This is a genomic window from Bacillus cereus group sp. MYBK195-1 (assembly GCF_051916605.1).
Taxonomy (GTDB): domain Bacteria; phylum Bacillota; class Bacilli; order Bacillales; family Bacillaceae_G; genus Bacillus_A; species Bacillus_A cereus.
Genome location: NZ_JBQAGZ010000006.1, coordinates 56,154 through 276,630 on the forward strand (window position 1 = coordinate 56,154; position 220,477 = coordinate 276,630).

Genomic DNA, 220,477 nt, shown 5'->3' on the forward strand with positions numbered 1-220,477 from the left:
TTTGCTATCTTTATTAAATGTTGCAAGCAAAAGGGCGTCTGTTCTTATAGCTTCACCATATTCTTTTCCTCGGACATCGCTTTCATCAACACCCATTATTAAAACAGAGACGTTATTTGTAATAGGTTTTACAGCTTTATCTCGTAAATCAGATTTATCACCGCGTGCTAAATCGTGTGCGGCATTGCGAACAGCAGAAGATGCTTTATTTACTAAAAACCAAGTATAACCGCCGCCTATTAATAAAACGAATAGTATAGCGCTTATAATAATTTTTATTTTTTTCTTATTTTTTTTCGGTTTATTGCGTGTATTTTCTTGCAAAGATGGGTTTTGCTCCATTTCCTGTACTCCTTCATTTGGATTGAAATACGACACTCATATCCACTTATTATAATGAAATTTAGCGAAAAAAAACATTACAAAACATTTACATTTCGTAAAAATTCAATATATTTATAAAAAGTCAGATTTTCTATATATTATTTGTCAGATGTAGAATAAGTATAAGGGCTTTTAGTAGAAATGAAAATATATATTATGAGAAAGTGATAGGGAAGTAAGATTTGTTGAAATATAGCCAAGAAGAAATGAGTAAGCTTACTTATTTCTTCTATATAATAAAGAAGAATTTGACGGATAAAGGAGAGAGCATAATGAATCATACATCATTCCGAGCAATCGTTGTGAACGAAAAGGAAAATCATCAGTTTGTAAGAAAAGTTGTTGAGAGAGAAGTAAGTAGTTTACCTGAGGGAGACGTATTTATACAAGTTCATTATTCTTCATTAAATTATAAAGATGCTCTTTCAGCTACTGGTAATAAAGGTGTTACGAGAACATATCCTCATACGCCGGGAATTGATGCTGCAGGAGAAGTTGTGAGTAGTGAAGATAACTCTTTTAAGGCAGGAGATCAAGTTATTGTAACGGGATATGACTTAGGTATGAATACCTCTGGTGGTTTCGGAGAATATATTCGCGTGCCATCATCTTGGGTCGTGCCTTTACCAGAAGGAATGTCATTAAAGGAAAGTATGATGTATGGGACAGCAGGTTTTACTGCGGCTTTGTCGGTATATAAGCTTATTGGAGCAGGAATCAAGCCTAATATGGGAGATGTTTTAGTAACGGGTGCTACAGGCGGCGTAGGGAGTGTAGCTGTTAGTATATTAAGTAAGTTGGGGTTTAACGTAGTAGGAGCGACAGGAAAAATGGAAGAGGAAGATATGCTACTACGTCTAGGAGCGAAAAAAGTGATTCATCGCGCGGAATTGAATGATGAATCAGGAAGACCGATGTTAAAAGGGATATACGCCGGAGTTATTGATACTGTAGGTGGACGTATGTTAGAAACAGCTTTAAAAACAGTAAAGTATGGTGGTTGTGTAACGACATGCGGTAATGTGGCAGGCCAGGAATTACAAACAACGGTATATCCGTTTATTTTACGAGGCATAAGCCTTTTAGGGATAGATTCTGTGCAATGTCCAGCAGATGTGAGAAGTGATGTGTGGACGCTCTTAGCAAATGAATGGAGTAATAAAGAGTTAAGATCTTATACAGGAGAATGTACATTAGAAGAATTAGAGGGGAAGTTTACACTTATATTGCAAGGAAAGTTAAAAGGAAGAACAGTTGTTAAAATATAATAAGAAAGAGACGCTTACGTTAGCGTCTCTTTCTTATTATAATGATTGTTTTAAATTGATTTTTCCTTGTTCACCTAAAACACCGTCAGCGATATTTACAGCGTGATCGCCAATGCGCTCTAAGTTACTTACCATATCGACGAAGATGATACTTGCATCACCTGAACAGCTGCGTTCGTTTAGACGTAATACGTGACGTTTACGAAGAACACGTTCCATTTGGTCGATTTTGCGTTCTTTAGCAATAACAGTTTGAGCTAGTTCAGTATCGAAGTTTGTTAAAGCTTCAACTGAGTCTTGTAGTGTTGAAATTGTTAACTCAAGCATTTCGTTTAATTCAGCTAATGCTTCGTCTGATAGTGAAACACGGTTTGAAATTTGGAAATCTACAAGTTCTACAAGGTTTTCTACATGATCACCGACACGTTCAATATCTCCAACAACACCTGCTAAAACGGAATGTTTTTCAGAATCCGTAGGCGAAAGCGGCTTTTCTGATAGTAAAACTAAATACTCGGTAATTTTTTTATCTAAATTGTTAATAGCTCCTTCTAATTGAGTAGCCATGTCAGCGTGTTTTTTGTCTTGTGTATTTAAAAATTGGTTTGCTTCTTTTAATCCATGTAATGAAAACTCAGCCATACGGATAATTTCTTTTTGAGCTTCTGTTAAAGCGATAGCTGGAGATTGCTCAATAAAAATTGGGTTTAAATGCTGCGGTTTGAAATCAATAGCAGAATCTTCGCCGCGAATAAGTTTTGTTACAATCCATGCTAATACAGCGATGAATGGGAATTGAATAACTGCATTTGTTACGTTAAATGTTCCGTGTGCAAATGCAATTGTCATTTCTGGATTTAAGTTTAATGATGTTTGGAAATATTGAATTAAGCTTGTAAATGGTACTAATAAAATCGTAAATATAATTGTACCGACGATATTAAAGATAACGTGAACTAATGCTGCACGTCTTGCGGCAATAGAAGTACCGATTGCTGCTAATACAGCTGTAATTGTTGTACCGATGTTATCACCGAATAATACAGGAAGGGCAGCTTGTAAATCGATTGCACCTTGACCGAATAGTTCTTGTAAAATACCGATAGTTGCACTTGAACTTTGTACAATTAAAGTAAAGACTGTACCGACAACAACTCCTAAAATTGGATTATCACTCATACTAACCGTTAATTCTTGGAATGATTCTAAAGAGCGAAGAGGTTTCATACCTGTGCTCATTAATTCCAAACCGAAGAATAACATACCAAAGCCGAATATAACTTGACCTAAAGAATGTACTTTTTTATTTTTAAAGAAGAATAATAAGATAGCTCCAACTGCCATAATTGGGAGAGCGTATTCTCCGATTTTAATTCCGATAATAAATGCAGTAACTGTCGTACCGATGTTTGCACCCATAATAACACCGATTGCTTGTCTTAATGTCATAAATCCTGCACTTACAAGTCCGACTGTTAAAGCGGTTGTTCCTGAACTGGATTGGATTAATACCGTAACTAACATACCTGCTAGTACACCCATGAGTGGGTTTGTTGTAAAACGATCTAGAATATCACGAAGACGATCTCCAGCTGCTTGTTGCAGTCCATCGCCCATGTATTTAATCCCGAATAAGAAAATACCTAATCCACCAATGAACTGGAAGATCATATCTTGAACATTATATTCCACGCATTCCACTCCTTAAATTTCATATACGATGTAATTATTAACTGAACCTTGAGTCACTGTAAACGGTTTGCTAGTAAAATTTACACTAAATTTACAAAGGGTAGAAAAGTTTACAATACCTTAAAGAAGCAGCTGTATTTTATTGGTTTTCATCTTGTATAAATCTTAATTTTGTAAATAAATCACACTCTTTAGAATAGTATTTTTCATTTGAATATCAAGGAAAGCGTCTGCGAGTTCATCGTATATTTTTTGATGAAAGTTAAAAAAATATGTAGGAAAATGCATGTAGTTTTATAACAGCAAAACGAGGGGAAATAATTCTTTTAACACGATAAAAAAGCCACTGAATTATCCAGCAGCTTTTTCCGTGTTTTTATCGCCATGCTTTTGTTTTCTTATGCTTGTAATGTAAATGAAGAGAAAAGCAATAAGTAATAGAGAGGAGTAACGATATACAGTTGCATAGTTTGTAAAATGAGCAATAAATCCAAATATAATCGCTCCAGCGCCGATTCCAAGGTCAAATGCGGAGAAGAATGTAGCCGTTGCTACGCCGCGTCGATGCGGTGCTACGCGGTCAATCATCCATGCTTGTAGTGCAGGTTGGATTGCTCCAAAACCACTTCCGTAACATGCTGCAGCAATAATTAAGCTCGGAATTGTCGTCGTATACGACAATAAAATAATGCCTGTAAAAGTTATAATAACTCCCGGAATGATGACGAATGTATGGCCTTTCGCATCATATAGCTTTCCAGAGAATGGACGAGTTACAGCGATTGCTAGTGCGTTACATAAAAAGAAGAGACTAATATCAGCTATGCCGACTTCTGTAGCAAATAGAGTGATAAAACTTCCGATTCCTCCGTACATTAATGTAATACATAATATTAATAATGAAGGAAGTAAAGCTTTACGCTCAATAAATCCATCGAGAAAAGTACTAGATGATTGTTGTGGAGGCTGTTTCGATTTTTGGATTTGAAGTAGTTTCGTTAATATTAATGAAACAATTGTGCACGATAATGCACATAAAAAAAGAATTGTGAAGTTATATGTTTGCATAAGCCATAGTCCGATAAGTGGACCGAGGGCCATTGCAATTGTTCCAGAAAGGCCAAAATATCCCATGCCTTCTCCGCGGCGAGCTGAGGGAATTAAATCAGAAACGACAGTTCCATATGTAGTCGTTGTAATACCGAAACCAGCTCCGTGTAAAATACGAACAGCAAGCAAGAGAAAGATAGTTGAGGCGAAAAGGTAACTGCCCATAGCGAGTAAACAGATAGCAGTGCCGATCATTAAAATGATTTTTTTATTGAATTTTTGCAAGGCGTTCCCAGTTAGCGGTCTAACAAAAAGTGCCGCAACGGTAAACATGCCGACAACAAATCCGATATTGGAACTTGTGCCACCAATTTCTTTCACATAAACAGGTAAGGTTGGAATTAACATTTGAAACCCTAAAAACATACATAAGTTTGCAAAAATTAAAGCAACAAACTCTTTCGTCCATAACGGTTCTCGTTTTACGAGTATTGCTTCTCCCATATATTCATCCCCTATATAAAGTTTTCTCTTTTCTTTCGAGTATATGTATTGGCCAATGCAACAGTCAAGGAAGGTGTCTTGAAAACGGATAACAATTTTTTAAGATGAAAAACTGACAAATTTGTGTAAAAGCTACACAACTATGAAAAAAAGATGTAAAGTATAGATGTATAGACTTGTAGGTGTTAAGAATGATAGAAATTGTTTTTTCTTTAAAGAAAGCGGATTCAAAAGAGTAGTGAACAAGAAGGGGATATATACTTTTTCACTACATATATTTGAAAAGGTTTACAATATGATGAAGAAAGAGGCGTGTACATATGAGACGATTAGGTATTTCTATTTATCCAGAACATTCAACAGTAGAGAAAGATAAGGAGTATTTAACATTAGCAAGTAAATATGGATTTACACGTGTGTTCACATGTTTATTATCTGTGGATGGAGAAAAAGAGAAAATTATAGAAGAATTTAAAGAAACGCTCTCTCATGCGAATGCATTAGGGTTCCAAGTATTAGTTGATATTAGTCCATCTGTTTTTGAACAATTAGGTATTTCGTATAATGATTTATCATTCTTCCATGAATTAGGTGCGTACGGTATTCGTTTAGATGTCGGTTTCTCAGGATTAGAAGAATCAATTATGACTTATAATCCGTATGGTTTGAAAATTGAGATTAATATGAGCAATGGTACGAAGTATGTAGATAACATTATGAGTCATAGACCAAATCGTGAAAATTTAATTGGTTGTCATAATTTTTATCCGCATCGTTATTCAGGGTTATCATACGATCATTTCATTAAATGCTCGAAACAATTTAAAGATTACGGTATGAGAACGGCAGCTTTTATTTCATCATTTGATGCAACATACGGACCTTGGCCAGTAACAGAAGGGTTATGTACATTAGAGCAGCATCGTGAATTACCAATGACAACACAGGCGAAGCATTTATTTGCGACTGAATTAATTGATGATGTTATTATTGCAAACGCATATGCGTCAGAAGAAGAATTACAAGCACTAGGTGCATTAAATAAAGAGAAACAAACATTTGATATAGAACTATATGATACAACGACAAAACTAGAAAGAATTATCGTATTAGACGAACCACATTTTTATCGCGGAGATGTATCTGAATATATGATTCGTTCTACACAAAGTCGTGTGAAATATAAAAAAGAAGAATTTAAACCTCATAATACGCGCGAAATTAAGCGTGGAGATTTATTAATTGATAATGAACAATATGGCCAGTATAAAGGCGAATTACAAATTGCATTAAAAGATATGGTGAATACAGGAAAAACAAATGTAGTTGGTCGAATTGTAGAAGAAGAGATTTTCTTACTAGACTATTTACAAGCATGGGATAAATTCGGATTCACATTAAAGAAATAGAGAGAATATAAAGGGGAAAAACTACTGATTTCAGCAGCTTTTCCCCCTTTATATATAAAGAGCGAGAGGAAGAGCTATGACAAAGGTGCATCAGCGATTAATTTCTATTTTAGAGGAATTTTTAGAAGAGAAATCGATGTTAAATCGAGCTTTTTTAGCGGGTCGTTTACATGTATCAACGAAGACGATTCAAAAGGATATAAAATTATTAAATGATATATTGGAAGAAAACGGAGCGAAAATCGAATCGCAAAGAGGGAATGGGTACGAATTAGAAATTATACAAAAGAAGAGATTTGAAGACTTTTGTGTGAGTCTATTTCAAAAACAGATGGAAAAGATCCCAACTTCTTATGAAGAAAGAATAGCGTACATTCTGCAGCGTGTTTTAATGATAGAGGGATATGTGAAGCTTTCAGAATTAGCGGAAGAGATGTATGTGAGCAAATCAACGGTCAATTTAATTATGAAAGATGTTACAGATATATGTGGTTGCTATGAATTACAAATTGAGAAGAGACCGTATTATGGTATACGTATTGTTGGAGAGGAATTTAATATTCGTTCTTGTTTATCACAATATGGTTTACCGCGTTATGACCATACTCCGTTTCATGAGCAATTTGAGCAGACGGAGACATATTTATCGCTACCTCATATATCACTCATTCGTTCAATTATATTAAAGTATATTGAAGGCGGAACAATATATTTATCTGATATAGAAATTGATAATTTAGTCATTCATATTGCAATCGCATTAAAGCGTTGTCAAAGTCAACATTATATAAAAGGACTGCATGCGGAGCAATCAGAACTTATACTAAAGAAAGAATATACAATTGCGAAGCAGATTTTAGGAGATTTAGAGAAAGAGTTGAAATTTTCATTTCCAGAAGAAGAAGTATTATATGTGACGATGCATTTATTAAGTACTGCTGTTACAACGAGAGATCGCTATGAAAATGTAGAAGAGCTATTAGGGAAAGATATATATGCATTTATGCAACATATTCTTTTTAAAGTAGCGGAAGAACGGAATCTTATTTTTTATTATGATGAAGAATTATTATTTGGATTTGGTATTCATTTAAAAACGTTATTAAATCGTTTGAAGTATAAGCTAAATACGAGAAATCCTCTTTTGGCAGAAGTGAAAAAGAATTATCCGTATGCTTTTGAAATTGCTGTTCTCGTTGGAGATATCATTGGTGAATATACGGGTGAATCGATCCCTGAAAGTGAAATTGGTTATATTGCAATTCACTTCGGCGGAGCGATGGGCCGTTTGCAGGAGCAAAATCAAAAGAAAAGATGCTTATTAGTTTGTGCGACTGGTCAAGGAAGTGCACAACTATTAAAATATAAAATTTTATCACAGTTCCGAGATAAATTAGAGATTGTAGGTATTACAGGCTATTATCAATTGAAAGTAGAAGATCTTTATAAAGAAAAAATAGATTGTATTATTAGTACGATTCATATACCGAGTGGCTTGCCTGTTCCAGTTATAAAAGTGAATTCAATATTTGATGATAAAGAGATTAAATCGATTGATCAGCGGTTGTTTACGCATGTGAATACTAGTGTGCAGCCTTATATTAAGGAAGATTTAATCTTTTTAAATCATAATGCTTCTACGAAAGAGGATGTTATTCAGTTTTTATGTGAAAAAGCTGCTGAGAAACGCTATGTACCAAAAAACTTTTATGCTTCTGTTATGGAGAGAGAAAATACGTCTCCGACAGCGGTTGGGAATTCAGTTGCGATTCCGCATCCGATGCAGTTATTAAGTGAGGAAACTTTTTTGATGTTTTGCACACTTGAAAAGGCTGTTGATTGGGGAGATAAAAAAGTACAAGTAATTATTTTATTTAGTGTAAAGCGCAATAATAATGAAGATTTGCAAAGGCTTTATGATTTTTTATATGATATTATGTCTAGTCAAACTACGATAGAGAAACTTACTCAGACTGAGGTAATTGAAGATTTTCAAGAAATTTTATTATCATTTTGAAAAAGTATATAAAAACTTCCGTTACATAACGGAAGTTTTTTATGTTTAATTGTATGCGTTTTCATAATAAGATAAAAATATAGAAAACATATAGCTTGGGGGAATTTAAAATGGCTGATATGCAAACTCCATTTGCGTTAATTTTACATGGTGGCAATGCGAGAAGCGCGGCGCTTGAAGCAATTGCTTTTGCAAGACAAGGAGATTTTGAGAATGCGAGTGAAAAGATGACACTTGCTAGTGAAGAGATTTCAGCAGCTCATCGCATTCAAACAGACTTAATTCAAGAAGAAGCAAGAGGAAATCATGCAGAAATCAGTTTACTGTTAGTGCATGCACAAGATCATTTAATGAATGCAATTACAGTGAAAGAACTGGCTGAAGAATTTATTGCTCTTCATAAACGAGTAGAAGAGAAAGTGACAGTATAAGATGTACATTTTATTATGTTGTGCAGCAGGTATGTCAACGAGTATGGTCGTAAGAAAAATGCAAGAAGAGGCAAAGAAACAGGGGAAGAATTATAAAATTAAGGCGGTTGATTCAGAACTTGTGAAACTTGAAATAAAGGAAGCCGATGTCGTTTTAATCGGTCCACAAGTGAAATATTTATTTCCAGCTGTAGAGTTTCTTGCGAACTCATACAACATACCAGTTGCGATTATAGACCAACGAGATTATGGTATGTGTGATGGTTTGAAAGTGCTTAAGCAAGCAGAACAATTAGTTTTAGCATAATTATATCTTTTTAAATATAAACATTATAATGTTATAAAGTTTATTTCATTCTTTTATAGTAGAGAGAAAGAGGAGGGCTATTGATGAATGGGTTTATGAGTTTTATGGAACAAAAGATTATGCCAACAACGCAAAAGATTGCAGGACAACGACATTTATTAGCAATTCGAAACGGAGTTATTTCTACATTGCCGTTAACGATTGTCGGATCATTTTTCGTTATCTTTTTAAATTTACCAATTGATGCATATATGGAATGGATTGCACCATTTCGCCATATTTTAGATATTCCATTCCGGTTTACAGTAGGTTTAATGGCGTTATACGCAGCATTTGGGGTAGGAGCTTCACTCGCAAACTTTTATCAGCTCAATCAGTTAAGTGCAGGGTTATTATCTGTACTCGCCTTTTTACTAGCATCAGTTGAACCAATTCAAATTACGAAAGCTGTACCAGGTGTTATTGATGCAGGTAGATATATTTCAGTAGGAGCATTAAGTGCAACGTCTTTATTTGGCGCAATTGTTACAGCATTAATTGCAGTAGAAATTTATCATTTTATGATTAAGCATAATATCTCGATTAAATTACCAGATAGTGTACCACCAGCAGTTTCAAATTCGTTTGCAGCATTAATTCCAACATTAGCAGTTATTCTTTTATTCTGGGGCATTCGCTACGGTTTGAAATTTGATGTGAATACAACGATCACATATTTAATCGCACCATTAAAATCAGTATTAGTAGGAAATAATTTATTCGGTGGTTTATTAACAGTATTCTTAATCGTGTTTTTCTGGTCATTCGGTATACATGGACCAGCGATTTTAGGACCAATTATTCGTCCGATGTGGGATTCAGCAATTCTTGAAAATATGGAAGTATTCACGGCTACAGGAAATGCACATCAGTTACCAAACTTATTTACAGAGCAGTTCATTCAATGGTTCGTATGGATTGGTGGATCAGGATCAACGTTAGCTTTAGTTATTATGTTTATGTTCTCTAAATCTAAGTTCTTAAAAGAGTTAGGTAGATTATCATTCGTGCCAGGCTTATTCAATATTAACGAACCAATTATTTTCGGTGCACCAATTGTAATGAACCCAATCTTAATTATTCCATTCGTTATTACACCGTTAGTGACAACGACGGTATCATATTTCGCAGTTGTTTCAGGTATGATTCCACTTATGATGGCGAAACTGCCATTTACGATGTTAGCACCAATTGCAGCGGTGATTAGTACGGACTGGACAATTATGGCTGGTGTACTTGTACTTGTTAACTTTGTTATCTCGTTCGTTATTTACTATCCATTCTTCAAAATGTATGAGAAACAACAATTAGCAGGAGAGGAGAAAACAGAATGCTCGGAGCAATTATCATTTTAATTACATTCGTGGTCGGACAGTGTATTGCTCATTATTCGAAATGGGTACAAAGTAAATCTTTATTAGTGTTACTACTAGTATCAGTTTTATTTATCGGTTGTTCAATGGGTGCATATGTAATGTTAGGATTGCAATCACCGTACGTAATTATTGTACCGACAATTTTATGTGCAACATGTTTATCTGCAAAATATAGATTTACGAGCATGGCATTAATACAACGTGTGAAGGAGATGCAAAAGCATGGAGCGTAAATTAGGAATTTCACTTTATCCAGAACATTCAACGAAAGAAAAAGATATGGCTTATATTTCCGCAGCGGCACGACACGGTTTTTCAAGAATATTTACTTGTTTGTTATCTGTGAATCGTCCGAAAGAAGAAATTGTAGCTGAATTTAAAGAGATTATCAATCACGCAAAAGATAACAATATGGAAGTTATTTTAGATGTAGCTCCGGCTGTGTTTGATCAGCTTGGTATTAGTTATAGCGATTTATCATTTTTTGCAGAGTTAGGCGCAGACGGTATTCGTTTAGATGTAGGCTTCGACGGGTTAACTGAAGCGAAAATGACGAATAATCCGTACGATTTAAAAATTGAGTTAAATGTAAGTAACGATATTGCGTACTTAGAAAATATTCTTTCGCATCAAGCGAATAAATCAGCTTTAATTGGTTGTCATAATTTTTATCCGCAAAAATTCACTGGTCTTCCGTACGATTATTTCATTCGCTGTAGTGAACGCTTTAAAAAGCATGGTATTCGCAGTGCAGCTTTTATTACATCACATGCTGCAAACATCGGTCCATGGGATATTAACGACGGATTATGCACGTTAGAAGAGCATCGTAACTTACCGATTGAAGTACAAGCGAAACATTTATGGGCAACAGGGCTAATCGATGATGTCATTATCGGAAATGCTTATGCGAGTGAGGAAGAGTTGGAAAAACTAGGAAACTTAAAACGCTACATGTTACAGCTAAAAGTGCACTTTGTAGACGAAGCGACTGAAGTAGAGAAGAGAGCTACGCTGCAAGAATTACACGTAAGGCGCGGCGACATAACAGAGTATATGGTACGTTCTACAGAAGTACGTAAAAAGTACAAAGACTATGACTTCCCAGTGCGCGAAAGTGTACTACAGGAAAGAGGGCAAGTTGTAATTGGTAATAACTCATTCGGAAAGTATAAAGGTGAACTGCAAATCATCTTGAAAGAAATGCCGATAGATGAACGGAAAAACATTGTCGGTACAATTGCGGAAGAGGAGTTATTCTTACTAGATTATGTAGGAGCTTGGACGCAGTTTACTTGTGTGGAATAAGGAAGATAGGGGGCGTTCCAAATTTTGGACCGCCTTTTTAATATTAAAGTACTTTTAACGTCAAAATTTGTCGGTAAATCGATATCTCTTGTCGAATCGTTGATATATTATAAGTTACGATAGATATATTCGAAAAATCGTTGATATATTGTAGGTTACGATAGATATATTTGAAAAATCGTTGATATAATTTTATTTACTATGTCATTTTTCAGTAGTTTAATAGAGTAAAAAAAGAGCCAGCCTCAACGATGAGACTGACTCTTTTTTACTAACTAGTTTAATACTTTAACTGTAACTGTTTTACGTCCCCAGCTACTTGATGTACCTTTATCTGGCATTAAAACGTCGATTTTATTACCTTTAATAGCTCCACCAGTATCACCAGCGATTGCTACTCCGTAACCTTCAACCCATACTTTTGAACCTAATGGAATTACACTTGGATCAACTGCAATAAGTTTCATGTTTGGATTAGCTGTTAAGTTATGACCTAAAGCTGATTTTACTTGGTCGCCTGCTTTATAACCATTTTCAAGTGGATCTGCTGTGTAAGCTGTTGCTACAACACGTAACTCACGAGAAGATGATGGTGCACTTGTTTCAGTTTCTTTTGCAACAGGTTGTTGTGTAGCTGGTTTTTGAGCTTTAGCCGCTTCACGAGCTTCAGCTGCTTCTTGAGCTTTAGCCGCTTCTTGAGCTTTAGCCGCTTCACGAGCTTTGGCTGCTTCGCGAGCCTTAGCCGCTGCTTGAGCTTCAGCATCTGCCTGAGCTTTAGCTGCTTCACGAGCTTTAGCCGCCTCTTGAGCTTTAACTTCTGCTTGAGCTTCAGCATCTGCCTGAGCTTTAGCTGCTTCTTGAGCCTTAGCAGTTTCACGAGCTTTAGCCGCTTCTTGAGCTTTAACTTCTGCTTGAGCTTCAGCTGCTTCGCGAGCTTTAGTTGCTTCTTGAGCTTTAGCTTTTGCTTGAGTTTCAGCTACTTCCTGAGCTTTAGCCGCTTCACGAACTTTAGCTGTATCTTGAACTGTAGTCGTTTTTTCAACTTTAGCTACTGGTTGAACTTTAACTGGTGCTTTACCTGTTAAGTAAGGAACATGAACATAAGCTGTTTTTCCGTTATATTCAAATTGAATCCAATCATTTTGTACTTGGTGTGTTGTTTCAATTACATCATCTTTTTTCAACTTACCAAGAATCTCTGAGTCTGTGTTTGCTCCAGCACGTACGTTTAATACGTTTGCTGTTACGTAGTAAGTGTCTTTTGTATAGTCAGCGCTTATGAAAGCTTCTTTACCGCTATTCAATTGAACTTTTGACCAACCATTTTCTGTATGTAAAACATTTACTTTATATCCATCTAATAATTTTCCTACAACTTTTGATTCAGTAGTTGGGTTTTCTCGTACGTTTAGTACGTCAGTCGTTACGATTGTTTCTGCTTTAGCAGATGTTGTGAAAATCCCAAGACCAAAAACCGCTGCTGTTGCTATACCCATAAATTTTTTCATAATAGCCTCCATTGCATTTGTTTTCGTTGACCTCATTATAGCAACCATTATTTTCTTATTTGCGAAAAACATAAAATTACAAAGCTTTCGTAACGGGGCATTAATATTCTGTAACAATTCCATAAATATCCTGATAGCGCTTCCTTGTTGTTTTTTGGCGTATCAGGGCATATGAAACACAAAATGAGTAGTATTTCAATTACTGTAACGTTAATAATGTTACAGTAATATTTCTGGGTGATATCTATAGCGTTACGAAAGTAGCATATTTTACTGTTTGAATGGAAATTTAGTTATAAAACGATAATCTTTTTAGGCGTGAAAATATATAAATGAGGTGAAATTTAATAAAATATCGATATAATTGTTACAAAATCAGTCGAAGTATGGAAAAAATTACGCCTTGATTTTCGTCTGTTACATAGTATTTTTGCAATAATAGAATTAGATAATAGCCTTATTACCTATAAATAATGAAGAGTATGAGAATGATAGTTGTAACGTGAAACATATATAATAGAAGAAACTCAATTTAGTAGATAAATAAAAAACGCAGGAGTGTAAACTCCTACGTTTTTGTTTATTCATATCGTAAACATTCAATTGGATCCAGTTTGGCAGCTTTGTTAGCTGGTAGTAGTCCGAATGCAATACCGATTAGCATTGAAATACCTACTGCAAGAAGTCCAAGTTCTTTTGAGACAACGAGTGGCCATCCAGCAAAGATTGAGACGATCCAAGCGAAGAAAATACCGAGCATGAATCCGATGAAACCACCAAGTCCTGTTAAAATACAAGATTCGATTAAGAATTGTGTTAATACTTTACCACGTGTTGCACCAAGTGCTTTACGAATACCAATCTCACGTGTACGTTCTGTTACAGATACGAGCATGATGTTCATTACACCGATACCACCAACAAGTAAGGAGATAGCAGCAATACCACCAAATACCATTTTCATCATACCGATTGATTCGTCTAGTTGTTTCGTAAATTCACCTAAATCTTGTGCTTCGAATTTGTGCTCAAATTTAGGAGCTTTCATTTCGTTTAAGACAGAAACGGCTTGTTTTTCTACACTTTTACGTTCTGTCGGAGAGGTCATTGTTAATCTTACAGAGTCATACTCATTTACTCCTGAAATGACAGGCGCATTTTCAAGTGATGTATAACCTTCAGGCATAGGCATTCCAAAGTCGTTTTTCGTTTCGTATACACCAACTATTTTATACGGCTTTCCTTTTATATCTGTGTATTGATTTGATTCCCAACCACTACTAAATAATTTGTTGAAAGCTTCTTCATTTAATATAACAGCAGGGATTGCTTGGTTTAGTTCACTGTCATTTAATTCACGACCGTGAACTAATTTTATTTTCGAATCTGTCATAAAGGCGCCTGTTCCACCTTTTAAATCAAGATTTACATCTTTTGAACCAGCAGATGCTTTTACTTTCATACTTACGTCTGGATACACATCTTTAACGCCAGGAACAGTTTGAAGACGGTTTAGCATATCAGGTGTGATTTTGGCACTATCTGTTCCGTAATCAGGATTGTTGTAGTAAATCGTTACTTCGTTATCTTTTCCTTGGCCTAATTCTTTTTTAAACTTTGCGTTTGTACCATCACCCATTGAAATGATAGTAATAATGGCACTAATACCGATAATAATACCTAACATCGTTAAAATAGAACGCATTTTATGAGCAAAGATAGAGGAAAGGGCCATGCGTATATTTTCACTCGTATTCAAAATTAACCTCTCCAATCTTGGACGATATTTCCGTCACGAATTACAATTTGACGTGCTGCAGCTTCCCCGATTTCACGGTCATGGGTAATCATAATAATTGTTGAGCCTTGTTTATTTAATTCGTAAAAGAGGTCCATAATTTGTGTACTCGTTTTCGTATCAAGTGCCCCCGTCGGTTCATCGGCTAAAATGAACTTTGGGTTATTTACGATTGCACGTGCAACAGCGACACGCTGCTTTTGTCCACCTGATAATTCGTTCGGTAAGTGAGTAGCGCGATCAGCTAAACCGACTTTTGTTAAAGCAGCTAATGAGCGCTCGCGTCTTTCTTTTTTATCGACTCCAGCGTAAATAAGAGGTAGTTCTACATTTTGAAGCGCTGTAAGTCTCGGTAATAACATGAAGTTTTGGAATACGAATCCGATCTCTTTATTACGTACGTGTGCAAGTTCTGTTTCAGTCATGTTTGAAATATTTTGACCGGCTAGTTCGTACGTACCTGTCGTCGGTTTATCTAAGCAACCGATAATGTTCATTAATGTTGATTTACCAGAACCAGAAGGTCCCATAATAGAAGTGAATTCTCCTTGGTTCAGTGTTACGTCAATTCCGTGTAATATTTGAACGGATTCTGCACCATTTTGGAAGGATTTCGTGATGCCTTTTAAGTTAATCACTGGGCGACAACCTCCATACCATCTTTTAAGTCTTTTTCAGGTTTAGAGATAATTTCCTCTCCTTTTTTCACTCCAGAAACTTTTGCTTCGCTATCAGTCTCGAATTCAACAGTAACTGCTTGTTCTTTCGCCTTACCGTCTTTTACAACGAAGACAACATTTTTGTCACCTTTTTTCACGATACTGCTTTTCGGAACAATTGTACCAGTTGCTTCGCCAGATTTACTTGTTACGTAAACGTGGAAGCCGTTTTGTAATTCGTCACTATTATCTAATGTGACAGTGAATTGATAGTTAGAAACAGTTTTATTTTCATCCATGCTCTTTAATGGTGTAGAACCGATTTCTGTTACTTTTCCTGTCCAAGTCTTACCAGCGACAGTTTTTGATGAAACAGTTACTTCTTGCCCAACTTTCATACTAGCAAGCTCATATTCAGAAAGTTGACCTTTTACTTTAAATTGACCAGCGTGACGAAGAGTAATTCCGCTCATACCTGTTTTTTCGTCAGCCGTTTTTACGATATCATCAATTACGCCATCAGCAGGACTTGTTACAGAAAGAGTGTTTACTTTCTCTTTTGCTGCTTTAATCATTTCATCAGCTTTTTCAACTTCAAACTTTTTCATTTCAAGTTGTGATTCTAATTGCCCAACTTCAACTTCTGATGCTTTTAATGCTTCAGCAGGAAGGCCTGCATTTTTATCTTTTTGTAATTTTTGTTTCGCCGCATCAATTTGTTTTTGGAACAACGTTACTTCTTTTTGTGCGATTTTCTTTTGCATTTCTGCTTCTGTTACACCTTGTTTCGCAGTCGGATCATTGTACTTAAATAGAAGCTGACCCTTTTTCACTTCATCGCCTTTTTTAACAGCTAATTCATATGTTCCTTTTGTTGGATCGAATGAAATAGTTTCAATTCCATTTGGAATAACTTCGCCACCAAATTTTTGCGCGTTTTGGATTTGTTTTTCAGTTACTTTATATCCGCTATATGCCATTGCTACTTCTGAACCGCCACCAGCAAATGCAAAGTATGATCCAGCTGCAATTCCGATTGCTACTACACTAGTAATTAACACTTTATTTTTCTTCTTCATCTATTTATCACCTTTTCGTTCGTTTTAGTATCTACATTAAGTATAGAAGAGGTGAAGAATCTGACAAATCGTTTTAGCTTACAATAACCTTACAGTTTTGTAAGGTATGAATATGCAAATGTAAGGTAGAGGTTGTCCTAGTGTAAGCAAATGAATTGACTCGTCGTTTCTTTCTTACAATAATATTGTATGGAGGAAAGGAGGAAGGAAGATGGAAGCTTATTTTAGCGCGCACCCATTAAAACCATTTATTCCATACTCAAGGCAACACGCCCTTATATTATTTATTATGTTGGTGGGGATATTTTTTCTGTATCAATACCAAGATTTATTACGTCAAAGTGAGTGGAATATAACAGTTCGATATGCGATTGCATTTTTATTTATATGGAGTGAAATTGGGCTTCATATGTGGGAATGGAAAGCAGGGATTTTTGAGTTAGCTACTTCATTACCGTTTGAATTATGTACGATTAGTTTATTATTAGCGTCGATTATGATCGTAACGAAAAGTTACCGTATATATGAGATTGTATTTTTTACGGGAATTATTGGTGCATCACAAGCCATTTTAACACCAAATTTGCAATATGCTTTTCCGCATTTTCGTTTCATTGAATATTTTATCGCGCATGTATTGCTCATTTGGGCACCACTCTTTATGACTTGGGTGGAAGGCTATAGACCGACCTTGCAATCTATTAAGCGTACGATGATATTTTTAAACATATTGATTCCGCTTGTTTCGTTTGTGAATTACAAAACAGGTGGTAATTATATGTTTTTAGCTCATAAGCCAGAAACAGCTTCATTACTCGATATGTTAGGGCCACATCCTTACTATATTATTTCATTAGAAATAGCTGCGCTTATTGGATGTTTCATTTTGTATATGCCGTTTGCGAAAAGAGAAAGGCATGCGCATAAAGAATCACTAGGATCATAGCCTAGTGATTTTTTGTCTTTAAAATATTTACAATTCAGAAAATTAAGAATAAAATTAGAGGATAAATTATATATAGAGAGAAGGGAAAACGTGGTCAAAAAAGTTTTTCTAAATGGAATGGAAGTGACGATTCAATTTCTTATTTCGATTTTGGGGATTATTATTTTAGGGGCTTTGCCGAAATTATTTTATGGATTTAAGGTGGATGTATCAAAGTACATACAGAGTTTAAAAGAAGTGTTTGTGAACTTAATGGATATTTCCAATTTGCAATATGTGAAAGGTAAATTTTTATTTCCACAGTTGTTCGTCCATTATAAAGAAACGATTATTATTTTTTTGGCTGCTTTTTTCATTTCATTATTTATAGCATTTTGCATTGTTTATGTCATTATGAGTAGTTCAATGCGTATACAACATCGAATTAAATCATTTCTTATCTTCCTAGAATCCATTCCAGATATTCTTCTTATTTTAGTATCACAAATTTTAGTTGTATGGTTTTTTAAACAAACAGGTTTTTTACCTTTTCAAATTGCGTCAATTGGAGGCGAGTCGATTAGAGGGTTGCCAATATTGTGTTTGAGCATCCCGACTACGATTATGTTTGTAAAAATAGTAGTGCTTCGTTTTGAAAATGAACTAGAAAAAGATTATGTACTATTTGCTAAGGCGAAGGGTTTAGGGCGTTTTCATATTTTAAATCGTCATATTTTACGAAATGTGTTGCTTAGTACACTATTCTTTGCGAAAACGAATATCTTTTTTATGTTATCTAATTTATATATTATAGAATGGATTTTTAATACGGGTGGTATTTTTATGTTTTTGAAATCGTATGAGGGTATTAGAGTTGAGGTTTTCATCGTTAGTATGCTGCTTATATATATCCCGATATTTATTTTATTCAAGCTGTTTCATTATTTCATTCCAGCTGCGATGAAGGAGAGATTATAATATGTGGATGTATATAAAACGCGATAAAAGATTTTGGATAAGTATTGGATTTCTTCTCATATTAGTTCTTTTGAGCATCGGAAATACGTTATGGAATGATGGACACATTAGACAAGTTACATTGCAATATGATGCGGATGAAAATCCACAAGTGCCACCGTTTTCACCTTCATTCCAATTTTTACTCGGGACAGATCGGAAAGGATACGACCTTTTACATTTAGTTATTGAAGGCGCGAAGTGGACGATTGGTATATCTATTTTAATTGCGGCACTTAGAATGGTAATAGGTGTGTTCTTTGGTGTTGTACTTGGAACATATGTAAGAAGAGGTTTTTCAAAGATTGAGGCTTTTTTTGATAGTTTCACAGTTATTCCAACAGTTATGATTGCGTATTTTTTTCTTCAATTTGCAAATCTATTTGGAAGCGGAGAGGAAACAACAAGCTTTTTTGAAAGAGCTTCGTTTCAAGTGGTATTACTTGTAATGCTTGTAATGCCAGTTATTGCACTGTATGTTGCGAAGGAAGTTCGTAAATTACAAACAGAAGAATTTGTTGATGCCGCGCGCATATTAGGCGGCTCGAGAAGACGTATTGTTATAAAACATCTTTTTCCGCATCTCTATATGACTTTTATACTCGTATTTCTTCAACAGTTTACGCAGACTCTTACTATTTTACTGCACTTAGGATTACTGGAAGTATTCTTTGGTGGAACAGTTAGTTTTTTGGGGCCAGTGGAAGAAGTGGAATCTTATACGCATGAATGGTCAGGTTTAATTGGGGTATACTTTAGGTCATTAACGGTGCATCCATGGATTCCTCTCGTACCAATTACATTTTTCGGCCTAACTATTTTTTCAGGAAATATGATTGTGAAAAGTATAGAAGAGGCGATGATGAAAGTCAGGTTAGGAGGAGAGAGAAAGAGAAAAGATGTAGAAGAGGAACAATCTGCTTTGCAGTCAAAAGAAGAGTTATTTACTTTTAAGCATACGATGTGAAGAGAAAGAAGAAGCAAGCATGGAATTTCATGCTTGCTTCTTTTCTTTATTTTGTAGAAACTTCACCTGCAGCTTCTGTTTGCGGAATAAAGTATCCAATTATACCACCGATTATTGCTGGAATGATCCAGCCAATTCCTAAGTTATAAAAAGGAATGGTGTGTACGATATTAGCGATAAAATCTGGTATCATTTCCACATTATCAAGTGCGTGAATACAGCTAATAATAAATGCTGCGATCATCGCTCCGATGTAGACAGAAGGTTTACGTTTCGTATATTTATCGATAAATGATACGAAAATTAAAATGATTGTAATTGGGTACAAAATAATTAATACAGGTAGTGTGATTTTAATTAATAAGCTTAATCCTAAGTTTGAAATAACGAAACTAAAGATACAAACGTATAGCACAAGCTTTTTGTATGAAACATTTGTTAGCACTGTTGTGAAGTAATTTGCAAATGCACTTACAACGCCAATTGCCGTTGTTAAACAAGCGAAGATAATGGCGATACTTAATAAAATATTACCGCTTGTCCCAAAGAATTGATACATAACAGCAGCTAATAGTTGACCACCGTTTTCGAATTGCCCTAAGTTTCCGTTTGAAGCTCCGATATAACCGAGTAAGAAGTAAACAATTGTTAAGAATAGAGCAGCGATACTTCCGCAAATGATTGTATATTTCGCGATAGATTTCTTCTCTTGTATACCGTTTTGACGAATTGCATTTACAACAATTGTTGATAGTACGAGAGCGCCAATTGCATCTAACGTTAAAAATCCTTCAAGAAATCCTTTGAAAAACGGGATGTCTTTATAGTCACCGATAGGCTCTGCAAACGTTCCTGGTGAAAGAATCGCTTTTGTTGCCATAATTGCAATAATTACAAGTAAAATTGGCGTTAATATTTTACCGATATGATCTACTAGCTTGGATGGATTTAATGATAAGAAGTAAACGACTGTAAAGAAAATCGCACTAAAAACTAACATAGAATACCATTGATCTGGGAAAAGTGGTGCAATCCCGATTTCATAAGATACAGATCCAGTTCGTGGAATAACAAATAGTGGGCCGATTGAAAGATAAATAATGATAGCGAATACTGCTGCGAATTTTGGATGAACACGGCTCGCTAAAGTGTTAAAACTACCACCAGCAAGGGCAACAGCAACGATAGCAAGTAAAGATAAACCGACGTCTGTAATAATAAACCCTGTAATGGAAACCCACATATTTTCTCCGGAAGAAAGACCGAGAAGGGGCGGGAAAATCATATTACCAGCACCGAAGAAAACTGCGAATAGTAATAAACTAATCGAAAGTATTTGCGCTGGTTTTAAAGTTGTATGCATATAAAGAAAATCCTCCTAATGAGTGTTTTTGTCGAAAATTCAAATAATTTGTCGAGTAACTGTTATTATTTTAAAGGTCTGATGACTAGAAAGCAATAGGGAATTTTGAAAATATTAAAAAATAATGCATTAAATCGAATAAATATACTATTTATATGTTTAATAGGAAGGATTTAACTTTTAACATAAAAAAACACATATCGCTAGGATACGTGTTTTAAAAAAATATTTTTTTATCGCGTTCTTCTTTTAAAATTTCAACTGCTTCTCGGAAACGTTGTGAATGGACAATTTCTCGTTCACGTAAGAAGCGTAGGCTGTCATTTATATCTGGATCATCTGATAAGTTAATGAGCCATTGATATGTTGCGCGTGCTTTTTCTTCAGCTGCAATATCCTCGTATAGATCGGCAATTGGATCACCTTTAGCCTGTATATAGGTTGCAGTAAATGGAACACCAGCAGCGTTATGGTAATGAAGAGCACTGTCATGATCAGCGTAATGAGGGTCAAGACCAGCAGCTTTCATTTGTTCAGGGGTCGCATCTTTCGTCAGCTTATAAACCATCGTAGCAATCATTTCAAGGTGAGCAAATTCTTCTGTACCAATATCAGTAAGTAGGCCAATGACTTTATCAGGAATTGTATAACGTTGATTTAAGTAACGTAGTGCAGCAGCTAATTCTCCATCTGCACCACCGTATTGCTCGATTAATAATTTTGCAAGTGCGGGATTGCAAGTTCCCACTTTAACTGGGTATTGTAATTTCTTTTCATAAATCCACATAGTTTCTCTCCTTTATATTTGCCATGGCCAAGGACCTTTGCTCCATTCCCAAGGGGCATTAGAATAGCTATTTCCAAACTGTTGGAGTGGTCCGTATTTTTCTTCCATCTTTTGTTTTAATACTCTCCGTTTATAGGAAAAGTCATTAAATTGATTAATCGCAGCGGTGTCATCTGGATGTGTATCTAAATAAAGAGTGAGTTCAACTAGTACAAAGTCTAATTCTTGAAGCTCCAGTAAAAGCTGATAGTATTCTTCTGGTAGCGATTGATTCACGTCAGTAGTCACCGCCCTTTTTTATAAGGATTTTCATAATAGTCATAAAAAACAGGCCATAAAGTCCCTTTTTGTAGTGCTTCTTTTGGTGTGAATTGCGGCAAGTTTGGCGGTTGAAAGCCTAAAAATAAATTAGGAGGAGTAGAATAATATTTTTTTCCGATAGGAGGACAAGGATCGAGAGGGCTATGATAGGGCACGAATGATCTCATATATTTATTCACGAATAAACCTCCTTACATGTTCATTACTACGTATTGTATTCAGACATAATGAGCATTTATGACACATATAAAAAAGTAATAGGTACGGGGGGAATGAATGTGGAGACTGTGAAACAATTCATTGTATTGGAAGTAAAGAACTTAAAGGAAACTCTGTATTTTTATGAAGGGATTTTAGGGATAACACCTAGTTCAGAAAGGCCGCAATTAGATGTTACAGGGGTTTGGTATGATACTGATTCAACGAGAATTAGTTTTGTGATGAATCGCAGTTTGGGCGGGCGTGAGAAGAGTGTTACGGACTCAGTTGATGTTCTAACGTTTTCAATTTCTAACATAGAGAATGTAAAGAAGAGGTTAGTATTTTATAAAATCGCATATACAGAAAACAAAAGTGAGAAGAGTATTGTGGTACAAGATCCGGATGGATATAAACTTCAAGTGATAGAGAAGGATGAATAGACGGAGGGGATTTAGTGGAGAGAAATTATGAAGAAAGTGCGTTGTTTGAGCATCAATTTTGGTTAAAGGTACTTACTGATCATGCACAATTTTTACTGGATGCATTAGCTCCGAAGGAAAAAGAGGATATAAAAAAAGCTACTTACTTTGTTGAAACATTTACGAATTTGTTAAATAAAGTTCGGAATGTGAATCTGATGGCATTTTCAAAAGAGGCAGAACAAGCCGCTAAGGAGATTCGGGCGTTTAAATTAAATATTATACAGAAACAGCTGGAAGGGAAAATTACTATTCATTTTACGCCAACTTTTATTAATCATATGGTAAACGAAGTGGAAGAGTATATAACAGTTTTAGAGTTTTTGAAGAAAGGGGAAGTTCCGCCTGTTTTTCATGAATTACATTATCATCTCGTTTGGTTAACGGATGCGGCTGGTCATGCAGGCTCTATTTCTGGTGGATTAGATCTTGTTGAAAAAAGATTGAAAGAGAAAAGCGAAGAATTTACGAAGCATTTTGAACAATTTTACTTAAAGGCAGTTGAAATGACAGGGTATTTACGGACAGAGCTGCATCATTTTCCTGCATTAAAGAAGTTTACGAAAGATGTTTCACTTGAATTGAAATTATTTTCGCATTTTTTACATGAAGTGGAAGAGCTCGAGTTATCTCATGAAGTATTAAGTGCACTATCAGCTAGAATGGCAGATCATATGGCAAGAGAAGAATGTTACTACTTATTAAAACTAGCTCAATCGTCTGGACTTGAAATGCCGAAATGTAATCCGCTTTAAAGAAAAAGAGGTCAATTTTATTTGGCCTCTTTTTCTGTTTTATTCTCTCTTTTTATTTTTGCTTGTTCAATACTTGCTTGTAATGTCTCCATAATATTAATGATGTTCGGAGCTGGAGAGATTGTTTCGGTTTTTTCCTGTTGTTCAATTTTGTTTTCGATTAGTTCGGTAAGGGCTTCTTTATACTCATCTGTATACATCTCTTGTTCAAAAGGATTTGTAAGATGGTGGATTAAATTGATTGCTGCTGTGAGTTCTTGTTTTTGAATCGGATAATTTTCGTTACTTGGTAAGTTAGGTGTATTTGTTATAGCGCGAATTTCATTAGGGTAGTGAATAGTTTGCAACATAAGACCATCTTCAAAGTTGCGGATAATAGCTAAATGTTGTTTTTTTCTAATGGAAATATGGATAAGACCAAGTTTATTTGTACGTTCAAGAGCTTCTTTTAATAATAAATATGATTTTTCATATCCTGGGGTAGGTCCTATAAAATAAGAGCGATCATAGAGAACAGAATCAATTTCGTTATTTTGGACAAAAGATATAATACGAATGGATCGTGGTTCATGAGCTTGTTGTAATTCAGCTAATTCTTTTTCATCCATAATAATATATTTATGAGGTGCGTATTCATAGGCTTTTACAATATCGTTATCATCAATTTCTTCATCCGTACAATCGGGAGCGAACTTTTTATATTTAATAGGTGTTAAGCATTCTTTATGGAGACTTAAAAATTTTATGTCGTTTTCTTCTACGGCACTATATAGTTTGATGCCTATATTTAATAGTCCAAGTGAAAGTGCACCTTTCCATACAGTATGCAAATGAAACATCTCCTTTCGTTCAAAAATGATTATGTATATTATGAGATAGTAAGAAATTTCCTATACGTTTTTTGTTTTTTACGAAAGGGATTGGGATATAAAATATATTGACAAGCCCTCTGAAATATTTTAATGTGAGTGTATAAAATTGTGTATAAAGGGGAGTAACTTATTACAGTAAAGTCGTCATTACAGGGAGAAACCCTCGGCTTTATTGGCAACGTTTCGTTGTTAGTGAGACCTTTACCAGCAATGGTAAAGGCCCCTTTCTGTCTTTTTGAGGACCCTTACCATATTTGGTAGGGTCCTTTTCGTATACAAAGAGAGGAGATATAAAAATGAAAAAACTTATTAGTAGATTAAGAGTTGTATTTCATGTTCGCCGATTTGTTCCATTCCTATTTGACTTTTTTACTTCAAAAGAGGTTTCAATAAAGAAGAAAATTTTATCTGTTGCTTTTTTAGTTGGTTATGTTGCGATGCCGCTTGATTTAATTCCAGACTTCCTACCGTTTATCGGTATTTTAGATGATATTGGAATTGTGTTATTTATTTTGAACCGAATTGTAAAAATGGCGCCAGTTCAATTACAAGAAAAGCATAACGTAAACGTAGGATAGGAGTTAAAATATGGAGCAAATGATTTTAGATATAATCGAGTTTTTAAAGCAGTTTTCTTATTTTGGAGTTGTATTGGCTTTAACTTTCGAATTTATTCCGGCAGAAGTCGTTTTGCCTATGGTTGGGTATTGGGTATACGAGGGAGATATGAATTTTTGGCTAGCTGTATTAGCTGGAACACTTGGCGGAACGACAGGACCGTTAACGTTATACGCACTTGGTTATTATGGTGGTCGTCCGCTATTAATAAAATACGGAAAATACTTCTTTATTAAAGAAGAACAAATTCAAAAAGCAGATGACTTCTTTGAGAAATATGGACCAGTTGTAGCATTTGTGGGACGCTTTGTACCAGGAGTTCGAACACTTATCTCTGTTCCATGTGGCATGGCAAAAATGAACATATGGAAGTTTAGCATATATACATTTGTAGCAATGTTCCCGTTAACGACGTTATATGTCTATTTTGGAATGAAATTAGGTAAGCATTGGGCAAAAGCGGCGGATGTTGTTGGACAATATATGCTACCGATATTACTAGTCGTAGTTATTATTGTAGGTGGTATATTAATCTATAAATTTATGAAAAAAAGAAACAGAACGGAATCTATCTAGTCATTTGAATATTTTTTGAAAATAGATGAATCGTACAGGCAAAAGACTCTGAAGGACATACACATATAGGGAATAAAAAAAGAGAGAGGGGAAAACAACTATGTCTTGTGAGTGCTCAGGGGCTGCATTAACTTGTTGTCCAGATAAAAATTATGTACAAGATAAAGTGTGTAGTCCGTGGTCTGCTACTGTAGTTGCGACAGCAATCGATAATGTTCTTTATACAAATAATATTAACCAAAACGTAGTTGGTACTGGTTTTGTTAAATATGATGTTGGACCAGGCCCAATTACTGTAGAGGTGCTTGATTCAGCTGGTACTGTAATAGATACACAAACATTAAATCCAGGAACGAGTATCGGGTTTACGTATCGTCGTTTCGATATTATACAAGTCGTGTTACCTGCAACACCTGCTGGAACGTATCAGGGAGAATTTTGTATTACAACACGTTATCCACTTTCATAGCAGAATAGGAGAGGATCAAAATGGGAATGAGAAGTTCCAGTTTGTCTTGTTGTTCTAATAAAACACTTGTGCAAGATCAAGTATGTACAGACTGGTCTATTACAGGTGCTGGTACTCAAATTGTATATACAAATAATATCACGCAAGAAGTATATGGTTCAGGTTACGTGAAATATGATGTAGGGGCGGCTCCAATTACAGTTGATTTTTTAGTAGGCGCTACAGTAGTTGATACTGTTACTGTTCAACCGCAAAGTAGTGGTACTTTCACTGTACGATATTTTACGACTGTTCGAATTACTACGACAGGAACAACTGTTAATCAAGGAGAGTTTTGTATTACTGTACGTTATCCGATTTCATAAAAAAAGCATACCGTAAATGGTATGCTTTTTTTATGAAATTGGTATTTTAGAAGCGACGTGTAAATTCGCAACAGTACTTACCTTCTAAATATAATGAAGGACTACTTTCTATATTAATAATACTGACAGATTGTAAGTCTTTTCCTGTGTAAGATATTGTATTACCAGGAAAAACAGTAAAAATATTAGTTACTGTTCCAACGATTTGAATTGTAACCGCTTCTGTGCTGCTAGTACTATTATAAACCGAGACGGTACCTGATATAAGTAGTATTGCATCACTTTGCCACAGTATTATTGGCTGTGATTTATGTTTGGCAGAGGAAATAATGTTATTCGTTATAAGGAAATTTCCAGCAAATTCATTTGTTACTAGTTCGTAATTTGGATTTGGAGGAGAGGGCGGTGGACAGGGATTTGGGCAAATAATAGATAAAGGAGCGAAACAGCCAATATTTTTTTGTTTCTTCAATACAACCCCTCCTTTTAAGTTGTCTTTTACTATTATTAAATGTAGAAGCATGGCCGATGTGTTAAAAAAAGAAGGAAATGTTAAAAATTAAGATTGTCTAATAGGCTTAAACCTTAACTTATCATTAGTGTTATAGAAAAGATTATATGTAAATGGTCATAGGAAAAGAATGATTAGACTCTTTTAGACAAAAGGTGGTTGTATACCATAGTACGAGGAATGTTGGACTTAATTTCTAATTAACTGTATATTTACAAAAATCTAATAAAGTTCATTTGTTATTTAAACGACATTAACATATATTAGATAAAATAGCCCTTGTAATGAATCAATTATTATGAGGAGGATTCACGTGGACAGAAATGCTTTAAGAAAAGTAAAAGGCCTTATTGGATTATTAATGGTTTTTGTATTAGCATTCGTATCATTTCCGTGGAGTACATCAGTCAAGGCGGAAGAGAAAAAGCAAGAAAAGGCATCAAGTGAGAAGAAGATAGTTTTTCCAGTTGTAAGTGATGTGCATATTAAAAATAGTGGAACGGATGATACGTTTCGCTGGAAAAGAGCGATTGAACAGTTTAATACATTAGCACCGAAACAAGATGCGTTTGTTATTGTAGGCGATTTCACAGATACAGGATCAGTGCAGCAATATGATCGTTTCATGCAAGTGTATAATGAAAATGCAAATAAAGATGCAGTGCGAATGAATTCTCTCGGTAACCATGATTATTGGAACGGTTTATCCGTAGAGGGTGCACAGAAGCGTTTCTTAGAAAAAACAGGTATGGAATCAATTTATTATCATAAAGTGGTAAAAGGTTATCACTTCCTTGTTATGTCTCCAGAGAATGGAACAACACATGGTTATTATTCGGACAAGCAAATTAATTGGTTAAAAGAAGAAATGGCAAAAGCACAAAAAGATGATCCAGAAAAACCGATTTTTGTATTTTTACATCAACATATTAAAGATACAGTGTACGGTAGTCAGGAATGGGGAACACAAGATAGCGCAAAAATTAATGCAGTGTTAAAAGAATATCCACAAGTTATTACGTTTTCAGGTCATTCACATTATCCGTTAGATGATCCGAGATCGATACATCAAAAAGACTTTACATCAGTTGGTACATCTTCAGTAAGTTATATGGAAGTTGAAGGTGGTAAAGTACAAGGGAATATCCCGCCAGGAGCTAGTACGTTAAGCCAAGGTTTATTAGTAGAAGTAGATGAAGAAGAAGTGACGATTAATCGCCGTGATTTCCATACGAATTCTTGGACAGGCGAGCCTTGGAAAATTAAATTACCAGCAAAGAAAGAAACATTTACACATGTAGAAGATCGTGATAAAGAAAAGCCTTACTTTGCTAAAGATGCAAAGCTTGCTGTATCAAATGTAACAGAAAATGCGGCAACAGTAACATTCCCGCAAGCATTGGACAACCTTCTTGTTCATTCGTATCGCGTACAAGCGAAGGATAAACAAACGGGAGAGATTAAAAACAAGTTATTAGCATTCTCAGAATTTTATCGTGATCCAGTGCCAAAAGATCTTACGTTTACGCTTGCTGGGTTAGATGGTGGGAAAACATATACACTTGAAATAGTTGCCATTGATTCATTCGGCAATGAAACCGCTCAGCCGTTAACAGCAGAAATTACTACAAAAAAAGATAATATTGACCCGAATGTGAAAGTACCGAAAGCGGATGTTTTTGATGTAAACTTTGGAGATGGTACATTTAAAGACAATTCACCATTTGGTACAAAAGGTGATGTGAAGGGCAATGTGGTTATTGAATATGATAAAGCATTGAAGAAGAATGCTATGAAGTTAAACGGAAAAGCAAATACATTTGGATACCTTCCATTTTCAGCAGCACAAAAAGAGAAAATAGCAAATACGTTTACGTTAGAAACTGTATTTTCAATGAATGAAATTCGCGGACAAGGTATTTTGCAAAATACAGAGAGCGGCGGAATTGGTTTTGAGTCTACAGGAAGTGGATATGTTGAATTATGGGCTCACATTGGCGGTAGCTACAAACGTGTTGGCGTTCAATTAGAAGCGAACAAAACGTATCATTTAACAGGGACATATAACGGAAGCGAAGTGGCAATTTACGTAGATGGTAAAAAAGTAAACAGTCAGTCAGCTCAAGGAAAAGTTTATAACCCGAACGTACCATTTGCATTTGGAGCGGATCCTGATAGTAACGGAAATGGTGGTATTCCGTTAAATGGACAAATCGCGTTAGCAAAATTATATAGTAAAGCTTTAAGTTCTTCAGAAGTATTAGCATCATACAATGAGTTTTCTAACCGTACGAAGTTAGAGCAAGTAAATGCGTTATTTGAAGAGCTTGGAAAAGTAAAAGAAGTGTTAGTTAGTACGTATGAATTTGGTGATAAGCCAGGTCAATATTCAAAGGAAGCCTTTCAAGAATTAGAGAAAAGCTATAACATTGCAAAGCAAGCATTTGAAAATGTAGGAAGTACTGGGGAACAAATTATTCAAACATATAACGAATTAAAATCAGCTAATGTAACATTTGTACAATCAAAAGTGGCAGAAGAACAACCAAAAACAACGAAAGAAAAATTACAGATCAATATTGAATCTGCAAAAGCAGTAGTGAAGAAAGCGCAAGCTGTAAATGTAACAGATGGTTCAGTGAAATCATTGCAACAAAAAATTACAGTTGCAGAAGCTGTATTACAAGATATGCAAGTAAAAGATGCACAGGTAGAAACGATGAATCGTACATTAGAGTATGCGATTTCACTTGTTGAAAAAAGTATGAACAAATAAGAGAGAAGAAAAGAAGCTTATCATGATAGGCTTCTTTTTTGTTATACTAAAAGTAGCATAGAAAGAAGGAGCGAATAATTTGGAACAGAAAAAGCTAAAAAGAATTCTTGAATATGTATGGATCGCGGTTGTGCTCCTTGTAGGATATTATTTATTAAAAGATAAAAGTATTTGGGTTTTATTCTTAATGACGTTTTTATTAGCAGGATTAGGAACGTTATTTATTAACTTCTTCTTTGATAGTTTGAATGCCTGGAAGAAGAAAAAGAAGGGGACGAAGTAAAGGAGGGAATATATGCAAAAGTGGAAGCTCATATATCAGGTGATTATTTTCTTAGTGCTTGTGGGTATTGGAATGGTCAAATACTCGACACCAATAGGAAATTGGGCATGGTTTACAGCTTGCATCGGCATATTTTTCATTTTACAATCGTTAACGAAAAAATATAATAGTACAGAAAGATAGCTCGCCGTTTTATCGGCGAGCTATTTTGTTATGCTTTTTTCTGTTCATCATCTGTTTTTTCGGTAGCTAAATGACTATGTTTCCTAGAGTAGAAGAAATAGAAGCATAAGCCGACTATAAGCCAAACTGCAAAGCTAATCCATGTTGTTTTAGACAAATTGATCATTAAATATAAGCAGCAAAGAATCGCGACAACTGGTAATACAGGTACGAAAGGTGTACGGAATCCACGTTTTAAGTCAGGGTGTGTTTTTCGTAAAATAAGTACTGCGCAGCAAACGAATGTAAAGGCTGTTAATGTGCCGATGTTTACTAAATTCGCTAGCAAATGTAAGTCTAAAAGGCCTGCTAATAAAGCGGCAACGACGCCAGTAATCCATGTATTTAATAAAGGGATTTTTACTCTTTTATTTACACGTGCTAACGCTTTTGGAAGTAGACCGTCACGGCTCATCGCATACGAAACGCGAACTTGTCCATACATCACGACTAGGAGGACGGTCGTCATTCCAGTCATCGCTCCAACAGCGAGTAGTCCTGCAATTGCATCTTCACCAACGAAGTGCAATGCAAATGCAACTGGATCAGAAACGTCTAATTGTGTATAAGGAACCATACCTGTTAAAACGAAAGATACAATCATATATAAAATAGTACAAATAAGAAGGGAACCAATAATACCAATTGGTAAATCACGCTGTGGTTTTTTCGTTTCTTCCGCAGCGGTTGCGATTGCATCAAAACCTAAAAAGGCAAAAAACACAGTGGCAGCGCCAGTAATAATACCGTCGTATCCGAATGGAATGAACGGTGTCCAGTTTTCAGGTTTTACATATTTTGCGCCTGCTACGATAAAAGCGATAATAACTGCTAGCTTGATAAGAACCATAATATTATTAATGCGAGCGCTTTCGCGTATACCGAAGCTTAAAAGACCGGTAATGATTAGTAAAATACAAACAGCGGGTAAATCGATGAGGCCACCTTTTCCTACGCCAGGGGCCGAGGCGATTATGGCGGGCAGGTGTATATTGAAACCTTGTAGTAATGATTGTAAATAACCAGACCAACCGACAGCTACTGCTGCAACGGCAAGTAAATATTCGAGCATTAAACACCATCCGACGATGAAGGCGACGACTTCTCCGACTGTCATGTATGCGTAAGTATACACACTTCCTGAGACAGGAATAGAAGAAGCAAATTCAGCATAACAAAAGGCTACACAAGCACAAGTAAATGCAGCAATAAGGAATGATAGCATAATACCAGGACCAGAATGTTTTGCTGCAACAATACCTGTTAATACAAAGATCCCTGTCCCAATTACGGCGCCGATTCCTAAAAACGTTAAATCGAGTGCAGTTAATGTTCTATCTAGTTGCTTTGGTGACTCAGTACTAAGCGCTTTTTTTCGTAATAATGACTTCACTTTGGACTCTCTCCCCCGTTTTTTCATTTCCATAACTGCGACTATAGTATGAGCCCATTAAAAAAGAGTAAGTAAGTGGAGGTGCAGTTATGGTATGTAGTTTTTTAAAATTGCTGGATTAATCTTAATATAATTCAGAATATTTTGTCAAATAAAAATATGACAAATAAAATGCGGATCAATAGGGGAAACTACTTGCAGAAATGGACGGGGTTAACGCCCCACTGATTAAAGTTAAAGTAGGAGCAGATGCTATGTTATTTTATTTTGAACTTGTCGTCATTTTACTTTGTACGAAATTAGCTGGTGATATTAGTGTGAGACTTGGTCAGCCTTCTGTACTTGGTAAGTTAATTGTTGGTATTATTATTGGTCCGGCTGTACTCGGTATTATTAATAGTTCTGAACTGATTGATGAACTGAGTGAGATTGGTGTTTTGTTACTTATGTTTATGGCGGGACTTGAAACGGATTTAGAAGAGTTAAATCGGAATTTGAAATCTTCATTTGCAGTAGCGGCTGGTGGAATTATTTTTCCTTTCATCGGTGGTTATGTAACAGGGTTGCTGTTTGGATTAATACAGTCCCATGCCATTTTTTTAGGGTTATTACTTTGCGCAACATCGGTTAGTATTACGGTGCAGACGCTACGTGATCTAGGAAAAATGAATACGAGAGAAAGTACAACAATTTTAGGTGCTGCCGTATTTGATGATGTCATTGTCGTTATTTTATTGGCATTTGTAATGAGTTTTTTAGGAACACAAGATGTGAATATAACACTTGTCATTGTAAAGAAAATTATTTTCTTTGTAAGTATTGTTTTTATTGCTTGGAAAGTCGTTCCTTGGATTATGAAAATGCTTGTACCGCTTCGTGTAACAGAAGCGTTAATTAGCGCGGCTCTTATTATTTGCTTTTCTTTTTCTTATTACAGTGAAATGATGGGAATTGCAGGTATTATTGGAGCGTTTGCGGCGGGAATTGCTATTTCTCAAACAGAGTATAAGCATGAAGTGGAACATAAAATTGAACCGATCGCTTATGCAATATTTGTTCCAGTATTCTTCGTAAGTATCGGAATGGAAATTACATTTCAAGGCATTGGAAGCCAGCTTTGGTTCATTATTATTATGACTCTCATTGCGATTTTCACAAAGTTAATCGGATCAGGTTTAGGAGCAAGGCTGACAGGGTTTAACCTCCAATCTTCTATTAGTATTGGCGCGGGGATGGTATCACGTGGTGAAGTAGCACTTATCATCGCTGCAAATGGACTTACGGCGAATTTATTAGCGAAAGAAAATTTCACAGCGATTGTTATTGTTGTTATATTGACGACGATTATTACACCGCCACTTTTGAAGAAATATTTTGTATAGAGAGGAAGGGCTTATCTGATGTAGGTAAGCTCTTTTTTTATTCCTAAAAGCAACGATCATATAGCATGAAGGGTTTGTAATTATGGTAAAATCTATGTATGTGATATGACAAGGAGAGGGAAGTGTGAAGATTACGAAGGAGAAGGTTATCGGTGTAATCGTACTTATTGCAGTATGTATACCATTTACTGCATGGAAAGAATCAAAAGTGAAAGATTTTCCGGTTTCTATTTTTTCGGAAGAAGCAGATGGTGAGTACGGTCAGAAGCTGAAATATACTGCTTTTTTACCTGATGTTGCGATTTGGATGAACGGTTGGGAAAAGAAGTGGACAGAAGGGGAAAGAACTGTTTATCAAAAAGGGAATCGCATTGTAAATGTGTTTCATCCTCCTGGCGATGATGGTTATTACCTTCTTGAAGCAAGGGAAAATAAGTGAACGCAACCGTAAGAAGTGGAGGTTAAATAGTGAAAGCTTCAACATTACTATTTAAAATTGAAAGTAATATGGATCAATTTTCACCAGCTGAGAAGAAGGTTGCCATGTACATAATGGAGAATGCAGAGATTGTACCGAATTTAACGACGAAAGAAGTGTCAACGAATGCAGGCGCAAGTGAAGCGAGTGTCGTTCGCTTTTGTAAATCGATTGGAATCGGAAGTTTTAAAGCATTTAAGATAGCACTCGTTCGTGAATTAACGATTGCTGATTATAATATTAACGATTTTTCAGTGATGAATACGGAAGATGGACCGTACGATTTATTTAATAAAGTTACTTATGTGAATAAAGCTGCAATTGAGGCGAGCGTTACTGCGATAGATAAGAAGGAACTTGAGAAAGCTGCAGATCGTATTGTCAATGCGGGCAAAATTATATTTTACGGTGTAGGTGGATCAGCTACGCCAGCGATGGATGGGGCGTATAAATTTACACGGCTCGGATTTACAGCGATGATGCTATCTGATTTTCATATGATGTTGCCGCTCGTGACGAATTTAAAAGAAGGCGATATATTTGTTGCGATTTCAACATCTGGTCGAACGAGAGATGTGCTTGAAATGGCGCAGTATGCAAAGAGACAAGGTGCAACTGTTATTGGAATTACGAAGCTAGATCAATCATCCCCCTTATATAAAGAAGCGGACATTCGTCTTTGTATGCCAGATGTAGAACAAGATCATCGTATTGCAAGTATTGCGTCGAGAATGACGCAACTGAATATGATTGATGCTTTATATGTGATTACTTTCAACCGAATTGGCAATAAAGTATTGGATCAATTTATGGAGACGCGAGAAGAAGCGTTGCGGTTACGGAAGTTAAAGTAGAAGAAAAGATGAGGAGACTCATCTTTTTTTATCCCGCTATTTGCCGTGCAGTAAGACCCTCACTTCAAAATTCAGCGGAACCAAAGAAAGTTAGGTGGGGATCAACTACCCGTTAATGCCCGATTGGTGCGGGCTAATAATCAGTGGGGATGAACAAAACCCCCACTGATTAAAGTTTCACTTTATGATCTTTGACAAAAATATGTCATGTCGTGAAATTTTATTTCATAAAATAAGAAAGATTAATTGATTTTTAGTTTCTTAAAGTTATAATAAAAGTGTGAAATATAATTTCAAAGAGGGTGGCAATATGTTAGAAAATTTATCGACAGAACATCGTAATGAGAAAACAATGAATTTGGATGAGATGAGCATAAAAGAAGTGTTGCAAAGTATGAATGAAGAAGATCGAACTGTTGCGTTAGCAGTTGAAAAAGAGATAGAACAAATTGAAAAGGTTGTACAGACTGTTATTAAATCTTTTGAAGAAGAGGGACGTTTAATTTACATTGGTGCTGGTACGAGTGGTCGTTTAGGTATTCTAGATGCAGTGGAATGTCCGCCGACATTTGGCACGGATGATAAAATGGTGCAAGGATTTATAGCCGGTGGATTGAAAGCGTTTACTAAAGCGGTGGAAGGTGCTGAAGATCGCGAAGAGTTAGCAGAAGAAGATTTAAAAAGTATTGGATTAAATGAGAAAGATACAGTGATTGGAATTGCTGCAAGTGGCAGAACTCCTTACGTAATTGGCGGCTTGAAATACGCACAGAGCGTAGGAGCGAGTACAGCGAGTATTTCTTGTAATAAAAATGCTGAAATAAGTAAATATGCAAAGTTAAATGTGGAAGTAGAGACAGGTGCAGAAATATTAACAGGATCAACACGTTTAAAAGCTGGTACAGCACAAAAATTAGTGTTGAATATGATTTCAACAGCTTCGATGATTGGTGTAGGAAAAGTATATAAAAACTTAATGGTAGATGTTCAATCCACAAATGAAAAGTTAGTAGAACGGTCAAAACGAATTATTGTGGAAGCAACAGGCGCTAGTTATGAAGTAGCGGCAGAGTATTATGAAAAGGCAGAATGTAACGTAAAAGCTGCCATTGTTATGGTGTTGTTGCAGTGCGAATATGGGGAAGCCCTGGAGAAACTAAAATGCGCAAAAGGGTTTGTGAAGAAAGCACTATAAAATAATAGGGAGGGGGATTCTATTATGAAGAAAGAAGAGAGAATGGCCAAGGAAATTTCGGAGCAACTTGGAGGAATAAAAAATATTCGTAGTATTGCTCATTGTATGACGAGACTACGATTAACGCTTCATGATGAAAGTAAAGTAAACACGGACCTTTTGAAAAAGGTTGAAGGTGTTATGGGTGTTATAGAAGATGAGACGCTTCAAGTTGTCGTTGGTCCAGGAACAGTAAATAAAGTAGCAGCTGAAATGGAAGGCTTAACAGGACTACGAATTGGTGAGGTAGCAGATCATCACCTTGAAGATATTGGGCAAGAGATGAAATCAGAGATTAAGAAGAAAAATAATACACCGGTGAAAAACTTTTTACGAAAAATAGGAAGTATTTTCATTCCGTTAATTCCAGGACTTGTTGCGTCAGGAATTATAAACGGGGTTGCTAACTTTGCGAAAAACGCTGGTGCTGATCCAAATGCAACGTGGTTACAGATGTTACTACTCATTGGCGGCGGTATCTTTACATTCTTAGGAATTTTAGTTGGTTGGAATACAGCGAAAGAGTTCGGCGGGACACCGGTTCTTGGGGCAATTGCTGGTATTTTAATTTTCAACCCGGCGATGGCAAACGTAAAATTGTTTGGTGAAGCATTAGTGCCCGGACGGGGCGGATTATTCGCAGTTATTTTTGCAGCATGGCTTATGGTTGTAGTGGAAAGACAAGTTCGAAAAGCAGTGCCGAATGCAGTTGATATTATCGTGACACCACTCATTACTGTATTAGTTGTAAGTATCGTAACGATGTTAGCCATTCAGCCATTAGCAGGTTTCTTATCAGATGGTATTACGAGCGGAATTAATGCTATTTTAAATATTGGCGGAGCATTTGCTGGCGCAGTACTTGCGGGAACATTTTTACCTCTCGTTATGGTCGGATTGCATCACGGTTTAACACCAATTCATATGGAATTCATTAATCAAACACACGTAACACCTTTATTACCAGTACTCGCAATGGCTGGTGCTGGCCAAGTGGGCGCAGCAATTGCGATTTATGTGAAAACAAAAAACAAACGACTTCGAAATGTAATTAAAGGTGGATTGCCAGTTGGCTTTTTAGGAATTGGTGAGCCGTTATTATACGGGGTTACATTACCACTTGGGAAACCGTTTATTACTGCTTGTTTAGGAGCGGCTGTCGGTGGTGCATTCCAAGCAGTTATGCAAACAGCTTCTCTTGGAATTGGCGTATCAGGGCTATCTTTAATTCCGTTAATTGCTGACAATAAATATTTACTATATTTCTTAGGTTTAGTAATTGCATATGCTTTCGGATTTATCTTTACGTACTTCTTCGGATTTAAAGAAGAAATGGCAGAAAACATATAGAGAAAGGGATTCCTTTCTCTTTTTCTATTAATAGAGAGGGAGATTTATATGATCGGAGTTTCCATTTATCTTTCAAAAGAACGAGTAGAGAAACAAGAAGAGTGGCTAAAAGTAGCGAAGGAAAATGGGTTTACATCTATTTTTACATCACTGCACATTCCAGAAGATGATCCAAATACGTATAAAGAGTTAATTCAAATATTAGGGAAAAAAGCTCTTGCACATGAGATGGAGCTAATGGTTGATGTTTCTCCAAAATCGTTACACCATTTAGGGCTAACATATGAAAATGTGGAAGAGCTATTGGACTGGGGCATTACCGGTTTAAGAATGGATTACGGCATTGCGCCAAAAGAAATTACAAGCGTATCTCATAAGATGAAAGTAGCTTTAAATGCGAGTACGATTACAAAGTCATTTTGGAAAGAATTACTTGCAGAACATATAAGAGTAGAGAATGTAGAAGCATGGCATAATTTTTACCCGCGCCCAGAGACAGGACTAGCAAAGTCTTTCTTACAAAAACAAAATCAATATTTACAGAAGTGCGGAATAAAGACGATGGCATTTATTTCAGGAGATGCGGAAAAACGTGGTCCGTTATATGAAGGGTTACCAACGTTAGAAAAACATCGCAATATGCGCCCGCTTGAAGCGTACTTAGAACTTGTTCAAGATTGTGGTGTTGATAAAGTATTGATTGGAGATATAAGCGCAAGTTTAGAAAGTATGCAAGAAGTAGCTAGTGCAAGTAGAGGGATTATTCCATTGCGTTACAAATCATTTATAACTGATAAAGAAGTATTAAAAGTGGTAGAGCAAGTGCATACAAATAGACTAGATCCGGCTCGTGATGTTATTCGATCTGTAGAATCAAGGGAAGGAAATAGAGTGGTGAGAAAGCCGATGCATACAATTGTAAGAAAGAAAGGGAGTATTACAATTGATAATGAATTGTATGGTAGATATGCAGGGGAGATGCAAGTTGCCACACATGATTTACCTGTAGATGAGAAAGTGAATGTTGTTGGAATGGTTGTGGAAGAGGACGTTTCTTTGCTGCCTTATATTGGCGCTGGAAAAATGTTTCAACTTTTTCTATGCGATAGAATAAAAGCTTGAATTAGCGCTATTTTGTAAGAAAACATTATCCGTAAAACGGATAATGTTTTTTGTTTTCTTTAAAAAAGTATTTGACGAATGAAATAAAATACCGTATTGTTTTGACTTGTAAATAAAAGTTCACCATAACAAAACAAAAAGGAGAGTTCAAAATGAATCAATATATTGGGAATTTAATTATTCGTATCGTGTTAGGAGTTACGTTCTTTGCACATGGTTTAGCAAAGTTTCAATCAGGTATCGATAACGTAGCAGGATGGTTTACAAGCATCGGTTTACCAGGTGGCCTTGCATACGGCGTAGCAACAGTTGAATTAGTTGGTGGTATATTATTAATTATCGGTTTAGGTGTACGATATGTAGGATTGTTATTCGCTCTTATTTTAGCTGGAGCTATCGTAAAGGTAAATGGAGCAGCAGGTTTATTAGGAGATGGAAAGAATCCAGGATATGAATTAGATCTTGCATTATTATCAATGGGTGCGTATTTATTCGTAGTAAAAGCAGAAGGGTATGTAGATCGTTTCTTAAAAGAGAAAGTAATGAAAACGAAGTAAATTTTATTTATAAATGTTGACTTGAAGAAGTATTGTAACTATAATGATTACAACGAGTGGATTAAGAGTAAAACAATTTAAATATTTTTTTACACAAGATGTAACTATACAAGTTACATCTTGTGTAAAAATAAATAAACGGGAGGAAGTAATATGCCTAAATTAAATTTAGAAATTATTAAAAGCACGTATGAAGGATCAGCTTCTTCAAATGCAAAGCATTTAGCAGAAGCCCTCTCTGAAAAAGTGGAATGGACAGAGGCAGAAGGTTTCCCGTATGGCGGAACATATAAAGGCGTAGAAGCTATAATGGAAAATGTATTTAGCCGTTTAGGATCAGAATGGGATGATTATAAAGCAAGTGTAAATACATATCATGAAGTAAGCGGAAAAGATGTAATTATTGCTGAAGGTATGTATTCAGGAGTTTATAAAGAAACGGGAAAATCATTTGAAGCAGAATTTGTCCATGTATGGCAACTGGAGAACGGAAAAATCGTGAAGTTTAAGCAGTATGTAGATAGTTATATTGTTAAGGAAGCAATGAAGAGCTAATGCTTTTTAAATGGATCGTAGGTATATGCATTACAATTATAGTAATTTTCTCGTCTATAGTTGGCGGAATGAAATTGCTTGCATATGTAGAAAAAGAAAATAAAAATATTCAAACCGAGCGAGCGACAAACGAAAAAGAGAAAAAAGCTGCAGAAGAAGCTCCGCAAATTAGTGAAGGTGAAATTATTTCTACTATGCATAAAATGGTGCACCAAAAGGTAAAATCCTCTGAAAAATGGGGATTTGTAGAGATGACAAAAAAGGAAATTTCTAATGTAAAAAGAGATATTGAAAATAGTACAGGTTTTCAATATAAAATGAAGTTATTTTCTATTATAAATAGATGGGAAAAAGGAGATTTTTCTCAAACTGTTGAGGAGCATAACTTTTTATGGAGCCTTCAAGGTGGAGATACTGGCAAGGCGACGGAACGTTTATCACCAGAAGAGGAAAAGCAGTATATAAAAGAAATGAAGAGAAAATAAAAACATCGCCAACCCAGATGACGATGTTTTTTCATTAAGAATGTTTTCGCATTAAAGGTCTAGTTGGCTGAACGGCAACAGTTTTGAAATGAGAAAATAAATAACATCCTGTTACAACGACAACTGTCCCTAAAATTTGTATCCACGTTAATTCTTCTCCGAGGAATATGAATGCTAAAATGGCTGTGAAAATTGGATTGAAGTTTAGAAAAATACCTGATGTAGTTGCGCCTAATTTTTGTACACCAATATTCCAAAATACCATACAAAGAACTGTCGAAATAAGCCCAGTATATAAAAGTGATGTGATGAAAGAAGTATTTATATTTGAAACAGTGAAGCTACCTATGTTAAACGGTAGTAATAAAATAACGCCGAAAATACCAGAGTACAACGTTGCCATAAGTGGTGTAGTTGTTTTTGTTGCCCATTTACTACAAACAGAATAGATTCCCCAAATACAAACTGCTGCAATCATCCATAAATCACCGCTATTAAAATATAGTGAAAATAAAAGCGAGAAATCACCTTTTAATAGGACGAGGATGACCCCGAAGAATGAAAGAATCATGGATAGGATTTGAAGTGTATTTACTTTTTCTTTTAGAAATAATACTGAAAATAATGCGATTGAAATTGCATTCAATGTAGAGATAAGACCTACATTCGTAGCGGATGTTTTTTCTAATGCTAAAAATTGAAAGATGTTAAAAAGAGCGACTCCTGAAATTCCCATCAATATTAACGGAAGTATTGCGGTACGTGGTGGAAGGATTTTCTTTTCTTTAAACCATACCATTGGTAATAAACAAACAATCGCAATCAGCCACCTTAAACTTGTCAGTGTCATCGGTGATGCATGATCGACGAGTGATTTTCCAACGACGAAATTTCCTCCCCATAATAAGCTCGTTAGTAATAGTAAAAAGACGTAAAAATAAGGCATGATAAAATCCCCTTTTTTGTAATCAATACTAATTGTAAATAATTTTAGCATTTTTCTTTATTGTGTAATATATTCTTTTGTATAATGGTTAAAACTCGATAAAATCTTTAGTTATGAGTGATATTTACGGAATGATATTCAGTTTCGCGTAAGGTATAAGGTGTTTTTTCGAATAATCATCGGTAAGAAAAAAGGGGGAATTGTAATGGAGTCGTCTGTTATTAAAGTGTTGGATGATTTGGATGTACAAATTTTAGATATATTGCAGAAGGATTCACAAGTAAGTAATGCAGAGCTGGCACGTCGCGTTAATTTATCACCGGCTGCGATGCATGCAAGAATAAAAAGGTTAGATGGGGAAGGTTTCATCGATAAGCAAGTTGCGATTTTAAATCAAGAAAAGCTTGGGTTTGATTTATTATGCTTTATTTTTATGAGTACGAATATTCATCAATTTGACAAGTTAGAAGTGTTGGAGAAAGAATTAGAATCGATGCCGGAAGTGTTAGAATGTCACTGTTTAACAGGAGAGTACGATTATTTATTAAAGGTTGCAAATCGTGATCGTAAAGAACTAGAGCAGTTTATTAGAAAGCTGAATAAGCTTGGTATTACACGTATACAGACGAGTTTGGCACTTCGTGAAATTAAATATTCAACAGTATTGCCGATACGAGATGAGGAACCGAGCATCGATTAGATTGCTTGGTTTTTTGTTTGTATAAAGTGATTGACGAGGAGAAAAGAGAGCTGTATTATTATATAAAATCATGAATTAAAATTCATTTAAAGTTATAAATATTAATATCGAGGGCAAGGGGATGTAATATGAAAATCTGTAATGCGGTGACGAGTGATGTGAAAGAAATTTATAGTCTTATTGAGGTTTATGCAAAAGAGGGAGTTGTTTTACCACGTTCTCTTTTGTCTCTTTATCAATATTTGCAATGTTTATATGTTATGAAAGAAGACGAGAGAATTGTTGGAGTTGCTGGATTGCATGTATTAGGAGAAGATCTTGCAGAAATACGATCGTTAGTAGTTTCGCATACATATGCAGGGAAAGGGATAGGGCGTATGCTCGTAAATCATGTAATGGAGGAAGCTACGAAAATAAATGTAAGAAGAGTAATTTCCTTAACATATGAAACAGTATTTTTTCAAAAGTGTGGATTTGATTTTATAAATAAAGAAGCGTTGCCAGAGAAAGTATGGATTGATTGTAGACATTGTCCAAAGGTGGATTATTGTGATGAAGTGGCGATGGTGCGGTATGTTGGATGAAAAATTTATAGGGAAAAAGTTCCCACTATTATTTACATATATAGTGGGAATATATATTTCCATAAGAAATGGACAGGTTATTAAGAATTTGAATTCTTTTGTCTCACGGCAAAATTATAAAGTGGATCTTTAAGTTCATAGTTATACGTTAAACCGTCGACAATTCCTACAACTTTATCATTATCATAAAGATCGAGCATAAATTGTGCCATTTGTTTTGCAGTGTGGAATTTTGGTACAACATTATCGTATTGGAATTCATCAATATCAAATGAACGTTTCGCAAATTCTGTTTCAGTTGCAGCAGGAGCTAAAACTTTTGCTTGCAGTTTTGCGCCTTGTTCTTTCAGTTCGTGAGACAGCCCTTCTGTAAATGCACTTACATAGAATTTCGTAGCGCAATACGTAACAGCATCAGCAACAATCGTGTATCCGCCGCCCGATGAAACGTTAATAAGCTGTGTTCCATCAACCATTGAATAATCTCGAACGAAAAGAGAAGAGAGTATTGTTAGTGCTTCTATATTGACATGCAACATCGTCTCGATTTTATTTAAATTTTGTTCGGCAATTGAGGCGAAATTACCAAAACCTGCGTTATTAATCCACGTTTCAATTTGAAAAGCTTGTAGGCTTTCATAAAGTTTATAAACATCTTCAGTAACAGATAAATCAGTTCGTCGAATGACAACATCCAACTCTGGATGCATTTCGTTAATTTTCAATTTTAATCCATCTAATTCTTCTTGTCTTCGAGCTACAAGTACTAAATTTTTCCCGCGAGATGCAAATGCTAAAGCTGCTTCATAACCAATTCCGGAACTTGCACCAGTAATAACCGTATATTTCATATAAAATCCCCCTAAATTCAAATTCATTTATGGTTAGATTGTATTTGTTAGAGTATACTCTAAGTCAAATGTTTTTTATAAATTTGATACGGTCATAAAATATATGAGGGTAAGCATGTGGAGGGAGTTTTAGTATGTACACAATTAGTGAGGTAGCAAAATTATTAGGCGTGAGCACGCATACACTACGTTATTATGAAAAGGAAAATATATTAATTGCAAATCGTGATACAAATGGAAATCGACTTTACGAAGAGTCACATATAAAGTGGTTGCAGTTTGTAATGAAATTAAAACAAACGCAAATGCCAATAGCGAAAATAAGAGAATACGCTAGATTATATACAGAAGGGGAGCATACAACAGGAGCTCGTTTACAGCTCCTAGAAGATCATAGGAAATCTATTCAGATTCAAAGAGAAAACTTAGAGGTTACAGAGAAGATGCTTGAGAATAAAATTATTGCATACAAGGCCTCTTTGGAAAATAAATAGAAAACAAAATCCGCTCCTTAGTTATAGGATAAACATGTATTTGATCTCATAGTGTGTTGGCAAATAAAAAAGAGCAGCTAGCAAAAGCTAACTGCTCCATTCAAGGGATCTCTCCAAGGGGGAGTGGAGAAAATATTATGTTACTAGCATTATTGACAGATTATTAGGAAATATACAAATCGGATGAAAGAAATTTTAAATAAACTTTCGGCATTGACAATTTTTAAAATGTTCATGTACAATACATATGAATGACATTCAGTCATTTTTTTATGTGACAGGATGCATTTAGCTTAGAAATGGAACAAATACAATGGTAAATGAGGATGATAGTTGTTTTTATATAGTATTGATGAAAGAGTATATTTTTTAAAACAAAAAATGACTGATAGTCAGTCATAAGAGGTGAGAGGTATGAAAAATAGAGCTTGGTTATATGTCATATTAACATGTATCTTTGAAATTTTTTGGGTGTTTGGTTTTAATACGGCTAATACTTGGTGGCATTGGATTATTATTTTAGGAGTTATCGCTGTTGATTTTCACTTCCTTTCTAAAGCGTGTGAACATCTTGCAACAGGAACTGTATATGCTATTTTCGCTGGAGCTGGTACGGTAGGTACTTTCTTAATGGATGTATTTCTTTTCGGTGGAAGTTTCAGCGCAGGCAAACTATTCTTCATTCTTATGGTAGTAGCCGGCGTTATCGGTTTAAAGTTAGCTGACAATAAAGAAGAAACTGTGGAAGGAGCTGCTTAAAAATGGGTTGGTTTTTCGTATTTTGTGCTGCAATTAGTGAAATAGTCGGTGTGATAGGACTTAAAATGTATAGTAAAGATAAGACATTAGCCAATGGTGCGATTTATATAGGTGGGTTTGCTACATCCTTCGCATTTTTGTATACTTCCTTCTTATTTTTACAAGTAAGTGTCGCGTATGCGGTTTGGATTGGTATCGGAACAGCAGGTGCAGTTTTGTTAAACATGTTCTTGTTTGGTGAGTCGAAAAGTAAAGCGCGTATCATTAGTGTGTTTCTTATTGTATGTGGAGTGACAGGATTAAAGGCACTTTCTTAAAGATATATTGTATTTTTATCTCCTAATTGTTTATTAGGAGATTTTATTATAAAAAAATGATTTCCTCTTAGAGTTCACTATCATTGACAGTATAATCGATTATCTTATAAAATGAGTGACAGTCATTCAATATGCGTGTGAAAGGGTTTAGATGATGAATAAAAAAGAGAAAATTGTCTATGCAGCTATTGAAGTGTTTCAGGAAAAGGGCGTCGAAAAAACGAAGATTTCTGATATCGTGAAATTAGCTGGCATTGCGCAAGGAACTTTCTATTTATATTTTCCTTCTAAGTTATCTGTTATGCCTGCAATAGCAGAAGTGATGGTTGAAAAGATGATACTTGCAGTGAAAGAAAAAGTGCAAAACGATGCGCCTTTCTCAAGTAAAGTGACGCAAGTAATAGATGCGGTGTTTCACTTTATAGCTGAATATCGTGAAATACAAGCTTTAATGTATGCTGGTCTTGCATCTACAGAACATATAAAAGAATGGGAAGCTGTGTATGAGCCTCTTTATATGTGGCTAAGTGAATTTTTAAATGAGGCAAAAGAAGCCGGTGAAATTCGTGATTCGGTTCACGCAGAGCGAACAGCGAAGTTATTTATCGCTCTAGTTGAATCAGCAGCGGAACAAGTGTATTTATATGATCATAAAGATGATGAGCAAGTGGATTTGCAAAAGGCAGAAGTACTAGATTTTTTAACACATGCACTACATATAAAGAAATAGTGAGATGAACCTGTCTGAAAAGGTAGGTTCATTTTTGAGGAAAACTGAATGATAGTCATTCACCTGATATTTATGTATGTGTGGAAGGATAGAGTGAAATTCTAATGAGTGGAGGCATCTTCACTCATTACTAGCCCACAAATAGCAGGATAAAGAAAAAGCTTCTTGGGCATTATTTTTGGGGAGGAGCTCACGGGAAGAGGTGTTAAAAGTGAAGAAACCGATAAAAGAACAAAAGATGGTATTGGTCATTCTTTTGAGTAATATATTTATCGCTTTTTTAGGGATTGGATTAATCATTCCGGTTATGCCGTCCTTTATGAATGACATGCATTTAACAGGGAAGACGATGGGATATCTCGTTGCAGTGTTTGCAATGGCTCAGCTCATTACTTCACCTATTACAGGCCGATGGGTTGACCTTTACGGTAGGAAGAAAATGATCATCATTGGATTATTTATTTTTGGTGTTTCAGAACTTCTTTTTGGATTAGGAAAAGATGTATGGATGCTTTATGTAGCAAGGGTGTTAGGCGGAATTAGTGCTGCTTTTATTATGCCTGGTGTTACGGCATATGTTGCGGATATTACATCTATTCAGGAACGTCCAAAGGCGATGGGATACTTATCTGCGGCTATTAGTACTGGATTCATTATAGGTCCTGGAATCGGCGGATTTATTGCAGAATACGGTATACGTGTGCCGTTTTTCGTTGCAGCAGCAATTGCCTTTATAGCATGTGTGATTTCAATCTTTATTTTAAAAGAACCGTTAACAAAAGAAGAACTTGCAGAGATTTCTTCTAATACGAAAGAATCAAGTTTTATTGGGGATTTAAAGAAATCATTACATCCAATGTATGCAATTGCATTTATTATCGTATTTGTACTCGCATTTGGATTATCAGCGTATGAAACGGTGTTTAGCTTATTCTCTGATCATAAATTTGGTTTCTCGCCGAAAGATATTGCAGCAATTATTACAATTAGTTCAATCTTTGGGGTAGTTGTACAAGTATTTATGTTTGGCAAATTGGTAGACATGTTCGGTGAGAAAGTATTAATCCAAATATGTTTAATTGTAGGTGCAGTATTAGCATTCGTCTCAACTGTAGTCTTTAATTATTGGATTGTACTTCTCGTTACTTGCTTCATTTTCTTAGCATTTGATTTACTTCGTCCAGCTTTAACAACGTTTTTATCAAAAGCAGCTGGAAAAGAGCAGGGATTCGTTGCTGGTATGAACTCGACTTATACGAGTTTAGGAAATATCGCAGGGCCAGCGATGGGCGGAATATTATTTGATATGAATATTCATTATCCATATGCATTTTCAGGAGTTGTTTTAATAGTTGGTCTCGCTATTACATTTATGTGGAGAGAGAAACAGTTGGCTGAGAGTTTTGCGAAGTAATAAAACCCCTTACGACGGTAAGGGGTTTTTGTTTTATCCTGTAAAATCCCAATTAAAGTTTCATTTTATAGACTTAATCCAAACCGTTTTAATTCAATAAAAATCCCCTCTAATTGCTTTCCTTTATCCGTTAATGTGTACTCTACACGAGGCGGAACTTCTGGATATACTTTTCTCGTTATAATGCCTTGAGACTCTAATTCTTTTAGTCGAAGTGATAATGTTTTTGGACTAATACCATCCATTGATTTTTGTAAATCACTAAAGCGTAATGTTCCTTCGATAAGAAGATCACGAATGATTAAAAACGTCCATTTTGTACTAATTACATCAAGCGTTTTAGCGATAGGACAAGGTATGCCCGGTAAACCTTTCGTTAATTCAACTGGATCTATATTGCTCATGGAACTAGCCTCCATAAAATTTTTTTAGATGAATTTGCTTTATAGTATCACAAAACTATACTTTTGGTAACTATATGAAAAAAATATCACTACTTCCATAAAGGAAGTTAGTGCATATACAATAGCAATACGAAACAAAAAGGATTTATATAAGGAGGTGGTGATTTCCATGGGGTTAAAAAAGTTACTTGGATTTCTTAGTTTGTTTGTTATTTGTATTGTGCTTGTAGCATGTGGTGTGGAACAAAAAACTGAAGTTCAGTTATTAAAAGAACTGCCAAAGCCAAAAGCAATGACAATTGATCCCTCACTAAGTAAAAAAGAAGCGACAGAAATGGTTCATGCGGCGCAGCGTTTTTATGCATTTTGGGATACAGGTAAGGAGGAACTTATTCCGCAGACTGTTACTAAAGATTTCTTCGATAATACATTGCCGAAAGGGCGACCACAAGGCATTGAAGGATTAAAGTTTGCAGCGCAAAATTTTCGTAAAGTTGTGCCTGATATACATTGCGAGATTGAAGACTTATTAGTTGTTGGTGATAAAGTAACGGCCCGTCTTTCTTTTACAGGAACGCATAATGGTAAGAAAATTAATTTTTTTGCAATTGATATTTTACATGTGAAAGACGGAAAGATAACAGACGATTGGCATTTAGAAGATAATCTTACACTACAGCAGCAACTTGGCTTAATAGCTGAAGAGTAGATCATATAGGGGAGAGGAAAGCGATGAAAAATATATTTATTATAAATGGACATGAAAAATACGGTACAAAGGAAGGACGATTAAATAAAACGTTAGTAGATTATATGGTTACTGTATTAGGCGAGAATCATCATGTGAAAACAACAACGATTCAAGATGGTTACAATATTAAAGAAGAACAAGATAAGTTTTTATGGGCTGATGTTGTGATTTATCAAACGCCAATTTACTGGTTTAGTGTACCAGGCTTATTTAAAACGTATATGGATGAAGTATATGAATACGGTTTGTTCTTTAAAGGTGCTGATGAATATGGAACAGGTGGTTTATTAAAAGAGAAAGAGTATATGTTCTCTACAACTTGGAATGCACCTGAAAAAGCATTTGGAGATAAGACGAAGTTCTTTGAAGGAGAAAGTTTAGAATCAGCGCTTAGTCATTTACATCGCGTGCAGAAGTTTCTCGGTATGAGTCCGTTAAAGAGTTTTGCTTGTTATGATGTGGTGAAGAATCCGAATATAGAGAAGTATTTATTGAACTTGAAAGATCACTTAGATGGAGTAATTAAATAATAGTATGTGAAGAAGGTACTACTAAGGATGTAGTACCTTCTCCTTTTATAATGAATCACATTTTAAGACATGGATGGCTGTATCCATAACTTCGCAAAATTTGCCCAACCAAATGAATCAATTGTTACGTTTTTTAAAGAAGAAGGGTATGTTTTTCTTTTTAGAACGTGATAGTTAAATAAAATGATGTGTTCTGCTTGTAAAAACTCTTCAATCTCATACATGAGTTCATAACGCTTTTCTTTATTTTCTTCTAGTAAAAATGTATCTAGTAAACAGTTAATTTGTTTTTTGTAGTGCGGGTCCATGAACCGATTTACGAAGCAACTTTTATTTTTAAATACATTTAAGAATGCAATTTCATGATTGGCAGCAAATACTTCTCCCATGAAAATAATATCAGCATGTTTATCAATAGAGCGATTCATATAATCTGAAACGGGAAATGGGTGAAGCTCTACTTGTATACCTAAACTTTCACATCGTTCTTTTAAGAAATATGCATCATTTGCACTATCTTTAAATGCGAAGAAGTAAATATGTATCGTTTCTCCATTATATGTACTCTTTTTCAAATACTCTTTTGCCTTTTCTAAAGAGTAGGATCTTCTTGTTGCAAGGCGGCTTCTATCAGGGAAAAAGCTTGATGCAGCAATTGTTCGTCTCCCCTCTATGTTACGAAGTATCATTTCAACATCATATAGTTCTCTCCAAGCTTTTCGAAAGTAAATGTCGTGATGAGGACCAGGTTTTGTAAAGTTGAAGCTAGCATAAATACAACCTATTTCTTCTATTTGTATATCATGCCTTTCATTTTCCTCTTCGTTTGGTAGTTCATAATCAGCATCTATTTGCACATGGTCAGGAATACCCCAAAATTCAATACGGTCTAATAACGCGCGCTCTTTAAAATAATGGGTGAACGCTTCGAGTACGATATTATCTTCAGAGTAATGAGCAAGTTTGAAAGGTCCAGTACCTATATAATGATGATTTTGAATACTCGTATCACGCGGTAAAATTGCGAGCTGCATTGAACTTACATAGTGTAAGAAAAATAAATTTGGTTTTGCTAAATGGAATCGAATTTGCAGTGGTGATGGTGTTTCAATTTGAACAATTTCTTCTGTTAACCATTCGAAAGGGGATTGAACTTGCTTTAGTCTTTCAAATGAAAACTGTACATCTTTAGAAGTTAAAATTGATTCATTGTGAAAATATATATCTTTTCGTAAATAAAAGGTCCACGTAAGTCCATCTTCACTTAATTCCCATGTATGCGCAATGTGAGGCTCCATTTTTTCAGTAACATCGTTATAGACGACTAACGTATCAAAAATTTGACTCGTAAGATGACTCTCTGTAGTTACAGCCACAAAAGCCGGATCTAATGGGAATATCTTTCTCGATATAGGAATCTTTAATACGTCGTACATATCATTTGAAGGTTCGTATCCAAAATGATGATGTAGTTTATTTTCTATCTTTTTTTGAAGTGCAAGGGGTAGGGGTTCTTTTAAAAGAAGAAAGATATCTTTTAATTTTTCTTGTGCTAACAGTTCATCTGTATAGGACTCAATCGCTTCTACGAAATTATGTATAAATAGAATTTCCGTTTTATGTCCGCGGCCTCGCCCTGGAGTCCAGCTAATTAATTGCTCCTCGCTCATTTTCTTTAATAAAATCTTTACGTTTTTCGTACTGCAATATAAAACATCCGCTAATTCTTGTAAGCTATTTCGCATATGTTGTTGATCTTGTGCATGTAGTCTTAGTCTAATGTAATAGTCCATAATTTTCATATATACACTTCCTTCTATTATAAAAGGGGAAACAATGGGATTTTGGAGTATGCATCGAAATATAAAAATTAGAATTATAACATCGTTTTTAACACGTACTGTGTCCACGATGATTTTTCCATTTATGGCGATTTATTTTTCCATAAAGTTAGGTAGTGCGATTGCTGGTGCGTTACTACTTATTAATGTCATAGCTTCATTAGTAATTGGTTTATACGGTGGATATGTTGGAGACCGGCTTGGGCGTAAAAAGGTTATGATTATCGGTCAAAGTATACAAGTCATTTCCATTGCTTGTATGGGAGTTGCGAATTCGGATTACGTTGACTCACCGTGGTTAACATTTATCTTTATGCTAGTGAATAGTTTAGGATCTGGACTTATGAATCCTGCGACAGAAGCGATGTTAATTGATGTGAGTACACCTGAAAATCGAAAAGTGATGTACAGCATTAATTACTGGGCTATTAATTTATCGATTGCGATTGGAGCGATATTTGGAGGATTACTATTTGAAAACTATAGACTACAATTGTTTATCGTATTAACGCTTGTTGCCATTATGACTTTATATGTGATGGCTGTGTATATGGAAGAAGTGTATGTAGCACGAAAAACGGTGGAGAAGAAAAATGTATTAAAAGATATGGCAGATAGTTATAAAGTCGTGATGAAAGATAAAGCATTTTTAATTTTTTGTGCAGCAAGTATATGTACATTGTCTTTAGAGTTTCAAATTAATAATTATTTAGGTGTTCGCTTGCAGAAGGAATTTGAAACGGTGCACTTTTTATTCGGGAATGGTGTTACGTTTGATTTAACAGGGATTCGCATGTTGAGCTGGATTTCTGCAGAGAATACAATTTTAGTTGTGTTATGTTCAGCACTTCTTATTAAAATGCTGAAAAGCTTCAACGATTTGAAAATTTTATATGTAGGTTTATTCATTTATACAATTGGATTTACAATACTCGGAACGAGCAATAGCTTATGGATTTTATTAATTGCAGGGCTTTTCCAAACAGTAGGCGAGATGATGTATGTGCCAGTGCGTCAATCTATTATGGCAGATATGGTGCCAAATGAGGCAAGAGGTTCTTATATGGCGATTAACGGAATGGTCTTTCAAGTGGCAAAAATGAACGGGGCATTAGGTGTTATGCTAGGTTCATTTATTGCATCTTGGGGCATGAGTGCTCTGTACTTTATCGTTGGTATGAGCAGTATTTTACTATTTATGAAGGCGATAGGGAGAGAGAAGTATGAGGGGGAGGTTTCTCAGATTGGATAAAACGATATGAAAAGCGATGCTAGAAATCGCTTTTCATATGGCTTTTAAAACGGATCAACTTCAGCTAAATCAGGATTGCTATTTGGGTTTGTTAATAAGACTTTCAGCTCACCTACTTCAGAGAGCGCAACGAGGATATAACCACTAATAAGGACGACGAGTCCGATGACCCTTAATGTTTGCAGTGTAATATCACGGCTATTGTTTTCGGAGTTGTCTTGGGGCGTTGAAGGTGGATTGTTATTCATAAATAGGGCTCCCATCTTTTGTATTTATATATGTGCGAAATCATTATTTAACTTATGGATAGGAATTATATAGTCATTTTCACTATATGAGAAATGCCTATGAAAAGTGATAAGGAATTTTTGGGCGAGAAAAGGGGGGAATCCAAAAGATTATTAAAACTGAACTTTTGGATTCCCCTCTTTTTATTTATCTTGCTATTTGTGGTGGTCGGATTTCCTGTAAACGACCAGTTGATTCATTATTTTCATGTAAATACAAGGTTAGTTAACCAAAGTAGTTATCCTAATATACGCAACGATTCTTCAATAAACGCTGGGATGTCCTCTGGCTGTCTACTTGTTACTAGCTGATTTTGACATACGACAACCTCTTTGTCATGAAAGTTCCCGCCGGCATTTTTTAAATCGACTTCAATAGATTTATATCCAGTTACATCGCGTCCTTCAAGTGTTTGTGCAGTGATGAGTAGCTGAGGTCCGTGACAAATAGCGAAAACAGGTTTTTCCGCATCCATAAATGCTTTACTAAAGCGAACAAAACGTTCATCGGCACGAAGTATATCTGGAGAAAATCCACCCGGTATGAAGAGGGCATCAAAGTTCTCTGGAGAAACATCATCAATACTTTTATCAATCACGACTTCACTTTTTCCTTGCTTACCGTGTACCGTTTTCCCTTTTTCCATTTCAATAGTTGTGAATTCATATCCCTTTTGTTTAAAAGCTTCTACTGGCTCTGTGTATTCTGTATCCTCGAAGTAATCCGTTATTAAAATAGCAATTTTTTTACTCATTCTAATCCGCTCCTTATATTATATTATATTATATTATATTATCGGCTCCAGAATCTTCCTTGGGCAATGCCTTCTATAAATGATTCAATTGAAGTATTTGTTAAGTTGTAAACTCCTGCTCCATCCAGTTTAATCTTACTATGGTCCAAAGCATGAGGATTACTAAGGACATGAGCTATCGGTTTAAAATGTTTAAAAGTAGTTTCTGCAAATTCTAAAACAGGGGGTTGAATGACAGACTCACTACTAAACACTAATACTGCATCAAAAAGGGAGGAGTCTGTTGTTGTATAAGTATCAGTTACTTTAATGGAATCATTGAACTGATAAATTTTATTATCTATGATGCTATAGTTAATTCGGTGTTGTACAAAAGCTTGAATCCATTCGGACAGAAGTGAGACGCTTGGGTCACCATTTAATAGAATTGCAACATTTTTGGAATCAGATTTAAAAATAGTATTGGACATACTTAGTGCAGGTGATTTTGCATCTGAATTTACTTCGTGATTTTCCTTAGGTAAAGGAGCTCCAATAATGTTAGCGACTTCTTGTGCTAATTGACGATCGACGTGGTTTAGAAGAGCAATTACATTTGCCTTCACCATGTCTGATTTACACTTCCCAACTTCAAAGCAAAAAGCTTCTTTTATGTGCTGCTTTTCAATAGGGCTCATACTATTGTAGAAAAGTTTAGCCTGAGAATAGAAGTTAAGAAAGCTTTTACTGCGACCTCTAATTTTATGCCCATCAATCTTTTCTTGATAATGTTCATATCCTCCTTGTTCGGCTTGGACGGTTGCAGGTTGATTGTTATTTAATCCATTAGGATGATAGCTTGTTTGACCGCGATGAATCTGCATTTGATGCATACCATCACGTTGATTATTATGAAAAGGACATACGGGCTGATTAATAGGGATTTGATGGAAATTAGGGCCCCCTAAACGAGATAATTGTGTATCTGTATAGGAGAATAATCTTCCTTGCAGAAGAGGGTCATTTGAAAAATCAATACCTGGTACGACATGACCAGGGTGAAAAGCTACCTGCTCTGTTTCAGCAAAGAAGTTATCAATATTTTTGTTCAGTGTCATTTTACCAACTAATTTTACGGGAACTTCTTCTTCTGGCCATAATTTCGTTGGATCTAAAATATCAAAATCAAATTTATGTTCATCTTCTTCTGGAATTAACTGTAATCCAAGCTCCCATTCAGGATAATCCCCTTTTTCAATTGCTTCGTATAAATCTTGACGATGAAAATCAGGATTTTTCCCAGCAATCTTTTGAGCTTCATCCCATACTAATGAATGAACTCCGAGGGTAGGTTTCCAGTGAAACTTTACGAAATGGGCTTTTCCTTTTGCGTTAATGAGTCGAAATGTGTGAACTCCAAAACCTTCCATCATTCGTAAACTACGCGGAATAGCTCGGTCGCTCATTTGCCACATGACCATATGAGTGGACTCAGGATTATGCGTAACAAAGTCCCAAAAGGTATCATGAGCGCTAGCTCCTTGAGGAATATCATTATGTGGTTCTGGTTTAACTGCATGGACAAAATCAGGAAATTTAATAGCATCTTGGATAAAGAATACTGGCATATTATTACCCACTAAATCATAGTTTCCTTCATCTGTATAAAATTTTGTGGCGAATCCGCGTACATCTCTTACTGTGTCGTTGGATCCTTTAGAACCTTGAACGGTTGAGAACCGTACAAATACAGGTGTTTTCTTTGAAGGATTAGTAAGAAAATCTGCTTTCGTATATGTTTCTAAAGATTCATAAAGCTGAAAATAACCATGAGCGCCAACCCCGCGTGCATGAACAATCCTTTCGGGAATTCGTTCGTGATCAAAATGGGTCATTTTCTCGCGAAAGTGGAAATCCTCCATTAAGGTTGGGCCTCTTAAGCCCATCTTTAAAGAAAATTCATCTTCAGCTATTTTTACCCCTTGATTTGTTGTTAAAGCATGTTTGCATTGATTGTCAGTAACGTGATGCTTCAATTGTTCCGTTTTTTTATTCACAATATAGGCCCCTCCTTTACTCTGTTAATTAATAGATACCCTTTTTATTAGGTCGTAAACATGTATTATCGTTTTTGTATGTAAAAATCATAAAATATCGGTTGTTTCAGTGATTCTTGTTTGAGGAAGCAAAATAAAAACGCCAAGGATAATTTATTTTCTCCTTGGCGTTTAAGATATTTCTTTTCGTTAAAACGAAGAAACGCGTTGCTTCGTTTTTGGTACAATAATAAATTTGATCCAGAGTAACCCGAGAATCATAATGATAAGGCTATGTAAAAATTGACCTGTAGCAATGAGTATAACACTCGAAAATACAATGAGTTGAATACTTAGCAATATAAAGATTAAGCTAAGAAATTGCTTCATTCTTTCTGCAGTACCAATCGGATATAATGTTGCAATAATATTTCCCGAAAAATATTTCCACAGTGAACGGAGCTGCATAGAAATCATATATAGAACGATGTAAGCGATAGCGCCTTTTACGTATATATTTGGTATAAAATATAATGCGAAGGCACCAATTAATCCTAAGCGAATATATATACCGAAATAATCATTCCCACGTAAAAATGCGAGTGTATGTAAATAGAAGAAAGTTGCTTGTTTTTTATGTAATAAAGGTTCAATCCAATTTGTAAGCCATTTTCTTTTATTTACTTGTTTATTCAGTTGCGGAACATCGGTAAAAATGCTAGCAAATTGATAAAAACGAACGTTCATTTTTTCTTCTTGCTCGATTATGTAATCCCACGGTATTCGTTTTGTAGGCTGTTTTTTCGTGTATAGAAGTAGGAAAGCAAGTAGTAAGAGTAGTCCGCCCAATATGAGAACATTTGCGGAATAAAACAGCATGTAAATGATTAGGGCGTTACAAGTAATACGGATGATCAGCCATATATTTTTTTCATGACTATCGCGCCACATCCAATGTATGTACATGTTCCAAGCTTTCGTAACCATTAAAACGATAAAGATTGTACATAAGAAAGGAACCGTTAATTGTAATGATTGCAGTGCAAGTGGTACGAGAATAAGGAACGTAAATAATAATGGGAAAAGCTGAATGATGTAATTATATAGAAGAGATTTTTTGAAATAAGATGTTAATTTCTCTTCTAGTGCTAGTAAATAGACAGCGTCAGGTTTCTGAATAAATGTACGGATAGGGCATCTCGTTATAATGAACGTAAGTACAATCGTTATAATTATTAAAGATATTCCTTTAGAAGGAGATGCTTTTAGAAACTGAGCATAATAATATGCACCAACGCATGAAATAAAGATAAAGCTATATAGTAAACCGTTAATCATACGTGCAAAGTATGTAATGATATTTTGAATATGTTGTTGGAAGCGACTGCTCCATAGCGATTCGATTGACATGTTTTTCACCTCTTTGTTCTATTATATATGTTTTACAAAAGAAAAAACGAGCAAATTGCGTTATGCAACTTGCCCGTTTTTCTTTTCGTTATTTTTTTTCTGATCACGATTCATTAATGGATAGAAAGCAAATCCAATTACGAATAAACCAATTCCGAGAAGGAACGTTTTTATATCGGATGCGCCGGTTTTAATAACCCATAGTGCGTAGCAAAGTGCGATAACTGCGACTATGCCATCTGTAATTCTTGCCCGCATTTCATTTTTATATGTTTCACCAGTTGCGACTAGTTTTAACTGGAAGATTGGTGAAACGAGATATGGAATGAGGTAGGCCAGTGTCGATACGGTAATAACGAATGTATAAGCTTCCGCAATGGTTCCTGATAATGTTGAGAATAGGAATACTTGCGACATAATGTTTGTTAATCGTAATGAGTAAATTGGACTTCCTTTTTTATTTGTTTTCGTGAAGAAGGAAGGGAAGAAACCTTCTTTTGCTGCTTGATAAGGTACTTCTGAGCTTAATAAAATCCAGCCTAAGATAGAACCGAACAGGGAAGTAAGAGCAAGTAATGCCATCAGTTTCCCGCCGCCATGACCCATTGCAGCATTTAGTGCATCTGCTAATGGACGTTCAGAAGCTTGTAATTTATCAACGTGAAGTACACCCATTGTTAAAATTGTGATTCCTAAGTAAATCGCAACTGTAATAAGTAATCCCGCAACTGTTGCACGTTTTACCGTTTTTGGAGAAACAGCACGGTTTGATAAAAGAACGGCTGATTCAATTCCGATAAACGCCCAAAGCGTTGTAAGAGCAGCTAAATTTACTTGTGAAAGAAGACCGTGTGATGCACCTGATTTATCAATCATCGGTGTGTACCATTGTCCAAACTTAGAAGCTTCGAATGCAAATAACGTAACGACGATGAATAAAAGGAATCCAGTTACTTTCGTTGTTGTTGCTAAGAAGTTTAGTTTTCCAGCTCCGCTTACACCGTTCGTTAATATAATATGAGTTCCCCAAAGTAAGATGGAACAAATCGTAAATGTAATTAGTTTTCCGACTTCTACGTTAAACGAGCCGATTGAAAATAGTAGTCGCGTATCTTTCATAATTGGGAAGAAGAGTGATAAATATCCCGCAAATGATGTAATGATGGCAACGTTACTTGCCCAGTTTGCAACCCAATATCCCCATACCATACTGAATCCAGCCATTTTTTTCTTTTTTGGTGTTGAGAATAAAGCATATGCATGACTTTGTGGTCCTGTCGTTAAATCAGGACGACGAATTGCTAAATTACCGAAAACAAGAGCTAGCATTAAAACACCAAACCCTGTAGTTAACCAAGCTAAAGTGACACCGAGTGGGCTTGCTGTTTGTGCCAACGTACTTGGCACCATGAAAATACCAGCGCCAACCATGTTACCGACAACGAAAGCTGTTAGTACCCAAAAGCCCCATTTTTTTTGTTGCATAGAAAATACCTCCAAAGTTAGTATAACCAAGTCAAGCGAGGAGATATGTATGTCTTCCTGAGTCAGGAAGAGAAGTCCCAAACAAAACAAAAAAAGCACGTAATTTGCCGCTACATGCTTTCTATCTTATAAGAAACCCACGACATACCTCTCGATAGCTCTCCACAAACGAAACGTTTGTGACAGTTCTGCACTTATTAAATGCAGACCCAGCAAGCGTGCATGGTGGACACGACTTACTTCGGCAAACATTCCTTTCTCATTCCTTCATCAATGCCACTACATCTCCTGAAATGATACTCTTAATGATTGCAACCTCTACCTCACCGAGATACGAATGAGGATTTAAATATTAAATTAACGTCTTTAAGAGTAACAAATGAATTTTTATACGTCAATGGATATAGTAATAATCAGATTATAGAGAAGAGTTTGTGATTAAAAGTGAGAGGGATTGTTATGTGATATTTGAATTTTCGTAATATAATACATGTTATTAGCGATAGATGATTGAAAAGGGGATGAAGTAAATGTCTGTATGTCATAAACATTCAGTAATAGGTGTGTTAGATTCGGGAGTTGGGGGATTAACAGTTGCGAGCGAAATTATAAGACAATTGCCTAAAGAAAGCATTTATTATATTGGTGATAATAAGCGTTGCCCGTATGGGCCAAGAAGTGTAGAGGAGGTGCAATCTTTCGTATTTGAAATGGTTGAGTTCCTCAAACAGTTTCCATTAAAAGCGCTAGTCGTAGCATGTAATACTGCTGCAGCTGCTGCATTGACTGCGCTGCAAGAAGTACTTTCCATTCCAGTTATTGGCGTTATACATCCAGGAGCAAGAGCGGCAATTAAAGTAACAAAGAAAGAGAAAATCGGAGTAATTGGAACTGTAGGTACGATAAAATCTAATATGTACGAAAAAGCATTACACGAGCTGGATACATATTTGGAAGTGCATAGTCATGCGTGCCCGACTTTAGCTACAGTTGTAGAAAATCACTTAGAAGATACAGCATATGTCACGCAGCAAGTGAAACAAGCTTTACTGCCGTTAACGAAAGAAGATATAGATACGTTAATTCTTGGATGTACGCATTATCCACTTTTAGAGTCCTATATTAAAAAAGAACTAGGAGAAGATGTAACGATTATTAGTTCTGCAGAAGAAACAGCGATAGAGTTAAGTACCATTTTACAGCACAAAGGAATTTTGTCTGACAATCTGAATCCGAAGCATCGCTTTTTTACAACGGGATCTGTTTTATCATTTGAACATATCGCTGAGCGATGGCTAGGGTATCAAATTTCTGTAGAATGTGTACATTTGCCTATGAAAAATGCGTGTATACATAATTAAGATTTAGTAAATTACTTTTTTTAATAAATGAGGTTGGTTTCATAAGAAGGAAAGAATAAGCTTTTAATTGAAGTGTTTAAGGGCAGTTCAATTAAAGGGGAGATTGGATTATGGAATTATTAAGATCTCAATTATTTGCTTTAGAGTATATTTCAAAATATGCAGAGAACGAAAAACGTGGGGCTAAAGCAACGATTAATCATATACTTAAAATGTCTAATATTACAGATGAAATATTTGAAGAAGCTGTCGCTAATTTAAAATCTCATGCAAGGATTGCTTTACACTTTCATCCAGACAGACTAGATTCGAATATGAAAAGTGTTGCTGAAGCACTGTTTGAGCAAGGAGTATATAAAAGTCAGTTTGAAACATTGCTATCTAATGGAAGCGTATCTGCTTATCCTGGTGGTGAACGTGACCTTTGGGAAAAGAGAATATTTGGAGGGGCATATCAATTAGAAGGCGTAACGAATGATCAACGGCCAAAATACGGAGCGCTAAATTTAATGTTACATCCAGATGGGCCGGCTCCGCGTTTTGGTTCATGTTATTTTCTTTTATCTCCAAAAGTTTCTTCGCGCTCTACATATACGTATTTAGATTCGCATCAAGATCCGAAAGAAAAGGGGACTTATGAGGAGTTTGATATGATTTTAGCTGCTCTTTTGGAAGAGACATTCGTAAGAGATTTTGCAATTGGTGAAGGGAATTTGACGCCAACAATATTAATTAATCATTTACTAGCTAACCTGAAAAGGCCGTTTATAGATTTAGTAAGCAAAGAGCCAGCCCGTAATCTTAATCATTATATTGAAGCGCAGATTCATGGAGAGATTTCTCTTAAAGAAGACGTGGAGGCGCTTGTTGCAGATCCTTCATTTAAGGGTACGGATGTAGGGAAAGTTTTAGAAGAAATTTGCCTGAAGTATGCTATAGATTTGTATTGGCACATCGGTTTTGTACTTATGGTAGACGAAGTTCCGATGGATTTTAGAGGTTCAAAAATGCCATCTTTAGCAAGACGCATTGCACGGAATCATTGTATCGATGCAAATATAATTGGCACTGCTGTAGTAGATTTGAAACGCAATCCATTATCTTGGAGTGATCGTGGAACTTATGAAGAAGTGCTTCAGGAATTAAAATTATTATGGCATGTTTTAGTTCGATTTGGAAAACCAAATCGGAAGTAGAACGAAATACTCCTTTTTTTGGAAGTATCTATATAGAAAAGAAGCTGATCTAAAATTAGATCAGCTTCTTTGTATAACATTAAACTAAGTTTAATACAGTTACTTTTTCACGTGTCATAGACTCAAGGCTCTTACGAATACCTTGTGCGCCCATACCTGAACCTTTTACACCGATGAATGGGAAGTGGTCAGGACCGCGCTCTGTGCGTCCGTTAATTTGAACAGAACCAGTTTCGATTTTGTTAGCAATTGCAAATGCTTTGTTAATGTCTTTAGTGAAGACACTTGCTTGCAGACCGAACTCTGATTTGTTAGCAATTTCAATTGCTTGCTCATCTGAAGAAACACGGATGATTGGAAGGATTGGGCCAAATGGCTCTTCCCAAGCAACTTTCATTTCTTCAGTTACGTGGTCGATTAATGTTGGGTAAATTAAGTTACGCTCACGTTTGTTACCGATAACAATCGTAGCACCTTTTTCTACAGCGTCGTCAACTAAACCTTGAACGAAGTCAGCAGATTTATCGTCGATTAATGGAACGATTGTGCTGTCTTGTTCAGGAGATCCAACTGAGAGTTCAGCTACTTGCGCTTTTAATAAGCCAACAAGCTCGTCCGCTATGTTTTCGTGTACAAGTACACGCTTAATAGCTGTACAACGTTGACCAGAGTAAGAGAATGCACCGCTTACGATATGGTTTGCAGCATCTTGTAAGTCAGCATCTTCACGAACGATACCAGGATCTTTACCACCAAGTTCTAATACAAGTGGAATCATGGAAGCTTTTTTCGCTAAATGTTTACCTGTGTTTGTACCACCTGTGAACGATACCATATTGATGCCTTCGTGTTCTACTAAGTAGTCACCAATTACAGAACCGCGTCCTGTAGCTACGTTTACAAGACCTTTTGGAAGGCCAGCTTTATGAAGTGCTTCAACCATTTTAATACCACTAATTGCACCTTGAGTGGCTGGTTTGAAAATAACAGCGTTACCCATAATTAATGCTGGTGCAAGTTTTGCAGCAGATAAATTTACTGGGTAGTTAAATGGTGCGATTGCTAATACAACACCAAGTGGTGCGCGTTGGATAATCGCAAGTTTAGATTTTGTACCGCCCGGGAAGCTATCGCCCATCATGCTTTCTCCGTGCATATGTAAAGCTTCTTCGATCGTGTAACGAATGAAATCAGCCGTACGAACAACTTCTTTCTTCGCATCTTTATATCCTTTACCGACTTCTTTCATAATGATATCGGCAATTTCATCTTGCATATTTACGAGCTCATCAGCCCATTTATATAAATACTTTGCGCGATCTTGTAGAGAAGCTTCCGCCCATGATTTTTGAGCTTCTTTTGCAGATGCAATTGCTTCATCTACTTCTCCGCGAGTAATTGCTTGTACTTGTCCAATTACTTCGTGTAAGTATGGAGATGGAATTTCGATTGTTTCTCCTGAAGAGCTTTCTCTCCATTCTCCGTTTAAATAAAATTTGTACGTATTGCTAGTTGTCATGATTAGTCCTCCTAAAATAGCAACTTGTAAGAGTGAGTATAAGGTGATTGTAGGGGGTTTGATAACATTTTTCAAATGAAATGTTTGTGAAAACGATTTCTTATTCCTTTTTTATTTTGTATGCCCTTTCTTGCAGAACATTCTCTTATTTCAAAATGATGCATCATATATTTTTATTCCATGTGTAAAAAAACAATTGACAGAATACTCAATAAAGTTGTAAGATTATAAATGGAAAATAAATGAAGGGGGTGTGCGTAATGATTGTAATCGTAAATGTAATGGGCTTAGCTCTGTTAAATGGCAGAAAACATTCATATCATTACGCAACCCGTGCGGATATATAGGGCATCTTTGTCTTATAAAAAGCGTACGTTGCGTATATCGTAACGTACGCTTTTTATGCATTTTTGTGCATATCGTCAAGCGGCGGTATGCTTTTTTTTGTTTATTTTCCATGCTACTATATAAAACTTTGGAAGGTGGAAAAATGTGATGAGATTGTATGGGTTACGAAATGTAAATGTGATGGGTCTGGATAGTGGATAAAGAAATGAGAGGTAAACGAGAACGAGAAGGGAGAGGTTACATTGTTATCAGTATTACTAAAGTTAAAATGGTTTTTTAAAGAGCACTGGAAGAGATATAGTATCGCCATTGGAGCTCTTTTAATTGTGAATATAGTTGAAGTTATTCCCCCGAAAGTGTTAGGGGTTACTATTGATAATATAAAAACAGGAACGTTATCAAACGAAGCTATTATACAGTCTATTCTTATTTTAATTGGGGTTACCATAGTTGGATATGGTCTCACTTTCGTATGGCAACATCAATTGTTTGGTGGTGCATTCGTACTGGAGAAGACGATGCGCTCTAAATTTATGGGCCATTTACTTAAGATGAAGCCGACTTTTTATCAAAAAAATCGTACTGGTGATTTAATGGCGAGAGCGACAAATGACTTAAAAGCAATCGCTATGACAGCTGGTTTCGGTATATTAACGCTCGTTGATTCGAGTTTATATATGCTTACGATTGTCTTTATGATGGGATTTACAATTAGTTGGGAGCTTACATTTGCGGCACTTATACCGCTTCCAATTATGGCGTATGCGATGAATATATATGGAAAGAAATTGCATGAAAGATTTACAGTTGCGCAAGATGCGTTCGGTGATATGAACGATAAAGTATTAGAATCGATTGCTGGCGTGCGTGTTATTCGTGCGTATGTACAAGAGAATGCAGATCAGGAAAGATTTCATCAATTAGGAGATGACGTCTACGAAAAGAATATGAAAGTAGCTAGAATTGATGCACTATTCCAGCCAACTGTGAAAATGCTTGTCGGTCTTAGTTATTTAATTGGTTTAGTGTACGGTGCATATCTTGTATTTCAATCAAAGGTGACACTTGGTGAACTCGTTTCATTTAACGTGTATTTAGGGATGATGATTTGGCCGATGTTTGCAATTGGCGAATTAATTAATGTTATGCAAAGAGGAAATGCGTCACTCGACCGTGTAAATGAAACGTTAGCGTATGAACCGGATGTTAAGGATCCGAAACATCCAAAGCTTGTACAAGAGCCGGATTATATTCAGTTTGATGACGTTACCTTTTCATATCCTTCATCAACTGAAACAAATTTAAAAAAGGTTTCGTTTACATTAAAACAAGGGGAAACGCTTGGGGTTGTTGGAAAAACAGGAAGCGGAAAAACGACGCTCGTACGTCAGCTCCTTCGCCAATATCCGCTTGGAGATGGGGATATCGCAGTCTCTGATGTGACGTTAGATAAAATGACGAATGAAAATGTACTCGGCTGGATTGGATATGTACCGCAGGAACATATTTTATTCTCAAAAACAGCAAGGGAAAATATTTTATTCGGAAATAGGGAAGCGACGGAAGAAGAACTTGAGAAAGCAATTGAAATTGCGGCGTTTAAAAAGGATTTAGAGTTTTTACCAGAAGGATTAGAAACGCTTGTCGGAGAGAAGGGTGTTTCTTTATCGGGAGGGCAAAAGCAAAGGATCTCGATTGCGCGGGCTGTTATTCAAAACCCAGAAATATTAATTTTGGACGATTCTTTATCAGCTGTTGATGCTCGTACGGAAGCAGCAATTATTGAAAATATAAGAACAGAAAGAAGCGGAAAGACGACAATTATTACGACGCATCGTTTATCTGCCGTACAACATGCGGATTGGATTCTCGTTATGGATGAAGGAGAAGTGATGGAAGAAGGTACGCATGATCAGCTTATCCAAAAGGGAGGCTGGTATGCGGAGCAGTTTGAAAGACAACAAGGGGAAAGTGAAAGTGCGGATAGTGGGGTGAAAATATGAGCGTTTCAAAACGATTGTTTCAATATGCGATGAAAGTGAAAGGAACGATTTTTGCAGCGATGCTAATGTTATTTATTTTCGTCATCGCAGAGCTTGCTGGTCCTTTCGTCGCGAAAACGATGATTGACGATCATATCGTTGGAATAGAGAAACCTTGGTATGAAACAGAAAAGAGTGAAGAGGCTGTTTCGTATAATGGCACCTTTTATAAGCGAAGCGATCGCTTTCAGGAAGGTGAGAAAAAAGGAAAAGAAGTACGCGTGATGCAAGTCGGTTTTCAATATTATTTTGTACCGAATAAAGTAAATGCGGAAGGGTCACGGACTGTAAAAGGTGATATGATTACCGTTCAAAATGGTAAGGCGGTGCAAGTGTATAAAGCGAAAGCATTGACGAAAGAAGAAGTGTTTGCGTTTTATAAACCAGAAATAAACCGTTTACTCCTACTTGGTGGTGGCTATTTTGCTTTATTAGTAGTCGTTTCATTATTTGCATACGGAAAGCAATTTTTCTTACAGAAGGCAGCGAACAAAATTATTCAAATTATGAGGGAAGATGTCTTTTCTCATATTCAAACGTTGCCAATTCGTTATTTCGATCATTTACCAGCAGGGAAAATTGTGTCGTGTGTAACGAATGATACGGAAGCCATTCGTGATCTATACGTAACGGTACTTGCGACATTCGTTTCAAGTATCATCTATATTATTGGGATATTCGCTGCGCTATTTTTACTTGATGTAAAATTGGCGACGTTATGTTTACTCATTATCCCGATTTTAATCGTTTGGGCAATTCTTTATAGAAAGTACGCGTCTGTATACAATCATAAAATGCGTTCGCGTTTATCTGATATTAACGGAACAGTAAATGAATCCATTCAAGGGATGCCAATTATTCAAGCGTTCCGTCAAGAGCGTGAAACGAAAAAAGAGTTTGAAGAATTAAATGGCGATTATTTTAAGTATCAAAATAAAATTTTAAATTTAAATGCAGCAACTTCGCATAACTTAGTAGGTGTATTAAGAAATATCGCTTTCACAGGTGTGATTTGGTATTTCGGTGGAGCTTCATTAAGTGCTACAGGCGTCATTTCTCTAGGGATACTGTATGCGTTCGTTGATTATTTAACACGATTGTTCTCACCGATTACAAATATGGTGAATCAGCTTGCTAACTTAGAACAATCGCGTGTTGCATCAGAGCGTGTTTTTGAATTGTTAGAGGAAAAAGGAGAAGCAGTAGAAGAAGAGCGTATGCCTCGCTTACAAGGAAATGTGAAGTTTGATAATGTATCGTTTTCTTATAATGGGAAAGATGAAGTGCTAAAAAATATTTCTTTTGAAGCGAAACAAGGCGAGACCGTGGCACTTGTCGGTCATACTGGATCAGGAAAAAGTTCTATTATGAACGTACTCTTTCAGTTTTACGAGTTTGAAAAAGGAAAGCTTACGATTGATGGTCATGATGTAAAAGAGATGCCGAAACAAGCAACTCGTGAACATATGGGAATTGTACTGCAAGATCCGTTTTTATTTAGCGGAACAGTAGCATCTAATGTAAGTTTAGAAAATGAAAAAATTTCAAAAGAGCGCATCGTAAAAGCATTGCGTGATGTTGGTGCTGAAAGATTTGCGAACAATATAAATGAAGAAATTACGGAGAAAGGAAGTACTCTTTCAACCGGAGAACGTCAGCTTATATCGTTTGCTAGGGCGCTCGCTTTTGACCCAGCCATTTTAATTTTAGATGAAGCGACATCTAGTATCGATACAGAAACAGAGGCGATGATTCAACAAGCGCTAGAAGTTGTGAAAAAAGGAAGAACGACATTTATTATCGCTCACCGACTTTCAACGATTAAAAGCGCAGATCAAATTATTGTGCTTGATAGAGGAACCATTTTAGAAAAAGGGTCTCATGATGAGCTAATGAAAAAGCGCGGGCGTTATTACGATATGTACAAAACGCAAATGGAAGGGAACCAGAGCGCTTAATAGGTAAGGTGGAGAACTTGTGATTTTCACAAGTTCTTTTTTTAGTGAATCAGGGCAGTTAAATAAGAAGTATTATTTTACCTTTCGTACAATAAATGCTATATTAAAAAATGTTACTTATTTTTTGTATGTAGCATTATTTTTCCCTTTTGTTTGATTATGAAGAAAAAGGATAAACTAAATAAGAACATTTTCATTGAAAAATTGTTCAAGATTGCATACAATCAATATAGTTTTTAAATTCCTATCAGAATACTTGGAGGATTACTATCATGAAGAAATTATTTTCAGTGCTTGCAGTAACTACATTAGCGATTGGGATTGTAGCCGGCTGCGGTAAAGAAGAGAAAAAAGATACAGCTAGTCAAGACGCGTTACAAAAGATTAAACAAAGCGGTGAACTTGTAATTGGTACAGAAGGTACATATCCACCATTTACGTTCCACGATTCAAGCAATAAATTAACTGGATTTGACGTTGAATTAGCAGAAGAAGTTGCAAAACGTTTAGGTGTAAAACCTGTATTTAAAGAAACACAATGGGATAGCTTACTTGCTGGCCTTGATGCAAAACGTTTCGATATGGTTGCAAACGAAGTTGGTATTCGTGAAGATCGTCAAAAGAAATACGATTTCTCTAAGCCATACGTTTCATCTTCAGCGGCATTAGTTATTGCAAAAGATAAAGATAAGCCTGCTACATTTGCTGATGTAAAAGGATTAAAAGGAGCACAATCTTTAACGAGTAACTATGCAGATATCGCTAAGAAAAATGGTGCGGAAATTATTGGTGTAGAAGGATTTAGCCAAGCGGCAGAATTATTAGCTTCAGGACGCGTTGATTTTACAATTAATGATAAGTTATCAGTATTAAATTATTTAGAAACGAAAAAAGATGCGAAAATTAAAATTGTAGATACTGAAAAAGAAGCTTCAGAAAGTGGATTCTTATTCCGTAAAGGTAGCGATAAGCTTGTACAAGAAGTAGATAAAGCGTTAGAAGATATGAAAAAAGACGGTACGTATGACAAAATAACGAAAAAATGGTTCGGTGAAAATGTATCTAAGTAGTGCATTGGTTTCAGATCGATTGTCTACTTGGATAGATATTATGCAGACTTCCTTCATGCCTATGCTGAAGGAAGCTGTTTTTACAACAATTCCATTAACGCTTATTACATTTATTATCGGGATTATACTGGCAACGTTAACAGCGCTTGCACGTATTTCTGGTAGTCGTATTTTACAATGGATTGCTCGTATCTATGTATCTATCATTCGCGGAACGCCACTTCTTGTACAGTTATTTATTATTTTCTATGGTCTTCCAACTCTTAATATTGAAGTTGAGCCATATACAGCAGCAGTTGTTGGATTTTCATTAAATGTCGGTGCATATGCATCTGAAATTATTCGTGCTTCTATCCTTTCCATTCCGAAAGGGCAGTGGGAAGCAGCTTATACAATTGGGATGACATATCCACAAGCATTAAAACGTGTTATTTTACCACAAGCAACGCGCGTATCAATCCCGCCGCTTTCGAATACATTTATTAGCTTAGTGAAAGATACTTCGTTAGCATCGTTAATTTTAGTAACAGAAATGTTCCGAAAAGCGCAGGAAATTGCGGCGATGAACTACGAGTTTTTAATTGTTTATTTTGAAGCAGGTCTTATTTATTGGGTTATTTGTTTCTTATTATCAATCGTACAACAGATGTTAGAAAAGCGTTCAGAACGCTACACATTAAAATAATCCTTTTACAAAAGGAGTTTTTGTTTTTATGATTTCAATTCAGCACTTACAAAAAAGTTTCGGAGATAATACCGTACTAAAGCATATAGATTTAACAGTTGAGAAGGGCGAGGTTGTTGTTATTATTGGGCCGTCTGGATCTGGTAAAACGACATTCTTACGTTGTCTCAATGTATTAGAAACACCAAACGCTGGTAATATTCGTATCGGTAATAAAGAGCTTAACTTCTCTCAAAAAGTAACGAAGAAAGATATTGTTAATCTTCGTACGCAAACAGGTATGGTATTCCAGCACCATAATTTATTCCCGCATTTAACAGCACTTCAAAATGTAATGGAAGGGCTCGTTACAGTGAAAAAGATGGGGAAAGAAGAAGCGAAGAAAAAAGCAAGCTATTTCCTTGAAAAAGTTGGTTTAGCAGATAAAGTGGATTTATATCCGTTCCAATTATCAGGCGGACAGCAACAGCGCGTTGGAATTGCGCGCGCGCTTGCGATGGAGCCGGAAGTGTTACTATTTGATGAGCCGACGTCAGCGCTTGATCCTGAACTCGTTCAAGAAGTTCTGAAAGTAATGAAAGAACTTGCTAAAGAAGGCATGACGATGGTTATTGTAACGCACGAAATGCGTTTTGCACATCAAATTGCGAACCGTGTTATTTTCATGGATGGTGGTGTCGTTGTCGAACAAGGTACACCAGAAGAAGTATTTACAAATCCAAAAGAAGAACGTACGAAGAAGTTTTTACAAATGTTGCAATAAATTAAGGAAGGTCTCAAGGCATATGCCTTGAGACCTTTTTGCCATATATATTTATTTGTGGAATCCGCCAAGGCTTTGCTCAGCCATTGCAACTAGACGTTTTGTGATTTCTCCACCAACTGAACCGTTAGCGCGAGCCGTAGAATCTGCTCCTAATTGTACACCAAATTCTTGAGCGATTTCGTACTTCATTTGATCGATTGCAGCTGTTGCACCTGGTACTACTAATTGATTTGAAGAATTTTGGTTTGCCATAGGAATATATCCTCCTTAGAGTTATAAAAGTTTTTTTGGTTGGACTAGCTGGAGTTGAACCAGATTATCGCCCCGGTTGGCGCTAATCCATCGGTAATTAAGTTTGTACTCATAGTATGGATGTTACCTAGAAAGATATACAAAATAATAATTTGTAAATTTTGTCAAAAAAACTTATTGATTTCGTAAATTATGAAATAAGAGTAATCGTTGTATTTTTAAGAAAACAGGCCAAACTAAGGAGGATATTAAATATAATTTTCTCATTGTAGCCTGCTACTTGTAGGCTAATTATTAGCTTCTTATATAGGATTTATTGAAATAAAAATGAAATCGGTAGCAACTTTATAGTTCTATTTTTAAGTAGGGATGGAGTGGGCACTCCTATGTCTGGATAGGTTGCTCTCTTCACTCTAAAAAAGAGAGGCTTTAAACGATAACGTATGGAGGAATCATGATGGGGATTTGCCCGCTTTGCAACGCATTAGAATCACAAACATATTCTTGTCAAAATTGCCAAAGTATACTCCAAGATTATGGGAAGTCTGTAGATTACATAGACGATTATAGTGCCTATATGGATCAAGAATTATTAAGTGCAGTAGATGGTTTAACGCATAATAATTCAAATGAATATTGCAATCATATTTTTTATTGCGGAGTATGTAGCGTGGAAACTGAGGTTGTAGTAAAACTTGTGTAAATAGAAAACTTCCACCTTATTATCTAGGTGGAAGTTTTTGTTTTTGTATTTGTGAGTGAATCATAGGAGAAGGGATATGTTCGGTGTTTGATGAAGCCCCTGATTTTATTTGAGACATTTTTTCCTTTGTATCACGTAAAGAATGTTCAGTTAAGTAGACGGCATATTCGTAAAATAATTGGCGCGTCAGTTCACTTTGTTCTTTTAATTTGGCATCTTGGAATACAGTTCGCCCAGGTTTAGAGTTGGCTTCAAATAACCACGGATTTTCCTTTGTGTCTAAACCGATATCGAAACCAATCTCACCGATGTTTCCAGTTACTTGCTCGTCGAGTGCATAACTTATTTGCAGAGCTGTTTGTTTTAATTTATTTTCAATTTGAACTTGCTTCGTTGAATCTGGAAAAAGCTCTTGTAGCAATTTTGTATTACCGCCGCTATTTACATGCGTTGTTAAACTGCCTTTGCCGGCGATTTTGGCGACGATTGCACTAACTATCCAATTACCGAAATGATTTTTATTTGTATGAATGCGGAAATCAACAGGTTGACCATCAAAGCGAAGTAACGAAATACCTTGCTGTACGATAAACTTTTTTAAATCATGCCCTTTTAATACGTGGTTTAGAAGAGTTTCTAATGATTGATACTTTCTTAGTTTATTTTCTTCATTTTCGCGATAACGACAGTAGTAGCAATTCTCTGTTTGAGAATAAAATATTTGATGAATATTTCTACCGAAGCTCCCGTGTATTGGTTTCATGTACACAGATTTATACGTGCCAAGAAACCGTTCTACTTGTTCAAAATGCTGAAATGCTTCTGTGTTTGGTAATAAGGGTCTAATTGATTCGTCTTTCATAAGAAGTAGATGAACTTCCCATTTGTTGAAAAAACCTGGGTTAAACCATGGAATGGAGTAGTCTTGTTCTAACTTTCTTTTTGCTCTGACGATTGGTTTATAATTTTCCGCTTGTCGATTCGGTAATCGATCGTAAATGACGTTTGGTAAAGGGACCTTTTTCTTTATCCATTGTTTCTCTTGAAAGAAATATCCTTCAATCGTTTCTTCTTCCCAGTTTATATGTTGAACGCCAAAGACGAATACGAACGGTCGTAATGAGAATGGTGGTGTTAACAACTCACTGAGAGCAATTGAACGATTTCCTAAAGGATTAGAAGAATCATCGTTAAAGCCAGTTGTGAAAATGCCGATTAATGGTCCGAAAATAATTGTTTGGTTTTGTGTGAATGCATGAATAGTAGTTGATTGAGGTAGTAAAAGTTTATCGGCAATATGTTTTCCAATAATAATTTCGCGAGTAAAGGAATAATGAATTTTTACTTCTTCACTTGCTATATGATGTATGCCGAAGGAGAGGGATGTAATAGGTGGCGTAATAGAAAAAACGTAAGGTAAAGTAATACTATTTGGATGTTCATCTGAAATGTTTAATGTATATATATGTTCTTTCAAAATAGGTTTACCTCCTTTCATTATGGTGTAAAGCGACTGAATTTAAGTGGTCCGTGAAATATCTTTTCAGCTAATGAATCACTATGACGAATGTATTGTTCGTAAGGAGGGATCGTGTTGACATACATAAGCCAGATTGCACCTTTTTGATCCATAATTGTGGAAAGTTCTAGTTCAAATAACGAAGAATAAGACTGATCTAGTGTTTGGAATACTTCATTTATAATGTCGTGTAAAGCGTCGTGTAATAGTTGCACACCTGTACTAGATAGTACGTATTTAATTTTTGAAAATGAATGTAATGAATCATCGTCCGTTGTTGAGGGTAAAAGCTGATTAGGAAATGAGCTTTTTTGTATAAATTGACCGATAACATTCCAAGTTTGTTCTTTGTTTTTTTGCAAAATGGTTCGAATGTGCAGTGGATATGTTAATTGATTTGGTGGTTGTAGCATAGTGTGCGCTATGTAACGTGATGAACGTATGTTAGATTTACACCAAGATATAAATTCGTCTGTGCGTTTGATTGGAATAGAAGTATGGTATTTTTCATTTACCGTATCGATCTGAAACGTTTTATTTTTGTAAGCGACTCGATATAAGTTATCTTTAGAATGTATATTAGTGGGGCGTATAATAATATCTTTAGTTTTTAACAACAGTTTGAAAATGTTTTGTATCGTCGCAATTTCAAATTTTGGTATATAAGGAGACAGTTTTTTATTAGTGAGAAATAAATCATGTAGTTCACTTGAATTAATAAGTGTGTTATTTAAAAAGGTAGTGGAAGGACGATTGTGCAAAGAGTGAATAATTGATTTTACTTTTTCAAAGTCTGTTTCCTCTTGAAAAGAATAACGATCATATATATAAGAAGGAATAGGGAATGTTTGCTTTTTCCATTTTCCTGTATCTGTATCGTAAATAAGACCAGAAACAAGGTCTGTTTTAGGATCAATACAAAATGGCGTAAACTGGGCAACGACATTATGATAAAGCCGAGCGCGTTTAGCGATTTCGGTGTAATACGTTTGCTCATAATGAAGTTTAGAAGTTAAAAGGCCGAGAACCAACGAAATCACCCCTTTACTACTATTTGCATAATAGGCGAAGCTATATATTGCAAATACGTTTTTATACCATTATACTTTTGTCCGTATGATGATATGCTATAGTTTTGGAGAAGTGAAAGGTTGATTGTAATGAATATATGGTTAAATATGTTAACGACGACAGGACTCGGAGCAATTATTGGAGGATATACGAATCATTTAGCGATAAAAATGTTATTTCGTCCTCATCGTCCTATTTATATCGGAAAGTTTCAAGTTCCATTTACACCAGGGTTAATTCCGAAGCGGCGTGATGAACTTGCTGTTCAATTAGGAAAAATGGTTGTAGAACATTTGTTAACACCAGAAGGAATCGGAAAAAAGCTAACAAATGAAGAGTTTCAAAAAGGTTTAATTCACTGGGCGCAAGTGGAAGTGGATAAAGTAATTACGAATGAACAATCACTGCGATATATGTTAGAAAAATGGAATGTAGCACATGTAGAAGAAGAAGCAACTCGAAAAATCGAACATGTGATTACAGAAAAAATTCATGCATTTTTAGCAGAGTATTATACATATACATGGGAACAGGCTTTACCTCATTCTGTACATGAAAAGATAGAGAATGCGATTCCGAATGCCTCGGCGTTTATTTTAGAGCGAGGAATTAGCTTTTTTGAAAGTGAAGAAGGGAAAGCGCGTCTTTCAAAAATGATTGATGATTTCTTTGCTTCTCGTGGAACGCTACTTAACTTAGTTGGGATGTTTTTAGGAAATGTAAGTGTTGTGGATCGTGTGCAGCCAGAAGTTATTAAGTTTTTAGGGCAAGATGCTACAAAGCGGCTTTTAACTGACGTACTGCAAAAAGAGTGGGAAAAGTTAAAAGGAAGAGATGTAAAAGAATTAGAAGCATTTGTAGAGAAAGAAATGATTGTAAGCTCCGTGCTGTCAGCAGTTAAAGTAGAGGAAACAGTGAGTAAGTTTTTAAATCAATCTGTTCAGCAAGTATGTGAACCAGTTCGAGAAACAATTATTGAAAAAGTGGTTCCAAGTGCAGTAACGAAAGGCTTAAAGTGGGGAACAGAAAATGTAGAGAGTATACTAAATAATCTACATCTTGCGGAAATTGTCCAGCAAGAAGTGTCTACATTCTCAACAGAAAGATTAGAAGACTTAGTTCTGTCTATTACGAAAAACGAATTGAAAATGATTACGTATTTAGGAGCGTTATTAGGCGGAATGATCGGGCTCGTACAAGGATTGTTACTATTGTTTCTTAGATAATAAGGTGAGTACATAGAAATAAAAGTGAAATTTCTTCACATCTCTTGCATAGTTTGATATGGTAAGAAGAGGTGCGTATGTAAATGCACGTAAAAGGCAGTGCGAGTGAAAAGCGCTAGCCTTCTAAAGGAGGAAAAATAAAATGACAAAGAACATTCATGATGTTGCATATGAATTACAAAAAGCAATCGCTGAAAACGAAGACTTCAAAACTTTAAAAGAGAGCTACGCAGCAGTTCAAGCTGACACAGCTTCAAAGAACTTATTCGATGAGTTCCGTACAATGCAACTTAGCCTACAACAAAAAATGATGCAAGGCCAAGAAATCACTGAAGAAGACAACCAACAAGCACAAGAAGTTGTAGCTCGCATTCAACAAGATGCTAAAATTACAAAATTAATGGAAACTGAGCAACGCCTAAACGTTGTAATCGGTGACGTTAACAAAATTATCATGAAGCCACTTGAAGAATTATATAGCGCGCAACAACAAGCGTAATAGTGGAAGACGCTCCTAGTTTAGGAGCGTCTTTTTTGTTTAGGGAATTTAATAGTTATATCACAAAAACTCCCTTTCAAAATAGCCATTTCTTATTGATTATTTTGAAAGGGATATGTAACACATCGGTTAAATTTTTTTATTGCTGTTAATTGAAGTTTTAATATTTTTTTCGTTCAAAAACTTTTCAATCTCTTTTTGTTTCCTCCCATTTATTTTCTCAAGGCGTTTCGTAAAAGAAAAATTCGCCTTGAATAAGTTACCATCTTGGGCGAGTTTGTCTAACTCTTGATCTAGTTCTACTGAAAGTGCTGTAGACGATGAAATAAATTCATATATTTCTTTTGAAGGCTTTTTGTAATCATCAGGGATTGTATTGTTACTAATAAAATTATGGAAGTTTGCATCATTTTGCTTCGCTAACTCTATTAGTTTTTGTAATTTTTCTCGGTCAGATTCAGTGAAATTCTTATCAGAATTTGTTGAAGCGAGAGGAATTATATTTTCAGCTAACTCCCAACTATAATCTATATAATTTTTTATATTTTGTTTCATTTCGTCTTCACTAATAGTTTCATTTTTCTTTGAGGAACTAAATATATTTTCTGGAACTTTAATAGCAACATCTTTGATAGATTGTACATCATTTTTTTCCTTAGGCTGTACACTGTTTGAACAAGCTGATAGAAATAACATTGTAAGTAACATGAATGGGTATAAAATATAATTTTTCATCTTAATCTCCTTTTGCATTAGTGTCGTTGCAAAATAGCTACATTCCATTTCAAATACTTAACTAAAGCTACGTATAGATGTTTTATTATTTGATAACATATGACTGATATTAGTAAGCCGATGCAAAAAGCTATGAATACATTGTAAACATCGGAATAACTGATTTGGTGAAACCCTTTAAAGAATCCTAATCCTATTAATAAGATAGGTGAAATAATTAATAACGGTGTAGCAATTATAAGTGCTAGAAGAAGCGGTAATAGAAAGAGGAATACGAAAAAGGCGATAATGATAAATATAAAGTTTAAAAGACTTAAGCTCATAACAGAAAACAGTGCTGTCATAATATTTTTTGGGCTGCGCCTATTGTCAGCGTTGCTTATTGCATATGAAACGTTAAGTTCTTTAGCGATAGTTTTAGGGTTTCCTAGCTTTTTAGAAATTTCCTCTTCAGATATTCCATCTTGTTTACCACTAATAAAATGAGTTTCGTACTCCGAGATAATATCCTCCTTTTCTAAATTAGGCATATTCTGCAGAGAGGAACTAAGTTGTTCCAAAAATTCATTTTTGTTCATAACAATCACTTTCCTTTATAGAATGATGAATTACAGTTGAGAATCTTATCTTCTTTCTAAACAGCACAATCTGTATCTACCTTTTGAAGGGTATATATAAATTATAAAAAGGATTCCAAATAATGGTTATTCCATTATTTACAAATATATCACTTGCTATTATTCTTTGCAAGGTACTATAAATTTGTTAATAATGTGAATAGGTGGAAGTATTTTTGTACATTTTTAGAAGAGATATAAAAATGTTATTTTAAGATAAACAAAAGGTTGTAAGCGCATTCTTTAAATCTTGTCAAAATAATATCGAATTCATATTGTTGGAAAAATAATGCATTTGTAATATAATGATAAATGATACTTCACCACATTAATTAACTAGGTGAAATTAAAAATCTTTATTACACAAATTATGAAACAAAGGAATGATTAGTTTGAGTACAGGTGTAAAAGTAAACGACGTGAAGACAAAAACAAAAGGAGCAGATCTTGTTGTTGATTGTTTAATTAAACAAGGTGTTACACATGTTTTCGGTATTCCAGGAGCAAAGATTGACTCTGTATTTGATGTATTGCAAGAAAGAGGACCAGAGTTAATCGTTTGTCGTCATGAACAAAATGCAGCATTTATGGCAGCTGCTATTGGTAGATTAACAGGGAAACCGGGCGTATGTCTTGTAACTTCAGGACCAGGGACATCAAATTTAGCGACAGGTCTTGTTACTGCGAATGCGGAGAGTGATCCCGTTGTTGCTTTAGCTGGTGCAGTACCGCGTACGGATCGATTAAAACGTACGCATCAATCTATGGATAATGCTGCACTATTCGAACCAATCACAAAATATAGCGTAGAAGTAGAGCATCCTGATAATGTGCCAGAAGCACTTAGTAATGCATTTCGAAGTGCGACTTCCACAAATCCGGGAGCTACTTTAGTAAGTCTTCCGCAAGACGTTATGACTGCGGAAACAACTGTAGAGTCTATCGGTGCGCTTTCTAAGCCACAGCTTGGAATCGCTCCCACAAATGATATTACATATGTAGTAGAAAAAATAAAATCAGCGAAATTACCAGTTATTTTACTCGGTATGAGAGCGAGCACAAATGAAGTGACGAAAGCTGTTCGTAAATTAATTGCGGATACAGAACTTCCTGTCGTTGAAACATATCAAGCAGCTGGTGCGATTTCACGTGAGTTAGAAGATCATTTCTTCGGCCGCGTTGGATTATTCCGTAACCAACCAGGTGATATTTTACTAGAAGAAGCAGACCTTGTTATTTCTATCGGTTATGATCCAATCGAGTATGATCCAAAGTTCTGGAATAAACTTGGCGACAGAACGATTATTCATCTTGACGACCATCAAGCAGATATCGACCATGATTACCAACCAGAGCGTGAATTAATTGGTGATATTGCCTTAACGGTAAATAGCATCGCGGAGAAATTACCGAAACTTGTATTAAGTACGAAATCAGAAGCGGTATTAGAACGATTACGCGCAAAATTATCAGAACAAGCAGAAGTTCCAAATCGTCCTGCAGAAGGTGTTACGCATCCACTTCAAGTGATTCGTACACTTCGTTCTTTAATTAGTGACGATACAACTGTTACATGTGACATCGGTTCCCATTCTATTTGGATGGCGAGATGTTTCCGTTCTTATGAACCACGTAGATTATTATTTAGTAACGGCATGCAAACGTTAGGTGTTGCACTTCCTTGGGCAATCGCAGCTACTTTAGTAGAACCAGGTAAAAAAGTAGTTTCCGTATCAGGTGACGGTGGTTTCTTATTCTCAGCGATGGAGTTAGAAACGGCGGTACGTTTAAATTCTCCAATCGTCCATCTTGTTTGGAGAGACGGCACATATGATATGGTTGCATTCCAACAAATGATGAAATACGGCAGAACATCAGCTACAGAGTTTGGCGATGTTGATCTTGTGAAATATGCGGAAAGTTTCGGGGCGTTAGGTCTTCGTGTTAACACGCCTGATGAATTAGAAGGGGTATTAAAAGAAGCATTAGCAGCAGACGGCCCTGTCATTATTGATATTCCAATCGATTATCGTGACAACATTAAATTAAGTGAAAAGTTATTACCAAACCAATTAAACTAATGGAGGCAGATTTGAGATGACTGTTGCGCAATTAATTGATATTGATGCAAAAAAAACGAAAATGAGTAATGAAGTATATCAAACATCTACAATGCTTGCGCTATTAGATGGTGTATATGATGGTGTGATTAGCTTTGAAGATTTGAAAAAACATGGTGATTTCGGCATCGGCACATTTGATCAATTAGACGGTGAAATGATTGCATTTGATAATGGATTTTATCATTTACGTTCAGACGGTTCAGCGGAAAAAGTAGAGCCAGAAGAAACAACGCCATTTGCAACTGTAACGTTTTTTGAAAAAGAAATGAGTTATACGGTAGAGCGTCCGATGAATCGTGAAGAAGTTGAAGCGTTATTACATGAATTAATGCCAAGTAAAAACTTATTTTACGCTATTCGAATGGACGGTACGTTCCGTGAAGTAAGAACGAGAACTGTTCCAAGACAAGAAAAACCGTATACACCACTCGTTGAAGTGACGAAATCGCAACCAATCTTTTCGTTTGAAAATACAGAAGGTACGCTTGCTGGATTTTGGACACCAGATTACGCACAAGGTATTGGGGTAGCTGGATTCCACTTACATTACATTGATGATGAAAGAAGCGGAGGCGGACATGTTTTCGACTATGTTGTAGAAAACTGCACGATCCAAATTTGTCAAAAAGCTCATATGCATTTAGCACTTCCAGAAACAGCAGATTTTATGGCGGCTGAATTATCAAGAGAAAACTTAGAGGATAATATTGCAACTGCGGAAGGTGCGGAGTAAAAGGAGAAGACTGTTCCACTTTGGAACAGTCTTCTTTTATTTGTCGGTAAGTCGATATCGTTTATTTCTTTGAAACAAACGGATGTCCCTCATAATAAAAACGCCACGGATAATGTACAGCTTCTTCTGCATAGTCGATATTAATACGAGGTCCTGCTGTTATTTTATATTGTAATGATATGTGTTCTTCTTTTGGAACTAATTCAATATGTAAAGTATCACTTTGTAACGATACACCGCGTTCTTTTAAAGTGATGCCAAGTGCACGGCATAGTTTGCCAGGACCGTTCGTTAAATTTTTGTACTGCGCTTTTGTAATTTCGGTCTTATTGTAGCGCGCTAGTTTTATTTCTTCTATTCCATCTACCGGCTCAAGAGCTCGAATGAGAACACCTTGCGGGGTGCCCACTGGCGCTGTAATAACGTTAAAGCAATGATACATACCGTAAATTAAATATATGTAAGCATGCCCTGGTGCACCAAACATAACTTCTGTGCGATCTGTCCGTCTGCCTCCGTAACTATGTGCGGCCTTATCATCTGGGCCTTTATATGCTTCTACTTCTACAATGATTCCGCTTCGCTTTATTCCGTCTACAATATGAACAAGTTTTTGCCCGAGTAATTTTTTTGCGACTTCTAACGTATCGCCTTCATAAAAAGAAGGAGGTGCCTGCATTGTACTATCTCCTTTGCTAAGTGTATATGTATATAGTAAACCAAATTTTCAGTAGTAATTCTAACTCGTTCTATTTGCTACATTTATTTCATAAATTATGGATAGAGTACAACAGCGAAGAGGGGGAGTGCGACATGATTTATCGCTTACTAGCTCTTAATATAGATGGGACACTACTATACAACAATGGAAAAATTGCAAAAGGATTACGAGAAACAATTGAATTTGTGAAAAGAAAAGATGTATACGTCACGTTATTTACGAGTCGTAATTTTCAATCCGCTCATAAAGTAGCAAAGGCGTTAAAATTAGATTCTATATTAGTGACACATGGTGGTGCTTTCGTTTCAGCAACGTTAGATAAGCCGTACGTTCAAAGAAGATTATCTGAAGAGAAGACTTTTAATATTGTGCAAGTGTTAGAGCACTTTGATTGTAACGTACGTATTTCTCATGAACGGTTTTCAATCGGAAATCGTGAGAGAAATACACCAAACTTAATTGCGCGCACTGTATTATCAAGTGCAGACCCGTTATTTTATCCAGTTCAATTTGTAGATTCGTTAGGTGATGCGCTTCGTGACCATCCGGTAGCGGCGCCAAAAATTGATGTTATTTTCCAAACGAAAGGTGAAAAAGAAAGAGGACTGAACACATTAAGAAAAGCATTTCAAGATGTAGAGTATGTTGAATGTGATTCAAAACGAATAGAAATTTTACCGCAAAATGTATCAAAGTTACGTGGATTACAATTGCTTGGAGAGCATTTAAATATTTCGCTAAATGAAATGGTTGCGATTGGAGATAGTATGGAAGATTTAGAGATTATTGAAAACGTGGGACTTGGGGTAGCGATGGGGAACTCGCCTGTAGAATTAAAGCAAGCAGCAGATTGGATTACACGTTCAAATAGCGAAAACGGTGTAGAGTATATGATTAAAGAGCATTTCCGTAAGCAATTCCCGCTTCCGTTTTTGAAGAATCATAAAAATACACCGAAACGATGACAGAAAAACGTAGCTTTTTGGCTACGTTTTTTTGTTTATCTTATTAAAAACAGTGAAAGCGTTTTAAAATATGAATTGTGTATGAAACCTATACAATTCACTTGAATCCTTTAGAAAACTAATGTAAAGTGAATGATGTTGCCAAAATAGTTACACCACATGAAATATTCTTCAGATTAATTTTATTGGGCTCCCATACGTAAAAGTATTTCCGCATGACAGTTTAGTTCACGTATTATTTCAAAAATGAATTGTAGCAATCTTATTAAGTAGTTGTAGTGTTTCTTTGTTTTATTTAAATGGATTATTTTAAGTTAATGTGAGTAAGGTTTGGTACATATGATATGTACTTCTTTTTGTGGTTCTAGGAAGTTTAAAAGGGGGAATGAATTTCTTGAGGAAATCATTTAATCAAAAAATTAAAAAGTTAAGTAGTAGTTTAATAGTTGTATTACTAATATGTATGAATTTTTTAATCCACTTACCATTTAAAGCAGAGGCAGCTACAACAGAATTAAAAGGTTTAGGTGATGTATCTTATTACAATGCCATCATTTTTGGAGATCATAGTGCAACGAGTGCGGATATTGAAGGTGCGATGGCTGTTCAGAAAAATATGAACGCATCAAGTTATACAGTCGTAGCGGCTGCAACTGGAGCAAATAACTTAGCTGGAGCAACTTGGGTAGATGAAGGATATCCATCATTATTACTAGGCGGTCAATTTACGAAAGCGGGAGCAGGACAAGTAATTATTCAAGATGGAACAGTAGCGATGACAAAAGACGGTGACCCAGATGGCGCAATGAAAACATCATATGACCGTATCTCTTATAAAGAGCAAGCGGAGATTGATGCTAAGTTTAAAGAATTTAGAAAAGACGTTGATGGTGTAATCGGGGATGCAAGTAAACTACAGACTGATAAGCCAAAACCTAATATGAGCTTTGGCATCGGTGAAGATTTAAATAACCCTAATATTTATGTCTCTTCAGGCCAAACTGGAAAGAAAACATTTGATGTAAAAGACGTTTTTCTTCCGAATGTAGAGAATAAAGACTTTATTGTTATTTATTCAGATGCAGAAGAAGTGAGTTTTGGTGGCGGTGCAATTTTGTATGATACAAGAAATACTGGGATGGCGACGGATTTAATTAATACATCTCAAGCATACGATCCTAATTCATCTTTTACTGAGTTAGCTAGTAAGGTAATTTGGGTATTTCCTAATGCTACAAAGATAACAACTAAAGGTTATGGTGTAGTAGGTAGTGTGTTTGCACCTAATGCAGTTGTAGAAACAAAAGGTGGTTCTATTAATGGACAAGCCTATGTTGGAGGATTACACCAAAGAGATGGTTTTGAGGTTCATAACTTTAAATTTAACTGGCCAAAGTGGAATAAGCCAGCAACTGAAAAAGGACATTTACAAATTAAAAAAGTTGATGAAAACGATGAAAACATTGTTTTAAAAGACGCAAAATTTGATGTTATAGACAAAGATAATAACGTTGTGGCTACTGTTACAACAAACGAAAAGGGTATTGCGGAAGTTAAAGATTTACCACTTGGTGACTATTTTGTAAAAGAAATAAATGCACCAGAAGGATATATAAAAGTTGATACACCAGTCAAAGTAACAATTGATAATACAAACGTAATTGAACTTGTTATGAAGAATACGAGAAAAGTAGAGAATGGCCAATTTAAATTATTGAAAAAAGATAGTGAATCTGGTCAACTTCTACCAGGTGCAAAATTTGATGTTATCGATAAAGATGGGAAAGTTGTGGAAACGATTGTTACAGATGATAAAGGTGAAGCCTTATCGAAACAACTTCCAGTTGGAAGCTATATATTAAAAGAAGTAGAAGCACCGAAAGGATATGAATTATCATCTAGTTCAGTTTCTGTTGATGTAGAGGCTAATAAAATAGTGACTGTAGATGTGGTGAATAAAAAGATCTCCGAAAAAGTAACGGGTCAATTTGAAATCGTGAAAGTAGATGCGGAAGATAAAACGAAAGTATTATCAGATGCAGAATTCGAAGTGTATAAAGATGGTAAAAAAGTAGATACGTTACGAACAGATAAAACTGGTAAAGTAGTTTCTCAGAAATTAGAACCAGGAACATACACATTAAAAGAAACGAAAGCACCACAAGGATATAAATTGTTAAAAGAAGAAATTGAAGTCGTTGTGGAAGCAGACAAAGTAGTAGAAGTACAAGTAGAAAATGCGAAAGAACTAGGAAGCTTACAAGTAATCAAAAAGGATGCAGAGAGTGGAAAAGTTCTAGCAGGTGCAGAATTTAAATTAAAGAACGAAGCTGGTCAAGTAGTTGGAGAAGCGAAAACAACGAACAAAGACGGTGTTGTGAAATTCGAAAACTTAGTGCCAGGAAAGTACACGTTAGAGGAAACGAAAGCGCCGGAAGGTTATAAAGCGCTAGAAGTGACAGTAGAAGTGAACGTTGTAGCGAACGAAGTAGTAAAACAAGAAGTCATGAATGAAAAAGTAATGGGTCAATTCGAAATCGTGAAAGTAGATGCGAATGATAAAACGAAATTGTTATCAGGTGCAGAATTCGAAGTGTATAAAGATGGTAAAAAGGTAGCAGAACTAAAAACAGATGAGAGTGGAAAAGTGATGTCACCGAAATTACCGCTAGGTGAATACACAGTGAAAGAAACGAAAGCACCAGCGGGCTACAAGCTTTCAAATAAAGAATGGAAAGTAACAATTCAAAACGAGAAAGAAGTAGTAAAAGTAGAGGCAGAAAACGAAAAAATCTTAGGTTCTCTACAAATTATTAAAATGGATGATAAAGATCAAACGAAACGCTTAGCAGGCGCACAATTTACATTGAAAGATGCGAAAGGAAATGTTGTAAAAGAAGGAATTACAACAGATAAGTCTGGAACGGTTAAAGTAGACGGACTTGTGCCAGGTGAATATACGTTAGAAGAAACAAAAGCACCAGAAGGTTATGAGTTAACAAAACAAATAATTCATGTAACAGTTGACGGTGAAAAAGTTGTTGATGTAAAAGTAACGAACAGTAAGAGCCTTGGTCAATTCGAAATTGTAAAAGTAGATGCGGAAGATAAAACGAAAGTATTATCAGATGCAGAATTCGAAGTGTATAAAGATGGTAAAAAAGTAGATACGTTACGAACAGATAAAACTGGTAAAGTAGTTTCACAGAAATTAGAGCCAGGAAAGTACACATTAAAAGAAACGAAAGCACCACAAGGATATAAGTTGTTAAAAGAAGAAATTGAAGTCGTTGTGGAAGCAAACAAAGTAGTAGAAGTACAAGTAGAAAACGCAAAAGAACTAGGAAGCTTACAAGTAATCAAAAAGGATTCGGAGAGTGGAAAAGTTCTAGCAGGTGCAGAATTTAAATTAAAGAACGAAGCTGGTCAAGTAGTTGGAGAAGCGAAAACAACGAATAAAGACGGTGTTGTGAAATTCGAAAACTTAGTGCCAGGAAAGTACACGTTAGAGGAAACGAAAGCGCCGGAAGGTTATAAAGCGTTAGAAGTAACAGTAGAAGTAAATGTTGTAGCAAATGAAGTAGTAAAACAAGAAGTTATGAATGAAAAAGTGAAAGAAGAAATTACAGGTCAATTAGAAATTACAAAGGTAGACGCTAATAATACAAATAAAATATTAGCAGGCGCAGTGTTTGAAATTTGGAAAGACGGAACAAAAATCGACACATTAACAACAAACAAGAGCGGTAAAGCGACTTCTAAGAAGTTAGAACCAGGAGATTACACTTTAAAAGAAATCCAAGCGCCAGAAGGATATACTTTATCCGATAAGGAAATAAAATTTACGATTTCTAATGAAAAAATTGAAGTTGTAAAGCTTCAAATTACAAATAAAAAAGATACAGAAAAAGGTCCGGAAAAACCAGGTGAAGGAACAGAAAAACCAGGTGAAGGAACAGAAAAACCAGGTGAAGGAACAGAAAAACCAGGTGAAGGAACAGAAAAGCCGGGTGAAGGAACAGAAAAACCAGATGAAGGAACAGAAAAGCCGGGTGAAGGAACAGAGAAGCCAGGTGAAGGAACAGAGAAGCCAGGTGAAGGAACAGAGAAGCCAGGTGAAGGAACAGAAAAGCCAGATGAAGGAACAGAGAAGCCGGGTGAAGGAACAGAAAAACCAGGTGAGGGAGTAGAAAAACCTAATTTACCAGAAAAAGGACAAGGTTCTTCTAATAATCAACAACTTCCAGCTACAGGACACAATACGAATTACGTTCCATTCATCGGTTTTATGCTTCTGCTATTAGGCATACGTTTAAGATTCATGGCTAAAAATAGCTAAAAGATGTATAAAAGGCATCAGAGATATATAATCTCTGATGCCTTTTAAGTGAATACAGATAAAATGAAAATATCTATATGGAATGATAAATATGTTAAGCTTCAATTACGCTAAGCATTCTGTTTATAAATGCAGCTGCGTGTGCACGTTGTGATGGTCCTTTTGGTACGAATTGATTAAATTCATTACCTTTTACAATTCCATATCCATACACTCTTTGTACTTCTTCTTTAGCGTAAATTAAGTTTTGGTCTACGAATGGTAGTTCAACTTGTTTTGCAAAAATACCAGCGTGTTTTAGAGAACGATCGATCATAATAACAGCTTCTTCGCGTGTAATTGTAGTATTTGGATCAAATGTATTATCACCACGTCCGCGGATTATACCTGCGCTTGCTGCACGATTAATACCGTCTCTTAACGATGGGTGTACTTGTTCTAAGTCTGTGAAATTAGCATTTCCACTTGGTAATTGTAAAGCACGAGTAATTAGTGTAGCAAATTCAGCACGCGTTACAAGACGTTCTGGGAAGTACTTGCCGTTCCCTTCTCCTTGCATAATGCCTCTAGCTGCTAATTGACGAATGTCTTGTTCATACCATCCACCTGTAATGTCATCAGTTACGGGGTTTTTTTGGTTTTCCTTATAGTATGTTTCAGTTCCTTTTAAGAAAGCATCCCATTGTCCGCGTTGAATCATAAACGCAGGGCAGTTTTTTCCTGACCAAAATTGGTGTTTTTGGACCTTATCTAGAGAAATATTTAAGTCGTTCATTAAATAAGCTGCCAATTTACGGGCATTTTCTACCGCTTTTTCATAGTTTCCATCTTGATTAACGGCAATTTCAATTCCGATAGATTCATAGTTTCCAGTTTTATTTCCAGCATGCCATCCAACTTCATTTACTGGAAGATGTTGATAAATTTCTTTATCATCTACTGTGAAATGCCAAGATGCGGCGCGATCAGCTGTTCCGCGTGCTTGATTATCTAAGAATTTTGCATGATTTAGAGCATTAGCACCCTTCGCTGTATTAGCTGTTTCGTGAATCGTAATATATTTAGGTACCATCGGGTAGCCAGGGCGAATATCGTCATTTCCTTTTGGGACAATCATTTCTTTAAATGTAACGCCATAAATATTGTTTGTTTGTAGAGCTTCTGGCGATCTCAATAAACTATTTTTAGCAGTACGACTGTTTTTTAATAATGAAGCTTTTGTACCTTCAAATGTAGCAGAAGGTGCATAAATCCATTTTGCTGTTTCATTTATTTGGACTTTAAACCAATTTCCAGCTTGTTCAGTAGGAGTTATGACTTGTGGCTGTAGTTTCCCTTCTTCTTTAAATGATTGGAACGGAAGGGCATGTATGGAAGCTTCTTCTTTTACGATTAATTTTTGATTAGATAGTTTATGAATCTCTTGAACTTCTAAGCTATTATCATTGTTATCTATCCATCCAGCGCCAGTTGGCGTCGTTATGTAATAAGCATTTCCTTTTTTCTTTGTCGCCGTTACGACTTGTTCTGTAATCTCGATATTCGATTTGTTTTTTAAATCATTCGCGGTATATAATGAATGTTTTTTTGAAGTGTATAGTAGGAATTGGCTAGTAACCTCGATATCTTCTTCATGAGTACTATGCTCATTAACATGCTCTTTAATACTTTTAAAAACTTGATCTTCCGTGTATACTTCAGCGGATTTTTCAGCACTCTCTGCAAATGAATAAGTAGGTGCAAGAACAGTTTGTAATGCAAGAGAGAGAGTTAAAACACTATAAAATTTCTTTTTCATATTTTTTTAACACATTAGATTATGGAATCTAGTGTTAACATTCCTCCTTTTTATATTGTATTTTCACTATGTATCGATTTTAGTACTAATAAATTTTAACAAGAGAAAATCATGATGTCTATATACATGAGCGATATTCATAAAAAGAATTATTTGAAAAAATGTAAGAGAAACAGGTAAAACCTTCTGTATTGACCTGTAAACGCCCTTCAAGTAAACTAAAGAGAGTTTGCAAATGAAAAGGTGATAATGTTGTTAATTTCAATTAAAACGTTACAAGATGATCGTTTTTTACGTCCGCTACAAAATATTGGCGGCTTATTTTTTGAAGATAGTACGATTGGATTTGAACAAGAGGAAGCGAATCTTATCGTTGATATACACATTGAGGATAATGTGAAAGCATCCGCTCGATTAACGGATGTTAGCACAGGAAATGTGTATGAAGAAACATTCTCGAAAGATTTATCTGCTTTCACAGATGAAAAAGAGCGTATGAAGCAAGTGAAGCACGTTGTTTCTTATGTATATCTTTCTGTTCTTCAGCAGTTAACTGGTATTGAACAAAGCTGGGGTATTTTAACGGGAGTACGTCCGACGAAACTTCTTCATAAAATGCTTCAAAATGGTATGTCAAAAGAAGAAGCGCATCAAGAGCTTCGTGAAAGTTATTTAATTCATGAAGAGAAAATTGAACTTCTTCAGCGCATTGTTGATTGCCAATTAGCAGTTGTTCCGGATTTATACCGTTTGAAAGAAGAAGTAAGTATTTATATCGGTATTCCGTTCTGCCCAACGAAATGTGCATATTGTACATTCCCGGCTTATGCGATTAATGGACGCCAAGGCTCTGTTGATTCGTTCTTGGGTGGTTTACATTATGAAGTTCGTGAAATTGGTAAGTTTTTAAAAGAAAAAGGTGTAAAAGTTACGACGATTTATTACGGCGGCGGTACACCTACAAGTATTACAGCAGAAGAGATGGATATGCTGTATGAAGAAATGTATGAAGCGTTCCCAGATGTGAAAAATGTGCGTGAAGTAACAGTTGAGGCAGGTCGCCCAGATACGATCACGCCAGCAAAGCTAGAAGTGTTAAATAAATGGAATATTGACCGTATTAGTATTAATCCGCAGTCATACCATCAAGAGACACTAAAAGCAATTGGACGTCATCATACTGTAGAAGAAACAATTGAGAAATACCATTTAGCTCGTGAAATGGGAATGAACAATATTAATATGGACTTAATTATTGGTCTTCCTGGTGAAGGGTTAGATATCTTCAAACATACGTTAGATGAAACAGAAAAGTTAATGCCAGAATCATTAACAGTTCATACGTTATCATTCAAACGTGCTTCTGAAATGACGCAAAACAAACGTAAATATAAAGTAGCAGGTCGCGAAGAAATTACAGCGATGATGCACGAAGCAGAAGAGTGGACGCAAAAGCATAATTACGTACCATATTACCTATATCGTCAAAAGAATATTTTAGGTAACTTAGAGAACGTTGGTTATGCAATGCCGACGCAAGAAAGTATTTACAACATTGTCATTATGGAAGAAGTACAATCAATTATCGGACTTGGCTGTGGTGCATCAAGTAAATTTGTTCATCCGAAGACGGGAGCAATTACTCACTTCGCAAATCCGAAAGATCCAAAATCATATAACGATGGCTTTGTGAAATATACAGAAGATAAACTGAAAATTTTAGAAGAGCTATTTGCATAAGAAGAAAGAGGTTGTTCCGAGTTGGAACAACCTCTTTTTATCCTGCAGTAACGGGCGGTCCGATTATATCTTGTCAGTTTTTGTCGGTAAGTCGATATATTCGAAAAATCGCTGATATAATTCGAGTTGCGCTGATATATTTTGAAAATCGCTGATATATTTCAAGTTACGGTCGATATATCTGGAAAATCGTCGATATAATTTCATTTACCGTTTAGCGGAACCGTATGTAAAACTATGTCGATAATAATCAGAAAAATTAGTCAAATCATTAAAGGACAATGTCTACTTATGGACGAAATGATAGATTTATGAAAGAGAAAAGGGGGAAATTGTTGGCATGTACATGACGATAGGGAGAATTTTTGATTTATCAGTTGGTAAGTATCCGAATAAAGAGGCGTTAGTGGAACCTGAAAAGAATATTCGCTGGACGTATAAACAGTGGGATGAACAAATAAATAAAACAGCGCACGCTCTATTAGAAGACGGAGTAAGAAAGGGAGATACGGTATCTGTTTACTTATATAATTGCCGTGAATTTGTAAACGTTTACTTAGCCTGTGCGAAAATCGGAGCGATCTTTAACCCGATTAATTTCCGCTTAAAGGCGAAAGAAGTATCTTATATTCTTCAGGACGCATCCTCGAAAGTCGTTGTCTTTGAAAAAGCAGTTGAGTCAACTGTTGCTATAATTGAAAGAGATTTTCCAAATACATCTTTTTGGTCTATAGAAAACGATAAACCTTCCTATGCAAGTTCCTACCATGAAAAAGTGAATGAAGCATCTTCTGAGAAAGTAAATATCGAAATTGATGAAATGGATTATTGTTCAATGCTTTATACGAGCGGTACGACAGGTCATCCGAAAGGCGTATTACATCGTCATCGTGAAATGACTGAGCATAGTATGATTTGTACGTATTTCCTTAAATATAATAGAGATAGTGTAGGGCTTGTTGTGGCGCCTTTATATCACTGTGGTGAATTAAATGCCGGAATCATACCACGCATTCAAGTTGGTGGAAAGAATGTTATTTTGCATCATTTTGATACAGAAACAGTATTACATACGATTCAAGAAGAAAAGATTACGACGTTCTTTGCAGCGCCGACGATGTGGAATATGTTGTTGCAAAAAGATTTAGCTCAGTATGATTTAACTTCGATGAAGATTGGTATATACGGCGGAGCAGCAATGGCACCGGCGTTAGTGAAGGAATGTAAAGAACGCCTTTATATTGATCTTGTTCAAATATACGGAATGACAGAAATGGGACCAGTTGTTGCGTTTCTCGTAGAGGAGGATCAAATTACGAAAGCTGGTTCAGCAGGCACGCCATGCTTTAGCCATGAAGTTCGTATTGTGAAACCGAACGAGGATGAACCGGCAGAACCAGAGGATGTATTACCTCCTTATGAAGTGGGAGAAATTATTTTGCGCGGCCCAACTATGATGGCTGGCTATCATAATCGTGAAGAAGCGAATAAAAAATCGATGTATAAAGGATGGTATCATTCTGGTGATCTAGGCTATTTTGATAAAGACGGTTATTTATTCGTTGCTGATCGCGTTGATGATATGGTAATTAGCGGTGGCGTAAATATTTATCCTCGTGAAATTGAAGATTTCCTTCATAGTCATCCTGGTATATTAGATGTGGCGGTACTTGGTGAGCCAGACGAATTATGGGGAGAGCGTGTTGTGGCAGTTATTGTGAAGAAAGATGAAACAATAACAGAAGCTGATTTAGAAACGTATTGCAAAGAAAGTGATGAACTAGCAGATTATAAACGTCCGCGTCATTATTTATTTGTAGATGAACTCCCTCGTAATGCGAGCGGGAAGTTGCAGAAATTTGTGCTGAGGGAGTCATTGAAAGGTGCGAAAAAATAAAAAATGAAGGATACCCCATAGATATGGGGTACCCTTCATTTTTCTATATTAAACAGAAGAAACAATATCTTTGTTAATTCTCATTTCTTCTTGTTGAAGGTTAATTAGCGCATTTGAAATAAGGTGGAAAAACAAAATGGATGTAATGTCCAAAAAGAAAAGACACCTTAAGGTGCCTCTCTCCGACTTGAACCATTTCATTTCATACGAATCTATCCGTATTACCATTACCCCTTTGTTATGAGTGTAAACACATACTATAAAGCAGAATCGTCTATATACACTAGATTGTTAGTTCACAAAAGACAAGAGATTTGAGATCAATATTGAAGTGACGCCACATCCCCTATAATAATTGATATGTTACGCCTTTTAAAAGAATCTGCTTTATAGAACGTGCCCACAAGTTATATTTTACTACATGTAATATTCATTTAGTGTATTTTTTGATGAATATGTATAATTACATAAACTGTATGAAAAAAAGAGAGTATACTCTGATGTTGTGTAATAAAGATAAAGCCCGCCTACGGAATAGGGGGCTTTTCTTACTTTTTATAAATATTTATTCCAATTATATTATCAGATGAGTCTAAACGAATATAAACGTCAGCTGATAAAAGGTGTGCATTATATATTCTTTGTTTATATGTTGATATCTCGAAGCGTTTTCCATTTAATTCACATTCTAGAATAATCATATCGCCATGTTCTTTCCAATTTATTAATTTAGCAGTTGTATTCATATAAACCTCCTCTGAATCATTTTATGAAAATTAGTAGAGATAGTGTGAGAAAGGAGTTTATATAACAAAAAAAGACACCTTAAGTGTCTTCTTTGATTACTATAAAAGTCGTTGAATGAAATAGGTTTCTATTTTTATTTGCGTGAAAAGCCTTCTTCATCAAGGTATTCCGCAGCTTCTGGATAAGAGTTGAATGTACCGTCTAAGTTTACACCAGCGTACACGTTCCACATGTCATCCTCTGAAATAAGAGTAAGAATATGACCATCTTCGTTCTGCCATTCTTCTTCTTTCGCAGGTTCTACAGGTGCTACTACCTCTTCTTGTGATAGAAGGTCAATTGATTTCTCAATTACTGAACGTAACTCCTCTGCTGAAAACTCACGGATGTTAACCATGCCTTTATCATCTGTTTTATAACCTTTAATACCGCTTGCATATACAAATCCATTTCCATTTGGGTGTAAATGAAATACAACGTTCTTTTTATCTAAACGACTTTCTTCAAAGTGGAAGTTTACACGTTTTAATGATACGTTCTTTCTTTCTAGTTCTGGGAAAGATTCAATAATCGATAATTTTTCTTCAAAAGTTAGCATAGTGCCTCCAAGTATATAGTAAAAGATTTAATTTGTTCATTATAGCATAGTTGCAATTGTTTCCAAAGATAAGGGGAAAACTTTTCGTTGAATACGTTTACGTCACGAGAATGTAAAAAGTGAGCTAACGAATGTATCTTTTTAGGTGTACAATGGAACATGGACTTTATACAAAGGTGGTTTTTTTATGTTTCAAAAAATAGCAAAGGAATGTTTAGCAGGATTTACTGTTGCGATTGTTGCGTTACCACTTGCGATTGCATTTGGTATTGCCGCGACAGGAACGTCTGAGGGAGCGCTTGTTGGATTGTATGGTGCGATTTTTGCAGGTTTATTCGCAGCGTTATTTGGCGGGACACCTGGGCAAGTAACAGGGCCAACTGGACCAATTACCGTTATTGCAACAGGAGTTATTGCGACGCACGGGTTAGAGGCAAGTTTTATTGCCTTTATGATGGCAGGGTTATTTCAAATTTTATTCGGTGTATGTAAGCTCGGTTCTTACGTTCGATATATTCCGTATCCTGTCGTTTCAGGATTTATGAATGGTATTGCATTAATCATTATTTTAGGCGAAATAAAGCACGTACAAAATAGTTTTTTACTTGTTGTGTTAACGATTATTGTAATGATTGTTTCTGGCAAATGGATTAAGGCGATTCCGTCTAGTTTAGTAGCACTAGTCGGTGTGACAGCTTTGCTTCCTTTATTTTCTTCTCTACTCGAAGGACTTACAGTAAAGTTACCGATTATCGGAAATCTTTCACTAAATAAAGTAATTGAAAAGATTGGAACCATTCCAGAAGCGATACCTACGCTTCATATTCCATCTTTAAGTGGAACAGGAATAGCAGCACTTATTTTACCAGCGCTTAGTATTGCTTTATTAGGATCGATTGACTCGTTGTTAACATCGGTCGTAATGGATAATGTGACAGGTACACGTCATAAAAGTAATAAAGAGCTCGTTGGACAAGGTATCGGTAATATGATGAGCGGATTGTTTGGCGGATTAGCAGGTGCAGGTGCGACTGTAAGGTCTATCGTGAATATAAGAAGTGGCGGTAAAACGGCACTTTCGGCATGTATGCATAGTGTTATCTTATTTATTTTTATTATGGGTCTTGGTTCGGTCGTACAATATATTCCACTTGCTGTATTATCAGGTATTTTAATTTTAACTGGTATTGGAATGTTCGATTGGGGAAGCATGAAAAAGATGCATGTCGCTCCTAAAGGTGATGTCGTTGTTATGCTCGTAACGATGATTGTAACGGTGAAGTTCGATTTAATGATTGCTGTTGCCTTCGGTATTATTCTTTCGTTTATCATATATATGGTGAAATGTAAAGAACGTAAAACTTCTATCGTAAAAGAAAAAGAAGAAACGTACACAATTCAAGGGCCGCTCTCTTTCCTATCAGTAGATCGTATTTTCTCTACTTTACAAGATGTGAAGTCACCGGTTGTTTTACGTATGAAAGATGTGCGTTATATGGATGTATCAGGAGCTATGGCATTATTAAATTTTGTTGAGCAATCAAATAAAGTAGGAGCAAGTGTAAAGCTTGAGCAAGTACATCCGAGTATTGAAAAAACAATCGCAGTAATGGCAAGCGATGAACAGAAAGAGCAATTGAAAATCTTAAGTGTTTAGATAGTAATTAGAATATCTCACAATTTTACATAAATTATAATGTAGAGTTGTGGGATGTTTTTATAATGTTTTTAGTAATATGTATCGCAGTGACAGAGAGGAAGGGCTCTTTTGGCGTAACAGAAACGCTTATAGTGTGTACATATATAATGGAAGGAATTAGAAAAATATTGTGAAGAGACAGGCTTAAATGGGTTCGCTTTTCTATTTTGAAAAAAAAACCAAGTATTCAACCTATAATAAATTTGTTATGATAACCAATGGGATAAAATGAATCCCTATCGCTTAAAACAATATGTTTGAGAGTATATGTATAAAAGAAAAGAGAAAAAATATGAATAAAACATTTGTAAAAGGAGCAGCAATTTTAACCATTACAACTTTTTTGTCAAAATTGCTTGGTAGTTTTTTTCAAATTCCATTACAAAATATTGCAGGAGATGAAGTGCTCGGTATTTTTCGCCTTGTTTTTCCTGTATATATGATTGCTCTTACATTATCGGTAGCCGGAGTTCCACTTGCAATTTCGAAACTAATTGCAGAGTTGAACGAAAAAAATAAGCAAAAGGAAATTGCGAAATTATTTAAATCAGCGTCAATTATTGGGATAGCATTTGGCGTTTTCGGCTGTTTAGTCATTGTATTATTTTCTATTGAAATTGCGAATATGCTCGGTGGACAAGAAACTAGAATGCCGTTGCTTATTACTTCATTAGCATTACTCATTGCGCCATACATGGCGGTGTATAGAGGGTATTTTCAAGGTTTCGGTGATATGAAACCAACAGGGGTATCACAGGTCATTGAGCAATTTGTACGTGTGTTTTTTATGTTAATAATTGCTTACATACTAGTATCATGGGATAAGAGTAATACTGTTATTACTAGTGGGGCGATGGTTGGCTCTTTTCTTGGAGTCATTAGTTCGCTTATATATTTGCGTATAAAATATAATAGAAGTCCATACTACAATAAAAGCAATTCCTATTCGCTCCGAGATTTAAGAGAAAACGGCAAAAAGATATTGCGGGTATCGATCCCAATCGCTATCGGAGCTTTATCAATGCCACTTTTAAATTTAGTAGACTCGCTTACAATACCGCATGTATTACAAGGATCATCAACAGAAATTCAAGAACAATTTGGAATATACAGTCGCGGTTTTGCATTCACACAAATAATTGTTATTTTTGCAAGTGCAATTGTATTTCCGTTAATACCACTCTTAACTTCCGCATTGGCCAAAAGAGATATAAATTTGGCGAAAATAACAATTCAAAATACAAATCGACTAGCGCATGTTTTGACAGCACCGTTAACAATATGGTTGATGGCATTAACCGTACCGTTAAATGTCGGATTGTTCACAGACGTAAAAGGCAGTAGTATGTTAACAGTTATGATTGGCAGTTCGTATTTTACTGCGGTTATGGTATTATCAATAGGTGTTTTACAGGGCATTAACCGTTCTGCACAAGCTGCATGGATTGTTATTGGTGCGAGTTGTGTGAAAGTCATGTTAAACATGATGTTCGTGCAGAAGTTTGGCATAGATGGAGCGGCGTATAGTACATTAATTACTTACGTATTGATTTGTATTGTAAATCATTTGTATATTCGAAGCTATATTGCCTATTCTATTCATTTAAAAAGCTTTTTCGGTGTGCTAGCAATAGCATGTATTTTGGGACTAGGATTGTATGAATTATGTAATGTGATAGATGTTACAACTTCAAGAATTATGACGTTATTATTCAGTGGTATAGCATTAAGTATTACAACCATTTTGTATGGTGTATGTGCTTTGAAATTAAAATGGATATCAATAAACAAAATACCATTTTTGAAAAGATAAATATAGAAATTTAATTTTTTATTATAATTCATATGAACTGATAAAGAGGAAACTATGTAGGGTATCAAGTGTTTAGGTAAGGAATGGGTACTAGTTTATGTTAGATGAAATAAACGGTTACCTAGTTTTGGAGGAGATTTAGGGTGCGTTTAGTCTTATCAGGATATTATGGTTTTTATAATGTTGGAGACGAGGCGATTCTACAATCAATTATTGAATCGTTAAGTAAAGAGAACCCGGATATAGAACTAGTAGTACTATCAAATGATTCTAAATATACAAAGGAAATGTATGGTGTAGAATCGGTAGATCGCTGGGATATAAAAGCTGTTTATCATGCGATAAAAAACAGTGATGGAGTTATTAGCGGTGGCGGGAGCCTTCTTCAAGATCAGACAAGTACGAAGAGTATTCTATATTATACGGGTATTATGGGACTCGCTCGATTATTAAAAAAGCCGTATTATATTTATTCACAAGGAATAGGTCCAATTACAAAAGGATATAATCGTCTATTAGTAAAATGGAACTTGTCAAAAGCTTCCTATGTATCAGTTCGAGATGAGGATTCGTTTTTATATTTAAAAGAACTTGGCATAAAAAACGATATTGAAATTGTTCCAGACCCTGTTTTAACATGGAAACGGACAAAACAATCGGATTGGTTGCAAAAGCATTCGATACATGGAAAAGTAATCGCGGTTAGTGTGCGTTATTGGAATGCAAAAGAAGATTATATAAAAAAATTAGCTGCGGCATTAAAAAAATTAAAGCAAGAAGGATACCAAATTCTATTTGTTCCAATGCATGAGCCATTTGATCAAAAAGCTTCGTGTGAAGTAGTAGACTTAATGGGAGAAGAGACGTATATGCTTCCGTATAAAATGGATATCGACGAGAAAATATTCATTTTATCACAATGTTCATTACTAATTGGTATGCGTCTTCATGCACTTGTTTTTTCTGCCGTAGCCAAAACTCCAATGGTCGGGATTTCATACGATCCGAAAATTGATTCGTTTTTAAGTCAAGTGAATCAGCCAGTTATAGGGAGTGTGGATGGCGAATGGAGTGCTGAGTATTTATATGAAATTGCGAAAAAGCAATTAATGCAACAAGGAACTGTGCAGCAAGAGTTACAATTGACAATAGATGAGCTTCGGTTGCAAGGCAAACAGGCAACAAAGAAACTCATTGATCATATGGAAAAAGGCACTTTATTAAAAAAGTAAAGTGTCTTTTATTTTGTTTTGAATTTAATGAAAATTCTAATTAAAAAACGTCTTATTTTAATTCCTATTTATTATGCTAAAATGATTGTGATTATTATATAATCAAATTTGTGATAATAAATTCGTAGATTACGAGGAGGATAACCTTGAAGACTTTTTCAAAAGGTATAACAGCAGTGGCATTAACGGGATCATTACTTTTAACTCCTATTTCAAGTTATGCGGCAAATGATGATATTACAGGACATATGTTTGAGACGAATATGCGCTCACTTATTACTAAAGGAGTTTTAATGGGGTATGGAGACAATGTATATGCGCCTGATAAATTAGTAACAAGAGCAGAGTTTGCTACATTCATAGCAAGGGCTTTAAATTTACCGAAAGCTGATTCGAATTTCGAGGATGTGCCGAAGACTTACGGTTTATATGATGGTGTAAGTAGAGCATATGGAGCGAAAATTATTAATGGTCGTACGAACGAGACATTCTCACCAAATGATGTGATTACACGTGAAGAAATGTCGATAATGGTAAAGCGAGCGTTAGACTATAAAAATATTAAAGTAGCTGTAAGTCCGCTTACCTTTACTGATAAAGATAGTATTAACTATAAAGAGCATGTACAAGTTATGGTGGCTACTCAAATTATTAAAGGGTATCCAGAAGATAATACATTTAGACCACATTTATCAGCTACAAGAGGGATGGCTTCAGCTATGTTGGATCGCATGCTTCAGACGATTGAAAAAAACGGAAATAGCAATCCTGTAGAAACTAAGAAATATGTTGTGACAAATGTAAGAGAAAACGGAACAGAGCAAGAAGTAGAGCGCTATAATACGTATAAAGAAGCGGTTACGGCTGCTCAAAATAAAGGTATGAATGCGGTAAAATACGAGAACGAATTTTTATGGATTAAAGATGGTTTTGCAAGTGCGAAAAGAATAACTGGGCAAAACATCATTAATATTTATGATGAGAATTTGTCAACAGTATATACGTATATTCAGTATGGAACAGAATTGAAAGTGTTAGAAGTTGGCGAAGATCGTGTGAAAGTTCAACTTTCTGGTTTAACAGGTTATGTGAAGAAGAATGAAATCACTTTAATTCCTACAAATGAAATGAAACAGTCGTCTTATTATGTGAAATCAGATGGATATTTATACCATAAATATTATACATATAATACAAGTTCACCTGGATATACAGAATTTAGATATGGTGTGGCACCTTCTTTCATGAAGCAAGGACAGCAAATGTATAGTGTAGATGGAAAGACATTTGGAGACGAAACTTTCTATCAATATTTCAATTATTTATCATTACGTTCGAAAACAGATTATACAGCTGAACAACTAGATAGTTATGTGAAATCGATTAAGCCAGACTCTCCATTAATTGGTTTAGGAAAGAAATTTAAAGAAGTAGAAAGCAAGTATAATGTAAATGCATTATTCTTATATTCATTAGCAATTCATGAAAGTTATTATGGAACAAGCGCTCTTGCAAAAGACAAAAATAATTTATTTGGTTTAAAAGCAACAGACGATAGTCCGTATGGTAACGGAGAAGCATTCAATTCAAAAGAAGATTGTATTGAACATGCAGCAAAATTATACATGAATGAAGGATATTTAAATCCAGGACATTGGCGTTATACAGCAACATATACAGGTGATAAAGCTGCTGGTTTAAATGCGAAATATGCATCTGATGCGAACTGGGGTAAAAAAGTAGCGGGGCATATGAACCGTTTTGATTCTTATTTAGGTAAAAAAGAATACAACAAGTACAAACTTGCACGTGTGATGAATAACGTGGAAGTGAAAAAGAATCCTAGTATATCAAATGAGCGACTGTATCGTTTAAATACAAATGTAGTTGTCACAGTTACTGGTGAAGAGATAATAAATGGAAAAGCGTGGGTTAAAGTTATTTCAGATAATCCTACTGTAACAGAAGCGTATATTGCAAAAGAAAGTTTAGAATACGTAAAACATTAATTAAATAAAAAAGAAGGTGCTACTAATATTTCGTAGCACCTTCTTTTTATTCAATTTCAAAATCAACAATGATATAAGCGAGTATAACAACGAAGAAAATACTAACGGCTGGCGCTGTTAATACGTGGCCAGACATAAAGCCAATGCCAAGTGATAGAATGAGTGTGCTCGCTAATAGCATATACTTTACTTTCATGATTTTCTTAAAGTTTGTGATCATGCGGATAAATAATTTAATACCAAAGTATAGAAGAGGTATTAAGTAAATAAGGAAACCGACAATTCCAAAGGCGAAAAATAGGTCATGGAAGTCCATTTCAATTAATTTAATTTTATCTGTGTAGTTACCAGCGTAACCCATTCCGAATAGTTTTTGTGAAAGCGGTGCGTCTTTATAGTATTGTTTGTATGTTTTTAAGAATTTGTCGCGATCACTGTAAATTAAACTTTTTACTTCAGAATCTGTAAGTTCACCTTTTGCATGTTTTTTTGCATCTTCTGGATCTGCTTTAATTACTTTTCCTTCTTTTCGATCTTTCTCTTCTTGCACTGATTTTTTGTATTCGTATATTTGCATGTGAATGCCCATATTTTTTGCGATAGGAGTATGCGGTGTAAGAGCAATTAAACCTCCTAGTATAACTGCGACAACAACGGTATTTACAATATGTGTGAATCCTTTTCCTTCTTTTTTACGATTTATCATATATTCAATGAATGAGAAGAAAAGTGCTACGCCTAATGTAATAACAATTGCGCCATATCCGACTTTCGTTCCGACCATAATACTTGCATACATCGCAAGTATTGTTGGAATCCAGTAATATATTTTCGAGAAAGAAGTTGTTTTATGAATCGAATATAAGACAATGATTGGGAACATAATGGCGAAAAGAGAACTTAAATCATTTCCAGCGAAGAACCAACCTCTTGAACCGATTTTTGAGTGAGGATAGCTTGGGAAATCCGTTCCAGTTTGCATTGCGACAATCATTGTAATGCTTAAAATTAAAGTTGCATATAAGAAATATGTAATGATTTTATGAAATACATACTCTTTATTTTTTAGCTCTTTAAAGGCGATAATATATCCAAACAGTAGCACAATTGAATATACGCTCTTTAAGATGAATTTAACTTCTTCTCCAAATGAAACTGGAGATTTAACCATCATATTATTTACAAGACCAATTGCGAGTGCGATTCCGAGTAAGCATAAATAGAGGATGTACTTTTTCGCATCTTGTTTTTTGTGATGAAGAAGTAGGTACCCTAATGCAAGAAGCATAAAGGCGAAACGGACTACAACTCCAACTGTTGCGCTCATGTGTAGTATATAGATTGAAAAAGATGTTAATAAATCTAAAATTGGTTGAAACACAATGAATAGCAATAGGAAATGTGGGAAGTAGTTATCCGTTTGTTTCAACTTATTAACCATATGTTCCTCCAGTTCTTCATTCCTTTATTACAACACCCAAAAGATGGGTATAAAGCCTTTTTTACATAGTAAGGCGAATGAATTTCAATATTTGTTTTTTATCAAACTTAAGAATACACCATTTCATTGTAATGGTAAATAGATGAAAAGCATGGATAAACCGACTTTAATTTCTATATTTTTCAACGGAATTGTATGTTTTATACGGTAAATGTACAAATTGCGAGATTATTAGACAGAAAATTGAGAAAAAAGAAGGATTTTTCAGTGGTTTTCTATAATTATATAAGTATAATCTTTATGGAGAAAAGAGGGGTATATATAATGGAAATAACAAGTAAAACAGAATCTGTCGTTGTGAAATATGAAGGCCACGTTGCAACGGTTATGGTCAATCGCCCAGAGGTGTTAAATGCGTTGGATGAGCCGACCTTAAAAGAGTTATTACAAAAGTTGAAAGAAGTAGCGGAAAGTTCTGCGCATATCGTTGTGTTATGCGGGAACGGCCGTGGTTTTTCTGCGGGTGGGGATATTAAATCGATGCTTTCAAGTAATGATGAAAGTAAGTTTGATGGCATTATGAATACCATTTCTGAAGTTGTCGTGACATTATATACGATGCCAAAGCTTGTTATTAGTGCAATTCATGGACCGACTGCAGGTCTTGGGTTAAGTATTGCGTTAACAGCTGATTATGTAATGGCGGATATATCATCTGTTATTGCAATGAACTTTATTGGAATCGCTTTAATTCCAGATGGAGGCGGTCATTTCTTCCTTCAAAAGCGTGTCGGTGAAAATATGACGAAGCAAATTATTTGGGAAGGTAAGAAGTTATCAGCGACAGAAGCGCTTGATATCGGCTTAATTGATGAAGTAATCGGCGAAGATTTCCAAACGGCTGTGAAACAAAAAATTAATGAATGGTCACAAAAACCGATTAAAGCAATGATTCAAACGAAGCAAATTTTATGTGAAGTAAATCGCTCTAATTTAGAGCAAACATTGCAATTAGAAAAGCGTGGTCAATATGCAATGAGACAAACAGCGGATCATAAAGAAGGTATTGCTGCGTTTTTAGAGAAACGTTTACCAGCATTTAAAGGGGAATAAAGTTTGTCCATTCCTCACTGATTATTAGCTCGTTAATTCGGGATAAAGGGGAGAAAGTGCTAACACATTTTAGTATAATTGTGTTAGCACTTTTTTTTAGGAGTAATACATGAAGAAAATAATCGGTGTTATCACTATTATTTTGCTTACATATTCTGCTTTGCATAGTACACCATCTTTGGCAGTTCGGACTGCGTTATTTTTTGAGGGACATCCAAGTGTTGCATTTTCTGACGGGGTGACGAAAGAAAAAGATGTGAAAAAAGAAGCGATTCCAGATGAGTACCAAACTCTATATGGTAAGGAAAAAAACTCAGAGCACTATTTCTTTCCGCCTGTAAGAGCACATGAATCAGAAATTGATATGTTAAGTGCATGCGTGAAGAAAAAATGGTTTTTCTATAAAGCAGAGCTCGGATGTTATTAAATATAGGAGGATGAATGATGTCAGCATATAACAAGTTAGTAAGAGATCGTGTTCCAGAGAAGATTTTAATGTCTGGAAAAACATATACAGCACAAAAATTAACAGGGCAAGCATACATACAAGCTTTAGCGAAAATTGGAACGGAAGAAATTCGTGAATTTGCTTCTATGAAAGAACGCGAACATGCGCTAGATTCTCTTGCGGATGCGCTAGAAGTTATCATCTCATTAGCACGTGCAGAAGGTGCATCGATTGAAGATGTAGAACGCCTTCGTAAGCAAAAAGAGATAGAGCGCGGTGGGTTTGAAAAAGGGATTTATTTATTAGACGTTTCAGAAGAATAGTTTTATAGGAAAAGCATAGCGTTAATGAGTAACGCTATGCTTTCTTGTTGCAATGAAGCTATTAATGAAGAAGATAGCTGTTAATATCCAGCCGATTGTAATAGAAGTAGTAGTATGAACGGCATAAGAGATTTGTAAACAAAATAATGATGCTAAAAACCAAATGAGTGCAATGTGTATATATTTTTTTGATATATTCATATTTCAAGGATCCTTTTGTATACTAAAAAGAATTTTACTACAATTTAGAAAATTAGGCCATATAAGTAGAGGTTTTCTGGCGAATTTTGTATACTGAATAGTAGAGAAAATGAGGAGGAAACGACAATGGCACACCATACGAAAGAAACGATGGAACTGATTAAGGAGCTTGTCTCTATTCCAAGTCCATCTGGAAATACAGCAAAAATTATTAATTTCATTGAAAACTATGTCAGTGAGTGGAACGTAGAAACGAAACGTAATAATAAGGGAGCTCTTATTTTAACGGTAAAAGGGAAGAATGATGCGCAGCACCGCTTATTAACGGCACACGTTGATACGTTAGGTGCGATGGTAAAAGAAATTAAGCCTGATGGTCGCCTGAGTCTTTCTATGATTGGTGGATTTCGCTGGAACTCTGTAGAAGGGGAATATTGCGAAATTGAAACGTCAGGCGGCAAGACGTATACAGGAACGATTTTAATGCATCAAACATCTGTACATGTATATAAAGATGCAGGTGAAGCAAAACGCGATGAGAAAAATATTGAAGTTCGTATTGATGAGCGCGTATTTTCAGCTGATGAAGTACGCGAATTAGGAATTGAAGTAGGAGACTTCGTTTCATTTGATCCGCGCGTTCAAATTACAGAGAGTGGATACATAAAATCACGTCATTTAGATGACAAAGTAAGTGTTGCAATTTTATTAAAATTAATTAAAAGATTACAAGACGAAAACGTAACATTACCATATACGACGCATTTCTTAATTTCTAATAATGAAGAGATTGGATACGGTGGTAACTCTAACATTCCAGAAGAAACTGTTGAATACTTAGCAGTTGATATGGGAGCGTTAGGTGATGGACAAGCATCTGATGAATATACAGTATCTATTTGTGCAAAAGACTCTAGCGGCCCGTATCATTATGCACTGCGCAAACATTTAGTAGAGCTTGCGAAAACGAATCATATTGAATATAAAGTAGATATTTATCCGTACTACGGATCTGATGCATCAGCTGCGATTCGCGCGGGATTTGATGTGAAACATGCTTTAATTGGAGCGGGTATTGATTCTTCTCACGCATTTGAACGTACACATGAAAGTTCTATTGCGCATACAGAAGCATTAGTGTATGCATATGTAATGTCTAATTTAATTGAAGAATAATTTCATAGATAATAGAGAGCTGATTAAAGATATTATTTTTAATCAGCTTTTTATTTGGCAAAGCGATTAGGAGACATGTTCTAATCGCTTTTTTATCCCGCTATTTGTGAGCTGATTAAATTTTTTTATATACATTCATTATAAGTTATATATATACGATTTTTGTTATACGGCCGGAAACGTATTTACTATAGATATATAATGTTATACACTATGAAAGGAATTAATTAATAGTTAATATTTTTTAGTTAGCTTGATTAAAAAAATGAATGAATATGAAGTTTTGAGAGGAGATTTATTTTTCATGAAGTACAAAGCAATAGCCGCAGGTTTATTAGCAGCAAATTTACTAGCACATCCAATTAGTAGTTTAGCAGAAACGAAGAAATTTCCTGATGTTTCAGATAGTGCGTGGTCAAAAGACGCAATTTATTATTTAGTAGAGAGAAATGTAATTAACGGTATGCCAGATGGTAACTTTATGCCATACGGAAATTTAACACGCGCTCAGGCAGCAAAGATTATCGCAACAGCAATTGGTACTAAAATAGATCCAAATGCAAAGCCGTCTTATAATGATGCAAAAAATAGTTGGGCAGCTTCATTTATTGCAGCCATGGAAAAAGAGAATATTATTAAAGGGCGAGAACCAGGAGTATTTGATCCTGAAGGAAAAGTAACTCGTGCTGAAATGGCAGCTATGCTTGTAAGAGCATATAATCTGAAAAGCAAAGTAACAGGACCAGTTCCTACAAAATTTGCTGATTTAGAGAATCATTGGGGTAAAGAAGAAGTTAATATTTTAGTAGAATTAAAACTTTCTTTAGGTACAGAGGATGGCTGGAAACCGAATGATTCTATTACGCGTGAACAAGCAGCTCAACTTACTGCGCAAACAGATAAATTTAGCAAGAATAGTGATCGTCCAGTAGAAACAAAGAAAATGTACATAGATAGAAAATTCATTACATATCACGCACCATCATTAAGTTCTGGGATTAGTGCAAATCAGCATAATCCACAAATGGTTGAAATTAAAGAAGAGCGAGATGGATGGATCAAAATTGCAACAAGTAAAGGTGATAAATGGACACCTTTAGTAGAGAAAACAGAAGTTATTAATGAAGGATTCACTACTTATGCAGAAGCTTCTTCTTCTTCAAAAGTAATGGGAACACATAACGCACAACAAGTAACTGTTATTGAAGAGAACGGCAGCTGGATTCGTATCCGTATGGGCGCTGGTTTCCAATGGGTTAATAAAAATCAATTAAATCCAGTGAAGCAAGGTAACTTCTTAGAGGGAAAAGCGATTATCATTGATCCAGGTCATGGTGGAGTTGATTCAGGTAATCCAGGTTATTATGAGAAAGAAAGTGAAACTGTATTAGATGTATCATTGCGATTACAGAAGATATTTGAGAAAAAGACACCATTTACTGTGTTATTCACTCGTACAGATGATACACGTCCAGGAACAAGTGCTTCTGATTCTTTAAAGAAACGTGTAGAATTTGCTCAAAAAAATAATGGGGATATTTTTGTGAGTATCCATGGTAATGGTACGGAAAGTAAAAATGGGCAAGGTACAGAAACGTTTTACTATGAATCAGCGACAGCAAGAGGAACAAATCCTAACGTATCAGAAAGTCGTTTACTAGCAGAAAAAATTCAAGAACGTCTTGTAGATGCACTGGGAACAAAAGATCGTGGTGTGAAAAAAGGCGATTTATACGTAATTAGAGAAAATACAATGCCAGCTGTATTAGCAGAATTAGCATTTGTAGATAATAAAAGTGATGCAGATAAAATAGCTACACCAGCGCAGAGACAAAGTGCAGCGGAAGCAATTTATCAAGGTATTTTAGATTACTATGAAGAAATGGGTAACAACGTGTCTTCTTTCCGTTAATAAATAATAAGAGATTGCCATTGGCAGTCTCTTTTATTTATTAACGTTTCTCTTTATTTCCGGCATATGATATCATTTAATTTTATATACAAAAGAAAAGTATTTGAGTAATTGTAATCAGAACAATTTTAAACGATAGAGGATGATAATAGATTGAATAATCATAGTAAAACACCTGCCTGTATATATACGTATGCATTTCGTGAGGAGGAGCGTGCTTTATGTTACTTGGAAATGCGCTCGTTCTTTGGAATGGAGTCCCACGTTAATATTTTAAAAAGTGATGTCAAAATTGACCCGAGTAGAAGTGCGTTTATAAAAGAGCGCGTTGAGGTTATGTATGAAGGGGACGACTTAGAAAGCATTTTAAAAAAAGTGGAACAAATTGATTTGGCGGGAGCGACATTTAAAGTTATCTTCGTTAAAATCAATGACCTCGTTGGAGAGAATAAAATTGAATATGGAGAAAGACGTCTTATTGAACGAGACCTCGGCATGCATATTGAAGGAGAAGCGGATGTTCGTAATCCAGAGCGTGTATTCGGGATTGTTCCTCTTGGAGGACGCTGGTACTTCGGGCACTATGTAGAAAGCGAACCCGTTTGGTATCATCACATAAAAAAACCGCATAGTTATTCGACATCTCTTAGCACACGTGTTGCGAGATCAGTTGCAAATATCGCTGTACCAAATCCAGAGGGAGTACGAGCAATTGACCCGTGCTGCGGTATTGGAACAGTAGTAGTAGAAGCACTTTCTATGGGGATTAACATCGTTGGTAGAGATATAAATCCACTTGTAGTTCTTGGAACGAGAAAAAATATCGCACATTTCGGATTTGAAGGAACAGTAACAAAAGGGCCGATCGAGGAAATTACTGAGAACTACGACGTTGCCATTATCGATATGCCGTACGACCTATTTACGCATGCCACACCAGAAGATCAACTATCAATTCTCTCAAGTGCACGCCGCATCGCGAAAAAAGTAGTCGTTGTCACGATGGAAACAATGGACGACATGATCCATGAAGCAGGATTCGAAATTACAGATCGCTGTATTACAAGAAAAGGGTCATTTACTAGACAAATTCTTGTTTGTGAATAAGAAAGGAAGGTCACCCGTTTGGGTGACCTTTTTTGTTTGTATTGATGTGTAATTGGTTGGTGGTTTAGGTAGATGAATTAGCGAAATTTGTCGGTAAGTCGATATTGCATGTCGAATCGCCGATAAATTTAAAAAATCGCTGATATATTCCGAGAATCGCCGATATCGTTACATTAGAATATTACTGTTCTTTTAATTTCTCTTGTTGTGCAAGTAGTAAATTGCGCAAGATGTGTCCGCGGTAACTTTCTAGTTTTCGTCCTTCATGATAGCGCACACCTAATTTTTTTAATTCAGCTACGTACCAGCCTTTTGTTCCGTAGTACATTGGATCACTTCCTTTTTGCTTTTGAACAGTATATGTTGGGGGTGGAAGTAACTTTCCATTGAAAATAATAATGATAAAAGGAATTTTGCATGTGTGTACCAGTGAAATTGCAAAGTTATCGAGGTGTTTTATAACGTAACGTCCAAGCCGTGTATAAAAAAGTAGACAGTTGTATATGAATTTGTTGAAAAAAGAATACACATTGCTGAGGGGATTTGAAAAAAAGTAATGCTATACGCTTTGGCATGATACTTGCGTTGGAAATAGTATCAACGTATAGGGGAGAGATCGAAATGAAGGTTAGTAAAATATATACAACGATTGATGCACACGTAGCTGGGGAACCACTTCGAATTATTACGGGCGGAGTGCCAGAAATAAAAGGGGAAACGCAGCTGGAAAGACGCGCGTACTGCATGGAACATTTGGACCATCTTCGTGAGGTTCTTATGTATGAACCGAGGGGGCATCACGGAATGTACGGTTGTATCATTACACCGCCAGCAAGTGCTCACGCTGATTTTGGCGTATTATTTATGCACAATGAAGGTTGGAGTACGATGTGTGGACACGGTATTATCGCTGTTATTACAGTTGGAATTGAAACAGGCATGTTTGAAGTAAAGGGGGAAAAACAAAAGTTCATTATTGATAGCCCGGCTGGGGAAGTCATTGCGTATGCAAAATATAACGGGAGCGAAGTAGAGTCCGTATCATTTGAAAATGTTCCTTCCTTTGTATACAAAAAAGACGTTCCTATTAAAATAGATAACTATGAATTTCAAGTAGATATCGCGTTTGGCGGAGCTTTTTATGCGGTAGTAGACTGTAAAGAATTTGGCTTGAAAGTCGATTTCAAAGACTTATCTGCTATTCAAAAGTGGGGCGGTAAAATTAAGCACTACATTGAGAGCCAGATGGAAGTGAAGCATCCACTTGAAGAAGATTTAAAAGGAATATACGGCGTTATTTTCTCAGATGAACCGAAAGGGGAAGACGCAACTTTACGAAATGTAACAATCTTTGCTGATGGGCAAGTAGACCGTTCTCCTTGCGGTACAGGAACTTCTGCGAGAATCGCAACTCTTTTTGAAAAAGATGCTTTACAAAAGGGAGAAATTTTCGTCCATGAATGCATTACTGACGGGAAATTCGAGGGGGAAGTATTGTCGGTAACCGCAGTAGATACATATGAAGCTGTCGTTCCAAAAGTAACGGGGCATGCCTTTATTACAGGATTTCATCAGTTTGTTGTAGACCCGAGAGATGATTTGAACCGTGGATTTTTGTTAGGATAGAAGGAGGGGGTGGAAAGATATGCTAGTCATAAGTGCGAACGAACAAAGAAACTTAGTAAATATGAATGAAGTTATTGAATACGCGGCGCTTGCTTTAAAAGAATTTTCCGCAGAAAGAACAATCACGCCAATTCGAGGGTCATTACCATTTGCGAACGAGAAAAATACGGCATTAATTATGCCTTCAGTAGCTGAAGGGCTTGAGGCACTTGGCTTAAAAGTAGTAACAGTAGTCCCCGAGAACAAAAAGGTAGGAAAGAAAACGATAAACGGGATTGTGATGCTATCAGACTTTCAAACGGGAGAACCGCTCGCACTTTTAGAAGGATCCTACTTAACGATGATTCGAACAGGCGCCTTATCAGGAGTAGCGACAAAATATTTAGCTCGTCATAACGCAAAAACTTTATGCATTATCGGCACGGGTGAACAAGCGAAAGGAATTGCTGAAGCAATATTTGCGGTTAGAGATATCGAAAAAGTCATCTTATACAATCGCACAGAAGAAAAGGCGTATGCATTTGCGGAATATATACAAGAGAGATTCAACAAACCTGCATATGTTCACACAAATGCAAATGAAGCAATAAGCGAAGCAGACATCATCGTCACAACTACGAATGCATCCACACCAGTCTTCTCAGAAAAACTACAAAAAGGCGTCCACATAAACGCCGTCGGCTCATTCAAACCGAACATGCAAGAACTACCATCCCACGCCATCGCGGGAGCAAACAAAGTAGTAGTCGAATCAAAAGAAGCAGCACTAGACGAAACAGGAGATCTTCAAGTTCCAATAAAAGAAGGGCTATTCAAAGCAAACGCCATTCACGCTGAACTTGGTCAAATTATAAGCAAAGAAAAAGCTGGACGCGAAAATGATGAAGAGATTACTGTTTTTAAATCGGTTGGTTTGGCAGTAGTAGATATTATTGTTGCGAAGTATTTGTATGAGAGAGCGGTGGAGCAAGGAGTAGGGAATAAGATTGAGTTTTGAGGGACTGCCTTTTGGTGGTCTTTTTTGTCAGGATGGGTGTGCTAGTATTTATAATTAAATACTTTTAATATTATGTTTAAATATATGAATTCTGCGCGGACATCACATCATTCATTCAATTGGTGTATGAAAAAAGTTGCACCTCTAGCAATTAGAGGTGCAACTTTTTACCATTCTCGCCATTCTTCTGTTATGTCTTCTTCAGATTCTAGACCAGCTATTCGTGCTGCTGTATCGATAAATTCATAGAGATCTTCTCTTTCCATTGTTTCGATAAAATGGTCATGTTCGTCATTTAATTCATTTATGTTAATAACAACCTCTTTAACAACATGCATTATTTCAATTTCAGTTGGATTTTTTCCCAATTGCTCTAAATTATTTATGTAAGTATCAAGAACTTTATTTGTTGCACTTATATTTTCTTCAGTGAAAAATTCCCCATCTTCATCATTCTCAATCCATTGGGTTGTTGGTTTGTTTTTTTTCAGTTCATCAAATGTCATGATAACCTCCTAAATGTGTTTTTTGTCTTTAATCCCATTCTACATTTCCGAGTATATATAACAATCATTTTAGAGGGATTTTCTGTAAGTTGCTAGTTTTTTTACTCATTTTACGAGGTCTTTTTATTTTATCATCCTTATAAATATAGTTTATCGCAAGAATTCATTAATAGATTTCAAACTTTCTAGTTTTACAAAAAAGTTTGACTTTACATACAGGTAGTGGTAATTTAAAACTTATAAGAAAACTCGGGATTAATTCCGAGTTTTCTTATGGGTATAACTAGTTTGAGGGGGCCGAAAGATGAAACGGAAATTATTTGCATTACCATTTGTTCTAATACTACTTATTGCATTAGCGGCTTGTTCTGGGGAAAAAGATTCTTCGAAGCAAGCGGGTACTAGTAAATCAGGGACTCCGAAAGATGGAGGAACGTTAACGATTGGTGTTAGCGATAATCCAGATACGATGAATCCGCTTTATGCGAATGATCGTGTGTCATTAACTGTGCAGCAAGCTTTATATGCGCCGCTATATCATATGGAAGACGGTAAGAAAAAGTTTGTTCTTGCTGAGAGCTTTACGCCTTCAGAAGATCAATTAACGTGGACACTGAAGTTAAAAGATAATTTGAAATGGCATGATGGTAAGAAAATTACATCCGACGATATAGCATTTACATTCCAATCTATTTTGGATGAGAAGCAAAATAGCTCAAGTCGTGAAAACTTTATTTTTAAAGGAAAGCCGCTTGAGGTGAAAAAGGTAGATGAGTTAACAACTCAATTCGTTTTACCGCAAGTAAGCGCATCTTTCGAAGGTGTGATGAATGATTTCTTCCCAATTCCGAAACATGTATTTGAAGGGGAAGCAGATTTAGCGAAGAGTAAGAAAAACTTACAGCCTGTAGGGTCAGGTCCGTTTAAGTTTAAAGAATATAAATCAGATGAGTACGTTGCATTAGATCGATTCGATGATTATGTCGGCGGTAAAGCGAAATTAGACTCTATCGTATACCGTGTTGTAAAAGACCGTAATACAGCCAATGTTTCACTGCAAAATGGTCAAATCAACATGAAGATGATTGAGCCACAAGATTTTAAGAAATTAGATAGTACTGGGAACTTCTCAATGGTGACATTCCCTGAAGGTAGATTATTCTACTTATCTTATAACATGAATACAGATTTGATGAAGAAAAAAGAAGTGCGCCAAGCAATTGCGCATGCGTTAGATAAGAAAGAAATGATTAACTCAGCATTCGTTTCAGGTGAATTTGCAGAACCAGCAAATTCAATCTTAACGCCAGACGCTATGTATTATGCGAAAGATATTAAAGACTATAAGTATGATAAAAAAGAAGCGAAAGATTTATTAGCAAAAGCTGGCGTGAAAGATAAAGAAAAAGTACGTGTGATGTATGTAACGAATAATAAAATCATGGAAAGCTTAGCGCTTTATACACAACAAAAATTAAAAGAAGTTGGCTTAGAAGTTGAACTAAATGCATTAGATGCTAGTGCGGCAAGTGAAAAAGGCTTAGATAAAGAGAATAAAGAATATGACATTACATTTGGTGGTTACATAATGGGACCTGAGCCAGATTCATATAAGAGCTTATTCTTAAGCAATGCTGAATACAACTATGCACGTTATAAAAACGCTGATTTCGATAAGTTATGGGAAGAAGCTGCAGTTGAAACAGATAAAACAAAACGTGCAGAGCTATACCATAAAATTCAAGAAACAGCTAGAGAAGATGTACCTTATCTACCAATTGCGTATCCGAAAGCAGTTATTGCAGTAGATAAAAAGTTTGATGGATTGAAAGAAGCAAAAGCAATTCCTGTCACAATGTTTGAAGATCTATCTAAGATTTATGAAGTGAAATAAGAAACAATAAAGAAGCTGGTGGAAATCAGCTTCTTTAGCTTGAGGGGGGAAGTTTGTGTATAAAGTAATTGCGAAGAGGCTTTTAAATGCAATTCCGCTTTTATTTGTTATTTCTATTATTTCTTTTCTATTAATAAAGCTAGCGCCGGGGGATCCTGTTCGAAACTTTGTAACGCCAAATATGAGTCCAATTGATGTGGAGCGTATTCGCAAAAGTTTAGGACTAGATCAACCAATTTACGTGCAGTATTTTTTATGGTTAAAAAACATTTTAACAGGGAACTTTGGTTACTCACTTCAAAATCATCGTCCTGTTTTAGATCTTATCGCAGAAAGATTACCCGCAACAATTGGGTTAATGGGATCATCTTTACTCGTCTCATTCGTAATCGCAATACCACTTGGACTATTTACAGGTGTGAAAAAGAATTCATTCTTTGACCGCATTGTAAACTTTATTTCATACGTTGGTATTTCTATGCCGGTTTTCTGGTTTGCACTACTATTAGTCTACTTATTCTCTTTAAAATTGGACCTACTTCCGAGTATGGGTATGCGCACCGTAGGTAAAGATTCTGTTTGGGATATTGTGCAACACGGCATTTTACCTTGCATGGTGCTAGCGTTCCAAAACGTATCTGTTTATATGAGATATATTCGTTCAAGTACGATTCAGCAATTAGAAGAAGAATATGTACAAATTCAATATGCGTACGGCGCTTCAAAGAAAACGGTGTTATTTAATCACGTACTTCGAAATGTATTAATACCGATCATTACAATTTTCGGATTATCGATTCCAAGTTTAGTAGGCGGAGCATTTATTACGGAAACAGTATTTTCATGGCCGGGTCTTGGTTCACTTGGGGTAAATGCTATTTTTAGATTTGATTATCCGATTATCATGGCAATTACATTATTATCATCGTTCATGTTAATTCTCGGTAATTTAATTGCTGATATTTTATATGGCGTAGTAGATCCGCGCATTCGAATGAGGGGGTGATTTGGAATGAATAATAGGAGATTTCAAACGTTAAAAAGTAGTTTTACGAAAAATAAGTTTGTACTAATAGGAGTTATTATACTTGCGGTTTTAACAATTGCATCGATATTTGCATTCGTATCACCGTACGATCCTAGTAAAATGTCGATTCCAGATCGTTTACAAGAACCGAGTATGAGTCATCCTTTCGGCACGGATGATTACGGAAGGGATTACTTAACGAGGGCATTATATGGCGGAAGAGTTTCACTTGCGGTCGGTTTCCTTGCGATGGTTGTTTCTATTACAATCGGAACCGCAGTCGGAACAATTAGCGGATATTTTGGCGGAAAGTTAGACAACTTCTTAATGCGAATTGTGGAAGTACTTATGTCAATCCCATCATTCTTCTTAATGCTGTTATTAAATGCTTATTTAAAACCAGGGATTACGACGTTAGTTCTTATTATTGGATTACTAACATGGATGGACACCGCTCGTATTGTAAGGGCAGAAACGCTATCTGTAAAAGAGCGTGAGTACGTTTTATACGCAAAAGTATCAGGACAGAAATCACTCACAATTATTGTAAGACATATCATTCCTAACATTTTATCAACCATTATTATCGCTGCGACATTAACAATTGCGACATCGATTTTAATGGAATCATCACTTAGCTTTTTAGGTTTAGGTATTAGAGAGCCAGATTCTTCTTGGGGTAGCATGCTAAACAATGCGCAAGGATATATTGGCGAAGCTTGGTATTTAACACTCTTCCCAGGATTCCTTATCCTTTTAACGGTACTTAGTTTTAACGTAATTGGTGAAGCATTGAAGAAAGCTTTCGCGCCAAAAGGAGCTGGAAATGAAAACTAAAGTGTTACGTGAAAGGAGTGAGAAGCGTGTCTGAAAAACTATTAGAAGTGAAAAATTTAAAGACTTCTTTTTTCATAGAAAGTGGCGAAGTTGAAGCAGTTCGCGGCGTTACATTTCGTTTAAATAAAGGAGAAGTAGTTGGTATCGTTGGGGAGTCTGGAAGCGGAAAGAGTGTGATGGTGAAGTCTGTTATGTCTCTCGTTACGTCACCAGGGAAAGTGAAAGAAGGGGAAATTCTTTTTCATAATGAAAATATCCTTTCTAAATCTGAGAAAGAATTACGTTCTATTAGAGGAAATCAAATTTCACTTATCTCTCAAGACCCAATGTCAGCGCTAAATCCGGTCGTGAAAATTGGGAAACAAATGATGGAAGTAATTATACGTCATCAAAAAGTGAAAAAGAAAGAAGCAGAGCAAATCGCGGTCAACTTGTTAAAACAAGTCGGTCTTTCTTCACCAGAAGAAAGGGTGAAACAATATCCGCATGAACTAAGCGGAGGTATGAAGCAGCGAGTTATGATCGCAATGGCGATGTCTTGTAACCCTGACCTTCTCATTGCGGACGAACCGACGACAGCACTTGATGTAACGATACAAGCACAAATACTAGATTTAATGAAAAACTTAAAAAACGAAACGAACATGGCGTTACTTCTTATTACGCACGACTTAGGAATTGTCGCGCAAAACTGTACGCGTGTCATCGTTATGTATGGCGGACTTATTATGGAAGAAGGACCTGTACTTGATATTTTCCAATCGCCGAATCATCCATATACGAAAGGGTTATTAAACTCTCTGCCAAAAATCGCAAACGGCGTAAAAGAAAGACTTGCTCCCATTCAAGGTGTAACGCCAAACTTATTAAACCCGCCACAAGGTTGCCCGTTCGCAGAGCGTTGCCCGCATGCGATGGACATTTGTGAAAAAGAACGTCCACCATATTTTGAAATCGGAAACGAAAGACGTTCCATGTGCTGGCTAAACGATAGGGCGGTAGGTGATTTTCATGCATGAAGAAAACTTAATTGAAGTTCGGAACTTAAAAAAGTATTTTCCTATTAAAAAAGGACTATTCGGCAGAAAAACAGAGCAATTAAAAGCAGTCGACGACCTAAGCTTCACCATTAAAAAGGGTGAAACATTCGGATTAGTAGGAGAATCGGGCTGCGGAAAATCAACGACAGGAAGAAGTATCATTCGCTTACACGATGTCACTTCAGGTAACGTTTTATTCGACGGAAAAGACATCGCAAGTTTAAAGGAAAGTGAACTAAAAGAATATCGAAAACGAATGCAAATCATTTTCCAAGATCCATACGCATCATTAAACCCGGCAATGAATGTATTCCAAATTATTAGCGAGCCAATGAACATTCACGGCTCTTACGAAAAAGAAGAACAAAAAGAAATCATATTAGACCTGCTAAAAAAGGTAGGTTTAAAAGAAGAACACTTATATCGCTACCCGCACGAATTTAGCGGGGGCCAGCGCCAGCGCATTAGCATCGCGCGTGCATTATCTGTAAAACCAGATTTTATCTTATGTGACGAACCAATCTCAGCACTAGATGTTTCCGTCCAAGCACAAGTCGTAAACATGCTGCAAGACATCCAAGAAGAAACAGGCGTCACATACTTATTCATCGCACATGACCTATCCATGGTAAGACACATATCAGATCGAATCGGAGTCATGTACTTAGGAAACATAGTTGAAATTGCCGACAGCGAAGACCTATACACAAAACCGGCACATCCATACACACAAGCACTACTCTCATCCATGCCAGAACCAGATCCAACAAACATAGGCAAAGAACGGATCATTTTGCAAGGAGAAGTACCAAGCCCACTCAACTCACCATCCGGCTGCAAATTCAGAACGCGCTGCAAATTCGCCACTGAAAAATGCGCACAGGAAGTACCGAAGATGGTGGAGATTGCGAAGGGGCATCATGTGGCTTGTCATTTGTTTTAGAGTGGGGGAAGCATCGGGGGGACCTGGTGCTTTTTTTCTTTGTAGGTGGACGTGGTGTGGGATTGGTTGTTGGTTTAGGGGATAGCGCACTCGAAATTTGTCGGTAAATCGATATGTTGTGTCGAAACGTTGATATCTTCGGAGTTACGATCGATATAATTGAATAATCGTTGATATATTTTTGTAAAGAGTGGGATTGGTTGTAGATTAATGTAGAAATTTAATGTTTTCAAAAAAAAGAATTGACTTCTATATTGGTTGTAACTAAAATGGTTACATAAAGATGTAATTAATTTAGTTACAACTAATATCTGCTAAAAATATGATTTATATATTTAATTAAGGATGGTGGTCCATACGTTGCCACCCGGTGTAGAAAGTTACTAACACATTCATATCAATGCATATTCTAAGCTATAGTATTTTCTGTTACGGGGCAATAAGGTGCAACGTTATCTTTTGTTAAAAACCTTGGTGGATCTTTCTTTGGAAATATTAGTTTTGGGGAAATATAGTAAGGTATCTAAAAAAGAATAAGGTATAAAAAGATGTACTTATATAAACCAAAAATTTAGTTGAGCTGGATAATAAAAAAAAGGTAGGAGATTTAAATGGAGACGAAACAAGATAACCTTATTTACGTATGGGATGCATATTGTGGATGGTGCTATGGTTTTTCAGAAAGTATTAAAGGATTTTACAAAAACCACACTGAAGTGCCATTAACGGTTTTATGTGGAGGGTTATTTTTGGATAATTTACCAATGAAACACTTCTCATATATAGAAGAAGGAAATAAAAGAATTAATCAACTTACAGGTGCTGAATTTGGTCCTTCCTATCAAAAATTGGTGGAGGAAGGGACTTTTAAAATGAATTCGAAAGATGCTGCAATTGGTTTTTCAGCTTTACGCTCATTAGCGCCAGACCGTTTATTAGAATTCACTTCGGCTATGCAAAAAGCGTTTTATTATGAGGGCCAAAGTCTGAGTGATCCTGAAACATATCGCAAGATTGCAATCGAGCATGGTTTGGACCCTGAACAAGTATTAGAACGTTTAAACGCTCAAGAAACAATAATAGATGTCCAAAATGATTTCAATAAAGTTCGACAGCTTGATGTTAATAGCTATCCTTCATTACTTTTACAAAAGGATAATCAAATTATTCCTATTGGTGGTGGCGTAATGACACCGGATAAAATTGAAGCGCGTTTTAAAAATTTATATTAAGAAAATTTAGGATATAGTAGCAAACATGTTATCTTAGACCACCTGACGTTGATCTCCGGAATATTCGCCAGTACTATTACACTTTCAGATAAATGGGAGTGGGAGATTTTATCCCGCTTTAACGGGCAGTAAGACCCCCACCTCAAAATTCAGTGGAAGCAAAGAAGTTAGGTGGGGGATCAACTGTCCGTAAAAGTCCGATTGGTTCAACTAATAATCAGTGGGGGATGAACAAAACCCCCACTGATTAAAGTTTCACTTTATCGGAACAAGATAAAAATATGATAATTAGTTAATAACTTTAACAAAAGGAGAATAACATACTATGTTTAAAACAATCGATACAAATCAAAAAGATGTGAAATTAACGGTGTTTAGTTCGGACGAAAAAAGCTTTATGGTCACAGCAACATTAGTTGAGAAAGCAGGACATGCATTTTTAATAAACTCAAAATTTACGCAATCTGATTCGAAAGAAATTGTTGAGTATCTGAAAAAAAACAACTTATCTCTAGATAAAATCTTTATTATTCATGGGGATCCAGACTACTACTTTGGATTAGAGAGCATTAAAGCCGTTTACCCAGAAGCTATAGCGTATGCAACAGAGTCTACTGTTGAACATATCGTTCATTCTGTCTTAGGGAAATTAAAAGTTTGGAAAGACGCCCTTGGAGAAAATGCACCAAGTAACGTGGTATTACCTCAAGTGTTTAAAGAAAAAGCGATTGATTTTCAGGGGTTAACATTTGAACTAGTAGGCTTAGATCATTACAGAACTAGCCTATTTAATAAAGAACTAAAAGTATTAATTGGTGGTATTGATGTATTTAACGAAATACATGTATTCTTAGCGGATACTAACTCAAAAGCGGCTATGGAGGCATGGATTGAGAACTTGAAAGTATTACAAGCATTACATGCTGACATAATTGTGCCTAGCCATGGATCAATCGAAAAATCCCTAAATAATCAAGCACTTACTGCGACAATGGATTATCTAAGAACGGCGGTTCAAGCTTCTGAGGAAAGTGGAACTTCAAAAGATTTTGTGGCAAAACTTGAAGCAGCATATCCAGGCTATGCAAATAAAGGTGTATTAGAATTAAGTGCAAAAGTTGTAACAAAAGAAATGCCTTGGGGTTAATGATATGAATAAATATCAAAAACTATTACATGAAACGTATGTGTTAACTGGCGAAGGGAAATTGGATGCGTTCAAAACGTATTTAAGTGAAAATGTATCTTGGACAGAAGCTGCTGGGTTTCCATATGCAGGTACTTATATAGGTCCAGATGAAGTAGTGAAAAACGTACATGAACGTCTTGGCACAGAATGGGATGACTATAGCGCTAAAGATGAAATTTATGCTTTTAATAACAATACTGTTATCGTTTATGGAAAATATAGTGGAACATATAAAGCTACAGGGAAGTCATTTGTAGCAGATTTTTGTCACCTTTATAAGTTTGATGAGAACGATAAGGTTAAGAAGTTTATTCAAATTGTGGACAGTGCAACTGTTAATGAGGTATTAAGTTAGAATTAATCGTTTCTAATATGCCTTGTATAGGGGGAGGTTAGGATAAATGAAATTCCTAACATTACCCCTGACATTACATTTTGGGGAAGGTTTCTCCTTCTTCAAGCTTTTTATTATAGAAGAAAACTTATTTAAGTAGAAGAGGTAGGTATATATGAAATTAGAGAAAAGTTTAATCATAACAATTATTTCTGTATTTATTTTAGGAGTAGTTTCGACTTTGGTATATCAAGCTTCCAACGGTAATAACAAAGGGAACTCAATAAAGAGTGAAAATGTCGCTTCTGTATCAAAAGAAGTAAAAGAAAATGAAAAGAATAAAAAGATGGTAGTTGATTTCTATAATGAAGTTTTTAACAAACATAATATCGATATTATCCCTAAATATGTTAGCGAAGATTATAAGCAACATAATCCTTTTGTTGCTGATGGACGAAAAGCCTTCATGGATTTCTTTAAGGAGGATTTTGTTAAAAATCCTAATTCCTCTGCAGAGATTAAACGTGTAGTAGCTGAAGGGGATACAGTTGCTCTTCATGTACACTCTCGTACTAATTCTCAAGATAAGGGAGTTGCTATAGTGGATATATTTCGTATCAAGGATGGAAAGATTGTCGAACACTGGGATGTAATTCAAGAGATTCCAAGTGAAGCAGCTAATGATAATACGATGTTTTAGAGAGAAGATATATTTAATAATTGTTTAATTGATAGTGCTTTGTAGAATTTAGAAATTTAGATAATTAGTCATCAAATTTGGAAATTATTTAAAAATAGCATATTAAATGATGGCACAAATTAATACGAAATAGCTCTTTAATAAAAAATCCTACTCATTAAAAAATGAGTAGGATTTTTTATTAAAGAATAGTGCTAATTTTGTGGTTCGGCACCATCTAAATTTGGAAACCATGAAAGTATAGGTACTCTATATCCACGTAAAGTAAAATCGTAATTTTTTCCTTCTTTTATGTTTGCTTGCAGATTCACTGAATGAAACTTCATCATAAGAAGGCCATCCTCATTAGAAATAACTTTTTCGGTTCCATTTTTTTGCTCAACCTAGTACAATCTTACCAATTTAAAAAAGACCACCATTACTGGCAGTCCTTTTTTGGTAGTTTTAGAAATTAAATTATAACATATTAATATACAAATTATAAATATGCTTTTATAAAAGATACTATAAGTTTTTTATAATTCTTGATTTCTCAATTTTCATTGCATAATGAATTTTTCTATGAGTATTAACAACTAACATTAAAATTATCAATTCACTAGATTTTTAGAAAAAACTGGTTATCTATATAATTATTTGGTAAAATATAGATATAATTTAAGGAGTAAAGTTAATATAGATCAACTAAGTAATGCTAAGAAAATGTTTTATTGCATAAAAAAAAGGCTCCATTGCTGGAGCACTCAAAATAAACAAACGAATTAAAACAAGAAACAGACAATTTAACTATATAGATAAAACATAAATAAATCTATATATATGTAAAAATGCATATAAAAACTCTATTTATTGATGCTATAATAGGTTTACTCGATGATTGTTATATTTTTTTATGGTTTTTAAGCAATAAATACCTTCTTAACACCAAGTGTACAAGAAAAGAAGACATCTTAAGCGATGTCTTCTTTTCTTATATAATAACAACACAATAAAATTAAGATGGTTCAAGTGGGAGGAAGGCACCTTTAGGTGTCTTTTCTTTGTCGAATTTGCCTAATAGGGCAGCACCACATTGCTATCAAGTTAAAAATTTTTTCACCCAAAACAAAAAAACGAGCTGAATTCACATAAATAACTATGGAAGAAAACAAAAACTTGGGATTAAAGAACTTGTGATGTATGACTATATTGGCTGTTTTTATCCAGAAGGATATATTGATCCTGATTATACATTTCTATTTAATCATGATGCTATTGAAGAAATTGTATTTGAAGGTTTTATAGATGAGGAAAAAGAGGCATTTGTAGGATTGCTTAATTGAATAGGATCTAGAAACAGGTAACCTTCAAATTTTGATAAAACTAGCAATCTCCACGCCGAAATTGGTTAAATTATAAGGGGAAAAGCTGGACGCGAAAATGATGAAGAGATTATTATTTTCAAATCAGTTGGTTTGGCTGTAGTAGATATTATCGTTGCGAAGTATTTGTATGGGAATGCGGTGGAGTGCGGGATTAGGAATAGGGTTGAATTTTGAGAGACTGCCTTTTGGTGGTCTTTTTTTCATGAAATCTTGTAAAGCAAGAAAAAGTAGGATATTTAATGATTAGAATTGAATATTCATATTCTAATATTCAGTAGAAAGATAAAACGTTCAAAAGTTCAGAATAATAGATTATAATATGTTTAGTAAAATTAACCAATATATATTTTGCTCATTATGTATTAAAGGGGAAATGAAAATGGCTGGACAAATTCGTATGTCACCAGAGGAGCTTAAATCGAAAGCGGCTCGATATGGACAAGGTGCAAATCAAATTGAGGACATTTTAAGTCAACTACAAAACTTACAAAATGAATTAAGAGGAGAATGGGAAGGTCGTGCTTTCGAAGGTTTTGATCAACAGTTCAATCAATTAAAGCCAAAAGTACAAAACTTTGCACAGCTATTACAAGAAATTAATATGCAGCTTAATAAAACTGCAGAAGCTGTTGCTTCTCATGATGAAGAATTATCACGTAATTTCGGTTTGAATTAAAAACGCTTTATTCTATATAACAAGCATTTCAAATGAGCCATACAGCTTATATTGTATGGCTCATTTGATTGCATGCCTAGCGAGCGATTGATAGGGATATATATTTAATGAGATTTCTTTGATGCGTTTGGAAAACTTATAGAAAGGGTTTGAAAGAATGGGACAATTTCAAAGTAATTTACAAACAGCAACGCAAATTGCTACGAAAATGGGATCAGCCTCTGATAGGATTCAAAGTGCAACAAGTCGTTCCATAACAAAAGCGACGCGTACAACATTATCTGTTAACTTCAAAGCACAAGAAGCGAATCAGCAAGTTTTAGACTTGACGAAACAATTTTCCGCTGCCTTTCAACAAGCGGTTGATAATATTCATTCGGTATCTAATGAATTTGAGAGAATGGATAATGAACTTCACAACACTTTTCGCTAATGTGACAACCTACGTAAAGTAAAATAGTAGGAGGAAAAAGATGAGTCAACATATTGAAAAACAAATTAATCAAGTAAATCAAAAGTTACGAAGTGTATTTGAAGAACAAGACCGAAATCAATCTGCGATTCAAAAACAGGAAAAAGTAGAGGAAGATTTTCATGTATGGAAGAATCAAAACCATCGTTTGTTTGATCGTATTTTAGGAACTTGGCATAAAGATAGAGAAATGTCATTGTTTTTTATGGATATTCGTCAAGAAGCACAATACATCGAACGAAAACTTACATTTGAATTGGAAAGCCAAAAAGAAACATTGTTTAAAGAGAAACGAGATCTTAGTGATTTAGAAAATGATCTTTCATATCAGCAACAACAATTAGTAAAGGAGGCTAATTCATGAGTTTAAATATGTATTTGGGAGAAGTACAAAACCAAACTCAAAGTATGAATGCTGTATGTACGGCCACCATTCAAGGTATGGAACAAGCAATTCAGTCGATTGATGCTTTTGCAACTGATACTGTGTTACAGGGGCAAACATATAGCAGTGCAAAAGCATTTTTTGTACAAACTTTTCGACCTTTGGCACAAGGAATCATTTATTTGTGTGAAGAATTAATCCGTCAGAATGGTGCTTTTCCAAGTCAATTTCAATCACAAGTCGCTTCCACAGATGTAATTGAACAAGAGATATTAGAACAAATTCGGGAAATTGACCGAATGAAAACAAGTATGGAAGCTGTCAATCAAGCTATGCCAATGCCGGGTATGGATGCCATGGTAAATCTTTTTATTGTTATGAGGCAAAAACTGCAAGAAAAGCTGGATCATTTGTATCAATTCAATCAGACCTCTAGTAATAACTATAGTACAGCACTTCAATTAGCAACTAGTATTGCTGCAGGTCTTGCGGAAGTTCAGAGTGGGAAAGGGTTTAGTGTTGTCAGCGGTACATTTAGTACACAAGGATTGAATATGGATTGGACGGGGCCTATTCAAACAATTACAGAAGATAAAGCTCGTGAAGTTGAAAGGTTAAATAAGGATTCTGAATCTGGTGAAGTAGACAAAAAAGAGTCATTTTTAGGTATGACTGGATTCAATTGGAATGCACCATTGGATGGAGCGGGGAATACATTTGGAACACTTACAGGTGCAGTTGTAGTAGGGAATACAGCTCATAAAGTAATTAATGGTTATAAGGTAACATACGATTTGGACAGAAGAGCACAACGCGTCCTTGTAAGAGAATATTCCGGTTTTAAGGGCAATAAAAAAATTAATGGAAAGTATAGGGATTATAAGATTTATTATGTAGATGATGTCGCGGCAAAAATGAAAAATGGAACTGCTAGCAAGACGATAAAAGAAATAGATGCTCTTATAAAAAATGGAAGTGCGCTAAGTGCGTCTAAAATGGCTTTAAAGGATAAACTTGGATGGTTTAGTGTGGCTATAGACTCATATACGGATACAAGTGAGAATATCAAAAATAATGAATCAAATGATAAAATCGCCGGGGATATTATTGGTAATGTTGTTGTAGGAGGAGCAGTAACCGTAGGGGCAACGGCTCTTACAGTTGCTGCCCTCCCAGCAGCACCAGTTCTGGCGGTTGCGGCAGCTGGATTTGTTGTTTCAGTAGGACTAACATATTTTACAGAAGGTGTGAAATGGGATATTGATTTAGATGGTGATGGTGAAGATGATAGTATTAAAGATATGGTGAAAACGGGTGCGAAAAAAACTTGGTCAACAGTAGCGGGGTGGTTTAATTAATATGAAAAAAATTATAGATTTTAATAAGAAAGCTTTTGCACATTATATGGCTCTTTATCCTGTAAATGAAATAAGATTCCAAATAATTGCCCTTGTTCTTGTGGGAGCGGACATATTTATTCTGTTGCCCGCTTTTGCGAATCCTTTTCGATTACTCTATGTATATATAGTAACTCCTCCAGTTGTTTTTTTAAATTTGTGGGCGATATGGATTGCTATCAATCCTCGGAAACGACAGTTACAATACACTCTATTTCGAGGAGTATATGGCGCCATATGTTCAGTCGGATTATTGGTTATAACTCAAAAATATGCTTATGAAGTGTTACAATTACAAACTCCCATCTATTTTATTCTTTCATTTGGTTTGTATGGTTTTGCTTTGTATTATTTTTATAAAAATCATATTGAAAAACTTCAGGAACCAAGAAAAAAATCAAAATCACCGAAAGGAACTGGTGGTGTAAAAGTAGCAGCTATTGCAGCGGGATCGGGGCAGTTAATTGCTAATATAATTCTTAGCACTGCAACACAACAGATGGGGGCAATTGTATTTATGTCTGCATGCACAGTGTTTTCGTTTGTTTTGTTTTATATGATTATAGAACTCCATAAGTATTATTATTTACGTAAGCATATAGAAGATGGAGGGAAAATACGTATAGGCTTTTAAAGAGGATTTGTTGCATTTCAAGTATATAATCGCATTCTTCTTCTAGTTGGTTAAAGGATAGAAAAAATAGGAGGGAGAGTTAATCTCATGAATGTGGAATTATATTTAGATAGCAGAGATATCTTTTTTCTATTTTGGGTGATAGGGATAAATAATACTTAATCGAAAACGACAGGATGGTGCAAGTGAGATTCTGCGCTATTTAAATAATCTTTGAAAAATATATCAGCCGTATAAGAAAGGGCGGAGAATTATGCAATTTTCTAAAGAAAAGCTGTTACCAAATGGCTCTATTGTTCTGTTAAAAGGAGGGACAAAAAAGGTTGTAATTTACGGGAGAAAACAACTACTTATGGTTGAAGAACCGGTTATGTATGACTACATAGGCTGTTTTTATCCAGAAGGATATATTGATCCTGATTATACATTTGTATTTAATCATGATGCTATTGAAGAAATTATATTTGTAGGTTTTATAGATGAGGAAGAAGAGGCATTTGTAGGATTGCTTAATTGAATGTGATTTAGAAACAGGTGACCTTCAAATTCTGATAAAACTAGCAATCTCCATACCGAACTTGGGCAAATTATAAGCAGGGAAAAAGCTGGACGCGAAAATGATGAAGAGATTACTATTTTCAAATCAGTTGGTTTGGCAGTAGTAGATATTATCGCTGCGAAGTATTTGTATGAGAAAGCGGTGGAGTGCGGAACGGGGAATAGGATTGAGTTTTGAGACTGCCTTTTGGTGGTCTTTTTTGCATAAAATCTTGTAAAGCAAGTAAAAGTAGAATATTCAATAGAAAGATAAAGTGTTTAAAAGTTCGGAATAATATATTACAATGCGTTTGGTGAAATTAACCAATATATATTTTGCTCATTAGAAGTTATAGCAGGTATTGACGATTACTCCTTAAAGGCAGCATCGGAAGCTTCTACACTTAAGTATGAAGTAGAAGTAAGTATGCTACATTTTCTAGATTTGTTACCAATTATTGGAGATTCAGACCTGAAAATTAAAGGTGATTTGTGATTGGGTGCAATAGGTGTGAAAGGTAGCGTTAGAAAAGAAACTGGTATAACAGTTCCTGTTTTAGAGGGGTTTACTATGGGAAGTAGTTTTAAATTTGAAAAACCTGAGGAGAAAAAATGATATGAAAACTCCATCGTATAAACCATTATATATTTTAGTTTATGTCGTAATATCTGTATCTATTATAGGATTAATGATTACTCCATCCAACAATTGGTGGGAAAAATTGTTAGGAACTATCGTTCTCATTCTTTTGGGAGCAGGTTTAATATGTTTTTTAAAATTTGGACGGTGGGCGCAAGAGAAATTTTATGATAAATTTACAAAAAAACGGGATTAATATAAGACTGGAGTAATTAAGATATGCGTACAATAAATAGAATTCTGACTTTTACTGTATGTATTATGTTGTTAATTGGGGCTTCTTCTACTATACGGTTAGAAGATAAAATTTTACTTATAGGTTTGCTGCTAATTTGCAATGTTATTGCATACTTTACAGTAGAGTATATCTATAAACGTATAGACAATAAGAAAAAGAATTGGATTTATAATTCGCAAAATTCATTTAATATTTAGAAGGCAAAAGTATCAATGAAACTATTACCAAATGGTTGGTTTTACAGTAGCCCAGGCCGGAATAGAACTAGAGAATATTAAAGGATTTGGGATAGGAGCTGAAGCTACTCTAGTAAAATATGAGAGTGCTATAAAAATTCCTATTCCATGCACCATTTGGTCCTGATGTAGGTTTATGGGGATTTGGTTTAGAAGTTAATGTTAAGGAATAAAGGAGATAAGTAGCATGAATAAAAAAGTGAAACAATTTAAATATTTTATGATTATATTAGCTTGTATTGCAATTTTTGGTACAATTTTACCTAATGCATTGGATCCAAATGAAACATTAGCAGGTAACATTTCGGTTGCAGTTTTTGGTACAATTGGTACTTGTTTGTTGTTTTCTATCACTTATTTCCTTATAAAAAAGGCTATTTTAAGAAGGGGAAACTAAGATGGTACAAAATTTAGAGTTAGAACTACTTCCAATAGGTTCGGTTGTGAAATTTAAAACATGGGAGCAACCTTTGATGATATATGGTAGAAAACAGGAAGATTCAAAAACTAAGGAAACTTGGGATTATGTGGCTTGTTATTATCCTATTGGAAATGTTTCAACTGAATATAATATGTTTTTTAACCATGAATATATATCAGAAGTTATTTTTACTGGTTACATAAATGAGGATGAAATTAAGTTGCGTGAAGATTTGAAATAATAATTTGAAATTTATAACTATAATAAAACATATATATCTTAATGGATATAATTTTTTATTATAGTTATTTTTATAAGTTTAATGGTGAAAATTTTATTGGGAATAGAAGGGGTAATGATAGTGGGGATTTTTAAAAATACAATTTTATTTGTTTTGTGTTTAGTAATTCTTAGTGGTTGTTTTACAAGAGAGGGAACTATTGTTGGTGGTAAAGTTCATGGTTCTTCAGATGGTGTATCAGGTAGTATCTCTGGAGATTATAGAAAATTTACTGGATCTGCAACTCAAGATAGGAAAGTTAAAAAAGGTGAGAATTGGATTTTTTCTTTTGATGATAAAACTAAACAAGGAACTATAATTGCTTATGTTGTGGATTCAAATGATAATACAATACTAGAGTTTAATAGTGGCGAAGGCGAAAAAAATATTAAAGTGCCTAAGGATGATACATATAAGGTTAAAATTAAAACGGAAGAACATGGTGGGGAATTTCGAATATCATGGAAAAAAGAAAAATAGTTTTTGGATTGAAAAAAGCATCTAAAGATAGAAGCTTTTTTTAGTCTTTAATTAAATAGTTTTGAATCTGTATTCTGGTGAAATATATAGTAGTCATGTTTTTTAAGTAGAGAATCAGCTCCAATTTAATTCAAAGAATTATTAAGTAATGTTTTTAAATCTGATTGTATATCAAATTTTTCTTTATGTTGATCATATATGATTAGATATACAAATTATCTAGTATATTATCTTTTTCTTCCTTATTGATGCCAATATATTTTAGTGTAATTTATGAGGTGCTATGATTGAGTATTTCTTACAATATAGCGAAATCTTTTGTTTATTTATAGAACCAATAGCCGAAGGTTTTGCACATGGTGCGAGTCCCAATAGATTCGATACCAGAAAACTCTCCGGCTTTTTGAAATTTTTGATAAGCCTAGATTTTATTAATGGGTTGATCTTCTTTTCGAGAAGGGAATAATATTCCACAGAAGGTGTAAAATGGGATGTTGATTTAGATGGTGATGGTGAAGATAATAGTATTAAGGATAGGGTGAAAACGGGTTCGAAAAAAGCTTGGTCAACAGTAGCGGGGTGGTTTAATTAACATGAAAAAAAAATACGGATTTTAATAAAAAAGCTTTTGAATATTATATGGCTCTTTATGCTGTAAATGATATAAGATCGACTATAATTACTCTTGTGATTGGGATAGCAGATATATTTGTGCTTTTGCCTGCTTTTGCGAATCCTGTTCAACCGATATATATGTACATAATAGTTCCACCAGTTGCTTTTTTAAATGTATGGGCAATATGGATTGTTATAAATCCTAGGAAGCGGCAATTACAATACACTCTATTTCGTGGGGTATTTGGCATCGTATGTTCAGTAGGATTATTAGTTATAACCCAAAAGTTTGCATATGGAATGTTAGGATTACAAACTCCTATCTATTTTATTTTTTCGGTTGGTTTGTATATTTTTGCTTTGTATTATTATTATAAAAATCATATTAAAAAACTTCAGGAATCAATCAAAAAATCAAAATCATTGAAAAAAAACTCTGGTTTTGGAGTAGTGGCTTTTGTAGGATTGGGTCAACTCATTGCTAATATCAGTCTTGGTTTTGCAACACAAAAGATGGTAGCAATTGTATTAATGTGTGTATACTCCATGCTTTCGTTTATGTTGTTTCATTTCATTATGGAACTCCATAGGTACTATTATTTAAGGAAGCATATAGAAGATGGGGGTAGAACACATGAAACCTTTTAAAGAGGTTTATTGAATTTTAAGTATTGTGATTTATGGAAGGAAACAAAAACTTATGGTTAAAGAACCTGTGATGTATGACTATATTGGCTGTTTTTATCCAGAAGGAGGAAAGCTGATATGCAAGCATTTAAAGTTGGGAAATTAGTCACATTCGTTGCAATTATAATACTTCTTGTAGTTGCTATTTTATCTCCTTACAACTTATTTAAAAAGATTTATTTTATTATTGGTGTTCTTATTATTGGCGCAATTTCACTTGGTACAAATAAATTCTTTGAACTGATACACAGTAAATTTAATAAGAAATGATATTACTTATGTGATAAAGAAATTCCCCTCTAAATCCTTAACGATTTAGAGGGGAATTTCTACAATATGATTTTACTGGATTACGTGGAACTAAATTAGTCCATCACCATATTGGTGGTGGTCAAGCTGTTGGTGTTCCGCTGCCACTACATCCTGGTTTTGGAGGGATTCATAACGCAGAAAAATCGATTGGAGCATGGGGGAAAAGATGCAGGATATGTAGAAATGCTTCAGAAATTTATTGAACATCATACATTAGGCGGTAAATAAAAAAATGAAAAATGAAATGAAAAATTGTTTTGATAAAATAATTAGAGAGTGGCAAGATTGTAATAATTCATTGCCAAAATCTTTATGGATAGAAGAAGCAGAGGCTTTTATCTATGAAGGAGAACCAGATATAGAGGGATACGTATTCTGGAAACCGTTAGAAAAAAATATAATTCATGATTTTTCTAATATAGAAAAAGATTTGGGGATACAATTATATAATTCAATTAAAGAATATTATAATTCTTATTGGTTTTTAGACTTAGGAGGTAATTATTTAGGTTATGATTTTGAATTAAATTCTGTTATACCAGGAATTGAACTGCATGATTTTTATGTATCTTTACAAGGGTACCAAGGCGCACATGATAATCAACTGAATAATATTCCTATTGGTATGGAATTCAATGGTCTCTTGGTAGTTGTAGATAATGAAAATGGACAAGTAAAATTAGAAGCTTATGAAAGCGGAAGCTTCGAAGTAATCTGTGATAGTTTAGCAGAATTAATTTTAAATCTTTCATAATCAGGAACCTGGTCGAATACAACTTGTAGATTATCAGATACATCACGATACTGGTCATACAGGTGGATATAAAATTTGAGGAAAAGATAGGGCGGTTTATAATTATGAACAACATTACATGGATTAATGTAAGTGAGAAAAAAGTTACAGATGAACAAATTGAACAATTAGAAGAGTACTTTGGTATTAAATTTCCTAATGATTTTATTGAGTGTGTAAAGAAATATGATGGTGGCTATCCTACTCCAGATACATTCAATATTCCTAATCAGGATGAAGATTCACTTAATAACCTTTTAACCTTAGACTCTGAGAGAAAAATTTCTATGCTGCAAACATATAATAGTATAAAAGATAGATTGGTAGATAAAGTATATCCTTTTGCTAGAGACCCGTTTGGTAACCTTCTATGCTTTGATTACCGAAATAATCCTCAGTCACCAACAGTCGTATTTTGGGACCATGAGGAAGAAGAAATGGAAGAATCCATCTATCCTGTTTGTTCATCTTTTGCAGAATTACTTGATAGCTTATATGAGTTTGAAGACGAGGACGAATAATTAATTATGAGTAACAAAAGTAAGACTTATGTGAATTACGCATAAGTCTTTTTAATATTATCTCAAAGTTAAGAAGATTGAGGGGGAAAATTCTCATGAATCTAGGGGAGCTAGTTTAAAAGAAATTAAAAGACAATTAAATATACCTAGATTTCAACACCCGATTAGTCAAAAAATGGTACCATTAACAGATAGTAATGGTAAAAGGATATTAAATGATAATAAACAGCCTATTATAACTCGAGAATTTACATATGAAGTAAAAGGTCAATCAAGATCATTCAGAGGGTCATAAGTTTGGAGAAGGTGGAATTGGAGATCAGTCACCGCATCATAATGTAAGACCTGAATACAATACACGAACAGGACAGATAGATCGTATGGAGGATCATTATTATTTTGAGAAGAGAAATAAAAAATAGGAAGTATAAAAATGATTGATCAATTTAAATTTTTAAATCCACAAGCGTTAATTAGTATTTTTGGGAAAATACCAAAGTTTGAAGAATCAGAGTTATTAGATGTGCGTCTTAAAAGAGATGGTCCTACTTTAGTTATTCAATTGATGACAAAGGAAAATGTTGAAAACAAGCCAAAAAGATGGGATAAGTGGGATGTAATTTATGTAGAGATATCTTTCTTTACTATTCATAATTTAACAATAAAAGGTTTAGGGACAGAAAATATAATTGATTATTTTGAAATAAATACGATAGAAGAAGGTTTATTAAGAATTAAGTGTAAGAATCAAATGTTAGTTGAGTGCTCGTTTGAATGGGCGAAGGTAGAAGGAGTAATCCCAGGCTTAATAGGATTACCGTAATTTTGATGGGAAGTAGATAGTTAATTTTTATAATATTCATATTTTAATGTTTTGGGGTTAAATAAGGAATGTATAAAGGACATTTGAAACGTTGATAGTGTTGCAAACATATGAAGCGGAAATTACTAAAATTAAGATACCTAATTATATACCTGTATTAGGTGATTATGATATAAGTTCCAAAGGTGAGATTGTAATAGGTGGGTATGGTTATAGATTCCGCAGGAGTTTCATTTAAGTTTGAGAAGGAAGCGAGATAATAGAATGCGAAAATTTTCAAAAATAGTTATATGTGTTGGTGCGTTAATAATGATTATACTAGGCATGATTGTACATGATACATGGAAGGATAGGATTTATTTTTCTTTAGCTGTACTTTTTGTTACCGTACTTTCTTTACTATGGAATATAGTTGCTCATAATATTATGGATAAATTTAGGGGGAGAGAATGAATAGTTATGAAACTTTTACTGATTGGAACAGTAGCGGGGTGGTTTAATTAACATGAAAAAAAGTCTAGATTTTAATAAGAAAGCTTTTGCACATTATATGGCTCTTTATCCTGTAAATGAAATAAGAGTCCACGTAATTGGTCTTGTCCTTTTGGGGACAGATGTGTTTGTTCTTTTGCCTGCTTTTGCGAATCCTTTTCGATTACTCTATGTATATATAGTAACTCCTCCAGTTATTTTTTTAAATTTGTGGGCGATATGGATTGCTATCAATCCTCGGAAACGACAGTTACAATACACTCTATTTCGAGGAGTATATGGCGCCATATGTTCAGTCGGATTATTAGTTATAACTCAAAAATATGCTTATGAAGTGTTACAATTACAAACTCCCATCTATTTTATTCTTTCATTTGGTTTGTATAGTTTCGCTTTGTATCATTTTTATAAAAATCATATTGAAAAACTTCAGGAACCAAGAAAAAAATCAAAATCATCGAAAGGAACTGGTGGTGTAAAAGTAGCAGCTATTGCAGCGGGATTGGGGCAGTTAATTGCTAATATAATTCTTAGCATTGCAACACAACAGATGGGGGCAATTGTATTTATGTCTGCATGCACAGTGTTTTCGTTTGCTTTGTTTTATATGATTATAGAACTCCATAAGTATTATTATTTACGTAAGCATATAGAAGATGGAGGGAAAATACGTATAGGCTTTTAAAGAGGATTTGTTGCATTTCAAGTGTATAATTGCATTCTTCTTATGGAAGCCATTTACGAGGCTTATAGCAATAAAAGATGTATAAGTGGAAGATTATATTGTGGTAAAACATCTGAAGGAATGGAAATTAGGTTTGTTCTTATTGATGATAAGATTATAGCTGTTTATCCCGTGTATTAAAGAATGTGAGGTACTCAAAAATGAAAGTAACTAATCAGCCCATAGTTAAAAATGTAAGAAAATATAGAGGTAATTGCTAAGAAGCACTCCCCCTAAGTTTCAGATGAAATTAAATAATTGATTATTTACATTTAAATAATCGACTATTTATGCTTTAATATTTATATGTACATAATTGGGATAATTAGGGATTTATATTTAATATGTTTTAAGGAAGGGGAATGTTTTTTATATGGAAACTCCAGAAAATCAATTTAAACGTGCGCTTAATCCTTGGTTCTCCATTTGGACAAAACCACGTGATACAATGAAAGAAATTTTTATATCCAAACCAAAGAATGTGTTTTTACTCATTTTACTAGGCTCATTCGTACAGACTTTAGATCGAGCATCTTCTAAAAATATGGGGGATTCAATAAGTAGTCCAGTTTCAATAATCTCAATGGTTATATTCGGTACCTTCGTTGCTTTCTTAATTTATTATTTTTTGCTACCAGCGTTATTTAATTGGGTGGCAAAAAAACTTGGTGGACAAGGTACCTTTGAAAAAACACGTTACGCAGTTGCCTATTCTTATATCCCTTACGTTTACTCTCTTATATTAGTTTGGGTGCCTTCATTTTTCTTGTTTGGGATAGAAAACTTTACGAGTGAGACACCGAAAATGGAGAGTAGCATAACTTTAACGATTTTGTTTCTTATTTTTGCCATAATTGATATAGTTATTGGAATTTGGACAATCATTATTTCCTTAAAATGTTTAGGAGAAGCACACCAATTTTCAGCATGGAAAGCATTATTAACAATAATAATATCCTTTATGATTATCATTCTTCCTTTAGTAATAATAGTATTTCTTATAGTAGGGGTTACAACTTTTTAATCATTTATTTGCCTCTTATTTATCCAAATGTTTTCTACGCGCTGTTAGTAATTGTTACAGGGTGAACAACCACATGATTCGGATGTTCCACTTGGCGAAGCGTATGACCTTTATGATCAAATTGATCGCCCGTTACGGCCTGTTTTTCTTATTATCAGTGTTAACAGGAATTTGTGAAGGCAAACTTGAAAATCAAAATATTAAACCATTAAAATCTTAGGGTAGCTAAGTAGATTGTCCTTGTTTGTCCCTTATTTTCCAATTGGAGGCTAATTATTACCAATTGGTTCTGTAGCTCTTATAGAAGAAATTAATCAACCTCTTATGATTTATGGAAGAAAGCAACAACAAGCTGATAATAAATTATGCGATTATGTTTCTTGTCCATATCCTCATGGTAATTTATCAAAAGAATATAATGTGTTTTTTAATCATAATCAAATAATTCATTTATTATTTAAGGGTTTCGAAACAGAGGATGAATTAGAATTAAGAAGTAAATTATCTGAGTTTTGGTGGAAATGGAGAAAATATAATATGGTTTTAGGAATTTCATATTCTGATATTTTTCGTATTATAATTATTGTTTTGTTTTTTTTCATTTTTGGGAGATTGAATACTTGGTATAATAAAAAATATAATGTTCCTAAGGTTTTTCAATGGTTTCCTAGAAGATGGGGAAAAAGAAAAGTTTCAGAGCATTTGTCTCAACTAGATAAAAAGTTAGAAGCTGAAGGTAAAGGTATCTGTGTTACAATCTATGCTATAGATTTGTACATTGTAACTATTCCTTGTACAGTAAAAAAATATAAATCTTAATACATATATGTTTATAAAAAAGACCTTTTATTTTAAAATAAAAGGTCTTTTTTATGATGATTGAAATAGTAATTTTAAGTGAATTAAATTTGAAATGTATCAAGAATATTATCTTTTTCTTCTTTATTAATTCCAATATATTTCAGGGGGATGTGTGGTGTGCTATGGTTAAGAATTTCTTGTAACATAGCAACATCTTTTGTTTGTTTATAGAACCAATAGCCGAAGGTTTTTCGCATGGTGTGAGTACCAATGGATTCTACATTGGCAAAATCTCCGGCTTTTTGCAATTGTCGATAATACGTGTTTTTTCGTCATACAAAAACCCCTACATATAAGTAGAGGTTTTTAAATTATATCTTAATGAATTATGCCTTCTTAGATAAAGTAAATCGAGTTCAGATAAACGAAGATTATAGAATACATCATTTTAACTAGATTTATTATTAACTAAATTGTCCCCACCACCAAGCTCCGCCTCAATCTGCGAAGTCTTTGATGACTCATCCATACGCCAATACGTAATAAAGCTTATCGCAATACATCCAGCTACGTAGAAGTAGAATAGTGATTCCATTCCGATACTCTTTAGCCATAATGCGATGAACTCAGCTGTTCCGCCAAATATCGCAACGGTTAGAGCATATGGTAAGCCTACGCCTAGTGCGCGAATTTCAGTTGGGAAGAGCTCTGCTTTTACAATTGCGTTAATCGATGTGTAACCAGTAACGATAATAAGGCCGACCATCATAAGTAAAAATGCTACCATTGGTTCTGTCGTTTTTTCCATGAAGAAGAAGATCGGTGCTGTTAGTAATGTTCCGAGAATACCGAATGCCATTAATAGTGGGCGACGTCCAATTTTATCGGATAATAGCCCTGCAATTGGCTGAAGTACGACGAAAATAAGTAGTGCGACAAAGTTAATCCAGCTTACAACTTCTTTCGGAAGACCGACTGTGTTTACCATGAATTTTTGTAAATATGTTGTGTACGTATAGAATGCGACAGTGCCTCCTAGTGTTAGGCCGACTACTGTTAATACTGCTTTCGGGTGTTTCATAAGCACGCGAACGGTTCCTGCACTTTCGCGTTTTTGTGATTTTATGTTTGCGAACTGCTCCGACTCATCCATCGTGCGGCGAAGCCATAATACAGCTACTGCGCCCATCGCTCCAATAATGAACGGAATGCGCCAGCCCCAAGCTTTCATATCGGGTTCGCTTAGCAATTGCTGAAGAACAATTTGAACGCCTAACGCAACCATTTGCCCAGCAACGAGCGTTACATATTGGAAACTTGAATAAAAGCCGCGGCGACCACTACTAGCCATTTCAGATAAATATGTGGCAGAAGTTCCGTACTCTCCGCCAAGTGATAATCCTTGTAGTAAACGGGCAAGAACTAAAATAATTGGTGCCATAATACCGATACTTTCGTAACTAGGTGTACAGGCGATAATTAAAGAACCACCGGCCATAACCGTAATCGAAAGTGTTAATGCTGCCCGGCGTCCGTGCCGATCTGCATAGCGTCCCATTAATAAACTTCCGATAGGGCGCATTAAAAACCCAACTGCGAAAATAGCTGCTGTGTTGAGTAACTGACTCGTCGGATCTCCTTTAGGAAAGAACTCTGCTGAGAAGTAAACAGCGAAAGCAGAGTAAACGTACCAATCGTACCATTCAATTAAATTGCCGACAGAACCTTTGAAAATATTGCCGGCGACTCGATTAGATTTTGCTTGAGCCATAATCATTCCTCCTCTTGCTTAGTAATAAAATGATAAATATGAAAGCGCGTTCATTATAGTTGGATTGTACTGTCTGTAGAATAAAATCTCAATATTATGACAATATTATTCTTTTTGTACTTTATGTACATGGAGAGTTTTAATAGTTGCTTCATTATTCGTTTTGTCATAATAATAGAAAAAGGAGATTGATAGTTTTGAATATTTTATCAAAGGATATGAAGTATGAAGAAATCACGCAAAGTGTCATTACAAACTAAAATAGTAAGCTTAATTATCGCGTTAATTTTATTTGTCGTTCTCCTATTAGCGGGAATATTTGTTTACATTCAGTCCGTTGATACGAAGCGCCAAGTGGAGCAGTTAGCCCTGCAAACTGCGAAGTCGCTCTCTTTTATGCCAGCTATAAAAGATGCTTTTCAACATAATGAGCATAAAAGTACGATTCAATCTATTGCGGAACAAGTTCGTGAGCAAGCTGGCGCAGATACTGTCATTATAGAAGATCGCTTTGGGGTGACTTATTCCCATTCTAATTCGGAGTTAATTGGCACAAAGAGTAACAATCCATATAACTATGAGGCACTCACTTTTGGTGGCTATTATACGCTTGAAGGAAATGGTGAAAGTGGTCCTGCTTTAATGGCGAAGGCGCCTATTATTGTTCATAACGGAGACTACGATCAAGTCGTGGGTATTGTGACAGTAGAGTTTTCAATAAAAGGTATTGAATCTAACATACTGGGCAGAACGAAAGAAATTATACTCTTTTCCTTAGCTGTATTACTAGCCGGCATTGTTGGCGGCATTCTTTTAGCACGTAGCATTCGGAAAGATACACTCGGTTTAGAGCCGAATGAAATTGCAGCGCTATACCGGGAACGAAGCGCGATATTATTATCTATAAAAGAAGGGATTATCGCCATTGATCAAAATGGTTTTATTACGATGATGAACACATCAGCAGAGGAAATGCTGCATGTACATGATGATTATATGCAACAGCACATTTCAAAAGTTTTACCGGAATTTAATATGGAGAGAGTGCTAGAAAACGATCAAGAAATCGCGTTTCAAGATAAAGTGTTTATTTTAAATAGGACACCGATACTTGAAAATAACAGTACGGTAGGCGTTGTATGTAGTTTTAGAGATAAAACAGAACTGCAAAACCTTGTGAACACAATATCTGAGGTAAGAAAGTATTCAGAGGACTTACGCGCTCAAACACATGAATTTACAAATAAACTTTTCGTCTTATCAGGATTACTTCAGTTAGGACATTACAAAGAAGCGATTGAATTTATCCAGCAAGAATCTAATATTCATCAAAGCCAAAATCATATTTTATTCCATCAAATTCATGATGCAAAAGTACAAGCTATTTTATTAGGAAAAATCGGAACAGCATCTGAGAAGAAAATTGATTTTCATATTGAAGGAGATAGTGCGCTTCATCCGTTACCAGACCATATAAAAGTTTCACACCTTATTACGATCCTTGGAAACATAATCGATAATGCATTTGATGCGGTGAGTGAACGAGAGGAAAAGAGTGTTTCCTTTTTCGTTACGGATATTGGACACGACATTGTGTTTGAAGTGATAGATAGTGGAGCAGGGATACCGGCAGAAAAAATTACGACCATTTTTCAAAAAGGGTTTTCAACGAAAGGAAATGATCGTGGTTACGGACTACCAAACGTGAAAGAAATGGTAGATGTACTAGGGGGAACAATTGAAATTCAAAACGAGAAAAATGGGGGAGCGATTTTTACAATTTATCTTCCGAAAACATTGAGAGAAAGTACATGACAAACAGGGGGATGGGCATATGTTGAAGGTTGCAATTGCAGAAGATGATTTCCGCGTCGCACAAATTCAGGAAGAGTTTTTATTAAAAATAAAGGACGTAAAAGTGATTGGAAAAGCATTGAATGCGAAAGAAACGATGGAACTACTACAAAGGGAAGAAATCGATTTGCTTCTATTAGATAATTATTTACCAGACGGAATTGGCACAGACTTATTACCGAAAATTCATGCAGACTTTCCAAACGTTGACGTCATTATGGTTACTGCGGCAAATGAAAACCATATGCTAGAAAAGGCAATTCGAAACGGCGTAAGTAACTACCTTATAAAACCGGTCACGTTAGAAAAATTCGTTCGCACAATTGAAGACTATAAAAGAAAGAAGCAATTATTACATAGTAACAATGAAGTGAATCAAGCACTCATCGATAACTTCTTCGGCATTTCGCAAACACAAGATATAAAAAACTTACCGACAGGTGTGGATCCGTTAACACTACAAAAAGTGAAGGGGATTATAAAAGGGTTCGAAGAGGGCATTACAATAGAAGAAATGGGAGAACAAATGGGTGCCTCCAGAACAACCGCAAGAAGATATTTAGAATACTTAGTAGCGACCGGCGAATGCACAGTAGAGTACACATACGGTATTATCGGACGACCAGAACGAAAGTACCGAATAGGACGAGGACTATGAAAAAACGATTATTACTATGTATATGGATCATGACAGGAGTAATAGCTGGTTGTTCCTCGGAAAAATCCCATACGAATACAGTGAACATCGACAAAGTAGAAATCGTTGCGCCGAACGTTCAAGGAGCAGGATGGGACTTAACAGCGCGGGCGATGCAAAAAACGCTCACAGAAGAAAAAATCTTCACAAAACCAATCACAGTCACAAATAAAGTAGGTGGCAGCGGTGATGTCGGATGGAAATATACGAAACAAAAAGGTGGTCACGTACTGGCGATTAACTCAAGCTTACTCATAACGAACAACCTACTAGGCCACAGTAAACTAACATATAAAGACTTCACACCACTCGCAACACTCGCATCGGACTGGGAAGTTGTTGTCGTATCAAAAGAATCAAACATAGAAAACGCAAATCAACTAATGGAACAACTAAAACAAGACAAGAAAAACTTCAAAATCGGCGTTGCCCCCGGCCTAGGAAACGACGATCACCTATCCTTCGTACAAGTAAGCAAAGCCTTCGGCATAAACCCAGCCGAACTACAATTCTTCGTCTACGAAAACAAAGAAAAAATCATAAACGCCCTAACGAACAAACAAATCAGCGCCGCAACCATGACCCTATCCGAAGCCGAAAAACAATACAAATCCGGCAAAATAAAAATACTAGCCGTATCCGCACCAAAACGCTTAGACCGACTACCAGAAATCCCAACCTGGAAAGAACAAGGAATCAACGTCATCTTCCAGCACTGGAAAGGAATTATGGGCCCGAAAGATATGACGGAGGAAGAGGTTGCTTATTGGGATGGTGTGATTAAGAGGATGGTGGAGAGTGATAGTTGGAAGGGGATTTTGAGGGAGCGGGGTTGGAATTCTTATTATAAGGATAGTGGGGAGAGTAGGATGTTGTTGGAGCAATGTGATTTTAGGTATGAGGAAATGTTGAAAAAAGAGGCGTAAGAGGGAAGTATTCAATCAGGCTTTATTTTTGTAGTTACTTCTATATAATATAAAAGAGATGAGAGTGTTAGGCTAATTGCATTAAAAGGGCTAGATAGGGATAGATAAAATCTAGCTTACTGATTAAAAATATATTAGTCGTTTAAAGATATAAAAGGCATTTTTCAGTCTATAAAGTGTGGAAACATAAAGTATAGAGTTTCTGTGAGATTTAAGGAGGATATAATGAAGAAAAATATTTATGTTGTTGGAGCAGTAATTGTTCAAGATGAGAAAATTTTATGTGCACAAAGAGGACCATCTAAATCGCTACCTCTTATGTGGGAATTTCCAGGTGGGAAAATAGAAGAGGGAGAAACACCTCAAGAGGCGTTAAAGCGTGAAATTGATGAAGAAATGCATTGTAGCGTGCAGATTGGTGAGCAAATTGATTATACAGCCTATGAGTATGATTTTGGTATTGTTCATTTGAAAACTTTCTATTGTAAACTTGTTGAAGGAAGTCCAGTTCTAACTGAGCACGTAGCAATTAAATGGTTATATCCGAATGAACTAGCAGCTTTAGAATGGGCACCTGCGGATATCCCAACTATTGAGAAATTATCAAAAGAATCGATTGTAAAGTAATTTGATTAAAAACTATTCGTTTTATGCGGATAGTTTTTTTATTGTAATAAATTTGCACTTTAAATCAGTGAGTAATACAATTAGTATAAAAATTTGTCATAAATGGTGATCATATGGAGAATTTCATTCAAAAGTTAGAAGGGTCTTTATATAAAGGATTTATTAATCAAAAACATAATCATCCTGGAATATATAAGCCTAAATTATTAGTAAACAATACGAAGAAAAATGAAAATGTTTTAAGCTCATTGTTGGAAGAGCTTGAAAATAGTACAGCCTTTATTTTCTCAGTAGCTTTTATTACGGAAAGTGGGCTGGCGACTTTAAAATCGCATTTCCTTGATCTTAAACAAAAAGGAGTTAAAGGACGTATATTAACATCTACATTCTTAAATTTTAATACACCAAAAGTGTTTAGAGAATTAATGAAACTTGAAAATGTAGAAGTAAGATTAACAAACTTATCTGGTTTTCATTCAAAGGGATACATATTTGATAATCAAACACATTGTTCATTAATAGTTGGTAGTTCAAATCTGACTGCACATGCTTTGAAGGTAAACTATGAATGGAACGTCAAGTTAACATCGCATGAAGATGGAGAGATTGTTCAACATTTTAAAAATCAATTTGAAGAAGTCTGGGAGCATTCTCAAGTATTAACTGAAGAGTTGATTGCAAATTACGAAACAATATATGAACAAGTTGCAGAAACTAAGTTGCTAGATCGAGTTATAGAATTACCGGGTCAATATCATAATGCAATTGAAGAAGCGTTGAAAATTACGCCAAATAAAATGCAACAAGCTGCATTAAAAGAAATACAAGCTATTCGAGAAGCTGGAGAAGAAAAAGGCTTAGTTATTTCCGCAACAGGAACGGGTAAGACATATCTTTCAGCATTTGATGTCAGAAATTTTGCGCCTAAACGGATGTTATTTATTGTTCATCGAGAGCAAATATTAAATAAAGCGAAATCAGATTTTCAAAAAGTTCTTGGTGGAGCCGATGAGGATTTTGGGATTTTATCAGGATCAAATAAGCAAGTACATGCTAAATATTTATTTGCGACGATCCAAACTATTTCAAAAGAGGACACTTTACACCAATTTGAACCTGAGCTATTCGATTATATTTTAATAGATGAAGTTCATAAAGCTGGTGCTAGTTCTTATCATAGGGTTATTGATTATTTTAAACCGAAATTTTTAATGGGAATGACTGCTACGCCTGAACGTACAGACAATTTTAATATTTATGAGCTATTTGATTACAATATTGCTTATGAAATTCGATTGCAAGAAGCACTTGAAGAAGATATGCTTTGTCCTTTTCATTATTTTGGAGTAACTGATTTTGAATATAATGGTGAAAAGATAGATGACACTACTGCTTTATCTAAACTTGTTACGGAAGAGCGAGTGGATCATGTAGTTGAAAAAGTAAAATACTATGGTTATTCTGGTGAGAAAGTAACAGGATTAATGTTTTGCAGCCGAAAAGATGAGGCAGAAAAATTATCATATGCCTTAAATAATAGAGGTTTTCGCACATTTGCATTAACCGGCGATCATTCCCAAGAGGAAAGAGAACTGCGGGTGAATCAATTAGAAAATGGCATACTGGATTATATTTTAACAGTAGATATTTTTAATGAAGGAATTGATATTCCAAGTGTTAATCAAGTTGTCATGTTAAGACAAACTCAATCAAGTATTATCTTTATACAGCAACTGGGGCGTGGACTTCGAAAACACGATTCGAAAGATTTTGTTACGATTATTGATTTTATTGGAAACTATAAAAATAACTATTTAATTCCGATTGCCCTTTCAGGAGATAGATCACAAAATAAAGATAATATACGTAGATATACAAATGACACGAGTTATATTAAAGGTATTTCAACAGTTAACTTTGAAGAGATAGCGAAAAAGCAGATCTTTAGAGCGATTAATAATAGCAATTTAACAGCTATGAAAGTATTGAAGGAAGCTTTTGCTGAGTTGAAAAATAGAATAGGAAGAACTCCATATCTATATGACTTTATAGTAAACCACTCTATTGATCCAGTTGTACTTGCAGAAGGATATGCGAACTATCATCAGTTCTTATTGAAAATGAAAGAAGATGTCCCTGCATTAACAGAGTACGAAAATAAAGTTTTAACGATGTTTTCATTGGAAGTATTGAATGGAAAACGTAAAAACGAAATCGTTTTGTTAGACTTATTATTAAAGCAAGAAAAAGTTGATAAGGATGAGTATATAAAACAACTTGAAGAATCTAATTGCTTAACAGATGATGCTACGATTACTTCTGTGCAGCGGGTTTTTGAGTTATCGTTTTTCACACAGAATAACCAGAAAAAATATGGTGAAAAGCCAATTCTCGCGTTACAAGAAGATAATAAGTACATGTTTAATGATCTAATCCGAGAAAGTTTAGAACAGAATGAATACTTCAAGTACATGGTAATGGACATCATTAAAAGTGCGAAAGAAAAGAACAAAAACTATGAGTGTGATAGTAACCTTACTATATATAAAAAATACTCAAGAAAAGATGCATGTAAACTTTTAAATTGGCACATTGATGAGACTTCAACTATGTATGGCTATAAAACCAAATACGGTACTTGCCCAATATTTGTCACATATCATAAAAACGATGAGGTAGAATCGAGTGTGAATTATGGTGATGAATTCCTTAATCAAGATGTTCTTAAATGGTATACAAGAAGTAATAGAACATTAAAATCAAAGGAAGTTCAAACAATTATTGATGCTAAACAAAATAATATTGATGTCCATATTTTTGTGAAAAAAGATGATGACGAGGGAAGCGACTTTTACTATTTAGGAAAAGCGAAACCTGATAAAGCAAGTGTAGAACAAACTGAAATGCAAGATAAAAATGGAAAAGAATTGCCGGTCGTTACGATGAATATGATTATGGAGAAATCAATTGATAATAAGATCTATGATTATATAAAGGAAGGTAATGTTTTGTAGGTATATTAATTTTTTAATATCTTTATGTTTCTAAAATTATTAAGCGAATATAGATGGGGCTGTATCAAAATGACATCGGAGTATGCTTTTGATATGGTCTTTTTTATTGGAATTTAATATGTTTTTTATTAGATTTGTGGATTCATTTAATTGGTTTAAGCAGAATGTGGAGAGGGGTCTTTCTAATCGAAGTAACCGATAACTAACCCCTCCTAAGCCCCTTACAAGCCCCTACCAAGTAATAAATCACTAAGAAAAAACACAACAAAAACAAAAACAAAAACAACAACAAACACCGTAGTAGTAGTAGTCAAAAAAAATTTAAAATAACACGCCAAAAACCCGGCCAGTCCCCCATATATATTATGAAGGGGCTTTTACTTTTGAACGGAGACGGGAGGAACTTTGATGGCGGTGTATCGTACTGTACAGGTGAATTTTTGGCAGGATGATTTTGTTTTGGATTTGACGCCGGAGGAGCGGTATTTTTATGTGTATTTGTTAACTTGTTCGAAGACGACGCAGTGCGGAATTTTTCCTTTTCCGAAGCGGTTAGCTGAGATGGAGACGGGTTATAATCGGGAGACTGTTGATAAGCTTGTGCAGCGCTTCATTGATTATGGGAAGATTCTGTATGATGCGGATACACGGGAGTTATTCGTTTTGAATTGGCTTCGTTATAACCCTGTGACGAATACGAATGTGGAGAAGTGTGTGCTTCGTGAGCTGAAGGGTGTGAAGAATAAGGAGTTTGTACATATGTTTCTTCAGAAGTGCGCTGAGGAGGAGCTGAATGTTCCGATGCTTTTAGCGCATTTCGGTATGCCGAGTGATTTGGCTGTGGATGATGTTGAGCCAGTTTGTGAGGAGACAGAGGCGGAAGAAGAGGTTATAGAGGAAGAAACGGGAAGTCGTGTGTTTTCTTTTTATGAGCAACATTTCGGTAGTTTGTCTCCTTTTGCGGTGGAGGAACTGAGTGCGTGGATGGATGATTTGTCGGAGGAGCTTGTGCTGAAGGCTCTTCAAATTGCGTTTGAGAATAATAAGCGGACGATTGCTTATGTGAAGGGGATTCTGCGTGGGTGGCACGGGAAAGGGTTTACGAAAGTTTCTGAGGTTGAGGCGGATACGGCGAGCTTTAGGAAGAAGGAGTCGTCTGTTAGTACGGGGGAGACGGAGGAGTTTTTGGCGAGGTGTGAGGAGTGGGAGAAGAATGCGCCGTCTGAAGAAGAGTTGCAGCGCTTTTTAGCGGAGCGCGGGTGGCGGCCATGAGTATTCAAAATGTGGAGGCGGAGAAGACGGTGTTAGGTTCTCTATTAATTGATGGAGAGCTTATTAAGGAGTGCCGTTTGACGGAGCAGTATTTTTCTATACCAGTACATAAGTCTATATTTCAGTTAATGCGAAAAATGGAAGGAGAGGGGCAACCGATTGATCTTGTGACGTTCATTTCTCGGGTAGATCCGAAGTTTTTAGAGGGGATCGGGGGAATGGAGTATTTTATAGGGCTAATGGATGGTGTGCCTACAACTGCCAACTTCTCTTATTATGAGGGGCTTGTTCGAGGTGCGTGGAAAATGTATCAGGCTGGTGTTCTCGGGCACAAGATGGGAGAGCGTCTTATTGCGGAGAAGAGTGAGAAAGTTATCGGTGAGACGATTACGGCACTTTGTGAGTTAGAGGAGAAAGATTCTGTATGTGAGTTTGATTTGAAAGATGCGTTAGTTGGTTTATATGAGGAGCTTCATCAAGATGTGAAAGAGATTACTGGTATTGAGACTGGTTATACATCGTTAAATAAAATGACGTGCGGATTGCAGGAAGGTGACTTTGTCGTCCTTGGTGCGCGTCCTTCTATGGGGAAGACTGCGTTTGCGCTAAATGTTGGATTGCATGCGGCGAAGTCTGGAGTGGCGGTTGGATTGTTTTCGTTAGAGATGAGTAGTAAGCAATTGTTAAAAAGGATGGCTTCTTGCATAGGTGAAGTGTCAGGAGGTAGGCTGAAAAATCCGAAGCATCGTTTTGCGATGGAAGATTGGGAGAAGGTAAGTAAAGCGTTTGCGGAGATTGGTGAGTTGCCATTTGAGATTTACGACAATGCAGGCGTTACAGTGCAAGATATTTGGATGCAAACTCGTAAGTTAAAGAGGAAGCACGGTGATAAAAAGATTTTAATTATTGTAGATTACTTGCAGCTTATTACGGGCGATCCGAAGCATAAGGGCAATCGATTTCAAGAAATTAGTGAGATTTCTCGTAAGCTTAAGTTATTAGCACGTGAATTAAATGTTTGTGTAGTAGCGTTATCACAGTTATCTCGTTCTGTAGAGTCACGACAAGATAAGCGTCCGCTATTATCTGATTTAAGAGAGACCGGACAAATTGAGCAAGATGCGGATGTCATTATGCTTATGTATCGCGAGGATTATTACGATAAGGAAACGATGCAGAAAGAGATGACGGAGATTCATGTGGCAAAGCATCGGAATGGACCTGTGGGGAGTTTTAAGCTGAGATTTTTGAAAGAGTTTGGGCGGTTTGTGGAGGGGAAATAGTGAAAAGGCTGGAGCATCACTTTGCAAATAAAATAAAGCATAAGTGTTCTATTTCAGTCACTTATGCTTTATTTTTTGATTCTTTCAATATGCTTCTTATTTCCCCATAAAGAAAGACTTTCTCTCTGCAGTAATCCATTGCTGCAAGTCGTCTTGGCTACGTCGGACAAGTCGATTTACTAAAACATCATGCCATACATAATCTTCTAGTAAGTATATATGAACGGGATCATCTGTATAAAAAGCAATATTACGCTCTTCAATTGATGGTCCGTAAATCATCTCTTTAGAATCTATCGATAAAATAAACCAATGTTCTGTAGACAGAGTTTCTGTATAAGGTGTGATACGATGAGCTTCTAGATTTTTAATTGGATTTTCAACATGCAGGGTAATACCTTGTATTGTAACTTTATCAGCTACTTCAGATAGATCTTCTTTTAACGCTTCATACATCTCATCCCACATTGAAATGACAATACGTCGTTCTGCTTTTTTTATTAATGCCTGACAATAGCTAATGATTGCTTGATTGTCTTTTAAAGTAATTACTCGATTATCCGTTTTTTCCTCGGAAGTTTCTAGTTTTTTTAATGAATCACTTATTCCTTCATAAGTAGACTGCCATTCTGATTGAGCTTTCTGTAAAAAGATTTCAACAGGTAGAGGTGAATAGCGAGTGGTGTCATTTATTTCTTCCTTCATGACAATTCCTTTTTCTACAAGGTTACCTAAAATCTCATAAATTCGCGCTCTTGGGACCCCTGAATCCTTACTCACTTGGTAGGCTGTGACAGGCCCCTGTTTCACAAGAGATACATAAGATTTAGCTTCATATTCATTAAAACCAATTTTTTTAAGCTGTTGTACTATGTAGTCCACTTTTTCGTCCTCCGATGTTTGCTTTTATATTTCAACGTTACAATAACTCTTTACATTTAGCAAATTGGTAGTTACTATTACAATAGTGACTAAAGGGGAGGCTACTAGTATGGATTTGTATTTAGACCCATCTATATTAATTATTTTGATTGTTTTTGGATTTGTAGCTGCATTTATTGATTCAGTTGTAGGCGGTGGTGGACTCATTGCTTTACCAGCTTTATTATTTACAGGACTGAATCCAGCAAGTGCAGTAGCTACGAATAAACTAGCGTCGACAATGGGAAGTGCAACTAGTAATATTGTGTTTTACCGTTCTGGTAATCTTGATTTGAAATCGGCGTTTAAATTAGTTCCGCTCACTTTCATAGGTTCCATAATAGGGGCATGGACTGTTCATTTAATGAATCCAGAAGTACTGAAGCCATTGATGTTAATTATGCTTGGTGCGGTCGCTATTTATACGATATTCAAAAAGGATTGGGGTAGTATTTCTACTCATAAGAAATTGTCTGGTCGACACGTCATTATTTTTACTTTCATTGTTTTTGCTATTGGTTTTTATGATGGATTTCTAGGTCCTGGAACAGGTTCGTTTTTAATGTTCGCACTTTTATTTATTGGGTATGATTTTTTAAAAGCCGCAGGTAATGCGAAGTTTCTTAATTTAGGAAGTAATGTTGGTGCATTGTTGATGTTTATGTATGTAGGGCAAGTAAACTATGCGTATGGTTTTATAATGGGGATTGCTCAAATTGCTGGAGGAGTCGTTGGCTCCAAATTTGCTATAAAAAAAGGAAGTGGGTATGTTCGTGCCCTTTTCATTACAGTGACTTGTTTATTGTTAGCGAAAAATCTGTATGACTATATTCAGTAAGTGATTTTGAACATCTTTTCTTCAAGGGACGTAGAAAAAGGTCAAATACTACAATTGAAAAATGTTGCGGAATAATTTATTCAACAAACCATCGCAACAGTGATTAACTATGTAAGCTACATAGAATATAAGAAGGTATCGGGAAAAATGCTCATGAATAAAGAGGCTGTTTTATAATCCGGTTTCATCCGTTTATAAAACAGCCTCTATATATCTAAAAATCCGAACATTGACTAAAGATTACGTACAATCTCCAATCCTTTTCTTGTTAAATGAATCCCCGCTCTACCTCTTTTTATTTCCACATAACCTTTCATTTTCAGGAAGTTCAACCGATGTCTTACCTGTGCCTCAGTTAAATTCATTTCGACTTCTTGGCTCTTTTCAGAAATAATTCTTCTCCCGATTGCTTTTCCTTTGTCTTCATAATTCATGATGAGGGTAAGGATGAAAAGTGATTCTTGATCAAGAGCGTTTGGACTTGTAGAAAAGGGTGTTATACTCTCGGCTTGATCGCCATTTGTTTTCTGATGTGGAGGCTTTTGGAAATAATGTTGATTAGGTAAATCATTTTTTGTTATTTGGTTTCCGGTACGGACAGCAAGCATATAGTCTATCGTATTTTTAAGTTCTCTTACATTTCCGTACCATGGATATCCTTGCAGTTCTTCAATTAGTTCTTGTTCAATTTTGACTTTAGGGTCCGATAGCGCAACAAAATGTTTAGCTAATAATTCAATGTCATTTCGGCGTGCCCTTAATTCTGGAAGGTGTATAAAGAGTACTTTAAGCCGATGGTATAAGTCTTCTCTAAACATATTTTCTTGAATCATTTTTAGCAGATCTTTATTGGTTGCTGCAATAATCCTTACGTCTATCGGGATAATTTGGCTTCCTCCAACGCGCATAATCTCTTTTTCCTGCAATACTCGAAGTAGTCGTGCTTGGAGTTTCAGGCTAATATCTCCAATCTCATCTAAAAAAATAGTGCCGCCATTTGCTTGTTCAAATAATCCCATTTTCCCGCCCTTTTTTGCTCCGGTAAACGCTCCGTCTTCATAACCAAATAATTCACTCTCGACTAAATCGTCCGATAAAGCACTAAAGTTAACAGCAAGAAAAGGGCCGCTATTTCGCTGGGAAGCGTTATGAATAGCACTTGCAAACAACTCTTTTCCGGTACCACTTTCACCCTCAATTAATACAGTTAAATCCGTCTTAGCTAATCTTTTTGCAATTTGTTTCGTGTCTTGGATCGGAGAGCTAATCCCAACGATGTTATGAAAATTGTATTTTGCTACATAACCTTTTTTGACAAATTCTTTTCTCAATTTCCGTTCAAATCCGATGGTCTTAAGGGCATTTCTAAAAGTAACAATAATTGATTGATCATTTATATGTAGACGTTCCACTATTACATCCAAGCCGTTTACAACAAATATCCCGCTTTCTTGTTGCTTATTCGAAAGGATGAAGTTTACTAAATCAATATTATCAATAATGGCATCAATCGGATGACCAATAGCGTTTTTGCTTTTTATTTTCAGCATGCTTTCCAGGAATTCATTAAAGACGACAATTCTTCCTTCATAATCAATAGCTAGTATGCCATCACCAACACCATCAATAACTTGATGAAGTTGTCGATGAGCTTTAGCTAAACTCTTTGTTAAATCTACTATTTTTCGATAGTATCTCTCAGAAACGTGGTTACCTGATTCCTCCATTAAATGAAATCGATCTAGAATGGACATGATTGTAGTAATATCTATTAATCTATGACCAATATTAATTACTTTTTCTACGAAGTCAGGGATAATTTCAAGTTCGCCAGGTGTGATTGCGAGCTTGATCATTTGTATATTCGTTTTTCCAGGATAGTATGGAAAATATTCAATGTGGTTCAGCCCCAATTGACGCATCGTTTCAATGGATTCGTATACTGTTTCATGATTATCATTCACATATAGGGCTTGTGTTCCTTCTGGTAAAAATAAAAGCTGGTCCACGTTTTCATAATTTAATGTTCGTTTTGCTATTATTACTTCGCAGTTTTCCCCAATAAAGTCTTTCACCGTTTCTATCGTAAATGTATTCGGTAATACAATTAATGTAGAATGAAATACTTTTGGAATACTTTCTTCTACAGAAAAACTTTCGATATCTATGAGATCACCTACCATCTCTGTTAGTTGTTGATGTAGGGCTTTTCGTGTTTCTTTTAAAACGGTGATCAATACAATGTGGTTAGTTTCAAATTTGTTCATAGAGCACCTCTTTAGTTGAATGGAATTGGTCTAAAGTTGGTTATTAATTGGTTATTATGAAACCAATTAATAACCAATTATAATACATTTCAACACAGTAAACATCGATAAAGTGACAAAATATTTAAATATGTGTAAATAATCGTTTAAATTTTAATGTTGGCACGATATTTGCTTATATCAATGGTGTGTAAAGAAATAGGGAAATGAGTAGAGTCATAATTTACATATTTAATTCTTTACCACTTGCTAGAAAAGGGAGGTTAAGAGTATACAATTTCAACAGAGAAAGACAACGAAACCATTTAAATTATGAGGTGAGAGAAAATGAAACCACTAATTGGTGTTACTGGGTATTATGTTGATCATAGTGAAATAGGGAAGGAGGGCTTGCGAGGGCTACCAGGTCAAGATATGGCTCTCTTTTCTTATGACTACATCCGCTCCCTTCAAAGGGCAGGTGCAACGGTTGTTCTACTTCCAATTGAGGAAGTGGATCAAATTGAGTCCACACTTAATCAATTAGATGGATTGTTATTGGCTGGTGGCGCGGACATCAATCCAATTTATTACGGTGATACTCCAAAATCATATATAGGCACTGTAGAGGAAGAACGAGATAATTTTGAATTAAATCTGGCAAAGCAGGCTTTAGAAAAAGATATTCCTATTCTAGGAATTTGCCGAGGATTACAGGTGTTAAATGTTGCAGCTGGTGGATCTCTTTATCAAGACTTAGAGCACGAGATGGGGCCAGAATATTTCCATGTTCGAGAACAGTTCCGTAAATGGCAAGGCTCTCATTCTGTAGATCTTCTGGAAGAGGGAAAAATTTATGAGGCTATTGGCCAAAAATCTTTAATGGTTAATTCTTTTCACCATCAAGCAGTGAAAACATTAGGGAAAGATTTTGAGGTGAGTGCATGGTCCTTTGATGGTGTAATAGAGGCTATTGAATCGAAGGCTCATCGTTATGTAGCAGCGGTTCAATGGCATCCAGAAATGATGTCGGAAAAGGATGCTCTACAGCAGCGTTTATTTAACCAATTTGTAAATGAAATTAGTAAAAAGGTAGTTAAATCATAGCGTGTTATAAGTAAAAGAATTGATGGATAGCTTAGTACGTCATGGTAGTGGGGCAACCAGACTGTCGGCTGCTTGTAAAAGTAATAATCATTGGGGGGAAGAACACCCCCCCAATGATTAAAGTTTCACTTTATCCCGCTTTAACGGGCAGTAAGACCCCCCTCAAAATTCAGCGGAAGCAAAGAGAAGTTAGATGGGGGATCAACTGCCCGTAAAAGCCCGATTGGTTCAACTAATAATCATTGGGGGAAGAACATCACCAATGATTAAAGTTTCACTTTATTGCAAAGGGGATTGGTATATGAGTCAAGTATCAGAGAAGGCAGTTTCATTCGAGCCAGAAGAAAAAAAGGAAAAAAAAGAATGGAAAATAAACGTATTTGCAATGTTACTTGTCTTGTTAATTATTGCGGCTGTTATTACACATATATTGCCGGCCGGAAAATATGAACAGATTGAAAAAAATGGGTATACAACAGTAGATCCAAATTCATTTAAATGGATTGAATCAACGCCACTTGGATTTTTTGATACGGTAAAATCTATTCCTACAGGGATGGTAGAAGCTGCTAATATTATCTTTTTTATTCTTATTATTGGAGGGTTTTTTGGTGTATTAAAGGCATCCGGTACAGTTGAGGCTCTTGTTTCAACGATGGCAAAAAAACTTGCTAACCGTGAAAAGTTAATGATTCCTATTATCATGCTGTTCTTTGCGCTTGGCGGGTCATTAATGGGAATGGCGGAGGAAGCTTTAGTGTATGTACCTCTATTTATTCCGCTAGCTCTTGCGGTTGGATTTGATACGATAACAGGAACTGCGATGGTACTAGTAGGAGCGTCTGTTGGATTTACAACGGCAATTATGAATCCGTTTACAGTTGGGCTTGCGCAAGGGATAGTGGGTCTTCCTATGTATTCGGGGATGGGGTTCCGCCTCGTTTTATTCGTAGTCATATATGTAATTGCTGTTACATTCGTTTATCGTCATGCGATGAAAGTAAAGAGGGATCCTGCAAGTGGAATTTACGGAAAATTCGATACAAACAAGCAAGACAGCCTACTAACAGCGAAAGTAGAGTTAACAAAAAGACATAAATGGATATTAACGGCCTTTTTAATCAACTATATTATTCTTGTATTCGGTGTTATTAAGTACGAGTGGTATATAAAAGAAATTGCAGCCTTATTTATTATTTTAACTATAATCATTGCAATTCTCGGCAAGATATCTCTTGATGATACTGTAGAATCTTTTACACAAGGATCGGCATCTTTAATCGGGGGAGCTTTAATCATTGGTGTATCACGCGCTATTTTAGTCGTATTGAATCAAGGGCATATTATAGACCCATTACTTTATCAAGTATCGGAAGAAATGAAACATGTTTCTCCTTTTTTAAGTGTTGTTGGAATGTACAACTTCCAAGTAGCGATTCATTTTATTTTAGCATCAGGTAGTGGCCATGCGATGTTGACAATGCCTATCATGGCGCCACTTGCAGATTTATTGGACATTACACGCCAAACAGCAGTATTATCCTTTTCATTCGCCGATGGTATTGGAAATATTATTTTTCCGACAGGTGGTACGCTAATGGCTGGATTAGCAATTGCAGGAATTTCATGGACAAGGTGGGCAAGGTGGATTCTTCCTTTAATTCTAATTGAATACTCAATCGGTTTAATAGCAGTTATAATTGCTCATCTTATTGGTTATGGTCCGTCTTAATAAAAGGTGAATATGCTTTCAGTTATAGAAAGTTCGGATTTGAAGAAGATCGCTAAATAATGGTGATAGAAAAGCCCGGTTTAGAAGGGCTTTTTTTCTATGTAAAATTTCATTTGTTTGGTTTACATAATATCTTTACAATCATTTGATAAAATATATGTAACTGCATATTGTGAGGGTGGGTGGTTATCCCTTCTTTCTATTTGGAAGGAAGGGATAATATGGAGTTTTTGTTTGACCTTGTAAAAGAATTTGTAAAAGCGACTGTACGTGAAGTTTCAGCGTGTTTTTTGCGGAAGCAACTTCTGGGTAAGGACAACAAAAAACCCACTCCGCGCCGTAGGAAGCAAAAGGGTGGGTTTCGTAAAAAATAGTAACGTGTAATAACCACCACCCTATACGGTAGCAGTTAAGGAAGAGATGTTAGCGCATCTCTTCTTTTTATTATATGCCAATTTATTCGCTGTCACACTTATATAGTATTCTACCGAAAATATATCATACTCCTATTTTGTGGTCAATTTGATTGCATGATTGAACAGGTGTAGTCTTATTCTTTTTCAAACTGAAAAATATCCCTGTTAATAAGTTGGTGGAGATACCTATCCATTTCAGCAGCAGAAACTTTTCTTTCATTTTTAAACCACCATGCGCTTAATGAGGTGATTGCCCCTGAATAAAATTCAATGATTAGATTATTTGGCATCGTATGATTTTTGCGCAGTTGATGTAATGCTTCTATTTCTTGTTTTCTCGTTTCGTGACTTAAATACTGTGTCCGGTTAATAAATTGTTCATCAGACATTTGCGTTTCTAATATTTTACCGATTTCTTCATGGTGTAGAAATTGTTCCATTACTTGAAATGGTTTACTTAATCGATCTGAAACGGGTATTTCAGCAATCATCTTGCTGTATCGTTTAAATCCAAATGCTAATAAAGCATCTTTATCTTCAAAGTGTTTATAAAAGGTTGTTCGGTGTACCATCGCGCGGTCACATATTTGGTTAATTGTGATCGTACTATATTTCTGTTTTGATTGTGTCATTAATTCAAATAAGGAATCCCATAGTAATTTATGTGTACGTCTAATACGTAAATCAATTTGTTTTTCATTATCGTTCATCTACAATTCTCCTTTTTTGTAGATTAAATATACAGTGGCTGAAAATTGATTCTCCCTTTTTAATCTACATATGTATATTATATTACATGTGTTCTGGTGTATTTAAAGTTTTTTAGTAAGAAACAGGAGGAGAATTTGCAAATGAATATGACAACTAAGAGCCCAGCAAGTGGCAAAGTTGATACTTCTAATATGAAACATACCCCTATTTTAATTGCATTACTTTTAGGGGCAATGGTTGCATTATTAAATGAAACATTACTTGGTAATGCGTTAACGGTATTAATGAAAGAATTTGATGTAACAGCTTCAACGATTCAATGGCTTTCTACAGCTTACATGTTGGTGGTTGGGGTTTTAGTCCCAATTACAGCGTTACTTCAGCAATGGCTCACAACAAGACAAATGTTTTTGATCGCTATGGTAACGTTTTTAGCTGGTACATTAATTGCGGGATTCGCACCGACATTTTCTGTTTTATTAGTCGGCCGTATCGTCCAAGCAGTAGCGACGGGATTAATTACACCGTTATTAATGAATACGATTTTAATCATTTGTCCACCTGAAAAACGTGGTGCGACAATGGGATTAATCGCACTTGTGATGATGGCAGCTCCGGCAATTGGTCCTACATTATCTGGAGTAATTGTGGATTCATTAAATTGGCGCTGGTTATTCTACATTGTTATTCCAATCGTGATCATTTCAATTATGATTGGGATGAAGTACATTCAAAATGTTTCAGAGTTAACAAGACCAAAAGTAGATTACCCATCAATCCTTTTATCGACACTCGGATTTGGCGGACTTGTGTATAGCTTTAGTGCATCAGGTGATTTAGGATGGTCTGATACGAAAGTGTATGGCGCTTTACTTGTTGGATTTATCTCATTATGTATTTTTGTCGTCCGACAATTAAAAATTGAGAATCCAATTTTAGAATTACGCGCATTTAAAGTCCCGATGTTTACATTATCAGTTGGATTAATCGTCATTGTGATGATGTCGTTATTTTCAACGATGACTTTATTACCGATGTTCCTGCAAACAGTTTTACTCGTTACAGCTTTTAAATCAGGAATCATCATGCTTCCGGGAAGTGTTATTAGCGCCATAATGGGACCAATCGCAGGTAAACTATTTGATAAATTTAGTCCGAAAGTTATTATCGTTCCCGGTATTGTGTTAGTGGGGATAGCAATGTTCTTATTTAAAGGCATTACTCCTGATACATCAATGGTAAAAATTATTGTTATGCATAGCGTATTAATGGTTGGACTCATGTTTGTCATGACAGCACAAACATACGGTTTAAATCAATTAACACCAGATTTATATCCGCACGGAACAGCACTGTTTAGCACACTGCAACAAGTAGCTGGCGCAATTGGTACGGCTATCTTTATTTCGAAAATGTCTTCAGGAACAGCTAGCTATATGGAAAGCTCCGTAAATCCAATGGACCCAGTAGAGAAGTTAAATGGTTTAACGTCTGGATTCCAAGGTGCATTTGCACTAGGGTTAGTCTTTATCATTGTTGCTTTTATCGTATCGTTGTTTTTAAAAGAAGAGAAAGAGGGAGTAAAGGCAGCGAGGGTTTTACAGAACGAGAATTAAGATTTAAATAAAAAAGACATCTTTAAGAGGTAAAGATGTCTTTTTATATTTCTTTCGTAACACTTGTTTTTGATGTCTTAATACATAAGAATTGGTATGTAAAATATTTGTATTTTTTGAACATGAATAATTATTGAGAATAACGATGCAAAGCTGTGCTAATAACTAAAAGTCCAATAATGAGAGAAAGTGTTCTTATAATAAGTTCTGCCACTAATAGTTCACCAAATGATTTAGTGACATCGTATATAGATCCTGTTATGAGAATAGGTGCAATCATAATTATAATTCCAATTATTATTTGAAGAAGTAGATTGATGTTTTTATTCAAGACAATCACCTCCAAAAAAATAGGGAATGAGAATATGGGTTTTTTTGTATTATAAAATGATTATATCGTATTACATTAAACGATGAGAATATTTTTAAATAGTAGAAATTAGAGACTCTTCAATAAAAAGGAATTAAATATGGTATTCTTTAGTTAAGATATGTAAACGAAGACGGGGGAAATGAAGATGGATAAGAAGCTAAAGTATTGGCTAGCATCTATTGTAGGCGGAGTAGTACTTGCAACTGGTATGACTTATGGAATATTACAGTTTGCTGAAGTCCCGCTTAAGAGTGAGGACCATGTTTTTGCAGAGGTTAATAAAGAAGACATACTATCGAATGAAGCAGAAGTGAAAGGTTCAAATGCACAACTTCACATTACAGTAACTTCTACTGAAGAAGAAGTTATTTCAGCTATGCATAGCATGACTCATCAAAAAGTAAAAGCGTGTGAAGGAAAGGGAGCAACCCCTATGTCCAAAAAGAATGCAGAGAAAGTAAGAAACATTCTAAACGGAAACAATTTCAAGAACAAAGAAGAGCTATTAGCAATTACTGAAAGATGGGCAAATAGAGATTTTAGTAAAATTGTAGAAGAACATAACTATTTTATTAAACTTCAAGGTGGCGTGATAGGTGAAGCTACAGTGATGGATAAGGTAGACGAGCAAGTATTCTGTCTCAATACTTTCGGTGATGATGTAACGGCCGCATTAATTAAATCAGGAGATCTTCAAGCGCTGTAAGGTGTTTTTTCTCTGATATAAAGAAAGCCTCAAGTATTCATATACTTGAGGCTTTTCCAATGGAAATATAGGAATGGTCCGAATTCTTTACATTAAGAACAAAGTGGAATTACTCCTAAACCAATTAATAAAGCTGCAGCAACTGCTGGAATTGGTACAGGAATTTGAATACCTTCTACAAATAAGAAATATTGACCACTTACTATTTTAAAACAAACTAATTGCATGGCTATTCCTCCCTTCTTTTAGGATTAATACATTATATTAATTTATCTATATATTGATATAGTTAAATTATTTATTTTTAAAAATATAGTTAATATGTGAATAGTTTTCGAAAGGACCTGCTCAATCAATGCGGAAAAACATAAGATGAAACGAATCCATTAAAATACATGAGTGAACCTTAGTTTTCCCCTCTTATCTAAAGGAGGAACTATTATGGGTTATGGTGGTAGTTGTGGCGGTTGTGGCTTCTCGGGAGGCTTTGCTTTATTAGTTGTGTTATTCATTTTATTAATCATCGTTGGAGCTTCTTGCTTCTGCTAAAAACTATTGGAAAAGACACTCATATGGAGTGTCTTTTCTTTCGTACAAAATGATTCCTGACAATAGCCAACTGTATAAAGTATACGGTATACTTTTGCCTCATTAGACATATAAAAATGTTGGAGGGATGTTATGAAACTAGTAGGGAAGCACATTTATATTCGGCTTTATAAAACTGCTGATGCTAACGAGTTAGCTAACTTACATATTAGAAATCGTGAATTTTTTCAACGAGTTTGTCCGTTGCTCCCAGAAGTTTTTTATACAGAAGAACATCAAAAAATACGTCTTGAACAAGCTCTAAAAAAGACAGCTGAAGGGCAAGTATACCCTTTTGGAATCTTTTTAAGAGAAAATGATAAGCTTATCGGAGACATTTCATTAACTCAAATTGTTAGGGGAGACCTCCAAAGCTGTTATACGGGATTTACTTTAGATAAGGAGCATAATGCAAAGGGCTATACAACAGAGGCTCTTCAACTTGTTGTAGATTTTGCTTTTAGGGAATTAAAGCTACATAGAATTGAAGCAGGAGCGATGCTTGATAATATAGCATCTATTCGTGTATTAGAAAAAGTGGGGTTTAAAAAAGAAGGTATAGCGAAAGAAAATATAAGGATTAATGGCAAATGGACAGACCATCAAATATTAGCTATTATCAATAGTTTGGATGTGTAAGTTTATTTTGATTCCAATAAAGATAATCATGTAACTCTTCAAACTCTACCAACAGTTTTATAGAGACCTGTACAATTTTCGGATCAGAAACTAACCTTACAAGTCTTGAAATTCCACCTAACTCTACAATTACTCTATTTGAAAATTTTACAACTAACCACACTAAGACTCTTATTCGTTTTAGTTTTAGCTTTAGCTTTGTATTTGCTGCGTTCGTCACATTGACTAGTAGAACATTTAAATCCACAACTCCACAAACAATTAGATTAACACCAGGGAGATACAAGGACTTTCTTATTTGAGGAGGTTAAATGCCACTTCAGTTAACGCCTCATCAAGGCCATTATTTATCCAACAAACAACATATATTTGTTGTGATAAATCAAATTCATATTACTGTGAGAATAGTGACTATGGTTAGTATTAGTTATTAAAGAGAGCTTTGGCTCTTTTTTTATTTTCTTTCGACATAATATGACAATATATGAATTAATAGTTTGGTATTATTATCTAGAAATCTTACATTTATCTACAAATTATTATTGTATTTTTAGATTTTTAAATGTAAAATATTTCAATGTAAATACATACCATTTAGGGGGATAAAGAAATTTATGAAAAAATTATTAGCTTCAGCAACAGCGGTAACACTATTAACAGTGGGGTACAGTTCTTCTGCATTTGCAGCTAAGAGTCCTAATGATACAAAAAACTGTGGTCATTTTAAAAGTCAACAAGATGCTCAAGCATTCTGGGATCAAAATGGATATGGTGTTGGAAATGATCCACACCGTTTAGATAATGATAAAGACGGCATTCCATGTGAAGATTATAAATATCCAAAGAGCACAAATACTACAACAGAAAATAAAGAAACTACTAAACCTCAAGAGCAACCTAAACAAGAAAATACTAAACAGGAAAACACTAAACAAGAACCTGTTAAACAAGAAAACACTAAGCAAGAGAATTCAAAACAAAATAACCAAACAACAAATAATAAACAAGAACAAACTAAGCCTCAAACAACTGCAAAAGAAACAAAGAAAAATACTAATACAGTTGTGAAAAAAGAAACGAAAAAACAAGGTGAAAAATTACCTAATACAGCATCAAACGGTGTTACAATGATGTTAGCAAGCTTAGGATTAGCATTAGCTGGTTCTGTATTAATGTTCCGTCGTAAAAAGACAAACGCATAAAATAGTTCCTTAAAACGGCAGGAGAAATCCTGTCGTTTTCAAATGGAGTGATAAAAGTGAATAAAAAACAATGGATAGGCTTATGTTTAACTGTTATTGGACTTACTATCTTTTCCTATTATTTTCTAGAATGGTATAGTGCTAGACAATCAGCAGAGTCGTTAACAACTAACGAGGCTAAACAATATGAGACCTCCACACCTTCTAAAGAAAATGAAACGCAAAACATCAATCAAACAGAGACAGAGACAAAGATTGACACTTCATTACAACCTGAAGAACCTGTACAAATTCCCGCTTCAAAGGTAAACCATCAGTTAGGAGATAAAGTAGCATATTTAATTATCCCTAAAATACAAAAGAAATACTCTATATTTTGGGGAGCTGATGATAAAGTACTAAAAAAGGGTGTAGGTATGTTTGTTAGTGACTTAACTACTACACCATCTGGAAATGGTCATACAGTTTTAAGTGGACATAGAGATACTGTTTTTACCGAGCTTGGTGAATTAAAGGAAAATGACCAACTTATCGTGGAATATGAAAATAAAACATATACATATGAAATTAACAAGCATTGGATAACAGATTCAGAAGATCGAACAGTTATTGTAGAAAAAAGTGAGCCAACTTTAACATTAACAACTTGTTATCCTTTTGACTATATAGGAGACGCTCCAGATCGGTACATAATTGAAGCATCTCTACTTTCCATTCATTGAGGATGGAAAGTCCAATACACATTAATTTTAATAATATGTATTGGACTCCCATTCAAGTATCATTTTTCTTAATGAATATTTGGTATATTTTAGGGTGTTTTTTACTATTTTTATGTTAAGATATTTTGGTTGATATTCATCTTATTTTAGGAGGTTGGAAAATCTGTTACATGCTTTTCATATGGATTTTAGTTTCTATACCGAAAGTATAAAAGTTTTAGGGTTATTAGGGAATTCTACTCGCTTATCAATTGTTTGTAAATTGATTACATATGGATCGTTGTCAGTTTCTGATTTAAGTAAGCAAACAAGAATTACAGAGGATTTGATTGTACAACATTTGCGTAAATTAGCCTTTGGAAATATTGTAATTAGTGAACGTATAGGGAAAAGGCTTTATTTCAAAATAAAAGATAATAAAATAATTGAGATTATTAAGGTATTAGGATTACTAAGTTAATTTTCATTACTTTCAATATAAATGATTTTGCTATAACTCAATTGTGCAAAACCACATTTAGCCCGCCTACAGAAATAGGGAGGTTTTTAATATACAAAAAGGCGCCCATATAAGGGTGCCTTTTCCAATAGTTTTTAGCAGAAACAACTGCATCCGATAATGATTAATAAAATAAACAATACAACTAATAAAGCGAATCCTCCAGCGAAACCGCAGCCTTCGCCGCAACTACCACCATATCCCATAACAATAGTGCCTCCTTTAGATTAGAGGGTAAAACTAGGGTTCATTCCATGGATTTTAATGGGTTCACTTTACCTTATGTTTTTAAAAATTAATTGAGCAGGTCCTTTTGAAAATAAGGGAAAGATGATCTAAGGCGCTTCACCTGAAGAGGGGTACGGCCAGCAAGTTACAGCTATGCATGAAGGGTTTAAAAGCAGATTACCTGAATATAAACAAATGGCTTCTGATTTGCGTGTTGTAAATCAAAGTTTCCTTAAATTTGGTGATTCTGTACAGAAGGCTGGGGCATCACTTCATAAACAAGCCGTAATGGCTGATGGACTAATTAATAGTGTTTCAACGCATGTTGCAGAAGCTCAACAAGCATTTCCAACAATACATACAGACATTATGTCTGGTTTAGATGCTGCTAATAAGATTTCAGGCTACAAAATAGATACGTCTAATGTTGTTAAAAATGTTGGTAATATGGATGGGTTAACAACCCGCCTTAAAGATTTTGGTGTACCACCAAGTGTAGTAGAAGAAACAATTAAGCATGCTACTAAAAAACCTGGAAATAAACCTGGTCTATGGCAATACGATGGGAAAGATGTTAGAGTCGTATTGAATGATAATGGCGATGTTGTTTCCGTTGTACCTAATAAATCGTGAATATTATAAATAAAGTGGATTGAGCCCATTCACGTAAGGAGTTGTTAAATTGAATATACAATATGATGAATATGAATTATTAGAAATATTCGAGAGTGAACCAGAAGATTATTTTATTCCAGGTGCAGGTGCATATAGGTATAATAAAATAGATAAATTAGGTTTTGAATTAGTAATGATTATGTGTTATTACGAGGAAACTGTTGAATTAAATTTGTATTATAAAAATAAATGCATCTTTGAAACCAAGATGCATTCGGCGAAACGAATCTATACCCGTAATGACTCATTATATGTCCAAGGTGGCGTAGAAAACAAAACAATCGAAGTAAAATTCAAGCCACATTTTACAGTTACAATAAATGAGTTTTAAAAACTTGAAATCAATGTTCGTAAATATTCTGAACATGCTTTAGAAAGAATGGCTCCGGATACAATACAAGTTCGAGCTGAATTAGAGGCACATGCCAAAAGTAGAGGGCTTGTACGTAGTACACAGAAATTTAAAGAATTTGTTAATCCTAGAGGTATCACAACTTCTGTAGTAGATTTTCTGTGCCTTTCCATTGGAAAATCAAGACTGATATAAAAAATGAGTAGAAAAAACAAGGCTCTTACTTCGTGGATACCGCTACAAAGTAAGAGCCTTGTTTCATTATATTTGTTCATACAGTTTTCCTTGTAGTCTTCTGTTTTCATCCTTCAATCGCTTATTCTTTATCAATTTTTCGAACAGGTTGCTCCCAAAAGTTTTTTATACAAAATAACATCAAAAAATACGTCTTGAACAAGTATGAAAAAAGAAAGCTGAAGGGCAAGTAATCCTTTTGGAATCTTTTTAAGAGAAAATGATAAACTGATCGGAGACATTTCATTAACTCAAATTGTTAGGGGAGACCTCCGAAGCTGTTATACAGGATTTACTTTAGATAAGGAGCATAATGCTAAAGGCTATACAATAGAGGCTCTTCAACTTGTTGTAGATTTCGCTTTTAGGAAATTAAAGCTACATAGAATGGAAGCAGGAGCAATGCTTGATAATATAGCATCTATTCGTGTATTAGAAAAAGTCCTACATAAGGGGACTTTTTCTAATACATATAGATTAAAATAATAATAGAAATTTTTTATTTTTTTCCACAACTATTAATTAAATCATATTGTTTAGAAATCATTTCATTTCGAATTTGATTGAGATGTTTATTTAATGTTTCTTTTATTGCACTACCTGTTTTGCTTTCAAAACTTTTGTTTAATTCAATTCCTTGTTCAGATAAACTTTTGCATACATCATGAAATGCTTCTTTGTTTTTTTGAATGGCATGTTTTTGGCTTGCTACTATGCTATTTGTTTTGAATGCTACATCAGTTTTTAAAAGTGATTGTTGCAGTTCTTTTTCTAATTGCTTTTTAACAGCTTGCAACTCATCTATAATAGTTCCAACTGCACCAACTGTAGCTTTCTCTATTTCTTTCTCTATTTTTTGAATTTCCCCTATAAAATCCATCATATTATCTCGCCGCCAGTCCTTCAAAATTTGTTCCTAATTGATTATCTTTATCTCGTAATGAATTAGCTGCATAAGCAATATCATCTCCAAAATGAATCAATTCTTTTTGTTTTTTCCGTAAAAGATGAATTAGTTCTTCTGCTAGTTGTACATCATGAAAATAGTCTCTTCCGTTTTGGGATATTTTTGCAACCTCTCTAATTGCTTCATCTACTTCATGTTCTTCTAACAGATGATATTTTCCTCCAGGGCCTGTCTCATGCTTCAATTGACTCTTTAATTTCGCAACTTCCTCTTCTTCTTGTTGTTGGAATATTTCTATATTTCTAATAATATCAGATAATATATCGCTTATTTTTTGTATCTCTTTTGCATGACGAATGATATCATCTGGTTCTAATTCTAGTCGAACACTACCATTATTGTGGAACATTTCTAGAAATGTTGACATTGGATGTTGTCCCATAAATACAGCCGCGAGAATACTATCTGTTCCATTACTTTTTGTTGTAAATTGTTTACCAATCATAGGTGCTCCAAATTGATTGAAATTTCCTACAGCATCTTCTTTATGAGTATAATCTACTACTTTATTTTCCATTACGCCTTCATCTACTCGTTTTTTTGCTTTATCACTTAGTAATCTATAAATATTTGGTGCAGCATATGTTGTTGCATAACAATTCATTTCTGCTGCTACATATTGAGCCTCCGCAGCACCTTTACTATGTCCGGTAGTGTGAATAGATGTAGGATTATATTTTTTCTTAATTTTTTCTGTAAATTCTAATGCACTATCAAATGATGTCGGAGCTTTTCCGCCTGCTACACCAAGGTTCTTTTTCTGTCCAAGTGTAATTTGAACTATATCTGTGGTTTTATCTCCATCGAATCTATCAAATTCAGTACCACGGAATGCAATGATTACATCGTCATATTGTTTTTTACCAGGCTTATACTTATTTGCAGGTACTACAGCGATTGCTTGTAATCCATTTTTTACTTTTGTTTTATCTGCATCAAATGTTTCTATAACTTTCCATTCTTTCCCGTTACTTCCTGTTATTACTTTTTTCTTTTTTAAAACTTCGGGATCATAAACTTTATCTGATAACTCGAAATAATCTTCATCTGTCGCAATTGGATTTTTTTTTAATTCATTCATATGTCTCAACTCATTTCATGGTATATTTTAACTATATTCAAATACAAGGGGATTTTTAATGAAAAAGAAATTGGTGATTTTTTTATCCATTATTTGTATTATAGCAGGAGGGTATTTTACTATGGAATACTTAAAACAAAAAGAAAAAGAAGAACAATTTTGGAAAGTACAAGAAGCACGAGTAGAAAAGTATATTTATTATAATATTGAAGATGTAAAATCTATTACGTTTATAGAAAAGGGTGTAAGTCCTATGGGAGTCCCTAAATTAAAAGGTTATATAAACAATAATAAAGAATTAGATTTTATAGCTAGTATAAGTACAACTAAAAACTTTGAAAATAAATTTACGCGTTCTGGAGAATTAGATGAAATGATAAAAAAACCTGCAAAATCTGTATCTGAAATCGAAAAAGAAGAGAAAGAAAAAAAACAAGAGTAGTCTTTGCACTACTCTTATTTTCTGTATCCCATTTTAAGAAGAATACATTGGTAGGCTTTTTATAAGGAGATTTCCAATGAAGAAAGTAATGATTTTGGTTGTATCTGCTGTGGTGATCATAGCAGGAGGATATTTTACTATGGAATACTTAAAACAAAAAGAAAAAGAAGAAGAGTTTTGGAAAGTACAAGAGGCACGAGTAGAAAAGTATATTCACTATAATATTAAAGATGTAAAATCGATTACATTTACAGAAAATAAGATAAGTCCAATGGGAGTTCCTCATATAAAAGGTTATATAAATAATAATAAAGAATTAGATTTTATAGCTAGTATAAGTACAACTGAAAACTTTGAAGACAAATTTACGCGTTCTGGGAAATTAGGAAAACTTATAAAAGATCCTGAAAAATCAGTATCTGAAATTGAAAAAGAAGAGAAGGAAAAGAAACAAGAGTAGTCTTTGTACTATTCTTGTCTTCTCTATCCCATTTTAAGAAGAATACATTGGTAGGCTTTTTATAAGGAGATTTCCAATGAAGAAAGCAATGATTTTGGTTATATCTGCTGTGATACTCATAGCAGGAGGATATTTTACTATAGAATACTTAAAACAAAAAGAAAAAGAAGAAAAGTTTTGGAATGAACAAAAAGAACGAGTAGAAAAATATATTCACTATAATATTAAAGATGTAAAATCTATTACATTTACAAAAAATGATGTAAGTCCAATGGGAGTTCCTTCTGTAGAAGGATATATAAATAATGATAAGGAATTATGGTTTGATGCAAGTATAAGTACTACAGATAAATTTGAGGATAAGTTTGGTTGTTCTGGGGAATTAGATAAAATGATTAAAAAACCAGCAAAATCTGTATCTGAAATTGAAAAAGAAGAGAAGGAAAAGAAACAAGAGTAGTCTCTTTAACTACTCTTGTTTCTTTATTCTAGGGGTACCGCCCATCACCGTTAAGCTCACAGAACAGGTTGCTCTTAAAATGAACTTCATTGCTATAAAAGACTCTAATTTTTCGTTTTGGGGCAAATATTATATAAAATAATAGCTATCTCTGAATCACTAGTTTCAAAAAGCCTTCACGCAATAATGATTGCATGAAGGCTTTTGATGTTTGCTTATTTTTTTGTCTCGTTAACCCATGTAATAATGTCCTGGATGACGTATTCGGGAACGTTAGCAGGGATTTCATATTCACTAGGGAGGCTTAATTCCCCGTCACCCTCCGTGAAGAAATGATTCAATTTCGGATATTTTTTGAACTGAACATTCCCGCGGTTTGAAAGTCCTTTCTGCCATTTTGTATATTCATCTTTTACTGTTACTTGATAATCACGTGCTCCTTGCAGAATGAGTAAAGGCTCTTTTCGTGATTTTGCCTCTTCAACTGGACGCCACCTAGAAACATCATACATAAAATGAGGTGACCCAAAATTGTAGCCAGCTGGAGGATGATTAGGATTGAAAGTAGGATCCTGAATAAAAGCGACCTGTCTTTTTAGTTCATCGATTTCTTCCTTTGACGCCCCAAGGTATTGAGAATGATCAATAGCAATGTCAGTCAAAGGGCGTGCAGGTGGTGCGAGTAAGATGCTTCCTCGGACAAGTGTGGAAGGTGCTTTGCTTAGTATACGTGGCATTGTGCCAGCTCCTAGGCTATGTCCAAGAATGAAAATATTATTTGGATCAATGCCTTCCTGCTGCGCTGCTGATTTTGCTGCAAATATAGCATCATCTGTAGTATCACGGTCTAACGTAACAGGTTCTGCACTCATCTTTAATGCATGTTCTAAGGTGCGTTTTTCATAGCGCAACACTGCAATTCCGTTGGATGAAAGGCCCACCGCAATGTCTCGTAAGATTTTTGTTCCCATATATGTGCTATCGCGATCATGGATGCCAGCACCATGCACAAGAACAACTACGGGCAGTTTTTCACCACGCTTATGTTTCGGAACTGTTAATGTCGCTGGTAACGGATAGGTAGAATTTCCAATGACGATTTCACGTTCTTGATAGGAGTCAGGTTGATCATAGCTAGGATGCGGGATGGTATAAGATTCCTCGGGTGGCCTTTCTCCAATTTCATCTACTTTCCCGCCAGGTGTGAATTTAAGGAGTAGCGGTATGGTAGTTCCTTCGGTAGCTGCTGGAATTTCCAACGTCTGATGGACCAAGTTTCGTTCTTTTATCACGGGGGTTCCCATACTTTTTATCCCGCTCCAGCCACTTTGTGTCCACCAGTTTTGTAATGTGGTTGCTGTAAATTTGGATTGAAAAGCAGCAGACGTCAACTGTATTGCCTCTGCATACTTACCTTGCTGGAGATATTCAAAAAATAATGATGTACGCTCCGTTAAAGAGACTAGTTTCTTTTCAGCAGATTGTTCCTCATGTGTATCTGCGTGAATAGTTGTTGTAAGCGGGAAAGATGAAACGCCTAAAGAAAAGAGTAGGGTAAAGGTAAGGACTGATTTTTGTATTTTCTTTTTTTTATTCATGTTTCAACCTCCAATATGTGCTGGTACAAAACAGGTATGGTAATTAGAATTCTGGTGCGAAAACTTCAAAATATTTGCAAGCAATCTCCAAAACTTGGACATACTAATATTATTATTCTAAAAAAATGTAGATTTCTTCTCTTGTTACATGCATATTAATCCCAAAAATAATCTTTTTTCCTTCACTTTATATTTTGATTATACGAAGCAAAGCTCTCGTTTTTCTTACTTGATACTTACAAATTCCTTAAGTAGAGGATATTTTAAAATCTTAGCTTGATGAATATGTAGCGGTACTCTTATGTTAAGAGATAGCTTAAGGAACGAGGATTATATTGTTTTTATAAAGAGTTGATGCTATGTTTGTTTTGTAACATATGGTGTTTTATGCATGTAGGAGGATTTATTGAAGAAATTATTAATATTGTTTTTATTAGCTACATTTTGTCTACAGATTACAGGATGTTCTAATAATATGGGTACACTAAGGGAGAAGTCTAAAACTTCAACACTTGTGAAGTTTAACCGCATCAATAAAGGGTGGTACAAACATATGTAATAGTTTGTATCACCCTTTGTTGATGTTAGAAGTCATAAGGAAAAGGTTGATAGTTAGATATTTTTCATAAAGAAAAGACACCCATATAAGAGTGTCCTTTCTAATAGTTTTTTAGCAGAAGCAACTGCATCCGATAATGATTAATAGTATAAAGAGTACAACAAGCAAAGCAAATCCTCCAGCAAAACCACAGCCTTCTCCGCAACTACCACCATAGCCCATAATAGTTCCTCCTTTAGGTAAGAGGATTAAAACTAAGGGCCATTCATGTATTTTAACGGGTTCACTTTACTTTATGTTTTTAAGAATGAATGGAGTAGGTCCTTTTGAAAATAAAGAAAAGCCCCCCTAAAGTGCCTTCCTTCGACTTGAACCATCTAATTTTAATAATATATTGGACTCCCATCCGAATACTATTTTACTATGTTAATTTTTTTGTTCATTGAGGGGTACCGCCACATTGCTATCAAGCTAAGAAAATACAACTACCCCCAGAACAAGATTTTGTGCTAATTTGTAATAAAAAAGCTCATTTTTTCGTTTTGGGGATACCTTAAAATTTTAAGTTGATGGGCATGGGATCCCGCCCACATTTTAACGAAAATATACGCTAAGCAAATTCCAACATAAAGCGAGCCGAATTTTCTACTCATAAGAAAAATTTCGGTTCGTTTTATGGTTTCATGACAAGTTGTTTACTGAACAATAAAGTTCTTTATTGGAACAGGCTACTTTCTTCAACAATCGGGCCAGATTGTTGAAGAAGAAATATAATAAAAATGCTTTTGATTGTTTTATTAAACGAATTAAACCGCAAAAAACAAGAAGAATTCCCCCCCCTTTACTAGTACACTAAATCCTATAAAGGGGGGAGATCATGAACAATAAAGCCATTGGATTATTTCAAGGAATTGCGTTATATATTTCAGCTATTCTAGGATCAGGTGTCCTTTTTTTATCGGGGGTAACGGCCTCAATAGCGGGCCCTGCATCTATTGTATCCTGGTTTATCGTTATTATAATTAGTTTTCCGCTTGCTTATTCCTTTGCTAGTTTGGCACGGATATATCCTGATTCCGGTGGAACAGCAACCTTTGTTAGAAATTCTTTTGGATATCATCTTGGCAATATCGTTGGGTGGTTTTACTTTGTAACAGCAGCAGTTGGTCAAACGATTGTATCTTTAACTGGTGCTTTTTACGTCAGTCAGGCATTTGGATTTTCGCATTTTGAAACAATTTTAATTGCCGTCTTTATTTTGGTAATTGCAGGTGTTTCCAATTATTACGGCGTAAATGTTAGTGGTAAAGTTGCATTGATTTTAAGTTCCTTATTATTGATTCTTTTAGCGTCAGCTGTATTTGTGGCGTTTCCAAGAATACAATGGGGAAATTTTACTCCCTTTGTTCCAAATGGATGGTTTTCTGTCGGGAACGCTATAACGGTTATCTTTTGGTCATTTTTCGGTTGGGAGGCGATTTGTAATCTGGCTGAGCACTTTAAAAGGCCAGAAAAAGATATTGTCAAAGGAGCAGTTATTAGTGCAGTTGTCATTGGATTATTATTTTTAGCGCTAAGCCTTGTCACTATTGGAACGGCCACGTATGGCAGTCAAGAAAGCAACCTGTCTCCTATTGGTGTTATAATGGGAGATACAGTAGGCGGAGGTGCCAAAGTCGTTACAGCTGTTTTAGCTTTAATTATTTGTACAGGGACAGCGAATGCTTTTGTAGCCAGCCTAACGCAATTAGGATATTCATTAAGCAGAGATGGTGCTTTCCCAAAATTTTTCTCAAGGCTGCATGCAACTACTCAAATTCCAAGACAGATGGTATTGTTTGTTATCTGTTTTTCGGTAGCAGGTGTGTTAGTGACAAAAGCTTTGTCACTAACGTTTGATGATATTTTGTTTATACCGACTTCTCTTGGGATTCTAGTTTATGTTCTTTCAATGGCAGCAGGCGTTAAATTATTTAGGAAGAACACACGGGCATGGTGGGCATCGTTAATCTCTTTCATTTTATGTTTGCTGGTGATTCCATTTTTTCAATTGTATATATTTGTTCCGTTAATTGTCGTGGCTATATATGCGATTTATATGATTTTGAGTAATAAGATTTTCGCCTACAAGGGAGGGTTAAATTCTAATGAAGGATCAAAATAACCTTTCCAGAGATACCATGTGGAAAGCAACAGTATCATGTGATTCAGCGTATGACGGGATATTCTTTTACGCAGTCAAGACAACTGGAATTTTCTGCCGGCCTTCTTGCAAGTCTAAGGTTCCTAATTATGAAAATGTATCCTTTTTTTCAAATGCGCACGAAGCTCAAAGGGCAGGCTATCGTCCATGCAAAAGATGCCGATCAGATCTAAATATAAAAATATACGACCCGTTCGAATGCGTTTTGGAAGATACTATGCGATTGATAAAAAATAATTATGTTCAAAACATGTCTTTAAATGAAATTGCATCAAGGGTAGGAGTTAGTCGTTTTCATTTAAATCGGATTTTCAAAGAAAGAACAGGGTATACTCCTCGAATATATTTAGAAAGGATCAGAGTTAAGAAAGCAAAGGAACTTCTCTTGACAACGGTCTTTAATAGTACAGAGATTGGTTATCAAACAGGCTATCAAAGTGTATCTAGCTTTTATAATGCATTTAAAAGAAATACAGGATTTTCACCGAGTCAATTCCGTGCTTTCCATAGTGGAAATACCGTAAACCAAGAACTTGACTGAATTCACGTTCTTTAACAAAAGATAGCATGAATTAACAAGAGTGCTTTGTACTCATCGTATTTTTTGATAAATCATTACTGATTGATTAAAAGTAAGCAACTTTGTATTGAACAATAATAAGCCATTTTTTCTCTGTTATAGAATTGTAAGCTTTTTAATTCAATCCTCAACAAACGAGCAGGATTATTGAACAAGTTTTATGAACTTTAGTGGTAGCATCATTAGTGAAATGCTTTATAACAACTAATTAAGGAGGGATAGAATATGAGAAATAACTTTCAAATCGTTGCGTTACAAGAGAAGGAGTTTAATAACCTATTTCTAATGAACGAAGAAGTATTAAAAAGTATCGGGGCAGTCAAAATAATAGCAAATAAAAATCCTGGATATCCTTGCAGGATAAGTTTGAAGGATGCAGAGGTAGGAGAAGAGGTAATTTTACTGAATTACCAATATCATAGTGTTAATTCGCCTTATAAAGCAAGTGGTCCTATATTTATACGAAAGGGAGCAACTACTGCTAAGCTAGATGTAAATGAAATTCCGCATATGTTACATCATAGGTATCTATCTGTACGCGGCTACAATGCTGACTCAATGATTGTAGAAGCAAGGGTTACAGAAGGTGTCAATTTAAGAGAAAATATAGATGAAATTTTTGATAATAAAGAAGTAGAATATATTCACATTCTTAACGCTAAACCAGGATGCTATAACTGCCTTGTTAATAGAGTGTGAAAAAATTGAAAATGCAAACTTCTATTATCCTATAAGGGGTATCACCAATCGCTATCAAGCTAATTCAACAAAATCCCCCCTAAAATGAAAAAATACGCTATTCTTTTTGTAGAATCATAGGAAAGGATGGCGTTTTTGTATGTCTATTTCTGTATCTGATGAATTACAACTATTTGCTCAAGAGATTCAAAGTTTTTTATCTCCAAATACCTTACGGGATATTGCTAGAGATGTTGGTTTCGTACAACGAACCAGTAAATACCAAGCAAAAGATTTAGTCGCTTTATGTATATGGATGAGTCAAAATATCGCTACAACCTCTTTAGCCCAGTTATCTAGCTGTTTAGAAGCATCCACAGAAGTACTCATCAGTCCGGAAGGACTGAATCAAAGGTTTAATAAATCAGCTGTTCAGTTTTTACAACATATATTGACTAACCTTCTAAATAAAAAATTAACTTCATCTATACCACTTTCTTCTCCATACACCTCTGTTTTCAAGCATATTCGCATTTTAGATTCCACTGCATTTCAGCTTCCAGATATATTTTCAACCATTTATCCTGGGGCTGGAGGATGTAGCCATACTGCTGGGATGAAAATTCAACTTGAATATGACCTATTAAGCGGACAATTCCTACATATCCATACAGGTCCAGGGAAACAACATGATCGAACCTATGGTTCTCTGTGTGTTCCAACTGTAGCACCAGATGATTTATGTATCCGTGATTTAGGGTATTTTCATTTAAAAGATCTTCAACATATACAAGATAAAAAGGCTTACTATATCTCTCGTATTAAATCCAATACACGTATTTATCAAAAAAATCTCACACCTGATTATTTTCAGGATGGAAGAATCAAGAAAGGTACAGAGTATATACAGATAAATATGGAGGTATTAATGAACTCTCTCCAACCAGGACAAACCTATGAAATATCCGATGCTTATGTAGGAATGACTGATAAAGTACCAACTCGTGTGATTGTTCATCGACTTACAGATGAACAACAACAAAAACGATTGCAAGATCAAGCTGTAAGAGAGAAAAAGAAAGGAATGAAGTATTCCCCTCGTAGTAAACGTCTCAGTGGTATCAATGTATATATGACAAACACCTCTACAGATACTGTCCCGATGGGACAAGTACATGATTGGTACTCTTTACGTTGGCAAATTGAGATTTTATTTAAAATATGGAAATCATTCTTTCATATTCACCATTGTAAAAAGATAAAACGAGAAAGATTAGAATGCCATTTGTATGGGCAACTAATCGCCATTCTCCTCTGTTCTTCTACTATGTTTCAAATGCGTCAATTACTTCTTATGAAAAAGAAACGAGAGCTGAGTGAATATAAGGCCATATATATGATTAGAGATTATTTTCTTCTTATTTATCAAGCCATACAGAAAGACACCTAATATATTAAAGACTGTTTTCTCCCTGTATCGATGGGGATGTTCGTCCGTTTCGCTGTAAGAGTTTCAGCAGGCGAAGAAGAATATTTGAAAATCTAATATTTTTTAGAATCGTAACCTTTATAGGTGGAGTTGTATTAGTAAATTCATGATAGCTATAATAAAAATTTTTAAATAATACCAATTAATTTTGTATTTTAAAATTAATACTTGCAATTTGTATACGCCTTGTATACAATCTGTATACGAATTGTATACAAAATGTAACGAGAGGTGAAAATGATGGCAGAAACATATCGTAAAGCTAAGGTATTAAAATTTCTAGACAAATTACGTGAAATTAAAGAGATGAATATAAAATATTCACAAATGTATTTGATAAACTTAAAAGAATTAATTCCTCATATGGAGAATGATATGTTTTTTCTGGAAAATGTAGAAGAAATAGAAGATATTTTAGAAAATCTACAGTTTAAGAAAGAGGAAGAAAATATTGTTTTATCAAGAGAGCAACTCATGTTTTTTAAGGAAGCAACTAATGCCATAACAACAATCAAAGATATCAATATTATTTTAGAAGAAGCTGGAGAGTTTTTTGACTTAGATATTCCTGAAAGAAAAGTGAAATCTAAAATGGTAAATTACAAAATTCAATCCATTGATCCAATGGATATGACTGGTATTAAAAAGCAATATTATATTATGTTAGGGGAAATTGGTGTATCATACCCTGATGGAACAGGCGATGAAGAATTTGTAGCGGCTGCAAATAAAGTATTTCTGGAGTATGTTACACATAATGATATTACAAAAGTAGATGATGGTTTTATTGTTTCGCTACCGGTATTTGCTTCTCATCAAGTGATAAAAGATTTAACGAATGCAGATTTAACAGTTCTTGCAATGATTCCTATAAAAGAAAAAGAATAAGAAGTCATAGAAAATAAGTAAATGGCTGAATTGAAAAATCAAGTATTAGAGAGTTTAGAGGAAATATGTGAAACCGATATAATAAAAGAAAATCCATAAAAAGCTTTGAATTTCTTGAGCAAATAGTTATAATTCATCAAATACAGAAATAGACATACAAAAATACCATCCTTTCCTATGATTCTACAGAAAGAATAGCGTATTTTTTATTTTAGGGGGATTTTTGAAGAAGGAATTAATACAATATGTAAAAATACTTTGCTATCTAGTGAACAGTTTTATACTTTCCGAATAATAGTCAAATAAATGGATGATACTATACTTATATAATCATTATCAGGAGGATCTGCAGATTTGCAGATTCTTTTTTATTTTATCGAAAGTAAACTTTTAGCCAGCAGTTTATTTTCCTACTATTGATTTTTTATACGTATTTGTTGAAAAATCAAGGAGCTGCAAAAAAATACTATACCGAAATTTAGTTCGGTAATAGTAACGTGCATATAAAAGATCCCACTTTGGTATATCTCCGAAAGAGTCATAAAAATCTATGTTTTTTTAATTCAGTTGCAAACTACAAAACTTCTTTTGAAAGAAATGTACATACAAATTATATTTTATTCCATAACTCTCTAACTTTTGTTCATGGTAGTCTGATATTGAAAAAATATAATATTTGGTACGACATCACTTTGTTTTTTTATAAAGTTTTGTAATTAAACTATAATATTGTATTTTTTTTTGTATTATTGAAATTAGTAATAATAAAATGTATTATTGAAAAGCACAATTTATAATTCAAGTAATCAGGACTATGCGCCCATTATAATTTGAACATTCAGAAATTATAATATTGTCTAAAAATGAGGTGAGATTCATAGAAACAGTACATATTAAATGGTATGGAATGTATAGTATAAATGATTTTTATAATAGGGAAGAAGCTTCTAAGAAGGGGATATTTGCAATCTCTAGAGTATGTGCTAAGAGTGTAACATTGCTATATATAGGACAAACCAAAAGAAGCTTTATACAAAAGATAAGGGAACTTAACAAGGAGTGGCCTTTCGATGAGAGCGAATTAAAGATTACATTAGGAATAATAGAATTTCCTAGTGGTGAAATTTACTCTGAAAAGAAGGTAAAAGAGATAAAATCCCTTTTGATTTTACGACATACCCCATTAGAAAACGAAACATCTTTATTATACTATAGAGGGAAATTTAATTTAAAAATTATAAATAAGGGAAGAAGAGGTTTAATTGTTAAAAAGCTTTCTACAGGAGATCTAATATGGACATAATTGGAATCACCTTTGAATAAAATTGAAGGTTTCTTAAGTGCAGAAGCTTATCAATTTTTAATGTATTAAACTATTTTGAATAACATATGTCAGATACTTGAAAAAACACAAATTTTATTATGATATGAAATCCTGTATGGAAAGTGTAGTTTATTTCTATTGTTTAATAAAAATATTAAGAATTTTAGGGATAATACATAAAGAGTAGAGGAGAAAGTAAACACGGAGGTTTGAAGAATGGGACAAGTAAGCAGATTTCAAGAAAAACAACAGAATCGTCGTCAAAAGGCAATTTTTAATATTGCATTTACTTTGGTATTAGTGACAGTTGGTATAGTGACATACCAATTGTTTACCCCTTCTAATACATCAACGAAAGCAATTGCTCAAGAAAAGAAAGTAACAAAGATAGAAGAGAAGAAAACTGAAGATAAAGAAACAGCAAATATAGAAGAAAAGAAAACCGAAGATAAAGAAACAGCAAAGATAGAAGAGAAGAAAACTGAAGATAAAGAAACAGCAAAGATAGAAGAGAAGAAAAATGAAGATAAAGAGGCAGCAAAGATAGAAGAAAAGAAAAATGAAGATAAAGAGGCAGCACAGCTAGAAGAGAAATCAAAAACAGAAAAATCGGTAAAAACGAACGGAACTGAAAATAATGAGGAAGAAAAAACGGCATCTCAAGAAAAGGGTTCTCAAACTAATCCTTCTTGGAAGCCAATTGGTACCGAGCAAGGAGCAAAACCTGAAATGAAATTTAAAGAAGGAACAGTAGATTGGAGTGAGATGAAAAAAGCAATTTCTTATGCTGTTGATGTTCCAGAGAGCCAATTGATTTTCGATTTTATTGGGAATAATGGTAATAATAAAGCCTACGGTAATGTACGAGATAAGCAAAATAATAAAAAATATAAGGTTAATATTGATTGGGTAGAAAATCAGGGGTGGAAACCAGTATCTGTACAAGTGGTAAGATAAATAATAGAAATGTAATGATGTAAATCAGCTGTCCATATGGACAGCTGATTATTTTTTTTGCTTAGCGTATTTTTTTGAAAATGCTGGTGGTACCTCGTTGAGAAACATGAATTAAATCTATATTTTGTTTTATTTACCTCACTACTTTATCCATAACTTCTTTATATTTATAATAGTAATTAGTTTCAAATAAATAGTTGTACGGAAGAAAATGTTCCTTGTAAGTAGTAAGCATCCTTTGCAATTTTAATTTATAATTATTTATAAAAAAGAAAAGACACCCTAAGGTGCCTTCCTTCGACTTGAACCATCTTAATTTTAATAATATATTGGACTCCCGTCCAAATATTATTTTACCATGTTAAATTGTTTTATTCATTGAGAAATATAGTTTCATTTTATATTTAAAAGAATTCTATAGGCTAGAACCACCTATTAATTAGGGGGAACTGACATGTTAAGCTAATATTATAATACTTCTAGAACGGAAATTTTGAGCAAGATGTATACGAGCCACATATTAAAAAAAAGACACTCTCAAGAGTGCCTCTCCTTAGCAGCCGAATCCGCCGCCCCAACAGCTAGCGCCAACGATGATTAATAAGATGAAGAGCACAACAAGTAAGGCAAATCCGCCGCCGAAACCACAGCCTCCACCACAACTACCGCCATAGCCCATATTAACTCCTCCTTCCATAAAGACCATTTATTAATGGATTTAATTTACTTTATGTTTTTAAGGATGAATGGAGCAGGTCCTTAAAAAAATAAAAGGACTTTGGAAGTTAAAAAGAGTTGACGACCTTATTTTTGTCACCGACATTTCGTCTTCTACATATTGTATTTTATTCTGTGTATTGGGGGAAGGAGGATCTTATGGCTAATTCTGAGATGATTTTACGTTTACTTACGGATTTAAAGATTGAACAACAATTGTTGAAAGAACAGTTAGAGAAAATGCAAACAGCTGTGACTATTCTTGAAGAAAAATCAGTGACGCTTAAAGAAAAACCAGCGACGCTTAAAGAAAAAACAATGACTCCTGAAGAAAAACCATCTGTTACAAAGCAAAGAGCTTTTTCTGGACGCCCAACATCTTTTCGTGATTGGAGAGCATCTAGTCAAAAAAATTAGAGAATGTTATGTGAAATGAAATGATAAAAAAAGTACAGTCTGCTGTAGAAAAGACTGTACTTTTTTATGTTAGTAGAGAATGTTAAGGGAGACGTATTTATTTTGCCTATTCCAATTCCACTTTTAATTGGAGCTCTTTATCTAACGTATCATTATTAAATTTTAAAGTTAATCCTTGCGTGTTTTTCGGTACATCAAATACAATGTTTCCGTCCGAATGTTCATCAGGGCTAACAATACCAAATTTAAATGTAGAGGTATTTGCAGCTTTAAGTACAGATTGATGTTCATTGGAAATGTGATATTCTCTTCCAAATCCATCAATTAATTTAAAGTTGTTAATATCTAGTGTAATGGGTTCTTCTTTACGATTATAAACTGCGATGTCTAATACTTTAAAGACACCTTGTGCTTTAACTTCTCCAGTCCCTAGAACATCTAATGACTCGGCAGATCCCATTGACATGTATACATCAGAGGAATCTACATTGGTAGGAAGTTCTTTTTGCGAATCCTTGCTGCTAAGTTTGTCATTCTCTGTTTTTTTGGAAGTCGCCTGCTCATTTTTCGCAGGCGCATCATGTGAACTGCAAGCTGATACTCCAAACAAGAATGTGCTACATAATAATGATGCTAATAACTTTTTGTTCATCGTTTCTTCCTTCCAAAATAGAAGCACTTTTAATGAGTGCTATATATATTTGTCTTTATATGTATTACATTTTATATCTTATTATATTATTTTTGGAAAGAAAAGGGAAAATGTTGTGCGTTTCTCTGATTCGAATTATTTATCTGTCTAAAAGTTGAAATTAAAATGAGCCCCATAAATGATAAACCATTCCACTAACAAAAAACACTAATCCTAAAAATAAAACAATTAAAGCAAGCATTCCATTTTTATTATGTTCCATAAAATTAGCTCCTTTTTTCATTTACTTACATACAAAAAGCCTTTAGTCGTAATTATGGCTAAAGGCTGTGGTCATTATACTTTTGTGGTCAATATTACTTTATCTAGCTGTATCTGAGTAATATTCCTCAGCAAGAAACTCTTTAATAAGTGATATTTCATTTGTATCTGGATTAAACTTAAATATTTTAATTTGATTAGATTCGCCTTTGTATGCAAATGTATTCTCACCAACTTGGGTCATATTGCTGGTGTTTAAGATAGGATCGCTACCGTGATCAGTAATTTCTACAGTTTTCTCCCGGTCCCAGAATGCAATGATAAGACATACCCGTATAAAACGTAATTCTCTTGCAACAGGATGTTCCATCTGTTAGTCTCCTTTACTGTTTGATAGAGTCTGTTTATAAAAGAGATAATTCCTAGGAATATAAATAAAAAAGACACCGTAAAGTGTCTTTTTTATTTTAGTTATGCGCATTACTTAATAAGACGCTAGTTCCTCAGTCTGGCTATGAGTAACTATGTAGGGTAATTCCATTATAACATTTTAACCAGTAATGGGTCTATATGGAATTTTATTGATTTTCTTTTTGATTATTCAGAATGACTTACCGAGTATTTGGATGAGGAAAGCAGTGAGACAGAAGCGACTAAACTTGTTTTAGAAGAGTGTCTTTTTTGTATCATTGTGAGTAGAGTGTAGAGTTATATTTCCCTTTACACAAACATAACGGTATAATATAGTTAAGTTAAGTAAACTTAACTATTAAACGAAACGAAATAAAAGCATGGAGGATGCTATGACTAGAACGTATAAAGAAGTAATTAATGAAATGAATCGAGCCTATACGGAACTCTATATTTTACTATTTCAAGATTTAAAGGATGAGTTCGGTCTTACTGGGCAGCAAGAGAGCATGTTATTTCATATTCATTTAAATGAAAACACGACAGCAAATAACATTGCGAATACGTTTAATATAACGAAAAGTGCGGTGAGCCAAGTTTTATCGAAATTGGAAAAGCAACAGATGATTTCAAAACAAGTAAACCCTAATAATAAAAGGGAGTATTATCTTACACTTGGTCCAAACGGTAGTAAGTATATAGAGCGGTTGTCTGAGTTAGATGATGTATTAATTGAGAAATACTTTTCTAAAATCGATATAAATGCCCTAGAGCAAATGACAGAGACGTTAACGAAAATAAATAAAGTGATATTGGAAGAAAAGCAGAAGGATCTTGATTGTAATGAGTAAGAACTTAGATGAAGCAATTAGTAGAAAGGAGGGGAAGCATGTGATGAGTTACATACCAAATATGATTACGATAGCAAATTTTGTGTGTGGGCTTTTGGCTATTCATGCTGTTTTCGTTGAGGATATGTACGGTGCAGTTATGTTCATTATTACAGGTATGGTCCTTGATTTGTTTGATGGCATGATTGCTCGGAAACTTGATTCTGTTTCAGAAATTGGTGGAGAGCTGGACTCATTTGCGGATTTAGTTACTTTTGGTGTGGCACCATCTATTCTTGCATATAATGCTTCGTTAAAAGATTTGCAGTCTATCGGGATGATATGCGCGCTCGCTTACAGTATTTGCGGAATGCTTCGGCTTGCGAGATTTAACACACAGCAAAGCAAACTCCCAACATTCATCGGAATGCCCATTCCATTCGCGGCGATGTGTCTCCTCATTTTATGCTTTTTAAAGAATCCAGTTTCCGTGGCGTTTGGTACATGTGTACTCGCGTATTTAATGGTGAGCAAAATCAAATTCCCTCATTTTAAGAAAGATATATCGGAAAGTTTGAAGTCCGAAAGATGGGATTAATAGGAAAGGTAAGGAGCAGAACATGATTCGTATGGCATTAAGATCATTTAGCATACAAATATATTGTTTGCTAGGCGTAATGTTATTGGGATGGTTGTTGACACCTTTTCGAGCCCAGTTTGTCGGGATAAGCATTGGCCTTTTGGTGAGTATGTACTGCGCCTGGATTTTAGGAAGGCGTATTGAAAAGTTCGGAGATAGCATTGTAAAAAAAGAAAAAGCACCGATGCTCGGAATGATAAATCGGTTCGCAGCTGCAATACTCGGCGGGATTATTATGTATGAAATTGAACATCATGAATTCATGTGGACATTTGCAGCTGGAATTATGGGTGGGTATTTCTTGATTATTATTAATTTGGGGTATTACAGTATGAGGGATGAGAAGGGATAGATGAGTAAACTCTCAAGTATAGAATGATATACTTAAGAGTTTACTCATTTTAAATTTATCTATTACTTGTTGTAACATATCCATTAGAAAAATCCCCATTGCTGTACTGTTTAGCTTTTTCAGTACGTCTAACAATATAACATATATATTCATTATTTTTGGAAATCTTAATCTATTAAATGTCCCTTTTTCGGAGGTCACTTCATTTCGCTAGAAGGCTTTTCTATTTTTCCCGAGAATGAACAGTAATATATAATCTAATTTTCGTGAATGTAATGGGGAGGCAGTAAAATTTGAACAGAAAAATTTGGTTTGTATTCACTTTTTTTGCTCTTTTAGTATCTGGTTATATTGTTGTCCAATATTCTATTATGGATGGATTTCAAACAGGGCTTGTAAAAGCGAAGCTTATGTTTGGATCTAAATTAAGTGATTTCTGGTATAGTATGTTATTTATACATATTACGACTAGTATAGTAGCATTAGTAATTGGTCCTTTCACATTATCCACTAAATTTAGAGAGAGGAATATCAACCGTCATCGAATAGTTGGGAGAATCTACATGGTTGGTATATTATTAGGAGGCGTTTCTGGACTATACCTATCCTTTTATGCTACGGGAGGATTGGTAGCGAAGCTAGGCTTTGGTTTGTTATCTGTATTTTGGCTAACATCAGCATATCAAGCGTTACATAGAGTTAAGAATAAAAAAATTAAAGAGCATCGGAACTGGATGATTAGAAATTATTCTTTAACCTTTGGAGCAGTTACATTAAGAATTTGGCTACCGTTGTTTATAGTTCTATTTGGAATAGAGCGGTTTGAACTTAGTTACGCTATTATTGCTTGGTTAGCATGGGTACCTAATTTAATTGTGGCAGAATTATTTATAAGAAAAAGACTTAATAAAGGAAAATACGAAGGAAATGAGGATTTACATTTTTGATGTGAATCTGCTGTTATATTGAGGACAGAATTCTTCAGTAATTCAATACTTTTATAGGTGTAAGCATGGCGTTACCTAACAACGAATAGCGGATTCCTAATAAGAGTAATAATAAAAACTAACATAAAATTTAAGAAAAATTTTATATTTACCCTACTTTTTATTTTAAAAGTTTTTCCTATCCTATAAACAAGTTACATCAAGGAGGAGACTGAAAATGAATAAGTGGGGATTTTTTATTTTTAATATATCCCCGATATCCGAAGACAAAGTAGAAGATTAAATATATGAACAAAGTACCAGTTCTTAAATAATAGATGAAAATGTAAAGTTAGGGGATTCCACATGCATACAGGAGTTTTGATTAGTTATTTGTATACGTATTTTTTCACTATAATTTTTTGTATTTTGTTTCAAATTGGATTTTATTTTAAAGCGAAAAGAAACATATCTATTCGGCATTTTCTATGGGTATATATTTTTCTGTTCTATCTTTCGTTAGTGTATAAGGTGACGCAAATCGCGACTGTATGGGATATAAGTAGATATGAAACGTGGATTCGTGTAAGTCAAATTAACTTGACTCTATTTGATACGGCAGGTAGTACGACGTATCTTTTAAATATTGTACTGTTTATGCCGTTCGGCTTTTTATTACCGACTATTTGGCCGCAGTTTAGAAAAATGAAAAACACCGTATGCGCGGGATTCCTTTTTTCATTGGCAATTGAGTTAAATCAATTATTAAATAATAGAATTACGGATATTGATGATTTATTTACGAATACCCTCGGAGCGATTGTTGGGTATGTATTATATAGAGCTTTATTTAAAATGATATTGAAAAGAGAGGGAAAAAAGCTTGATACGAACTCTTCTTTAGTCATAAAATACGAGGCTGTTTTTTGTCTAGTATGTTCATTTGTAGGGGCGATGTTAATTTATTATCCAGCTTTATTTGGAAGACCTGTCATCCTTCAGTGAGGTGATTACGAATTTCTTTTGAACGCTCGTGCGATATTTCAATTTGTAAAAAGCCTTTAACTTGTTATAATTAAAGGCTTTTATCATCATAATTTTTACTTACCAATTACCCACTCTAACATCCACCTTCAACCACTTCACCCAATCCAAATCCTCTACCTTAAGCAAACTAAGCGAAACACCCTTCATATCTAAAGAAGTTAACAGCGTACCAACCTTTACGAATGTCACTTGTAAACCTTCAAGTTCACACAAACGGCGAATGTCGTTTGCGAAAATGTATTGTTCCATTAATGGAGTTGCGCCGAGTCCATTAATGAGGATAGCGAAGTTGTCTTCTTTTCTCCAGCGATAAATGCTTTTTAGTTTGTTCATTAGTTCGATCGCTAATATTTCAGAAGAGGATAGTGCTTCTTTACGGTAACCTTTTTCGCCATGGATGCCGACGCCATAAAACACTTCATCGTCATTTAATGTGAATGAAGCTTTTCCTTTTACTGGATCGTTGGCAGGGGAAAGGGCAACTCCTAATGTGTGTAAGTTTTCAGTGATAGAACGGCCAAGTGTTGTTAGTTCTTCTAGAGAATGGCCTTCAAGAGCGGCTGCACCAAGTATTTTTTGAACGAAAACAGTACCAGCGACGCCGCGTCTTCTTTTATTAAAAGAAGCATCATCTTCAATTGAAACGTCGTCATTTACGATGATGTGGTCAATTTTTCTTCCTTCTTCTTTAGCGATCTGCTCAGCCGCTAGAAAGTTCTCAACGTCATCTTTAAAGTTTTTAATGATGAATAAAATACTTTTATCTTTTGGCATGAGGCGAGTAGCCGCTACAATTTGTTCCACTGTAGGCGGAGTGAAAATGCTGCCGTTTACTGCCGCTGTAAGCATACCTATTCCTACATAGCCAATATCAGCGGGTTCATGTCCGCTACCACCGCCGCTTATAATCGCGACGTTTTGCTTCAGTTTTTCGATATCTTTTACATAAATGATGTTATTTGTTTCATCGTAATTTACTTTGTCGTTATGTTCAAAATAAAAGCCATGCAGCATATCTTGAACGATATTTTGTACATCATTCATAATCTTTTTCATTGCTTTTGCCACCCTTTAATTACTTTGCTGATTGCTCAAGTAATAGTAGTAATTGATTGTTTATCATATTTTTCATAAGAGAAGACATAATGGACGGGTTTACTTCGCATTTACTTTCAATCCAATCTTTTATCGTTCCAACGAAGCCGTGACTATAAAAGGAGGCGATCGTATTTTTTGTCTCATTAGAAAGGCTGAATCCACAGCTTACAGATAGTTCATCAATAATCTTCATATATAAGTTTTTCGTATGCTCAAATAAATAGTGATTAAACGAGTTTTGCTCAATGACTTTAAAAGCATTTCGGTAAAATTTTTGATTTTCATAAAAGTAATCAAATAATAAATCGAAAATGTTTTCCCATGTTTCATAATCGAGAAAGTCGATAATGTTTTCCTTCGTTTCTTCTCTATAAATCCAGCTTAATAGTTCAAATTTATCTTTAAAATGATAATAAAAAGTTTGCCTACGCATTTGACAGTGTAACATAATATCGCTCACTGATATTTTATGAAACGACTCTGTTTCCATTAAATATTTCAATGAGTTCGCGATTATCTTTTTAGAAATTATAGAAGAGGTCATCTCAATCATCCCTAGAATGTTAGTAATATAAAAATCCTATCTATAAATGAGAGCGGTGTCTTTAGACAGATTGTCCATTTTGTCCGTTTACTATAAAACGCTTTCATTTTAACATGAGTAGTAAGAAGAAGATTTCAAATATATCACAATATATTAAAGGAATTGAGGGATAATCACAATGAAAAAGATTATAAACAAACCAGAAACATTAGTAATGGAAATGTGTAACGGAATGGTTATGGCTCACCCAGAGCTTGAACTTTTGAAAAAATATAAAGTGATTAAGAAGAAAGAAATGAACGAAAACAAAGTAACGTTAATTAGTGGCGGCGGTAGTGGCCATGAGCCGGCACATGCAGGATTAGTCGGAAAAGGAATGTTAGATGCGGCGGTGTGCGGAGATGTTTTTGCTTCTCCTTCACAAATTCAGGTATACCAAGCAATTAAAGAAACAGCTAGTAAAAAAGGTACGTTATTAATTATTAAAAATTATAGCGGCGATATTATGAATTTCAAAAACGGTGCGCATTTAGCGACGGAAGATGGAATTGAAGTCGACTACGTAAAAGTGGACGATGATATTGCGGTAGAAGATAGTCTGTATACAGTAGGACGCCGCGGCGTTGCAGGAGTTATTTTAGTTCATAAAATTGCCGGCGCAGCAGCGGAAGCAGGTATGGATTTAGGAGCGGTAAAAGCTGTAGCGGAAAAAGCAGCGGCTAACGTGCGCACAATTGGTTTAGCGTTAACGTCTTGTACAGTTCCAGCGAGCGGATCACCTACTTTCACACTTGTGGAAGATGAAATGGAATACGGCGTAGGTATTCACGGCGAGCCAGGAATTAAGCGTGAAAAAATGTTGTCAGCAGATGAACTAGCGAACCGTATGACAAATGATCTTGTAAAAGATTTAGGAGTAAAAGATAGCGAGGAAATCGCACTTCTAGTTAACGGTTTTGGCGGAACACCACTGCAAGAACTTTACTTATTTAACAACGCCGTTACGAGAGAACTAGCTGCAAGAAACATTAAAATTAATAGAGTATTCGTCGGTAACTATATGACAAGTATTGATATGGCTGGTATGTCTTTAACGGTAATGAAGTTAGATGAAGAGCTAAAAACATTACTATCAAAAGAATGTAATACACCAGCGTTTAAAGTAGATGGACCAGTTGAAAGTGTAGAGTATGTAAATGTACTGGAAGAGGCAGAAGAGAAGGAAGTTTCTTTTGAACTAGAAACGGCAGAAGAGCACGCTGTTATAAAAGATAATGTTATCACATTAAACAACATGGTGTATCTCGTTGATAAAATGAGCGACATTATTATTAAAAATGAAGTACCGTTCTGTGAGCTAGACACGCATGCTGGCGACGGCGACTTCGGAATGAGTGTAGCAAAAGGATTTAAGCAATTAAAACGTGAGTGGCATTCTATTGTAGATCAAGAAAACGTAACGATCGGATCATTCCTTGACGGTTGTTCGATGATTATTATGGAACATTGCGGCGGCGCATCAGGTCCAATTTGGGGCGGAGCATTCCGCGCAGCTAGTAAAGCAGCAGGCGAGAAGCGCGAGTTAACAGTGAAAGAATTCGCTGAAATACTGCAAGCAGCACTGCAAGGCATCCAATCGATCGGTGAAAGATCATTCGGCAGAGGAGCGGTAGTTGGTGACAAAACACTTGTTGACGCACTTGCTCCATGTGTAGACTCTTGGTTAGACAGCGCTTCAAACGAAGTAGACATGAAAATTGCCTTTGAAAAAGGTGCAGAAGCAGCGGTCAAAGGCGCAGAGTACACGAAAGAAATCGTAGCTCGCATGGGCCGCGCTGGTACAGTTGGCGAAAGAAGCTTAGGATATCCAGATGCAGGTGCACATGCACTTGGAGTTATCTTTACGGAGATTGCGGGTAGTTTGAAATAGGAATTGGAAAGTCCCTCTGCCTTAAGGTGGAGGGATTTTTCTGTAGTTTTCGAGAATAATAGTATGTGTCTTTTTGTATCACCAAAAACGACCGATTTTGGTGATACAGAAGGACATAAATCTCGTTTTTTGTTATGTCTTCATTTACAACGGTTTTCAAAGGAGATATTCTTAGTAAGAAATTATATTGAAAAGAGGTTTTGATTGTATATGATGAAGCTTATTAATCGCTAATTAAAATTCAAACGAATTTTATACTGTAAAAGGTCAAATTAAGGATAATTCCTTGATTTTATTTGTTATACCCTTTTACTAGTAGCGGTTAGAAGACATTATATCTTATCAAAAAATTTCATGTTATTTCACGATATCTATTCTTTCGAGATAGGTGTATTTATAATAGACAGAAATTTGACCATGAGAAGATGTTTCTTCTTGTGGTCTTTTTTTGTCGTTTTTTGATTCCGGAAGCATGTTTCTATGCCGTTACACCTATTATAAGGCGGTGATTAACGAAAACTTAGTAGTAGATTGTTGTAAGAAATATACACTCTTTTTAGGAAAATATAATAAAAAATGGAGGATTTATCATGAATGAATATCAATTAATTAGTGACTACAAGCAAAATGAAAAATATAAGGAAAGCTTTAATGACCTTGCAAAACATGTATTTGAATTGGATTTTAAAGGATGGTATGACAGGGGTTGTTGGAATGATAACTATATTTGCTATTCTTATGTGGATGGAGATAAAGTCATCGCAAATACATCTATTAATAAAATGAATGTAATCTCTAACGGTAAGGAATATAAAGTAATTCAATTGGGTACAGTGATGACACATCCGGATTATAGACATCAAGGTTTAGCGACTAAATTAATGAATCATATCATTAAAAAATACGAGAAGGATTATGATTTTATATACTTATTCGCGAATGATACGGTGTTAGAATTTTATCCTAAATTTGGTTTTGAAAAGGTGCAAGAAAGTAGCTTCAGCTTGAAGGTTTCAAATATGATACGTCAAATAGACAAAAAGTACGATTTACGAAAGTTAGATGTTAATAATCAGGCTGATTTTGAGCTGATGAAGGAATATGAAGCCGAAAGAATTCCGGTGTCTTCTAGATTAGGTTTGAAAAATAGTAACATTATTCACTTTAATATGTTAATTATTTTTTGTTGTCTTGTTAGTTAAAGGGGTACTTAGTACAAAAAATAACCGTAGATAGTAGCACGAACACTGTTCTTGTTATAATTAATTTTTTTCAGAACGTCTATAATCCTCTTTTAAAAAATATATGTAAATATAATAAAAAACGAATGATTAATAGAAATATTCTACACCACTCGTTTTTTATCGGACTTCTTTTTACTGTACTTTTATTTTCTTTATGAGTTATTAGAAAAATAATTGTCTATATAAGTCTTTATTTTTTCAAAATTCTTTTCCATAAATAAGATTGCTGGTACTTCAATTATTGGAAGATTATTTTCATTATCAAAAGCTGGACATGGTTTGGGAACTACCAAATAGTCAACTGAGCTTTTATCCCTAATATAATTAATTGAAACATCATAATACTTAGAAAAATATTCCTTCAAATCATCCTGATTCCTTAAAAATGGTAGAGAAAATATTGAACCATAATTTATACCAGCGTCGACAATTAATACAAAGCATATTTTTTTCATGATACACCCTCCTCGTATAATAAGTTTTAAGTTAATAACTGTTCCTTGAAAATTAAATAGTTTTTATCTTCAAGAGCTACATCAAAAAAATGATGTATGGGTAAAATTTAGTCTTGGATACTGGGGGGTTCCCTAGATAATGGAAGTATAGAAGTAAAAAGATATGGTTATAATTTAAGTCTTCGACATGATATAACATATCCCTTGTAAAAATTTTGTAAAACAGCCTGTAAGAAAACTGGATTGTTAGTTATAAATAACGCAAAATATGAGGTATAGTTACTTATAAATAACAGAAATAGGAGATGGAGAGAATGTTATTTACTTTGGATGAAATTATGACGCCGAGGGAAGCATGTGATCGTTAGGAGATTACGTTGGATAATCTACACATGAAATTAAATAGATTAAAAAATAGTGATGTGTTGAATGGATTAATTAAAGAAGGAAAAGCAAAATATTATAAGCCAGAAGGAAAAAAAGAGGGGAATGGATATTTACAGTTGAAGCAATAGAGGTATTGTATCCAAAAAAAATTAGTAGTCTAAGAGTGTTAATTTTAAATGTGATTAACCCTTAAAGGTTACATAAAATGGAATAGAGGCATAGAAAAGTAAAAGAGTTTACGATTCCTACTTTTATTTGGAGTTTTTGGGGTTTTAAACCTGTAAAATAGTGGATAGTTGAATTAGCTGAAATCAAAAAGAACTAGAAATTCCCTATCGTCCGTATTTTTTGCGGTACTTGTTAATCTTTTTCATCATTGGCTTAGTAATACCAAGGGTTATTATAAATATATTAATTACATAATTTGTCCATATCAAAATGAACGTTTTTTGCATTTAATATATTGTAAATATATTTTATTTTGGAAGGATCTGATTATATGGCTCATAAATCTACTGGAGTGTTTCGAGTTCCAGTTTCTGAAAATGGGATTATTCCAACTGCTCTCAACATTATGTTAAACAATGATTCACGCTGCCATACTAGTAATGTAACGGTAACTGTTAAGAGAAGTCGAAACACCTTTTTCCCAACTCAAAATGAATTAGTTGAAATCTCTCGTACTTTTGTTTCTTTAGAACCAAACAGAACAACTAAGATTGTGTTGTTTACTCCAGAATTTCAAGTAGAAGATTTCCTTGATGTCATCATTAGTGGAAATAAAGAGGATGTTAAGGATGTTCTTGTATATTCTTTCTTAGCAGATTCAGTGGGTCACAATCTGCCATCTACTGTTTTCAGAAATGCAGAATACACTTTTGCTTGCTGACACTGTGATGATGTATTTTTTACTGTCGTATATCTGAATTGAAATGTTACAAGTAGCACTTCACGGCATACAATCTATCGGTGAAAGATCGTTCGGCAGAGGTGCGGTAGTTGGTGAAAGAAGTTTAGGATATCTAGATGCAGGTGCACATACGCTTTGGGTTATCTTTACGGAGATTTCGAGTAGTTTGAAATAGAAATTAGAAGATCCCTTCTACCTTAAGGTGGAGGGGGTTTCTTAATATTGTTTTTTGATATATATTGCTAAATATGTTCCAATAATTCATTCTATTGTATTGAGAATAATGTCATCTACATCAAAAAAAACGGCTTATAAAAGGAACTAGTATTTGAAGGAGTTCCACCTCAAACATACTCCAATGCATATAAATATGTTTGAGGTGGATTTATTAACGAATTTTATATAGCATGAATGAAAATGGGATAAATAAAACAATGTTTCTTAGTATGTTTTTAAGAATTAATTGAGCAGGTCCTTTTGAAAATAAAAAAAGACACCCTAAGGTGCCTTCCTCTGAATTAAAACAATAATATGGTTCTAAGTTTAAAAACTATTGGGATTTTTCCTGTGAGTTTTATAAGTAGTTTTTAAGAAATTATGAGTGGTTATTTTTGTTTTCGAAATATTCTTCTTTAATTATTTGTAATTTTTTTTCGTTTTTTGTTAATTCAAATATAAATAATGATTTTTTCATGTTATTAGCAACATCTTCTTCATTATATTGTTTAAGCTTTAATAAATTTGAACCTTTTCCATAGTATAGTTCACCCAATAAGTAAAAAGTATTTAGATTAATAGCTAATTGGATACCCTTATCAATGTATTTTATTGCTTCTTCGTATTGATATGTGTAACTTAAATTTTTTGCTAAATTATAAATGATTTTCAATTTAATTTCTTTATCTCTAGGAAAATCTAATTTGTTAAAATTATTTAAACATCTTTTAAGGATAGTAATACTTTTTTTGTATTCTTTATTTTCTGCATGAAGTATAGCCATTGTATGTAGAATATCTATTTCTCTTTCTGATAAAAAATCAATATTGGTTACAGTTAGTTTTAGTGCATTATTTAAAAGAGTTAAAGCCACTTTTGTTGAGTTATTCACACAATATATAGCAATTGCTTCATGCCATATTAGAAATTGTTTATCTTCTTTTGTTTGAAAATTATTTGTGTATTTTTCTCTTGTTACTATTTCATAAAGCTCTTTATATTGATGTTGCCTTATGCAATCCCTTATTACGTATTTTACATTTTCTGTATATTTTAATTTTTTGTTTTGAGTTAGTGCAAATATACTATTTGGATCAACACCGAGTCTTTCTGATAATTGATATAACAATATGCTAGATGGATAAATCACACCTTTTTCGATCTTACTAATTTGACTTTGTGAACATATTCCGTGACATAAGTCGGATTGTGATATATTTTTTTTAATTCTAAGTTCTTTAATGGTAATACCCAAATCGTTAAATTCCATTTTCCCCACCTACTATTTAAAACTTTATTAGTATGATATTCTCTAACCTTAATGTAATGTAAAATTAATATAGTTGCAATTATTGTTTTAAAGGGCTTATCGTTTCTATAAGATGGTGAGATTTTTTTATGTACAAAAAAGACACCCTAAGGTGCCTTCTTGCGATTTGCTCCATTGTAGTATGGTATTGGATGCCAGTCCAATTATTATTTTACCATGTTAAATAGTTTCGGTTATTGAGAAAAAAGATAACTCATTATTTGAATGCAAAAAGTCCTAGGGGGACTAGGACTTTTTGCTAGAATGAATATGATTTAAAAAAGGACTTATATAACGTAACATATGAATGTTTCGTAAATGTATCAAAAAAATGAACAAAAGCGTTAATTTAAATAAAAAAAGCTCCGCGATAAGAGCTGCGGAGCTTCATAAGGTCGAGTTATGTCGTACTCACAAGGGATTTTAACATGAATGTTGTGGTGAAAATACTGGTAAATTTATCCCATAAAATCCCGATTGGTTTAACTAATAATTAGTGGGGGATGAATAAAACTCCCACTGATTAAAGTTTCACTTCATTCGAAGGAATTCATGTTTTATAAATTAGATTATGAGAGTTGATATTCTCCATATTGACCAGAAAAGAACTAAAAATTCTAGTGAAATTCCAAGTGTTCGTTTCCTAGTTTTTTGAAATTCTTTTATTAAATAGCCAACAGCACTAATTGCTATAAGAATGAAAAGAATAAGTTCGAGTGTAACTGGCATTTTATCTACTCCTAATACTGTAATTTATTATATAAAGATTATAAGATATTTTTGTGGCTAGTGGTGAAAAATTCAATAGAACTATTTCTAAATGGAGTAAATCTTTCAACGGACCAATCAAAGGTCAATACAAAAAGGGTTATACAATATACGCATGGAGAGGCGTGGGGCTAAAGAAATATTGGAGTATAAAGAGTTGTTAGATCAAAGGATTATTACAGAAGAAGAGTTCGAAGTGTAGAAAAAAGTAATTATTAGGTATATAGATGAAACGCTCAGATGAGCGTTTTTTTATTTATATATTCGCAAGTAAAACAACATAATATCACTATGAATCCTTATAACAATATGAATTTTTGCATATTTTAAAATTTAATATATCCCTTAAAAACTTTTAATTGTATAATATATTTTGTCATATTTTTAGATTTTTCGACATAAACCAACAAAAATAGAGAGCGTATTGGGAGAAGACATTATGTATACAAAACTATTAAAATCAATTACATCATTATCACTTATTGGTGGTGCGTTGTTATATACAAATGGCAGCGATGTAAAAGCTGCTGAAGTGGGTGTTTTTTCTGATGTGCCGACATCACATTGGTCATATCCTGCGATTAAAGATTTAGCGAGTAAAAATATTATTTCCGGTTATGGAAATGGGATATTTGGTTTTGGAGATGTTGCGACAAGGGAGCAAGTTGCAGCTTTAATTTATCGAGTGTTAGTACCGAATAAACAAGGCGGTTCGTTTAGTAATGATGGAACTCGTTACGTATTAAAGGATGGATCTACGTTTAAAAATCCTTACGGTGATATTAATCAAAGTTCTACAATGTTCCCAGAAGAGGTATTAACTTTAACGAATTTAGGAGTTTTTAAAGGTGATGAAAATGGCCAATTTAGACCGAAAGCTTCTGTGAATCGTGCGGAAATGGCACAAATTCTTACGAATGCTTTCCATCTTGCGGCAAAACAAAAACATACCTTTAAGGATGTTCCAAATCCATTTTGGGCAGAAAATGCAATTAGTGCGGTGCAGTCAAATGGAATCGCAGATGGCACAGGGAACGGGAATTTTGAACCGTATGGCACAGTAACACGTGAACAGTATGCGCAGTTTTTATATAAAACTTTGAAGTATAAAAATGCTGATGTGAAAGATGCAGGGGATGCGGCATTATTAAAAGCGTTTAAAGAGGAAGTACAAAAGCGTATTAATACATACGAGACAAATATTACACTGCCATATAAAACGAAAAATAATAATACAGACGAAGTGATGAATACACTTTTTAACGCATATAAAGAAGTGGCAAGTAAAAATGAGTATACAAATAATAATAGATCGAATGTTTCATATGGGCTTTCTGGATCACCTGGAAATTATACGTTTACGCTTAAGATTACATATCGTGAAACGAAAGAACAGACGGAATATGTCATGAATCAAGCGAAAGCAATCGTTTCTTCTATCACTCAAGTTGGAATGGATGATCACGAAAAAGTGAAGGCGATTCATGATTACGTAGTAAAGCATGTTTCTTATGATACGTCTTATAAAGCTTATACAGCATATGAAGCACTTGTAAATCGTTCTGCGGTTTGCCAAGGTTACGCACTATTAACTTATCAATTATTAAAAGAAGCAGGAATTGAAAATCATTTCGTGACAGGAACTGGGGACGGACAACCTCATGCTTGGAATTTAGTGAAAATCGAAAACAAATGGTATCACCTTGATACAACATTCGATGATCCGGTTCCAGATGAGCAGGGCCGCGTAACGTATTCGTATTTCAATTTATCAGATGAACAAATCGCAAGAAATCATGAGTGGAACCGTGGAGACTATCCGCAAGCTACAACAAATTATTATAGTACACTGACAAACAAAATTGCGGCAGGTAGTACGAAAACGCCTGCATATCAGCAAATATTAAAAGATACAAAGTTAAACTATTTAGGAAATGAATATATCGCAAATAACTATACCGAATTAAAAAATAAAATGCAGCAGCGTTATAGTGCAAAGCCAGAAAAGATAGAAGTACTTTATAAGCAATCAATGAACGGTGCACTGCAAGATGTGAAAAAGGCAATTGGAGAAATCGGTTATCCGCAAGGGTCCAACCGTGTTTCTTATAAAGCGGAGCCTTACAATGCGAAAGAAGGGTATTCTTTAGTGACGATTACGTTTACGTATTAAGAATGAGAAAAAGCATCTGTTTTAGATGCTTTTTTTATTGTATTAATTCGACAAAATATGACAGGTAAAAGGGAATTGGTCTGTTATGATAATTTTTGAAATTTTACATTTTGGAGGATTAATCATGAATAAAAAGAAGATTTTCGCTGCGTTAATAGGAATTATAGCTTTATTTGTAATTATTAATGTAGTTGTTACGAAAGAGAAAACGACATCAACTAGTGAAAAAATGTACTCTGAGAAAGAATATAATAAATTAGTAGATGAACATTTTGCAAAAACGCAAAAGTTGAAAAGTGATATGAGTGTGTTAGAAACTGAAAAAAGCTCTCTTGATGCACAAGTGAAGAAGTTAAAAGATGAGTTAGCGAAAAAAGAGCAACAAGTAGCGCAGCAGCCGGTTCAACAAGAACAACCAAAGCAAGAACCACAACAACCAGCACCAGCGCAACAGCCGGAAAAGAAAGAAGAGCCAAAACCGGAACAACCTACTGGATCATTCGAAAACCCAATGAAAAGTATAAACAAAACAGAGGCAATGAATAAAGTAAAAGAAAAGGCGAAAAAAGACTTCCAAGATGACTATATGACACAAAACTTTGTTGCGGAGGAACAATCAAAAGCATTTGATTTCTTAAACAGTATTGAAATTAAATCACAAGAAGAATTAAGTGTAATGAAGAATGCATTGAAAGATTTTTCTAACGACTTTATGACCGCGAAGTTTGTTTATGAAGAGCAAATGAAGGCGAAGAATAAGCAAGGGTAAAATAAAAACGCTATCTTTTAAAAAGGTAGCGTTTTTGTTTTGGGTTATAAAGTTATTCCTACATTTGACATATACAGTCTAACTGTATAAAATCAAACTATACAGTTTAACTATATAGTTTAGCTATATAGTTATCGTTACATTGGAGGTCTTTATGAATAGAGATAAAAATTTACCATTAACGGAAACAACGTATTACGTTCTTTTAGCTTTATTAGAGCCAGCTCATGGATATTTAATTATGCAAAAGGTGGAGGAACTGAGTAATCATCAAGTGAAAATCGCAGCGGGTACATTGTATGGTGCGGTGGAAAATTTATTAAAACAAGGGTTAATAGAATCGGTAAAAAGTGAAGATAAACGAAGAAAAGTGTATGTCATTACAGAACGCGGGAAAGAAGTATTGCATTTAGATTTTATGAGAATGCAGCACATTATTGCGGTTACAAAAAGTTTATTACACGTATAGTTAGGGGGAAACGATGATGTGGAGATTGAAATTCTTTTTAGACTTTGAGAAAGAGGAAAAATGGTTAGAGGAGATGGCTTGGAAAGGCTATCAACTAGAAAGCAATACATTTGGTTATACATTTAGATATACAGAACCGGAAGATGCGACGATTAAAATAGACCATAGAGTATTTAGTAGAAAAAGTGATTTTATTAATTACTGCACATTATTTGAAGATAGTGGCTGGGAGCATATAGCTGGTAATCGGTGGTCAGGTACGCAATATTTTAAAAAGGTAGATAAAGAAAGTGAAGATGACATTTTTTCAGATCCAATGTCACGAGCAGGGAAGTATAAGCGTCTATCTAAAACATTTTTAGAATTAGCGATCTGTTATTTGCCGATATTATTTTTATTTGTGTATAGTAATACAATGAATTTAGGAGCCTTTGTAAATCCGAAAGAACTATACTTGACGCCAGGATTATGGGATAAGCAAGGTGTATCATTTCTATGGTCATTCTTATTTGAAACGCCATTTGCATTAATGAGAGGACTTTTTTTGACATTTATCCCCGTTGCGACATGTATGTTTTTCGTTTGCTCGTATAAAGCAAATCGATTGTATGAAGAGAGAAGATGATAGGAGAAATCCCCTTAAAGTAGATGCTTTGAGGGTTTTTTGAATTTGTAAATGACTCTTCTTAAAATAGATATGAGATTAGAGAAGGACAATGATGTATTGGAGGTCACTATATCAAAAAAAGAAAATTGTACGTCTAGACGCATTTTAAATACAAAATAACCGATTCCTTAAATGTTAAGAAATCGGTTATTTATTTCCCTACTTTTTTAGAGATCTTTTTCTTGTAATGGTTTTAAATGATTGATTTAAGGTTATAAACTTAAATCATAAATAAAAGATAGAGTAAAAACTATATAAGAAATAAATGTAACGAAAACAAGAAAACATATAAACTGAGCATTAAATACATATTGTTCTATTCTTCTTTTCATGTTAATTCGTATTATTTTTCAAATGTGAAGTATCAATTTGAAATTGACCTTTCCAAGATCCAACTACTTTTCCAATTCTAGTTATATTTACATCTAAAGTAAGGGGCTGTTTAAAATCGTCTCTTCCTTCATTAACTATAACAAATGTAGAAACACCTTCGGGTCTATCATTATCACGAATACCTATATCATTTAATTTTTTACCTGCTGCCATAAGTTCAAAAGGAAGATAATCATCTGAATCATCGATAAATGATAGTCTTCCTTCATTTTTGATCTCAGGGTTTTCCTCTTGTTGCCCATTAATTTTACCATCATTTTCGAGCTCTAATCCTGATGTATCAAATTCAAAGGGTACTAAACTTCCATCAGATTTTTCCATTCTATAATGAACTGATATACGTAAATCTGATATATATAATTCTTTGAGGTGCACAGTAATACCTTGATCTGTAATTTTTTCATCAATAGGAATATATTTACCATTCTTCATCATATCTTGTGTGACACCATTTTCATCTTGTATTCCTTCATTTACAACTTTATCATTTGTAATTGCATCAGAAAAATATGAGGCAACATTTGTAGCCGCCACTTGTACTTGTGGAATCATTGCTGTTGTGAAAAGTGCTGTTGCAGCTACTGCTGTATAAATGAAACGTTTTGATTTTTTACTCATGTTTGTAAAGAGTCCCTTCTTCTGTTGTTTTTTGTAATTTATATTAGAAACATTGTCTGACTTGGAACGACTTTCAAATGTTTTCCATGCTTGTTCTATATCAATTTTGATTTCTTGTGGTGAATTTGCAGACTCTTCATCTAGCATTACGTTTTCCCATTGATTTAATCTATTGATTTCTACTAATAAATCTTGGCATGCTTCACATGTATCTAGGTGCTTTGTAAATTCCTTTCTTATATCATGAGAAAGTTCTCCATCAATATATGTTTGAATAAATCCGATATCATAACATTTCATTTGTTATGCCTCCTCCATTTGTTTATAAATCTTGCGAAATTTCATTTTGGCTCGGACCAATAATGTTCCAATAGAAGATATTTCAATTTGAAGTACTTCTGCAATTTCTTTATATTGAAAACCAGAGAATTTCATTAGTAAAAGGGTTCGTTCTCGATCATTCATTTTATTTAGTATCGTTTGGACCTTTGTAATTTCTTCTTTTCTTATCCAATCATCGTCTAATGATGAAACATTTTGTACTTCATGGTATTGTATTTCTTTATCAATCTTCGCTTGCTGCCTTTTTTCAGATCGAAAATGGTTATAGGCTACATAAGTAGAAGATTTAATCAACCATCCAGGTATGTTTTCAATTCCTTTCCAATCACTACGATATAATTGTAAAAATACTTCTTGTGCTAACTCTTCAGCGATAGATTGATCTTTAACAATCCAGATGATTTGTTTCACAGCGTAAGCCTAGTACTGCTTAAATAAATCTTCAAAGGTCATATCAGAAGTATGACTTTCTTCATTTTCTATGGTTAACATGTTTGTTTAAACCTCACTTTCAATTTGATACCTGTATTATAGAGAAACCAGAAAAACAGATTTTGTGACAGTTTTTCTGGATATTTTTTATTATGTACTACAAAAAGCATTCGTCTAATTAAAAGATAAATGCAAAAAGGAAATGAAAACATAAAAACTATAACTCTTGCAGTAGTTGTCTATTAATGCACAAGAAAACAGTTAGTTTGTTGCCAAACTGTATCTAAACGTACAATTTCACTTCTTCTATTTTCATGAATATGTATAATTACATAAAATTTCAAAGAAAAAGAGAGTATACTTTCATATTGTGTAATAAAGATAAAGCCCGCCTACGGAAATAGGCGGGCTTTTTTTACTTATGAAGAAAAGACAACCTTTAAGGTGTCTTACTTTTGAAATCTAGGTTGTCCAGTTTGTTTTACTTTGGTGCAATAGCAATATTGTTTGGAATAAAGTTTCACCATATTGCTATTAAACTAAAATATTAAGATTGCACTTAAACGAAATTTATAGCATCGAAGTTCATTTTGGAGGGGGGAATGTAATACTACATTTTTAAAGTATTCGTTACACTTGAACCTCTGCACATTGCGTAGAGCTTTTTTCATGAAGAAAGGACACTCACGTGAGTGTCCTTTCGATAGTTTTTAGCAGAAGCAAGCAGCTCCAACGATGATTAATAAAATAAACAATACAACTAATAAAGCAAATCCTCCAGCGAAGCCACAGCCGCCACAACTACCACCAAAGCCCATAACAGTTCCTCCTTTTAATAAGAGGGGAAAACCAAGGGGTCACTCATGTGTTTTAACGGATTCCATTTACTTTATGCTTTTATGAATGAATGGAGCAGGTCCTTTTTAAAATAGATTTATTTATTTTTAGAAGGAATTCAAAGGCAAAATCAAAATAGGAGAATCTATATTATTCTTTAAGAGCAAATAAATGAAAAATAAAATATCTAAAAATATAGATAGAAATCCGCTTTTATACCTTTCAATAAAAGAATACTAGCATTATATATTATAAGGAATACTTGTCCTTAATTATAAATGAAAGGGGGGGGATTGGTATGAGTTATGGCTGTGGTCACCCTCCAAAAAAATGCTTTGAACATCACAATGAAACTTTATCAACGGGTGTATTACGTAGACATTCCGCTACGTTATTTCTTACTGTTGAAGCTATGAATGTTGATCCAGATGATACTCGTAGAGTAACAGTTGAAATGTTTGATTGGTCATCAGGTTCTCCGGTATTGTTACCATTAATAGACCCTTCAACACAAACATTGCCACCTAATCGATATGTTACTTTTCGTTCAGCAGCTCTTCCTCCAGCACTTTTTGCTTATGAAGTAAGAATCATTCGTCCGAAAGATAGAGATGTTGTTACGAATGTTTTTGGTCTTAGTGCAATCATATTTAACCCACAAGAAGGAAACAATGTTTTACAACATGATTTAGCAAAATTAGACCTTAAATAGATTTTATAAAGGTCTATTTATTGAGCATGATTAAAAAAAGAGTAGGATGTAATCCTACTTTTTTTAACGTTAACTAGAATTTTAAAAGAAATCCTTCATTATTTTAGCATCTTTAATATTCACTATCACACCTTCTACCTTATCTTTCTTCTCATCTTTAGCAATCGTAATTTGCTCCTTATTATCAGCCCACACAAGAAATTCTTCTTTTGAGTCATCTTTATATGTAACAGTAATAGTAGAATGTGCAGATTCTCTCTTTTTTTGATCTAAAGTGATTGTTTTAGGTGTTCCATTTTGAACTGCTGAAACGATAGATTGTATCATTTTTTCATTATCTGTTTGAGATTTGGAAGTAGTATGATTTGTTGTTTTCAGTATTTCAATGTCTGTAATATTAGCGGAATTTAATTGAAAGGTATTTTGTGTATGTTCTTGCTTAACTTGTGAAGCTTTATCTGTAGCCGAGGTACTTGTACAACCTATTAAGGTGAAAGATAAAGCGATTAGAGCGCATATAGATATGATTTTTTTCATAGTATCCCTCCTCAAGTTTAATTATAACAATTTTCTGTTAATTTAGGTAGTTATTGTAAGGAGAAGATGTTTTAAAGAGGTAAATGATGATGTTCATTCTCTATTAAAATCAAAATTCACATAACTTTTTTCATATTTTATGTTTAACATTTCGAAAATGGGTGTACTACATATAATATAACAAATAATTCATTTTAAAGGAGGAAGTTAAAGATGGAAACGAAGTATAGTAAACCTTTTGTATATGAATTTATTACGGAGAAAGAGGTCATGAATGCGGCGAATGATCTAGTGAAGAAAGGGATAGACCAAAAAGATATTTACGTATTAACACATGAGAAAGAGAGGACAGATAGAATCGCAGACAATGCAGACGTGAATACAATTGGGATAAAAGAGGAGGGACTTGGGACAAGCATTATTAACGTCTTTCAAAACACGGGAGATCAGTTAAGAAATAAGATGCAAGAGTTAGGGCTTAATGAGGAAGAGGCGAACTTCTACGAAGAAAAGCTGGATGAAGGAAAAATCTTGTTATTCGTTAAGGATTTAGAAAGAGTCGGTGAATGGTTACAAGAAAGAAGATGCATGTATTCTATTTAAATTTGTATCCTGTAAATCTATAAATCTATTACGAAAAGGAGATTGTAAATATGAGTGAGAACGGACTAAAAGAACAAGTTAAAGGTAAAGTTGAAAAGAAAAAAGGACAAGTAAAAGAAGGAATTGGTGAAGTTACAGAAGATAGAGAGTTGAAAAATGAAGGGAAGTGGGAAAAAACGAAGGGAACGATAAAAGAAAAAGTCGGAAAAGTGAAACAAAAGATAAGTGATGAATTGGATAATAAAGAATAATATATGTTCATCAAGCTTTGGTTACATACTAAAGCTTGATGAATCCAATATAAAACGAATATAGGAGGTTTAATTGTGGGACTTATTATTACGTGTATTGTAGGTGGACTTATTGGTGCGTTAGCTGGAATGATTACAGGAAAAGACTTTCCGTTAGGTATAGTTGGTAACGTGATTGCCGGATTAATCGGATCTTGGGTAGGTAGTGCGTTATTTGGTCATTGGGGTCCTGAATGGGGAGGCATCTTTATTCTTCCAGCTTTATTAGGTGCAATCGTCTTTATTTTAATCGTTACATTCGTTTCTAGAATGCTGCGGAAAGCGTAAGTATGATAATGAATAGTAATCTTAAGTTTGTTATATATAGCTATAAAGTTAACAAACTGATAAATATACATAAAAAAAGCATCCAATTAAACTAATTTGGATGCTTTTTTTATGTAATCTGCATAGGAAAGAGTGGAGGATGAAGAACCCCCACTCATTAAAATTACACTTTCTATTATGTATTAAACCATCGTTACTTTTTCACAATTATTTATTTTTACGACCTGCCTCGGTTCTATATGAGATAAGTCTTCGCTATTACCGATATCTACTACAATTGTATTCGTTAGTATGTTAATAATGGAACCAATTAATTTTGTAGCATGATCGTGTCGATAAGAAAATTGAACAAAATCTCCCTTTTTAAAGTTGTGCTCTTCCATAGATAGATCCCCCTAAAAATAATGTTTATACATTATACATACACAAAATTATAAGTTTTAAACATTTATTAGTACGATTTAAGTGTTAAGCCGAGAAAGGTGTAGAAAATTTATTTATAATGAAAATAAAAAAATATGTTTAAAATTAATTTTTATGGGTAATTAAATAGTAAGAGTTTGAGATAAGGGGGCGGAAATGATGAATTTGGCAATAAATATTTTGCAAAATGATGTAGGTTATACAGTACAACTTAATGGTGAAATTGATGCATATACGGCATCAGATTTGAAAAATAAGATTATGCCTATTGCAAGCGAAAAAGAGGTTCATATTGTAGTAGATTTTACTGAGGTAGAGTATATGGATAGTACAGGTTTAGGCGTGTTTATAGCTCTATTAAAAGCAATTAAGAAAAATGATGGAAAGCTAGAGTTTATTGGTGTATCTAAAAGACTAAAAAGATTATTCGATATTACAGGACTAACAGAAATATTAAATTTGAATTCCGATTTTGAAAAAGTAGAAAGAAGGTGACTAGGGATGATGGAGAGATTTGAAAAGATAGAAATGAAAATTCCTGCAAAAGCAGAATATGTGGCTATTATTCGTTTAACAATGGCTGGTGTTGCGAATCGAATGGGCTTTGCTTATGACGATATAGAAGATATGAAAATTGCTATTAGTGAAGCATGTACAAACATTGTACAACATGCATATAAAGAAGACGTTGGAGAAATTACAATTGTCTTTGGCTTATATGAAGATCGATTAGAAATTATGGCTGCGGATAATGGAGTTAGCTTTGATTTTAATAGCTTAAAAAGTAAAGTTGGTCCGTATGATATTAATAAATCAGTAGAGCATTTGCCAGAAAATGGTTTAGGTTTATATTTAATCAATACGTTAATGGATGATATACAAATTATGCATGATGAGGGCATGACAGTTTTAATGACAAAATATATACAAAGAGAGCAGGTGGAGAATGATGGAAATCCAATCTCAACCTACAAATCTTACTAAAGAAGACGTTATTAAACTAATTGCAGACTTCCAACAAAACCAATGTGATGAAGCACAGGAAAGATTGGTTAATCACTATAAAAATCTTGTATACTCCATTGCATATCGCTATTCAAAAGGTGGGCCGATGCATGAAGATATTATACAAGTAGGAATGTTAGGGCTCTTAGGTGCAATAAGAAGGTATGATTATTCGATAGGGAATGCTTTTGAGCCGTTTGCAATACCTACAATAGTAGGCGAAATAAAGAAATATTTACGTGATAAAACTTGGGGTATTCACGTTCCAAGGCGAATTAAAGATTTAGGCGGGAAGATTAAACTTGCGATAGAGGAGCTAACAGATCGTTTGCAGCGTTCACCGAAGATTATAGAGATTGCAGATCATTTAGGACTATCCGAAGAGGAAGTGCTAGAAATTATGGATGCGAAAAATAATTATCGCGTATCTTCCTTAGATGATGTAGTTGAAAATTCATCTGATGGCAGTTCGGTAGCGAGGATTGAATCTGTAGGTGAAGTAGAGCAAGGATATGAAGAGACAGAAAGGCGTCTCGTTTTAAAGGATATTTTTAACGTATTAAATGAGACAGAAAAGAGTGTTATTCATTATATATTTGGAGAAAATTTAAATCAAAAAGATACAGGGGAACGGTTAGGTATTTCACAAATGCACGTTTCTCGTATTAAAAGACAAGCGATAAGTAAATTGAAGCAAGCAGCGTTTTTAGATACATAAAAATTTTAAAGAGCTATGTTTAAAACATGAGAAAAGGGGTAGTTATTAAGTATAGGAGGAGATATAAAAATGTCACACGATGTGAAAGAACTAATCGAAGGATTGAATGAAGATTTAGCAGGAGAATACTCAGCAATTATTATGTATAACCATAATGCAGCTACAGTTTCTGGTATATATAGACAAGTGTTAAAACCTTTCTTTGAATCTGAAATTAGTGATGAACAAGGACATGCCCTATATTTAGCGGAGAAAATTAAGACGTTAGGTGGTACACCTACTACAATCCCTTTACCAGTGAAACAAGTAGAAGATGTTCGAGAAATGTTAGAATCCGCTAGACAATCAGAATATGAAACAATTAAGCGTTATGAAATGAGAAAAGAACAGGCAGCGAAATTAAATATGACAGAGTTAGTTGTAAAACTAGAAGATATGATTGCAGATGAAACTAATCATATGGAAGAATTAGATCGTCTTTTAAATGATAAAGCAATGGTGTTAAATTAAAAGTAGAAATTTATAGAGTGAAAGAACAAATTCCTATTTCTAGGGGTTTGTTCTTTTGTTGTATAAATATGTTTGAGTAAGAAATTTTCATTTTGTAACTGATTATGTAATACTAGAAAAATAGAAAATGATAATAGATTTACATTTTAAATAAGAAAAGGGGAAATAACTTGTGTCCATTTTAATTGTTGATGATAATCCGGTTAACATATTTGTAATTGAGAAGATTTTAAAACAAGCCGGATATCATGATCTTGTATCACTCAATTCTGCACAAGAGCTCTTCGAATACATACATTTTGGAAAAGATTCTTCCAGGCATAATGAAATTGATTTAATACTATTAGATATTATGATGCCTGAAATTGATGGACTTGAAGTTTGTAGGCGATTACAAAAAGAGGAGAAGTTTAAAGATATCCCTATTATTTTTGTTACAGCTTTAGAGGATGCCAATAAATTGGCCGAAGCTCTTGATATGGGGGCAATGGATTATATTACGAAACCTATAAATAAAGTTGAACTATTAGCACGTATGCGTGTAGCGTTACGCTTGAAATCGGAATTAAATTGGCATAAAGAACAAGAAGAAAATCTTCGGAATGAACTAGATTTAGCTACGCAAGTACAAAGAAATTTATTAAGTAGCCCATTAAGAGAAGATCATATAAAAATTGAAGCAAGCTATTTACCTTCATTCAAACTAGCTGGAGATATGTATTATTGGTATAAAATCGATGAAAACCGCTACGGTATTATATTATTAGACGTGATGGGACATGGTATATCTGCTTCATTAGTTTGTATGTTTATTTCGTCTGTATTACGTGAAACGATTAAATCTTTAATCGATCCAGAACTCGTCATTAAAGACTTAAATAAATATATGACTCTTTTACATAATGAGAATGACAATATTCCATATTATTTTACAACGATATACTTAGTAGTGGATACAGAAAAGAGAACAATTGAATATGTAAATGCAGGACATCCTGCTGGATACGTTTTAGTTGATGAAACAAATATGGTTGAACTGAATCGCGGGAGTTGCGCGGTAGGATTTTTTGATGAAATAAAAGTTAAAAAGACAGTTATACCTTTTGAGAAGAACGCTCAAATCATATTGTTTACAGATGGTGTTCTTGAAGCGATTGCAAATGATGAATTTGAGTCTGAAGAGAAATTACGTGCTTTTACAGAAAGAAAATGGGGAGATTTAGAAGAAGAGATAGAAGGGTTTTATAAGGAAGAACAGAAGAAAGAACAATCAGATGATATGTGCCTCATTATGATACAAACGAATGCGAAATAAAAAGCGTATGAAATCCAACTAAGGATTTCATACGCTTTTATTGTATTTTTTGATAGATTTGTTCGTTCGGATTAAATTGGATATAATGCGGCATTATATCGGAAAAACGAAGAGTTTCTTTATTTCCTAAACATAGGAATCCGTTGTGACCTAAACTTTCATAAAATAGTTGCTGTACTTGGTTTTGAAGTTTACTCGTAAAGTAAATTAAAACGTTACGGCAAAGTATAATATGAAATTCGTTAAAAGATTGATCAGTTACTAAATTATGCTGTGCAAAAATAATGTTTTGTAACAGTGATGGATTAAAATAAGCAAAACGATTATCTGTTGAATAATAGTTAGAAAATGCTTGTGTACCGCCAGCTTGTAAATAGTTTTTCGTATAAGTTTGCATTTTATTTAACGGAAGGATACCTTGTTTTGCTTTTTCTAACACATTTGTATTCATATCTGTTGCGTAAATAACAGCTTTTTCACTTAATCCTTCTTCGTGAAGTAAGATGGACATGGATAATACTTCTTCACCAGTTGCGCATCCGGCGTGCCAAATTCTAATTTCAGGATACTTTTTTAATTCAGGAATGACATGCTCTCTTAGCGCTTTAAAAAAATTAGGGTTACGAAACATTTCAGTTACGTTAATGGAGAAATCATTTAATAACTGTTCTAAAAACCCTTCCTCATGAATTACTTTTTCAATTAACTTTGAAATGGTTGGAATATTAGAGATCTGCATTCTATTACAAATTCTTCTATAAATAGATGTGCGAGCATATTGGCGAAAATCGAAGCCAGATAGTTTAAATACCGCTTCCAATAGTAATTCAATTTCTAAGTTCATGCGCTTATCCATATCTACAGATGGATCAAAATTATAATACTTATTTTCCACTCCAACTAAACCTCACTTATTTTATTAACCATACACTCATTACCGAATAGAGTTGATGTAAATTTAATGGTTTACTTATATAATCTGAAGCGCCAGCAGATAAACATTTCTCTTTATCATTTGGCATTGCTTTCGCAGTTAATGCGATAATAGGTATTTCACTTAACCCTAAGTTCATTCGGATATGTTCCATCGTTTCATAACCGTCCATATTCGGCATCATAATATCCATTAAAATAAGGTCAATATTTGTATTGTTTTTTAGTATGTCTAAACACTCTATGCCGTTTTGGGCAGTAATAATGTTGGCATGCTGTTTTTTTAATGCATTTTGTAATGCAAATATATTTCGGTGATCATCATCGACAATTAAAATAGTTTTCTCTTGGAAGACGTTATTTGTTTCGGTAGTAACGATAGTTTCCTCCACAACTTCAGCAGGAATAACATCTTCTATCGTTGCTGCAACTTCTAAATTGGATACTTGTATATCAGTTAATCCATTTGGAAGGTTAGGAATATATACAGTGAAAGTACTGCCTTCTCCTACATGACTCTCTAACGTAATCCAACCACCTAACAGTCTAGCAAACTCTTTACAAATAGATAATCCTAAGCCTGTACCACCATATTTTCGAATCGTTGCACCATCTGCCTGTTGAAAGGCTTCGAAAATAAGTTGATGCTGTTCTTTAGAGATACCAATACCAGTATCTTTTACCGAAATTTTCATCCAATCATTGCTTATAGACTGCATATCATGACTCAAATTACTTATTTCTATTGAATCGAAATGTAAAGAAACGGATCCTTTTTCGGTGAATTTAAATGCATTGGATAATAAGTTTTTAATAATTTGCTCAATCCGTTTTGCATCTGTATAAAACAAATCCGGAATGGTGTCACTGTCTTTAATCGTAAATTCGACATTTTTTTGTGCAGCGATATGTAAGAAGTTTTGATGCATACTTGCTGCCATATCACTTATATTCGTTGCTTCGAAAATCACATCTAGTTTCCCAGCTTCTACTTTCGATAAATCAAGTATGTCATTAATTAAAGTAAGTAAATCTTTTCCTGATGAATGAATGACAGTTGCTAATTCAATTTCATCGTCGGATAAATGATTATCATGATTTTCTTTTAACATTTCAGATAATAGTAAAATACTATTTAACGGTGTGCGTAATTCATGAGACATATTTGCTAGAAATTCTGATTTGTATTTTGAGCTACGTAATAACTCACTTGCTTTTTCTTCTAATTCTGATTTAGTAATTTGTAAGTCAGCTGTCTTTTGCTCCGCCTCTTCCGTTCTAGACTCTAGTTGTTCATTCGTTGTTCGTAATTCTTCGGCTTGCATTTGTAGTTCTTCAGCTTGCGTTTGTAATTCTTCTGATTGAACTTGCAGCTCTTCTGTCATTGCCTGTGATTCATGTAAAAGGGTTTGAATTCGCATACGTCCCATAATGCTATGGATTGTTAAACCTAGATTATTAACGGTTTGTTGAATTAATTCTTGATGTAAGTCTGAAATCTCAGTTACACTTACTAACTCCATCACTGCGATCACTTCATCTTCAAATAAGATAGGGATGACTAGTAGGTTTTTAGGGCGTATTTCTAATAATCCGCTAGTAACATAACGAAATTCTTCTGGTATTTCTCGAAGAATAAAGCTTTGTTTTTCTAAAGCACATTGCCCAATTAAGCCTTCACCCATTTTAATGGACTGTTTTCCAACATCAGGACCTTGACCGGCGAAAGAAGCTTTTTTCACATAGTAGACAGTTTCTTCAATTTCTTCACGTACATAAAATGCACCGCAAGAAGTTTGCGTTTTTTGTATCATTCCACTAAGAATTTTGTTACCTAACATCTCAATAGAAGATACACCTTGATACATTAAAATTAATTCTGCAAGCTCAGTTTGCAACCACTCTCTTTTCGATATTTCGTCTAGTAAATGGTTCGTTGTATGAGCCAAATCTTTTATTTCATCATGGCTGTTCACATGAATTCTTTCCGTAATTTTTTCTTTAGAAGAAATGGATTTAATAACTTGAATTACATTTTTAATCGTTTTTGTAATGGAATTCGAAATATAGAGTGAAATGATAATGGAAATACAAGAAAGTAAGAACAATAAGCTGTATAACCAAATCTCTAATTTATTATTTTCAGTATCTAATTGTGCAGCTCTTTTTTTCGTTAGTTGCTCCTCTACACTACGGAAGTTAGTTAGTTGCGATTGTAATGATTGAATTTGAGTCGTGTCGATTGCTTGTACGTTATTACTATTGTGATTCGTAATGAATGGGTGAATCTCTTTATTAACCCAATTATTAATGTTTTCATTAATCTGTTTTAATTTTTCTTGCTGAGAAGGGTTATCCTCTAATAGAGCTAAAAGATTTTGATAATGTTTTTCGTAATCCTTTTCCGCAGCGTTAAGGGATTGAACGTAATTTGCATCATTAGAAGTGATAAATCCTTTCGCTTTATTTTCAATTGTTAGTAAATCTTTCTCCACTTGATTCGTTAAATTAAGAACTTTAAAATCGTGATCAATAATAAAATTACGAGATTTTTGTAAACTGGAAATCCCATTGTTTAACATAATGAAAGAAATAAGTAAGAACAAAATGATAACTAAATAACCAGCCATAATTTTGTAACGAATACTAAATTTTGCTTTCGATTTCATTAGAAATTCCTACCTTCAAGATTATTAAAAGTTTTCAATCGTAAAGAATGAAAACGTAATATATATTATATCAGTTTTCGTAAGACCAAACTAGAAATCCCCCTATTGTATTAGGGGGCTCGTTTTTCATAGAGGAAATCATTTTGAAATATAAAACTATATATGAAAAGTAACAATCGAGGGAATAGGGGATAACAAAACTTTTAAGAAGGAAAGAGTGTTCTTAAAGCTTTTTTTGCATCTATTCCTTCAAAGATAAATAATACAAGCTCTCTCTTTTTTACGGTAAGGAAAAAGGATACTAATGTGCTTAAGTTTTTAATAGAAGTAAGTGTTCCGTGTTTACTTATAAATACATTCGTTTGAAATGTTGTCATTAAAGCATAAAAATGATGAATCTGAGTTATTGTAGGTGTTTCATTATAAGAAATAGTAGTAGAGTGAATGGCGTTCATCGTAATATTCCTTTCCATATAGTAAGCATAACAATATAAACATACCCGTTTTAAAAAGTGTTAAACATATAAATAAGAAAAAATATAATTATAGTTTTTTACGTTTAGAAAAGGTTAGGAAGGGTATACATATACTACAAAGAGATTAACTGAAGATGAATTGTAAGATGTCTATGTTTAGTAGATTAGTCTATCAAAATATACTTTTACTTTAAATAAAAAGGAGCCTGGTATACATGAATGAAATGATGATTGATATTACATTTGATTTAATTTACTTGTTAAGTAGTTCACTTGTAGTGCTTTTACTATTCGCTTTTTTCGTAAATGGTTATGTTAATAAGAAGATTAGTGTATACAGAAATGAAGAAAAATAAAGATACATTATATAAAACTTTAGGAGGTTAATAGTTATGAATGTAGATAGAAAAATAGTAGGTGTCTTTAGAACAATTGATGATGCGGCACTCGTTATTAATGAATTAAATGAAAAAGGATACTCAGCAGATAACATTTCAGCTATTGCAAAGGATCAAAAGGAAATTGAACACCTTGAAGAAAAATCCGGTGAAAAAGTTAAGAATGAAACTGCACATAAAGCAGATATCTTTTCAGCAACAGGGCTTGTAGCAGGAGGAGTAGCAGGCGGACTCGGTGGTTTATTAACAGGTCTTGGTGTACTTGCCGTATCTGGACTGGGCCCAATTGTAGCAGCAGGACCTATCGCGGCAGCTATTGGGGGAGCCGGTATTGGCGGAGGAGCTGGAAGTTTAATAGGAGCATTTATCGGATTAGGAATCCCTGAAGAACATGCTAAGAAGTATGAAGAATACATTTACGATGGAAATATATTAATTTTAGTAGATGCAAAATTAGATGATAAGTTAGAAATCTATAAAATATTTGATAAGCATAATGCTTATAACTCTGATTTCTTTAAATAATATGTACGTCACATATTTAAACATAATGAATATCGTTTTTGATCTTACAACTTTGGCACGGCCGAGGAGTCGTATGACTATAAGAGAGGAAGGGCTTATAGTAAAAGATCAAGTTTAAGAGAGAAGGGGTGTCTTTTCGTGATTGTAAAAATATTAAAGGATAGTAGTAATAGTTTCCTTTGTACGGTTCAAAATAAAAATGGAGAGAAGTATGTAAAGAAATGGTTTAGTAAACAGGAAAACAATGAAGAATTAGGGCGACCAACCTTTAAAGAAGTGGAAAAGGATTGGAAAGAAAATAGAAAATCGTTTATGTATCCTAACGTAAAAGCGCTTTATTAATAATAGCCGTTTCATTCTTACAAAATTGTCACACTCCTGTAAGGTAATTCAATAGATTAGTTACTTTTTCCATGTCATAATAAAGACATAAGAAAGCTTATTCAAACTACAACTTATTAGGAGAGTGTCAGTCATGATTGTAACAACAACGTCTGGAATTCAAGGTAAAGAAATTATTGAGTATATCGATATTGTAAATGGTGAAGCTATTATGGGTGCAAATATTGTCCGCGATTTATTCGCTTCTGTTCGTGATGTTGTCGGTGGTCGTGCTGGTTCTTACGAAAGCAAACTAAAAGAAGCACGTGATATCGCAATGGATGAAATGAAAGAACTTGCAAAACAAAAAGGTGCGAACGCTATCGTTGGCGTTGACGTAGATTATGAAGTTGTTCGTGATGGAATGTTAATGGTTGCTGTAAGTGGTACAGCTGTACGTATATAAGTAAATAAAAACAGGCTCACCCCTTGAAGTTTATGCTTTGAGGGGGTTTTTATTTTTCTTTTGTTCATGACTAAAGTTAAAATAGAGAAGGGCCGATGTACTAGCTCGCTTATTTCAAATGTAGTATATTATTTCTTAAGAAAAAGTGATAAAATGGAATTTTTTATATTTAAAGAAGGTGTTAACTTTATGACAAATAATAAAATTGCTATTTGAGATATGAAGAGAATTAGTGGTATGAATAATTTTAGAAAGTGTATAGTTGATAAAAATAAACGATGGAGTATGTAAAGAGTTATATTACATAAAATTTATTATGAATGGAGGCGGTTACACTATGTTTTGGTTAGGATGTTTTTTAGGCTACATTGTAGGTTCTGTTATTACATGTGCGCTACTTTACTTTGGATATAGATCCAATGAAAATAAAAAAGCGGATATGCAAAAAGGGAAGGAGAGAAAAATCAATAAAAGAGGTGTATAGTAGGCGAAAGGTAAGGTGATAACATTGATGCAAAAATAAAGGACAGTTACATATTTTATATGATTACTATGCACTGTCCCGCTTATTCCTTTTGGATTAGGAAAAATTGTTTCCTGTCTTGCTATAAATTTCATAGGCGAAAAAACCAAATAAATAGCCTATTCCGGATCCTAAACTAATTGAAAGTAGTAAAGAATCAGGAGAAAATATGCCGACAATAATACCGATCAAACACCCTAAAAGCATTGCCATTGGTATTAAACTGTCTAATAAAATTTGAGTGTTTTTTGATTTTTTCTTACCTAATTTGCCGTGCTTATATTTATGTTCCAATCTTTTTATTACAAATACTACAATTCCCCCGACTAGTATAATAGGCCAAATTGCCGAAATGAACCACATGTTAGAAGCTCCTTTCACCTTTCAATATAATTGTACCAAAAAATTACAATTATAGACTGCTAAACGTACTATCTAGTCTATTTAAAAGGTAAATGCAAAAGACTTCTTCTTTTGCATTTAATAACTCGTCAAAAACACTTTCCGATACGATAAACTTAACTAAATCTATACAATTCAATCAAATTTACACAAGTTAGTGCTTCAAAGTGTTCTCGCAGCCCCAAAGGGACGAGGGGTATAACACTCCACACGAGGCAGTATCGTTACCTCCTATTATCAAGCATTTATTTTACCCATCTTGATAAATTTATCGCAGCATTTACATCCCTATCGTGATGGCTATTACATGAAACACAACACCACTCACGTATTTTTAAACTCCACTGTCCTTCTGGTTGAACTGAATGGTCGTATTTTACGCCGCAACATGAACAAATCTTGCTTGAAGCGAACCATTTATCAGCTTTTACATACGCAATGCCATACTTCTCGCACTTGTATGATAAACATTGAAAGAAGAAGTTTAATTTTTGAAATGAAAATGCTTTCGATAGTTTTTTGTTTTTTAACAGGTTTGAGATAGATAAGTCTTCCACAACAATCCTCATTGGTTTGGTTTTCACCAATTTAGCTGTTGCTTGATGGATATGGTTATTTCGGATATTCATAATTTTCCTAGATAACCGCAGGTGCTCAGCTTTCGCTTTTTCATATCCAGCAGATTGAATTTTCACACCTTTTTTAAATCTCCTAGACATATCTCTTTGTGCTGACTTTTTCCTTTTCAAAAGTTTTTTAACCTTGGCATCTTTGTTTATATTTCGTTCTTTCATACCATTAGAAGCTACAAAAAGCTCTTTTAAACCAACATCCACACCGATTGACTCATTGGTTAGTTCTTGTAATTCAAAGTCTTCTTGGAACCCTACACTAATCCACCAGTGACGACCATCAAAGGTAACTCTTGGATTGGATGGTTTTTTATTTCTTGGTAGTTGTTGGCTTGTTTTCACTTCTCCAATAGACTGAATGTGAACTACTTTCTTTCCTATAATCAGTCTTTCATAATTAGCATAAAATCCTTGGATTACATCTTTTTTGGATTTATAAGAAGTGTGAGAACCATTTTTGTACTTTTTGAACGAATTTTTTCTCGCCGCATCAAAATCTCTTGAAGCCTGTTTAGGAACTTGTGCATTAATGTCTTTTAACCACTCATATTTCTTTCGCTTCTTGATCTTTGTAAATCGTTTCTGTAAAGCTAACTGTGAAACAGATTTTCCAAATAGCTTATAATATCTATCACTTATTCTTTTACAATAGTTATAAGCAAATCTTGCAGCACCAGCATGGTTTCTAAGCACTTTTTCTTGTTCAGGCGTTGGAATCAGTCTAACTTTCTTCGCCAATATCATCAGAATGTAACTCCTTTAATGAAAGATTTGTTCTTCTGAATCGTAGCGTGTTCCACCAGCATTCTCCTGAGACCACTCGGATGCAAACCTGTTAATTCTGATACTTGACTAACTCGTGAAAATTTCATTATTATTCTCACCTTATTGAACCTAACATAGCACGCGTGTTCGGAACTTTCAATAAAATTTATCTTGTTCAACTAAGGGCGCAATTCCTTAGCCAGTTCTCTTATGAACTTCTCATGTTTTCACATGAGCGCAGACTATATGTTTATCTACTTAAAGATAGAGGATTTTTCCACCACCATAGGCTTGTGATGTACTCTCGTCAGTTATACGAGATAGTCGTTGAACGTTCATCTTATCCATTTTGACTTAGATGATTCGAGGCGGAAGACCCATTGTTCTAGTGTTTAGGATTTAACCTTGCACCATCTGATTGATTTTTTCTGCTTTCGCGACATTCACGCTCACTATTTCTAGCCACGTTGTAGTTCAATCAGCTTTAGGGATTGCCCGCAGTTAACCCTCACTACTAGCCAATCACTTGACTAGCAGGGCTTACTGATATATTTAATTAACTTTCGTTATAATTGGTTAAATAAATCGTAACAGTTAGTTACCCTTTCGTTTTCTCAGCAGACTGTACAACATCAACTGCCGCTTTCACATCCGCTAAGTCATACGTAGAATGGACTTTCATAAAACGTAATTGCTCATTTTCTACTAAACGAATTAAGTGACGAAACGTTTCTTGCCATTTATATGGTGACACTTCATCATTCCAATGTCGTAAATGAAATATGTTTGCGTGTACTTTTGCTTTCGTGACAATCTCGGCCCAGTTCACTTGTATTCCTGATAGAAGACCGATCGTTAAAAAATGCCCGTTTGGACGTAAGGAGAAAGCTAATTCATTTCCATCCGGTCCTCCGATAGAATCAATCGCAGCATCCGCACCAATCCCGTTTGTTAATTCCATAACAGTTTCATAAAGCGGGGCAGTGGAAGTATCAATTACATATGCAGCACCAAGGCGCAGTAATTCTTCTGTATGCTTATTATTTCTTGTAACGGCAATTAATCGGAAATTTAAAATTTGGGATAACTGCGCAAATAGATGTCCAATAGCGGACCCACAAGCATTCACTAATAAAACGTCATTACGCTGTAAGTTTAACGTTTCTGTACAAGTAACCCACGCCGTAAGGGGATTAATATACATTTGTGCCGCTGTGAAATCATCAATGGAATCAGGAATAGGGACTACAAAATCAGCTGATGTCTTCACATATTCTTGCCAAGTACCTTCCCCGCGTAAAGGTAACACTCGTTTACCGATAAGCTCTCGAGAAACAAAAGCGCCAACATTTTCTACAATACCAACACCTTCATAGCCAGGTATGTTAGGTAAAGGAATTCTATGAGCGTACGCTCCTGTGATGGGAATTAAGTCAGATGGATTAATCGGTCTAACTAGCATACGGACGAAAACTTCATTATCTTTCAGTGGTTCTATATTTTTATATTCAACTTGTAATACGTCTTTTGGATTGCCAAACTTATGAAATAGAATGCATGTTCCAAGCAAAGTAATTTGCCCCCTTAGTTTGATTGGATTTATTATAGCATTTTTAGTTTGGGTGGTTACTTTGTTAGCGATAAATAGGGTTTTTAATTTACGTATTTATCAGAATTTTATAAAATGTGTATATAACTATAAAATGGGGGGATTTCTTCATGTGTACTAGTTTGACGTTACAAACTAAAAATTTCCAACATCTTTTTGCGAGAACAATGGATTTCACATTAGATATGAATCAGGAAGTAATAATCATTCCTCGGCGTTATCAGTGGAACAATATAACTGGTGAAACTATCCGAGCGAAAAAGGCTATTGTCGGAATGGGAATTAATCATGAAGGAAGGGTCATTATGGCGGACGGAGTAAATGAAGCTGGTATGACGTGTGCCACTCTCTATTTCCCGGGATTCGCTACTTATAGTAACAGTATAGATAACCATAAAACGAATTTAGCGCCATTTGATTTTGTGGCTTGGAGCCTCACGCAATTTAATTCTGTTGAAGAGTTAAAAAAATCTGTTGATAACATTTCCCTTATAGATATACCATTACCAGTTTTAGGAATTACCCCACCGCTACATTGGATTTTAGCAGACAAATCGGGAGCGTGTATTGTACTTGAGCCGACAGCTGATGGAATAAAAGTGTATGACAATCCACTAGGAGTAATGACTAATAGTCCGGAGTTTAATTGGCATTTACAAAATTTAAGACAATATATTGGTCTTAAATCGCAGCCATTTGCGCCAACGGAGTGGGGAGATGTACCATTAAGTGCTTTTGGCCAAGGTTCAGGAACGATGGGACTTCCTGGAGATTTCACCCCGCCATCAAGATTTGTACGGGCAGCATATGGCAAACAAAACATTCAAGGTATAGAGAACGAAGAAGAGGGGATATCGGCTATTTTTCATATCTTATCAAATTGTGAGGTCCCTAAGGGGGCAGTAATAACAGAAGACGGTATATTAGATAATACCATCTATACAAGTGCAATGTGTATGGAATCTGGAACATATTATTACCATACTTACGATTGTAGACAAATTATAGCCATTCATTTATTCAATGAAAATTTAGATACAGCTGAGATTAAAACGTATCCGTTTCAGCGGAAACAAAAAATATTTTATGAAAACTGATAAAAACACCTCCATTGAATTTGCATACTTAGTATGCGAATTCGGGAGGTGTTTTTCTATTAAGCCGAAGCTTTTTTCATTCTCTCAAGTAAACTAGATAAAATATGCGTACGATACGATTCTAGTTTTTTACCTTCATAAGTACGAATACCTAATTTTTTAAGTTCTTTTACATACCAACCTTTGCTTCCGAAATACATGTGATCGCTCCCCTTCAACTTTGTTTTTATTTATCCTGATTGCATATGGAGGTACAGGAATTATAATGAAGGAAATGAATTTCGCGCGAAAATGGTTAACTTTGTTGCAAAAGACATATATACTAAAGGTAGTATACAACGAGGTGGACAAGACGTGATTATAGAGAAGCACGAAATTCAAATTGACCAAATTACTAGCGGTAAAGTGAATATCTTTACTTTCTATAGAAATAGAAAGCAAATTGATGATCATTTTTTACGATTGCAAGAACCATCGCTTACAGCAAACTACTTCTTCCATTTTCATTTTGATGCAGAGAGCTTGCATCTACTGCAGGAAGAGTTTCCAAGCGTATATCCGTACGACGGTAGTGAAACAATTCACGACTGGACGGAAAAGATGAAAGCAGAGTTGCAACATCAGATCCAAACAGGTAAATGGAATAAACGCGTACGTATCGGTAATCGCATTCTAGATGTGGTGTTTACGTGGTGTGACGAAGATATAGTAGAGTGAAAAAGAAGCGGATGACGCTTCTTTTTTTAGCGCTGGAATAAAACGAGCTTACCTGCAGTAGATGTACAGCGATGTGTTTTTTCATACAATCCTTTTTCTTGTAAGATAGATTCACCTTTTGCTTTTGCTTCTTTTTCAGTTGCCGCCTCGAATGATTCGTCTAATGCTTTTGAACCATCTTTTTCAAAGACTGTTAGAACGTATACTCCCATGAAAATTCCCTCCAATAATTAAAATCAGAATCTTATAATTATTTTGACATAAAACGCTACAATATGCAAAGAAATATATGACATTGCGTGGTAAAATAGAATGAAACTTTAATTATCGAGAATATTTTTATTCTCGATAATTATTAGTTTTCAGCGATTTTAATTGTGATAAAATGAAACTTTTGAAAGATAGAAAGGATCGTTATTTGTGAAACAAGTGAAGTTTATACATGCGGCTGATTTGCATTTGGATAGTCCTTTTAAAGGGATGGAGATGAATGTTGCGCAGTCTGTGTGGGAGAGAATGAAGCAAAGTACGTTTGAATCATTTGAGCGTATTGTTGATAAAGCGATTCAAGAGCGCGTTGATTTCGTATTACTAGCTGGGGATTTGTATGATGCGGAGACGAGAAGTTTGAGGGCGCAAGTGTTTGTGCGTGAGCAAATGAAGAGACTTTCGCAATACGATATCCCTGTTTTTATTATTCACGGCAACCACGATCATTTAGGGGGAAGCTGGGCAGCAATTGAGTTTCCAGAAAATGTTCATGTATTTACTGAGCCTTATGTAGAAGAGAAATCATTTTATAAAAATGGTGAGTTGTTAGCTTCTATTTACGGGTTCAGTTATTTGCAGCAAGCGGTAACGGATAATATGACAGCGCAGTATACGAAAATGAGTGATGCACCTTTTCATATTGGCATGCTTCACGGAAGTGTGGAAGGGGATGCAGAGCATAATCGCTATGCGCCGTTTCAAATTCGTGAGCTGAAAGAAAAGCAGTTTGATTATTGGGCTCTTGGCCATATACATAAACGTGAAATTTTATCAGAAGAGCCGTGCATGATTTATCCAGGGAACATACAAGGACGTCATCGTAAGGAAACAGGGGAAAAGGGTGCGTACCTGATTGAACTTACGAAACAAGGAACTCAATGTTCATTTTTCCATACGGCGGATGTTGTGTGGGATGAGATAGAAGTGAGTATCGATGGACTTGAAACGGTTGATGAACTTATGACGAGCGTATCAAGTGCGATAAATGAATGCCGAAGAGAAGAAGAAGGGACATTATTAACTGTCATATTTACAGGACAAGGCCCACTTTCTCCTTATTTACGTGATGAAAAACGTGTGGAAGAGATTTTTCATATTTTAGCAGCTGGCGAAGAGCGAAAAGACTTTGTATATGCGATGAAGTGGAAAAATGAGACGGTTTCTTTTGCGGAAATCGAACGTTTGAAAGCGGAAAATCATTTCGTCGGTAGTGTGCTAAAGGAGTTAGAAGCTTTCACTAATATGGACGGAGTATTGCGCACTATTTGGACATCTCCTGTAGCGCGTAATAGTATTGAATCTTTTACAGAAGAAGAGAAGGAAGAGATTCAAAAGGAAGCAGAAAATATTATTTTAGAACAATTATTCCAGCAAGAGAGGGATAAAAAATGAGAATTGAAAAACTCCATATTTATGGGTACGGAAAATTAGAAAATGTGGAAATGGATCTTTCCTTGCTGACAGTGTTATACGGTGAAAATGAAGCGGGGAAATCGACAATTCGCTCATTTATGAAAAGTATTTTATTCGGTTTTCCGACGAGAGGACAGCGCCGTTATGAGCCGAAAGAAGGCGGGAAATATGGCGGTGCGATCACTGTGCAAACAGAGCAGTACGGTCGTTTGAAAATTGAGCGATTGCCAAAGACGGCAGCTGGCGAGGTGATCGTTTATTTTGAAGACGGGAAAACGGGCGGAGAAGAAATTTTAAACGATATATTAAGCGGGATGAATGAAAGTTTATTTGAATCTGTCTTTTCATTTGATATGCATGGCCTTCAAAACATTCATCAGCTCGGCGAAGCGGATATTGGCAATTATTTATTTTCGGCAAGTGCAGTCGGAAGTGATGCGCTATTGCAGTTAGATAAAAAGCTAGAAAAAGAAATGGACCAGCGCTTCAAGCCGAGTGGTCGTAAACCAGAAATTAACGTATCATTGCAAGAGATGAAGAAGCTGGAAGAGAAGATGAAAGAGTGGCAAGGGAAAATTGGCACGTATGAAAAGCAAGTGGAGCAGTTAAAAGAAAGTGAAGAGAAACTTGCTTCTGTTCGCGTGGAAAAAGAGAGTGCAGAAAAGCGGAAGCAAGATTATGAAATATTAGCAGCGCTTGAGCCTCTCGTTATTGAAAAGCGTGCGCACGAGAAAGTGTTAGAGAACGAGAGCGGGCAGTTTCCTGTAAACGGAATGGCGCGTTATGAAGCAATTAAGGCGAAAATGGAGCCGCTTCAATTACAAGTTGATTCGCTCCACAAGAAAATTGAGACAGTGCAATCGGAAATTGCCTCGATTCAAATAGATGAAGAGTTTTTACAAAAAGAAAGTTATGTAGAAGAACTTCGTATGCAGCATATGTCTTACGAAAATGCACGCCAAGAAATGCGTGATTTGACAGGAAGTATTACGAATATAAAAGAAGAACTGGCAGAACTAGAGCAACAAATTGGTGCTACTTTTGAAAAGGAAACAGTTCTGTCGTTTGATATGAGTTTGGCAACGAAAGAGTTAATTGCGCAAACAGTGCAAAAGGCGCGTGAATTAGAAACGCAAAAAGCACAGCTTGATGATCGTTTTAAAGTAGCGCAGGAGCAATTAGAAGAACAAGAAGAGAATATAAGACAGATTAAGAAACAAATGTTAGTGGATGAAGAGAGAAATGCGTTAGTTGAGAAAGAGAAATCGTTCCAAGATGCGGCGTTTATCGGTATGGGCGCAGAGAGAATGAAGCGCAAGTATGAGGAAAAAGCAGGAGCAGCTAAGCAAAAGAAAAAGCAGTGGCAAAGAGTTTGTCTTCTGTTACTCCTTATTAACACAGGCATTTTATTCACAAGCTTATTTATAGACAATCGACCGCTCTTATTTATTAGTGTCATTGTTTTTATAGGGATTGTTCTCGCCCTTGTTTTATATAAAGATCCATCAAGTGGATTACAAGAAGAGCTCCTTACACTTCAGCAAAGTGCTGGCGGGAGACAAAGTGAAGAAGCGATGTCTGTTCGTTATCAGTTAGAAAAAGATGAAGAGATTCGGAAGTTATTTGAGCGCGAGTCTTATAAGTTACAGCAGTTGGAACGAGCGTATGATAAAGTCGTTTCATCGTATGAGGAATGGGAGAGAGAAACGTTCCAGGCGGGAGAACAAGTCGATGCATATAAAACGCGCTATATGTTTCCTGAATTTTATACGTATGCACACATATTGCCGGCGTTTGAGCGTATTGAAAAAATGCAGCAATTATATCGGGAGTTAGAGAAGCAAGGTACGCGAAAATCTTCATTATATGAAATGATTTCGCAATTTGAACATAAACTAGAAACTGTTATCGGTAGTGCGGAGTATAGTAAGCTACACGAGGCACAAAGCCGTATGCAAAATGAGAAAGAGAAGCGCCAAGCTTGTAAGCAGTTAAAAGAAAAACTGGCGGAATGGCAAGAAGAATATGAGTTTATGCAAGAACAATTAAAGCAATTACTAATAGAACGAGATGGTTTATGGCATATTGCAGAGTCTACAGATGAAGAGATGTTTTTAGAAGCTGGTAAACTGGCGGAAAAACGTGAGGATGCAGAGAAACAAGTGGGGCGTTTATTACCGCAAATTGATTTGTTGGAACAGCGTTTAACGAGTTTATCATTAGCTGAACATTATGAAGCTGACGGTTATGAAGGAAAATTAAAGCAAGAAATTACAACTGTCCAAAACTGTCTTACGAAAGAGAAAGAACTGACAGAGCGTATTGCGAAACATCGTATGGAAATTGCGAATTTAGAAGAAGGTAGTACGTACGGCGATTTAATGCATGAATGGGAAATGAAAAAAGCGCAAGTGCGTGAACAAGTGAAGAAGTGGGCTGCTTATGCGGCCGCAAAGACAGTGTTAACGAAAACGAAGCACTATTATCATGAAGTTCATCTTCCTCGTATTTTACAAAAATCAGAAGAGTATTTCGTCTATTTAACAGGCGGACGCTATAGTAAAATCTTTTCACCGTCAGAGGCAGAACCGTTTATCGTTGAACGTAACGATGGTATGCGTTTTTACAGTCATGAACTAAGCCAAGCGACAGCGGAGCAGTTATACTTATCGCTGAGATTTGCACTCGCGAAAACATTCGAACATGATTATCCATTTATTATTGATGATAGTTTCGTGCATTTTGATGCGGTAAGGACGAATCGAACGATTGAACTTATAAAGGAAATTGCAAAGGATAGACAAGTCATATTCTTTACATGTCATGCGCATTTACTCGCGTATTTTACAGAAAAACAGATTATAAAATTAACACATATGCGTAAAGAAAATGAGTTGTAGTGTGCTATACTAAAAGTAACTGATTTGGTGGAGGAATTCGAATGAAAAAGAAAATTGCAGAATATGAAGTTGGTGAACAAGTCGATATTTTCTTGTTAATTAAAACAGCGACAAAAGGTATCGCAAGCAATGGAAAGCCATTTTTAACAGTAATCTTACAAGATCCAAGTGGAGATATTGAAGCGAAATTGTGGGACGTATCACCAGAAGTTGAGAAACAATATGTAGCGGAAACAATCGTGAAAGTAGCTGGTGATATTTTAAACTACAAAGGACGTATTCAATTACGTGTGAAACAAATTCGTGTTGCGAATGAAAATGAAGTAACAGATATCTCAGACTTCGTAGAAAAAGCACCAGTGAAAAAAGAAGATATGGTTGAGAAAATTACGCAATACATATTTGAAATGAGAAACCCGAACATTCAGCGTCTAACAAGACATTTACTAAATAAGCATCAAAACGAATTTTTAGACTATCCAGCAGCGACAAAGAACCATCACGAGTTCGTATCTGGACTAGCTTATCACGTCGTATCAATGCTTGATTTAGCGAAAGCTATCTCAAATCTATACCCATCGTTAGATAAAGACTTACTATATGCAGGCGTTATTTTACATGACCTTGGTAAAGTAATCGAACTATCTGGCCCAATTTCTACAACGTATACGTTAGAAGGAAATTTACTAGGCCACATTTCTATTATGGTGAACGAAATTGGGAAAGCAGCAGACGAGCTGAAAATTGATGCAGAAGAAGTATTAATTCTTCAACACATCGTCCTTTCTCACCACGGAAAAGCAGAATGGGGTAGTCCAAAACCACCATTAGTAAAAGAAGCAGAAATTCTGCACTACATCGATAACTTAGATGCAAAAATGAACATGATGGACCGCGCATTAGGACGCACAAAACCAGGCGAATACACAGAGCGTGTCTTCGCACTTGATAATCGTTCGTTCTATAAGCCGACGTTCCATAATTAATAATGTGAATCAAATGGCCTCATTAAGTGGTAATAAGCTTAGTGGGGCTGTTGTATAATGATAATAAAGTTATTGAATTTTGATTATTAAAAAGCTAAGAGCCTTACTACATTCTACGTAGCAAGGCTCTTTAAAGTTGTTTCAAATTACATCCATCTGTCCGTTTAAGTGTAACTATTCGTAATTATTTGATATTATACAGGTGAATAGAAAGATACATTAAAATTTAGTTTCGTAGTTGTAAAAGGAGGTTATTTATCGAACATTAACGGGCAGTAAAACTCCCACCTCAAAATTTGGCTGGAGCAAAGAAGTTAGGTGGGGGTCGGGCTGCCCGTAAACGTCCGATTGGTGAGGGCTGATTATAGGTTCACTTTATATTGTTCTCTTATAATTTTCCAAAAAGGAGAGTTTATGAAAAAGATTATTGTTTTTGTATTAACGATATTTATATTATTCTCAGGATTCGCAACACAAAGTTATGCGTTGTCAGATTCGCAATCTGCGGCAATACAAGCGTTGCTAGATGATGCCTGTCGTATATCAGGTGTGCCGGGAATGTCAATCTCAATAATTGCTGATGATGAAGTGTTCTACTTTTCTTCAGGGTATGCAGACCGTGAAAAGGGGTTATCTGCAAGTGAAAATACACTCTATGAGTTAGCCTCGGTCAGTAAAGCTTTTACCGGTATGGGTATTATGCTATTGGAAGAGCAAGGGCTGCTTTCAATGACTGACTCTGTCCAAAAATATTTACCTTGGTTTACATTAAAATATCAAGGGAAACCTGTTGATATGCAAAGTCTTACACTAAATAACTTTCTTCACCATACCAGTGGTCTAACAAATATTAGGCATCTTCAAAATATTCCACAAGGCAATACACCGGATATGTTGCAAAAGACTGTGGAAATGCTCGTGGATGCTGAATTGGCGTTCCCTCCCGGTGAACAGTATAACTATGGAACCGTTAATTATGACGTATTGGGTTTGGTTATTGAGATTGTGTCGCGACAGAGCTATGAAGACTTTATGAAGGAACAGGTATTTCAGCCGTTAGGTCTTCACCAGACGTATGTTTATAAAGAAGCTGCTCAAGCCACTGGACAGTTGGCACAGGGCTACCGTTCTTCCTTTTTTATGACAACTCCATTTAAAGCTCCGGATTATGCTGGGAATAAACCCGCAGGCTACATCATTTCTAATACAAAAGATATGGCTCGTTGGCTGGGCATACAGATGGGTATCGTGCAGGACATACCCGAAATATTTCACACGGTTATCGAAAAATCACATAGGGGTGATATGTCTGTTTCGGCTGTCAACGGTATGTATTATGCGGCAGGTTGGTCCGTAAATGCCGAACAAACGATTATAGAACACACTGGGGGCAATCCAAATTTCAGAACCGAAGTAGTCATACTGCCAAATGAACGAACAGCCGTCTCCTTGCTGAGCAACGGCACAAATACCAATACAAACATGGTACTAAAAGTTAAAGATATATTAGAAGGCAATCTAACTCAGTCATATGAAATAAGCGGCACACAGCTTTTGGATATCATTTTGTCGTCTATCACAATTATTTTTTGCCTATTGGCCGTTTTGCTATTTCTCTTAGGATTACGCAGAAGGAGAACGAATGAGCGACAGCCAATGACAAAAAAGAGAATAACCGTAACAGTTATTTTCCTGATCGCTACGATTGCTCTGGGTATACTGTGCTGCGCTTTCGATTGGTCAACAATACTTATGTGGCAAACATATAGTGTTCTTACAGCTTTGATTTCGTCAGCATTATTAACAGCAAGCATTACATGGTTTGTATGCACTCACCGATAAAATACCTCGCTCCTAAGATAAGCATAATGTTAAGTCATTAAAGTCCGATTGGTGAGGGCTGATAATCAGTGGGGGGGGGAAGAAAACCCCCACTGATTAAAGTTTCACCTTATTAAAAATGAAATAAAATAGTTAAGAAGTACGCATGGGTGTAACGAAGAACTAATAAAACATATCTTGCCACTAGAATGGGGGCATATCAACTTTTAAATTGAGTACCGCCAGCATTTCAGAAAAAATATGTTAAGCAAAAAATACAATAAGCTGTCCATATGGGCAGCTTATTTACATAATTCTCGATATTGGAAGTTGATTAATATCAGTTCATTTGTTTTTCGAAAGGAGTTATTTTGTTCGTTCAAAGATAATATCAAAGTAATTCGCGTACCCCATAGTTGGTGGCGCAAATAGTTGATTTTATAGGGGGAAAACCTGTAACTAAAGCCTAACATAGGTGTTTTTGTTTAAATTTTGCTTAATTCTCACTAGTAATTAACTAAAAATTTAGAAATCGTTATATAATGAATTTAATT

227 protein-coding genes, 13 pseudogenes and 1 riboswitch (1 of these 241 running past the window's edge) are annotated in these 220,477 nt (G+C 34.9%); of the genes and pseudogenes, 168 read left to right on the plus strand and 72 right to left on the minus strand.

All coding sequences use genetic code 11. The annotated features are described in order from the left end of the window. Nucleotides 1-342: the 5' portion of an LCP family protein gene (locus ACTFRY_RS21915; RefSeq protein ID WP_000437393.1), read on the minus strand. Its footprint begins 858 nt before the window's first position; the window shows 342 of its 1,200 coding nt (coding positions 1-342); the start codon lies at nt 340-342; its stop codon lies off the left edge, out of view. Between the two features lie 314 nt (nt 343-656). On the opposite strand from ACTFRY_RS21915, the gene ACTFRY_RS21920 reads away from it, so the two are divergent. Beyond that, nucleotides 657-1,652 (plus strand): YhdH/YhfP family quinone oxidoreductase, encoded by a 996-nt coding sequence (locus ACTFRY_RS21920; RefSeq protein WP_098616985.1) that lies wholly within the window; start codon nt 657-659, stop codon nt 1,650-1,652. Nucleotides 1,653-1,688: 36 nt separating this feature from the next. On the opposite strand, the gene ACTFRY_RS21925 is transcribed toward ACTFRY_RS21920, so the two are convergent. Both ACTFRY_RS21925 and ACTFRY_RS21930 read right to left on the minus strand, forming a co-directional pair. Continuing rightward, nucleotides 1,689-3,344, minus strand: a complete 1,656-nt coding sequence (locus ACTFRY_RS21925) for a Na/Pi cotransporter family protein (RefSeq protein WP_000456265.1) — start codon at nt 3,342-3,344, stop codon at nt 1,689-1,691. Nucleotides 3,345-3,695: 351 nt separating this feature from the next. Beyond that, nucleotides 3,696-4,898 carry an MFS transporter gene (locus ACTFRY_RS21930; RefSeq protein ID WP_000503237.1) on the minus strand — a complete coding sequence of 401 codons (1,203 nt, stop codon included), beginning with the start codon at nt 4,896-4,898 and terminating at the stop codon, nt 3,696-3,698. Nucleotides 4,899-5,218: 320 nt separating this feature from the next. On the opposite strand from ACTFRY_RS21930, the gene ACTFRY_RS21935 reads away from it, so the two are divergent. The 7 genes from ACTFRY_RS21935 (at nt 5,219) to ACTFRY_RS21965 (ending at nt 11,785) form a co-directional block, all read left to right on the plus strand. Beyond that, nucleotides 5,219-6,307: a DUF871 domain-containing protein gene (locus ACTFRY_RS21935; RefSeq protein WP_098616983.1), complete on the plus strand. Its 1,089-nt coding sequence runs from the start codon at nt 5,219-5,221 to the stop codon at nt 6,305-6,307. A gap of 76 nt (nt 6,308-6,383) precedes the next feature. Next, on the plus strand, nt 6,384-8,324 hold the full coding sequence (locus tag ACTFRY_RS21940) for a BglG family transcription antiterminator (protein ID WP_098616982.1): 1,941 nt from the start codon (nt 6,384-6,386) through the stop codon (nt 8,322-8,324). Nucleotides 8,325-8,434: 110 nt separating this feature from the next. Continuing rightward, the gene (locus ACTFRY_RS21945; RefSeq protein ID WP_098616981.1) at nt 8,435-8,755 is read left to right on the plus strand and encodes a PTS lactose/cellobiose transporter subunit IIA; all 321 of its coding nucleotides are present in this window, start codon (nt 8,435-8,437) and stop codon (nt 8,753-8,755) included. Nucleotide 8,756: 1 nt separating this feature from the next. Further along, nucleotides 8,757-9,062: a PTS sugar transporter subunit IIB gene (locus ACTFRY_RS21950; protein WP_000275642.1), complete on the plus strand. Its 306-nt coding sequence runs from the start codon at nt 8,757-8,759 to the stop codon at nt 9,060-9,062. Nucleotides 9,063-9,145: 83 nt separating this feature from the next. After that, on the plus strand, nt 9,146-10,456 hold the full coding sequence (locus tag ACTFRY_RS21955) for a PTS sugar transporter subunit IIC (RefSeq protein ID WP_098616980.1): 1,311 nt from the start codon (nt 9,146-9,148) through the stop codon (nt 10,454-10,456). Further along, nucleotides 10,432-10,710 carry a hypothetical protein gene (locus tag ACTFRY_RS21960; RefSeq protein WP_000900048.1) on the plus strand — a complete coding sequence of 93 codons (279 nt, stop codon included), beginning with the start codon at nt 10,432-10,434 and terminating at the stop codon, nt 10,708-10,710. Before ACTFRY_RS21955 ends, ACTFRY_RS21960 begins: the two co-directional genes overlap by 25 nt. Then, the gene (locus tag ACTFRY_RS21965) at nt 10,700-11,785 is read left to right on the plus strand and encodes a DUF871 domain-containing protein (RefSeq protein ID WP_098616979.1); all 1,086 of its coding nucleotides are present in this window, start codon (nt 10,700-10,702) and stop codon (nt 11,783-11,785) included. The genes ACTFRY_RS21960 and ACTFRY_RS21965 overlap by 11 nt, the downstream gene beginning before the upstream one ends. A 275-nt stretch (nt 11,786-12,060) precedes the next feature. Here the strand turns inward: ACTFRY_RS21965 and entC are convergent, their stop codons facing one another. The 4 genes from entC to ACTFRY_RS21985 all read right to left on the minus strand — a co-directional run bounded on the left by entC (nt 12,061) and on the right by ACTFRY_RS21985 (nt 16,829). Beyond that, nucleotides 12,061-13,416: a cell wall-binding protein EntC gene (entC, locus tag ACTFRY_RS21970; protein ID WP_141541494.1), complete on the minus strand. Its 1,356-nt coding sequence runs from the start codon at nt 13,414-13,416 to the stop codon at nt 12,061-12,063. Between the two features lie 457 nt (nt 13,417-13,873). Beyond that, nucleotides 13,874-15,028, minus strand: coding sequence for an ABC transporter permease (locus ACTFRY_RS21975; RefSeq protein ID WP_406741370.1), 1,155 nt, complete (start codon nt 15,026-15,028; stop codon nt 13,874-13,876). A gap of 26 nt (nt 15,029-15,054) precedes the next feature. After that, nucleotides 15,055-15,729 (minus strand): ABC transporter ATP-binding protein, encoded by a 675-nt coding sequence (locus tag ACTFRY_RS21980; protein WP_000609104.1) that lies wholly within the window; start codon nt 15,727-15,729, stop codon nt 15,055-15,057. After that, nucleotides 15,726-16,829: an efflux RND transporter periplasmic adaptor subunit gene (locus ACTFRY_RS21985; protein ID WP_016117202.1), complete on the minus strand. Its 1,104-nt coding sequence runs from the start codon at nt 16,827-16,829 to the stop codon at nt 15,726-15,728. Before ACTFRY_RS21985 ends, ACTFRY_RS21980 begins: the two co-directional genes overlap by 4 nt. Nucleotides 16,830-17,040: 211 nt before the next feature. Here ACTFRY_RS21985 and ACTFRY_RS21990 point away from each other — a divergent pair, with 211 nt between their 5' ends. The 3 genes from ACTFRY_RS21990 to ACTFRY_RS22000 all read left to right on the plus strand — a co-directional run bounded on the left by ACTFRY_RS21990 (nt 17,041) and on the right by ACTFRY_RS22000 (nt 19,738). After that, nucleotides 17,041-17,775, plus strand: coding sequence for a YwaF family protein (locus ACTFRY_RS21990; RefSeq protein WP_098616978.1), 735 nt, complete (start codon nt 17,041-17,043; stop codon nt 17,773-17,775). Nucleotides 17,776-17,865: 90 nt separating this feature from the next. After that, a complete protein-coding gene (locus ACTFRY_RS21995; RefSeq protein ID WP_044796333.1) occupies nt 17,866-18,732 on the plus strand; it encodes an ABC transporter permease subunit in 867 nt (288 codons plus the stop codon). Nucleotide 18,733: 1 nt separating this feature from the next. After that, nucleotides 18,734-19,738: an ABC transporter permease gene (locus tag ACTFRY_RS22000; RefSeq protein ID WP_098616977.1), complete on the plus strand. Its 1,005-nt coding sequence runs from the start codon at nt 18,734-18,736 to the stop codon at nt 19,736-19,738. A 46-nt stretch (nt 19,739-19,784) separates the two neighbouring features. On the opposite strand, the gene brnQ2 is transcribed toward ACTFRY_RS22000, so the two are convergent. From brnQ2 to ACTFRY_RS22020, 4 genes are all read right to left on the minus strand, one after another. After that, entirely contained in the window at nt 19,785-21,101 is a 1,317-nt protein-coding gene (gene brnQ2, locus ACTFRY_RS22005; RefSeq protein WP_086391556.1) for a branched-chain amino acid transport system II carrier protein BrnQ2, read from the minus strand. A gap of 217 nt (nt 21,102-21,318) precedes the next feature. Next, on the minus strand, nt 21,319-21,888 hold the full coding sequence (gene cotJC, locus ACTFRY_RS22010; protein WP_000265273.1) for a spore coat protein CotJC: 570 nt from the start codon (nt 21,886-21,888) through the stop codon (nt 21,319-21,321). 12 nt (nt 21,889-21,900) lie between these two features. Beyond that, entirely contained in the window at nt 21,901-22,164 is a 264-nt protein-coding gene (locus ACTFRY_RS22015; RefSeq protein WP_001076510.1) for a spore coat protein CotJB, read from the minus strand. An 8-nt stretch (nt 22,165-22,172) separates the two neighbouring features. Next, complete coding sequence (locus ACTFRY_RS22020) at nt 22,173-22,388, minus strand: spore coat associated protein CotJA (protein WP_001046257.1); 216 nt, start codon at nt 22,386-22,388, stop codon at nt 22,173-22,175. A 48-nt stretch (nt 22,389-22,436) separates the two neighbouring features. On the opposite strand from ACTFRY_RS22020, the gene ACTFRY_RS22025 reads away from it, so the two are divergent. Both ACTFRY_RS22025 and ACTFRY_RS22030 read left to right on the plus strand, forming a co-directional pair. Then, the gene (locus ACTFRY_RS22025) at nt 22,437-22,850 is read left to right on the plus strand and encodes a VOC family protein (protein ID WP_137074714.1); all 414 of its coding nucleotides are present in this window, start codon (nt 22,437-22,439) and stop codon (nt 22,848-22,850) included. 14 nt (nt 22,851-22,864) lie between these two features. Beyond that, complete coding sequence (locus ACTFRY_RS22030; protein ID WP_000440975.1) at nt 22,865-23,644, plus strand: DUF2935 domain-containing protein; 780 nt, start codon at nt 22,865-22,867, stop codon at nt 23,642-23,644. 17 nt (nt 23,645-23,661) lie between these two features. Here the strand turns inward: ACTFRY_RS22030 and ku are convergent, their stop codons facing one another. After that, a complete protein-coding gene (gene ku, locus ACTFRY_RS22035) occupies nt 23,662-24,474 on the minus strand; it encodes a non-homologous end joining protein Ku (RefSeq protein WP_000557747.1) in 813 nt (270 codons plus the stop codon). Nucleotides 24,475-24,812: 338 nt separating this feature from the next. Here ku and ACTFRY_RS22040 point away from each other — a divergent pair, with 338 nt between their 5' ends. The 4 genes from ACTFRY_RS22040 to ACTFRY_RS22055 all read left to right on the plus strand — a co-directional run bounded on the left by ACTFRY_RS22040 (nt 24,813) and on the right by ACTFRY_RS22055 (nt 26,544). Next, entirely contained in the window at nt 24,813-25,094 is a 282-nt protein-coding gene (locus ACTFRY_RS22040) for a YkvA family protein (RefSeq protein ID WP_000733852.1), read from the plus strand. Between the two features lie 10 nt (nt 25,095-25,104). Further along, a complete protein-coding gene (locus tag ACTFRY_RS22045) occupies nt 25,105-25,710 on the plus strand; it encodes a DedA family protein (RefSeq protein ID WP_098616975.1) in 606 nt (201 codons plus the stop codon). Between the two features lie 100 nt (nt 25,711-25,810). Further along, nucleotides 25,811-26,179, plus strand: a complete 369-nt coding sequence (locus tag ACTFRY_RS22050) for a DUF3992 domain-containing protein (RefSeq protein ID WP_016117208.1) — start codon at nt 25,811-25,813, stop codon at nt 26,177-26,179. 20 nt (nt 26,180-26,199) lie between these two features. Then, a complete protein-coding gene (locus ACTFRY_RS22055; RefSeq protein ID WP_000525813.1) occupies nt 26,200-26,544 on the plus strand; it encodes a DUF3992 domain-containing protein in 345 nt (114 codons plus the stop codon). Nucleotides 26,545-26,590: 46 nt separating this feature from the next. On the opposite strand, the gene ACTFRY_RS22060 is transcribed toward ACTFRY_RS22055, so the two are convergent. Then, complete coding sequence (locus tag ACTFRY_RS22060; RefSeq protein WP_016117209.1) at nt 26,591-27,016, minus strand: S-Ena type endospore appendage; 426 nt, start codon at nt 27,014-27,016, stop codon at nt 26,591-26,593. A gap of 352 nt (nt 27,017-27,368) precedes the next feature. On the opposite strand from ACTFRY_RS22060, the gene ACTFRY_RS22065 reads away from it, so the two are divergent. The 3 genes from ACTFRY_RS22065 to ACTFRY_RS22075 all read left to right on the plus strand — a co-directional run bounded on the left by ACTFRY_RS22065 (nt 27,369) and on the right by ACTFRY_RS22075 (nt 30,297). Then, on the plus strand, nt 27,369-29,831 hold the full coding sequence (locus tag ACTFRY_RS22065) for a LamG-like jellyroll fold domain-containing protein (RefSeq protein ID WP_141541493.1): 2,463 nt from the start codon (nt 27,369-27,371) through the stop codon (nt 29,829-29,831). 79 nt (nt 29,832-29,910) lie between these two features. Next, entirely contained in the window at nt 29,911-30,114 is a 204-nt protein-coding gene (locus tag ACTFRY_RS22070) for a hypothetical protein (RefSeq protein WP_000435800.1), read from the plus strand. A 12-nt stretch (nt 30,115-30,126) separates the two neighbouring features. After that, a complete protein-coding gene (locus ACTFRY_RS22075) occupies nt 30,127-30,297 on the plus strand; it encodes a hypothetical protein (protein ID WP_001174854.1) in 171 nt (56 codons plus the stop codon). A 28-nt stretch (nt 30,298-30,325) separates the two neighbouring features. Here the strand turns inward: ACTFRY_RS22075 and ACTFRY_RS22080 are convergent, their stop codons facing one another. After that, nucleotides 30,326-31,729, minus strand: coding sequence for an amino acid permease (locus ACTFRY_RS22080; RefSeq protein WP_000838710.1), 1,404 nt, complete (start codon nt 31,727-31,729; stop codon nt 30,326-30,328). Nucleotides 31,730-31,932: 203 nt separating this feature from the next. Here ACTFRY_RS22080 and ACTFRY_RS22085 point away from each other — a divergent pair, with 203 nt between their 5' ends. From ACTFRY_RS22085 to ACTFRY_RS22125, 9 genes are all read left to right on the plus strand, one after another. Next, nucleotides 31,933-33,111, plus strand: coding sequence for a cation:proton antiporter (locus tag ACTFRY_RS22085; protein ID WP_000349228.1), 1,179 nt, complete (start codon nt 31,933-31,935; stop codon nt 33,109-33,111). A 124-nt stretch (nt 33,112-33,235) separates the two neighbouring features. Further along, a complete protein-coding gene (locus ACTFRY_RS22090; protein ID WP_000704958.1) occupies nt 33,236-33,550 on the plus strand; it encodes a hypothetical protein in 315 nt (104 codons plus the stop codon). A 29-nt stretch (nt 33,551-33,579) separates the two neighbouring features. Next, nucleotides 33,580-34,443, plus strand: coding sequence for a MurR/RpiR family transcriptional regulator (locus ACTFRY_RS22095; protein ID WP_000648168.1), 864 nt, complete (start codon nt 33,580-33,582; stop codon nt 34,441-34,443). Nucleotides 34,444-34,753: 310 nt separating this feature from the next. Continuing rightward, the gene (gene murQ, locus ACTFRY_RS22100) at nt 34,754-35,638 is read left to right on the plus strand and encodes an N-acetylmuramic acid 6-phosphate etherase (protein ID WP_098616973.1); all 885 of its coding nucleotides are present in this window, start codon (nt 34,754-34,756) and stop codon (nt 35,636-35,638) included. A gap of 24 nt (nt 35,639-35,662) precedes the next feature. Beyond that, nucleotides 35,663-37,027 carry a PTS transporter subunit EIIC gene (locus ACTFRY_RS22105; RefSeq protein WP_061664782.1) on the plus strand — a complete coding sequence of 455 codons (1,365 nt, stop codon included), beginning with the start codon at nt 35,663-35,665 and terminating at the stop codon, nt 37,025-37,027. A gap of 48 nt (nt 37,028-37,075) precedes the next feature. After that, on the plus strand, nt 37,076-38,149 hold the full coding sequence (locus ACTFRY_RS22110; RefSeq protein ID WP_098616972.1) for a DUF871 domain-containing protein: 1,074 nt from the start codon (nt 37,076-37,078) through the stop codon (nt 38,147-38,149). A gap of 152 nt (nt 38,150-38,301) precedes the next feature. Next, nucleotides 38,302-38,706: a DoxX family protein gene (locus ACTFRY_RS22115; RefSeq protein WP_001077751.1), complete on the plus strand. Its 405-nt coding sequence runs from the start codon at nt 38,302-38,304 to the stop codon at nt 38,704-38,706. Nucleotides 38,707-38,859: 153 nt separating this feature from the next. Further along, nucleotides 38,860-39,261, plus strand: coding sequence for a nuclear transport factor 2 family protein (locus tag ACTFRY_RS22120; RefSeq protein ID WP_098616971.1), 402 nt, complete (start codon nt 38,860-38,862; stop codon nt 39,259-39,261). Continuing rightward, nucleotides 39,261-39,746 carry a PRK06770 family protein gene (locus tag ACTFRY_RS22125; RefSeq protein ID WP_061664780.1) on the plus strand — a complete coding sequence of 162 codons (486 nt, stop codon included), beginning with the start codon at nt 39,261-39,263 and terminating at the stop codon, nt 39,744-39,746. The genes ACTFRY_RS22120 and ACTFRY_RS22125 overlap by 1 nt, the downstream gene beginning before the upstream one ends. A 34-nt stretch (nt 39,747-39,780) precedes the next feature. Here the strand turns inward: ACTFRY_RS22125 and ACTFRY_RS22130 are convergent, their stop codons facing one another. Beyond that, entirely contained in the window at nt 39,781-40,692 is a 912-nt protein-coding gene (locus ACTFRY_RS22130) for a DMT family transporter (RefSeq protein ID WP_044796342.1), read from the minus strand. 205 nt (nt 40,693-40,897) lie between these two features. On the opposite strand from ACTFRY_RS22130, the gene ACTFRY_RS22135 reads away from it, so the two are divergent. After that, nucleotides 40,898-41,392: an Lrp/AsnC family transcriptional regulator gene (locus ACTFRY_RS22135; RefSeq protein ID WP_000446088.1), complete on the plus strand. Its 495-nt coding sequence runs from the start codon at nt 40,898-40,900 to the stop codon at nt 41,390-41,392. 128 nt (nt 41,393-41,520) lie between these two features. Next, entirely contained in the window at nt 41,521-41,976 is a 456-nt protein-coding gene (locus ACTFRY_RS22140) for an N-acetyltransferase (protein WP_000686663.1), read from the plus strand. 80 nt (nt 41,977-42,056) lie between these two features. Here the strand turns inward: ACTFRY_RS22140 and ACTFRY_RS22145 are convergent, their stop codons facing one another. Beyond that, nucleotides 42,057-42,827 (minus strand): SDR family NAD(P)-dependent oxidoreductase, encoded by a 771-nt coding sequence (locus ACTFRY_RS22145; protein WP_044796343.1) that lies wholly within the window; start codon nt 42,825-42,827, stop codon nt 42,057-42,059. 134 nt (nt 42,828-42,961) lie between these two features. On the opposite strand from ACTFRY_RS22145, the gene ACTFRY_RS22150 reads away from it, so the two are divergent. The 5 genes from ACTFRY_RS22150 to ACTFRY_RS22170 all read left to right on the plus strand — a co-directional run bounded on the left by ACTFRY_RS22150 (nt 42,962) and on the right by ACTFRY_RS22170 (nt 46,541). After that, a complete protein-coding gene (locus ACTFRY_RS22150; RefSeq protein WP_044796344.1) occupies nt 42,962-43,321 on the plus strand; it encodes a MerR family transcriptional regulator in 360 nt (119 codons plus the stop codon). Nucleotides 43,322-43,735: 414 nt separating this feature from the next. Further along, nucleotides 43,736-44,080: a DMT family transporter gene (locus tag ACTFRY_RS22155; protein WP_000796018.1), complete on the plus strand. Its 345-nt coding sequence runs from the start codon at nt 43,736-43,738 to the stop codon at nt 44,078-44,080. Nucleotides 44,081-44,082: 2 nt separating this feature from the next. After that, nucleotides 44,083-44,397, plus strand: coding sequence for a DMT family transporter (locus ACTFRY_RS22160; RefSeq protein WP_000539671.1), 315 nt, complete (start codon nt 44,083-44,085; stop codon nt 44,395-44,397). Nucleotides 44,398-44,548: 151 nt separating this feature from the next. Then, nucleotides 44,549-45,127: a TetR family transcriptional regulator gene (locus ACTFRY_RS22165; RefSeq protein WP_001999151.1), complete on the plus strand. Its 579-nt coding sequence runs from the start codon at nt 44,549-44,551 to the stop codon at nt 45,125-45,127. A gap of 211 nt (nt 45,128-45,338) precedes the next feature. Beyond that, on the plus strand, nt 45,339-46,541 hold the full coding sequence (locus tag ACTFRY_RS22170) for an MFS transporter (protein WP_000742952.1): 1,203 nt from the start codon (nt 45,339-45,341) through the stop codon (nt 46,539-46,541). Between the two features lie 65 nt (nt 46,542-46,606). On the opposite strand, the gene ACTFRY_RS22175 is transcribed toward ACTFRY_RS22170, so the two are convergent. Further along, a complete protein-coding gene (locus ACTFRY_RS22175) occupies nt 46,607-46,945 on the minus strand; it encodes a winged helix-turn-helix transcriptional regulator (RefSeq protein ID WP_000065115.1) in 339 nt (112 codons plus the stop codon). Nucleotides 46,946-47,114: 169 nt separating this feature from the next. On the opposite strand from ACTFRY_RS22175, the gene ACTFRY_RS22180 reads away from it, so the two are divergent. Next, complete coding sequence (locus tag ACTFRY_RS22180; protein ID WP_000523323.1) at nt 47,115-47,654, plus strand: ester cyclase; 540 nt, start codon at nt 47,115-47,117, stop codon at nt 47,652-47,654. 23 nt (nt 47,655-47,677) lie between these two features. After that, a complete protein-coding gene (locus tag ACTFRY_RS22185; RefSeq protein ID WP_000789182.1) occupies nt 47,678-48,226 on the plus strand; it encodes an NAD(P)H-dependent oxidoreductase in 549 nt (182 codons plus the stop codon). Nucleotides 48,227-48,288: 62 nt separating this feature from the next. Here the strand turns inward: ACTFRY_RS22185 and ACTFRY_RS22190 are convergent, their stop codons facing one another. Next, a complete protein-coding gene (locus ACTFRY_RS22190; protein ID WP_098616970.1) occupies nt 48,289-50,028 on the minus strand; it encodes an SgrR family transcriptional regulator in 1,740 nt (579 codons plus the stop codon). A 34-nt stretch (nt 50,029-50,062) separates the two neighbouring features. On the opposite strand from ACTFRY_RS22190, the gene ACTFRY_RS22195 reads away from it, so the two are divergent. Next, complete coding sequence (locus ACTFRY_RS22195; RefSeq protein WP_098616969.1) at nt 50,063-51,319, plus strand: MDR family MFS transporter; 1,257 nt, start codon at nt 50,063-50,065, stop codon at nt 51,317-51,319. Between the two features lie 44 nt (nt 51,320-51,363). Here ACTFRY_RS22195 and ACTFRY_RS22200 read toward each other — a convergent pair whose 3' ends face one another. The 5 genes from ACTFRY_RS22200 to ACTFRY_RS22220 form a co-directional block, all read right to left on the minus strand. Continuing rightward, nucleotides 51,364-51,567, minus strand: a complete 204-nt coding sequence (locus ACTFRY_RS22200; RefSeq protein WP_001063872.1) for a hypothetical protein — start codon at nt 51,565-51,567, stop codon at nt 51,364-51,366. Nucleotides 51,568-51,845: 278 nt separating this feature from the next. After that, nucleotides 51,846-52,361: a type 1 glutamine amidotransferase domain-containing protein gene (locus tag ACTFRY_RS22205; protein ID WP_000037532.1), complete on the minus strand. Its 516-nt coding sequence runs from the start codon at nt 52,359-52,361 to the stop codon at nt 51,846-51,848. 38 nt (nt 52,362-52,399) lie between these two features. Next, nucleotides 52,400-54,397 carry a catalase gene (locus ACTFRY_RS22210; protein WP_098616967.1) on the minus strand — a complete coding sequence of 666 codons (1,998 nt, stop codon included), beginning with the start codon at nt 54,395-54,397 and terminating at the stop codon, nt 52,400-52,402. A gap of 189 nt (nt 54,398-54,586) precedes the next feature. After that, nucleotides 54,587-55,786: an ABC transporter permease gene (locus ACTFRY_RS22215; RefSeq protein ID WP_098616966.1), complete on the minus strand. Its 1,200-nt coding sequence runs from the start codon at nt 55,784-55,786 to the stop codon at nt 54,587-54,589. A 60-nt stretch (nt 55,787-55,846) separates the two neighbouring features. Continuing rightward, a complete protein-coding gene (locus ACTFRY_RS22220) occupies nt 55,847-57,271 on the minus strand; it encodes an amino acid permease (protein ID WP_001186301.1) in 1,425 nt (474 codons plus the stop codon). A gap of 147 nt (nt 57,272-57,418) precedes the next feature. Then, nucleotides 57,419-57,600, minus strand: a riboswitch (Lysine riboswitch). Between the two features lie 201 nt (nt 57,601-57,801). Between ACTFRY_RS22220 and racE the strand changes: the two genes are divergently transcribed. Both racE and ACTFRY_RS22230 read left to right on the plus strand, forming a co-directional pair. Then, nucleotides 57,802-58,632, plus strand: a complete 831-nt coding sequence (gene racE, locus ACTFRY_RS22225; RefSeq protein WP_098616965.1) for a glutamate racemase — start codon at nt 57,802-57,804, stop codon at nt 58,630-58,632. A gap of 110 nt (nt 58,633-58,742) precedes the next feature. Continuing rightward, a complete protein-coding gene (locus ACTFRY_RS22230) occupies nt 58,743-59,828 on the plus strand; it encodes a DUF3626 domain-containing protein (RefSeq protein ID WP_098616964.1) in 1,086 nt (361 codons plus the stop codon). A gap of 79 nt (nt 59,829-59,907) precedes the next feature. On the opposite strand, the gene gapN is transcribed toward ACTFRY_RS22230, so the two are convergent. Then, the gene (gene gapN / locus ACTFRY_RS22235; protein WP_098616963.1) at nt 59,908-61,347 is read right to left on the minus strand and encodes an NADP-dependent glyceraldehyde-3-phosphate dehydrogenase; all 1,440 of its coding nucleotides are present in this window, start codon (nt 61,345-61,347) and stop codon (nt 59,908-59,910) included. 590 nt (nt 61,348-61,937) lie between these two features. On the opposite strand from gapN, the gene ACTFRY_RS22240 reads away from it, so the two are divergent. From ACTFRY_RS22240 to ACTFRY_RS22260, 5 genes are all read left to right on the plus strand, one after another. Beyond that, nucleotides 61,938-63,698, plus strand: a complete 1,761-nt coding sequence (locus ACTFRY_RS22240; protein ID WP_098616962.1) for an ABC transporter ATP-binding protein — start codon at nt 61,938-61,940, stop codon at nt 63,696-63,698. Continuing rightward, the gene (locus ACTFRY_RS22245; RefSeq protein ID WP_098616961.1) at nt 63,695-65,695 is read left to right on the plus strand and encodes an ABC transporter ATP-binding protein; all 2,001 of its coding nucleotides are present in this window, start codon (nt 63,695-63,697) and stop codon (nt 65,693-65,695) included. The genes ACTFRY_RS22240 and ACTFRY_RS22245 overlap by 4 nt, the downstream gene beginning before the upstream one ends. 272 nt (nt 65,696-65,967) lie before the next feature. Further along, nucleotides 65,968-66,765 carry an amino acid ABC transporter substrate-binding protein gene (locus ACTFRY_RS22250; protein WP_000732843.1) on the plus strand — a complete coding sequence of 266 codons (798 nt, stop codon included), beginning with the start codon at nt 65,968-65,970 and terminating at the stop codon, nt 66,763-66,765. Further along, nucleotides 66,752-67,450: an amino acid ABC transporter permease gene (locus tag ACTFRY_RS22255; RefSeq protein WP_000281499.1), complete on the plus strand. Its 699-nt coding sequence runs from the start codon at nt 66,752-66,754 to the stop codon at nt 67,448-67,450. Before ACTFRY_RS22250 ends, ACTFRY_RS22255 begins: the two co-directional genes overlap by 14 nt. A gap of 28 nt (nt 67,451-67,478) precedes the next feature. Continuing rightward, nucleotides 67,479-68,213: an amino acid ABC transporter ATP-binding protein gene (locus ACTFRY_RS22260; RefSeq protein ID WP_000623611.1), complete on the plus strand. Its 735-nt coding sequence runs from the start codon at nt 67,479-67,481 to the stop codon at nt 68,211-68,213. A 51-nt stretch (nt 68,214-68,264) separates the two neighbouring features. Here the strand turns inward: ACTFRY_RS22260 and sasP are convergent, their stop codons facing one another. Beyond that, a complete protein-coding gene (sasP, locus tag ACTFRY_RS22265) occupies nt 68,265-68,468 on the minus strand; it encodes a small acid-soluble spore protein, SasP family (protein WP_000013338.1) in 204 nt (67 codons plus the stop codon). Nucleotides 68,469-68,925: 457 nt separating this feature from the next. Between sasP and ACTFRY_RS22270 the strand changes: the two genes are divergently transcribed. Further along, nucleotides 68,926-69,171 (plus strand): hypothetical protein, encoded by a 246-nt coding sequence (locus ACTFRY_RS22270; protein WP_000510475.1) that lies wholly within the window; start codon nt 68,926-68,928, stop codon nt 69,169-69,171. Nucleotides 69,172-69,190: 19 nt separating this feature from the next. Here ACTFRY_RS22270 and ACTFRY_RS22275 read toward each other — a convergent pair whose 3' ends face one another. Both ACTFRY_RS22275 and ACTFRY_RS22280 read right to left on the minus strand, forming a co-directional pair. Then, nucleotides 69,191-70,648 carry a YheC/YheD family endospore coat-associated protein gene (locus ACTFRY_RS22275; RefSeq protein ID WP_440032422.1) on the minus strand — a complete coding sequence of 486 codons (1,458 nt, stop codon included), beginning with the start codon at nt 70,646-70,648 and terminating at the stop codon, nt 69,191-69,193. 20 nt (nt 70,649-70,668) lie between these two features. Continuing rightward, complete coding sequence (locus ACTFRY_RS22280; RefSeq protein ID WP_000242813.1) at nt 70,669-71,721, minus strand: YheC/YheD family endospore coat-associated protein; 1,053 nt, start codon at nt 71,719-71,721, stop codon at nt 70,669-70,671. A gap of 129 nt (nt 71,722-71,850) precedes the next feature. Here ACTFRY_RS22280 and ACTFRY_RS22285 point away from each other — a divergent pair, with 129 nt between their 5' ends. Next, nucleotides 71,851-72,987, plus strand: a complete 1,137-nt coding sequence (locus ACTFRY_RS22285) for a DUF445 domain-containing protein (RefSeq protein WP_136986218.1) — start codon at nt 71,851-71,853, stop codon at nt 72,985-72,987. 142 nt (nt 72,988-73,129) lie between these two features. Further along, the gene (locus ACTFRY_RS22290; RefSeq protein ID WP_000164614.1) at nt 73,130-73,486 is read left to right on the plus strand and encodes a YlbF/YmcA family competence regulator; all 357 of its coding nucleotides are present in this window, start codon (nt 73,130-73,132) and stop codon (nt 73,484-73,486) included. A 129-nt stretch (nt 73,487-73,615) separates the two neighbouring features. Here the strand turns inward: ACTFRY_RS22290 and ACTFRY_RS22295 are convergent, their stop codons facing one another. Continuing rightward, complete coding sequence (locus tag ACTFRY_RS22295) at nt 73,616-74,221, minus strand: NDxxF motif lipoprotein (RefSeq protein ID WP_029960909.1); 606 nt, start codon at nt 74,219-74,221, stop codon at nt 73,616-73,618. A gap of 17 nt (nt 74,222-74,238) precedes the next feature. Continuing rightward, nucleotides 74,239-74,799: an HAAS signaling domain-containing protein gene (locus tag ACTFRY_RS22300; protein WP_098616959.1), complete on the minus strand. Its 561-nt coding sequence runs from the start codon at nt 74,797-74,799 to the stop codon at nt 74,239-74,241. A 431-nt stretch (nt 74,800-75,230) separates the two neighbouring features. Between ACTFRY_RS22300 and alsS the strand changes: the two genes are divergently transcribed. Together alsS and alsD are read left to right on the plus strand one after the other, a co-directional pair. After that, nucleotides 75,231-76,919: an acetolactate synthase AlsS gene (gene alsS / locus ACTFRY_RS22305; RefSeq protein WP_000103546.1), complete on the plus strand. Its 1,689-nt coding sequence runs from the start codon at nt 75,231-75,233 to the stop codon at nt 76,917-76,919. Between the two features lie 16 nt (nt 76,920-76,935). Beyond that, nucleotides 76,936-77,694 (plus strand): alpha-acetolactate decarboxylase, encoded by a 759-nt coding sequence (gene alsD / locus ACTFRY_RS22310; protein WP_098616958.1) that lies wholly within the window; start codon nt 76,936-76,938, stop codon nt 77,692-77,694. Nucleotides 77,695-77,755: 61 nt separating this feature from the next. Here alsD and ACTFRY_RS22315 read toward each other — a convergent pair whose 3' ends face one another. Further along, a complete protein-coding gene (locus ACTFRY_RS22315) occupies nt 77,756-78,373 on the minus strand; it encodes a DNA-3-methyladenine glycosylase (protein WP_098616957.1) in 618 nt (205 codons plus the stop codon). 134 nt (nt 78,374-78,507) lie between these two features. Here ACTFRY_RS22315 and ACTFRY_RS22320 point away from each other — a divergent pair, with 134 nt between their 5' ends. Then, nucleotides 78,508-79,380, plus strand: a complete 873-nt coding sequence (locus ACTFRY_RS22320) for a Cof-type HAD-IIB family hydrolase (RefSeq protein ID WP_000640417.1) — start codon at nt 78,508-78,510, stop codon at nt 79,378-79,380. Between the two features lie 394 nt (nt 79,381-79,774). Then, nucleotides 79,775-83,719 carry a SpaA isopeptide-forming pilin-related protein gene (locus ACTFRY_RS22325; RefSeq protein ID WP_350369350.1) on the plus strand — a complete coding sequence of 1,315 codons (3,945 nt, stop codon included), beginning with the start codon at nt 79,775-79,777 and terminating at the stop codon, nt 83,717-83,719. Between the two features lie 94 nt (nt 83,720-83,813). On the opposite strand, the gene ACTFRY_RS22330 is transcribed toward ACTFRY_RS22325, so the two are convergent. Then, nucleotides 83,814-85,517 carry an S-layer homology domain-containing protein gene (locus tag ACTFRY_RS22330; RefSeq protein ID WP_000726535.1) on the minus strand — a complete coding sequence of 568 codons (1,704 nt, stop codon included), beginning with the start codon at nt 85,515-85,517 and terminating at the stop codon, nt 83,814-83,816. 249 nt (nt 85,518-85,766) lie between these two features. Between ACTFRY_RS22330 and ACTFRY_RS22335 the strand changes: the two genes are divergently transcribed. Both ACTFRY_RS22335 and ACTFRY_RS22340 read left to right on the plus strand, forming a co-directional pair. Continuing rightward, the gene (locus tag ACTFRY_RS22335; RefSeq protein ID WP_001999181.1) at nt 85,767-87,257 is read left to right on the plus strand and encodes a coproporphyrinogen III oxidase; all 1,491 of its coding nucleotides are present in this window, start codon (nt 85,767-85,769) and stop codon (nt 87,255-87,257) included. Nucleotides 87,258-87,597: 340 nt separating this feature from the next. After that, nucleotides 87,598-89,154, plus strand: a complete 1,557-nt coding sequence (locus ACTFRY_RS22340) for a fatty acid--CoA ligase (RefSeq protein WP_098616955.1) — start codon at nt 87,598-87,600, stop codon at nt 89,152-89,154. A 548-nt stretch (nt 89,155-89,702) separates the two neighbouring features. Here ACTFRY_RS22340 and ACTFRY_RS22345 read toward each other — a convergent pair. Further along, nucleotides 89,703-89,900: a hypothetical protein gene (locus tag ACTFRY_RS22345; RefSeq protein WP_001098258.1), complete on the minus strand. Its 198-nt coding sequence runs from the start codon at nt 89,898-89,900 to the stop codon at nt 89,703-89,705. A 134-nt stretch (nt 89,901-90,034) separates the two neighbouring features. Continuing rightward, the gene (locus tag ACTFRY_RS22350; protein ID WP_000954998.1) at nt 90,035-90,499 is read right to left on the minus strand and encodes a hypothetical protein; all 465 of its coding nucleotides are present in this window, start codon (nt 90,497-90,499) and stop codon (nt 90,035-90,037) included. A gap of 187 nt (nt 90,500-90,686) precedes the next feature. Here ACTFRY_RS22350 and ACTFRY_RS22355 point away from each other — a divergent pair, with 187 nt between their 5' ends. From ACTFRY_RS22355 to ACTFRY_RS22370, 4 genes are all read left to right on the plus strand, one after another. Then, nucleotides 90,687-92,156 carry a SulP family inorganic anion transporter gene (locus ACTFRY_RS22355; protein WP_000486650.1) on the plus strand — a complete coding sequence of 490 codons (1,470 nt, stop codon included), beginning with the start codon at nt 90,687-90,689 and terminating at the stop codon, nt 92,154-92,156. Between the two features lie 334 nt (nt 92,157-92,490). Then, nucleotides 92,491-94,011 (plus strand): putative polysaccharide biosynthesis protein, encoded by a 1,521-nt coding sequence (locus ACTFRY_RS22360; protein ID WP_001043998.1) that lies wholly within the window; start codon nt 92,491-92,493, stop codon nt 94,009-94,011. A 143-nt stretch (nt 94,012-94,154) separates the two neighbouring features. After that, nucleotides 94,155-95,243, plus strand: coding sequence for a polysaccharide pyruvyl transferase CsaB (csaB, locus tag ACTFRY_RS22365; protein ID WP_087966295.1), 1,089 nt, complete (start codon nt 94,155-94,157; stop codon nt 95,241-95,243). Between the two features lie 146 nt (nt 95,244-95,389). Then, nucleotides 95,390-97,252 (plus strand): S-layer homology domain-containing protein, encoded by a 1,863-nt coding sequence (locus ACTFRY_RS22370; protein ID WP_000847506.1) that lies wholly within the window; start codon nt 95,390-95,392, stop codon nt 97,250-97,252. Nucleotides 97,253-97,298: 46 nt separating this feature from the next. On the opposite strand, the gene ACTFRY_RS22375 is transcribed toward ACTFRY_RS22370, so the two are convergent. Further along, nucleotides 97,299-98,693, minus strand: a complete 1,395-nt coding sequence (locus tag ACTFRY_RS22375; protein ID WP_098616954.1) for an O-antigen ligase family protein — start codon at nt 98,691-98,693, stop codon at nt 97,299-97,301. 300 nt (nt 98,694-98,993) lie between these two features. Between ACTFRY_RS22375 and ACTFRY_RS22380 the strand changes: the two genes are divergently transcribed. The 3 genes from ACTFRY_RS22380 (at nt 98,994) to ACTFRY_RS22390 (ending at nt 100,577) form a co-directional block, all read left to right on the plus strand. Beyond that, nucleotides 98,994-99,806 (plus strand): enoyl-CoA hydratase, encoded by an 813-nt coding sequence (locus tag ACTFRY_RS22380; protein ID WP_001999174.1) that lies wholly within the window; start codon nt 98,994-98,996, stop codon nt 99,804-99,806. A gap of 109 nt (nt 99,807-99,915) precedes the next feature. Further along, nucleotides 99,916-100,233: a hypothetical protein gene (locus ACTFRY_RS22385; protein WP_098616953.1), complete on the plus strand. Its 318-nt coding sequence runs from the start codon at nt 99,916-99,918 to the stop codon at nt 100,231-100,233. 17 nt (nt 100,234-100,250) lie between these two features. Next, complete coding sequence (locus ACTFRY_RS22390) at nt 100,251-100,577, plus strand: nucleoside triphosphate pyrophosphohydrolase (RefSeq protein ID WP_001277349.1); 327 nt, start codon at nt 100,251-100,253, stop codon at nt 100,575-100,577. Nucleotides 100,578-100,598: 21 nt separating this feature from the next. Here ACTFRY_RS22390 and ACTFRY_RS22395 read toward each other — a convergent pair whose 3' ends face one another. Then, nucleotides 100,599-100,778 carry a hypothetical protein gene (locus ACTFRY_RS22395; RefSeq protein ID WP_098616952.1) on the minus strand — a complete coding sequence of 60 codons (180 nt, stop codon included), beginning with the start codon at nt 100,776-100,778 and terminating at the stop codon, nt 100,599-100,601. A 126-nt stretch (nt 100,779-100,904) separates the two neighbouring features. Between ACTFRY_RS22395 and ACTFRY_RS22400 the strand changes: the two genes are divergently transcribed. The 3 genes from ACTFRY_RS22400 to ACTFRY_RS22410 all read left to right on the plus strand — a co-directional run bounded on the left by ACTFRY_RS22400 (nt 100,905) and on the right by ACTFRY_RS22410 (nt 104,973). Then, complete coding sequence (locus ACTFRY_RS22400; protein WP_098616951.1) at nt 100,905-101,954, plus strand: M42 family metallopeptidase; 1,050 nt, start codon at nt 100,905-100,907, stop codon at nt 101,952-101,954. A gap of 304 nt (nt 101,955-102,258) precedes the next feature. Next, complete coding sequence (locus tag ACTFRY_RS22405; RefSeq protein WP_098616950.1) at nt 102,259-103,866, plus strand: N-acetylmuramoyl-L-alanine amidase; 1,608 nt, start codon at nt 102,259-102,261, stop codon at nt 103,864-103,866. 153 nt (nt 103,867-104,019) lie between these two features. Then, nucleotides 104,020-104,973, plus strand: coding sequence for a TRM11 family SAM-dependent methyltransferase (locus ACTFRY_RS22410; RefSeq protein WP_098616949.1), 954 nt, complete (start codon nt 104,020-104,022; stop codon nt 104,971-104,973). A gap of 181 nt (nt 104,974-105,154) precedes the next feature. Here the strand turns inward: ACTFRY_RS22410 and ACTFRY_RS22415 are convergent, their stop codons facing one another. Then, on the minus strand, nt 105,155-105,385 hold the full coding sequence (locus ACTFRY_RS22415) for a YflJ family protein (RefSeq protein ID WP_136986202.1): 231 nt from the start codon (nt 105,383-105,385) through the stop codon (nt 105,155-105,157). Nucleotides 105,386-105,546: 161 nt separating this feature from the next. Between ACTFRY_RS22415 and ACTFRY_RS22420 the strand changes: the two genes are divergently transcribed. Both ACTFRY_RS22420 and ACTFRY_RS22425 read left to right on the plus strand, forming a co-directional pair. After that, complete coding sequence (locus tag ACTFRY_RS22420; RefSeq protein WP_136986201.1) at nt 105,547-106,599, plus strand: proline racemase family protein; 1,053 nt, start codon at nt 105,547-105,549, stop codon at nt 106,597-106,599. 19 nt (nt 106,600-106,618) lie between these two features. Further along, nucleotides 106,619-107,596, plus strand: coding sequence for an ornithine cyclodeaminase family protein (locus tag ACTFRY_RS22425; protein ID WP_098616947.1), 978 nt, complete (start codon nt 106,619-106,621; stop codon nt 107,594-107,596). Nucleotides 107,597-107,763: 167 nt separating this feature from the next. On the opposite strand, the gene ACTFRY_RS22430 is transcribed toward ACTFRY_RS22425, so the two are convergent. Then, entirely contained in the window at nt 107,764-108,102 is a 339-nt protein-coding gene (locus ACTFRY_RS22430; protein WP_086411019.1) for a hypothetical protein, read from the minus strand. Between the two features lie 304 nt (nt 108,103-108,406). Here ACTFRY_RS22430 and ACTFRY_RS22435 point away from each other — a divergent pair, with 304 nt between their 5' ends. The 9 genes from ACTFRY_RS22435 to ACTFRY_RS22475 all read left to right on the plus strand — a co-directional run bounded on the left by ACTFRY_RS22435 (nt 108,407) and on the right by ACTFRY_RS22475 (nt 117,298). Continuing rightward, a complete protein-coding gene (locus ACTFRY_RS22435) occupies nt 108,407-109,996 on the plus strand; it encodes an ABC transporter substrate-binding protein (RefSeq protein ID WP_000823579.1) in 1,590 nt (529 codons plus the stop codon). A gap of 55 nt (nt 109,997-110,051) precedes the next feature. After that, nucleotides 110,052-111,002, plus strand: coding sequence for an ABC transporter permease (locus ACTFRY_RS22440; RefSeq protein ID WP_000278770.1), 951 nt, complete (start codon nt 110,052-110,054; stop codon nt 111,000-111,002). A 6-nt stretch (nt 111,003-111,008) separates the two neighbouring features. Then, nucleotides 111,009-111,860, plus strand: coding sequence for an ABC transporter permease (locus ACTFRY_RS22445; protein ID WP_001065317.1), 852 nt, complete (start codon nt 111,009-111,011; stop codon nt 111,858-111,860). A 26-nt stretch (nt 111,861-111,886) separates the two neighbouring features. Further along, nucleotides 111,887-112,879, plus strand: a complete 993-nt coding sequence (locus ACTFRY_RS22450; protein ID WP_098616946.1) for an ABC transporter ATP-binding protein — start codon at nt 111,887-111,889, stop codon at nt 112,877-112,879. Next, a complete protein-coding gene (locus ACTFRY_RS22455; RefSeq protein ID WP_136986199.1) occupies nt 112,872-113,843 on the plus strand; it encodes an ABC transporter ATP-binding protein in 972 nt (323 codons plus the stop codon). The genes ACTFRY_RS22450 and ACTFRY_RS22455 overlap by 8 nt, the downstream gene beginning before the upstream one ends. A 611-nt stretch (nt 113,844-114,454) precedes the next feature. Further along, a complete protein-coding gene (locus ACTFRY_RS22460) occupies nt 114,455-115,075 on the plus strand; it encodes a DsbA family protein (RefSeq protein ID WP_098616944.1) in 621 nt (206 codons plus the stop codon). 325 nt (nt 115,076-115,400) lie between these two features. Beyond that, a complete protein-coding gene (locus ACTFRY_RS22465) occupies nt 115,401-116,222 on the plus strand; it encodes a hypothetical protein (RefSeq protein ID WP_000477271.1) in 822 nt (273 codons plus the stop codon). Nucleotides 116,223-116,226: 4 nt separating this feature from the next. Next, nucleotides 116,227-116,619, plus strand: a complete 393-nt coding sequence (locus ACTFRY_RS22470; protein WP_001046361.1) for a nuclear transport factor 2 family protein — start codon at nt 116,227-116,229, stop codon at nt 116,617-116,619. Between the two features lie 154 nt (nt 116,620-116,773). After that, on the plus strand, nt 116,774-117,298 hold the full coding sequence (locus tag ACTFRY_RS22475; protein WP_000764207.1) for a nuclear transport factor 2 family protein: 525 nt from the start codon (nt 116,774-116,776) through the stop codon (nt 117,296-117,298). Nucleotides 117,299-117,492: 194 nt separating this feature from the next. Here ACTFRY_RS22475 and ACTFRY_RS22480 read toward each other — a convergent pair whose 3' ends face one another. After that, nucleotides 117,493-117,627, minus strand: a complete 135-nt coding sequence (locus ACTFRY_RS22480; protein WP_000975275.1) for a hypothetical protein — start codon at nt 117,625-117,627, stop codon at nt 117,493-117,495. An 807-nt stretch (nt 117,628-118,434) separates the two neighbouring features. Between ACTFRY_RS22480 and ACTFRY_RS22485 the strand changes: the two are divergent. The 13 genes and pseudogenes from ACTFRY_RS22485 to ACTFRY_RS22545 form a co-directional block, all read left to right on the plus strand. Beyond that, nucleotides 118,435-118,620, plus strand: a pseudogene (locus ACTFRY_RS22485) (DUF4176 domain-containing protein); the annotation flags it as partial. A gap of 36 nt (nt 118,621-118,656) precedes the next feature. Continuing rightward, nucleotides 118,657-118,836, plus strand: a pseudogene (locus tag ACTFRY_RS22490) (ornithine cyclodeaminase family protein); the annotation flags it as partial. Between the two features lie 205 nt (nt 118,837-119,041). Further along, complete coding sequence (locus ACTFRY_RS22495; protein ID WP_000918592.1) at nt 119,042-119,338, plus strand: WXG100 family type VII secretion target; 297 nt, start codon at nt 119,042-119,044, stop codon at nt 119,336-119,338. 157 nt (nt 119,339-119,495) lie between these two features. Continuing rightward, the gene (locus ACTFRY_RS22500) at nt 119,496-119,771 is read left to right on the plus strand and encodes a TIGR04197 family type VII secretion effector (protein ID WP_000529667.1); all 276 of its coding nucleotides are present in this window, start codon (nt 119,496-119,498) and stop codon (nt 119,769-119,771) included. Nucleotides 119,772-119,811: 40 nt separating this feature from the next. Continuing rightward, nucleotides 119,812-120,174, plus strand: a complete 363-nt coding sequence (locus tag ACTFRY_RS22505) for a DUF3958 family protein (RefSeq protein ID WP_000077666.1) — start codon at nt 119,812-119,814, stop codon at nt 120,172-120,174. Continuing rightward, nucleotides 120,171-121,553, plus strand: a complete 1,383-nt coding sequence (locus ACTFRY_RS22510; protein ID WP_000056073.1) for a T7SS effector LXG polymorphic toxin — start codon at nt 120,171-120,173, stop codon at nt 121,551-121,553. Before ACTFRY_RS22505 ends, ACTFRY_RS22510 begins: the two co-directional genes overlap by 4 nt. 1 nt (nt 121,554) lies before the next feature. Further along, nucleotides 121,555-122,226 (plus strand): hypothetical protein, encoded by a 672-nt coding sequence (locus ACTFRY_RS22515; protein ID WP_097856240.1) that lies wholly within the window; start codon nt 121,555-121,557, stop codon nt 122,224-122,226. A 253-nt stretch (nt 122,227-122,479) separates the two neighbouring features. After that, entirely contained in the window at nt 122,480-122,743 is a 264-nt protein-coding gene (locus ACTFRY_RS22520) for a DUF4176 domain-containing protein (protein ID WP_001160636.1), read from the plus strand. Between the two features lie 48 nt (nt 122,744-122,791). Next, nucleotides 122,792-122,962: pseudogene (locus ACTFRY_RS22525) on the plus strand (ornithine cyclodeaminase family protein); the annotation flags it as partial. Nucleotides 122,963-123,380: 418 nt separating this feature from the next. Then, on the plus strand, nt 123,381-123,599 hold the full coding sequence (locus ACTFRY_RS22530; RefSeq protein WP_000856866.1) for a hypothetical protein: 219 nt from the start codon (nt 123,381-123,383) through the stop codon (nt 123,597-123,599). Between the two features lie 465 nt (nt 123,600-124,064). Next, entirely contained in the window at nt 124,065-124,274 is a 210-nt protein-coding gene (locus ACTFRY_RS22535; RefSeq protein WP_001036924.1) for a hypothetical protein, read from the plus strand. A 1-nt stretch (nt 124,275) separates the two neighbouring features. Beyond that, a complete protein-coding gene (locus ACTFRY_RS22540) occupies nt 124,276-124,539 on the plus strand; it encodes a DUF4176 domain-containing protein (protein WP_000250495.1) in 264 nt (87 codons plus the stop codon). An 81-nt stretch (nt 124,540-124,620) separates the two neighbouring features. After that, the gene (locus ACTFRY_RS22545) at nt 124,621-125,058 is read left to right on the plus strand and encodes a hypothetical protein (protein ID WP_170964340.1); all 438 of its coding nucleotides are present in this window, start codon (nt 124,621-124,623) and stop codon (nt 125,056-125,058) included. Between the two features lie 202 nt (nt 125,059-125,260). Here ACTFRY_RS22545 and ACTFRY_RS22550 read toward each other — a convergent pair. After that, nucleotides 125,261-125,524 (minus strand): annotated as a pseudogene (locus ACTFRY_RS22550) (tyrosine-type recombinase/integrase); the annotation flags it as partial. Nucleotides 125,525-125,697: 173 nt separating this feature from the next. Here ACTFRY_RS22550 and ACTFRY_RS22555 point away from each other — a divergent pair. From ACTFRY_RS22555 to ACTFRY_RS22615, 13 genes and pseudogenes are all read left to right on the plus strand, one after another. Then, nucleotides 125,698-126,321 carry a hypothetical protein gene (locus ACTFRY_RS22555; protein ID WP_141541491.1) on the plus strand — a complete coding sequence of 208 codons (624 nt, stop codon included), beginning with the start codon at nt 125,698-125,700 and terminating at the stop codon, nt 126,319-126,321. 13 nt (nt 126,322-126,334) lie between these two features. Then, nucleotides 126,335-126,427: pseudogene (locus ACTFRY_RS22560) on the plus strand (DUF4176 domain-containing protein); the annotation flags it as partial. 11 nt (nt 126,428-126,438) lie between these two features. Then, nucleotides 126,439-126,630 (plus strand): hypothetical protein, encoded by a 192-nt coding sequence (locus tag ACTFRY_RS22565; protein WP_001147554.1) that lies wholly within the window; start codon nt 126,439-126,441, stop codon nt 126,628-126,630. Between the two features lie 104 nt (nt 126,631-126,734). Then, nucleotides 126,735-126,875, plus strand: a pseudogene (locus tag ACTFRY_RS22570) (hypothetical protein); the annotation flags it as partial. A gap of 29 nt (nt 126,876-126,904) precedes the next feature. After that, nucleotides 126,905-127,426 (plus strand): SecY-interacting protein Syd, encoded by a 522-nt coding sequence (locus tag ACTFRY_RS22575; protein ID WP_000787238.1) that lies wholly within the window; start codon nt 126,905-126,907, stop codon nt 127,424-127,426. After that, nucleotides 127,422-127,505 (plus strand): annotated as a pseudogene (locus ACTFRY_RS22580) (HNH endonuclease); the annotation flags it as partial. The gene ACTFRY_RS22575 and the pseudogene ACTFRY_RS22580, both read left to right, overlap by 5 nt. Nucleotides 127,506-127,530: 25 nt before the next feature. After that, nucleotides 127,531-127,986, plus strand: coding sequence for an SMI1/KNR4 family protein (locus tag ACTFRY_RS22585; protein ID WP_001060032.1), 456 nt, complete (start codon nt 127,531-127,533; stop codon nt 127,984-127,986). Between the two features lie 311 nt (nt 127,987-128,297). After that, complete coding sequence (locus ACTFRY_RS22590; RefSeq protein ID WP_227593432.1) at nt 128,298-128,408, plus strand: HNH/endonuclease VII fold putative polymorphic toxin; 111 nt, start codon at nt 128,298-128,300, stop codon at nt 128,406-128,408. A gap of 11 nt (nt 128,409-128,419) precedes the next feature. Continuing rightward, nucleotides 128,420-128,809, plus strand: a complete 390-nt coding sequence (locus ACTFRY_RS22595) for an immunity 50 family protein (protein ID WP_016078029.1) — start codon at nt 128,420-128,422, stop codon at nt 128,807-128,809. A 505-nt stretch (nt 128,810-129,314) separates the two neighbouring features. Continuing rightward, nucleotides 129,315-129,986: a hypothetical protein gene (locus ACTFRY_RS22600; protein ID WP_086424025.1), complete on the plus strand. Its 672-nt coding sequence runs from the start codon at nt 129,315-129,317 to the stop codon at nt 129,984-129,986. Nucleotides 129,987-130,398: 412 nt separating this feature from the next. Beyond that, a complete protein-coding gene (locus ACTFRY_RS22605; RefSeq protein ID WP_000449724.1) occupies nt 130,399-131,049 on the plus strand; it encodes a Yip1 family protein in 651 nt (216 codons plus the stop codon). A 324-nt stretch (nt 131,050-131,373) separates the two neighbouring features. Next, nucleotides 131,374-131,562: pseudogene (locus tag ACTFRY_RS22610) on the plus strand (DUF4176 domain-containing protein); the annotation flags it as partial. A 24-nt stretch (nt 131,563-131,586) separates the two neighbouring features. Next, nucleotides 131,587-131,868, plus strand: coding sequence for a hypothetical protein (locus tag ACTFRY_RS22615; RefSeq protein ID WP_213018050.1), 282 nt, complete (start codon nt 131,587-131,589; stop codon nt 131,866-131,868). Between the two features lie 83 nt (nt 131,869-131,951). Here the strand turns inward: ACTFRY_RS22615 and ACTFRY_RS22620 are convergent. Next, nucleotides 131,952-132,167, minus strand: a pseudogene (locus ACTFRY_RS22620) (tyrosine-type recombinase/integrase); the annotation flags it as partial. 131 nt (nt 132,168-132,298) lie between these two features. After that, nucleotides 132,299-133,621, minus strand: a complete 1,323-nt coding sequence (locus tag ACTFRY_RS22625; protein ID WP_098616943.1) for an MFS transporter — start codon at nt 133,619-133,621, stop codon at nt 132,299-132,301. A gap of 225 nt (nt 133,622-133,846) precedes the next feature. Between ACTFRY_RS22625 and ACTFRY_RS22630 the strand changes: the two genes are divergently transcribed. The 7 genes from ACTFRY_RS22630 to dnaB all read left to right on the plus strand — a co-directional run bounded on the left by ACTFRY_RS22630 (nt 133,847) and on the right by dnaB (nt 143,294). Then, nucleotides 133,847-135,436, plus strand: a complete 1,590-nt coding sequence (locus ACTFRY_RS22630) for an ATP-binding protein (protein WP_086424028.1) — start codon at nt 133,847-133,849, stop codon at nt 135,434-135,436. Nucleotides 135,437-135,455: 19 nt separating this feature from the next. Next, nucleotides 135,456-136,133: a response regulator gene (locus ACTFRY_RS22635; protein ID WP_000921522.1), complete on the plus strand. Its 678-nt coding sequence runs from the start codon at nt 135,456-135,458 to the stop codon at nt 136,131-136,133. Then, nucleotides 136,130-137,098 carry a tripartite tricarboxylate transporter substrate binding protein gene (locus tag ACTFRY_RS22640; protein WP_086424029.1) on the plus strand — a complete coding sequence of 323 codons (969 nt, stop codon included), beginning with the start codon at nt 136,130-136,132 and terminating at the stop codon, nt 137,096-137,098. The genes ACTFRY_RS22635 and ACTFRY_RS22640 overlap by 4 nt, the downstream gene beginning before the upstream one ends. A 225-nt stretch (nt 137,099-137,323) precedes the next feature. Further along, nucleotides 137,324-137,725, plus strand: coding sequence for a (deoxy)nucleoside triphosphate pyrophosphohydrolase (locus ACTFRY_RS22645; RefSeq protein ID WP_000739608.1), 402 nt, complete (start codon nt 137,324-137,326; stop codon nt 137,723-137,725). A 113-nt stretch (nt 137,726-137,838) separates the two neighbouring features. Next, nucleotides 137,839-140,739, plus strand: coding sequence for a DUF3427 domain-containing protein (locus tag ACTFRY_RS22650; RefSeq protein ID WP_086424030.1), 2,901 nt, complete (start codon nt 137,839-137,841; stop codon nt 140,737-140,739). A 408-nt stretch (nt 140,740-141,147) separates the two neighbouring features. After that, nucleotides 141,148-142,011 (plus strand): DnaD domain-containing protein, encoded by an 864-nt coding sequence (locus tag ACTFRY_RS22655; RefSeq protein WP_086424031.1) that lies wholly within the window; start codon nt 141,148-141,150, stop codon nt 142,009-142,011. After that, nucleotides 142,008-143,294: a replicative DNA helicase gene (dnaB, locus tag ACTFRY_RS22660; protein ID WP_136986316.1), complete on the plus strand. Its 1,287-nt coding sequence runs from the start codon at nt 142,008-142,010 to the stop codon at nt 143,292-143,294. Before ACTFRY_RS22655 ends, dnaB begins: the two co-directional genes overlap by 4 nt. A 96-nt stretch (nt 143,295-143,390) precedes the next feature. Here the strand turns inward: dnaB and ACTFRY_RS22665 are convergent, their stop codons facing one another. Further along, entirely contained in the window at nt 143,391-144,176 is a 786-nt protein-coding gene (locus tag ACTFRY_RS22665) for a TrmB family transcriptional regulator (protein ID WP_086424033.1), read from the minus strand. Between the two features lie 109 nt (nt 144,177-144,285). Between ACTFRY_RS22665 and ACTFRY_RS22670 the strand changes: the two genes are divergently transcribed. After that, nucleotides 144,286-145,053 (plus strand): TSUP family transporter, encoded by a 768-nt coding sequence (locus ACTFRY_RS22670; protein WP_086424034.1) that lies wholly within the window; start codon nt 144,286-144,288, stop codon nt 145,051-145,053. A 233-nt stretch (nt 145,054-145,286) separates the two neighbouring features. Here the strand turns inward: ACTFRY_RS22670 and ACTFRY_RS22675 are convergent, their stop codons facing one another. Continuing rightward, the gene (locus ACTFRY_RS22675; RefSeq protein ID WP_098616942.1) at nt 145,287-147,320 is read right to left on the minus strand and encodes a sigma 54-interacting transcriptional regulator; all 2,034 of its coding nucleotides are present in this window, start codon (nt 147,318-147,320) and stop codon (nt 145,287-145,289) included. A 327-nt stretch (nt 147,321-147,647) separates the two neighbouring features. Here ACTFRY_RS22675 and ACTFRY_RS22680 point away from each other — a divergent pair, with 327 nt between their 5' ends. Together ACTFRY_RS22680 and ACTFRY_RS22685 are read left to right on the plus strand one after the other, a co-directional pair. Continuing rightward, nucleotides 147,648-148,406: a gamma-glutamyl-gamma-aminobutyrate hydrolase family protein gene (locus ACTFRY_RS22680; protein WP_086424036.1), complete on the plus strand. Its 759-nt coding sequence runs from the start codon at nt 147,648-147,650 to the stop codon at nt 148,404-148,406. Between the two features lie 301 nt (nt 148,407-148,707). Beyond that, nucleotides 148,708-150,138 (plus strand): YfcC family protein, encoded by a 1,431-nt coding sequence (locus tag ACTFRY_RS22685; protein ID WP_098616941.1) that lies wholly within the window; start codon nt 148,708-148,710, stop codon nt 150,136-150,138. 550 nt (nt 150,139-150,688) lie between these two features. Here ACTFRY_RS22685 and ACTFRY_RS22690 read toward each other — a convergent pair. Next, entirely contained in the window at nt 150,689-151,264 is a 576-nt protein-coding gene (locus ACTFRY_RS22690) for a TetR/AcrR family transcriptional regulator (protein ID WP_086424038.1), read from the minus strand. A 141-nt stretch (nt 151,265-151,405) separates the two neighbouring features. Between ACTFRY_RS22690 and ACTFRY_RS22695 the strand changes: the two genes are divergently transcribed. Next, nucleotides 151,406-152,881, plus strand: coding sequence for an MDR family MFS transporter (locus ACTFRY_RS22695; RefSeq protein ID WP_086391442.1), 1,476 nt, complete (start codon nt 151,406-151,408; stop codon nt 152,879-152,881). 130 nt (nt 152,882-153,011) lie between these two features. On the opposite strand, the gene ACTFRY_RS22700 is transcribed toward ACTFRY_RS22695, so the two are convergent. Next, nucleotides 153,012-153,212, minus strand: a complete 201-nt coding sequence (locus ACTFRY_RS22700) for a hypothetical protein (protein WP_001038824.1) — start codon at nt 153,210-153,212, stop codon at nt 153,012-153,014. Nucleotides 153,213-153,399: 187 nt separating this feature from the next. On the opposite strand from ACTFRY_RS22700, the gene ACTFRY_RS22705 reads away from it, so the two are divergent. Next, nucleotides 153,400-153,960, plus strand: a complete 561-nt coding sequence (locus tag ACTFRY_RS22705; protein WP_016117324.1) for a PRK06770 family protein — start codon at nt 153,400-153,402, stop codon at nt 153,958-153,960. A 92-nt stretch (nt 153,961-154,052) separates the two neighbouring features. Here the strand turns inward: ACTFRY_RS22705 and ACTFRY_RS22710 are convergent, their stop codons facing one another. Continuing rightward, complete coding sequence (locus ACTFRY_RS22710) at nt 154,053-154,187, minus strand: hypothetical protein (RefSeq protein WP_001177693.1); 135 nt, start codon at nt 154,185-154,187, stop codon at nt 154,053-154,055. Between the two features lie 214 nt (nt 154,188-154,401). On the opposite strand from ACTFRY_RS22710, the gene ACTFRY_RS22715 reads away from it, so the two are divergent. The 5 genes from ACTFRY_RS22715 (at nt 154,402) to ACTFRY_RS22735 (ending at nt 157,571) form a co-directional block, all read left to right on the plus strand. Then, nucleotides 154,402-154,509, plus strand: coding sequence for a YjcZ family sporulation protein (locus ACTFRY_RS22715; protein WP_000540375.1), 108 nt, complete (start codon nt 154,402-154,404; stop codon nt 154,507-154,509). Between the two features lie 132 nt (nt 154,510-154,641). After that, nucleotides 154,642-155,187 (plus strand): GNAT family N-acetyltransferase, encoded by a 546-nt coding sequence (locus ACTFRY_RS22720; protein WP_000779763.1) that lies wholly within the window; start codon nt 154,642-154,644, stop codon nt 155,185-155,187. 614 nt (nt 155,188-155,801) lie between these two features. After that, on the plus strand, nt 155,802-156,389 hold the full coding sequence (locus ACTFRY_RS22725; protein ID WP_000734536.1) for an excalibur calcium-binding domain-containing protein: 588 nt from the start codon (nt 155,802-155,804) through the stop codon (nt 156,387-156,389). A 56-nt stretch (nt 156,390-156,445) separates the two neighbouring features. After that, nucleotides 156,446-157,111: a class D sortase gene (locus ACTFRY_RS22730; RefSeq protein ID WP_044796086.1), complete on the plus strand. Its 666-nt coding sequence runs from the start codon at nt 156,446-156,448 to the stop codon at nt 157,109-157,111. 181 nt (nt 157,112-157,292) lie between these two features. Further along, complete coding sequence (locus tag ACTFRY_RS22735; RefSeq protein WP_070757265.1) at nt 157,293-157,571, plus strand: ArsR/SmtB family transcription factor; 279 nt, start codon at nt 157,293-157,295, stop codon at nt 157,569-157,571. 134 nt (nt 157,572-157,705) lie between these two features. Here ACTFRY_RS22735 and ACTFRY_RS22740 read toward each other — a convergent pair whose 3' ends face one another. Continuing rightward, nucleotides 157,706-157,816: a YjcZ family sporulation protein gene (locus ACTFRY_RS22740; RefSeq protein WP_000540371.1), complete on the minus strand. Its 111-nt coding sequence runs from the start codon at nt 157,814-157,816 to the stop codon at nt 157,706-157,708. A 175-nt stretch (nt 157,817-157,991) separates the two neighbouring features. Between ACTFRY_RS22740 and ACTFRY_RS22745 the strand changes: the two genes are divergently transcribed. The 3 genes and pseudogenes from ACTFRY_RS22745 to ACTFRY_RS22755 all read left to right on the plus strand — a co-directional run. Beyond that, entirely contained in the window at nt 157,992-158,471 is a 480-nt protein-coding gene (locus ACTFRY_RS22745) for a hypothetical protein (RefSeq protein ID WP_227414908.1), read from the plus strand. A 49-nt stretch (nt 158,472-158,520) separates the two neighbouring features. Beyond that, complete coding sequence (locus tag ACTFRY_RS22750; protein WP_001025896.1) at nt 158,521-158,844, plus strand: hypothetical protein; 324 nt, start codon at nt 158,521-158,523, stop codon at nt 158,842-158,844. A gap of 361 nt (nt 158,845-159,205) precedes the next feature. After that, nucleotides 159,206-159,585 (plus strand): annotated as a pseudogene (locus ACTFRY_RS22755) (GNAT family N-acetyltransferase); the annotation flags it as partial. Between the two features lie 13 nt (nt 159,586-159,598). On the opposite strand, the gene ACTFRY_RS22760 reads toward ACTFRY_RS22755, so the two are convergent. Then, nucleotides 159,599-159,982 (minus strand): hypothetical protein, encoded by a 384-nt coding sequence (locus ACTFRY_RS22760; protein WP_016117330.1) that lies wholly within the window; start codon nt 159,980-159,982, stop codon nt 159,599-159,601. Nucleotide 159,983: 1 nt separating this feature from the next. Then, nucleotides 159,984-161,147, minus strand: a complete 1,164-nt coding sequence (locus ACTFRY_RS22765; RefSeq protein WP_098616940.1) for a hypothetical protein — start codon at nt 161,145-161,147, stop codon at nt 159,984-159,986. A gap of 58 nt (nt 161,148-161,205) precedes the next feature. Between ACTFRY_RS22765 and ACTFRY_RS22770 the strand changes: the two genes are divergently transcribed. The 3 genes from ACTFRY_RS22770 (at nt 161,206) to ACTFRY_RS22780 (ending at nt 162,509) form a co-directional block, all read left to right on the plus strand. Then, nucleotides 161,206-161,589 carry a DUF1433 domain-containing protein gene (locus ACTFRY_RS22770; protein WP_000728326.1) on the plus strand — a complete coding sequence of 128 codons (384 nt, stop codon included), beginning with the start codon at nt 161,206-161,208 and terminating at the stop codon, nt 161,587-161,589. Between the two features lie 76 nt (nt 161,590-161,665). Beyond that, nucleotides 161,666-162,049: a DUF1433 domain-containing protein gene (locus tag ACTFRY_RS22775; protein WP_098616939.1), complete on the plus strand. Its 384-nt coding sequence runs from the start codon at nt 161,666-161,668 to the stop codon at nt 162,047-162,049. A 76-nt stretch (nt 162,050-162,125) separates the two neighbouring features. After that, entirely contained in the window at nt 162,126-162,509 is a 384-nt protein-coding gene (locus ACTFRY_RS22780; protein ID WP_074789464.1) for a DUF1433 domain-containing protein, read from the plus strand. A gap of 215 nt (nt 162,510-162,724) precedes the next feature. Here ACTFRY_RS22780 and ACTFRY_RS22785 read toward each other — a convergent pair whose 3' ends face one another. Next, nucleotides 162,725-164,107, minus strand: a complete 1,383-nt coding sequence (locus ACTFRY_RS22785; protein ID WP_098616938.1) for an alpha/beta hydrolase — start codon at nt 164,105-164,107, stop codon at nt 162,725-162,727. A gap of 406 nt (nt 164,108-164,513) precedes the next feature. Between ACTFRY_RS22785 and ACTFRY_RS22790 the strand changes: the two genes are divergently transcribed. Continuing rightward, nucleotides 164,514-164,666: a hypothetical protein gene (locus tag ACTFRY_RS22790; RefSeq protein ID WP_000734751.1), complete on the plus strand. Its 153-nt coding sequence runs from the start codon at nt 164,514-164,516 to the stop codon at nt 164,664-164,666. A 111-nt stretch (nt 164,667-164,777) separates the two neighbouring features. On the opposite strand, the gene ACTFRY_RS22795 is transcribed toward ACTFRY_RS22790, so the two are convergent. Continuing rightward, entirely contained in the window at nt 164,778-164,888 is a 111-nt protein-coding gene (locus ACTFRY_RS22795; protein WP_000540371.1) for a YjcZ family sporulation protein, read from the minus strand. A 655-nt stretch (nt 164,889-165,543) separates the two neighbouring features. Between ACTFRY_RS22795 and ACTFRY_RS22800 the strand changes: the two genes are divergently transcribed. From ACTFRY_RS22800 to ACTFRY_RS22830, 7 genes and pseudogenes are all read left to right on the plus strand, one after another. After that, nucleotides 165,544-166,830: an APC family permease gene (locus ACTFRY_RS22800; protein WP_098616937.1), complete on the plus strand. Its 1,287-nt coding sequence runs from the start codon at nt 165,544-165,546 to the stop codon at nt 166,828-166,830. After that, the gene (locus ACTFRY_RS22805) at nt 166,814-167,410 is read left to right on the plus strand and encodes a bifunctional transcriptional activator/DNA repair enzyme AdaA (RefSeq protein ID WP_000654819.1); all 597 of its coding nucleotides are present in this window, start codon (nt 166,814-166,816) and stop codon (nt 167,408-167,410) included. The genes ACTFRY_RS22800 and ACTFRY_RS22805 overlap by 17 nt, the downstream gene beginning before the upstream one ends. Before the next feature lie 264 nt (nt 167,411-167,674). Beyond that, nucleotides 167,675-168,148 carry a DUF1203 domain-containing protein gene (locus tag ACTFRY_RS22810; protein ID WP_001245414.1) on the plus strand — a complete coding sequence of 158 codons (474 nt, stop codon included), beginning with the start codon at nt 167,675-167,677 and terminating at the stop codon, nt 168,146-168,148. 139 nt (nt 168,149-168,287) lie between these two features. After that, nucleotides 168,288-169,574, plus strand: a pseudogene (locus tag ACTFRY_RS22815) (IS4 family transposase); the annotation flags it as partial. Nucleotides 169,575-169,853: 279 nt separating this feature from the next. Beyond that, the gene (locus ACTFRY_RS22820; protein ID WP_098616936.1) at nt 169,854-170,504 is read left to right on the plus strand and encodes a hypothetical protein; all 651 of its coding nucleotides are present in this window, start codon (nt 169,854-169,856) and stop codon (nt 170,502-170,504) included. An 868-nt stretch (nt 170,505-171,372) separates the two neighbouring features. Continuing rightward, the gene (locus ACTFRY_RS22825; protein WP_002100802.1) at nt 171,373-171,807 is read left to right on the plus strand and encodes a hypothetical protein; all 435 of its coding nucleotides are present in this window, start codon (nt 171,373-171,375) and stop codon (nt 171,805-171,807) included. 237 nt (nt 171,808-172,044) lie between these two features. Then, complete coding sequence (locus ACTFRY_RS22830; RefSeq protein ID WP_098616935.1) at nt 172,045-172,785, plus strand: YrrS family protein; 741 nt, start codon at nt 172,045-172,047, stop codon at nt 172,783-172,785. Between the two features lie 553 nt (nt 172,786-173,338). Here the strand turns inward: ACTFRY_RS22830 and ACTFRY_RS22835 are convergent. Beyond that, nucleotides 173,339-173,464: a YjcZ family sporulation protein gene (locus ACTFRY_RS22835; protein WP_000540377.1), complete on the minus strand. Its 126-nt coding sequence runs from the start codon at nt 173,462-173,464 to the stop codon at nt 173,339-173,341. Nucleotides 173,465-173,661: 197 nt separating this feature from the next. Between ACTFRY_RS22835 and ACTFRY_RS22840 the strand changes: the two genes are divergently transcribed. Continuing rightward, nucleotides 173,662-173,919 (plus strand): hypothetical protein, encoded by a 258-nt coding sequence (locus tag ACTFRY_RS22840; protein ID WP_000013694.1) that lies wholly within the window; start codon nt 173,662-173,664, stop codon nt 173,917-173,919. 106 nt (nt 173,920-174,025) lie between these two features. Here the strand turns inward: ACTFRY_RS22840 and ACTFRY_RS22845 are convergent, their stop codons facing one another. After that, nucleotides 174,026-174,571 (minus strand): DUF4352 domain-containing protein, encoded by a 546-nt coding sequence (locus ACTFRY_RS22845; protein WP_001035581.1) that lies wholly within the window; start codon nt 174,569-174,571, stop codon nt 174,026-174,028. Nucleotides 174,572-174,932: 361 nt separating this feature from the next. After that, nucleotides 174,933-175,202 carry a YmzC family protein gene (locus ACTFRY_RS22850; protein WP_098616934.1) on the minus strand — a complete coding sequence of 90 codons (270 nt, stop codon included), beginning with the start codon at nt 175,200-175,202 and terminating at the stop codon, nt 174,933-174,935. A 433-nt stretch (nt 175,203-175,635) separates the two neighbouring features. On the opposite strand from ACTFRY_RS22850, the gene ACTFRY_RS22855 reads away from it, so the two are divergent. From ACTFRY_RS22855 to ACTFRY_RS22875, 5 genes are all read left to right on the plus strand, one after another. Beyond that, nucleotides 175,636-176,094: a MarR family winged helix-turn-helix transcriptional regulator gene (locus ACTFRY_RS22855; protein ID WP_098616933.1), complete on the plus strand. Its 459-nt coding sequence runs from the start codon at nt 175,636-175,638 to the stop codon at nt 176,092-176,094. Then, nucleotides 176,087-176,671 (plus strand): CDP-diacylglycerol--serine O-phosphatidyltransferase, encoded by a 585-nt coding sequence (gene pssA, locus ACTFRY_RS22860; RefSeq protein WP_136986244.1) that lies wholly within the window; start codon nt 176,087-176,089, stop codon nt 176,669-176,671. Before ACTFRY_RS22855 ends, pssA begins: the two co-directional genes overlap by 8 nt. Nucleotides 176,672-176,693: 22 nt before the next feature. After that, nucleotides 176,694-177,065, plus strand: a complete 372-nt coding sequence (locus tag ACTFRY_RS22865; protein ID WP_098616932.1) for an ATP synthase subunit I — start codon at nt 176,694-176,696, stop codon at nt 177,063-177,065. Nucleotides 177,066-177,358: 293 nt separating this feature from the next. Continuing rightward, entirely contained in the window at nt 177,359-178,012 is a 654-nt protein-coding gene (locus ACTFRY_RS22870) for a DUF2306 domain-containing protein (RefSeq protein ID WP_001080296.1), read from the plus strand. A 345-nt stretch (nt 178,013-178,357) separates the two neighbouring features. Next, the gene (locus ACTFRY_RS22875; RefSeq protein WP_098616931.1) at nt 178,358-178,996 is read left to right on the plus strand and encodes a VanZ family protein; all 639 of its coding nucleotides are present in this window, start codon (nt 178,358-178,360) and stop codon (nt 178,994-178,996) included. Between the two features lie 99 nt (nt 178,997-179,095). On the opposite strand, the gene dhaQ is transcribed toward ACTFRY_RS22875, so the two are convergent. Continuing rightward, a complete protein-coding gene (gene dhaQ / locus ACTFRY_RS22880; protein ID WP_061664678.1) occupies nt 179,096-180,094 on the minus strand; it encodes a DhaKLM operon coactivator DhaQ in 999 nt (332 codons plus the stop codon). A 19-nt stretch (nt 180,095-180,113) separates the two neighbouring features. Beyond that, nucleotides 180,114-180,680: a dihydroxyacetone kinase transcriptional activator DhaS gene (gene dhaS, locus ACTFRY_RS22885; protein WP_098616930.1), complete on the minus strand. Its 567-nt coding sequence runs from the start codon at nt 180,678-180,680 to the stop codon at nt 180,114-180,116. 178 nt (nt 180,681-180,858) lie between these two features. On the opposite strand from dhaS, the gene dhaK reads away from it, so the two are divergent. Both dhaK and ACTFRY_RS22895 read left to right on the plus strand, forming a co-directional pair. Further along, the gene (gene dhaK, locus ACTFRY_RS22890; RefSeq protein WP_098616929.1) at nt 180,859-182,610 is read left to right on the plus strand and encodes a dihydroxyacetone kinase subunit DhaK; all 1,752 of its coding nucleotides are present in this window, start codon (nt 180,859-180,861) and stop codon (nt 182,608-182,610) included. 590 nt (nt 182,611-183,200) lie between these two features. Continuing rightward, nucleotides 183,201-183,812: a GNAT family N-acetyltransferase gene (locus ACTFRY_RS22895; RefSeq protein ID WP_098616928.1), complete on the plus strand. Its 612-nt coding sequence runs from the start codon at nt 183,201-183,203 to the stop codon at nt 183,810-183,812. A 194-nt stretch (nt 183,813-184,006) separates the two neighbouring features. On the opposite strand, the gene ACTFRY_RS22900 is transcribed toward ACTFRY_RS22895, so the two are convergent. After that, nucleotides 184,007-184,309, minus strand: a complete 303-nt coding sequence (locus tag ACTFRY_RS22900; protein WP_098616927.1) for a hypothetical protein — start codon at nt 184,307-184,309, stop codon at nt 184,007-184,009. A 371-nt stretch (nt 184,310-184,680) separates the two neighbouring features. On the opposite strand from ACTFRY_RS22900, the pseudogene ACTFRY_RS22905 reads away from it, so the two are divergent. The 3 genes and pseudogenes from ACTFRY_RS22905 (at nt 184,681) to ACTFRY_RS22915 (ending at nt 185,781) form a co-directional block, all read left to right on the plus strand. Continuing rightward, a pseudogene (locus ACTFRY_RS22905) lies at nt 184,681-184,889 on the plus strand (hypothetical protein). Nucleotides 184,890-185,195: 306 nt separating this feature from the next. Next, the gene (locus ACTFRY_RS22910) at nt 185,196-185,585 is read left to right on the plus strand and encodes a hypothetical protein (RefSeq protein WP_000940662.1); all 390 of its coding nucleotides are present in this window, start codon (nt 185,196-185,198) and stop codon (nt 185,583-185,585) included. Nucleotides 185,586-185,628: 43 nt separating this feature from the next. Beyond that, entirely contained in the window at nt 185,629-185,781 is a 153-nt protein-coding gene (locus ACTFRY_RS22915; protein ID WP_097796455.1) for a DAK2 domain-containing protein, read from the plus strand. A 420-nt stretch (nt 185,782-186,201) separates the two neighbouring features. On the opposite strand, the gene ACTFRY_RS22920 is transcribed toward ACTFRY_RS22915, so the two are convergent. Continuing rightward, entirely contained in the window at nt 186,202-187,092 is an 891-nt protein-coding gene (locus ACTFRY_RS22920; RefSeq protein ID WP_098616926.1) for a helix-turn-helix domain-containing protein, read from the minus strand. A 1,246-nt stretch (nt 187,093-188,338) separates the two neighbouring features. On the opposite strand from ACTFRY_RS22920, the gene ACTFRY_RS22925 reads away from it, so the two are divergent. The 4 genes from ACTFRY_RS22925 (at nt 188,339) to ACTFRY_RS22940 (ending at nt 191,935) form a co-directional block, all read left to right on the plus strand. Then, a complete protein-coding gene (locus tag ACTFRY_RS22925) occupies nt 188,339-190,072 on the plus strand; it encodes an S-layer homology domain-containing protein (RefSeq protein WP_098616924.1) in 1,734 nt (577 codons plus the stop codon). Nucleotides 190,073-190,196: 124 nt separating this feature from the next. Beyond that, complete coding sequence (locus ACTFRY_RS22930) at nt 190,197-190,841, plus strand: hypothetical protein (protein WP_136986419.1); 645 nt, start codon at nt 190,197-190,199, stop codon at nt 190,839-190,841. A gap of 154 nt (nt 190,842-190,995) precedes the next feature. Further along, a complete protein-coding gene (locus ACTFRY_RS22935; RefSeq protein ID WP_001078063.1) occupies nt 190,996-191,310 on the plus strand; it encodes a PadR family transcriptional regulator in 315 nt (104 codons plus the stop codon). 13 nt (nt 191,311-191,323) lie between these two features. Continuing rightward, nucleotides 191,324-191,935, plus strand: coding sequence for a DUF2812 domain-containing protein (locus ACTFRY_RS22940; protein WP_098616922.1), 612 nt, complete (start codon nt 191,324-191,326; stop codon nt 191,933-191,935). Between the two features lie 375 nt (nt 191,936-192,310). Here the strand turns inward: ACTFRY_RS22940 and ACTFRY_RS22945 are convergent, their stop codons facing one another. The 3 genes and pseudogenes from ACTFRY_RS22945 to ACTFRY_RS22955 all read right to left on the minus strand — a co-directional run bounded on the left by ACTFRY_RS22945 (nt 192,311) and on the right by ACTFRY_RS22955 (nt 194,580). Beyond that, nucleotides 192,311-193,288: a DUF4179 domain-containing protein gene (locus ACTFRY_RS22945; protein WP_044796030.1), complete on the minus strand. Its 978-nt coding sequence runs from the start codon at nt 193,286-193,288 to the stop codon at nt 192,311-192,313. 3 nt (nt 193,289-193,291) lie between these two features. Then, a pseudogene (locus ACTFRY_RS22950) lies at nt 193,292-193,822 on the minus strand (RNA polymerase sigma factor SigX). Between the two features lie 650 nt (nt 193,823-194,472). Further along, the gene (locus ACTFRY_RS22955) at nt 194,473-194,580 is read right to left on the minus strand and encodes a YjcZ family sporulation protein (RefSeq protein ID WP_000505670.1); all 108 of its coding nucleotides are present in this window, start codon (nt 194,578-194,580) and stop codon (nt 194,473-194,475) included. Between the two features lie 317 nt (nt 194,581-194,897). On the opposite strand from ACTFRY_RS22955, the gene ACTFRY_RS22960 reads away from it, so the two are divergent. Continuing rightward, nucleotides 194,898-195,311 carry a hypothetical protein gene (locus ACTFRY_RS22960; protein ID WP_061663655.1) on the plus strand — a complete coding sequence of 138 codons (414 nt, stop codon included), beginning with the start codon at nt 194,898-194,900 and terminating at the stop codon, nt 195,309-195,311. Between the two features lie 81 nt (nt 195,312-195,392). Here ACTFRY_RS22960 and ACTFRY_RS22965 read toward each other — a convergent pair whose 3' ends face one another. Next, nucleotides 195,393-195,848 (minus strand): hypothetical protein, encoded by a 456-nt coding sequence (locus ACTFRY_RS22965; RefSeq protein WP_098616920.1) that lies wholly within the window; start codon nt 195,846-195,848, stop codon nt 195,393-195,395. A gap of 213 nt (nt 195,849-196,061) precedes the next feature. Here ACTFRY_RS22965 and ACTFRY_RS22970 point away from each other — a divergent pair, with 213 nt between their 5' ends. The 3 genes from ACTFRY_RS22970 to ACTFRY_RS22980 all read left to right on the plus strand — a co-directional run bounded on the left by ACTFRY_RS22970 (nt 196,062) and on the right by ACTFRY_RS22980 (nt 197,029). Beyond that, nucleotides 196,062-196,451 (plus strand): general stress protein, encoded by a 390-nt coding sequence (locus tag ACTFRY_RS22970; protein ID WP_000448812.1) that lies wholly within the window; start codon nt 196,062-196,064, stop codon nt 196,449-196,451. 50 nt (nt 196,452-196,501) lie between these two features. Continuing rightward, complete coding sequence (locus ACTFRY_RS22975; protein ID WP_001293468.1) at nt 196,502-196,702, plus strand: CsbD family protein; 201 nt, start codon at nt 196,502-196,504, stop codon at nt 196,700-196,702. 75 nt (nt 196,703-196,777) lie between these two features. Next, nucleotides 196,778-197,029, plus strand: coding sequence for a GlsB/YeaQ/YmgE family stress response membrane protein (locus tag ACTFRY_RS22980; RefSeq protein WP_016117352.1), 252 nt, complete (start codon nt 196,778-196,780; stop codon nt 197,027-197,029). Nucleotides 197,030-197,211: 182 nt separating this feature from the next. On the opposite strand, the gene ACTFRY_RS22985 is transcribed toward ACTFRY_RS22980, so the two are convergent. Further along, nucleotides 197,212-197,412: a methyltransferase gene (locus tag ACTFRY_RS22985; protein ID WP_000390989.1), complete on the minus strand. Its 201-nt coding sequence runs from the start codon at nt 197,410-197,412 to the stop codon at nt 197,212-197,214. 196 nt (nt 197,413-197,608) lie between these two features. Here ACTFRY_RS22985 and rsbV point away from each other — a divergent pair, with 196 nt between their 5' ends. The 5 genes from rsbV (at nt 197,609) to ACTFRY_RS23010 (ending at nt 201,000) form a co-directional block, all read left to right on the plus strand. Next, complete coding sequence (gene rsbV, locus ACTFRY_RS22990; protein WP_001999229.1) at nt 197,609-197,947, plus strand: anti sigma b factor antagonist RsbV; 339 nt, start codon at nt 197,609-197,611, stop codon at nt 197,945-197,947. 6 nt (nt 197,948-197,953) lie between these two features. After that, a complete protein-coding gene (gene rsbW / locus ACTFRY_RS22995) occupies nt 197,954-198,436 on the plus strand; it encodes an anti-sigma B factor RsbW (RefSeq protein ID WP_001999230.1) in 483 nt (160 codons plus the stop codon). Then, the gene (gene sigB, locus ACTFRY_RS23000; RefSeq protein WP_016117354.1) at nt 198,399-199,175 is read left to right on the plus strand and encodes an RNA polymerase sigma factor SigB; all 777 of its coding nucleotides are present in this window, start codon (nt 198,399-198,401) and stop codon (nt 199,173-199,175) included. The genes rsbW and sigB overlap by 38 nt, the downstream gene beginning before the upstream one ends. A 69-nt stretch (nt 199,176-199,244) precedes the next feature. After that, nucleotides 199,245-199,685, plus strand: a complete 441-nt coding sequence (locus ACTFRY_RS23005) for a ferritin-like domain-containing protein (RefSeq protein WP_000017753.1) — start codon at nt 199,245-199,247, stop codon at nt 199,683-199,685. 172 nt (nt 199,686-199,857) lie between these two features. Further along, the gene (locus ACTFRY_RS23010; RefSeq protein ID WP_098616919.1) at nt 199,858-201,000 is read left to right on the plus strand and encodes a fused response regulator/phosphatase; all 1,143 of its coding nucleotides are present in this window, start codon (nt 199,858-199,860) and stop codon (nt 200,998-201,000) included. 37 nt (nt 201,001-201,037) lie between these two features. Here the strand turns inward: ACTFRY_RS23010 and ACTFRY_RS23015 are convergent, their stop codons facing one another. The 3 genes from ACTFRY_RS23015 to ACTFRY_RS23025 all read right to left on the minus strand — a co-directional run bounded on the left by ACTFRY_RS23015 (nt 201,038) and on the right by ACTFRY_RS23025 (nt 205,057). After that, nucleotides 201,038-201,895, minus strand: a complete 858-nt coding sequence (locus ACTFRY_RS23015; protein WP_000429024.1) for a CheR family methyltransferase — start codon at nt 201,893-201,895, stop codon at nt 201,038-201,040. A 16-nt stretch (nt 201,896-201,911) separates the two neighbouring features. Then, nucleotides 201,912-204,602 (minus strand): ATP-binding protein, encoded by a 2,691-nt coding sequence (locus ACTFRY_RS23020; protein ID WP_098616918.1) that lies wholly within the window; start codon nt 204,600-204,602, stop codon nt 201,912-201,914. 203 nt (nt 204,603-204,805) lie between these two features. Continuing rightward, nucleotides 204,806-205,057: a hypothetical protein gene (locus tag ACTFRY_RS23025; protein ID WP_000991358.1), complete on the minus strand. Its 252-nt coding sequence runs from the start codon at nt 205,055-205,057 to the stop codon at nt 204,806-204,808. Nucleotides 205,058-205,293: 236 nt separating this feature from the next. Here ACTFRY_RS23025 and ACTFRY_RS23030 point away from each other — a divergent pair, with 236 nt between their 5' ends. The 5 genes from ACTFRY_RS23030 (at nt 205,294) to ACTFRY_RS23050 (ending at nt 207,272) form a co-directional block, all read left to right on the plus strand. Next, a complete protein-coding gene (locus ACTFRY_RS23030) occupies nt 205,294-205,434 on the plus strand; it encodes a hypothetical protein (RefSeq protein WP_001004567.1) in 141 nt (46 codons plus the stop codon). 36 nt (nt 205,435-205,470) lie between these two features. Beyond that, entirely contained in the window at nt 205,471-206,001 is a 531-nt protein-coding gene (locus ACTFRY_RS23035) for a general stress protein (RefSeq protein WP_001100096.1), read from the plus strand. A 138-nt stretch (nt 206,002-206,139) separates the two neighbouring features. Next, nucleotides 206,140-206,343: a DUF4028 family protein gene (locus tag ACTFRY_RS23040; RefSeq protein WP_000635857.1), complete on the plus strand. Its 204-nt coding sequence runs from the start codon at nt 206,140-206,142 to the stop codon at nt 206,341-206,343. Between the two features lie 133 nt (nt 206,344-206,476). Further along, complete coding sequence (locus tag ACTFRY_RS23045; RefSeq protein ID WP_000637511.1) at nt 206,477-206,788, plus strand: YbjQ family protein; 312 nt, start codon at nt 206,477-206,479, stop codon at nt 206,786-206,788. 337 nt (nt 206,789-207,125) lie between these two features. Then, nucleotides 207,126-207,272: a hypothetical protein gene (locus ACTFRY_RS23050; protein WP_000498633.1), complete on the plus strand. Its 147-nt coding sequence runs from the start codon at nt 207,126-207,128 to the stop codon at nt 207,270-207,272. Nucleotides 207,273-207,368: 96 nt separating this feature from the next. Here ACTFRY_RS23050 and ACTFRY_RS23055 read toward each other — a convergent pair whose 3' ends face one another. The 4 genes from ACTFRY_RS23055 to ACTFRY_RS23070 all read right to left on the minus strand — a co-directional run bounded on the left by ACTFRY_RS23055 (nt 207,369) and on the right by ACTFRY_RS23070 (nt 210,680). Beyond that, complete coding sequence (locus ACTFRY_RS23055; RefSeq protein ID WP_016117357.1) at nt 207,369-207,674, minus strand: hypothetical protein; 306 nt, start codon at nt 207,672-207,674, stop codon at nt 207,369-207,371. 284 nt (nt 207,675-207,958) lie between these two features. Beyond that, on the minus strand, nt 207,959-209,089 hold the full coding sequence (locus ACTFRY_RS23060; protein ID WP_098542370.1) for an RNA-guided endonuclease InsQ/TnpB family protein: 1,131 nt from the start codon (nt 209,087-209,089) through the stop codon (nt 207,959-207,961). Then, entirely contained in the window at nt 209,089-209,217 is a 129-nt protein-coding gene (locus tag ACTFRY_RS23065; RefSeq protein WP_000672782.1) for a hypothetical protein, read from the minus strand. Before ACTFRY_RS23065 ends, ACTFRY_RS23060 begins: the two co-directional genes overlap by 1 nt. Nucleotides 209,218-209,708: 491 nt before the next feature. Next, a complete protein-coding gene (locus ACTFRY_RS23070) occupies nt 209,709-210,680 on the minus strand; it encodes a zinc-dependent alcohol dehydrogenase family protein (protein ID WP_098616917.1) in 972 nt (323 codons plus the stop codon). 149 nt (nt 210,681-210,829) lie between these two features. On the opposite strand from ACTFRY_RS23070, the gene bsh reads away from it, so the two are divergent. Beyond that, nucleotides 210,830-211,816: a choloylglycine hydrolase gene (gene bsh, locus ACTFRY_RS23075; protein ID WP_098616916.1), complete on the plus strand. Its 987-nt coding sequence runs from the start codon at nt 210,830-210,832 to the stop codon at nt 211,814-211,816. A gap of 59 nt (nt 211,817-211,875) precedes the next feature. Here bsh and ACTFRY_RS23080 read toward each other — a convergent pair whose 3' ends face one another. Then, the gene (locus ACTFRY_RS23080; RefSeq protein ID WP_000273535.1) at nt 211,876-212,016 is read right to left on the minus strand and encodes a YflJ family protein; all 141 of its coding nucleotides are present in this window, start codon (nt 212,014-212,016) and stop codon (nt 211,876-211,878) included. 154 nt (nt 212,017-212,170) lie between these two features. Here ACTFRY_RS23080 and ACTFRY_RS23085 point away from each other — a divergent pair, with 154 nt between their 5' ends. Beyond that, nucleotides 212,171-212,533 carry a hypothetical protein gene (locus ACTFRY_RS23085; RefSeq protein ID WP_029437729.1) on the plus strand — a complete coding sequence of 121 codons (363 nt, stop codon included), beginning with the start codon at nt 212,171-212,173 and terminating at the stop codon, nt 212,531-212,533. A gap of 26 nt (nt 212,534-212,559) precedes the next feature. Here ACTFRY_RS23085 and ACTFRY_RS23090 read toward each other — a convergent pair whose 3' ends face one another. After that, the gene (locus tag ACTFRY_RS23090) at nt 212,560-212,745 is read right to left on the minus strand and encodes a YhzD family protein (RefSeq protein ID WP_000539552.1); all 186 of its coding nucleotides are present in this window, start codon (nt 212,743-212,745) and stop codon (nt 212,560-212,562) included. Between the two features lie 208 nt (nt 212,746-212,953). Between ACTFRY_RS23090 and ACTFRY_RS23095 the strand changes: the two genes are divergently transcribed. The 4 genes from ACTFRY_RS23095 (at nt 212,954) to ACTFRY_RS23110 (ending at nt 219,944) form a co-directional block, all read left to right on the plus strand. Next, nucleotides 212,954-214,195: a metallophosphoesterase family protein gene (locus ACTFRY_RS23095; RefSeq protein WP_098616915.1), complete on the plus strand. Its 1,242-nt coding sequence runs from the start codon at nt 212,954-212,956 to the stop codon at nt 214,193-214,195. Beyond that, a complete protein-coding gene (locus ACTFRY_RS23100; protein WP_098616914.1) occupies nt 214,192-217,116 on the plus strand; it encodes an ATP-binding protein in 2,925 nt (974 codons plus the stop codon). The genes ACTFRY_RS23095 and ACTFRY_RS23100 overlap by 4 nt, the downstream gene beginning before the upstream one ends. 41 nt (nt 217,117-217,157) lie before the next feature. Then, on the plus strand, nt 217,158-218,102 hold the full coding sequence (gene yhaM / locus ACTFRY_RS23105) for a 3'-5' exoribonuclease YhaM (RefSeq protein ID WP_098596045.1): 945 nt from the start codon (nt 217,158-217,160) through the stop codon (nt 218,100-218,102). 414 nt (nt 218,103-218,516) lie between these two features. After that, nucleotides 218,517-219,944: a serine hydrolase domain-containing protein gene (locus tag ACTFRY_RS23110; protein ID WP_098616913.1), complete on the plus strand. Its 1,428-nt coding sequence runs from the start codon at nt 218,517-218,519 to the stop codon at nt 219,942-219,944. The last annotated feature ends 533 nt before the right edge of the window (nt 219,945-220,477 follow it).

What these genes read in the sequence shown, in the direction of transcription:
- ACTFRY_RS21920 (WP_098616985.1), top strand. Translation starts at nt 657, where the DNA reads ATGAATCATACATCATTCCGAGCAATCGTTGTGAACGAAAAGGAAAAT.
- ACTFRY_RS21930 (WP_000503237.1), bottom strand. Translation starts at nt 4,898, where the DNA reads ATGGGAGAAGCAATACTCGTAAAACGAGAACCGTTATGGACGAAAGAG.
- ACTFRY_RS21935 (WP_098616983.1), top strand. Translation starts at nt 5,219, where the DNA reads ATGAGACGATTAGGTATTTCTATTTATCCAGAACATTCAACAGTAGAG.
- ACTFRY_RS21940 (WP_098616982.1), top strand. Translation starts at nt 6,384, where the DNA reads ATGACAAAGGTGCATCAGCGATTAATTTCTATTTTAGAGGAATTTTTA.
- ACTFRY_RS21945 (WP_098616981.1), top strand. Translation starts at nt 8,435, where the DNA reads ATGGCTGATATGCAAACTCCATTTGCGTTAATTTTACATGGTGGCAAT.
- ACTFRY_RS21950 (WP_000275642.1), top strand. Translation starts at nt 8,757, where the DNA reads ATGTACATTTTATTATGTTGTGCAGCAGGTATGTCAACGAGTATGGTC.
- ACTFRY_RS21955 (WP_098616980.1), top strand. Translation starts at nt 9,146, where the DNA reads ATGAATGGGTTTATGAGTTTTATGGAACAAAAGATTATGCCAACAACG.
- ACTFRY_RS21960 (WP_000900048.1), top strand. Translation starts at nt 10,432, where the DNA reads ATGCTCGGAGCAATTATCATTTTAATTACATTCGTGGTCGGACAGTGT.
- ACTFRY_RS21965 (WP_098616979.1), top strand. Translation starts at nt 10,700, where the DNA reads ATGGAGCGTAAATTAGGAATTTCACTTTATCCAGAACATTCAACGAAA.
- entC (WP_141541494.1), bottom strand. Translation starts at nt 13,416, where the DNA reads ATGGAATTGTTACAGAATATTAATGCCCCGTTACGAAAGCTTTGTAAT.
- ACTFRY_RS21975 (WP_406741370.1), bottom strand. Translation starts at nt 15,028, where the DNA reads ATGGCCCTTTCCTCTATCTTTGCTCATAAAATGCGTTCTATTTTAACG.
- ACTFRY_RS21985 (WP_016117202.1), bottom strand. Translation starts at nt 16,829, where the DNA reads ATGAAGAAGAAAAATAAAGTGTTAATTACTAGTGTAGTAGCAATCGGA.
- ACTFRY_RS21990 (WP_098616978.1), top strand. Translation starts at nt 17,041, where the DNA reads ATGGAAGCTTATTTTAGCGCGCACCCATTAAAACCATTTATTCCATAC.
- ACTFRY_RS22000 (WP_098616977.1), top strand. Translation starts at nt 18,734, where the DNA reads ATGTGGATGTATATAAAACGCGATAAAAGATTTTGGATAAGTATTGGA.
- brnQ2 (WP_086391556.1), bottom strand. Translation starts at nt 21,101, where the DNA reads ATGCATACAACTTTAAAACCAGCGCAAATACTTTCGATTAGTTTATTA.
- cotJC (WP_000265273.1), bottom strand. Translation starts at nt 21,888, where the DNA reads ATGTGGATTTATGAAAAGAAATTACAATACCCAGTTAAAGTGGGAACT.
- ACTFRY_RS22025 (WP_137074714.1), top strand. Translation starts at nt 22,437, where the DNA reads ATGAGCATTTATGACACATATAAAAAAGTAATAGGTACGGGGGGAATG.
- ACTFRY_RS22040 (WP_000733852.1), top strand. Translation starts at nt 24,813, where the DNA reads ATGAAAAAACTTATTAGTAGATTAAGAGTTGTATTTCATGTTCGCCGA.
- ACTFRY_RS22045 (WP_098616975.1), top strand. Translation starts at nt 25,105, where the DNA reads ATGGAGCAAATGATTTTAGATATAATCGAGTTTTTAAAGCAGTTTTCT.
- ACTFRY_RS22050 (WP_016117208.1), top strand. Translation starts at nt 25,811, where the DNA reads ATGTCTTGTGAGTGCTCAGGGGCTGCATTAACTTGTTGTCCAGATAAA.
- ACTFRY_RS22055 (WP_000525813.1), top strand. Translation starts at nt 26,200, where the DNA reads ATGGGAATGAGAAGTTCCAGTTTGTCTTGTTGTTCTAATAAAACACTT.
- ACTFRY_RS22075 (WP_001174854.1), top strand. Translation starts at nt 30,127, where the DNA reads ATGCAAAAGTGGAAGCTCATATATCAGGTGATTATTTTCTTAGTGCTT.
- ACTFRY_RS22085 (WP_000349228.1), top strand. Translation starts at nt 31,933, where the DNA reads ATGGACGGGGTTAACGCCCCACTGATTAAAGTTAAAGTAGGAGCAGAT.
- murQ (WP_098616973.1), top strand. Translation starts at nt 34,754, where the DNA reads ATGTTAGAAAATTTATCGACAGAACATCGTAATGAGAAAACAATGAAT.
- ACTFRY_RS22105 (WP_061664782.1), top strand. Translation starts at nt 35,663, where the DNA reads ATGAAGAAAGAAGAGAGAATGGCCAAGGAAATTTCGGAGCAACTTGGA.
- ACTFRY_RS22110 (WP_098616972.1), top strand. Translation starts at nt 37,076, where the DNA reads ATGATCGGAGTTTCCATTTATCTTTCAAAAGAACGAGTAGAGAAACAA.
- ACTFRY_RS22115 (WP_001077751.1), top strand. Translation starts at nt 38,302, where the DNA reads ATGAATCAATATATTGGGAATTTAATTATTCGTATCGTGTTAGGAGTT.
- ACTFRY_RS22120 (WP_098616971.1), top strand. Translation starts at nt 38,860, where the DNA reads ATGCCTAAATTAAATTTAGAAATTATTAAAAGCACGTATGAAGGATCA.
- ACTFRY_RS22125 (WP_061664780.1), top strand. Translation starts at nt 39,261, where the DNA reads ATGCTTTTTAAATGGATCGTAGGTATATGCATTACAATTATAGTAATT.
- ACTFRY_RS22130 (WP_044796342.1), bottom strand. Translation starts at nt 40,692, where the DNA reads ATGCCTTATTTTTACGTCTTTTTACTATTACTAACGAGCTTATTATGG.
- ACTFRY_RS22135 (WP_000446088.1), top strand. Translation starts at nt 40,898, where the DNA reads ATGGAGTCGTCTGTTATTAAAGTGTTGGATGATTTGGATGTACAAATT.
- ACTFRY_RS22140 (WP_000686663.1), top strand. Translation starts at nt 41,521, where the DNA reads ATGAAAATCTGTAATGCGGTGACGAGTGATGTGAAAGAAATTTATAGT.
- ACTFRY_RS22145 (WP_044796343.1), bottom strand. Translation starts at nt 42,827, where the DNA reads ATGAAATATACGGTTATTACTGGTGCAAGTTCCGGAATTGGTTATGAA.
- ACTFRY_RS22150 (WP_044796344.1), top strand. Translation starts at nt 42,962, where the DNA reads ATGTACACAATTAGTGAGGTAGCAAAATTATTAGGCGTGAGCACGCAT.
- ACTFRY_RS22155 (WP_000796018.1), top strand. Translation starts at nt 43,736, where the DNA reads ATGAAAAATAGAGCTTGGTTATATGTCATATTAACATGTATCTTTGAA.
- ACTFRY_RS22160 (WP_000539671.1), top strand. Translation starts at nt 44,083, where the DNA reads ATGGGTTGGTTTTTCGTATTTTGTGCTGCAATTAGTGAAATAGTCGGT.
- ACTFRY_RS22165 (WP_001999151.1), top strand. Translation starts at nt 44,549, where the DNA reads ATGATGAATAAAAAAGAGAAAATTGTCTATGCAGCTATTGAAGTGTTT.
- ACTFRY_RS22175 (WP_000065115.1), bottom strand. Translation starts at nt 46,945, where the DNA reads ATGAGCAATATAGATCCAGTTGAATTAACGAAAGGTTTACCGGGCATA.
- ACTFRY_RS22180 (WP_000523323.1), top strand. Translation starts at nt 47,115, where the DNA reads ATGGGGTTAAAAAAGTTACTTGGATTTCTTAGTTTGTTTGTTATTTGT.
- ACTFRY_RS22185 (WP_000789182.1), top strand. Translation starts at nt 47,678, where the DNA reads ATGAAAAATATATTTATTATAAATGGACATGAAAAATACGGTACAAAG.
- ACTFRY_RS22190 (WP_098616970.1), bottom strand. Translation starts at nt 50,028, where the DNA reads ATGAAAATTATGGACTATTACATTAGACTAAGACTACATGCACAAGAT.
- ACTFRY_RS22195 (WP_098616969.1), top strand. Translation starts at nt 50,063, where the DNA reads ATGGGATTTTGGAGTATGCATCGAAATATAAAAATTAGAATTATAACA.
- ACTFRY_RS22200 (WP_001063872.1), bottom strand. Translation starts at nt 51,567, where the DNA reads ATGAATAACAATCCACCTTCAACGCCCCAAGACAACTCCGAAAACAAT.
- ACTFRY_RS22205 (WP_000037532.1), bottom strand. Translation starts at nt 52,361, where the DNA reads ATGAGTAAAAAAATTGCTATTTTAATAACGGATTACTTCGAGGATACA.
- ACTFRY_RS22215 (WP_098616966.1), bottom strand. Translation starts at nt 55,786, where the DNA reads ATGTCAATCGAATCGCTATGGAGCAGTCGCTTCCAACAACATATTCAA.
- ACTFRY_RS22220 (WP_001186301.1), bottom strand. Translation starts at nt 57,271, where the DNA reads ATGCAACAAAAAAAATGGGGCTTTTGGGTACTAACAGCTTTCGTTGTC.
- racE (WP_098616965.1), top strand. Translation starts at nt 57,802, where the DNA reads ATGTCTGTATGTCATAAACATTCAGTAATAGGTGTGTTAGATTCGGGA.
- ACTFRY_RS22230 (WP_098616964.1), top strand. Translation starts at nt 58,743, where the DNA reads ATGGAATTATTAAGATCTCAATTATTTGCTTTAGAGTATATTTCAAAA.
- gapN (WP_098616963.1), bottom strand. Translation starts at nt 61,347, where the DNA reads ATGACAACTAGCAATACGTACAAATTTTATTTAAACGGAGAATGGAGA.
- ACTFRY_RS22245 (WP_098616961.1), top strand. Translation starts at nt 63,695, where the DNA reads ATGAGCGTTTCAAAACGATTGTTTCAATATGCGATGAAAGTGAAAGGA.
- ACTFRY_RS22250 (WP_000732843.1), top strand. Translation starts at nt 65,968, where the DNA reads ATGAAGAAATTATTTTCAGTGCTTGCAGTAACTACATTAGCGATTGGG.
- ACTFRY_RS22255 (WP_000281499.1), top strand. Translation starts at nt 66,752, where the DNA reads ATGTATCTAAGTAGTGCATTGGTTTCAGATCGATTGTCTACTTGGATA.
- ACTFRY_RS22260 (WP_000623611.1), top strand. Translation starts at nt 67,479, where the DNA reads ATGATTTCAATTCAGCACTTACAAAAAAGTTTCGGAGATAATACCGTA.
- sasP (WP_000013338.1), bottom strand. Translation starts at nt 68,468, where the DNA reads ATGGCAAACCAAAATTCTTCAAATCAATTAGTAGTACCAGGTGCAACA.
- ACTFRY_RS22270 (WP_000510475.1), top strand. Translation starts at nt 68,926, where the DNA reads ATGGGGATTTGCCCGCTTTGCAACGCATTAGAATCACAAACATATTCT.
- ACTFRY_RS22285 (WP_136986218.1), top strand. Translation starts at nt 71,851, where the DNA reads ATGAATATATGGTTAAATATGTTAACGACGACAGGACTCGGAGCAATT.
- ACTFRY_RS22290 (WP_000164614.1), top strand. Translation starts at nt 73,130, where the DNA reads ATGACAAAGAACATTCATGATGTTGCATATGAATTACAAAAAGCAATC.
- ACTFRY_RS22295 (WP_029960909.1), bottom strand. Translation starts at nt 74,221, where the DNA reads ATGAAAAATTATATTTTATACCCATTCATGTTACTTACAATGTTATTT.
- ACTFRY_RS22300 (WP_098616959.1), bottom strand. Translation starts at nt 74,799, where the DNA reads ATGAACAAAAATGAATTTTTGGAACAACTTAGTTCCTCTCTGCAGAAT.
- alsD (WP_098616958.1), top strand. Translation starts at nt 76,936, where the DNA reads ATGACTGTTGCGCAATTAATTGATATTGATGCAAAAAAAACGAAAATG.
- ACTFRY_RS22315 (WP_098616957.1), bottom strand. Translation starts at nt 78,373, where the DNA reads ATGCAGGCACCTCCTTCTTTTTATGAAGGCGATACGTTAGAAGTCGCA.
- ACTFRY_RS22320 (WP_000640417.1), top strand. Translation starts at nt 78,508, where the DNA reads ATGATTTATCGCTTACTAGCTCTTAATATAGATGGGACACTACTATAC.
- ACTFRY_RS22330 (WP_000726535.1), bottom strand. Translation starts at nt 85,517, where the DNA reads ATGAAAAAGAAATTTTATAGTGTTTTAACTCTCTCTCTTGCATTACAA.
- ACTFRY_RS22335 (WP_001999181.1), top strand. Translation starts at nt 85,767, where the DNA reads ATGTTGTTAATTTCAATTAAAACGTTACAAGATGATCGTTTTTTACGT.
- ACTFRY_RS22340 (WP_098616955.1), top strand. Translation starts at nt 87,598, where the DNA reads ATGTACATGACGATAGGGAGAATTTTTGATTTATCAGTTGGTAAGTAT.
- ACTFRY_RS22345 (WP_001098258.1), bottom strand. Translation starts at nt 89,900, where the DNA reads ATGAATACAACTGCTAAATTAATAAATTGGAAAGAACATGGCGATATG.
- ACTFRY_RS22350 (WP_000954998.1), bottom strand. Translation starts at nt 90,499, where the DNA reads ATGCTAACTTTTGAAGAAAAATTATCGATTATTGAATCTTTCCCAGAA.
- ACTFRY_RS22355 (WP_000486650.1), top strand. Translation starts at nt 90,687, where the DNA reads ATGTTTCAAAAAATAGCAAAGGAATGTTTAGCAGGATTTACTGTTGCG.
- ACTFRY_RS22360 (WP_001043998.1), top strand. Translation starts at nt 92,491, where the DNA reads ATGAATAAAACATTTGTAAAAGGAGCAGCAATTTTAACCATTACAACT.
- ACTFRY_RS22375 (WP_098616954.1), bottom strand. Translation starts at nt 98,693, where the DNA reads ATGGTTAATAAGTTGAAACAAACGGATAACTACTTCCCACATTTCCTA.
- ACTFRY_RS22380 (WP_001999174.1), top strand. Translation starts at nt 98,994, where the DNA reads ATGGAGAAAAGAGGGGTATATATAATGGAAATAACAAGTAAAACAGAA.
- ACTFRY_RS22385 (WP_098616953.1), top strand. Translation starts at nt 99,916, where the DNA reads ATGAAGAAAATAATCGGTGTTATCACTATTATTTTGCTTACATATTCT.
- ACTFRY_RS22390 (WP_001277349.1), top strand. Translation starts at nt 100,251, where the DNA reads ATGTCAGCATATAACAAGTTAGTAAGAGATCGTGTTCCAGAGAAGATT.
- ACTFRY_RS22395 (WP_098616952.1), bottom strand. Translation starts at nt 100,778, where the DNA reads ATGAATATATCAAAAAAATATATACACATTGCACTCATTTGGTTTTTA.
- ACTFRY_RS22400 (WP_098616951.1), top strand. Translation starts at nt 100,905, where the DNA reads ATGGCACACCATACGAAAGAAACGATGGAACTGATTAAGGAGCTTGTC.
- ACTFRY_RS22405 (WP_098616950.1), top strand. Translation starts at nt 102,259, where the DNA reads ATGAAGTACAAAGCAATAGCCGCAGGTTTATTAGCAGCAAATTTACTA.
- ACTFRY_RS22420 (WP_136986201.1), top strand. Translation starts at nt 105,547, where the DNA reads ATGATACTTGCGTTGGAAATAGTATCAACGTATAGGGGAGAGATCGAA.
- ACTFRY_RS22425 (WP_098616947.1), top strand. Translation starts at nt 106,619, where the DNA reads ATGCTAGTCATAAGTGCGAACGAACAAAGAAACTTAGTAAATATGAAT.
- ACTFRY_RS22430 (WP_086411019.1), bottom strand. Translation starts at nt 108,102, where the DNA reads ATGACATTTGATGAACTGAAAAAAAACAAACCAACAACCCAATGGATT.
- ACTFRY_RS22435 (WP_000823579.1), top strand. Translation starts at nt 108,407, where the DNA reads ATGAAACGGAAATTATTTGCATTACCATTTGTTCTAATACTACTTATT.
- ACTFRY_RS22445 (WP_001065317.1), top strand. Translation starts at nt 111,009, where the DNA reads ATGAATAATAGGAGATTTCAAACGTTAAAAAGTAGTTTTACGAAAAAT.
- ACTFRY_RS22455 (WP_136986199.1), top strand. Translation starts at nt 112,872, where the DNA reads ATGCATGAAGAAAACTTAATTGAAGTTCGGAACTTAAAAAAGTATTTT.
- ACTFRY_RS22460 (WP_098616944.1), top strand. Translation starts at nt 114,455, where the DNA reads ATGGAGACGAAACAAGATAACCTTATTTACGTATGGGATGCATATTGT.
- ACTFRY_RS22465 (WP_000477271.1), top strand. Translation starts at nt 115,401, where the DNA reads ATGTTTAAAACAATCGATACAAATCAAAAAGATGTGAAATTAACGGTG.
- ACTFRY_RS22470 (WP_001046361.1), top strand. Translation starts at nt 116,227, where the DNA reads ATGAATAAATATCAAAAACTATTACATGAAACGTATGTGTTAACTGGC.
- ACTFRY_RS22475 (WP_000764207.1), top strand. Translation starts at nt 116,774, where the DNA reads ATGAAATTAGAGAAAAGTTTAATCATAACAATTATTTCTGTATTTATT.
- ACTFRY_RS22480 (WP_000975275.1), bottom strand. Translation starts at nt 117,627, where the DNA reads ATGATGAAGTTTCATTCAGTGAATCTGCAAGCAAACATAAAAGAAGGA.
- ACTFRY_RS22495 (WP_000918592.1), top strand. Translation starts at nt 119,042, where the DNA reads ATGGCTGGACAAATTCGTATGTCACCAGAGGAGCTTAAATCGAAAGCG.
- ACTFRY_RS22500 (WP_000529667.1), top strand. Translation starts at nt 119,496, where the DNA reads ATGGGACAATTTCAAAGTAATTTACAAACAGCAACGCAAATTGCTACG.
- ACTFRY_RS22505 (WP_000077666.1), top strand. Translation starts at nt 119,812, where the DNA reads ATGAGTCAACATATTGAAAAACAAATTAATCAAGTAAATCAAAAGTTA.
- ACTFRY_RS22510 (WP_000056073.1), top strand. Translation starts at nt 120,171, where the DNA reads ATGAGTTTAAATATGTATTTGGGAGAAGTACAAAACCAAACTCAAAGT.
- ACTFRY_RS22515 (WP_097856240.1), top strand. Translation starts at nt 121,555, where the DNA reads ATGAAAAAAATTATAGATTTTAATAAGAAAGCTTTTGCACATTATATG.
- ACTFRY_RS22520 (WP_001160636.1), top strand. Translation starts at nt 122,480, where the DNA reads ATGCAATTTTCTAAAGAAAAGCTGTTACCAAATGGCTCTATTGTTCTG.
- ACTFRY_RS22530 (WP_000856866.1), top strand. Translation starts at nt 123,381, where the DNA reads ATGAAAACTCCATCGTATAAACCATTATATATTTTAGTTTATGTCGTA.
- ACTFRY_RS22535 (WP_001036924.1), top strand. Translation starts at nt 124,065, where the DNA reads ATGAATAAAAAAGTGAAACAATTTAAATATTTTATGATTATATTAGCT.
- ACTFRY_RS22540 (WP_000250495.1), top strand. Translation starts at nt 124,276, where the DNA reads ATGGTACAAAATTTAGAGTTAGAACTACTTCCAATAGGTTCGGTTGTG.
- ACTFRY_RS22545 (WP_170964340.1), top strand. Translation starts at nt 124,621, where the DNA reads ATGGTGAAAATTTTATTGGGAATAGAAGGGGTAATGATAGTGGGGATT.
- ACTFRY_RS22555 (WP_141541491.1), top strand. Translation starts at nt 125,698, where the DNA reads ATGGCTCTTTATGCTGTAAATGATATAAGATCGACTATAATTACTCTT.
- ACTFRY_RS22565 (WP_001147554.1), top strand. Translation starts at nt 126,439, where the DNA reads ATGCAAGCATTTAAAGTTGGGAAATTAGTCACATTCGTTGCAATTATA.
- ACTFRY_RS22575 (WP_000787238.1), top strand. Translation starts at nt 126,905, where the DNA reads ATGAAAAATGAAATGAAAAATTGTTTTGATAAAATAATTAGAGAGTGG.
- ACTFRY_RS22585 (WP_001060032.1), top strand. Translation starts at nt 127,531, where the DNA reads ATGAACAACATTACATGGATTAATGTAAGTGAGAAAAAAGTTACAGAT.
- ACTFRY_RS22595 (WP_016078029.1), top strand. Translation starts at nt 128,420, where the DNA reads ATGATTGATCAATTTAAATTTTTAAATCCACAAGCGTTAATTAGTATT.
- ACTFRY_RS22600 (WP_086424025.1), top strand. Translation starts at nt 129,315, where the DNA reads ATGAAAAAAAGTCTAGATTTTAATAAGAAAGCTTTTGCACATTATATG.
- ACTFRY_RS22605 (WP_000449724.1), top strand. Translation starts at nt 130,399, where the DNA reads ATGGAAACTCCAGAAAATCAATTTAAACGTGCGCTTAATCCTTGGTTC.
- ACTFRY_RS22615 (WP_213018050.1), top strand. Translation starts at nt 131,587, where the DNA reads ATGGTTTTAGGAATTTCATATTCTGATATTTTTCGTATTATAATTATT.
- ACTFRY_RS22625 (WP_098616943.1), bottom strand. Translation starts at nt 133,621, where the DNA reads ATGGCTCAAGCAAAATCTAATCGAGTCGCCGGCAATATTTTCAAAGGT.
- ACTFRY_RS22630 (WP_086424028.1), top strand. Translation starts at nt 133,847, where the DNA reads ATGAAGAAATCACGCAAAGTGTCATTACAAACTAAAATAGTAAGCTTA.
- ACTFRY_RS22635 (WP_000921522.1), top strand. Translation starts at nt 135,456, where the DNA reads ATGTTGAAGGTTGCAATTGCAGAAGATGATTTCCGCGTCGCACAAATT.
- ACTFRY_RS22640 (WP_086424029.1), top strand. Translation starts at nt 136,130, where the DNA reads ATGAAAAAACGATTATTACTATGTATATGGATCATGACAGGAGTAATA.
- ACTFRY_RS22645 (WP_000739608.1), top strand. Translation starts at nt 137,324, where the DNA reads ATGAAGAAAAATATTTATGTTGTTGGAGCAGTAATTGTTCAAGATGAG.
- ACTFRY_RS22650 (WP_086424030.1), top strand. Translation starts at nt 137,839, where the DNA reads ATGGAGAATTTCATTCAAAAGTTAGAAGGGTCTTTATATAAAGGATTT.
- ACTFRY_RS22655 (WP_086424031.1), top strand. Translation starts at nt 141,148, where the DNA reads ATGGCGGTGTATCGTACTGTACAGGTGAATTTTTGGCAGGATGATTTT.
- dnaB (WP_136986316.1), top strand. Translation starts at nt 142,008, where the DNA reads ATGAGTATTCAAAATGTGGAGGCGGAGAAGACGGTGTTAGGTTCTCTA.
- ACTFRY_RS22670 (WP_086424034.1), top strand. Translation starts at nt 144,286, where the DNA reads ATGGATTTGTATTTAGACCCATCTATATTAATTATTTTGATTGTTTTT.
- ACTFRY_RS22675 (WP_098616942.1), bottom strand. Translation starts at nt 147,320, where the DNA reads ATGAACAAATTTGAAACTAACCACATTGTATTGATCACCGTTTTAAAA.
- ACTFRY_RS22680 (WP_086424036.1), top strand. Translation starts at nt 147,648, where the DNA reads ATGAAACCACTAATTGGTGTTACTGGGTATTATGTTGATCATAGTGAA.
- ACTFRY_RS22685 (WP_098616941.1), top strand. Translation starts at nt 148,708, where the DNA reads ATGAGTCAAGTATCAGAGAAGGCAGTTTCATTCGAGCCAGAAGAAAAA.
- ACTFRY_RS22690 (WP_086424038.1), bottom strand. Translation starts at nt 151,264, where the DNA reads ATGAACGATAATGAAAAACAAATTGATTTACGTATTAGACGTACACAT.
- ACTFRY_RS22695 (WP_086391442.1), top strand. Translation starts at nt 151,406, where the DNA reads ATGAATATGACAACTAAGAGCCCAGCAAGTGGCAAAGTTGATACTTCT.
- ACTFRY_RS22705 (WP_016117324.1), top strand. Translation starts at nt 153,400, where the DNA reads ATGGATAAGAAGCTAAAGTATTGGCTAGCATCTATTGTAGGCGGAGTA.
- ACTFRY_RS22710 (WP_001177693.1), bottom strand. Translation starts at nt 154,187, where the DNA reads ATGCAATTAGTTTGTTTTAAAATAGTAAGTGGTCAATATTTCTTATTT.
- ACTFRY_RS22715 (WP_000540375.1), top strand. Translation starts at nt 154,402, where the DNA reads ATGGGTTATGGTGGTAGTTGTGGCGGTTGTGGCTTCTCGGGAGGCTTT.
- ACTFRY_RS22720 (WP_000779763.1), top strand. Translation starts at nt 154,642, where the DNA reads ATGAAACTAGTAGGGAAGCACATTTATATTCGGCTTTATAAAACTGCT.
- ACTFRY_RS22725 (WP_000734536.1), top strand. Translation starts at nt 155,802, where the DNA reads ATGAAAAAATTATTAGCTTCAGCAACAGCGGTAACACTATTAACAGTG.
- ACTFRY_RS22735 (WP_070757265.1), top strand. Translation starts at nt 157,293, where the DNA reads ATGGATTTTAGTTTCTATACCGAAAGTATAAAAGTTTTAGGGTTATTA.
- ACTFRY_RS22740 (WP_000540371.1), bottom strand. Translation starts at nt 157,816, where the DNA reads ATGGGATATGGTGGTAGTTGCGGCGAAGGCTGCGGTTTCGCTGGAGGA.
- ACTFRY_RS22745 (WP_227414908.1), top strand. Translation starts at nt 157,992, where the DNA reads ATGCATGAAGGGTTTAAAAGCAGATTACCTGAATATAAACAAATGGCT.
- ACTFRY_RS22760 (WP_016117330.1), bottom strand. Translation starts at nt 159,982, where the DNA reads ATGATGGATTTTATAGGGGAAATTCAAAAAATAGAGAAAGAAATAGAG.
- ACTFRY_RS22765 (WP_098616940.1), bottom strand. Translation starts at nt 161,147, where the DNA reads ATGAATGAATTAAAAAAAAATCCAATTGCGACAGATGAAGATTATTTC.
- ACTFRY_RS22770 (WP_000728326.1), top strand. Translation starts at nt 161,206, where the DNA reads ATGAAAAAGAAATTGGTGATTTTTTTATCCATTATTTGTATTATAGCA.
- ACTFRY_RS22775 (WP_098616939.1), top strand. Translation starts at nt 161,666, where the DNA reads ATGAAGAAAGTAATGATTTTGGTTGTATCTGCTGTGGTGATCATAGCA.
- ACTFRY_RS22780 (WP_074789464.1), top strand. Translation starts at nt 162,126, where the DNA reads ATGAAGAAAGCAATGATTTTGGTTATATCTGCTGTGATACTCATAGCA.
- ACTFRY_RS22785 (WP_098616938.1), bottom strand. Translation starts at nt 164,107, where the DNA reads ATGAATAAAAAAAAGAAAATACAAAAATCAGTCCTTACCTTTACCCTA.
- ACTFRY_RS22795 (WP_000540371.1), bottom strand. Translation starts at nt 164,888, where the DNA reads ATGGGCTATGGTGGTAGTTGCGGAGAAGGCTGTGGTTTTGCTGGAGGA.
- ACTFRY_RS22800 (WP_098616937.1), top strand. Translation starts at nt 165,544, where the DNA reads ATGAACAATAAAGCCATTGGATTATTTCAAGGAATTGCGTTATATATT.
- ACTFRY_RS22805 (WP_000654819.1), top strand. Translation starts at nt 166,814, where the DNA reads ATGAAGGATCAAAATAACCTTTCCAGAGATACCATGTGGAAAGCAACA.
- ACTFRY_RS22810 (WP_001245414.1), top strand. Translation starts at nt 167,675, where the DNA reads ATGAGAAATAACTTTCAAATCGTTGCGTTACAAGAGAAGGAGTTTAAT.
- ACTFRY_RS22820 (WP_098616936.1), top strand. Translation starts at nt 169,854, where the DNA reads ATGATGGCAGAAACATATCGTAAAGCTAAGGTATTAAAATTTCTAGAC.
- ACTFRY_RS22830 (WP_098616935.1), top strand. Translation starts at nt 172,045, where the DNA reads ATGGGACAAGTAAGCAGATTTCAAGAAAAACAACAGAATCGTCGTCAA.
- ACTFRY_RS22835 (WP_000540377.1), bottom strand. Translation starts at nt 173,464, where the DNA reads ATGGGCTATGGCGGTAGTTGTGGTGGAGGCTGTGGTTTCGGCGGCGGA.
- ACTFRY_RS22840 (WP_000013694.1), top strand. Translation starts at nt 173,662, where the DNA reads ATGGCTAATTCTGAGATGATTTTACGTTTACTTACGGATTTAAAGATT.
- ACTFRY_RS22845 (WP_001035581.1), bottom strand. Translation starts at nt 174,571, where the DNA reads ATGAACAAAAAGTTATTAGCATCATTATTATGTAGCACATTCTTGTTT.
- ACTFRY_RS22850 (WP_098616934.1), bottom strand. Translation starts at nt 175,202, where the DNA reads ATGGAACATCCTGTTGCAAGAGAATTACGTTTTATACGGGTATGTCTT.
- ACTFRY_RS22855 (WP_098616933.1), top strand. Translation starts at nt 175,636, where the DNA reads ATGACTAGAACGTATAAAGAAGTAATTAATGAAATGAATCGAGCCTAT.
- pssA (WP_136986244.1), top strand. Translation starts at nt 176,087, where the DNA reads ATGAGTAAGAACTTAGATGAAGCAATTAGTAGAAAGGAGGGGAAGCAT.
- ACTFRY_RS22865 (WP_098616932.1), top strand. Translation starts at nt 176,694, where the DNA reads ATGATTCGTATGGCATTAAGATCATTTAGCATACAAATATATTGTTTG.
- ACTFRY_RS22875 (WP_098616931.1), top strand. Translation starts at nt 178,358, where the DNA reads ATGCATACAGGAGTTTTGATTAGTTATTTGTATACGTATTTTTTCACT.
- dhaQ (WP_061664678.1), bottom strand. Translation starts at nt 180,094, where the DNA reads ATGAAAAAGATTATGAATGATGTACAAAATATCGTTCAAGATATGCTG.
- dhaS (WP_098616930.1), bottom strand. Translation starts at nt 180,680, where the DNA reads ATGACCTCTTCTATAATTTCTAAAAAGATAATCGCGAACTCATTGAAA.
- dhaK (WP_098616929.1), top strand. Translation starts at nt 180,859, where the DNA reads ATGAAAAAGATTATAAACAAACCAGAAACATTAGTAATGGAAATGTGT.
- ACTFRY_RS22895 (WP_098616928.1), top strand. Translation starts at nt 183,201, where the DNA reads ATGAATGAATATCAATTAATTAGTGACTACAAGCAAAATGAAAAATAT.
- ACTFRY_RS22900 (WP_098616927.1), bottom strand. Translation starts at nt 184,309, where the DNA reads ATGAAAAAAATATGCTTTGTATTAATTGTCGACGCTGGTATAAATTAT.
- ACTFRY_RS22910 (WP_000940662.1), top strand. Translation starts at nt 185,196, where the DNA reads ATGGCTCATAAATCTACTGGAGTGTTTCGAGTTCCAGTTTCTGAAAAT.
- ACTFRY_RS22915 (WP_097796455.1), top strand. Translation starts at nt 185,629, where the DNA reads ATGTTACAAGTAGCACTTCACGGCATACAATCTATCGGTGAAAGATCG.
- ACTFRY_RS22920 (WP_098616926.1), bottom strand. Translation starts at nt 187,092, where the DNA reads ATGGAATTTAACGATTTGGGTATTACCATTAAAGAACTTAGAATTAAA.
- ACTFRY_RS22925 (WP_098616924.1), top strand. Translation starts at nt 188,339, where the DNA reads ATGTATACAAAACTATTAAAATCAATTACATCATTATCACTTATTGGT.
- ACTFRY_RS22930 (WP_136986419.1), top strand. Translation starts at nt 190,197, where the DNA reads ATGAATAAAAAGAAGATTTTCGCTGCGTTAATAGGAATTATAGCTTTA.
- ACTFRY_RS22935 (WP_001078063.1), top strand. Translation starts at nt 190,996, where the DNA reads ATGAATAGAGATAAAAATTTACCATTAACGGAAACAACGTATTACGTT.
- ACTFRY_RS22940 (WP_098616922.1), top strand. Translation starts at nt 191,324, where the DNA reads ATGATGTGGAGATTGAAATTCTTTTTAGACTTTGAGAAAGAGGAAAAA.
- ACTFRY_RS22945 (WP_044796030.1), bottom strand. Translation starts at nt 193,288, where the DNA reads ATGAAATGTTATGATATCGGATTTATTCAAACATATATTGATGGAGAA.
- ACTFRY_RS22955 (WP_000505670.1), bottom strand. Translation starts at nt 194,580, where the DNA reads ATGGGCTTTGGTGGTAGTTGTGGCGGCTGTGGCTTCGCTGGAGGATTT.
- ACTFRY_RS22960 (WP_061663655.1), top strand. Translation starts at nt 194,898, where the DNA reads ATGAGTTATGGCTGTGGTCACCCTCCAAAAAAATGCTTTGAACATCAC.
- ACTFRY_RS22965 (WP_098616920.1), bottom strand. Translation starts at nt 195,848, where the DNA reads ATGAAAAAAATCATATCTATATGCGCTCTAATCGCTTTATCTTTCACC.
- ACTFRY_RS22970 (WP_000448812.1), top strand. Translation starts at nt 196,062, where the DNA reads ATGGAAACGAAGTATAGTAAACCTTTTGTATATGAATTTATTACGGAG.
- ACTFRY_RS22975 (WP_001293468.1), top strand. Translation starts at nt 196,502, where the DNA reads ATGAGTGAGAACGGACTAAAAGAACAAGTTAAAGGTAAAGTTGAAAAG.
- ACTFRY_RS22985 (WP_000390989.1), bottom strand. Translation starts at nt 197,412, where the DNA reads ATGGAAGAGCACAACTTTAAAAAGGGAGATTTTGTTCAATTTTCTTAT.
- rsbV (WP_001999229.1), top strand. Translation starts at nt 197,609, where the DNA reads ATGATGAATTTGGCAATAAATATTTTGCAAAATGATGTAGGTTATACA.
- rsbW (WP_001999230.1), top strand. Translation starts at nt 197,954, where the DNA reads ATGATGGAGAGATTTGAAAAGATAGAAATGAAAATTCCTGCAAAAGCA.
- sigB (WP_016117354.1), top strand. Translation starts at nt 198,399, where the DNA reads ATGATGGAAATCCAATCTCAACCTACAAATCTTACTAAAGAAGACGTT.
- ACTFRY_RS23005 (WP_000017753.1), top strand. Translation starts at nt 199,245, where the DNA reads ATGTCACACGATGTGAAAGAACTAATCGAAGGATTGAATGAAGATTTA.
- ACTFRY_RS23020 (WP_098616918.1), bottom strand. Translation starts at nt 204,602, where the DNA reads ATGAAATCGAAAGCAAAATTTAGTATTCGTTACAAAATTATGGCTGGT.
- ACTFRY_RS23025 (WP_000991358.1), bottom strand. Translation starts at nt 205,057, where the DNA reads ATGAACGCCATTCACTCTACTACTATTTCTTATAATGAAACACCTACA.
- ACTFRY_RS23030 (WP_001004567.1), top strand. Translation starts at nt 205,294, where the DNA reads ATGAATGAAATGATGATTGATATTACATTTGATTTAATTTACTTGTTA.
- ACTFRY_RS23035 (WP_001100096.1), top strand. Translation starts at nt 205,471, where the DNA reads ATGAATGTAGATAGAAAAATAGTAGGTGTCTTTAGAACAATTGATGAT.
- ACTFRY_RS23045 (WP_000637511.1), top strand. Translation starts at nt 206,477, where the DNA reads ATGATTGTAACAACAACGTCTGGAATTCAAGGTAAAGAAATTATTGAG.
- ACTFRY_RS23050 (WP_000498633.1), top strand. Translation starts at nt 207,126, where the DNA reads ATGTTTTGGTTAGGATGTTTTTTAGGCTACATTGTAGGTTCTGTTATT.
- ACTFRY_RS23055 (WP_016117357.1), bottom strand. Translation starts at nt 207,674, where the DNA reads ATGTGGTTCATTTCGGCAATTTGGCCTATTATACTAGTCGGGGGAATT.
- ACTFRY_RS23060 (WP_098542370.1), bottom strand. Translation starts at nt 209,089, where the DNA reads ATGATATTGGCGAAGAAAGTTAGACTGATTCCAACGCCTGAACAAGAA.
- ACTFRY_RS23065 (WP_000672782.1), bottom strand. Translation starts at nt 209,217, where the DNA reads ATGAAATTTTCACGAGTTAGTCAAGTATCAGAATTAACAGGTTTGCAT.
- bsh (WP_098616916.1), top strand. Translation starts at nt 210,830, where the DNA reads ATGTGTACTAGTTTGACGTTACAAACTAAAAATTTCCAACATCTTTTT.
- ACTFRY_RS23080 (WP_000273535.1), bottom strand. Translation starts at nt 212,016, where the DNA reads ATGTATTTCGGAAGCAAAGGTTGGTATGTAAAAGAACTTAAAAAATTA.
- ACTFRY_RS23090 (WP_000539552.1), bottom strand. Translation starts at nt 212,745, where the DNA reads ATGGGAGTATACGTTCTAACAGTCTTTGAAAAAGATGGTTCAAAAGCA.
- ACTFRY_RS23100 (WP_098616914.1), top strand. Translation starts at nt 214,192, where the DNA reads ATGAGAATTGAAAAACTCCATATTTATGGGTACGGAAAATTAGAAAAT.
- yhaM (WP_098596045.1), top strand. Translation starts at nt 217,158, where the DNA reads ATGAAAAAGAAAATTGCAGAATATGAAGTTGGTGAACAAGTCGATATT.
- ACTFRY_RS23110 (WP_098616913.1), top strand. Translation starts at nt 218,517, where the DNA reads ATGAAAAAGATTATTGTTTTTGTATTAACGATATTTATATTATTCTCA.